This window comes from Leisingera sp. ABM4_101 (assembly GCF_056158725.1).
The window spans coordinates 2,164,962-2,388,180 of the sequence record NZ_JBSWTV010000002.1 but is presented as its reverse complement, the minus strand read 5'-3'; the positions used below and the strand labels follow the sequence as shown (position 1 = coordinate 2,388,180).

Genomic DNA, 223,219 nt, shown 5'->3' with positions numbered 1-223,219 from the left:
GGCAAAGACGGCAGCAGCAGCCCAGAGAAACATCGGAAAATCCCTGATTGTTATCCCAACCCCATTTGTAAGCGCTTACATCAACAATGCAAGCGCTTACATGGCCGGATGGCAAACCCGGTTTTTTATGCTATGACGGTGGGTAAATCACAGGCAGGCACCGCATGGGAAAAACCCGTACAGCTCCGACACTTAACGATGTTGCCAAGGCGGCGGGCGTTTCCACGGCGACGGTGTCGCGCTGCCTGAATTCACCGGACCGGGTGATCGAGACGACCCGCCAGCGGGTGTTGGAGGCGGTCGAATCACTGGGCTACACCCCGAATTTCGCGGCCCGGGTGATGGCCGCCAAACGCAGTTTCACCATCGGCGCCATCATCCCCACCATGGACAACGCCATCTTTGCCCGCGGCCTGCAGGCGTTTCAGGACCAGCTGCGCGAGGATGGCTATACCCTGCTGGTGTCCAGCTCCGCCTACGACCCCGAAGCTGAACGCGAGCAGATCCGCACCCTCGTGGCCCGCGGCGCCGACGGGCTGCTGCTGATCGGCCACGCCCGCGACGAACAGATCTACGGCTACCTGGACCGCCACCAGGTTCCCGCGCTGGTGGCCTGGTCTTATACGCCAGAGGCACAGCGCCCCTCCGTCGGTTTCAGCAACGCAGGCGCCATGCACCAGCTGGCGCAAACCGTCCTGGCGGCAGGCCACCGCCGCATCGCCATGATCTCCGGCCTGGCAGAGGGCAACGACCGCGCCCAGGCCCGCGTTGCCGGAGTGCGGCAGGCGCTGCACGATTGCGGGCTTGACAGCAGCGCGCTCACCTTGATCGAAACCCCCTATGAGATCGACAAGGGCGCCGAAGCCTTTGGCCGCCTCATGCGCCTGACCCCGCGCCCGACGGTTGTGATGTGCGGCAATGATGTTCTGGCCGCAGGCGCCCTGCGCGAGGCGCAGCGGCTTGGCATATCAGTGCCCGGGCAGGTCTCCGTCACCGGCTTTGACGACATCGAACTGGCTGGAATCGTCAGCCCGGCCCTGACCACCGTGCACGTGCCCCACCGCGAAATGGGCCGCAAGGCCGCGCGTGAGCTTGTGGCCATGGTTGAAGGCAGCTCGCCAGGCCGCTCCATCTGCATCAGCACCCATATCGTAACCCGCCAGTCGCTGGCCAAACCGCCCCCCGCCTAGGCTCTGCCGGCGGCGGCAAAAAAATCGCAGGAAATGCAAATTTTCCTCTGGACGGCACAAGTTGGAAATTCTATACGACGCCTCACATTCCGGCGTAGCTCAGCGGTAGAGCAGTTGACTGTTAATCAATTGGTCGTAGGTTCGATCCCTACCGCCGGAGCCATAAAAAGCCCTTGAGCCTGAACGGCTTGAGGGCTTTTTTGGTTCCTCCCCATCGCGGTCTTTCCCCCATGCCCCCCGTTGCACAAGACCCGTGCAGCCGTTGCGCACCCTGCCCGTTCAGCGCACGCACCGCTTGCGCGCCCTTAACCCGGATCTGTCAGGATCCCAGGTGTCGCGGCAAACCGGTGCGGACTGACATCCCGCACCACCAGGAGATACGGGAACCCCCAAGACCACCTCCTTCATAGGGTGCAGGGGTTTTCCGCAGATGAGAGCTTTCGAGCGGACACGGGGGCGTAGCACACCCCTGCCCGGCCCTCCGCCTCTGGCCCCTTCGGGTCCTTGGCGGCGCCGCCACCTCAACCCCGGTCGTCACAACACGGCCTTGCAGATAACGGCCACCCGGCCCCGGACAACCAGCCACCGGACAGGGACAGCCCCCGCCCGGCAATACCTGCGCGCCGGTGACAGCTTCGTGAGGGCTGTTGCCTGAAACCGCTTTCCCTTCCTATGGTTAGGCCAGCCAATCACAACAACGAGAGACAGGCATGGCCTTCATCGCAGACAATCAGCTGCCCCTGCTTCTGCTGTTCTTCTGTGCGGGCCTCCTCGGCACCGCCTTCCTGTTCCGCAAACCGGCGGGCCACCGGGCCTGGAAGCTGGCCGATCTGGTCTGGGTGGTGCTGGGCGGCTTCGGCGCGCTGGTGGCAGTGATCTCCGGCATCTACGCCGCCGACAGCTCTAAGCTCGAACGCCAGATCGACATCGCCTATGCAGCCACGGCAGCCTTCGACCGCGACGCCGCCCGCTTCCGCCTGCGCTTTTGCGACCCCGCCTATGACGCCGACATCGCGGTGCTTTGCGAAAAGGTCGAATTCCTCTCCGCCTCCACCGCGGGCAACGCCGAACTGCCCCTGTTCATCGCCGTGACGGATGAAGTCGCCCCCCTGCGCGGCCTCAGCTTCCTGTTCGGCGGCAGCAAGGATGACAGGGACGAAATGCAGGAGATGCAGGCCCAGGCCAGCGCCTTCGACCCCGAGGCCTTTCTGGTGTTCACCTCCCTCGATGCCCCGGCCCAGGAAGCGGTCGCCAACCTCCGCCGCAAAGTGCCTGCCATTGCCGGCGATTACCTGATCATCGCCCGCGCCTATGACGACCTGATCGGCCATGTCGCCACCCTGAAGGAGGAATGGGAATTCCTGCAGGACAACGCCCATATCCTGGTGCTGCAGATCATCGCGCTCTGCCTCGTCAGCTTCGCCGCCCCCTTCCGGCTTGGCAAATCCATTGTCGAGCTGCGCGCCCGCCGCTAACCTGATCCGGCCGCCACCAGAGGTCGCCCATGCGCAGCTTTGACGAGATCCACGCCATTTCCGCCGCTCGCCACGGCGGCCCCGCCGCGCTGGAGGAAAAGCTCAGCAAACCCGGCCCGAAAGTGACGGATCTGCCCGAAGACCGCTGGCTCGCCACCATGACCAAATGCATCTTCCAGGCCGGTTTCAACTGGAAAGTGATCGAGGCCAAATGGGACGGATTCGAACAGGTCTTCCACGGATTCGACCCCGGCGCCTGCGCCTTCATGAGCGAGGACGAATTCGACCAGATCCTCAGCGACACCCGCGTGGTCCGCAATGGCGCCAAGCTCGCCACTGTGCGCGCCAACGCCGCCTTTCTGATGGAGCTGCGCGATGAGGGCGGCGCGGGCCAGGTGCTCGGCGGCTGGCCCTCCAGCGATTACATCGGACTGCTGGACATGCTCAAGAAACGCGGCGCCCGCCTCGGCGGCATGACCGGCCAATACGCCATGCGCTTTGCCGGCCGCGACAGTTTCATCCTGTCACAGGACGTCACCGCCCGCCTCATTGCTGAAGGCGTGATCGACAAACCCGCAACCTCCAAGACCGCGATGAAGGCGGTGCAGGCCGCCTTCAATACCTGGATGGATCAATCGGGCCGCTCCCTCACCGAAATCAGCCGCGTGCTGGCGATGAGCTGCTGACCGGATGATCCGCGGCCTGCTCCTCGCCCTGCTGATCCTCAGCGCCTGCGGCCGCCCGCTGACGCAAACCGAGCGCGCCTATCTGGCTGGGCTGCACGGCTCAAGCCTGGATGCCAGCCGCGTGCGCATCGTCAAGGGCGCGCCGGTCGCTGCCATCACCTTCCGCCGCATGCCCCGCCCCCGCGTCACCTGCCGCGAACGCATCCTGCCGCCGGTCAAGGAGGAGGTGGTCACCTCCTCTCCCGCTGCGGTGGCCCTGTTCAACCGGATCTTCTTTGTCCGCGCCTGGTATGCGGACAATTACCTGCCGGAGTATCCGGACAAGCTGCACCTGGTCGAGGCGATGCTGCTGGCCCATGAGGCCACCCATGTCTGGCAATGGCAGAACCGCAAGCGCACCGGCTACCACCCGCTGCGCGCCGCCGCCGAACACGGGCAAAGCCGCGATCCCTATCTCTTTGACCTCGAAGGAGAGCCCGATTTCGCCACCTACGGATTCGAACAGCAGGGCGCCATCATCGAGGAATACGTCTGCTGCCGCGCCCTCGCCCCGCAGGCGCCGCGGACCAAACGCCTGCACCGGATGCTGGCCGCCGCCATGCCCGTCAGCCCGCTGCCGCAAAGCCGCGAAAGCGATGTCTACCTGCCGTGGAAAGAGGCGGAGCTGTCCGGCATCTGCGACTGACGCGCCGCCGTTTTCATCCAATGAAAACGGCCATGAAAAATCAATTTTTCATGGCCGGAATTCGCGCCGGATTCCGGCTCGGCGCCCTACTGCAGGCTGCGGACCACGCGAAAGCCGATGTCCAGCGACCTGGTCTGCGGCGCAAAGGAACTGCGGTTCGCCGACCGCCCGTAGGCCGCGCTGTAATGCGAGGTTCCGCCCCGCGCCACGCGGCGGCAATCCGGCCCACCGGGCACCGCCTGCGGATAGGCGGCAAAAGACGCATAGGCCCCGGCGTCATAGCAATCCTGCACCCATTCCGACACATTGCCGTGGATATCGTACAGGCCAAAGCCATTGGGCGGGTATTGCCCGGCCGCCACCGCCTTCACGCTCATCAGCGCCTGCAAGTCGCCGGCGCTGCGGGTATCGACATTGGCCGCCCCCTCCGGCAGCGCTGCCCCGGTGTGAAAGGCGGTTTCGGTTCCTGCCCGGGCAAAGAATTCCCATTCCGCCTCGGTTGGCAGGCGGTAGCGGTGGCCAGTAACCTCTGTCAGCCAATCCAGATAGGCCCGGGTGTCCTCCCAGCTCACATGAATGACCGGGTTGCGCCCCCGGCCCCAGCCGGCATCGCCTGGCACATACCCGCAGCCGCCCGCATCCGCGCAGGCCTGCCAGTCGTCAAAGGTCACCTCGAACCGGCCTGCCGCCAGTCCAGCCTTGATGCGCACCTGATGCTGCGGCCCTTCATCTTCGCCCCGTCCTGGCTCCAGCGCGGGCGACCCCATGGTAAAGACCCCGCCAGGCAGCTCCACCAGCTCCGGGCAAAGCGCGCAGTCCCGCACAACCCGCAGCCCGTCCCCGGCCCAGGCAGGCGCCGCCAAGCCCAGCACGCAGCCTGCGGCGGCCATGGCGATCAGACGGGTCAGCTGCGGCAATACCATTCCGGCTCAAGAAGAAATGACGGCTCCCCGGCTGCCTAGCACCGCGCCAAGACGCCGGGCCAGACACTTTTCAGTGACCCCGCCGCCGCCGCGCCGCAACGTAGGGCTTGCCGCCAGCCGCTGCCATGGGCGAAAACCAGCCAGGCACAGACGCGGGAGCACGCCATGACACATTACGCCCTCATCATGCTGGCCGCAGGGCTCGGCATTCCGGTTCTGGCGGCGCTGAATGCCGCCCTGGGCAAGCTGATCGGCTCCCCGGCCTCTGCCGCCGTGGTGCTGTTCCTGATCGCGCTGATTGCTACCATCCTTTATGCTCTGATCGCAGGCCCGCAGGCGCTGGTGAAAATCCCAGCCGCGCCCAAGCACCTGTTCCTGGCCGGCGTTCTGGTCGCCTTCTACGTCTTGTCGATCACCCATGTGGCACCGCATTTCGGCGTCGGCAACGCAGTGTTTTTCGTGCTGATCGGCCAGTTGATCTCCGCTGCCGCAATTGACCATTTCGGCCTGTTCGGCGCCCAGATCAGCCCCCTGACCCTCACCCGCGCCGCCGGGATCTCGGTGATGGCGCTGGGGGTCTGGATCACCCAGATGGCATGAGCGCTTAGCCGGAAACTTTCTTCACGAACTGCGACTTCAGCCCGATCTGCCCGACGCCCGGCACCTTGCAGTCAATGTCGTGATCGCCATCAACCAGCCGGATGCCGCGCACCTTGGTGCCGACCTTGATCACCGAGGACGTGCCCTTGAGCTTCAGGTCCTTGATCACCGTCACCGTGTCGCCGTCCTGCAGCAGATTGCCAACGCTGTCGCGCACCTCCAGTGTGCCATCCGCGGCCTCTGCCACGGCCCACTCATGGGCGCATTCGGGGCAGATCAGCAAAGCATCCACCTGATAGGTATAGGCAGAAGCGCATTCGGGGCACGGCGGCAAAATGTCAGTCATGAGCTGCCAATAGCCGGCAAAGCAGAGCAAGGCCAGCCTCAGGGCCGGAAGCGCGGCACCGCATTGCAGCGGCGGCAGAAACGGGCGGTCCGGATATGCCGGAACCTGGGCACCATTTTGCTAAGCCCTTGGAACTGACGCCCTTCGGTACAGGTTCATTTGGACACCGTTGCCAGTTGCCGTGGCCTGTTTCAGCGTCCACGCTGATTGCAAAGTGCCCGCGCCGAACAGCCGCCGCCCGGCGCCCAGAACCTCGGGAAAGATGGCCAGGCGCAATTCGTCCACCAGCCCATGCTCCAGCAGGGCCGCAATCAGCCCGCCGCTGCCATGCACCTGCAGCCTTGGCCCCTCCTGTGTCTTGAGCCGTAGCACCTCAGCCGCCGCCTCACCCTTGAGCACGCGGGAATTCTGCCAGCCGGCGTCCCTCAAGGTGCGGCTGGCCACGAATTTCTCGGACCCGTTCAGCAAGTCCGCCATCGGGTCTCCGGAAATGGCAGGCCAATGCGCGGCAAAGGCCTCATAGGTCTTGCGTCCGAACAGGAAGGACACCGGCCCCTGCATCCACTCATCAAACACTTGCGGCATGACGCCGCCGAGATAGGGCGCAGCCCATCCGCCCTGCGCAAATCCGCCGGACCTGTCTTCCTCCGCGTGCATCGGCCCCTGCATCACGCCATCCAGGGTCAGGAAGGACAGAACCGCAAGCTCGCGCATGATTTCTTCCTCCTGTTTTGCGGGCTGCGGGATCCGCGCCTACGCCCCGTTGCTCTTGCCGCTGACCTTGATGTTGCCTTGCAGCTGGGCGCCATTCTCAGTCGACATGGTCTGCGCCGACACATCCGCCTGCACTTGCGAGCTGGCCGCCAGCCGCAGGTCCTCGCATTGGATCTTGCCACTGTAGGCGCCTTCCACTGTGACCGATTTCGCGCTCAGCGCCCCATCCACGGTGCCGCCTTCCAGAACCGTCACCGCCAGCGCCGATAGATCACCGACCACCCGGCCCCGTACCTCGACGCTGCCCTTGCTGGAGGTGATGTTGCCTTCTACCGTCACATCTTTCTCGATTACCGAATTCACCACGTCTCAGCCCTTTCTGCGCATCCCCGGACAGCCTAGCCCGCCCCGGGCACTTTGAACAGCTGATAGCAAACAGCGGCCCAAGCGCCAAAGCCACAGCTGCCCGGGCGGCAAGGTTCCGCCACCCTGCCTTCTCTGCTGCCTAGTCCACCTGCGGGAAGGGCGCCGGCAAGGGCGCGGCACTGTATTGGAACAGCGACCCCCAGAAACCGCCCGGGCTGGGCTGCCAGGGCGCGGTATTCATATCCAGCGCCACGCAGAGCGAGGACCTTGTGGCCGGGTTCTCCCTGGCGCGCTCGCAACGCTCCGGCGTTGTGTGGCAGGCCGCCAGATAGGCCTGCGCCCCCTTCTTGCCGCTGTCCTCCTGGTAGCAATAACGGATGGCCTCCTCCTGCAGCTGGGCGCGGGCCTGTTCGACCAGCTGCTGATTGCCCGCCACCGTCTTGCTGGCTGCCTCCAGCGCCGAGGCTGCGTCCTGCTGCACCAGTTCTGCGGCGCGCTGCAACTCGCCCGTGCCGCCCTCCGCCCCCTGCAGCGCCTGGGTCAGCCGGGCATTCACCTTCTGCGCCTCCGCCAGCGCGGTCTGCAGTTCCGCCACGGTGGCGTCGTATTCGACCAGCTTCGACTTCCACTTGAAGCCGGCAAAGCTGCCCTCCTCAAACCCGGCGCTGACCAGAATGCCGTTCAGCTTCTGCGGAAACAGCAGAAAGACCGCGAACAGCGCAATCACCGAAGCATCGCGCAACAGGACCACCAGATCCTTCAGGACCGAAACCGTCTTCTGCATCTGAACCCGCCGTCACTGGAACCATACGAGGGATAGAGTGGACCGGGTGGTTCGCGCAGGTCAATTGGCAGGCAAGCGCCTGCCCGCGGGGTGGCGCTGCAACACTGTTGAGTGGCACTTTATCCCTGCAACGTCCGTACAAGCTATCTAAGGTTCACTGCACCTGCAAAAGCGCCAGCCCGATGGGGCGGCCTCTCGCGCATTGCACTGCAATGCGCGAGAGGCAGGCGCTCGCCCGGCGGCGCTGCGCGCCTTGTTCCGGGCTGAAGTAAATCAGATATCTTGGTTCAATTCTTGCAATGCAATAATTGGTCGATGATCCCTTCGATAACGTACCCTAACCCATTGAGTTCGCCATCGCTGCCAATGCCCTCCGCAACGAGCTCATCGCTGAGTGTATCCAGTAGGAAATCCAGCTCCTCAGGGCTGAACTCACCCTTTGCTTTGGCGCGGCCCTTGGACAGTTTGGCATGAAATTTCCCAAGTAGGCCAGACTTCGTATACCCGCCTTTTGAGAAACGGTCCGCGGGCAAACCATTTAGAAAATCTAGGGCTGCCTGCTCCACCTCAATTTCTATCCGGGCCAAAACACACTCCTTTCACGACAACTGCCCCGCCTAAACCGGCACCAGCAGCCCGTCCTGCAGCTTCACCTGCCGGTCCATCCGCGCTGCCAGTTCCAGGTTGTGGGTGGCAATGAGCGCCGAAAGCCCGGTGCCGCGCACCAGCTCCATCAGCGCCGCAAACACCTGGTCAGAGGTGCCGGGATCGAGGTTCCCGGTCGGCTCATCCGCCAAGAGAACCCGCGGCGCATTAGCCAGCGCCCGGCAGAAGGCGACCCGCTGCTGCTCGCCGCCCGACAGCGCCGCCGGGCGGTGATCGGCGCGGCCCGCCAGACCGACGGTGCCCAAGAGCTGCGCCGCCCGCGCCACCGCGGATTTCTGCGCGGCCCCGTTGGCCAGCTGCGGCAGCACGATGTTCTCCAGCGCCGAAAACTCCGGCAGCAGGTGGTGGAACTGATAGACAAAGCCCACCTCCTGACGGCGCACCCGGGTGCGGCGGCGGTCGCCCTTGCGGGTCACATCCTCACCGGCCACCCGCACCTCACCCGCGTCCGGCGTGTCCAAGAGCCCCGCAATGTGCAGCAGCGTTGATTTGCCCGCGCCCGAGGGCGCCACCAGCGCCACCACTTCGCCTGCCTGCAGGCTCAGGTCGGCACCGCGCAGCACGTCCACCTGCCCCGGCGTGCCGGTCAGGTAAGATTTGCTGATCCCCTTCAGCTCCAGCGTGATCTCACTCATAGCGCAGCGCCTCCACCGGGTTGAGGCGCGCCGCGCGGCGGGCCGGGAAAATGGTCACGAAGAACGACAGCCCCAGCGACAGCGCCGTGGCCGAGACCACATCCGCCAGCCGCAGCTCCGCAGGCAGCGCATAGATGCCGCGGATCGAAGGGTCCCAGACGCCGCCGCCCATGATGTAATTCACAAAGGAGAAGATCGGATCAATATAAAGCGCAAACAGGCAGCCCAGCACCACGCCGCAGATTGTGCCAAGAACACCGGTGAAGGCGCCGCAGATGAAGAACACCCGCATGACCGAGCCTTCACTCAGGCCGATGGTGCGCAGGATGCCGATGTCGCGGCCCTTGTTCTTGACCAGCATGATCAGGCCCGAGACGATGTTCATCGCCGCGATCAGCACCAGGATCGACAGGATGATGAACATCACGTTGTCCTCGACCTCCAAGGCCCGCAGGAACCCGCCGGAGGCATCGCGCCAGGTCCAGACGCCCGCCGTGCTGCCAACCGTCTGCAGGATTGCCAGGGAGACCGCCTCGACATTCTCCGGGTCCTCCACCATCACCTCGATCTCATCCGCCGCGCCCTCGCGGTTGAAAAAGCTCTGGGCCTCGGCAAAGGGCAGATAGACCCGGGTGCGGTCGATGTCCCAGCGGCCCGCGGTGAAGATATAGACCACCTCATAGGCGTTGACCCGCGGACTGGTGCCAAAGGCGGTCTTGACCCCGTTGGGCGAGATCAGCTTGATCTTGTCGCCCACCGTGACCCCCAGCTCCCGCGCCACACCGGAGCCGATGGCGATGCCCTCCTCAAACCGCGCCAGGTCGCCGATCGCCTCTTCGCTCTGTGCAACGCCGGGAATGCCCTGGATATCCGCGGCGGAGATGCCAAACACCTCAACACCTGCATTGCGCTGGCGCAGGTTCGCCATCACCTGCCCCTTGACCAAGGGTGCCGCGCGGGTGACGCCGGGAACTGCGGCAACGGTCTCCGCCAGCGCCTCGTAATCCTTCAGCGCGCGGTCCAGCACCCCGGCCTGGGTCACCTCGCCATAGGAATAGACGGTGACATGGGCATTGGCGCCCAGGATGGTGCCGACAAACTCTGAACGGAAGCCCGAGCGCACCGCCAGCGTCGCAATCAGCGCAAAGACTGCCAGTGTGATGCCGATCAGGCTGATCCAGGTCATCACGCTGACCCCGCCCTCGGCCTTGCGGGCGCGCAGGTAGCGCCAGGCGATGATCCATTCGAAACGGGAAAACGGCGGTGGTGTCGTGGCCATAAAAGGGTCCTGCCCGGGAAATTTGCCCGCAACCTGTGCCGATGCGCGCCCGGGGTCAAGATGCGGCAGCGGCGGCAGCCCGTTTTCCGCCGCCAGGCCCGGGCGCCGCCGGAGCCCCCGCTGGCCTCCGGATCCGCTGCCGCGGCCGCCGGAGACAATTTTCTTGCAAGAAAATTGGCCGGAATTTTGCAAAATTCCGGTCCCGCGGCGCGCCCCGCGGACTGGCAGTTTCCAGGCGGCCTTTGCCGTCTGCCGTTAACCCTAATAACCTTCACGTGACCTCACCGTGACCTCGCACCCACTTGAGCCGCCGTGAACGCCGCGTGGCTAGGCGAAGGCAAATTTCCACCCCAGGGTGCCCTCACGTCATTTCAAATTGAGGACACCCCGATGACCGATATCCGCATTGTTGCCACCAATACCTCTGCTCAGGGCGGCACTTTTCTGACCCCGTTCTGGTTTGCCGCCCATGACGGCAGCTTTGACCTTTATAACCGGAACGAAGCCGCATCCGCCGGGCTGGAAGCGCTGGCCGAAGATGGCAACTTTGCCCCGATCAATGCTGAGGTCGAAGCCCTGGACAGCGACGCCCTGACCGGCGCGGTGCTGGGCGCGGGCGGGCCGCTGGCCACCGGAGAGACCGGCGTGGCAGAGATCAGCGTCGATGGTGCCTCCAACGGCTATATCTCGCTGGCGGCGATGCTGCTGCCCTCCAACGACGCCTTTGTCGGCACCGGCCAGGCAGTGCAGCTGTTCGACGTGGAAGGCAATTTCCTCGGCGCCCAGGACATCATCTTTGAAGGCAGCGACGTGCTGGATGCCGGCACCGAGGAGAACACCGAAGAAGACGCCGCCTTCCTCAATCAGACAGCGCCCGACACCGGCGTGGACGAGAACGGTGTGGTCACCCTGCACGAGGGTTTCCTGCCCGAGGGCGAAGGCAACATCCTGGGCGGCACCAATGCGGCCGGCGCTTTCATTGACCCGGAGGCTGCGGATTTCACCCGCGACGGCGCGCAGATCGCAGAGATCCATATCAACGAATACCTGGAGACCGAGGGCACCGACGGGTTTGACTTCTTCCGCGGCTCCGCGGTGGATGACCTGGTCAGCGGCGGCGGCGGCCGCGATATCCTGCTGGGCCGCGGCGGCTGGGATGAGCTGGACGGCGGCAACGGCCGTGATGTGCTGATCGGCGGGCGCGGCAATGACACGCTGGACGGCGGCGCCGGCCGCGACGTGCTGAAGGGCGGGCGCGGCGATGACATCTTTGTCTTCGAAGAGGGCGACGGCCGCGACCGCATCCTGCGCTTTAACGCGGATGACGACCTGATCCGGCTGGATGTCGAGGGCGTCGAAAGCTTTGACGACCTCGAAGGCTTCGCGCGCAGCCGCGGCGAAAACACCGTGCTGAACTTCGGAGACGGCGATGCGCTGGTGCTGCGCGGCGTGGATTTCGACGAGCTGAGCGCTGCGAACTTCGATATCCTCTGATCCGCTCTGCGGCCCCTGCCCCGCCGGCGGCGGGGGCAAATCTTTTGCGAAAAGATTTGCCAAGAGTTTTCAGAAAACTCTTGGGCGTCCGGGATCAAACGCCGAGCTGCACAGCAACCGGCGCCCGCAGCGCCTCGCCCAGCGCCCGTAAATCCGCAGCCTCCAGGTGATAGCCATCCGCTGCCGAGGCCCGCGCCACCTGCGCCGCATCGAAAAACCCGCAGCCCAGACGGTCTTCCAGCGGCTCTATCACTCCGGCCAGTGCCTCGGACTGGGCCACCATCTCCGTCGTGATGTCGGGATCATCGCACAGGCTCATCGGCGGCGGCGAGACCAGCATCACCTGCGGCCCAACCGGCTGCGGCAGCCGCCAGGGATGGTGGCGGATGATCTCCACCAGCCGTTCCAGCCCGTCGCGGATCAGATAGCTGGGATGCCCTTCGTAAATGTCATTGGTGCCCAGCATGATCACCACCAGATCCAGCGGCGCGTGGCTGTGCAGCAGCACCGGCAGCACCGCATCGCCGCGCATCTCCACGCAGGCCGAGTGTCGCGCATGTACCGTGGTGCGCCCGCGCAAGCCTTCCGCAAAGACCACCGCCTCTGCCAGGCCGCCGCCCAGCGCCACCGGCCAGCGGTCGCCATAGGGATGCCGCCCGCCGCTATGCGGGTCGCTGCCCCAGGTCAGGCTGTCGCCAAATGCCAGGATCTGTTTCATGCCGTATCCTCCCGTTTCCGGCACCCTGCGGCGGGCGGCAGGTTCGGGCAAGGGAAATCAGCCGCTGCGCACAGCTGCGTGCCGGGCCCGCCCCGCGCGGCGTTACTTTCCGCGCACGGCCTTCGCCATTGCAGCATAGGAGCCTTCCAGCTCCGCCGCCGCGGGCCGCGGGTCCGGCGGCTGCTCCGGTGCTGCAAGCCCGGCCGCCCTGACGATTGTGTTGATGAAACTGAACACGCCGCAGACCTCCACCGCCTCATAAAGCGCGGCCTCGCTCCAGCCCGCTGTTGTGGCAGCATCGAAGGCCTGGGCAATGCCCCTGGCCTCCCCTGTGTGCAATGCACCGGCATAGTCCAGCAAGGGCCGGATACGCTCCTGAGTTGCCGCAACCGGGCCGCAGAGCACCTCTGAGAACAGGCTGTGGAAATGGACGCAATAGGCCACGCCGTTCAGGCCTGAGACATGCGCGGCAATTGCCTCGCGCTCCCCCCGCGTCAGCGTGCCGCTGCTGCACATGATGCGGTCCAGCAGGTGCAGAAGCTGTTCCGAGTTCTGCGGAAAGGAGGACAGCACATGGGTCAGCCCGCTGTCCGCCGTGATACCGCTGAAATTCGACATGCCTGCGCCCCCGCCCTGGATTGCGGCAAGGCTAGCAGCGCGGCGGGCCTATGTCAGCTTCCCTTGCCCCAGGCAAAAGAAAACCCGCCAGCTTTCGCCGGCGGGGCTGTTTTATTCAAACGGACAGGCTGGATCAGAAGCCACGGCCGGTGGGGTGCGCCTTGTAAACCTCCACGACCTTTTTGACCGCCTCTTCCGGGGACAGCTCCTCGCTTTCGCCGGTGCGGCGGGAGGTGAGTTCCACCACGCCGTTCTTCAGGCCGCGCGGACCGACGGTGATACGCCAGGGCAGACCGATCAGGTCCATGGTGGCGAACTTGCCGCCCGCGCGTTCGTTGCGGTCATCATAGAGCGGGTCCAGACCGGCGGCGGTCAGCGCTGCGTAGAGCTGGTTGCAGGCCGCGTCTGCCTCGTCGTCGCCCTGCTTGAGGTTGACGATACCGCAGTGGAACGGGGTCACGCCCTCGGGCCAGATGATGCCCTTGTCGTCGTGGCTGGCCTCGATGATCGCACCCAAGAGGCGCGAGACGCCAATGCCGTGGGAGCCCATGTGGACAGGCACGTTCTTGCCATCCGGGCCCTGCACGGTGGCGCCCATGGCGTCGGAGTACTTGGTGCCGAAATAGAAGATCTGGCCGACCTCGATGCCGCGCGCCACCCGGCGGCGCTCCTCGGGGATCTGGTTGAACAGCGCCTCGTCGTGGGTCTCGTCGGTGCGAGCGTATTTGGAGGTGAACTCCTCCAGCACGCTCTGGCACTGCTCGACGCTGTCATAGTCGATGTCGCGGTCGCCGAAGGTCAGATCGGTGACAGCGCTGTCATAGAAGACCTCGGACTCACCGGTGTCGGCCAGCACCAGGAATTCATGGGTGTCATCGCCGCCGATGGGGCCGCTGTCGGCGCGCATCGGGATCGCCTGAAGCCCCATGCGTTCGTAAGTGCGCAGGTAGCTGACCAGGTGGCGGTTGTAGGCGTGCAGCGCGTCTTCCTTGGTGAGGTCGAAGTTGTAGCCGTCCTTCATATAGAATTCGCGGCCGCGCATCACGCCGAACCGCGGGCGGATCTCGTCGCGGAATTTCCACTGGATCTGGTACATGGTCAGCGGCAGATCCTTGTAGCTGCTGACATGGGCGCGGAAGATGTCGGTGATCAGCTCTTCGGCGGTCGGGGTGAACAGCATGTCGCGGTCATGCCGGTCCTTCACCCGCAGCATCTCCTGGCCATAGGCCTCATAGCGGCCCAACTCGCGCCACAGGTCGGCGGACTGCATGGTTGGCATCTGCATCGGGATGTGGCCTGCGCGGATCTGCTCGTCATGCACGATGCTTTCGATCTTCTTCAGCACCTTGAAGCCCAAGGGCAGCCAGGAATAGATCCCGGCAGCGGATTGCTTGATCATCCCGGCGCGCAGCATCAGCCGGTGGCTGACGATCTGGGCTTCCGAGGGGTTCTCTTTCAGAACCGGCAGAAAATAGCGGGACAGGCGCATCTTGGCTCCATCGGTGATGTGGATTCGAGTTCCCGCCCGGTTTAGTGGGTGATGGGGGGGCGGGCAAGAGGAGGATCCAACTGCGGTGCCCTGGGTGGCAACGGTGCCAGGCTGCACCCTTGGGACGTGGCGCGCAGCGGCACGGCCCGCGCCTGACCTTCCCCCCGGGAAGGCGCATTCGCGCCCTCCCAAGGTCAGGCCCGGGCCTCGTGTTGTGGCCGCTCTGCAAAAGAGCGTTTCAGCGGGCGGCAGCACCGCCCGCTGTTCTCTCAGATCACATCTTCGCCCGCTCAGCGCGCAGCGCCAGCCACAGGCAGTAGCACATGATCAGCACCACCAGCGTGAAGGGGATGCCGGTGGAGACCGCAGCCCCCTGCAGCGCTGACAATCCGCCGCCGAGCAGCAGTGCAATTGCCACCAGCCCCTCCAGCGTGCACCAGAACACCCGCTGGATCACCGGGGCGTCCATCTTGCCGCCTGCGGTGATCGTGTCGATCACCAGCGAACCGGAGTCGGATGATGTCACGAAGAAGATCACGATCAGCACCAGCGAGATGGGTGCGACGATCGAATAGAGCGGCAGCTCTTTCAGGAAGCCGAACAGCGCACCCTCGGGCTTGTAGCTGTCGATCACGGTTGCCTTGACGCCCTCGGCGCCGCCTGCGTTCAGCATGTCGATGGCGCCACCGCCAAAGGTCGACATCCACAGCGCGCAGACTGCGGTCGGGGCGATCAGCGCGCAGAGCACGAACTCGCGCACCGTGCGGCCCTTGGAGATGCGGGCGATGAACATGCCGACAAAGGGCGACCAGGCAATCCACCAGGCCCAATAGAAGGTGGTCCAGCCGTGGAAGTAGCTGGTATCCTCGCGCCCGAACGGGTTGGAGAGCGCCGGAAGCAGTTGAACATAGTCCACCATCACGCTGAAATAACGCGCAATTGCGGTGCCGATGCCGGTGACCAGGATCACAAAGATGAACAGGCAAACCGCCATCACCATGTTGATCTCCGACAGCCGTTTGACACCGGCGTCCATGCCCATCAGCACCGAGCCCAGCGCAATCGCGGTGATGCCGATGATCAAGAGCACAACAACCGTTGGGCTGGGTTCAATGCCAAAGACCTCATAAAGCCCGGCCGCAACCTGCTGCGCGCCGAGGCCTAGCGAGGTGGTCAGCCCGAACAGCGTCGCAAAGACCGCCAGCGTGTCGATGGCATGGCCCCACCAGCCCCAGACCCGCTCACCCAGGATCGGATAAAACGCCGAACGCAGGGTCAAAGGCAGATCAAGGTTGTAGCAGAAGATCGCCAGCGACAGGCCAACAGCGGCGTAGACCGCCCAGCCCTCCAGCCCCCAATGGTGGATGGTGCCGACAATGCCGATATATTCATTGCCCGGCTGCGTGGCGTCGATATTCAAGGGCCGCGCCGCGCCGCCTTCGGAGAAGTTGTAGTAGACCGGCTCAAGCACGCCGAAGAACAACAGGCCGATGCCGATGCCGGCCGCGAACATCATCGCGATCCAGCCCGCGTAGGAATAATCCGGCTTGGCATCCTGGCCGCCGATCCGCACCGACCCAACCGGCAGGATGATCAGCGCCAGGCAGAACAGGGTGATGGCATCCACCGACAAGACCAGGAACCAATCGAAGGTGCTGGTCAGCCATGGCCTGAGCCAGCCAAAGAAGGCCGCTGCCGCCTCTTGATTGGCGAGCGCGATCAGCACGAAAGCGGCGATCAGGATACTGGAAATCAGGAACACCGGGTTATGGATATCCAGGCCGAAGGGCCGGATGTTGTCCTGTCCCAGCTCATACTCCGTCTCGAAGTCCCAAACCCTTGGGTCGGGATCGAGCATTTTCTTTGTCTCAGGCATGACGCCTCCCCTCTCACTCGTTAACTATCCGCCAAGTGTCGCATTAATTTTGGAAATCACCTAATTTGCCCGGCCAGGCGCGGGTTTTCGCCCTTGCATCCGGCGCAATCGGACCACCTCCGCCTGCCCGCCCGGTGCCGCATTTGCGACAGCGCGTCGCAAAAGAACTTGAACCGCTGTTCAAGATTCGAAACTGTTACCGGAAACACCGCTCTCTGGGACAAGGGAGAGCAGGGACAGGGGAGAGAGACATGGCCAAGACCATTCTAGAACCGGCACGGGAGATTCCGGTCATTCATGAAACCGAGGTGCTGGTGGTGGGCTCCGGCCCCGGCGGGCTGGCGGCGGCTTTGGCGGCGGCGCGGGCGGGTGCTGAGGTCACGCTTATGGACCGCTTCGGCTGCTTTGGCGGCAATATCACCACCGTGGGGGTCGAGGGCTTTGCCTGGTACCGGCATGAGCAGACGGTGGAGGCCCATGGCATCGGCTGGGAGTTCGAGGAGCGCGCCAAGGCGATGGGCGCTGCGGTGCCGGAAAGCCAGTCGCTGTCTTATGAGCTGGACAGCGAGGGATTTAAGCTGGTGGCCGATAAACTGGTCGAGGAGGCCGGCATCCACCCGATGCTGCACCGGGTCTTTGTGGCGCCGATCCGCGAGGGCAGCCGCATCACCGGCGTGATTGTCGAGAGCAAGGCAGGCCGCGAGGCGGTGCTGGCGAAACGGGTGATCGACGCCACCGGCGACGCCGATATTGCCCATATGATGGGGGCGCCTTGCGTGAAAACCCCGGTAGAGGAAATGCAGGCGGCCTCAGTCATGTTTCATATTGCCGGTGTCGACAAGCAGAAGTTCAAGGAGGGCGTGAAGGCCGATCCGCAGACCTATGCCAATTGGTCGACCGGCGAATGGCAGGTGGAGACTTCCGGCAAGGAAGATGAAATGTTCTCCCCCTTCCTGGCCAAGCCGTTTTCGCAAGCGATCCGCGACGGGGTGATCCCGGCGCATCTGAACACCATCGGCGGCACCTGGGGCGCGGTGCATGACAGTGGCGAGATGACTTATATGAACCTGGTGCATCTGGCCGGGATCGACGGCACCGACCCCGACAGCATGACCCGGGGCGAGATCGAGGGGCGCAAGCAGGCGATGCACGCGATTGACGCCCTGCGCGCCTATACGCCGGGCTGCGAGGGCGCGCGGCTGCGAAACTTCGGCATGACCATCGGCATCCGCGACACCCGCAAGATCGACGCGGTGCATAACATCACCGAAGACGAGACACGGCATCAGGGACGGTTCGAGGACACCATCGGGATTTATCCTGAGTTCATCGACGGCTACGGGGTGCTGATCCTGCCCACCACCGGGCGCTACATGCAGATCCCCTACCGCTCGATGCTGCCCAAGGGGGTGGAGGGGCTGCTGGTCGCCGGCCGCGCGATCGGCGGCGACAAGATTGCCCATGCCGCCACCCGCAATATGGCGTGCTGCGCGGTTGCGGGCCAGGGCGCGGGCATTGCCGCGGCGTTGTCGGTGAAGGCGGACTGCGGCTTTGACGCGGTGGACATCACCGCCGTGCAGGCAGAGCTGAAACGCCAGGGCGTGAGGATCCATTGATGCAAAGCATTCCCACCATCGACATCTCCCCCTTGCGCGCAGCGGACCACCCGCAGCGGCAGGACACCATCCGCGCCATTCTGGCCGCGGCCGAGGACATCGGGTTCCTGTCGATCACCGGCACCGGTGTGGCGCCGGAGACCGTGGAGGCGGTGCGCAGCGCGGTGCGGGCGATCTTTGCTGTGGAGGAGAAATCCAAATGGGATCAGGCGATTACCCGGGACAATTACCGCGGGTTTATCCCGATGGGATTCTTCACGCCCAATGATGGCTCGGGCACCGCGGACAAATACGAGGGTTACAAGCTGCACCATGAGGTGGCGGTTGACGCCCCCATCCGCGCCGCCTGCGCGCTTTATGGCCCCAACCGATGGCCGGTTGAGGTGCCGCAGGCGCAAGAGGTGATCCTGGGCTATTGGGCTGAACTGGACGGGGTGTTCCATCTGTTGCTGGGGGCGCTGGCAGAGGGGCTGGGGCTGGACCCGGCGGCCTTTCAAGACCCGTTCCGCGATCCCCTGACCAACATGACCCTGCTGCACTACCCGCCGCAGGCGCCGGAGGAGGAAGGGTTCGGCATCCACCCGCACAAGGACACCGACGCGCTGACCATCATCGCGCCGGACCCGGTGGGGGGCTTGGAGGTGCAGACCCGGGATGGCGGCTGGATCACCCCGGACTGCCCGCCCGGCGGCTTTGTCGTCAATATCGGCGACATGCTGGAGCTGTGGTCCGGCGGGCGGCTGGTCTCCACCCCGCACCGGGTGGTGAACAAGAGCGGCAAGGAACGCTACTCCTTCCCCTATTTCGCGGTGCCGCGCCATGACGTGGTGGTGGAGCCGCTGCTGCCGCCAGTTCCGGGGTTTGAGCGCCCCGCGGTCCATTGCGGCCATTGGTCGGCAGAGATCTGGCGCACCAACTGGCCGGATGAGGACGCGGGCGAAGACACGCCGGAGCTGGGCACGATCCACAGTTAGGGAAACACCCCGCCCTGGAAGGGGCGGAGCGCCCGCCCACACTGTGAGGGCGGGCGCTGCCCGGCCTGCGGCCCGGCCGTTGCTATCCCCCAGTTGCCCCCGGCCTTTTCCGCCTTATCCCCGCCTTGCCCACAGGGGATTTGCCCTGCCCCCTTGCAAGCCCCTGCCCCATCAGGAAAGACTGGCGCCAAGATCCTGATGCAAACGGACCAGAGGCGGCACGCGGACCATGGCGCTACCAGCGAAGAAACAGCTGAAATACTGGGGCATTGCCGCCATCGTCTTTGCGGTGGTGATGTGGGCGCTTGGCAATGTGCTGATGCCCTTCATCCTCGGCGCCGCCATCGCCTATATGATCGACCCGGTCGCCGACCGGCTGGAGGCCTGGGGCATGAGCCGCACCGGCGCCACCGCCACCATAACCGTGGGGGCGCTGCTGATCTTCCTGTTGCTGCTGGTGCTGGTGGTGCCAACGCTGATTGCGCAGATGATCGACCTGGCACAAGTGCTGCCGCAGCTGGTGCGCGATGCCCGCGCCTTTGCGATCGAGCATTTCCCCTCGGTCTTTGAGGAAAACAGCCGCATTCACCAGGCAGTGACCTCCTTTGCGCAGACATTGCAGTCGCGGGCTGTCGGCATGCTGCAATCGGTGCTGGGCGGTGCGGCGTCTTTCCTGAACATCGTGGTGCTCTTGGTGATCGTTCCGGTGGTGGCGGTCTATCTGCTCTTGGACTGGGACCGGATGGTCGAACGCATCGACGAGCTGCTGCCGCGCGACCACCAGCCGGTGATCCGCCGCATCGCGGGCGAGATCGACGCCGTGCTGGCGTCCTTCATCCGCGGCATGGGCACGGTCTGCCTGATCCTGGGCACCTATTACGCGGTGGCGCTGATGCTGGTGGGGCTGAACTTTGGCCTGGCGGTCGGCTTTATCGCGGGGCTCATCACTTTTATCCCCTATCTCGGCGCCCTGATCGGCGGCGCGCTGGCCATTGGCCTGGCGCTGTTCCAGTTTTGGGGCGACTGGGTGTCGATTGGACTGGTCGGTATCATCTTCGCCATCGGCCAGGTGGCAGAGGGCAATTTTCTGACCCCCAAGCTGGTGGGCGGCTCTGTCGGGCTGCATCCGGTGTGGCTGCTGCTGGCCCTGTCGGTCTTTGGCGCCTTGTTCGGCTTTGTCGGTATGCTGGTCGCCGTGCCGGTGGCTGCGGCCCTGGGTGTGATTGCCCGCTTTCTGACAGAGCAATACCTGAACAGCCGCCTGTACCAGGGGCTTGGACACCGTGATGCGGGATCGGAATAAGGCATATGGCACAGCAGCTGAGCTTTGATCTCCCGGCGAAACCGGCGCTGGGGCGGGAGGATTTCTTTGTCGCGCCCTCCAACGCGATGGCGGTGGCGCTCTTGGACCCGCAGTTCGCCTGGCCCAGCGGCAAACTGGTGCTGACCGGCCCCAAGGGCGCGGGCAAGACCCACCTGGCGCATGTCTGGGCCAGCCAGACCGGCGCCCGCATCATCCCCGCCGCCAGCCTGAGCGAAGACACCGTGCCGGAGCTGGCGCAAGGCCCGGTCGTGGTCGAGGACGTGCCGCAGATCGCCGATGACGCAGACCGGCAGAACGCCCTGTTCCACCTGCATAACCTGGTGCTGGCGGGCGGCCATTCGCTGGTGATGACCGGCCAGGGCGCCCCCAACCTGTGGGGTCTCAGCCTGCCCGACCTGCAAAGCCGGGTGCAGGCCGCCACCCATGCCGAATTGCAGCCGCCTGACGACCAATTGCTGGCAGTGGTGCTGGCCAAGCTGTTCAACGACCGCCAGATCACCCCGAAACCGGATGTGATTCCCTATCTGGTGGCGCATATGGACCGCTCCTTTGCGGCTGCGGCGCAGATCGTGCGGCGGCTGGACCAGTTGTCGCTGGCGGAAAAACGCAGCCTGACCCGGCCCCTGGCGGTGCGGGCACTGTCCGAGGTGCGCGAAGAGGCCGCAGAAAATGACGCATCCGCAAGCTGTTGACCGCTGCCCGCCCATGCCCCATCCTGACCGCGGATCGCAAGACGGAGCCCTCATGAACCTGTCCCAGGACCCCGCCGCCGCTGCCACCGCCGCCGCAACTGATTGGGGCCCCTTCGGGCGTCCGATCTTTGATGACCCCAAGGCCCGGGCGCTGTCGCGGGTGGGGGTGGTCGATGTCGGCTCCAACTCGGTCCGCCTGGTGGTGTTCGACGGTGCCGCCCGCAGCCCGGCCTACTTCTACAACGAAAAGATCATGTGCGCGCTGGGGGCCGGCCTGTCGGAATCTGGCCGCCTGAACCCGGAGGGGCGCGCCCGCGCGCTGTCGGCCCTGCGCCGGTTCCAGCATCTGGCCCAGGGCATGGGGCTGCCGCCGCTCTCTGCCGTTGCCACCGCCGCGGTGCGCGACGCCAAGGACGGGCCGGAGTTCTGCGCCGAGGTGCTGCGCGAGACCGGGCTGAAGATCCATGTAATCGACGGGCGCGAAGAGGCGCGGCTTTCCGCCCAGGGCGTGCTTCTGGGCTGGCCCGGCGCCTACGGGCTGGTCTGCGATATCGGCGGCTCGTCAATGGAGCTGGCGGAGATCCAGGAAAATTCTGTCGGCCGCCGGGTGACGTCGCCGCTGGGGCCGCTGAAGCTGCGCGACATCAAGGGCGGGCGCAAGGGGCGCAAGGCCTATATCAAAGAGGTAATAGAGAAGCTGCGCGGCGAAATGGGCGCGCAGCGCGACCGGCTGTTCCTGGTCGGCGGCAGCTGGCGCGCCATTGCCCGCATCGACATGCACCGCCGCGGCTATCCGCTGAAGGTGCTGCACGAATACCGGATGAGCGCCAGCGACCTGCGCGAAACCGCGAAATACATCGAAAAACACGACTTGGCCAAGCTGCGCGAGGCCTGCGGCATCTCCTCCAGCCGGATGTCGCTGGTGCCCTATGCGATCGACGTGCTGACCCGGCTTATCCATACCTTCAAGCCCAAGGACATCGCGGTCTCCAGCTATGGCATCCGCGAGGGGCTCTTGTATGAGCAGATGCCGCAGCGGCTGCGCGCCCGCGACCCGCTGGTCGAGGCGTCGCGTTTTGCCGAGATGAAGGACGCCCGCGTACCCGGCTTTGGCAAAACGTTGTATGATTTTGTGAGCCCGCTTTTCAGCGGCGCCAAACACAGCAAGCGGCGGCTGGTCAAGGCGGCCTGCCTGCTGCATGACGTCAGCTGGCGGGCGCATCCCGACTACCGGGCAGAGGTCTGTTTCGACAACGCCACCCGCGCCAACCTGGGCGGGCTCAAACATTCCGAACGGGTGTTCCTGGGGCTGGCGCTTTTGCACCGCTACAGCAACAAGCGGAACGGCAGCAGTTTCGAGTATCTCTATGGCCTTTTGGAGGAAAAAGGCCAGCATGAGGCCGAGGTGCTGGGCAAGGCGATGCGCTTTGGCGCCATGCTGATGGTCACCAGCAGCGGCGAGATCGGGTCATTGCGCTGGCAGCCGCGCAAACGGGTGCTGCATGTGGACCTGCCGGACGCGGCGCGGCCTCTGTATGGCGAAGTGGCGGAATTGCGGCTGAAGTCGCTGGCCAAGGCACTGGATGCGGAGATCGACCTGCGCTTTGTCAAGCCCGCGCCGGAAGCCGGGGGCGAAGCAAGCTGAGACCATAGGTCCGCCCGCTGACCGGCGCCCCCGCCGGGTGGCGTCAGATTTCGGTGACGCCCTCTTCGCCGCTCTTGTCTTCCTTGGCGGGCGCGTTTTCCTTGGGCTTCTTGCGGATGATGATATCGCCGTTGGGCAGGATTTCCGGCAGCTCATAGGCGCTCCAGTCCTCCACCTGTTCGGCAATATCCGCCAGTGCAGGGCCCATCTCGGCCAGGAAAGCGCCCATCGAGGGGCCGATCTCCTCCATCATGCCCTGCAGGTCCTCAAGCGCAGGCGCCATTTCCTGGCGCAGGCCTTCCCAGAACAGCTCCGCCCCGCGCTCCATCAGCGAAGAGCCATTACCCTCCTCTCCCGCTTCCTGGGCGGAAAGCGGCGCGGACAGAATGGCAATGAGGGCGGCGGGCAGAAGGATCTGTTTCATGGGGCCAATATAGGGGGCTGAAGCGGGGTGTAACAGGGGAAGACTGCGACCGCGGCGCAACATTATTGTTGCCTGCCTATGGGGGCGGCAACTACCCTGTTTGACGCAAACCTCTGCCGGGGATCGTCAGATCAGGAGGCGAGTCACGATGGGTGCTCCAAAGACCGAAGCCAAGGCAGCGGACAAGAAAGACGATACCAAGAAGCTGACCGATGAGCTGGCCAAAACCGTGCGCGAGCGGGCCGGCAAGCTGGTTCCAAAGCTGAACGCAGCCTTTACCAAAGCCAGGAAAGAGGCGGTGAAACAGGCCACGGCCGAGCTGGAGAAGAAGGCCAAGAAAGAGGCCAAGGGCGGCAAGCCGGACGCCAAGGAACTGGCCAAGAAAAAAGCGGAGCTGGAAAAGCGCATTCCAAGTTTCAGCGCAGCCATCAGCGGCAATGTCGAAAGCAGCGGGCTCAGAACCGCCAGTGAGCAGGCCTATTACGCGATCAAGGGCTGGTCCAGCACCTGCTCCTCGGCCCATATGCGGCGCGCTGCGATCCATGTTCCGGTCACGGCGACCCGGGCCGGCAAGTCGAAAACCGTGCCGCACAAGAAGACCAACCTGCTGACGTATTTCCCAGCGAAGTATTCCCACGCCGATCATCTCGACGAGAAGAAAGAGATTTGGGGGATCATGTCCTATGCGGATTTTGCCAAGGAATGGTCCGATGCCGTCAAAAGCGCCAAGCTGGCAAACTGGGGCGGCAAAAAGCCGGACCTGGCACCGGATGATCCCTGGCATGTGGAACTGCCGCGCAAGGCCGTGAAGGGGGGCGTTGGCAAGGCGGATGTAGTCAAGAACACCCGCCCCGGTCGCAGCGATGCAGAGGTCAAGGCCTGTGTGGAGAACTATGCGAACTATGTCGCCCTGACTGAGGGCCTGGCAAAGGGCAAGAAGCTGAAGCGGAACACTGAAATCGAGTCGAACTACAAATCCCTGTTCAACAAGAAGTTCAAAGCGGCCAAGGCCAAGGTCGATGAGGAGCGCAAGAAGGCCAAGGAGCAGGCCGAAAAGGATGCCAAGGCCGAAGCCAAGGACAAGAAGCCCGACAAGAAAGCCATTAAGGCCAAGACCGATGAAGCAACCAAGAAGCTGGACGCGGATCTGGAGAAACGGGCGAAGAAGCTGGTCAACAAGATGAACCCCGACCCAAGCCGGTTCAAGCTGGAGAAGTGAGGCCGGCGCGCATTTGGCACCGGCCTTCTGTGGAACGCGGTTGGGGCACACCGCCGTTTTGCAGGGGATGAAGCCCTGCAGCGTTCGGAGGCTGGGCTTCTGCGCTTAGCCGTACGCGGAGGTGTCCCACATCGCTGGCTGCATGAACTCAGGGATCGCCGTTGTCTTGCCGCTCAGCTTTGCGACTGTTCCGGCGGTCAGTTCCAGTGCCATCCAGGATTCCGGCATGGTCAGCAGATCCGGGTACGGCGTCTGCTTGTCCGTCGGGACAAAGCCGTAGCGGGGATAGAACGTGGGGACGCCCAACACGAACACTGCGTCAAACCCCGCGGACCTGAGGTGGCTGATGCTCGTTTCCATCAGCTCCTTGCCCACGCCATGGCCCTGATACTCCGGCAACACGCCGCAGGGTGCGAGCAGGCAGCATTTTGTGCCGGGGTGCTCCTGGAAAAAAAACGGCGTGAACAGAACGTTGCCCGCGATCTTGCCATCGCGGCTGACACTGATCGAGATGGTGTCCGGGTGATCAAGGAAGCTTTCCGCAAGTTTTGCAATTTCCGGCCCTTCTTCCGGGCCGAAAGCAAGGCGGTGAACGTCGATGATGGTTTCTTTCTCTTTGTGGTTCATTTCAGGTCTCCTTTGAATGAATGGCGTGGCCGCCCCGCGCAAGGGACGGCCTGTTGAAGGGAGGTCAGGCACCGGGCATCGTCATCTTCCAACTCGCCTGCCCGGAGGGTTCGTGAAGCTCCTCGCCGGCAAATTCGAAGCCGTAGCGTTCATAGAATGGCCGCCCGATGGTGTTGTCGCGAAAGACCTCGACCTTCAGCGGCCCTTTCAGGGCCACCGCATGATCGACCAGCGCCTTGCCGTATCCCCTGCCGTGCCGGGACGGGTCCAGGAACAGGCCGCCGATTTCATTGCCAATGAGAGCAATAAAGCCGATGACGGTGCCTGCTTCCTCCAGCACCCAGGTTTCCGCATTGGGCAGGTAGATGCTGCGCATGGCCTGCTGCACCTCTGCCACGAAGTCCGGGCTGAGGAACGGATGCGCGAGCGCGTTGGCCTGTTGCCAGACGGCAATCACCGCATCCGTGTCATCGGTATGATAGGGGCGGATAGAGAACGTGTTATCTGTCATCTTCTTCTGTCCTACCGCTGGTTCATTTGCGCGCGCACGGATTGGTTCCCTAAATGCGTGATGCGATAGGGGCTGCCGTTCTTCGACTTGATGAAGCGCTTGTCTTTCAGGCGCTTGAACACGTCCATCGTGCAGGCGGAGAGGACAAAGCCGTCGCGTGTAAAACACTGAACAGAATGCACTTTTCCGTTGTCGCCGCGCGCGTATTTAATCTCGCCGCCCAGGGCGAGTTCATGCAAAACACGTTGCTCGTGCTTTGAGATGTTCATTGGGATGTCTCGATTTTATGAAAGCACAGAAACAGGATCACTCAGCGTCAGCGCGTGAGTGTGCCTATCTTTGCGGGTGTTCCTGTGAGGTTCGCCAGGAACGGGCGTTAGGCCCGGGTCTCTTTCATAAAATCTCCATTGCAAGAGGCATCACGCCCCTCGTGCGGCGTTCATCTAAGTTGGGAAGCTAAATCTGTCAAGCCGGAGTGCATGAAATTGCCCTGGCCGCCGGTGACGCTGTGCAGGCTGCTGCCGGTTGGGCCTGGCGGCCCCTGCCCCCTCAGTCCAGCGCGATATCCAGCGTGACCGGGAAATGGTCGGAGGCGTCCAGCAGCGCCTGGCGCAATTCCTCATCCGCATAACATTCTGCATCCTCGAACGGGTGCCAGATGCGCCATTGCGGCCGCTGCGCCATCAGGCTCTGCGAGATCATCACATAGTCCAGCAGCGCCCGGAAATAGCGTTTGGTTTCCGGGTTGTAAAACCGCGAGGTGCTGGGCAAGGAGGCCGCGCGGGGCTGCAGAAGGCTTTGCGCATTGGGATCGTTCAGCAATTCGCCCATGACAATCTCAACCGAGGACTGGCCGAACAGCTTTTCGTATTCGTCCAGGCCGGGGCCGTCGTTGAGATCGCCCAGCACCGCCACATGCTCACCCGCCTGCACATGCTCCGCCACCCGCCGGTGCAGCCAGATCGCCTGCGCCAGCTGCTTGCGCCGGTTGGCAATGGAGACTGCGGTGATCTCATCGCGGGTCTTGGCGCCATGCGGGGATTTGGATTTCAGATGGGCGCCGATCAGCCGCAGTTCCGTCCCTGCCTTGCCTGGGGTGCCCCGGGTTGTGACCGCCAGTTCCAGCGGCGGCTTGGAAAACACGACCTGGTCCAGACGCTCATCCACGTCGAGGTCGATTTCGAACACCCCGTCAAACCTCGGCGCTGTTTTGCTGGCCCGCGGGTCATGCACCGCGTTCAGCCGGTCCGGATCATAAAGCAAGGCAATTTCCTGGTGGGTGTCTGTCGGATAGCCGCTGACCGCCTCACGCGCGCGCAGGCCCGCCTCCGCCGCAAAGTTTTCCAGCGCCCGGGTGGTGCGCTGGCTGCGCCCGGTGTTCGGCGCCTCGACAACCAAGATGGCATCCGCATCAATATGTTGCAGCACATGGGCGATGGCACGGCCTTGCGTGTAGCGGTCCACCCCGTGCACGCCCGAGGGCTTGGCGTCCAGCATCAGCCTGTCGCCCTTATCGAACAGATAGGCGAACCATTCGATGTTATACGTGGCCAGCCGCATTGCCGCACCCGCTGATTTCATCCCAGGCGCGGTTGATATCGATCATCCGCTTCTCTGCCAGCCGCACCGCCTCCTCTGGCACGCCGCGGGCGATCATCGCGTCCGGGTGGGTGTCGCGCACCAGTTTGCGCCAGTGCTTGCGGATCTCGTCGCGGGTCATCTCAGGCGAGACGCCCAGCACGGTGTAGGGGTCCTTGGGCGCATCGGGAACAAATCGCGCGCGCAAGGCCTGGAACTGTTGCGGGCTTTGGCCGAAGATGCGGCTCACCTCCTCCAGGAACTCGTTTTCGCCGGGGTGGTAGAAACCATCCGCCATGGCGATGTGAAACAGCCCCTCCATCAGGTCGCACAGCGTGGTCGGGTCATTGGCGAACATGGCCTGGATGCGGCGGGCGTATTCCTGGTAGCCCGCAACATCGGTGCGCGCCATGTTGAAGACGCGCGCGGCGCCGGCCTCATCATCCCGGGCGATCTGGAACACCTCGCGGAAGGCGGTGACTTCGTCGCGGGTGACCTGGCCGTCGGCCTTGGCCATCTTGGCGCCAAGCGCGATGACGGCGATGGCAAAGGCCACGGTGCGTTCGGGCGGCGCGCGCAGCTTGTCAAAGACGTCTGTGAGGCTTTCGCCTGCGGCAAGCGCGGCCAGCGCGTCGGATATGCGGGTCCAAAGTGACATGGTATCAGCCTATCCGGGATTGGCGGCACTGTCAGGGGCGGGAATACCCGGCGTCAGGATTTTCTGCATGAAAACAGTGTCGAGCCAGCGGCCGTTCTTGCAGCCAAGCTCCGGCATCCGGGCGGTCTCCGCATATCCAAGGGCAGCGTGAAAGGCGATTGCCGCGGGGTTGGCGCTGCTGACGCTGGCGATCAGCACGTGGATCTGCGCTTGCCTGGCTTTATCTTCGAGTGCCTGCATCAGGCGGCGGCCGGCACCCTGCCCCTGGGCGGCGGGCAGCACGTGGATAGTGTGTTCCGCAGTGAAACGGTAGCCGGGGCCGGAGCGGAACGGGAAGAAATGCGCATGGCCAAGGATGCCGCCGTCTTTTTCAGCCACCAGATAGGCGCCGTTGCCGGCTGCGATCTGCCGGCGCACCTGTTCAGGGGTCTTCGGGGTGGTGTTGAAGGTCGCCAGCGTATCGCGGATCACCCAATTGGCGATGGCGCAAACGGCTTCGGCGTCGGCCTCGGTTGCGGGGCGGATGATCATCGCAGCTGCCTTGGCCCGTGCGGCGTATCAAACTCCGCCATCATTGCAGGCGTGCCCTGCTCCACCGCAATGCGCGGGTCATGGATGATCCGGTCCAGTGCTTTCTGCAAAGCTGTTGCTTCCGGGTGGCTGAGGATCAGGCGGCTGAGGCGGCAGCCGGATTGCGGCAGCTTGCCTGCGGGCGGCTCTGCCTGCCACTGCAGGACGGCGGGAAAGATGTTGTCATAGGGCAGCAGCCCATCGGAAGGCACGGTCATCAGCCAGCTGAGATCCCCTCGCTGCATTTGCACGCGGCGCTGCGCATGAGGTGGCAGCAGGGGTTTCTCTGTCTCAAGGCTGCCGCTGCGCAGGATCCAATTGTTCAGCCGGGCCGGGCCTGCGAAGCGGTCCAAGTTGAACCAGCGCGGCTGCTCCTGCGGCTGGGCTTCGGGATCAATGGCGATGGCTTCAAGGTACAGCCCGTCCTCCAGCCCGGTCAGCCGGTTATGGGTACCGTACCGCGCATGCTGGCCGCCCGGGCTGAGGGTGATGCCCAGCGCGTCTTCGGTATGGGCAACGGCCTCTTCCAGTGTTCCGCCTGCCACGGCCAGGTGATCGAGTATCATATGTGCCCTCCCCTTTTTCGGGCTGAGACTAGCCGGACAGCGGCGGGGTGCAAGGCGGGATTTGTCGGCAGAAGGAATAGGGGAAGCTTCTAATTGGGCAGGCACTAGGATTAGGGTAAACCTGCATCACTGCTGTTTACCGGCGTTAGCACCCCGCTTCTTTTGTGAGAGAATTCTAATGACAGTCTACCATTTGAGCACCAGTTTGGATGCTATTTCCGCCGGAGTGGACTGGTCGGAAACCAAGGAACGTCGCCTGTCTGGGTCGGGTATGGGCAAGGATTTCTGGTATTGCACTGATGCAGACAGGGCTCCCTTGGGCCAGCTACCTACTGAGATCAGGAATGAGATCGATGCGCATTGGGCTTTGAGTTTCGCGCGCAATGACAATCTGCCCGATACGTTTATGAGCCTCAAGAGTGCTCACTTCACCGGTGCTCCCTTTGCTCGCCAAGGCGTTTGTGAGGTGTTTCAGCACTTTGCAGAAGGTAATTGCGAGATCATTCCAATTCGAAACTTCTGGTCCTTACACGACAATAAAGAGGTTCCGGTTCCTTACTTCGTTGCAAATGTATTCAATACCGCTGCACTTCTGGACAATCGGCTCACGAAGACGAGGCCTGTCAAAAACCCAAGATTTGGAAACATGAGATTTCTGCCGCCGTGCCTAGGCGAAAAAATATTTGTTCGGAAAGACCACTTTTCTGATCGTCACCTTTTGCGCGACGCAGAAACTTCTGAATGGTTTTGCGACGACGTCTTCCGCGAGGCCATCGAAGCTGTGACGCCAGGCACTTATGAGTTTCGCGAAGTAAACTTGGTCTAAGGAAAAACCAAGCCCCATTCCTTTGGCGCCAGTTGTAAACGGCTCAGACTCCCGCTTCTTTCTGGTCAAAAATACCCCTAGGGGGTCAGGGGGGCAGGCAGCCCCCCTGCTCTTTTGCGGCGCCATTGGGTCAAGCCCAATGGCGGCGGGGCAGCCAGCCCCCCTTGCTTTGCTCAGCTGCGCGCTTCGCGGATCAGGCGCAGGATGTCCTGGGCGGCCTCGGGGATGTTGGTGCCAGGGCCGAAGATGGCCTTGACGCCCTTCGAGTACAGGAACTCGTAGTCCTGCTGCGGAATGACGCCGCCGCAGATCACGATGATGTCGCCTGCGCCTTCGGCTTTCAGCGCCTCGACCAGCTGCGGCGCGAGGGTTTTGTGGCCCGCGGCCTGCGACGAAATGCCGATCACATGCACGTCGTTGTCGATGGCGTCCTGGGCGGCCTCGGCCGGGGTCTGGAACAGCGGCCCCACGTCGACGTCGAAACCGATGTCGGCAAAGGCGGTCGCGATCACCTTGGCGCCGCGGTCGTGGCCGTCCTGGCCCATCTTGACCACCAGCAGGCGCGGGCGGCGGCCTTCTTCCTCGGCGAAGTCCTCGATCGACTTCTGGATCGCGGCAAAGCCCTCGTCGCCCTCGTACGCGGCGCCATAGACGCCGGCCAGGGTTTTGACTTCCGCGCGGTGGCGGCCGAATTCCTTTTCCATCGCCATGGAGATTTCTCCGACTGAGGCCCGCGCGCGGGCGGCTTCGACTGCGGCTTCAAGAAGGTTGCCCTCGCCCGATGCGGCGCGGCGGGTCAGTTCATCGAGGGCTGCCTGGCAAGCGGCCTCGTCGCGGGTCTCGCGCATTTTTTGCAGGCGGGCGATCTGGGCGTCGCGCACCGCGTGGTTGTCGACATCCAGGATGTCGATCGGGTCTTCCTTGTCCTTGCGGTACTTGTTGACCCCAACCACAACCTCGTCGCCGCGGTCGATCATCGCCTGGCGGCGGGCAGCGCTTTCTTCGATGCGCAGCTTGGGCATGCCGCTCTCGACGGCTTTGGTCATGCCGCCCATCTCCTCAACCTCTTCCATCAGCGCCCAGGCTTTTTCGATGAGGTCGTTGGTCAGGCTTTCGATGTAGTAGGAACCGGCAAGCGGATCGACCACGTTGGTGACGCCGGTTTCCTCCTGCAGCACCAGCTGGGTGTTGCGGGCGATGCGGGCAGAGAAGTCGGTGGGCAGCGCGATGGCTTCGTCCAGCGCGTTGGTGTGCAGGCTTTGGGTGCCGCCGAGCACGGCCGACATCGCCTCATAGGCGGTGCGGATCACGTTGTTGTAGGGGTCCTGCTCCTGCAGCGACACACCGGAGGTCTGGCAGTGGGTGCGCAGCATCTTGGAGCGTTCGGATTTGGCGCCGAACTCGGTCATCACCCGGTGCCACAGGGTGCGGGCCGCGCGCAGCTTGGCGATCTCCATGAAGAAGTTCATGCCGATCGCAAAGAAGAAGCTCAGGCGGCCTGCGAATTTGTCCACGTCCATGCCTGCGTCCAAGGCGGCACGCACGTATTCGCGCCCGTCCGCGATGGTATAGGCCAGCTCCTGCACCAGGTTCGCGCCGGCCTCCTGCATGTGGTAGCCGGAGATCGAGATCGAGTTGAACTTAGGCATCTCGTTCGAGGTGTACTCAATAATGTCCGAGATGATCCGCATCGAGGGTTTCGGCGGATAGATATAGGTGTTGCGGACCATGAACTCCTTCAGAATGTCATTCTGGATGGTGCCCGCAAGCAGGGATTTGTCGTGGCCCTGTTCCTCGCCTGCGACGATGAAGGAGGCCAGCACCGGGATCACCGCGCCGTTCATGGTCATAGAGACCGAGACCTTGTCGAGCGGGATGCCGTCGAACAGGATCTTCATGTCCTCAACTGAATCGATGGCAACGCCCGCCTTGCCGACATCGCCGACCACGCGCGGATGGTCGCTGTCATAGCCGCGGTGGGTGGCGAGGTCGAAGGCGACCGAGACGCCCTGCTGGCCCGCGGCCAGGTTGCGGCGGTAAAAGGCGTTGGATTCTTCCGCCGTGGAGAAGCCCGCATACTGGCGGATGGTCCAGGGGCGGCCTGCGTACATGGTGGCCTTCACCCCGCGGGTAAAGGGGCCGAAACCGGGGAGCGTGCCCATATGGGGCAGGTCCTTGGTGTCGTCTTCGGTGTAGAGCGGCTTAACCTCGATGCCTTCCAGCGTCTGCCAGTTGAGGTCGTCAACCGCCCGTCCGCGCAGCTCTTTCTCAGCCAGAGCCCGCCATTCGTCTTTGTTTGTCATCAGGTCTTCCTCTTGTCAGTGCGATACGGGGCGGGTTCGTGCCCGCCGCCAGTTTATCCGGGTCGTGAACCAGCGCAGCGAGGCCATCGGCGCCGCCTGCCAGCCACATCATGTCGTCGGCATAAGCCTCCCGCAGGATTGCGGCCTGCGTGTCGTCAAAGGGGCGCCAGCGGCCCGTGCCCTCCGGCAGTTTGGCCGCAACCGAGGACGGCACGCTGGCGCGCATGTCCTGCAGGCAGAGCGAGGCGTTGAGGCGCACCCGGGCGTGGGTGCGCGGCGCCGCCGCCCCGGTCAGGGCCTCCAGCTGCGTTTCCGGGCGGGAGCCGAAGGTTTCAAACGGCAGCACATGCAGGCGCGCCTCCGGCATGGCGGCGGCGATGTCGGTGATCACGTCGCGCCAGCTGCGCGGCGCCCGCACCAGCCGGTCCAGGCTGGCGGCATTGGGCACCCGGTGGCCGCGCGCCACCGCATAGGCCAGCGCCGAGGTCCAGTAGCTGTCCAGGCTGCGGATGCTGAGCGCCACATCGGTGACGGTGCGGCCAAAGGCCTGGGAGAAGCGCGCCATCCGCTCCCCCACACCGCTGTAGAGATCGCCGAGGCGCAGGTTGCCGCGGATGGTGCCGATCATGTTTTCTTCGCTGATCAGCAGCTGCTGCACGCCCTGCTCCTGGCATTTACCGAGCTGGATCTGCAGCCGCCCGCGGGCGCGCTGCGCCAGATTGCGGCCGGTGACAGGGGCCGGCCCCGGCTGGATGCCGTGGAACACCCCGTTCCGGGTGCGGAAAGGCCCCCAGAAGCCAATACCCTGTTTCGCAAGCTCGTGCGCGTTCTGGCGCATGTATTCCTGGAACGACGTCGTTGCGCAGCGGTGCGCGCCGGTATGAAGGATCACTTTCATCGTGCTTCGGGACCTCTGATGGAGGGCCGCAGGCCGCAGCCCGGTCAAGGGGAATGGCACGATCATGGCCGGCAACCCCTCATTATCCCGTTAACGATGATGTTTTTTGTCCAACCTGCGGAATTCACAGTCGCATTTACCGGCTGCGCGCATATATTCAACACAACAGGAGAGATCATGAGAGCAATCCTAAGCGTTGTTTTGGCAGGTTTTCTGCCGCTTGCGGCTGCCGCGGCGGACGGCAGCGCGCCCGATTTGATCCAGCCCGGGTATGATGTGGAACTGGAGGAATTCCAGTGGACGCACCGCCCGGTGGTGGTATTTGCCGACAGTCCCGAGGACCCGCGGTTCCATGAGCAGATGGAACGGCTGATGGACGGCATCGAGGCGCTGAAGACGCGCGATGTGGTGGTGCTGACCGATACCGATCCGGCCGCCAAGTCCGCCCTGCGCAAGAAGCTGCGGCCGCGCGGTTTCATGCTGGTGCTGGTGGGCAAGGACGGCGGCGTCAAGCTCAGGAAGCCGCATCCCTGGACGGTACGCGAGCTGTCCCGCACCATCGACAAGTTCCCGGAACGCCTGCGCGAAGTGGAAGAGCGGCGCGGCGGGTGAGCCCGCCCGGCGGTCGCGGTCAGCCGTTGCCGCGGACGTAGATCAGCGCCATCGCCTGCTTGTCCAAAACCACCATCGCGCCGGTTTCCGGCACAAAGACCAGATTGGACGCGGGGTTTCGGATCGCCTGGTAATAGACGGATTTGACCAGATCCGACATGCAGCTGACGCCCGCCAGCCCCGAATTCAGCACCCCCAGCCCCTGCGGCAGGTCGCGGGACATGATGTCTTCCGTCACTGCGTTGGGGGATTTGCCGGACACCGCAAACATCACCGGTTTGCCGGCCTCCAGCATCTTCATGCCGGTGTTGAGAGACCGCGCGCGGTCCACCAGCGAGGTGATGCGCGGGTTTTCCGCGGTGTGGAACACGGCGGCGGTGCAGCTCATCGAGGATTGGAAAAAGAACGTCTCCCCCAGTTCCACCCAGGTGGAAAGTTGGGCGCGCAGCGCCTCTTCCTTGTCGAGCGCGCAGGCAGACAGCAGCGCCAGGGCGGTCAAAAGACAGGTCAGGAGACGGATCATGCGGCACCTTGAGGTCGTCAAACAGCCTCAGTGTCGCAGAAAATTCTGAAGATTCGGTGCATGGCACCGGACCCTGCGGGGCAGGCACGGCGGCGGGGGCGGGAAAACCCGCCTGCCCGTCTGCATATGTGCCTGCCCCAAGGTGCATTATTCGAATTCCATGATCACGTCGTCGACCGCCAGGCTGTCGCCGGCGCCCGCGTTGATCTTGGAGACCACGCCCTTCTTCTCGGCGCGCAGGATGTTTTCCATCTTCATCGCCTCGACGGTGCAAAGCGCCTGGCCCTCCTGGACCTCCTGCCCCACTTCGACGTCCACCTTCACGATCAGGCCGGGCATCGGGCAGAGCAGCATCTTGGAGGTGTCCGGCGGCAGTTTTTCCGGCATCAGCTGCGCCAGCTCCGCCTGCCGTGGGGTGCGCACATGCACCTTGAGGTCGGCACCGCGGGCGCGGATGCGGAAGCCCTGGGTGACCTTGCCGGTCTTCAGCACCAGGGTTTCGCCGTTCACGTCCAGCGTGGCCAGCTGGTCGCCCGGGGTCCAATCGGAGGCCACCCGCAACTCGCTGCCGTCGTCGAATTTGACGGTGGCGCCTTCGCGGTCGGCGTCGATCACCACATTGAAGGACTGACCCTGCAGGGAGACAACCCAATCGGTGCCCACCTTGCGCTCGTGGTTGTCCATCCGGCCCGAGACGCGGGTGCGGCGGATTTCGGCAACCCTGTGCATCGCGGCGCAGGAGGCCGCGATCTTGCGCAGGTCGGCCTCGGGCAGTTCCACGCCTTCAAAACCGTCCGGGTATTCCTCGGCGATGAAGGCGGTGGTCATGTCGCCGGAGACGAATTTCGGATGGTCCATCACCGCCGCAACAAACGGCAGGTTGTGGCCGATGCCCTCAACCTCGAAGCTGTCGAGCGCCACGCGCATCGCCTCGATCGCCTCGCCGCGGGTCGGAGCCCAGGTGCAAAGCTTGGCGATCATCGGGTCGTAGTACATCGAGATCTCGCCGCCCTCATAGACGCCAGTGTCATTGCGTACGGCCGATGCGCCGGTGGGCGCGTCGCCATGCCAGGTGCCATTCTCAGCCATCGGGCCGGCGGCGACCTCTGCCGGCGGGCGGTAGCGGGTCAGGCGGCCGATGGAGGGCAGGAAGTTGCGGTACGGGTCTTCGGCGTAAAGACGGTTTTCAATAGCCCAGCCGGTGAGTTTCACATCTTCCTGGCGCAGCGGCAGCTCGCCGCCATCTGCGACGCGGATCATCTGTTCGACCAGGTCGACGCCGGTGATCAGCTCGGTGACCGGGTGCTCCACCTGCAAGCGGGTGTTCATTTCCAGGAAGTAGAAGTTCTTGTCGCCGTCGACGATGAATTCAACAGTGCCGGCAGAGGAATAGCCCACAGCCTTGGCCAGCGCCACCGCCTGCTCGCCCATGGCGCGGCGGGTGTCTTCGTCGAGGAACGGCGACGGGGCCTCTTCCACGACTTTCTGGTTGCGGCGCTGGATCGAGCATTCACGCTCGCCCAGGTAGATGCCGTTGCCGTGCTTGTCACACAGCACCTGGATTTCGATGTGGCGCGGCTGGGTGACGAATTTCTCGATGAAGATCCGGTCGTCGCCAAAGGAGTTCGCAGCCTCGTTCTTGGAGGACTGGAAACCTTCGCGGGCTTCCTCATCGTTCCAGGCGATCCGCATGCCCTTGCCGCCGCCGCCGGCGGAGGCCTTGATCATCACCGGGTAGCCGATCTGGTTGGAGATGCGCACGGCTTCCTCGGCGTCCTCGATCAGCCCCATGTAGCCCGGCACGGTGGAGACACCAGCCTCCTGGGCGATCTTCTTGGAGGTGATCTTGTCGCCCATCGCCTCAATCGCGCCTTTCGGGGGGCCGACAAAGGCGACGCCCTCGGCCTCGAGCGCCTCGGCGAATTTGGAGTTTTCCGACAGGAAGCCGTAGCCCGGATGCACGGCTTGCGCGCCGGTCTGGCGGATTGCCTCCATCACCTTGTCGATGACGATATAAGACTGGTTGGCAGGCGGCGGGCCGATGTGGACGGCCTCATCCGCCATTTGCACATGCAGGGCCTGCTTGTCGGCGTCAGAGTAGATGGCAACGGTTTTGATACCCATCTTGCGCGCGGTTTTGATCACGCGGCAGGCGATCTCGCCGCGGTTGGCGATCAGGATCTTATCAAACATAGGCGGTCCCTTTGTATTCTGGCCCTTGGCCCTTGGCATTCCGGAATGCAAAACGCCGCGCCCGGGGCAGACCCGGACGCGGCGTTTGCGCGATGTCAGAAGCAGCCCGCGAGGGGCGGCTGTTCAGATGTGCAGAGGCGGCGGCCTCAGCACTTGCGGGGGTTTTGCTCGCAATAGACGAGGTTTGCGGCCACGCCGACGGCTGCGCCGGTGACCAGGTTGGCGTCGAGGATCGCGGCGCCAAGCGCGCCGGCGCCGCCGCCGTAAACGATGCGTTCGCCAGTGGTGTCGCCGCAGGCCGCAACGAGGCCGCAAAGCGAGAGCGCCGCGATAAGAGATTTTGCCCGCATGTCCAGTTTCCTTCTTCCGGGGACGTCAGTGTCCCTGCGGAATGTGCAGGCTTGGCGCGGCAGGGCAACGGCACAGTTTGCGAGGCGAAAAGTTGGGCGGAGGCTTGCCGCATCGGGGGGGATAAGCGGCAAGCTTCCGCCAGTGCCTGAAGGGGATAAAAGACGGGCAGGCCGCGGATGGGGTCGCGTACCTGCCCGTTCAGGCGAAGGGGCCGGAACAGATGCTCGGCACTGCAGCGTGGCTGCGCTGCTTGACCTACGATGCACGCCCCCGGCGCCGCTGTAAGCCCCTGAACTGCAAGGCGGTTGTTTTGGGCAAATTCCTGCTAAATCGCGCGGGGCATGTGCAAATTCACGCCGACATACCGCGGCAGCCGTCCGCAGCTGGCGCGGCTGCGCTGCGGCGCTGTCACAGATCCGTTATGAAGCCGGTGCGGAGCCGCGCCAGCCCTGGCGCCCCAGCGGCCCCCGCGTGAGCGGCAGGCGGATTGCAGCGGCAGGTTTTGCTGCACCGCCAAAGGCTTGACTGCCTCTGTCACAACAGTGGGACGGGGCCGTGAGTTTTGGTCACATTTCCCGGCGCCGGAGATCACGGCGGCTCCCCTTGATGTCATTTCCCCCTGTTTGCGGTCCGTGAAAGCGTGGCCGCACACCACTGAAGGAGGAGGGATAACCCCATGAACAAGGTGCAAACGGGGCGCTTTGCCCTGGCTGCCGCAGCGCTTGCCGGCAGTGCCGGGCTGGCGCAGGCAGACACGCAGTCCGAGCTGCAGGACCTGCGCAACCGCGTCGCGGCCCTGGAGGCTGAAAACCAGCAAGTGACCGGCGCCCCCGGCGATTTCCGGCTGGGCAATACCGCGGTCGACATCTACGGCTACGTCAAGGCCGATTTCTATTACGACTTCGATTTCACCCAGGGCGACACTGCCTTTGTCAACAACATCGGCGAGCCAGTGAATGCCACCGACGGCGAGTTTGGCGCCACCGTGCGCCAGTCGCGCCTGGGCATCCGCACCACCACCGAAACCGGCATCGGCACCCTGAAGGGCCAGCTGGAGTTTGACCTGTTCGCCTCCGGCGGCACTTCCGAGCTGCGGCTGCGCCATGCCAATGTGCAGATTGGCGAAAACTGGCTGGTCGGCCAGTACTGGACCAACTTCATGCCGCTGGGCGAATACCCCACCAGCGTCGAGTTCAACGGCCCTGTCGGCATCGCCTTTGCCAGGGTGCCGCAGATCCGCTACAGCAACAGCTTTGGCGACGGCTTCGACTACAGCCTGTCGCTGGAGGAAAACACTGCTGCCTCCAGCGATCCGGTGGCCACCGCGGCCTTCCAGTACAGCAATGATCTGTTCACCGCGCGGATTGCGGGCCTGGCGGGCACCGTCGAAAGCGGCGGCGTGGAGGTCGATCAGACCGGTGTGACACTGTCGGGCTCGATCCGCCCCTGGGACGGCGGGCTGTTCCAGGCCACCTATGTTGACGGCGAGGCGCTGGGGCCGCTGCTGATCGGTCTTGGCGATGCGGTGGTCGGCGGCCAGGCCAACGATGTGGAAGGCTACACGCTCGAATTCCGCCAGGACATCGGCGAGAAGTGGAATGTCGGCATCGGTTACGGACGCGAGGATTACGATCTGCCGACCTCGACCGGCACGCTGTCCTTTACCGAGCTGGAGACCATTCACGTGAATGCCTTCTTCAGCCCGACTGACAATCTGACGCTGAGCGCCGAATACATCTTTGGCGAACGCAACGACACGATCTCCGGCAATACGTTTGACGGCGACCGTGTGCAGCTGGCGGTGCAGCTGAACTTCTGACGCGGCACCGGTCAGGCGGCGCCCCGGACGCAGCAGCAGGCATCGCGGAGCAATCCGCGGTGCCATTTGCGTGCTATAAATCCGGGGCCGCGCCATCACTCGAACGCGTCCGGGAAAGAGGCGCGCGCAACGGCCTCATTGATGACCAGCAACGCCTCGTAGCTTTCAGGATCAAAGGGATCTTCGGCCGGGATCACCTCTCGGCCGAACAGCCAGCTGAGGCGGCCTGCGTCCAGGTTGCCGCGCTCAAACGGCTGGTCGCCGAACTGCTCCCACAGCGCCTGCATAAAGACCGTATCGACACGTTTGTCGACATTCTTGCGGTCGCGGAAGCGCTCGCGCCGGATCAGCGGCGTTGCCCCTTTGGGGTTGGGGCGGCGGATGGTGAATTGGAAATCGGTACCGGGCATACGGCCCGGGAACCCGCGGTGTTTCAGCATTTGGGTGCCTCCTGTCCGGCACCCTGCGGGCGGGAAAGGGCCGGCCGCAGGGCCGGACCCTTATGGTCGTTACTTGAGCTTGCCGGTGAATTCCGGCTCTTGCGAGATCGGCTCGGGCTCGACCACGACGAATTCTTCTTCCTGCTGGGCGCAGGCTGCAACGGCGGCCAGCAGGCCGGCCATGGCGATAAGCTTGATGCTCTTGGACATTGCTGTCTCCTGATAAAATTTGCGAAACCTGCGGGGGGCTCGCCGCCCGCGTGCCTCAACCTCAATGTGAAGGCAGCCTTCTGGCTGCCCGCGCCAAGGATAGCGGGGTTTGCAGCGGTGTCACATGCGAATCGCGGCAAATGACAGCGTTGTGGCTGCAATGCCGCAAGAATCCGCCGGTCTGAACTGTACGCCGCAAGATATTGTGGAAACATCAGAAAGCCTCCCACATGCAGCCCGCGCCCTGAGGGCGGTAGGCCTCGAAAAACTGGGTGGCGGCAGGGTCCTGCGCACCAAAGGGCAGCAACCGGTCCGACAGCGAAATCACCACCCGGGCGGCGCTGACCCCGTGTTCGGCCAGATAAGGCAGCGCCAGGGTTTCGCAGAGATGGTCCATGTCTGGCGCCGCCGCCTCATAGCTGACGGTGCCGGTGCCGCGGGCGATCTGCGGCGCCACAAAGCGGAACCGCGCCCAGGTCTCACCAGCAAGTCCGGGGGTCTCGTCCAGGAGCACCTCTGCCAGCGTCACGGACTGGCCCGAAGGGACCGCCACCGCATCCGCTGCCGCAGCAGAGAGGGCACAGAAGCAAAATGGGAGTGCCGCCAGAAATCCGCAGCCCCGGCCCCCGGTTTCCCGGGCTCCTCCGGCCGGGGCTGCAGGCGCAGCACAAGAAGCGCGCGCTATCTGATTTCGGCTGACGCGGATCATGAGACTGATTCGCTCCCCATGTCAATTTTTGCCGCAATTTTGTGCGGATTCTTCGCTTTCGAACCGAATTCGGGGCACGGTCTGCCCTTGCGCCGCCAGGCATGGCGCAGCCAGCGGGCCTGGTTGCCGGGGTGGTCAAGCACCTCCGCTATCAGCCCAGCGGCATTGGCGGGCACCCGGCCGGCCACCTGCCCGCCTGCCCGGACCCGAAGCCCCTGCCCCGCGGCGGTGATCTCCACCACTGGCGAGAAGCCGCGCAACGACTGCAGTTTGCGCCACATGTCCTGGCGGATCTGATGCGCCAGCCGCAGGGGATCAGCGGCGGGCAGCACCATCTCCGCCGCGACGTCGAAACGTGCAGGCAGGCGGCGCGACAGCGTCAGGGCGCTGTCCGTGCGGGTGATATGCCAGGAGGTGCGGGACAAGACCGAAGCGCCCTCTTCTTTCTGGTGAAAAATACTCTCGGGGGTGCGGGGGCAGACAGCCCCCGCTGAAACATCCGCGTTACAGCGGAATGTTGTCGTGCTTTTTCCAAGGGTTTTTCAGCTGCTTGCCCCGCAGGGAGGCAAAGGCGCGGCTGACCCGGCGGCGGGTGGACTGGGGCATGATCACCTCGTCGATGAAGCCGCGTTCCGCCGCCACAAACGGGTTGGCGAAACGGTCTTCATACTCCGCGGTTTTCTGGGCGATCTTTTCGGGATCGTTCAGATCGGCGCGGTGGATGATCTCGGTGGCGCCCTTGGCGCCCATCACCGCGATCTCGGCGGTGGGCCAGGCATAGTTGAAGTCGCCGCGCAGGTGCTTGGAGGCCATCACGTCATAGGCGCCGCCATAGGCCTTGCGGGTGATCACGGTGACCTTGGGCACGGTGGCTTCGCCATAGGCGAACAGCAGCTTGGCGCCGTGTTTGATAACACCGCCGTATTCCTGGGAGGTGCCCGGCAGGAAGCCCGGCACGTCGACGAAGGTCAGGATCGGGATCTCAAAGCAGTCGCAGAAACGCACGAAACGGGCGGCCTTGCGGCTGGAGTCGATGTCGAGGCAGCCCGCCAGCACCATCGGCTGGTTGGCAACGACACCCACGGTCTGGCCTTCGAGGCGGATGAAGCCGGTGATGATGTTCTTGGCGAAATCCTCCTGGATCTCGTAGAAGTCGCCCTCGTCCGCCACCTTGGTGATCAGCTCCTTCATGTCGTAGGGGCTGTTGGGGTTTTCCGGGATCAGCGTGTCGAGGCTGCTCTCGATGCGGCCGGGCTCGTCAAAGAACGGGCGCACCGGGGGTTTTTCGCGGTTATTGAGGGGCAGGAAGTCGACAAGGCGGCGGACTTCGGCCAGCGCCTCCACATCGTTTTCAAAGGCGCCGTCGGCCACGGAGGATTTACGGGTGTGGGTGGAGGCACCGCCCAGCTCTTCAGCCGTCACCACCTCGTTGGTCACGGTTTTCACCACGTCCGGGCCGGTCACGAACATGTAGGAGGTGTCCTTAACCATGAAGATGAAGTCGGTCATCGCCGGGCTGTAGACCGCGCCGCCCGCGCAGGGGCCCATGATGACAGAGATCTGCGGGATCACGCCGGACGCCATGATGTTGCGCTGGAAAATCTCGGCGTAGCCGGCCAGCGCGTCGACGCCTTCCTGGATCCGAGCACCGCCGGAGTCGTTGATGCCAATGACCGGTGCGCCGTTTTGCACCGCCATATCCATGATCTTGCAGATCTTCTGGGCGTGGGTGGCAGAGACCGAGCCGCCCAGCACGGTGAAGTCCTGGGAGAAGACATAGACCTGGCGGCCGTTGATGGTGCCCCAGCCGGTGACAACACCGTCGCCCGCCGGCTTGTTGTCCTCCATGCCGAAATCGGTGCAGCGGTGGGCGATGAACATGTCGAACTCTTCAAAGCTGCCCTCGTCCAGCAGAAGTTCGATCCGTTCGCGGGCTGTCAGCTTGCCGCGCCCATGCTGTGCGTCGATGCGGCGCTGGCCGCCGCCCAGCCGCGCGTCCTGGCGGCGGTCTTCCAGCTCGGAAAGGATGTCTTTCATGGCACATGTCCCCTGTAGATTTCACCGCGACCATATATTGCGCTACAGCGAAGCCAAAGGACATTTTCGCAAATTTGCAAATCGTTTGCATATGAGGTTGGCAAAGTTGAAAATCAGCAAACCCAGGAAGCCGCAACCGCCGTCCAGCACCGCACATAGAGGTCTCCCGGAATGTGCGATAGACAAGGGCGGCGGGCTGCTCTAAGGCAGATGGTATGTCCACATATGATGCCCCGGCCTCTGGCCAGCGGACGCCCCCGCGCATTTTCACTCTGATCCTGCTGGCAGGGCTGTCGGCGCTTGGCATGAACCTGCATCTGCCGTCGCTGGCGGGGATGGCAGAGTATTATGCGGTTGATTACCGGGTGATGCAGCTGTCGGTGGCGCTGTATCTGGCGGGCAATGCGGTGGTGCAGATCTTTGTCGGCCCGATTTCCGACCAGATGGGGCGGCGGCCGGTGATCCTGGCCAGCATCGCGCTGTTCCTGCTGGCGACGCTCGGCTGCATTTACGCACCGACAGCGGAAATATTCCTGATGTTCCGGGTGGCGCAGACGGTGGTGGCGGGCACCATGGTGCTGAGCCGCGCCGCGGTGCGCGACATGTATGACACCGGCAAGGCCGCCAGCATGATCGGTTATGTGACCATGGGCATGGCGGTGGTGCCGATGATCGGCCCGGCCATCGGCGGCGTGCTGGATCAGTGGCTGGGCTGGCAGGCCAATTTCTGGCTGCTGTTCCTGGTGGGCGCCGCCACATTGGCCATCACCTACAGCGATTTTGGCGAAACCGCCCGCAAGAGCGGCAAGACCCTGATGGCCCAGTTCCGCGAATATCCGGAGCTGCTGCGCTCGCCGCGGTTCTGGGGCTATTCGCTGGCCTCCGGCCTCGCCTCCGGGTCGTTCTTTGCCTATCTCGGCGGCGCGCCTTTTGTCGGCACCGAGATCTATGGCCTGAGCACAGCAGAGCTGGGGGTGTATTTCTCTGCCCCCGCAGTCGGGTATTTCGCAGGAAATTTCCTGTCGGGGCGGTATTCCACCCGGATCGGCATCAACCGGATGGTGCTGTGGGGCTGCGCCATCAATGGCGGCGGGGTGCTGCTGTCACTGCTGATTGCGCTGGCGGGCGCTGACACGGTCTACAGCTTCTTTGGCCTCATGTGTTTTGTCGGGGTCGGCAACGGCATGGCAATCCCCAATGCCACAGCCGGTGCGATCTCGGTGCGGCCGCATCTGGCGGGCACTGCATCAGGCCTTAGCGGCGCCATCATGATCGGCGCGGGCGCGGCGCTCAGCGCCTTTGCGGGGATGCTGCTGGTACCCGGTTCCACCGCGGTGCCGCTGCTGGCGATCATGTTCGGCACCGGGGTTTGCGGATTGATTGCAATCCTGCTGGTGGTACTGCGGGAGCGGCAGATCGGCGCATAAAGGCCGGCGCGGGCTTGCAGACACCAGTTTGCATTTATACCATTCGCAAGACCCGGATTTGCAAAGGCGCCCCCATGGCCACCCAGAAACTTTACGCCGGCGCCAAGCTGCGCGAGATGCGGCAGCGGCTGGAGCTGACGCAGAAGGATTTCGCTGCCAAGCTGGGCGTCTCCCTGCCCTATCTGAACCAGATGGAGAACAACAACCGCCCGGTGTCGACCACTGTGGTGCTGGCGCTGGCGCAGGAATTCGGCATGGATGTGACCGAATTGTCAGCTGGGGACAGCGAGCGGCTGGTCAGCGACATGCGCGAGGCGATGGCAGACCCGGTGTTTGCCGATGATGCGCCGCCCTTGGCGGACCTGCGGCTGACGGCGTCGAATGCGCCTGCGCTGGCGCGGGCCTTTCTGGCGCTGCACCGGGCTTACCGGCAGACCCATGAGCGGCTGGCCTCATTGGATGAGGCGCTGGGGCGGGAGGATGCGCGTATTCAGGCCAGCCCCTGGGAAGAGGTGCGCGATTTCTTCCACTATTGCGACAACTACATTGACGCGGTGGACCACGCGGCGGAGCGGTTCGCAGCCACAAGCGACATCCGCGCCGCGGCCGTTGCCGAGCTGGAGCGCGGCGGCATCACCGTGCGCCAGACCGAGATGGAGGGGCTGCGCCACTATGATGCGGAGGCGCAGGCGCTGCATTTGTCAAACCGCTCCGCCCCGCAAACGCAGCTCTTTCAGATGCTGCTGCAGGTGGCGCTTTTGCGGCAGAACACTTTGCTGGAAGCCACCCTCGATTTTGCAAAATTCCAGAGCGAGGAAGCCCGCGCTATCGCCAAGATCGGCCTCGCCAATTACTTCGCGGGCGCGGCGCTGATGCCTTACGGGCGGTTCCTGGAGGCGGCGCAGGCCTGCCGCCATGATCTGGAGCTGCTGGCGATCCGCTTTGGCGCCTCGATCGAGCAGATCGCGCACCGGCTGTCCACCATGCAGCGGCCCGGCGCCAAGGGGGTGCCGTTCTTCTTTGTAAGGGTGGATCAGGCGGGCACCATCACCAAGCGGCATTCGGCCACACGGCTGCAGTTTGCCCGGTTCGGCGGCGCCTGCCCCTTGTGGAACGTGCACCGCGCTTTTGAGACCCCGGGCCGCTTCCTGCGCCAGCTGGCGGAAACACCGGACGGGGTGCGCTATATCTCGCTGGCCCGCGACGTGTCGAAACCGGGCGGGTCGTTCGGCGCGCCGGTGCGGCGCTATGCGATTGCGCTGGGGTGCGAGGTGCGCCATGCGGATGCGCTGGTCTATGCGGACGGAATGGATGTGAGCAGCGGCGCCGCATATGAGCCAATCGGCATCTCCTGCCGGATCTGCGAGCGGAAGGACTGCCACCAGCGCTCGGTGCCGCCGCTAGAGCGGCGGCTGACCATCAACACCGACCAGCGCGGGGTTCTGCCCTATGAGGTGAGCTGAGGCTCTGCACCGCCAATTTCAAGAACAAGGACAGGGCAATGCCGCCACCTTTCAGAAACCGCCTGATCCTTCACGCCGGGATGCACAAGACTGGCAGCACCTCCATTCAGGCTGCGCTCGCCAACGGTGGATCGGAGGGCGCCCATACCATGCGGCTTGGCCGCCCAAACCACTCAGCCCCCTGCAGAATTCTGTTTCAAGATCAGCCTGAACAGCATTTCGCCTTCAGGCACCGCGGACTGAGCGCAGCCGATCTGGCCGGGAAACGCGAGGAACTGGAAAAGCGGGTCAGGCGTCAATTGCGCAACCGGCCGGAGGAGACCTTTATCCTGTCAGCAGAGTGGTTCTCAATTGCGGGTGAAGCGGCGCTGGCCCGGGTGCGGGACCGGTTCTGCCCGCATTTCCGGGAAACGGCGGTCTTTGCCTATGTGCGCCCGCCTGCAAGTTTTCTGCGAAGCTCGCTGCAGCAAACCATCAAGACAGGCGCAGACAGTTTCCAGCTCCTGTGGCCCGATTACCGGAACCGTTTTGAGCCGCTAGACCGCGTTTTCGGGCGGGAAAACGTCCGGCTGCGCATTTATGCGCCCGAACATTTCACCGGAGGAGACGTGGTTCAGGATTTCACCGAATGGGCAGGCATCGCACCAGCCGCGGGGGCCGGGCAAATCCGCAACTCCAGCATGACCGCCACGGCTTTGGCTCTCATTTCCTGCTACCGCCGGAACAGCAACGTCCGGTTCGGCACCCCTGCCCTTGCGCGAAGGGACCGGTTGATCGTCGATACGCTTATGGAGCTGCCCGGCCCGCGGTTTGAACTGTGTCCGGATCTGGTCAATGGCGCTATCTCAGCGAATGCTGAGGATCTTGCGTGGATAGAAAAGCGGATTGGCCAGAGGCTGCCTGCACCGCCGCAGCTGACGCGGCCTGCAGGCGATACCTTCCGGATCGGCAGCGACGCGGATCTGAAACTGGCGGCCGCTGCCTTTGCCCCCGTGCTGGAGGGCGGAACGCCGGAACAGCAGGCAGAAGACCCCGAACTGGCTGACAGGGCCGCATGGGAAAAACTCAAGATGTTTATCGCGGGCCTGCCAGAACCAGAAGGCGGCTAGCAACTGTATTTCTCAGGTGGCTTGAGGGGACCATTTCTGACGCGCTTTGGCGCGTGCGTTTGCGATTGCAACCAGCTTTTGCGCGACCGCAGGGATGATGATTTTGTGCGGTTTTCGAGCGGATCGAAGGCGTTCTGCAAAGGTTTTGAGAACTGGATTGTGAAGGATGGCGGCGAGGGCAGCCTGGAACATGACGTGCCGCAGCAACCGCCGTCCACCCTTAATTGCGCGTTTTCCCCGCATCGCGCCGCTGTCATGTGCAACAGGGCCAGACCGGCCAGAGCTGAGGCCTGTCCTCCTGGCAGTTGGCCGAGTTCGGGCATTTCAGCGATCAGCATGGACCTGGCGACAGGCCCGATCCCGGGGCCGGATCAGGGTAATTCAGCTGCCTCATGCGGATCCTCATTAGCGGCGATGGCGGTTTCGATCTGAATCTCCAAAACCGTGATCTAACGATCCAGCAGAGCCTTTAGTTCAGCGTCCGTCTCTGCAAATATTTCCGCCAATCCCGGTTTCCGGCGCGCCTCGCGGCATTGTCAAACCGGCAAGGCCGGAATGCCATTTGCGCGTATTTGGCTATCGCTGCCGATGGCCGCGCGGGAGACACTTAATGCCGGGTCAGTCCCGGCTGATATTTATGCCAATGATCCGTTCCGGTGTTATCGTGTTCATACTGTTCGGGCATTCCTTCGGACCAATGGCAGCCATGCCCTCACTCCTTTTGATCCGTGGTCCGATGCGGCCACATTCAACTGTTCGGGACGTTGGAAAGCGGCGGTGCTGGCTTGCTTGGAAAATTGGTCAAATCCACACCATAGACCGCCCCGTCAGCAACCTCGGCCAAAGCGGCTGACGGCGGCAGCATAGCAAACCGGAGGTACAGAAGGGTCAGGATTGCCCAGGCTCCGCGAACCTGGGCAGCCGCCTCAGCCGCGCAGACGGTCCAAAAGGCGGGTCATCAGGGCCCGTTCTTCTTTGGCCGCCGCCTGCTGCGGCTGAGGCGGCCGGGCTGCCGGGGCCGGCTGCCATTGACGTGCCCGGACCGGCGCGGGCGGCTGCTCCTGATCAGGGAGTGGCGCCGGGCTTTCGGCCCGGACAATATTGCGGACCGCAGCAAGCATGTCAGCATCGGAAGTGTCGTCAGGCACCCCCTCGATTTCCTGCCAGCGCCCGGGCTGATAGGCCGGCTGATAGGTCTGTCCCATACGGCTGCTCCTTCACGTAACATGCCGGCCTCACGCCGGGCTTGGGCTGCAGTCTGAATATAGGGCAGTCGGCCATATTTTTGCCGGATTTGCCTTAAATTAACCGCAGTTGCCTTGGTTTGGCAGCCAGGCTTGAACATTGCGCACACCTTCCGGCGTTTGTTGCCGTTTCGGGATCAATTGCGCCGCGGCGACTCGCCTTGCGGCCCAGCCGCCTCCGGCTCGGTCCGCGCTCCGGACGCAAAAAAGGGGACGCCCCAGGGCGCCCCCCCTTCTTCTCGTGGTCCTTGCTGGCGTCACGCCTTGGACAGGATGCCCCAGATTTCGTCCTTCAGCGCCGCGCGCTGCTTGCGCAGACTGGTTTCCGCCTCGGCGCTGACCGGCTCCACATTGGTTTCTGCGCGGTGCACCGCACGGTTCACCTCGTGATAGGTATCCGCCAGCTTGGCGAAATGGGCATCAGACTGTTTCAGCTGGCTCATCAGCGCCGCTTTTTCCGGGAATTCCTCGGCCAGTTCATGGGGAGTATTGGACACCTGCTCGCTCCTTCTACCTAGGGTCGCTTGCAGATTATTGCCTGCCCTGCCCGGCCACTTTGACGCGGATCAAAAGATGCCTTCGGCGGGCGGAATTTCGATGAAATTCCGGCAGTAAAAAGCCGCCCGCACAAAGGGGAGGTGGCGGGCGGCTTGCTGGCAGCGCAACAGGATCAGCGCTGCGCTTCGCGCCAGTTCGGGTTGAACCACGGCTCTGCGTTGGAGGACGGCAGGCGGCGGCCCAGGATGTGGTCGGAGGCCTTCTCGCCGGTCATGATCGAGGGGCCGTTGAGGTTGCCGTTGGTGATCCGCGGGAAGATCGAGCTGTCGGCAACGCGCAATCCGTCAACGCCGATGACGCGGCATTCCGGATCAACCACCGACATTGGATCATCCGCCGCGCCCATCTTGCATGTGCCGCAGGGGTGATAGGCGCTTTCCACATGCTCGCGCAGGAAGCCGTCGATCTCGTCGTCGGTCTGCAGATCGGTGCCGGGCTGGATCTCGTGCTTGAGGAACGGTTTCATCGCGTCCTGGGCAAAGATCTCGCGCGTCAGGCGCACGCATTTGCGGAAGTCGATCCAGTCCTGTTCGGTCGACATGTAGTTGAACAGGATCTTCGGCGCGTCCTTGGGGTCGCTGGAGGCCAGCGTGACCTCGCCTCGCGAAGGCGAGCGCATCGGGCCGACGTGGGCCTGGAAGCCGTGGCCCTCTGCCGCCGCCTGGCCGTCGTAGCGGACGGCGATGGGCAGGAAGTGGTACTGGATGTCCGGGTAGTCCACCCCCTTGTCGGAGCGGATGAAAGCGGCGCTTTCGAACTGGTTGGAGGCGCCCAGTCCGGTCTTGGTGAACAGCCATTGCGCCCCGACCAGACCCTTGCCTAACAGGTTCCAGTATTTGAACAGGGTGATCGGCTGCTTGCAGGCGAACTGGAAGTAGAATTCCAGGTGGTCCTGCAGGTTCTGGCCGACGCCGGGGCGGTCGGCGACCACGTCAATGCCGTGCTCGGCCAGGTGTTTGGCCGGGCCGATGCCCGAAAGTATCAGCATTTTGGGGGAGTTCAGCGAGGAGGCGGCCAGGATCACCTCGGCATTGGCGCGGATCACCTCGACCTTGCCGCCGCGTTCGATTTCGACACCGACGGCGCGGCCGTCCTCGATCACCACCTTGCGGGCAAGGGCGCGGATCATGTCGCAATTGTCGCGCTTCAGCGCCGGGCGCAGATAGGCATTGGCGGCAGACCAGCGGCGGCCCTTGTAGACCGTCATCTCCATCGGGCCGAAGCCTTCCTGCTGCTCGCCGTTGTAGTCGGAGGTGACCGGGTAGCCCGCCTGACTGCCTGCCTTGACGAAGGCGTCATGCAGCGGGTTGTCGCGGGGGCCGCGGGTTACGTGCAGGGGGCCATCCTTGCCGCGCCAGTCCGGGTCGCCGCCGTGGCCGCGGCCGTTCCAGGTTTCCATGCGTTTGAAATAGGGCAGCACGTCGGCATAGGACCAGCCGGCAGCACCCAACTCGGCCCAGTGGTTGTAATCGCCTGCGTGGCCGCGCACATAGACCATGCCGTTGATCGAGGAGGAGCCGCCGATCACCTTGCCGCGCGGGCAGACCAGTTCGCGGCCACCCAGATGCGGCTCGGGCTGGGATTTATAGCCCCAGTCGTAAAGCGGCATGTTCATCGGGTAGCTGAGCGCCCCCGGCATCTGGATCAGCGGGCCGGCATCGGTGCCGCCGTGTTCGATAATCAGAACCTTCTTGCCCGCTTCCGACAGCCGGTAAGCCATGGCACAGCCGGCCGAACCGGCACCGACAATCACATAATCCGCATTCATCGCGTCTCTCCATTGCTGAGACCGGGTGCTGCCTCGCCTGCCCGGCTCTGCCTTGCTTTGCCTTGATGCTGCCCGCCGCGGCGGGCAGCACCTGATGTCACGCCCCGCTCCCCTGCCCTGATTGCCCTTTTGGGCAACGGGGCGGGCAGGCGGGAGTTGCCCAAAAGGGTAATCAGAACGCTGCTTCGACGTCGCCCATGCGCACGTAAACCGACTTCACCTGGCTGAAGTGCTTGATCGCCTCTTTCGAGTTCTCGCGGCCAACACCCGAAGCCTTGACGCCGCCAAACGGCGCCTCGACCGGCGCGTCGTTGTAGGAGTTGATGAAACAGCTGCCGGCCTCCAGCTGGCCGATCACCCGGTGCGCGCGGGTGAAGTCGCTGGTGAAGACGCCGGCGGACAGGCCAAACTCGGTGTCATTGGCGCGGGCGATGACTTCTTCTTCGGTATCAAAGTCGAGAACCGACATCACCGGGCCAAAGATCTCCTCGCGTGCGATGGTCATATCGTCGGTTACATCGGCAAAGACGGTGGGCTGGATGTAGTAGCCGTCCATGTCCGCACGCGCGCCACCGCAGACAACGCGGGCGCCTTCGGCTTTGCCCTTTTCGATGTAGCCCAGCACGATGTTCATCTGGTTCTCGGTGACCATCGGGCCAAAGCTGGTGGCCTCATCCATCGGGTCGCCAATGACGGCGTTGCCGGTGCGTTCTGCCAGGCGGGCCAGGAATTTCTCCTTGATGCCTTTCTGCACAAACACGCGAGTGCCGTTCGAACAGACCTGGCCCGAGGAGTAGAAGTTGCCGTTGATGGCGCCGCCGACGGCATTTTCCACATCGGCGTCGTCAAAGATGATCAGCGGCGACTTGCCGCCCAGCTCCATGGTGACGTGTTTCATGCCTGCGGCGGCAGCGGCATAGACCTTTTTGCCGGTCGGCACCGAGCCGGTCAGCGAGACCTTGTCGACGCGCGGGTCGGTGACCAGCGCACCGCCTACTTCGCCCATGCCCTGGACAACGTTGTAGATGCCCGCGGGGGCGCCGGCCTCATGCAGGATCTCGGCCACTTTCAGGGCGCAGAGCGGCGTGGTCTCGGAGGGTTTGAACACCATCGAGTTGCCGCAGGCCAGCGCAGGCGCGCCCTTCCAGCAGGCGATCTGGGTCGGGTAGTTCCAGGCGCCGATGCCGACGCAGAGGCCCAGCGCCTCGCGCACGGTGTAGACCCAGTCTTCGCCCATCGGGATGTGTTCACCGGTCAGGGAGCCTGCGAGGCCGCCGAAGTATTCCAGCGCGTCGGCGCCGGAAGTGGCGTCGGCCACCAGGGTTTCCTGCAGCGGCTTGCCGGTGTCGTAAGTTTCCAGCACCGACAGTTCGTGGTTCCGCTCGCGCATGATGTCGGCCGCGCGGCGCAGGATGCGGCCGCGCTCGGCGCCGGTCATCTTGGCCCAGGCCTTTTGCGCTTCCTTGGCGGTGGAGAGCGCCTGTTCGACGATCGCCGGAGTGGCAGCGTAGACGGTGGCGATCTGCTCACCCGTGGCGGCGTAGATCACCGGGATCGGGGTGCCAGCGGTGTCTTCGACGTATTCGCCGTTGATGAAGTGGCTGGCCTTGGGCTGGGCGGGATGGGTCATGATACTCTTGTCCAATCTGTTCAAGGGTTTCAGTACTGCCGGGGCAGCAATTGCGGGGTCTTCATGCGGCTGGCGGGCCGGGCCGCCAGCGGGTTCGGGTTCGGGCCGGCCTGCCTGGCGGCAGATGCGTCCGGGAGAAGCGGCTTGGCTGAAGCCGCTTGTCGCAGACCTCCCCGCGGGGAGCGGTTTGCAAAGGCGCCCGGCAGGCCCGAAGGCACCGCCAGGCAGTTGGTGGCTGAACCTGCTATTCGGGGAAACAGAGGTCCAGCCGGGAGATCGCCCTTAGTGGGCTGCCTTGATCTTTTCGAAGTCGAGCGTGTTTTCCTCGGGCGAGGCGTCGATGCTCATCACTTCGCTGCGCTTGGCAATCAGGATGTAGCCCAGGCAGGCCACGTAGATGCCGATCACCGCGGTACCGATCCATTGGATCTGCAGCCACTGGCTCTGGAAGGCCAGGGTCAGGCCGAACAGGACCACGGCGTTGCCGACAACATAAGGAATGGTGCCGAAACGCTGTGCCGTCAGGTTCAGGTTGTCGGTGTAAAGGCGGATCAGCGAGTCAAAGGAGTTGACCACGAAAATGATGCCAACAGCGACCATGGAGACGTTGATCAGCAGCGTCGTCTCAATGCTGTTCAGGTGGTAGTAATAGAGCACCGAGAACCAGATCCCCAGCGGGATCGACGGGAAGATCAGCAGCGCTGCCAGAACCTGCCAGGTGCGCAGGCCGCCGACGAAGCGGGAGGTGAACTGGCCGATCATGATCGACCATGCGAACCACCAGAACAGGTAGAACTCATGGTAATCGGTCAGCGGCAGCACGAACTTGTGGATGTTGGCGAAATAGCCGCCGATGTTCGATGCGGTGTCGGCAAAGGCGCCCAGGCCCATGCCAGCATAGGCCCACATGCCCAGGATCAGCGCCAGGAACAGCGCGGTGGAGCCCACCGAAAGGATCCGCATGTATTTGATGTCGGTCGACGAGAACGCGGCAAACAGGATCACCAGGAAGGTGATGACATAGAAGGCCGGGATCACCGTTTCGCCGTCACCCATGAAGGTGGCGTAATACGGCAGGTAGATCAGGAACAGCGCGCCGGTGAAGGCGCAGGTGCCGATGATCACGATGTTGTTGATCCATTTCACCAGCGGGATCTCAAAGAACTTCACCCGCGGTTCGATCACGCAGAAATAGAAGGTCGTCAGGAAGTAGAAGCCCCAGATCAGGAAGCCCCAGAAGCCGAACTCCAGCGCCAGCGGGTTGGTGAACCCATAGGCAGGTTCCGCCGCGGTGTCCGCATAGAGCGGGAAGTCCCAGGCCAGCGGGAACATGATCAGGCCCACGTCCAGGCCGGAGGTGAACAGGATTGCGATGAAGGTGAAAAGGTGAACGGGGGTCACGCCGACGTTGCGGACGTTCCACCACTTGATCACGCAGAACGCCACCAGCGCAAAGGCCAGCAGAATCCCGAACGAGATGATTGAAGTCATATGTCCCTCCCATTTCCGGGCGGTTTCCGCCCTAAGACATGGGACGGCTACATATCACAGCAGGCTGAAGCGCCAAACAGTTTTTTAAACGGTCATTCAAGAATCGGATTCACGCGAACAACAGTTGAAACGGCGGCCCAATTACCGCACAACTTAATCATGAGCAGGAAACGCATCCGGGACATCCGCAACGAGGAATTGATCGAAGCCACCATCGTTGCCGTGCACGAACGCGGCTACGGTGTTGTAACCATGGCGGAAATCGCGCGGGAGGCCGGGGCCTCGGCGGCCTCGATCAACTATTATTTCGGCTCCAAGGAAGGGCTGATGGAAGCCACGATGCTGCATCTTCTGGGCAAGCTGCGCCGGGCGATGAGTGCAGGCTATGCCACCGCGCGCACCCCGCGCGAACGGCTTTATGCGGTGATGGATGCGAACTTTGCCGACGATCTGTTCACCGTTCCGCAATGCAGTATCTGGATGCAATTCTGGGCCAATGCGCCCTATTCGCCGCGTCTCAGCCGCCTGCATCGAATCAACCGCGCCCGGGTGCGCAGCCATTTCCTGGCTGAATTGCGGGCCCTGCTGCCGGCAGGCCAGGTGGAAACAGCGCGCCAGGCGCTGCAATGCTATATGGACGGGGTCTGGCTGCAGGCCGCGCAGTCGGAGAACCCCCTGGACCCGGAAACCGCACGTGTAGCGGCGCACCGGGTGGTGGATCTGGTCATTCCCTGACCGCCTGGCAGGCCTGCCCTCCAGCCCCCATCCCTACCCCTCAGCCCGCCGCTGATAGACCAGCCTGGTCCCATGAGGCAGGTAGATCAGCGTCATCTCGTCCGGTGTCAGGTCTTTGATCTGGTAGCACAGGCTGGTGCCGCGCTCGCTGTCGCGGGTCATCAGGAAGTCGCCCACGAAGCCTTTGCCGCGGCAGCTGGATTGGACGGAGATATATTCCGGCGCCATGGCGCTGCCACGGTAGCTGGACCGGCGGATTGCGCCGGACACTGTGAACCGGTCGTACGGATCGCCGGCAAGCTGCCAGTCGCCTTGCATGGTCTGCAGCATCCGGTCGAACCGGTTTGGCTTGCGCAAAACGGCGCTGTGCAGCATCAGCTCGCCATAAGAGCCGAAGAACGTGGTCATTTCCCCCTCTATCAGCAGCGGTGCGCCATGCGGCTGCTTCTGGAGAAATGCAAAGGTGCCGCTCCCGGGCGCGCTCTGCGCCTCTGCCCGGATTTGCATCCCGCCGCTGACAAAGCGGCAAGCCACGGCGCCGTCCGGCGGGGTTTCACAGCCCTGAAACACCACATCCGCCTTGTACGGCACCCCTTCACCCGCAGCATCAGGGGCGGTTTCGTTGTGCGAATGTGCGCTGAGCTGGATATCCTGCGCTTCAGGGCCGGCAAGGGCCTTGGCAAACCGCTGTTCAGCATAACCGCGCGATGCGCAATCCTTGCTGCCCTCAATCCGGAAGGTGCCGGGAGCGGTGCAGAACCGGATACTGTCGTCGCGGAAGCGGTAGCCGGGGCTTTGGGCACGGAAATAAATGAACTTGCCGCGGTGCTGCGGCGGCACCGGGTCCATGCAGTCCCCGGGACGCAATGGGCGCCACCCTTCGGTGATCCAGCCCGCCGCGCCGCGGCTGCTGACGGCCAGCTGGTGCAGGTCGCCGGTATCGTTGCAGATACTGGGGCCTGCAACTGCCACCGCCGGATCAATAAGGGCAGCCAGCAAAAGCGCCGGCAGCCATAGGAATAACGCCATTCGCAGCCCCCGCTGGCACCTGTAAGAGCGGGAGATTACCCCCGGTTTGTAACATCTTTAAGACGATCAAACCCCAGCAGGGTTACCGGAAGGTGTAGCGGATTTCCTTTTTATCCTGGCTTCACGCCAGGAGATAAAGCTGACCGCCGCCAGGATCAGCCCGCCGCCGGAGATCACCCAGATATCGGCAGGCTCGCCAAAGGTCAGCGCGCCCAGGAGGGTGGCCCAGACCAGCTGCAGAAAGGTCACGGGCTGGGTGACGGCCACCGGTGCGGCGGCAAAAGCCATGGTCATGGTGTAATGCCCCGCAGTGGCAAAGCAGGCGACCCCGAACAGGATCGCGACTTCGGCCAGCGTCGGCGTCACCCAGACCGCCAGGGCAAAGGGGGCCAGACCAATGGTCACAAAGACCGACAGCATTCCCACCACCACCGCCGGGCTGTTGCTGCCGACGGTGAACTTGGCGATCAGATAGGAGGCGCCAAAGGACACAGCAGTGAACAGCATGGCGATATGGCCGGGTGATACCTCGCGGAAGCCGGGGCGCAGGATGATCAGGGCGCCGATCAAAGCGACGGCAATGGCGGAGATACGGCGGAAGGCCAGCTTTTCGCCCAGGAACAGCGCAGCTCCCAGGGTGACATAGACCGGCGACAGGTAGTTCATCGCCGTAACCTCAGCCAGCGGGATCTGGGTCATGGCGTAGAACCACAGGATCACGCCCGCCGTATGCACAACGCCGCGGCCCGCAAACAGCGCCCAAAGCCGCGGGGTGAGATGCGCCCTGCGCAGCGCGCCGGCCATCGGGATCAGGAACACCAGCCCCAAAAGATAGCGCAGAAAGGCGCTTTCGGCCGGGGGGATACGGGTACCGAGCGATTTAACCAGCGCCGTCACCGCCACGAAGCAAAGGCCGGTCACCACCATCCAGAACACACCCCTGAGGGGGTTCTGAACATGCTGGACGGGGCGGGCGGATTGGCTCATGGGCGGACTGAACACCCGTTCGGGCAGCGGCGCAAGGCTTCACATGTGAATTATTTCCGCCGCTCGGGCAGTGGGATGAATTCCTTGTCGTCGCCGGGCGGCAGCTGGAAGCGCCCATGCTGCCAGTCGCCCGCGGCCCAGGATGCCTTCGCTTCTTCGATCCGCTCGCGGGAGGACGCGACGAAATTCCACCAGATGTAGCGCGGCCCGTTCAGCGTCGCGCCGCCCAGCGCCATCAGCCGGGCGCCCTCAGGCCCTGCGGTGACGGTGATCTCATCACCGGGGCGGAACACCATCATGCGGCCGGCCTCAAAACTCTCCCCCGCAATTTCCACCGAACCTTGCGTCACATAGAGGCCCCGGTCCTCATGGTCGGAGGGCAGCGGCAGCTTGGCGCCAGGGTGCAGCACCACGTCGGCATAAAATGTTTCGGAATAAAGGGTTGCAGGGGCTTTCTCACCCCAGGCAGAGCCAAGGATCAGGCGCACAGTCTTGCCCTCACCCTCCAGCACCGGCAGCGCCTCCCTGCCGTGATGCTCAAAGGCGGCAGGCACATCCTCGTGGCTGTCGGGCAGCGCAATCCAGGTCTGGATGCCGAACAGGCTGCTGGGGTTTTGCCGGGTGGCGGCAGAGGTGCGCTCTGAATGGGTGACGCCTTGGCCCGCCACCATCCAGTTCACCTCGCCCGGATAGATCATCTGATGGGTGCCCAAAGAATCCCGATGCTCGAACTCGCCCTGATAAAGGTAAGTGACCGTGCCGAGGCCGATATGGGGATGCGGGCGCACGTCGATGCCCTGGCCGGTCAGAAACTCGGCGGGCCCGGCCTGATCAAAGAAGATAAACGGCCCGACCATCTGGCGTCGCGGCGCAGGCAGCGCGCGTCGGACCTCAAAGCCGCCGATATCGCGGGCGCGCGGGATGATCACGGTTTCAATCGCGTCAAGACTGCCCGCCTCCGGGCATTGCGGTTCCAGGGCCGGGTTCCAGCTCATCTTTCCCTCCTGTCTGCAGCTATAGGAGAAAGGTAGGCTGTTTGCGCGCGGGCGTAAGGCCGGCCCGCGCACATTTGCTGTTCGTCACATCAGGAGAAGCTTGGCGGCAATCGCCCACATGGTGAGGCCGACAACGGCGTCTAGAACCTGCCAGGCGCGCGGGCGGGCAAAAACCGGGGCCAGCAGGCTGGCGCCGTAGCCAAGCGTGAAGAAGAAGGTGAAGCTGGCAATAGCGGCGCCGGCGGCAAAGACCATCGGCTGCGGGTATTGGGCGGAGATCGACCCCAAGAGCACCACCGTGTCCAAATAAACATGCGGGTTCAGCCAGGTCAGCGCCAGCACCGTGGCCAGCACCGGCAGCAGGGCGGCGCCTGCGCCTTCCTGCGCGGCCTGCAGTGTCTCCCCGCCCTGCCAGGCGGCGCGCAGGGCGCGGGCGCCGTACCAGATCAGGAAGGCCGCGCCGCCCCAGCGCATGGCCTGCTCGAACCAGGGCAGCGCCACGGCCAGGGAGCCGAAGCCGAACACACCGGCAGTGATCAGCACCGCGTCCGACCCGGCACAGGTCAGGCAGATCCAGAACACATGCTGGCGCCGCAGCCCCTGGCGCAGGACAAAAGCGTTCTGGGCGCCGATCGCCATGATCAGGCTAAGGCCCAAGGCAAATCCGGCAATCAGGCTGGGGGGCATGTCTGTCTCCATCGTTGTGCTGGGATTTGACTAATGCTGGCCCACCCATTAATCTAGTTAAAGAGATTTAAGCTAGATTAGAGTTGCTAATGCACATGGATCCCAGCCAGCTGGCAGCACTCAGCGCGGTGCTGCGCCTTGGCTCGTTTGAGGCGGCGGCGCATTCCCTGCGGGTGACGCCCTCAGCCATTTCACAGCGGATCAAGGCGCTGGAGGACCGGATTGGCGCGGCTCTGGTCTTGCGCGGGTCACCCTGCACCGGCACGGCTGCAGGTCTGCGGCTGGCAAAGCACGCCGAGGACATCGGCCTCCTGGAGGCGCAGCTGGCGCGGGAACTGGCGCTGGAGGAAGGTCATGGCCCGGTGCGGCTGCGGATTGCGGTCAATGCCGACAGCCTGGCGAACTGGTTCATTGACGCGATGGCCGCGGTGGACGGCGTGTTATTCGACCTCCTGGTGGATGATCAGGACCACAGCGCCGACTGGCTGAGGCGCGGCGAGGTCTCGGCGGCGGTGACTGCCAGCTCCAAACCGGTGACCGGGTTTGATGCGCATCCGCTGGGCAGGCTGGACTATGCGGCAACTGCCAGCCCGGCGTTCATGGCACGCTGGTTTCCGGATGGCGTGACACCAGAGGCCGCTGCAAAGGCACCTTGCATGATCTTCAACGCAAAGGACAATCTGCAAAAGCTCTGGCTGGAGCGCCATGTGGCGCCCGGCCTGGCGCCGCCTGCGCATTTCCTGCCCTCAACCCAGGCCTTCATTGATGCGGCTGCGGCGGGTCTGGGCTGGGGGATGAACCCGCTGGCCATGGTGGCGGCGGACATCCGATCTGGCCGCTTGGTGCCGCTGATCCCGGACAGCACCCTGCCGGTGCCGCTCACGTGGCAGGTGGCGCGGGTGATGGCCCCGGCCCTTGCGGAAGTGACCCGCGCCGTGCAGAAATCGGCGAAACAGTATTTGACCCAAGACTAATCCCGAAAGACCGCCCATGTTTGCCAAAGACGCTCTCAGCTATGCCCAGCTGCCCCTTCCCGACCGGGCGGAGTATTCCGATGCGGAGATGCACAGGAAGGCAGCGGAATTCCTGGCCCATATGCGGCGGCGGCACACGGTGCGGGATTTCACCGGTCAGCCGGTGCCGCGCGCGGTGATCGAGGATTGCATCCGCGCCGCCGGCACCGCGCCGTCGGGCGCCAATCACCAGCCCTGGTTTTTTGCCGCAATCTCCAACCCGGGGCTGAAGGCGCAGATCCGCGCGGAGGCCGAGGAGGAAGAACGCCGGTTCTATGCAGGCGGTGCAGGCGATGAGTGGATCAAGGCGCTGGAGCCGATCGGCACCAATGCGGACAAGCCGCATCTGACCACCGCGCCCTGGCTGATTGTGGTCTTTGCCCAGCGCTGGGGCGAGTTTGAGGACGGCACGCGTTTCAAGAACTATTATGTTCCGGAAAGCGTGAACATCGCCACCGGCGTGCTGCTGACGGCGCTGCACACCGCCGGGCTGTGCAGCCTGACCCATACGCCGAACCCGATGAAATTCCTGAACGGCGCCCTGGACCGCCCGGCCTCGGAGAAACCGACGATGATCATCGCCGTGGGCCACCCGGCAGGCGATGCCACGGTACCCGCGGTTGCCAAGCTGAAGAAGCCGCTGGAGGAGATCGCCGCATTTGTAGAATGACATCAGCCGCGGGCGCCCGGAAAATTCGAATTTTCCGGCCAATTTTCTTGCAAGAAAATTTCACCGCCTGCGGCAGGCGCTGCACCTGATGCGGCCCCCGGCCTCCCTGCGCCGCAGCCTGGCACTGCAGGTGGCTCTGCCCAGGGCGGCGGTGCTGCTGGGGTGGCTGGCGTTCAATCACTGGGTCAAACTGCCAGTGCCGCTGGTGGTTGCGCTGATCACCGCGGACGCGCTGTTTTTTCTCTGGCAATGCCGCAGCTTTCTGCGCAGCGCCGATGCCCATGTGCAAGGCACCGGCGCCATGGCGCCCATCTGGGGCGGCTATCTGCTGCTGCTGTTTGCGGGCTTCGCCGCGTTGACGCAGTGGTGGGACGCACTGCTGATTGCGCAGGAGGTTGAGGAGCCTGCCTATGCCGAGCAGCGGCGGCTGGAGCGTGAGGCGCTTTACAGCCTGCGGGTATCGGCGGATGGCGCAACGCTGATTTTTGACGGAGAGATTACCTTTGGCCTGACCCAGCGGATGCGGCGGCTGGCATTGGACCATCCCGGCATCCTTCAGGTATCGCTGGCCGGCCCCGGCGGGCTGGTTGCCGAGGCCCGCGGCGCTGCGCAGCTGATCCGCCAGCAGGGCTGGAACACCCGTGCCGCCCGTCTTTGCGCCTCGGCCTGCACCTTGATGTTTGCGGGCGGCGCAGAACGCAGCCTAGGCCCTGGGGGGCAGCTTGGCTTCCATAGCTATGCCCTGCTGTTCGAAAGCGGCCTGCCGCAGATCGACCTGGCGCAGGAACAGGAAAAAGACCGCGCCTTTCTGCTGGAGCAGGGTATTCAAGCAGAGTTTGCCGCCCGGATCTTCAGCATGTCCCACAGCAGCCTTTGGATCCCCGGGCGCGCTGTGCTTCTGGAAGCCGGCGTTCTCACCCGCTAAGCGCCCCCTGCCGCCGGGCCGGTTTTTCTTGCCCGGTGCGGGTTTCGCCCCTAGCGTTTGCGGCATCAACCGGGGGTGTTTCATGACGCATTATATTCGAGCTGCTGCGCTGTGCCTTGGTGCGGGCCTGGCGGCATCGCCGGCACTGGCCGGGCTGGAGATCTGCAACAACGCGGACCAGGATCTGAGCCTGGCCATCGGTTATTCCAACGGCGGCGACTGGGTGTCCGAGGGCTGGTGGAACATTCCGGCAGGCCAGTGCAAATCCCCGGTCAGCGGAGATCTGAAGACACGTTATTACTACTACCGCGCCAATTCCGGCGGTGCCGCCTTTGCCAGCGGTGATTACACCTTCTGCACCACCCCGCAGGCCTTTACCATTCACGGCGACAGCAAATGCGCTGCGCGCGGCTATGACACCCTGGGCTTCCGCAAGCTGGACACCGGTGAAACCGCAACTCATTTCACGCTGACGCTGAACGCCGCGGCGGAGCCCCCGGCAGAGCAGCCGCCAGCCCCGCCGCAAGGCAGCGCGCCCGGCACCTATGGCGAGCCTTACACGGACAATGTGATCCTGCAGGGCTGCCATTCAGAAGGCCAGCGGTCCTGCAGTTTCCATGCCGGCGGCACCAAGTTCTTTGTTTATGACGACGGACGAACGCCGCAATTCGTCTTTGCCTTGATGGAAGCCCTGGATCCCGGCACGCCCCTGACCGTCGAAGGCGATCTGGAGGCCGTCTATGACCGCACCGCGGATGCGGTGCTGCGGGATGCCGCAGTGCGCCCCTGGACAGAGCATGACGGGCTGCTCAACAAGCTGCAGGGCCATTGGTATTCGGTGGAGGATCCCAATGCGCAGTTCACCGTTCTGGGGGCGGAGCGGGACAATAGCTATGATGGCGCCTATGCCGGGCGGAACTATCTGGCGGTGTCGGACTGGTGCCGGAATTTCGAGGGCGGCGGCCCTTATCTATATGCTCGCGAGGAGGAGACCGGCGAAGATTACTGCTATGTAATCGACTATGCGGATCATCTGGAGCTGACGCTGATGTATCTGCCGCGCGGCAATATCCTGCAGTACCGCAAGCTGGACTGACGGCGCAGGGGCGCTGCCCCTCGGCCTGCGGCCTCACCCCGGAGTATTTGCAACCAGAAAGAAGCCGCCGCAAAGAAAAGGCCCGCCAGAAAGGCGGGCCGTATCTTCAGCTTCTGGCGCGGCAGCTCAGAGCTGCGCCATCACCTCGTCGGAGGCTTCAAAGTTGGTGGTGACACGCTGCACGTCGTCGTCGTCTTCCAGCGCATCGACCAGCTTCATCAGCTTTTGCATGCCTTCCAGGTCCAGCTCGGTGGTGGTGGTCGGCTTCCAGACCAGCTTGGTCAACTCAGATTCGCCCAGCTCGGCCTCCAGCGCGTTGGAGACGTCGTTTAGGTCGCTGTCGGCGCAATAGATGATATGGCCGTCCTCGGAGCTTTCGACATCTTCAGCGCCTGCTTCAATGGCAGCCATCATCACGGTGTCAGCATCGCCCACGGAGGCCGGGTAAGCCACCTCGCCCTTGCGGTCGAACATAAACCCGACCGAGCCGGTTTCACCCAGGTTGCCGCCATTCTTGGAGAAGGTGGAGCGCACGTTGGAGGCGGTGCGGTTTTTGTTGTCGGTCATCGCCTCGACGATCACCGCAACGCCATTGGGGCCATAGCCCTCGTAGCGGATTTCGTCGTAGTTCTCGGCGTCGCCGCCGACGGCCTTCTTGATCGCGCGTTCGATCACGTCCTTGGGGACGGACTGGCTCTTGGCCTCTTTCACGGCCAGGCGCAGGCGCGGGTTCTTGTCGGGATCGGGGTCGCCCATCTTGGCGGCCACGGTGATCTCCTTGGCCAGCTTGGAAAACAGTTTTGACCGCGCCGCGTCCTGACGGCCCTTGCGGTGCTGAATGTTAGCCCATTTTGAATGGCCTGCCATGGTGCATCCTTGCTGCTGTAAATCTGAATTGGCGCCCATATAGCCCTGCAAGGCGGCGGCTTTCAAGCGCCCCTGCCCCGCTTTGCCCTTGTTCCGCGGGGTTTCGGGGATAAGCTGGCGCCATGACATATGATCAAGCCATTTTGTTTGCGCTATTTGCTGCTGTCTTTGCCCTCTTGTTATGGGGGCGTTTCCGGTACGATCTCGTGGCTTTTGCCGCGCTGATGGCGGGTGTGGTGCTGGGGGTGGTGCCCGCTGCTGATGCCTTTGCGGGCTTTGGCCACCCGGCGACACTGGTGGTGGCGCTGGTGCTGATCGTCTCAGCCGGGCTGGTGCGGTCGGGTGCGGTGTTCCTGATCACCCGGACGCTGGTGGACAGTGCGCGGGGGCTGGGCGGCCATATTGCGCTGATGGGCGGGGTTGGTGCGGTGCTGTCGGCCTTTATGAACAATGTGGCAGCGCTGGCCCTGCTAATGCCGGTGGATATTCAGACCGCGCGCAAGGCGGGCCGGGCGCCAGGGCTGAGCCTGATGCCGCTGTCATTCGCCACCATCCTGGGCGGTATGGTCACACTGATTGGCACGCCGCCCAACATCATCATCGCCGCGATCCGCGGCGAGACGCTGGGGGAGCCGTTCAGGATGTTCGACTTTGCGCCCGTTGGCGGGATTGCGGCGCTGGCGGGGCTTGCCTTTGTGGCGCTCATTGGCTGGCGGCTGATCCCGGCGCGGGAGAACGCGGCCGGTGCCTCCGAGGCACAGCTGGCGCCCTATATTGCCGAGCTGACGGTGGGCGAAGGGTCGGAGCTGGCAGGCAGGCGGCTGGGAGAGCTGGATGAAGAGGCGGAGAAAGCTGATGTGGCTATCCTGGGCCTGATCCGGGACGGCAAGCGGCGCTATGGGCGCTCTGCCGCGGCGACGCTGCGCGAGGACGACACGCTGGTGATCGAGGCGGAACCGGACGCGCTGGACGAGTTCCGCAGCGCGCTGAAGCTGGAGTTCGCCGACGCCGCCCGCCAGGAGAAGCTGACGGCGGCGGGCGAAGGTCTGGAGCTGACGGAGCTGGTGGTGCCGGAGACCGCCCGCATCCGCGGCCGGACCGCGCAATCCATCGGGTTGGCCTGGCGCCAGAGCGCGGTGCTGCTGGGGATTTCCCGCCAGGGCACGCGGATCACCCGCCATATCCGCCAGACCGAGGTTGAAGCCGGCGATATCCTGCTGCTGCTGTCCCCGCGCGGACGCAGTGCCGATGTGGCGGATTGGCTGGGCTGCCTGCCGCTGGCCGCGCGCGGCCTGTCGGTGACGGCCAATGACAAGACCTGGGCCGCCATCGGGCTGTTCGCCGCCGCGGTGCTGGCGGCCTCTGTCGGGCTGTTGTACCTGCCGGTAGCGCTGGGGCTGGTTGCCATCGGCTATGTGCTCTTGAAGATCCTGCCGGTGGCAGAGGTTTATGACCATGTGGAGTGGCCAGTGGTGGTTCTCTTGGGGTCAATGATCCCGCTGGGGGCGGCGCTGGACACATCCGGCGGCACGGCCCTGATTGCCAATGCGTTGACCGGGCTGACCGCGGGGCTGCCCGCCTGGGCGGTGCTGACGGTGCTGATGGTGGTCACCATGACCCTGTCGGATGTGCTAAACAACACAGCCACGGCGATTGTCGCAGCGCCTGTCGGGATCCAGATGGCGGAGACGCTGGGGGTCTCCCCGGATCCTTTTCTGATGGCGGTGGCCGTTGCGGCCTCAGCCGCGTTCCTGACCCCGATCGGGCACAAGAACAACACGCTGGTGCTGGGGCCTGGCGGCTATCATTTCGGGGATTACTGGCGGATGGGGCTGCCGCTGGAAGCGCTGGTCATCGCCGTGTCCATCCCGGCCATTCTGGTGTTTTGGCCCTTGTGAGCCAAAGCGGCGCGGCCAGCTTAGTGCGGTTGTTCCTGCTGAACGGGAACCGCGCGGGCGGCGCCGCTGGTCTGGACCTGCGACACCAGTGCAATCGCGGCGGAGCCTGCGAGCACGACAAACAAAAACACTTTTCTGGAACTCATGGCCCTGGACCTTATGAAGACAATGCTCCCCTTCATATGGGCACTCGTTTAACAGTTTCATGTAAACGGGGTCACAGAAGGCGGTATTTCGCCGCCGATTTTAGCGTTTGGCTGGCTCAGAGCGGCCAGAAGAACGGGATGAGCAGCGAGGCCACCATGCCGACGGTCAGGTTCAACGGGATGCCAACGCGCAGGAAGTCGGTGAACTTGTAACCGCCGGGGCCGTAGACCAGCGTGTTGGTCTGATAGCCGATCGGGGTCGCAAAGGAGGCCGAGGCCGCCACCATCACTGCCACAACCAGCGGGCGCGGATCCACCCCCATGGCCTGCGCCAAGCCGATGGCAATCGGTGTCACCACCACCGCGACGGCATTGTTGGAAACCAGCTCTGTCAGCACCGAGGTCAAGAGGTAGACTGCCCAGACCAAGAGGAACGGCGGCAGCATCGACAGGCCGGGTGCGATGGCGTTGACGATCAGGGCAACCGCACCGGAGCTTTCCAGCGCCGCACCAATCGCCAGCATCGAGAAGATCAGCGCCAGCAGCCGCCCATCAACAAAGGAAAACGCTTCATCCGCGTCGATGCAGCGGGTGACAAAGACCAGCGAAACCATCAGCAGCGACAGCATCAGGATCGGTGCGACGCCAAAGGCGGCCAGCAGCACGATGCCCAAGAGCGCAACAACGGCGATCGGCGCATGGCTGCGGCGGTAGGCACGCTGGGTCGGCTGCGAGACGTCAGCCAGGTCCATGTCGGCGGCCAGGCGCTGGATATCGGCAGGTGCGCCCTCCAGCAGCAGAGTGTCGCCGACCCGTACCACCAGGTCATCCAGCTGCACGCCGATATTCTGGTTCCGCCGGTGCACCGCCAGCGTATAAACACCATAGCGGCGGCGCAGGCGCATGGCGCCAAGGCTGCGGCCCACCATGCGGCAGCCGGGGGTGATCAGCACCTCAACAGTCTGGGTCTCCACCGCGGAAACCTGATCAACCCGCTTCAGCTCCTTGTTCGACTGCAGGCTCAGGAGCTCTGTCATGCGGGTGCGCAGCACCACCCGGTCGCCGACCTGCAGCTCCACCCCTTGGAGGTTGCGGCGCAGCGAGGCGTCGCCGCGGATCACGTCGATGAGGCGCACGCCGGGGCGCTTGAACAGCTGCACGCCGGTGACTTCACGGCCAATGAGGTTGCTTTCCGGCGGAATGACCGCCTCGGTGAAGAATTTCATCTTCGATTTGTCACTCAGCAGCTCTGCCATGCTGTCGCGGGCGGGCAGCAGCCGTGGTGCGATGAAGCGCAGGTAAATCATGCCGTAGGCGACCAGGATCAGGCCCAGCGGGGTGACCTCGAAGATCGTGAAAGGCTTCAGTCCCTGGGCACGGGCCACACCATCCACCAGCAGGTTGGTCGAGGTGCCGATCAGCGTCAGCGTGCCGCCCAGGATCGCCGCATAGCTGAGCGGGATCAGCATCTTGGAAGCGGAGACGTTCAGGGTCCGGGCGATCTGGATGAAGACCGGGATCATCACCACGACGACCGGCGTATTCGACACCACCGCAGAGGCGGTGATGACAAAGCCCATCAGCAGGGCCACAGCCAGCCGCGGGTTCACCTCTGCCTGTTTCTTGGCGATCTGGGTGAAGGCATCCAGCGCGCCGGTGCGCACCAGGGCGCCCATGATGATGAACATCGCCGCAATGGTCCAGGGCGCCGGGTTCGACAGCACCGGCAGCGCCTGGGCATAGGGCAGAACGCCGGTGGCCAGCATCGCCGCCACGCCGGTCAGCGCCACCACTTCTGTCGGATAGGTTTCCCGCAGGAACGCCACGAACATCGCCAGGACAATCACAAGCGCCAGCACCGCGCTGCCGGTGTCACCAAATTGGAAATACTGCATAAACCGTGACTTTGCCCATTTTGTTTAAGGCGGGGTTAGCGCCCCGCCATCGCGCAGTTTCCCTGAAACCCAAGGGCTGAGCAAGAATTTCCGCAAGGCCAGACGGTCGGCCGGCTCCAAATGGGATTTTTTACGGCAATCGGCCCGATCGGCGGCAATTCATCCCGGCGGCAGGCGGCGGCGAAGGCGAAAAGCGCCGCCTAAGGAGCGGCGTCCTGCAGCAGCCCGCCGTTGCGCACCATGCGAATCTGTTTAGCAGCACCGGTGCGGTCGTCGGTTTCGACAAACACGCCGGACAGGGTTGCCTCGCCGTTTGCCGGAGTAAACCGGGCCTTGGGCATCCCTGTCAGGAACCGGCGCATCGGTTCGGCCTTGTCCATGCCGATCACGGAATTGTAGTCGCCGCACATGCCCGCGTCGGTCAAATAGCCGGTGCCTTCGGACAGGATCTGCGCATCCGCCGTCGGCACATGGGTATGGGTGCCCACTACCAGTGAGGCGCGGCCATTGCAGAAATGGCCCATTGCCATCTTCTCCGATGTTGCCTCGCAGTGAATATCGACGATGACCGCCTGCGCCAGCCCGCCGCGGGGGTGCGATTTCAGCACCGCTTCCACCGCGCCGAAGGGATCGTCGAAGGCGCGTTTCATGAACACCTGGCCCAGCGCCTGGACCACCAGCACCTTGCGCCCGCCCGGCGCGTTGAACAGCCGGTAGCCACGGCCCGGCGCGCCTTTGGCAAAGTTCAGAGGCCGGATGATGCGCTGTTCCTTCTCGATGAACTGCAACATGTCCTTCTGATCGAAGGCATGATCGCCCAGCGTCAGGCAGTCGACGCCCGCTTCCAGCAGCAGCTTGGCGTGCTCGCCGCTCAGCCCCATGCCGTTGGAGGCGTTTTCGCCGTTCACCACAACAAAATCGAGCCGCCACTCATCACGCAGCCGCGGCAGGGTTTCGGTAATGGCACGGCGCCCGGCGCGGCCCATCACATCGCCAAGGAAAAGAATACGCATGCCCGGCTGGTAGGCAACGCGGCGCCAAAGAGCAAGGCCCCGCGGTGGTTTTCGCGTCAGTGTGGCGCCGCGTTCAGCTGTAGGCGCCCGCCGAGTAGGTCAGCTCGTAACCATGCGAATAGATCTCAAACACATTGCCAAAGGGGTCTTCGACATAGACCATGCGATAGGGTTTCTCGCCGGGAAAATACTCCCGCACAGGCATCCGCTGCTTGCCGCCGGCCGCGACGATTTTCTGTGCCAGGCCCTCAACGTCGGGGTCCTGCACACAGAAGTGGAACAGGCCGTGACGGCGGAAGTCCAGATTATCCGAAGGCGCGTAGTTTCCATCGAATTCGAATAGCTCAATTCCGACGCGGTCAGCGGTGGACAGATGGGCAATGCGCAGCCGCGACCAGCCCGCCCCCAGGACATCAGTGCACATCCGGCCGATATCGCTGTCGTCCTCAACCACTTCTGTTGGGCTCATAATAACGTAGAAGCCCATGACTTCTGAGTAGAATTTCACCGCGGCGTCCAGGTCTGGAACCGACAGGCCGATGTGGGAAAAGCTGCGCGGGGAGGTCAGCATGATAGTCTCCTTGGCTGATGTTTCGCTTGTTTCGAGCCGGAGATAGGCTTGCAGGATCTGAAAGAAAAATTATCATTCTTTATGCTATTCATAACGAATTGAGACAAAGATGCTGAACGCCGCCTGGCTGGACACCTTTACCGTTCTGAGCGGATCGGGCAGTTTCACCCGCACCGCAGCGCGTCTGAACATGACCCAGCCCGGGGTCACGCAGCACGTCAAAAAGCTGGAGCAGCAGGTGGGCAAACCGCTGCTGGTCCGCCATGGCAAAAGCTTCAGCCTGACGGAGGCAGGCGTTGCGGTGGCCGCCCTTGGCCGCAGGCGCCAGGCTGAAGAAGAAGCGCTGCGCCAGGATCTGGGCCAGGATGATCCGGGCCGCGGACATGTGCGCATCGCCTGCCCGGGCGGTCTGGCTGTACTGATTTACACCAAGGTGGAGGCGCATCTGGCGCGCTGGCCGGAGCTTGTGCTGTCGCTGCAAGCGGCACCGCAAGCGTCAATCGAATCCCAGCTGCTGTCGGGAGAGCTTGATTTGGGCATCCTGCACCGCAAGCTGGATGCACCGCGGCTAACGGCAGAACGGCTGGGGCGTGATCCGTTGAAGATGCTCCTGCCGCCGGATGCGGCGGACAGGCCCGATTTTGAAGCGCTGCAAGAGCTGGGGCTGGTGGATCACCCCGACGCCGCCGCCCTGGCGGACCGTCTGCTGGCGGCAAACTATCCCGGCTACCGCGGCGCTGCGGGGGTGCGCAGGCGGGCCTTTCTCAACCAGATCAGCCAGATCCTGAGCCCGGTGTCTGCCGGGGCCGGCTACACCATTCTGCCGCAAAGCGCGGTTCTGGCGCAGCAGGGCCAGGGGCAATTCCGCACCGCAACCCTGGAGGCGCCGCTGGAGGATGATCTGTGGCTGGTTCGGCAGCGGCATCAGACGCCCCCGGCCCGGCTTGCCTTCTTCGAGGCGGCAATCAGGGACGTCTGCGCCAGGCTGGCGGATTAGAACTGCAGGATGCGGCTTTCGGTAACGATCATGTCGAGCGGCTGGTCGGTCGGCTCCAGCGGCAGGTCCTCTGCCTCTTGCGCGTCGAAGGCAAAGCCAATGGCCAAAGTAGCGCGCTTGCCGCGCAGCAGCTCCAGGGTGCGGTCGTAGAACCCGCCGCCATAGCCCAAGCGCCCGCCTTTGATGTCGAAGGCAACCAGCGGCACCACCAGGATTTCCGGCTCAAGAAAGTCATCCACTTCCGGCACCATGGCGCCAAAGGGGCCTTCGCGCAGCGCCCCTTCGGGCTGCCAGCGGCTGAACTTCAGCGGCTGGCCGGCACCCATGATCACCGGCACACCGACAGGCCCATGGGCCGCAGCCTCAGCCATGGCGGGCAGCGGGTCGATTTCGGTGCGGATCGGCATGTAGCCCGAAAGCGGCACGCCGCGGTAGCCGGCCAGAACCTCCGACAGATGGCCAGCGGCGCCGGGGATGTTACGCGCAAAAGCTTCCTTGCGGCGGGCAAAGGCGGCCTTTCGGGCAGCGGCCTTGATTTCGGTCAGATCCGTCATGGCGGTCTCCTAGAGCAGTAGAGCGGCCGCAAGGCCCAGAAAGGCGAAAAAGCCCACCACATCAGTTACGGTGGTCACAAAGGCGCCTGAAGCCAGCGCCGGGTCAATTCCGGTTTTCTCCAATAGAACCGGGATCACGGTGCCCGCCAGCCCGGCCACGACCAGATTGATTACCATAGCGACGGCAATCACAACCCCCAGCATCGGCGAGCCGAACCAGGCAAGCCCCACCAGCCCCATCACGATGGCAAAGATCACCCCGTTGACCAGCCCCACCAGCACCTCGCGCCGGATCACCCGCCAGACGTTGGAACCGGTGAGGTCGCGGGTGGCAATCGCGCGCACCGCCACCGTCAGCGACTGGGTGCCTGCGTTGCCGCCCATGGAGGCGACGATCGGCATCAGCACGGCCAACGCCACGATCTGAGCAATTGCCGCCTCGAACTGAGCGATCACCAGGGAGGCCAGCACCGCCGTCACCAGGTTCACAGCCAGCCAGGGAAAGCGGCGCTTGGTGGTTTCGATCACCCGGTCGGCAAGCGAGCTTTCCTCGCCCACGCCGGCGAGGCGCAGGATGTCCTCCTCGTGCTCTTCGTCCAGCACGATCATTGCGTCGTCGATGGTGATGACGCCGACCAGCCGCCCCTCGTCGTCGACCACCGGGGCCGAAATCAGGTGGTACTGGTTGAAGGCGTAAGCCACGTCTTCCTCGTCCTGGTCAGCGGGAATGACCTGAAAGGTGTCCTCGACCAGATCGGTCAGCGGCACATGGCGCTTGGTCGCCATGATCCGGCCCAGGGTCACATTGCCGATCGGGTGCAGGCGCGGGTCGACCAGGACGACATGATAGAACTGTTCTGGAAGATCGTCGGAGTTTCGCATGAAATCAATGGCCTGCCCGACATTCCAGTGCTCAGGCGCCATCACCACTTCACGCTGCATCAGACGGCCGGCGGAGTTCTCCGGGTAGCTGAGCGACTGTTCGACCGCGACCCGGTCAGCATCTTCCAGCGCGTCCAGGATGGCTTCCTGCTGCGGCACCTCCAGGTCTTCAAGCAGGTCGACGACATCGTCGCTCTCCAGCTCCCGGACCGCGTCAGCCAGCACCAGCGGGTTGAGGGTCTCGATCACCTCCTCACGGATGCTTTCATCCAGTTCCGACAGGATCTCGCCGTCGAACTCCCGGTCGTAAAGACGGATCAGGCTGATCCGGTCGTCGGAATTGATCTGTTCCAGAAGGTCGGCGATGTCGGCTGCGTGCAGATCTTCCAGCAGCTCTGTCAGGGCTTGCTGATCGCCCTGCTCTACCGCGTCCAGAACCTGCGCAACCAGCTTGCGGTCGAGGTCATAGGCGTCTTCCTGAGACTGGTCGCCGGTGATGTTGTCGCCGCTGCTCATCTGATGCCCCCCGGATTTTCTTGGTCTTTGCGTGCAAAATAGAGGACGCCGCCACCGGAAAACAATGCCGATGCCGCAATTTACCCGCGCCCCTTCGGCGGGTATCCTGCGCGGAGCAATTTTGCAAGGAAAGGGTTCAGCGCATGGGCACCGCATACATCCTGAAGGGGCAGGTTCTTGCCTTTTCCGCCTCTCCCTTTACGGGCGAACGCCCGCAGGACGCGGTCCGGCTGCTGGAAGCGGTGGCGGTGCTGAACGGAGAGATTGCGGGCACCGGCACGCTGACGGAGATGCAAGCGCTGCTGCCGGAGGCGGAGACCGTGGATCACTCCGGCAAGCTGATCATGGCGGGATTTGTCGACGCCCATGTGCATTACCCGCAGACCGCGATCATCGCCAGCTGGGGCAAGCGGCTGATCGACTGGCTGAACAGCTATACCTTCCCGGAGGAGATGCAGTTTGGCGACCGTGCCTATTCCGATGAAATCGCCAACCGTTATTTGGATCTGACTGCCGCCCACGGCACCACCACGGTTTGCAGCTATTGCACCATACACCCCGAAAGCGTGGACGCATTTTTCACCGCCGCCCAGGCGCGCGGGCAGCGGGTGGTTGCGGGCAAGACCTGCATGGACCGCAATGCGCCGGAAGGGCTGCGGGACACGGCGCAGTCAGCCTATGACGATAGTGACGCGCTGATCGGGCGCTGGCACGGGGTGGACCGGCTGGAATATGCCATCACCCCGCGGTTCTCCCCCACCTCCACCCCGGAACAGCTGGAGGCGATGGGGGCGCTGTGGGCCAAGCACCCGGAATGCCTGATGCAAACGCATCTGAGCGAACAGACCGACGAGATCGAGTGGGTGAAGTCGCTTTTTCCGCAGGCCCGCGATTATCTGGACACCTATGAAGAGTTCGGCCTGTTGGGCGCCAAGGGGCTGTATGGCCACGCCATTCACCTGGAAGAGCGCGAGCGGCACAGGCTGCGGGACTACGGCGCGGCGCTGATCCATTGCCCGACGTCGAACACTTTCATCGGCTCCGGCCTGTTCGACATGGCCGGGCTGATGGCGGAGGGGCAGCGGATCGGCCTTGCCACCGACACCGGCGGCGGTTCCAGCTTTTCGATGCTGCGCACCATGGCGGCGGCTTATGAGATCGGCCAGCTGCGCGGCACCCCGCTGCACGCGGTGCAGCTGCTGTGGCTGGCGACCCAGGGCTCGGCCACGGCGCTGCGGATGGAGGCGAAGATCGGCAATATCGCGGCAGGCATGGAGGCGGATCTGGTAGTGCTGGATCTGGCCTCCTCCCCGGCCATCGCCCAGCGGTCCGCGCGGGCCGAAGACATTTGGGAAGCGGTGTTCCCGACCATCATGATGGGCGATGACCGGGCCATTGCCGAGGTCTGGATCGGCGGAAGCCGGGTTTAGGAGAGGCGCTGGCGCCTCTGCCTCCGGCGGGGATATTTGAAGCCAGAAGAAGGGGCTGTCTCTCAATCCATCAGGCGCTGTGCCAGCTGCCCATGGCGTTCGATCAAGCGCGGCAGGTCGAGGGTAGTGATTTCGCCATTGCGGATGATCTGCTTGCCCTCGGCAAACAGGTGCTTGACCTGGGTTGGGCCGGCCAGCAGCAGCGCGGCGGCGTCCCAGCTGCCGCTGGAGACGATGCCACGGGTGTCCCAGACGGCGATATCGGCGCGCTTACCTGGCTCCAGGCGGCCGCAGTCGGGACGGCCCAGCACATCGGCGCCGCCGCGAGTGGCGATCTCCAGCGCCTCATAGGCGCTCATCGCGTCAGCCCCGTTTGCCACCCGTTGCAGCAGCATGGCCTGGCGTGCCTCCGCTGCGAGGCTGGCCATGTCGTTGCTGGCGGAACCGTCCACGCCCAGTCCCACCGGCACGCCTGCATCGCGCATAGCGCGCACCGGCGCGATGCCGCTGCCGAGGCGGCAGTTGGAACAGGGGCAATGAGCCACGCCGGTGCGGGTTCTGGCAAAGAGATCAATCTCTTGCGCGTCAAGCTTGACGCAGTGGGCATGCCAGACATCATCGCCGGTCCAGCCCAGCTCCTCGGCGTATTGGCCGGGGCGGCAGCCGAAGCAGGCTTCAGAGTAGGCGATATCCTCGTCGTTTTCGGCCAGGTGGGTGTGCAGCATTACGCCCTTGTCGCGGGCCAGCAGGGCGGCATCGCGCATCAGTTCGCGGCTGACGGAGAACGGCGAACACGGCGCTAGGCCGACCCGGCACATGGAGCCTTCTTCCGGGTCGTGGAAGGCGTCCACGACCCGGATCATATCGTCAAGAATGGCTCGCTCTTCCTCGACCAGGCTATCGGGCGGCAGGCCGCCATCGCTTTCGCCGATGCTCATGGCGCCGCGGGTGGGATGAAAGCGCAGGCCAACCTCACGGGCGGCATGGATGGTGTCCTCCAGCCGGGCGCCGTTAGGGTAGAGATACAGGTGGTCGGAGCTGAGCGTGCAGCCAGACAGCGCCAGTTCAGCGAGGCCGAGCTGGGCGGAGACGAACATCTCGTCGGGACCAAAGCGCGACCAGATCGGATACAGTGTCTGAAGCCAGCCGAACAGCAGCGCGTCCTGTCCGCCGGGCACCGCGCGGGTCAGGTTCTGGTAGAGGTGATGATGGGTGTTCACCAGCCCGGGAGTGACAACGCAACCGCGGCCGGAGACCACATCGCCATTGGTCTGCAGCCCCTGCCCCACGGCAGCGATCACACCGCCGCGGATCAGCACATCAGCGCCATGCAGCACACGGCGGCTGTCGTCCATCGTCAGGACGGTATCAGCGTTTTGTATCAGGATCTCTGTCATATCCACACACTCCAATAGACAGCCCGCTTCATGGGAATGTGTGATCGGCCGATGGAAAACGGGCGAAGAACCGGCCTGTTTGGAAACTACAGGCCAGGGCGGCCAGTTTCAACCCGTTTGCGTCTGGCGCAGCAGGTCCAGGGCGGCAGCGTGGATCTCCGCATTGGCCGCAGCCAGGGCCCGGCCGCCATTGTGGGCCGGGTTGCCGTCCCAATCAGTCACGATCCCGCCCGCGGCCTGGATCACCGCAATCGGCGCCTGGATGTCATAAGCGTTGAGGCCCGCCTCGATCACCAGATCCGCCTGCCCTGCCGCTACCAGCGCATAGGCATAGCAATCCATGCCATAGCGCGTCAGCTTGGCTTGCGCCGCGACGCGTTCAAAACCTGCACGCTCTTCCGCGGTTCCGACCTCAGGGAAGGTGGTGAACAGGATTGCATCCGACAGCGCCGCTGTGCCGCGGGTCCGCAAAGGCATTTCACCCAGCGGACCGGTCATCGCGGCAATCTCTGCCCCGCCGCAGAAACGCTCGCCAGTATAGGGCTGGTCAATCACGCCCAGGAACGGGCCGTTTTCATCCGCCAGCGCAATCAGCACCCCCCAGGTTGGGGTGCCGCTGATGAAACCGCGGGTGCCGTCGATCGGGTCCAGAACCCACGTCCGCCCGGATGTGCCGGACGCGGAGCCGAATTCTTCTCCCAGAATTCCGTCATGCGGGCGCAGCTCCGCCAGCACTGCCCGCATCGCCTGTTCAGCGGCGCGGTCGGCAACCGTGACCGGATCAAAGCCCCTGTCGAGCTTGTTCTCGGCGGTCAGGGCAGATGTGCGGAAATGCGGCAGGATGGCACCGCGCGCGGCGTCCGCCATCCTATGTGCTACGTCAAGATCGGTGAGTGCGGCCTGTGTCATAGCCTGACCGGTGCCATCCGGTGCTTCAATTTGCAAGCGCAAAACCCGCGATTGCCGGTCTTGCGCTGCTCAGGTGTCTTGGCCGTTGTCCGGATTTCAGGCGACGTCGCTCAGCACCCGCGCCAGTTCAAACAGGCGGCGGCGCTGGTTTTCCGGAATTGCATAATAGGAACGCACTAGGTCCAGTGCTTCTTTATCTCCCATCAGGTCTTCCGGCACGGATGCTTTTTCCGCAGGCGCCTTGCCCTCTTCCTGCAGCCCTTCGAAGAAGAAACTGACCGGAACCTCCAGGGCGTCGGAAATATCCCAGAGCCGGGAAGCGCTGACCCGGTTTGCACCGGTTTCATACTTCTGAATCTGCTGGAATTTGATGCCGACCTGTTCGGCGAGTTGCTGCTGCGTCATGCCGATCAGCCACCGGCGGTGGCGGATGCGCTTTCCCACATGCACGTCAACGGGATGAGCCATGCGTTTCTCCTAGTCTCATAAATCCGGCCGTTACCCGGACCGCTTTTCCTATAACCTGTTCTGGCAGTTTTAAACTTTGCCGGAAACCGGGTTCCCCATCAGAGCGATCCAAGCTCAACCTCTAAGTAAAAGTGTACAACCCTTACGGTTGATTGCAAGACTGCCGTCGCCTGGAACAGGGGCCGGAATGTCAACCACATGATTTCAAATATCATTTTTCTAAAGGTTTTGTTGCCAAGCAGCTGGCGATCACGTACCTCCCCAGAAATAGCGAGGTGTGTTCTGCTTCCGAACACCGCCAGTGTCGACGTGCGAATCACTCGGATTCCCGCAGAAGGTGAGGAGAAATCATGCAAGCCTTTCAAGTTTCCGCTATTGGCAAACCCGCGGCTTTGACGCAGGCAGCCTGCCCGCGCCCCGGCCCCGGACAAGCCGCTGTCGACCTGCGCGCCTGCGGCTTGAATTTCGCCGATCTCCTCATGATGAAAGGCACTTATCAGGACACACCGGAGCCGCCGTTTACCCTGGGACTGGAAGCTGCAGGGGTGGTCACATCGCTCGGCAGCGGCTCTGAGGGGTTTACAGCCGGCGACCGGGTGGCAGTTTTCAGCGGCGCGGGCGGGCTGGCAGAAGCCGGGGTATTTGACACGGAGCGGCTGATCCGCATCCCCGATACCATGAGTTTCGAACATGCCGCCGCCATGCAGATCGCCTATGGCACCAGCCATATGGCGCTGGATCATTGCGCCCGGCTTCAGCCAGGCGAAACCCTGCTGGTCACGGGCGCGGCGGGCGGTGTCGGGCTGACGGCGGTGGAAATCGGCAAGCTGATGGGGGCAACGGTGATTGCCCAGGCCCGCGGCCGGGACAAACTGGAGGTGGCGGCAGCCGCCGGTGCGGACCACCTGATTGACGCCGGCGAGGACCTGCGCAGCGCGGTAAAGGCACTGGGCGGGGCCGATGTGGTCTATGACGCAATCGGCGGTGATGTCTGGAAGGCGGCTTTCCGCTCTGCCAATCCCGGCGCCCGGCTGCTGCCGGTGGGCTTTGCCGGCGGCGAGGTGCCGCAGATCCCTGCCAACCATCTGCTGGTGAAAAACCTGACGGTGATCGGCTTCTATCTGGGCGGCTACATGAAATTCCGCCCCGAGGCGGTGCGCCGGTCGTTTGAGACGCTGTTTGCCTGGCACGGCGAGGGCCGGATAAAGCCGCATATCAGCCACACGCTGCCGCTGGCGCAGGCCACCGAGGGGCTGGAGCTGCTGCGCAGCCGCAAATCCACCGGCAAGGTGGTGATCACCATGGGCGGCAGCTGACGCGCTGTCCCCGTCCCGCCAAAGGCGGGGCAGCTCCCGCCCGCTGACAGCGCATTTTTGCAAAATGCACCGCAGCCGTTGGGCCAGGCTCAGCGCCTGCGGGCGCGGGAGTTCCGCCCTGCCCGCCTGCACCAACGCTTTTCCTGGTGGAGAGCATTGCGGCAGCTTTCCGCCCGCCAGTATTTCAGCTGGCGGCCCGCAGCGGCGTGGCCCACAGCCCCTGGAAGCCCTGCCGGATAAACTCCGCCAGTTCCTCGACGTAAGGGGCATGCACGCGCTCCGCTCCGTAGAGATTGATGTGCTGCATCGGCAGCTCCGGCAGGCCGCTGCCCTGGGGAATCAGCTCCTGATAAGACGGCTGGGTCCCTTCCAGCAGCACCCCCGCGGCCAGATCGGCGCTGACGGTTGCCTCGACCGTGCGGTCGGAATCGCTGTCCAGCGCCATTTCCCATTCGATGCCGGCCTCATCCAGCGCGGCCGTGGCCACCGGGCGGAAACTGCAATTGCGGCAAAAGCCAAGCCGCAAGGGACGCTGCCGCCAGACTGACCCGCCGGGCGCGCCGACCCAGCGCAGCGGCATGCTGTGAATGGTCTCGCCGCCCTCACCCGCGCCGGTCTCCGTCGTCAGGATCAGGTCGAAGGCACCGCGCGCGAACTCGGTCTTGAGATCGCGGGTGTTAGAAGTGCAGAGGTTCACATTGACCCGCGGATAGCTGAGGTTGAACCGCTTCAGCACCTGCGGGATCACCGGGTGCACCACATCATGCGGCACCCCCAGCAGCACCTCGCCCTCAAACGCCTGATCGGTCAGCCGGCTGATCACCTCATCATTCAGCGCCACCATCTTACGGGCATAGCCCAGCATCTGCTCGCCCTCGGCTGTCAGCGCAATGGTGCGCCCGGACCGGTCCAGAAGGTCCAGCCCCAAAAGCTCCTCCAGCCGTTTCATCTGCATCGAGACCGCCGACTGGGTCAAATGCAGGAAACCGGCGGCGCGGGTCACCCCGCCGTATTCCGCCACCGCCACAAAAGAGCGGAGCGTGGTGATATCGAGATTTCTTACCATCACAGAACCTGATTCATTGGATCAAAAACATTCGTTTTTAAAATATGGCACACAGGCCCATATTCATCAACACAATTGATCACCCAGAAGGGATGCATCACAAACGCAACTGAAGGACCAAGCCCATGACCCTCGCGACCTCAAACTGCACCACCTCTTGCCACAGCGCCAAGCCGCAGCTGTCCCTGACCGCCCGCCTGCGGCTGCACATGGCCGCCTGGCGCCAGCGCCGGCAGCTGGCGCGGCTGGACGCCCGCGCGCTGGAGGATATCGGCGTGACCCGCGCCCAGGCAGACGCAGAGGCCCGCGGCGGGTTTTGGAAGGCGCCGGATCACTGGAGTTTCTGATCAGGTTGCACGCCTGTTCACAGCCTCTTTGCAGACGGGCCGCGGCCTAGCGGCCCGTTTGGTTGTTTTTCATGTATTTCTTTGTCTGAAATACTTGAACCGAACTCCGCTTCACCCGATATTTGGCAGGAAAGCTGCCGCCCGCGGTCCCGTTCGTGTGCCGGCAGCGAGGGAGTAGACCACGGAGACCATTCAATATGGCACAATTCGACACCATCCGCTCTGCCGCCGGCGCCCGCGCCCAGCAGATTGACGAGGGCCTGCGCGCCCATATGAACAAAGTCTATGCCACCATGTCGGCAGGCACGTTCATCACCTTCCTGGCCGCCTGGGCAATTGCAGGCCTGGCCGTGACCACTGATCCGGCAACCGGCAGCAAGGCCTTCACCCAGATCGGCTATGCGCTTTATGCTTCGCCGCTGAAATGGGTCATCATGTTTGCGCCGCTGGCCTTCATTTTCGGCATTGGCGCTGCTGCCAACCGCATGTCCGCGGCCGGCGTGCAACTGCTGTTCTATGTCTTCGCAACCGTGATGGGCCTGTCGATCAGCTCGATCTTTCTGGTCTTCACCGGCGAAAGCATCGTGCAGGTCTTCCTGATCACCTCCATCGCCTTTGCGGGCCTGTCGCTGGTGGGCTACACCACCAAGAAGGACCTCAGCGGCATGGGTTCCTTCCTGATCATGGGCCTGATCGGCCTGATCGTGGCCTCGATCGTCAACATCTTCCTGGCCTCTTCGGCGCTGGCCTTTGCGGTTTCGGTGATCGGCGTGCTGATCTTTGCGGGCCTCACCGCCTATGACACCCAGCGGATCAAGAACGATTACCTGCAGATGGCCCATTCCGGCGATCAGGAGTGGCTGGCGAAATCCGCGATCATGGGCGCCCTCAGCCTCTACCTGGACTTCATCAACATGTTCATGATGCTGCTCCAGCTGCTTGGTAACCGCGAATAAGCGCAAGCCGAATTCCAACACAGCGAGGGGCGGATCACAGCGATCCGCCCCTTCTTCTTTTTGAACCATAATAAAAAGGGGCAGACCCATGAAAATCATTGAAATCAAAACCGGCGAGGCGCACCGCTTGCTGCCGCTGCTGCAGGATCTGCACGCCCTGCACGCCGCCTATCAGCCAGAGCGCCACATTCCGGCGCCGGGAAGCGAGGCGCTGGCCGCCTGGCTGCGGGAGTGGCTGGAAGAGGAACAGGTCTGCGCGCTGGCGGCAGAGAGCCCGCAGGGCAAGCTGCTGGGCTACGCGGTCTATGAGCTGCAGCACCGCCCTGCCCTGCCGGTCCGCCCGGCAGAAACGCGCGCCATGCTGCATCACATCTCTGTCACCGAGGCCTGGCGCCGGATGGGGGTCGGCAAAGCGCTGGTCGAAGCCATGAAGGCAAGGGCGCTGGACGCGGGCGCCACCGTGATCGCCGCGACCTATGCCCCCTTCAACACCGCCTCAGCGGCGCTGATGAAGGGCATGGGCATGGAACCGGTGCTGACAATGGCAGAATGGCGCCGCTGACCTCAGGAACCTCCGTCCGAGCAATCCAGCCCGGCGGACAGCGCAATTGTGCCGCGGCGGCTGGAGACCTCGCGGACTTCGCCGTCCGGGCGGCAGCCGGAGGCCCGGCTGACGAGGTCGAGAAACTCTGCCTGCGGGATCGCTGGAAGGCTGGGCACAGCGCTGTTATCCGGCACGCTCAGCACTGCCATGCCGGCGCTGCCGGAGCGGACCAGGCAGAGGGCCAGATCCCGCCCCTGCAGCTGCACGATCTTGTCGATAACAGCGCGGTCCGGCGCGGCCGGTTCCGCCGCCTTATGCAAGGCGGGCGGCGTGGCGTGCAGATGCACTGCCGCGACCGGCGGCGGCGGCGGGACCGCTGTTGCCGCATCAAAGGAACTGGACACCGGCGCCCCGGCGGCGGCCATCATTGCCGCAAACAAATAAACCCTCACAGCACATCCACCCGTCTGTTCATTAACCCACGGCAGCAACCTGGGCGGGGAATGCGGCGCAAACATGCCGTAATGCGGGACGCCGCGCGAAAACCACCCGGCATTTTCAGACAATTCAAGAGGCTTCCGGCGGCAGGACTGCGGCCGGAAACAGAAAACGGGCCGCGGCAGCCGCGACCCGTTTTCAGAAAATCTATCCCAAAGGAAGGCTTACTTGATTTTGCCTTCTTTGTACTCGACGTGCTTGCGCACAACCGGGTCGTATTTGCGCACGACCATTTTCTCGGTCATGGTGCGTGCGTTTTTCTTGGTCACATAGAAGTGGCCGGTGCCCGCGCTCGAGTTCAGGCGGATCTTGATGGTGGTCGGCTTCGCCATGGTGCTTCTCCTGCGTCCGAAAAGGCAGGGGCCTCTCGGTAAATTCCTATCTGAAGCCCGGCTTTTACCCGCCCTGTGCTGCAAGTCAACAGCCAAATCGCCCGGAAGCCGCCGCCAAGGGCCAATTCTGCCAGCCAGGCGGCGGAATTGGGGTTTACAACTGCTTTCCCCCTGTTGGGACGCGGTGAAACGTAGCCTTACCCGCCGTTTGCCCCATTTCAATGGCTGAACCAGCCGCACCACAGCCCAAGGGCCTTGCCGATGCCTGAGCACAGGGAGACCAGCCAGACAGATCCGCAGCCGAATCCTCTGGTGCGGGCGGTGGCCGGGCTGGCGGTTTCCCTGCAGCACAAGCTGCTGGCTGCCTTTCTGACCGGCACCGCGCTGGTGATCCTGCTTGCCGTTCTGGGGCTTCAGACGTTGCAGCAGGCAAATGAACGAACCCGCCTTCTGATCCGCGATCAGCAGCAGATCGCAACCTACAACCGCATCTATCAAAGTGCAGGCGACACCATGGTATTTGCCCTGTCCAGCAAAACCGGGTCTCCTGGACGGATGGGGGTGCCCTCTGCGCAGGCCCTGAACGAAGCCAATGACCTGACGGTGATCATCGCCCGTTACGCACGGAAAGTGGAGCGGCAGAAGCTGCCAAAGGATCCCCGGCTTGCGGACCTGCAGAGAACCGCAAACCGCCTGCCGGGGGTGGCAGCAGACCTCGTGCAGGCGCGCAGGTCGGGTGAGATGGCCAAGATCGCGGAGCTGGTCGATAAGCAATTCACCCCGATCGCCCTGAGCCTGCAACGCGATGCCTATACAATCGCCAGAGACATCGAAACCCGGATGAACCGGCGCGCACAGGAAACCGCCAGAGCCTACGGGCGCGCCCGCGCCCTGGTCATCGGGGCCAGCGTGGCAGCGGTTCTTTTGTCGCTGCTGGCGGGCTATGCGATTTCCTCCTCCGTGCTCTGGCCGGTGGAGCAGATCGGCCGCACACTGAGTTCCGTCGCCTCCGGGAATTTCACGGCCCGGGCCAATGTCCCCAACGGGGATGAATTCGGCGGGCTGGCACGGAATGTGAACAGCATGAGCCGCGAACTGGGCATGCTGTACGAGGAGGTCAACGCCCAGAAGGAGGAGCTGCAGTCCTGGAACAGCCAGCTGGAGCGCAAGGTGGCACAGCAAGTGGCAGAGCTGGAACGGACCAGCCGCCTGCGCCGTTTCCTGCCAGAGCCGGTGGCGGCGATGATCGTGAATGCGGGTGAGGGCAGCACCCTGCTGAACAGCCGGCGCCGCACCGTGACGGTTCTGTTTGCCGATCTGCGCGGCTTTACCGCCTATGCCAGCGCGGTTGCTCCTGAACAGGTGATCGCCGCGCTCAACGCTTTCCATCAGGCCTCTGGCCCGCTGATTGAGAACGCCGGCGGCACGCTGGAGCGGTTTTTGGGCGACGGCCTGCTGGTATTGTTCAACGCGCCGCTGCCCTGCGAGGACCCGGCCAGACGGGCGCTGGCCCTGGCACAGCAGATGCAAGCGGTCTTTCCCGCGGCGATGCGTCCCTTTCAAACCGGCGGCAGCCGGATCGGCCTCGGGATCGGAATTGCCACTGGCGAGGCAACAACCGGCCAGATCGGCTTTGAGGGGCGGCTGGATTATGCCGCGATTGGCGCCGCGCCGAATTTGGCAGCCAGGCTTTGCGGCAAGGCGGGCAGCGGGCAGATCCTGCTGTGTGAAACCACAGCCCGGGCCATTGGCGCGGGCCTGCAAAAGGCCGGTGTGTTCGACCTCAAAGGTATTCCCGGGCCGGCAACCGCGTATGAACCGGAGAAACGCGCAGAAGGCCTGTAAGCCGGATCCTGTCCCCCCTGCCCCGTAAGGCAGGGCTCGACGGCCATTCATCTAGGCGGCGCATTGCTGCGCCGCTCAAGCTGCCAACCCGGTCCCTCTCGGCTGAAGCGAACCTAGCGGCGGTTTTCCGGCGGACCGGAACCTGCCCGCGCGGGGACCCTATTTGGCATTGCTCCCGGTGGGGCTTGCCGTGCCGCCCCTGTTGCCAGGGGCGCGGTGGGCTCTTACCCCACCGTTTCACCCTTACCAGCCCGGAGGCTGGCGGTCTGTTTTCTGTGGCGCTTTCCGTCGGGTTTCCCCGCCCGGGCGTTACCCGGCACCGCTGCTTCATGGAGTCCGGACTTTCCTCGCGGAGCTTGCGCCCCCCGCGGCCATCCAGCCTTCTGCGCGGCCGCAGGCGTAGGAACATTGGCTCTCGGCGTCAAGCGGATAGTTTAGCGAAGGGGCGCTGCCCCTCTTGGCCTGGCGGCCAATTCACCCAGGGATATTTTCAGCCGGATGAAGAAGGGATCCAGCCTTCTTCTGGCCCAAATATCCCGGAGCGCGAGGCAGAGCCTCGCAAAATACCGGCCCTTAGCAGACCAGCGGGTGCAATGGCAGGAAATCCTCAGCCGAAAGCGGCCCGCGCGCCCAGGGCCGGAACCGCAGCCGAACGGCCGTCAGAAGCGTTTGGTCGTCTGCCGGGGCCGTGAAACCAGCTGCGGCGGCGGCTTTGCGAAAGCTTGGAAAGGCCACTGGCCCCGGCCAGGGTGCGCCAGCCCCGTCCGCAGCCAGGCCTTGCCGGGCCAGCCGCGCCCAGTCGAACCGCGGGCCCGGATCGAACTTGCGTCCGGGCGCCATGCAGGAATGGCCGATCACCCCCGCAGGCGGGATGCGCCAGCGCTGCATGACGCCGCGCATCAGACCTTCGAGCGCCGCCATCTGCAGCGCGCTGAACGGATGGCTGCCAAGGTTATCCAGTTCGATGCCGACGGAGCGGGAGTTGATGTCCCCCTGGCCGCGCCACTCTCCGGCTCCGGCGTGCCAGGCGCGGCTGTCTTCGGCCACCATCTGCCAAAGCGCGCCATCCGCGCCGATCAGATAATGGGCCGAGACTTCTGCCACAGGGTCGCAGAGCCGTTCCAACGCGGCCTGCGCGCCATCCATGGCAGTGTAGTGCAAAACGATCAGGGACGGCTTCAAACCGTCCCTGCGCGGCCCGAAATTCGGGCTGGGGTGCCAGATTGCACCCGGCTGGTCAGGCTGGCGCGGATCCGCTGCCATCAATCCTGCACGGCAAGCCGGTAGGGCGCCGGGTCCCAGCCGCAGGCAAAACCGTCACCGTCCGGGTCCAGGGCCTTGCGGTCCCGCTGCGGGCCTCCGGCCTCAAGGAAGGCAACCTGGGCCTGATCGGGAGAGGCGAATTCTGCGCAGTTGCGCTTGCTGCGGGCCTGCAGGTTGATGCCAGCCCGGCTGTAGACGCGCACGCCTTTGGGATTGGAAGTGCTGAGCGCATAGCGGACGATGTTGGGCCCCGCGCCCTCTGTCCGTTGCGGCACCGCCACTGGCTGCACCTGCTGGTACTGCGCCCGCTGGCGCTCCAGCCGGGCGGCATCGCTTTCGATTGACTGACGGGCCGAGACCGCCTGGAAATCATTCTCATCCGAGATACCGGCATTGCCAGCCAGTTCCGGTGCCGGGTTGGAGGGGCTGGCCTGAAGCGGCGCAACGCCCGAATTGGCCTGAGAGGCCGCCAGGGCGGCCGCGGCCTCGCGGGCGATATCCTCATCGGTGACGGCAGCCGGGGCGGCCGGTGCCGGCGCAGGCGTTGAGGGCGCAAAGGTTCCCGCCGCAGCAACAGATCCGGGGCTGCGCGGTGCAGGAGAGACCTGGAACGGCTCGGAAGAAACCCGTGCGGGCGGCACCAGCGGTTCGCCGGTGATGGTCGTTCCGGCGGCCGGCGGCGGCGCAAAGGGGTCGCCGTCGATGCCAACGCCTGCGGCGCTGTCCGGAACCTGGGGGGAACAGGCAGCCATAACCAGAAGGCTGCCTGCGGCGGCGTAAGATGCGAATGCGCGCATGGGGTACCTGTCAGCTCTGCTCAATTGCTTGCGCAGAGGTTTACCACCATTGCTGCGGCTTGGCTACAAAGCCGGCCGCATTCTCCAGCGCATAGGCAGTGTTCAGCAGATCACCCTCTTCCCAGGGCTTGCCGATCAGCTGCAGGCCCAGCGGCAGGCCTTGGGCATCCAGCCCTGCGGGCACCGCAACCCCCGGCAGGCCTGCCAGGTTCACAGTGACTGTGAACACGTCATTGAGGTACATCTGCACCGGATCCGCGTCCTTCATCTCGCCCAGGCCAAAGGCCGCGGACGGGGTGGCGGGGGTCAGGATCGCGTCGACACCAGCGGCAAAGACGTCCTCGAAGTCCTTTTTGATCAGGGTGCGGACGCGGCGGGCGCGGTTGTAGTAGGCATCATAGAAACCTGCCGACAGAACATAGGTGCCGACCATCACCCGGCGCTGCACCTCGTGACCGAAGCCCTCGGCGCGGGTCTTCTCGTACATTTCGGTGATGCCGTCGCCCGCTTCCAGCGTGGCGCGGCGGCCGTAGCGGACACCGTCATAACGCGCCAGGTTCGACGACGCCTCAGCCGGGGCAATCACGTAGTAGGCGGGCAGCGCATACTTAGTGTGGGGCAGCGAGATATCGACGATCTCAGCACCGGCTGCTTTCAGCATCTCGGCGCCGTCGGTCCACAGTTTTTCGATCTCGCCCGGCATACCGTCCATGCGGTATTCCTTGGGGATACCGATTTTCTTGCCCTTGATGTCGCCGGTCAGCATCGCCTCGAAATCCGGCACCGCCAGTTCGGCAGAGGTCGAATCCTTGGGGTCGTGGCCGCACATGGCTTCCAGCATGATGGCAGCATCGCGCACCGATTTGGTCATCGGGCCTGCCTGATCCAGCGAGGACGCAAAGGCGACAATGCCCCAGCGCGAGCAACGGCCGTAGGTCGGCTTGATGCCGACAGTGCCGGTGAAGGCCGCGGGCTGGCGGATCGAGCCGCCAGTGTCGGTGCCGGTCGCCGCCAGGCAGAGGTCGGCCGCCACAGCAGAGGCGGAACCGCCGGAGGAGCCGCCCGGGGTCAGCTGGGCGTCGTCATTGCCGCGGCGCCAGGGGCTGACCGCATTGCCGTAGACGGAGGTCTCATTAGAGGAGCCCATGGCGAACTCATCCATGTTCAGCTTGCCCAGCATGACGGAGCCCGCGTCTGCCAGCTTCTGGCTGACGGTGGATTCATACTCCGGCTTAAAGCCTTCGAGGATCTTCGAGGCCGCCTGCGAGGGCACGCCCTTGGTGCAGAACAGGTCCTTGATGCCGATCGGCAGGCCGCACATGGAGGGAGCATCGCCCGCCTTGATGCGGCCGTCCGCAGCCTTGGCGCGTTCCATCGCCAATTCAGGCGTTTTGTGTACAAAAGCATTGAGCGCATCAGCCGCATCGATTGCCTTGAGGCAGGCCTCGGTAAGCTCGACGGAGGTGGTGTCGCCCTTGCGCAGCGCGTCGCGGGCCTCTGCCAGGCCCAGTTTGTTCAGATCGCTCATGTCTTTCACTCCACGACTTTGGGCACTGCGAAGAAACCTTCGCGGGCGTCCGGCGCATTGGCCAGAACCTTGTCCTGCTGGCCGCCGTCGGTGACTTCGTCCACCCGGCGCTTCAGGCGCTGCGGGGTGACAGAGGTCATCGGCTCGACGCCCTCGACATCCACCTCGTTCAGCTGCTCGATGAAGCCCAGGATATTGTTGAACTCGTCTGCCAGCGCCGGCAGAGCGTCGTCCTCGACCTTGATCCGGGCCAGTTTGGCCACCTTGGCGGCGGTGCTTTGGTCAATCGACATGGAAACCCTCATCTGGTGTTGGCTAGGCATTTACCGCCGCACCGTCCGCGCTGCAAGCCTGCGGACGAACCCCATGCAGCACAGTATGCCATTTTTTCCTTGCACTTTCCGGACCGCGCCACTCAACCTCCACAGGCAAGCCCCCGCTCCATATCAAGGCCAGGGCGCGGCAAATGTATTTAAGTGTTTCATTCGGAGTTAAAGATGACCGTCTTTTCCACAGGCAAGAAGAACAACAGCGCCGCCTTCCGGGATATTGCCCCCGGCCATGACATCTGGCGCGATGCGGGCGGCACCGACACGCTGGTGCTGCATAGCCACACGGGGCCTTTTCTACCGCCCGCCTGGCAAATCAAGGCCAGCCAGGAAGGGCTGACGGTGACCAGCTGGGATGATTCCTCGCTGCTGATCGAGGGGGACCATGCCAGCGGCGAAGGCGCCGAGTTCATCAAGCATAAGATCACCGCCTGGAAAGACGGGCAGAAACAGACGGAAACGGCGCTGCTGGAAATTGTGACCGGCCGGGAAGCCGTCTCAGCCCTGACGGTTGACGGGACACTGGACAGCCACGCCGCCATCATCGCCGACGGCCGGGACGATGTGATCCGGGCGCCGTCGGCGGGAACGGCCGGAGCGGGTTTCAGCGAAATCTATGGCAACGGCGGAAACGACAGCATTACCCTGTCCGATACCTTCCAGTTCAGGGCTTTTGGCGGCGGCGGGCATGACATCCTGCGCGCCCAGGGCAGCCCGGATACAGTGCTGGCCGGCGGGCGCGGCCGGGACACTTTGATTGGTGCCGCCGGGGATGATCTGATGCATGGCCAAAGCGGCGCCGACCTGATGCGCGGCGGCCGCGGCGATGACACGTTGAACGGCGGCAACGGCGAGGACACGCTCAGAGGCGGCGCGGGCGATGATGAGCTGTCGGGCGATTTATTCGGCTTTGGCCTGCGCAACAGTATTCGCGACCGGCTGCATGGCGGCGCCGGAAACGACACGCTGCACGGCGGATCGGACCGGGATGTGCTGACAGGCGGCTCCGGCGCGGATGACTTTATGTTCCAGACAGGCGCCGGTCCGCGGACGGACATCATCACCGATTTCAATGCCGCAGAGGACCGCATCTTTCACGACAACCACACCTCCCCCGGCCGCTACAGCGTGCGCCACGATGACGGAGACACTTTCCTGCGCTTTGGCGGCAATACCTTTGCCATTCTGCGGGACGTGGAGCTGACGCTGGCCGAGATTGACCTGAACAGCTGGTAGCCCAGGGCAAAGGATTGAGCCGGGCCGCCGCGGGTTCCAGCAACTGTATTTCTCAGGTGACCTGAGAAATACAGTTGCTAGAATTTCAGAAACAGTTCAACGGGAGGAAAGACATCATGAAGATCATCTGGCTCGGCCACGGGTCGTTCCGCATCGAGACCAGCGGCCAGGTGCTGCTGGTGGATCCCTGGCTGACCGGCAATCCTGTGCTGCCGGAAGAGAGCCACGAGGCCGCCATTGCGGGTGCCACCCATATCCTGCTGACCCATGTGCATTTCGACCATGTGGTGGACGTGCTGCCCCTGGCCAAACGGCTGGAAGTGCCGGTAGCGGGGCAATACGACCTGATGGGCCTTTGGGGCGAGACCGAAGGGGTTGAAACGATAGGCTTCAACAAGGGCGGCACCGTGGATCTTGGCGGTGTGAAGGTTGCAATGGTGCCAGCCTCGCACAGCTCCACCTTCAACACCCAGGACGGTCTGCGCACCGGCGGCTCGGAAGTCGGCTACATGCTGATGGCAGAGGGCAAGACGGTCTACCTGTCCGGCGACACCGCGATCATGGCCGACATGGAGTGGATGGGCGATTACTACAAACCCGATGTGGGCATTCTGTCGGCGGGCGGCCATTTCACCATGGACATGAAACAGGCGGCTTATGCAGCCAAGCGGTACTTCAATTTCAAGACGGTGATTCCCTGCCACTACAAGAGCTTCCCGATCCTGGAGCAGGACGCGCAAGACCTGATCGAGGGGCTGCCGGAGGCAGAGGTGATCGAACCGGAAGTGATGAAGGCGATCGAAATCTGACGCAATCAGACTGGCAGCGCCACTCCCGCCCGTCGCCGGATCTGCCTGGCAGATCCGCTCCCGTTGGGCGTGGCGCCGGGCCTGCCGGCCCGGCGCGGACAGGTTTCAGGCCGCCGGTTTCATCTGCGGAACGGTAAACGCCTGCCGTGCCGCGGCCGCCTTCTCCCGGCAGATACAGCCGCGGGCGTGGTCATTGATCAGCCCCATCGCCTGCATGAACGCAAAAACCGTGGTCGGGCCGACAAATTTCCAGCCGCGCTTCTTGAGCGCCTTGGACAGCGCCACGGATTCGGGGCTGGTGGAGACGGTTTGCGGTTCCGGCAGGTCTTCCGCTTTCGGCTCATAGCTCCAGAAAAACGCGGCCAAAGACCCCGCTTCCGCCACCAGCTCCTGCGCGCGGGCGGCGTTGTTGATCACCGCCTCGATCTTGCCGCGGTGGCGGATGATGCCCTTGTCCTGCAGCAGCCGCTCCACGTCCGCCGCGCCGAATTTCGCCATCTCGTTGAAATCGAATCCGGCAAAGGCGGCGCGGAAGTTCTCGCGCTTGTCCAGAATGGTGCGCCAGCTGAGCCCGGACTGGAAGCTTTCGAGGCAGACCTTCTCGAACAGGCGGATATCGTCGCCCACCGGATAGCCCCATTCCTCATCGTGGTAGCGCAGGAAATCGGGTGCCGAGGCCGCCCAGGCGCAGCGGGGCTGGCCGTCGGGGGCCGTGTACAAGCCGCTCATTCGCCGCCCCGCAGGAAATCAAGCCGGGGGTCCATCATTGTGGGCGCAACGCCGATGATTTCCGGCTCCACCACGCCACCGGTCACAAAGGGATCCAGCGCGATGCGGGCGGCCAGTGCGTCCTCGTCTTCGCCCACAGCGAGGATCGCACCGCCCTCGCCATCAGTCATGGACCCGGCAGCAAGGAACACCCCGTCCTCGAACCCCTTCTGCAGCCAGGCCTTGTGGCCGTCAAGAAACTCGGCCAGGCGGCCCTTCTGCTCCGCGAAGGAAAGCAAAATGAAATACATGATTATCTCCCATGGTGAATGTTAGGAAGGGTGATCCCCCGGCAGCTCATCGCGGAGCCACTCCTGCATCAGCGCCACTTCCCGGTTGATGAAATCCGCATCGCCAAACGCCTGCGCCAGCGCCGCCGCCCCCTGGCTGCGGGCCAGCAGATGCATGGCCAGCGCGTCGGAATTCCCGCCGCAGCCCGCTTCTTCGAACTGGCGGGCCAGCCAGTTGCGGAACAGGGTGAAAACCGCGCTGGCCTGATCCTGCGCCGCGTGATCCAGCTTGCCCAGTTCCGCCACCAGCGTGCCAACGGGACAACCGTAGAGAGTGATCTTAGCCTGGTTGGCGATCAGAATGCGGATGAAACAGGTGATCCGCTGTTCCGGGCCTGCGCCTTCGGCCTGCCAATTGCTCAGCATGGAGCGGGTGCTTGCCATGCGGCGCGCGATCACTGCTTCAAGAATCTCGTCCTTGGTCTTGAAATGATAGTAGAAATTGCCGCGCGAAATACCGACCGCCGCAGCAATATCCGCAAAGGACGCGGCCTCGAACCCGCGCTCATAGAACAGCTGGTCTGCTGCCTCGGCAATCCGGTCTCTGGTAGTTGTCTGCGCCATGCCGCTCCTAGGACAATTGACCTAATCCTTACTTAGGACAAACGGCCTAATCCGGCAACGGCAAAGTCAGCCGCCCATTAGGCGCTCAGCGTTTCGCTGCAAAGAACGCCTTGAGCAGCGCGCTGGCCTCGGCTTCCGCAATCCCCTCATAGACCTCCGGTGCGTGATGCGCCTGGGGGTGGGAGAATACGCAGGCGCCATGCGCCACTCCGCCAGATTTAGGATCGGAGGCGCCATAGTAGACCCGGCGGATACGGGCAGCGGCGATGGCGGCGGCGCACATCGCACAAGGCTCCAGCGTCACATAGAGGTCGTAGCCCGTGAGACGTTCACTGCCCAGGGCGTCACAGGCCGCACGAATGGTGAGGATCTCGGCGTGGGCGGTTGGGTCGTTCAGCTCGCGGGTGCGGTTGCCTGCCAATGCCGCCACCTGCCCGTCCGGTGCGATCAGTGCGGCGCCCACGGGCACCTCGCCGCGCTCTGCCGCTGCCCGCGCCTCTGCCAGCGCCTTGTCCATATGGGAATTGAAGACCATTTCGTGCAATTGGCTCGCTGCTTGGGGGTTGCCCCTTGAAATCAGGACTTTGCCCAGCACCGCCAGGCAGCGCCCTTCCGCCCCGTCAAACCGGAGGTTTGCCTCCGGCAAAACGGAGCGGGCGCTTCGTTTCCGCCCGCGGCCGGGCGCTGCCCTCACCGCCTTCTTTCATAGGTTCTGGAACGGGCGCGGTCAAACATGCCCGCTTTCGCAAGGCGGCGGAATACTCTATGGCACGGGGCATGAGCAAAACACCTGCATCCCCCAAAGGCAAACCGGCCCCGAAATCCCAGCCCCGCAAGGCCCCCGCAAAACCTGAGGGTGCCGCGCCCGAAGGCGACCGCATCGCCAAGGTGCTGTCGCGCGCCGGCGTTGCCTCGCGCCGCGAGGCAGAGCGCATGATCGCCGAGGGCCGTGTGTCGGTGAACGGCAAAAAGATCGACAGCCCGGCGCTAAACGTGACCGCGGCGGACCGTATCAGCGTTGACGGCCAGCCCCTGCCGGAGGCCGAAGCGCCGCGGATGTGGCTGTATTACAAGCCCACCGGCCTGGTGACCTCGAACAGCGACGAGAAGGGCCGCAAGACGATTTTTGACGAGCTGCCCGAGGACATGCCGCGGGTGATGACGGTGGGCCGCCTTGACCTCAACTCCGAGGGGCTCTTGCTGCTGACCAATGACGGCGGCATCAAGCGCAAGCTGGAGCTGCCCGCCACCGGCTGGCTGCGCCGCTACCGGGTGCGGATCAACGGCCGCCCTAAGGACGAGGATTTTGCCCCCCTGCGCAAGGGCCTGGTGATCGAGGGCGAGAAATTCCAGCCGATGACCGTGTCGCTGGACCGCCAGCAGGGTGCCAATGCCTGGCTGACCGTCGGCCTGCGCGAGGGCAAGAACCGCGAGATCCGCCGCGCGATGGAGGATATCGGCTATAGCGTGAACCGGCTCTTGCGGGTGTCCTACGGGCCGTTCCAGCTGGGCGATCTGAAACCGGGCGGCGTGGAAGAACTGCGTCCGCGCGTGGTGCGCGACCAGCTGGGGCTGGAGCCGGAAGAGGAAAAACCGGCAGGCCGCCCCACCCGCTCCCGCGGCGGCAAGCCTGGCGTCGGCCGCCCGGCAGGCAAGCCCGGCAGCAAACCGGCAGCCAAGGCACCGGGAAAACCTGCCAAACCCGGCGGCAAGCCCGCAGCGCCACGCGGCGACCGCCCCGCCCAGCGCGGCGGCGGCAAGCGTCCGATCGGCAAGAATCCCCGCCGCTGAGCCAATTCCCGCAGACTTCCCCCTAGCAACACCGCCCGCTATCCCCTAGATTTCCAATCAGTTAATCTTCGCTGGCGGTTATGGGGGCCATTTGCGTGCAGAAACTTGCCTATGCTGCCCTGTTGATCCTGATGCTGGGCCTCAGCACCGGCTGGATCGTGGGAGGCTGAGCTGATGGCGCAGCGCTACGGCGGCAAGTACAGCCCGGATGGCAAGAGCGAGGCCAAGGACGCAGGTCCGCAGCCCTCTTTCCGCAATGCGCAGGTAGATCCCGTTGGCATGCGCGCCAACCTGATGTTCCTGCCGCCCGCCCTGCTGACATTGCTGTCCTTAAACGATGGTGCCACAGGGCTGGCGCTGGGGCTGATCGGTGCCGGGCTCTGGACCGGCGGCGCCTTTTTGCTGCGCGAGGGGCTGAAGGCCGAAGCCGCCTATGCCGCCCGCAAGGTGGCGCGCAAACCCGCCCTGCCCCGCAAGATCCTGGCCGCGCTTCTGGCGGGCGCCGGCGCGGCACTGGCTGCGTGGAAAGCCGAACCCGGCATCCTGATTGCCGCCATCTATGGCGCCGCAGCAGCCGGTTTGCACATCGCTGCTTTTGGCATTGATCCTTTGCAGGACAAGGGCGTCGAAGGCGCTGACGATTTCCAGCAGTCCCGGGTCGCCCGCGCAGTGGATGAGGCGGAACAGAATCTCGCCGCCATGACGGACGCCGCCCTGCGCGCCCGCGACCGCAAGGTCCAGGCCCGGGTGGAGCAGTTCCAATCCGTCGCCCGCGACTTGTTCCGCACAGTGGAAGAAGACCCGCGCGACCTGACTGCCGCCCGCAAGTATCTGACCGTCTATCTGCAGGGCGCGCGCGATGCGACAGTGAAATTCGCCGACATTTACAGCCGCAGCCAGGACAGTCAGGCCCGTGCTGACTATCTGGCCCTGCTGGACGATCTGGAACAGAACTTTGCCGCGCGTACCCGCAAGATGCTGGTGGAGGACCGCACGGATCTGACCATTGAAATTGATGTGCTGCGCGACAGGCTGCAGCGTGAAGGGGTCCATCTGGACCAAAACTGATTAAGGGGAGCCGTTCATGTCTGAAGCCATTCAACAAAAAGCCGCCCAGGCCGAGGCCCTTGTTAACGAGGTCACCGCCATTGAACTGCCAGAGCCTGCAGCCGAGGTGCAGCCGCTGGAACAGGCCGACGCGCCGACCAGCGCAGGGATCCGGCAGCGGATGGACCAGATCGACATGGGCGATACCAACTCAATCATCCATTTCGGCTCTGCCGCGCAGTCTGAACTGCAAACGATCAGCCAGGCCATGCTTGCCGATGTGCGCAACAAGGATGTGGGGCCCGCCGGCGACAGCCTGCGCAATATCGTGACCACCATCCGCGGCTTCTCGGTCTCTGAACTGGACATCCGCCGCAAGCCGACCTTCTGGGAGCGGCTTCTGGGCAAGGCCGCGCCCTTCGCCAAGTTCACCGCGCGCTATGAAACCGTGCAGGGGCAGATCGACAAGATCACCGACGATCTTTTGGGCCATGAGCACACGCTGCTGAAAGACATCAAGTCGCTCGATCTTCTCTATGAAAAGACGCTGCAATTCTATGATGAGCTGGCGCTGTACATCGCGGCGGGCGAGGCCAAGCTGGCCGAATTGGATGGCACCGCGATCCCAGCGAAAGAGGCTGAAGTGCAGGCCGCCCCCGAGGACGACCAAGTAATGAAGGCGCAGGAGCTGCGCGACCTGCGCGCCGCCCGCGACGATCTGGAGCGGCGGGTGCATGACCTGAAACTGACCCGCCAGGTCACCATGCAGTCGCTGCCCTCGATCCGGCTGGTGCAGGAGAACGACAAGTCGCTGGTGACCAAGATCAACTCAACGCTCGTGAACACCGTGCCGCTGTGGGAGACCCAGCTGGCGCAGGCGCTGACCATCCAGCGCTCGGCCCAGGCGGCAGCAGCGGTGCGCGACGCCAATGACCTGACCAACGAGCTATTGAAATCCAACGCCGCCAACCTGCGCCAATCGAATGAGATGATCCGCCAGGAGATGGAACGCGGCGTGTTTGACATCGAAGCGGTCAAGCAGGCCAATGCCGATCTGATCGGAACCATCCAGGACAGCCTGCGCATCGCCGATGAGGGCAAGGCCAAACGCGCCGCCGCCGAGGCAGATCTGCAGAAGATGGAAGCCGAGCTGCGCGACACGCTGGCTGCCGCCAAGGCGCGCCGCGACGGGGTTGGCGACACCGCCGCCACCGCGGTGCCGAACTAAGAAAGGCAGCCGGGGTGCGGGCGATCCAGACCATGCGGAAAAGTGCGGCGGCCCTGGCCGGGCTGGCTGCTCTGACCGCTTGCCTGCCTTTTGACCAGGCGGAGTCGCTGGTGCCGCAGGCCCGGCCGGCCTCCTTGCAACCCGCGGCGTATAAACCCTCTGCCGACAGTGAGCAGCTGGCCTATTACTATAATGCCCTGGAGCGCGACCTGCTGACCCGCGGCCTCTTGCGCACCGACGGCGGCGGGCCTGATACGCCCTATGACGCCGAGGATCTGGCCAGGAGCTTTGAGGCGCTGGCCTTTTACGACGAATACGGCGGCGCGGGAATTTCCGGCGGTCTGGGCCGCTGGTCCGGGCCGGTGCGGATCGTGTCCGAGTTCGGGCCGTCCGTGCCTGCCAAACAACGGGCCGCTGACCGGCAATCGGTGACGGAATATGCGGCAAGGCTGGCGCGGATCACCGGCCATCCCGTCAGCACCGTGGCAGCGCGCGCCAATTTCCACGTGATCTTTGCCAGCCTGGACGACAGCGCCTTTGTGGCCGAGCGGGTGCGCGAGCTGCTGCCCTCGATCAGCGCCCGCGACCTGTCGCTGCTGGCGGCGCCGCCGCGCAGCTATTACTGCCTGGTGGTGGCAGGCGGGCCGCAGGGCGATCCGCTGTCCTATAGCCGCGGGGTGGCGCTGATCCGCGCCGAACACCCCGATCTGGTGCGCAAAAGCTGCGTGCACGAAGAAGTCGCGCAAGGCCTGGGCCTCAGGAACGACAGCCCGCAGGCCCGGCCCTCGATCTTCAACGACGACGACGAATTTGCGCTGCTGACCAGCTTTGACGAAAAACTGCTGCAGATGCTGTATGATCCAAGGCTGAAGGCGGGGATGAGCCTGGAACAGGCCCGCCCCCTGATCCGCATTCTCGCCCGCGAGGCGATGGGCCAGGAACTGTAGGCCGCCAAAGTAAGAGGACCTGAAACATGGGTATTTTCGATTTTCTCAAAGGCGAATTCATTGATGTCATTCACTGGGTGGATGACACCCATGACACCATGGTCTGGCGGTTTGAGCGCGAGGGCCATGAAATCAAATACGGCGCCAAGCTGACCGTGCGCGAGGGCCAGGCAGCGGTATTCGTGCATGAGGGTCAGCTGGCCGATGTCTTCACCCCCGGTCTCTACATGCTTGAGACCAACAACATGCCCATCATGACCACGCTGCAGCACTGGGACCATGCCTTCCAGTCGCCGTTCAAGTCAGAGGTGTACTTCGTCGACACCACCCGCTTCAGCGACCTGAAATGGGGCACCAAGAACCCGATCATCTGCCGCGACCCCGAGTTTGGCCCGGTGCGCCTGCGCGCCTTTGGCACCTATACCATCCGGGTGGCCGATCCGGCCCGCTTCCTGACCGAGATCGTCGGCACCGATGGCGAGTTCACCATGGATGAGATCTCCTATCAGATCCGCAATATCATCGTGCAGGAGTTCTCCCGCGTGGTGGCTGGCTCCGGCATCCCGGTGCTGGACATGGCCGCCAATACCGGCGACCTGGGCAAGCTGGTGGCGGCAGAGATTTCCGGCACCCTGGCCGAATATGGCCTGATGATGCCCGAGCTTTACATTGAAAACATCTCGCTGCCCCCCGCGGTGGAGGAAGCGATGGACAAGCGCACCCAGATGGGCGTGCTGGGCGACTTGGGCCGTTACACCCAGTTTTCCGCGGCCGAGGCGATGACCGCAGCAGCCCAAACCCCGAACAGCGGCATGGGCGCCGGCATGGGGATGGGCATGGGCATGGCGATGGCCCAGCAGATGGGCAATATGGCAGCGGGTCAGCCCTCCGGTCCCTGGGGCGCCCGTCCCGCCCCCGCTGCCGCCGCACCGGCAGCCCCTGCCGCAGCCCCGCAGGCCGCCCCCGCCGCACCGCCCCCGCCGCCGGTCGAACACGTCTGGCATATCGCGGTGGACGGGCAGACCTCCGGCCCCTTCTCCAAGGCCCGGATGGGGCGGATGGCGCAGGAGGGCACACTGACCCGCGAAACCCATGTCTGGACCCCGGGCCAGGACGGCTGGAAACGCGCAGGCGATGTGATGGAGCTGGCACAGCTGTTCACCATCCTGCCGCCGCCTCCCCCGCCGCCGCCTCCGGCCGGCTGATCTGCTCCGATTAACTCCAACCTCTGCTGCACGACAGGCTTGCTCCCGTGACCATGCCCCCGCCGCCGCCCTCTTCTGCGGCCTCCAACAATGAAGAGAGCCACCGCTTTCCCTGCGAACAATGCGGCGCGGATTATACCTACGACCCGGCCAATGGCACCCTGATCTGCGGCCATTGCGGCCATACGGACAGCATCCGCAGCGGGCCGTGGAAAGGCAGCGCCCTGCAGGAACTGGATTTCCGCGCCGCGGTGGCAGAGCAGCTACCGGAGGCGGAGATCGAAATCACCCGGGTCTCTGCCTGCCCCAACTGCGCCGCGCAGGTGGAATTCGACCCGGACACCCACGCCAAGGAATGCCCGTTCTGCGCCACACCCATGGTGACCGGCACCGGCGAGAACCGGCACATCAAGCCCAAGGGCGTGCTGCCCTTTGCAGTGGAGGAACGCGCAGCGCACAGGGCGATGACGGACTGGCTGGGCGGCCTGTGGTTCGCCCCGAACGGTCTCAGGGAATATGCCCGCAAGGGGCGGCGGATGCAGGGGATCTATGTACCCTACTGGACCTATGACGCCCAGGCCCGCAGCGCCTATACCGGCCAGCGCGGCATCGTTTATTATGTGACCGAGACCTACCAGCAGGACGGCGAGACGAAGACCCGGCAAGTTTCCAAGGTGCGCTGGACGCCGGTCTCAGGCCGGGTGCAGCGGTTTTTCGACGATGTGCTGGTGCTGGCCTCGAACAGCCTTCCCAAGAAATACACCGAGGCGCTGGAGCCCTGGGACCTGGCGCAGCTGGAACCCTATCAGCCGCAGTATCTGGCAGGGTTCCGGGCCGAGGCCTACACCGTGGATCTGGAGGCAGGCTTTGCCGAGGCCGGGCAGAAAATGGACCGGGTGATCGAGCGCGACGTAAGGTTCGACATCGGCGGCGACCGCCAGCGCATCGCCCATATCGACACCAAAGTGTCTGAGGTGACCTTTAAGCACATCCTGCTGCCGGTCTGGCTGGCCGCCTACAAATACCGCGGCAAGACCTACCGTTTTGTGGTCAACGGCCAATCCGGCCGGGTGCAGGGCGAGCGGCCCTACTCAGTTTGGAAAATAGCCTCTGCCGTTCTGCTTGCACTGCTGATCGGTGCCGGCATCGCCCTAGTCGCCAGCCAGCAGTAGCTCCTGCAAATAAGCGGAAGGGGGCGCAGCCGCCCCCTTCCTGAACCGGCCGGTTCCTTTCCCCGGATTCTGAGCCGGAACCCTTGGCCAGCCTCCCTGTCAGCCCTTGCTGATTTCAATCCTGCGGGCGGTCTCCGGCTGCTCCAGCGCCCGTTTCGGCACCGCGATATGCAGCACGCCGTCCTGCATCCGGGCAGAGGCCGCCTGCCCGTCCGCATCCTCCGGCAGGCGGAAGGAACGGCGGAACGCGCCATACTGGCGCTCGCTGAAATACCAGGTGTCGCCTGTCTTCTCGGACTGGGTCTTCTTCTCGCCCCGGATCGTCAGCACCCCGTTGTCCACGGTCAGCTCCACATCCTCCAGCGCAACACCCGGCAGTTCCATGGCGATGTCATAGGCCTCCTGCCCGGAGGACGCCTCGGTTGCCGGGGTCAGCCAGTCGGCGAGCCGGGCGCCAAAGCTGCGGAAAGGATCGTAAAGCGACGGCCAAAAGCCGCCATGTTCGGTTTTTTCCACCATTCTTCATCCTCCTTTCTAGTTTCAGCCCATTTTACCTCTGACGCTGCGGCACCGCCTTGATCCCGCGCAAAACTGTGGCTTGCGCAGGCGGATTACAGGCGCCAGTCTGACCGGCAGCTACCGGAAAGGACTGGATGTGACCCCCGATTTGCCAAGCCTGGACGCCCTGTTCGCCGCCCGCCGCAGCTGCCGCGCCTTCCGTCCGGATCCGGTGCCGCGGGCCGTGATCGAGGCCATCCTGCAAACCGCGCAAAAGGTGCCCTCCTGGTGCAATGCACAGCCCTGGAAGGTGACAATCTGCAGCGGTGCGGAGACGGACAGGATACGGGCAGCCCTGCTGCAGGCGGCAGAAGGCGGCGGTCATGACCCGGACCTGCAGTTTCCGGATGCCTATAGCGGCGAATACCAGCAGCGGCGGCGCGACTGCGGCTGGGCGCTCTATGAGGCCGTCGGGGTGCAAAAGGGAGACCGGGCAGGCTCTGCCCGGCAAATGATGGAAAATTACCGGCTGTTCGGGGCCCCGCATTGCGCGGTTCTGTCCTCTCCAGCAGAACTCGGGCCTTATGGCGCGATAGACTGCGGCGGGTTTGTTGCCGCCTTTACTCTGGCGGCGCAAGCGGCTGGTGTCGCAAGCATTCCCCAGGCGGCGGTTGCTTCCTTTGCGCCGCTGCTGCATGGGCTGCTGGACATTCCGGACGACAGGGTCATCCTCTGCGCGGTCTCCTTTGGCTATGCCGATGGGGATCATCCGGCCAATAGTTTCCGCACCAGCCGGGCGGCGCTGGCAGAATTCGCGGACTGGCGCGGCTAAGACAGGACAGGAAGAGAAAATGCGGGCATTGATACAGCGGGTCAGCGAGGCCTCGGTGACGGTAGACGGCGAAATCATCGGGGAAACCGGCCCCGGGCTATTGATCCTGATCTGCGCCATGCATGGCGATACTGAAGCGCAGGCAGACCAGCTTGCGGCCAAGATCTCCAAACTCAGGATCTTCAAGGACGAAAACGGCAAGATGAACCGCTCCGTGCGCGACACCGGCGGCAGCGTCCTGGTGGTCAGCCAGTTTACCCTGGCCGCCGACACCCGCCGCGGCAACCGCCCTGGGTTTTCCGCCGCCGCAGCGCCGGCTGACGGGGAGCGGCTTTATGAATATTTCGCGGAGCGGATGGCCGCACTTGGTTTGAAAACTGCCAAGGGCCGGTTTGGTGCTGATATGAAAGTGCGGCTGTTGAACGATGGCCCCGTCACCATCTGGATGGACACGGATCAGCTCTGAACTGCCGCCACACCCGCCCCCCCGCAGATGAGCCGCCAGCGGCTGCCCCAGGCACATTCCTTTGCGGCACTGCCGCCCCCCGCACACTTGCCCAGTTGCGGCAAGGACGCCGTTTTTTGGCGCAAAAACATCAATTCTTTCACAACATGGGTCAGCACACCTGCCCCTTCCTGCCAAATTCGTAAAATTTCCGTCAGCCAGAAGCACAAATATTTCCTGTCGCATTCCTGATGTTTTTTTGCTCTAAGCTGGGCATTACACTTAAAAACGGCACCTTACTTAAGAAAGGCGACACCGCCCCGACCGAAGCTTTCAGCCTGTTTACAGCTCCGCAAAGCGTTTCGAGAATAACGCTTGCGAGGTTGCAGCAAATGCGCAAATCTTGAACCACCAATCAAAAAACGGGTGCTTACAGCACCGCAACCAATCGGGAGAAATCTATGAACAGACACATGCAGTATCTGGCCAGCCAGGCTGCGGCAGGCAAGCTGTCGCGCCGTGACTTTCTGGGCAAGGCGGCCGCACTGGGCTTTACCGCTGTTTCCGCAAACCTGCTGCTTTCCGGCGCAGCCCAGGCCGCCGGCCCGCAAAAAGGCGGCACCCTGCGCATGGCGCTGCAGGGCGGCTCCACCACCGACAGCCTGGACCCGGCGCTGACCACCAACCAGGTCGGCCTGATGCTGATCCGCATGTGGGGCGAACCGCTGGTTGAGCTGGCACCCGACGGCGGCATCGAAGGCAAGGTCGCCGAAAGCTTTGAAGCCTCCGCCGACGCCAGCGTCTGGACCTTCAAGCTGCGCCCGGGCGTGATGTTCTCGAACGGCCAGGCGGTGACCGCGGACGACGTTGTCGCCACCATGGACCGCCACTCGGGCGAGGAAACCAAATCCGGCGCCCTGGGCATCATGCGCGGCATCAAGAACGTGCGCGCCGACGGCGACACCGTTATCTTTGAGCTGGACTCGCCCAACGCCGACCTGCCCTATCTGCTGTCCGACTACCACCTGGCAATCCAGCCCAATGGCGGCAAGGACGATCCGGCAGCTGCCATCGGCACCGGCCCCTATGTGCTGAAAGACGTCAACATGGGCGTCCGTTTCGTGGCGGAGAAGAACCCGCACTACTGGGGCGACCTGGGCAATGCCGACACTCTGGAGCTGGTGGTGATCAACGACAACACCGCCCGTGTTGCCGCGCTGCAGTCCGGCCAGGTCGACCTGATCGACCGAGTGCCGCCGAAGACCGCCAAGCTGGTTGGCCGCGCCCCGGGTGTCACCGTGCACTCCACCGCTGCTGCCGGCCACTACGTGTTCATCGCACATTGCAACACCGCACCGTTCGACAACAACGACGTGCGGATGGCGCTGAAATACGGCATCAACCGCCAGGAAATGGTCGACAAGATCCTGAACGGCTTTGGCTCGATCGGCAACGACACCCCGATCAACGCCTCCTACCCGATGTATACCGAGTTCGAGCAGCGTGAATATGACCCGGATAAGGCCATGTTCCACCTGAAGAAATCGGGCCACGACGGCGGCATCCTGCTGCGCACTTCGGACAACTCCTTCCCGGGCGCTCCGGATGCGGCGGCGCTGTTCCAGCAGTCCTGCGCCAGCGCCGGCATCAAGCTGGACATCAAGCGCGAGCCGAACGACGGCTACTGGTCGGAAGTCTGGAACGCGCAGCCGTTCTGCACCAGCTACTGGGGCGGCCGCCCGACCCAGGACCAGATGTTCTCGACCGCCTACAAGTCGGACGCAGACTGGAACGACACCCGTTTCTTCAACGAGCAGTTCGACCAGATCCTGGTCGCCGCCCGTGGCGAACTGGATGTTGCCAAGCGGACCCAGATGTATGCCGACATGTCGGCCATTCTGCGCGACGAAGGCGGCCTGATCTGCCCGATGTTCAACGACTTTGTCGATGCAACCACCGACAAGATTGACGGCTGGGTGGAAGGCGTCAAAGGCCAGCCCCTGATGAACGGCTACGCGCCGATGAAGATGTGGGTCAAAGCCTAATATGTCCCCGATCGTAAAACTTCTGGCTCAGCGCATCGCGCTGAGCCTTCTCCTGCTGCTGCTCATCTCCATGGTGATCTTTGCCGGCACAATCGTTTTGCCTGGTGATGTTGCTCAATCCATTCTCGGCCAATCCGCCACCCCTGAAGCCCTGGCCAACCTGCGCAAGGAGCTGGGCCTGAACGAACCGGCGCTTCAGCGTTATTTCTCCTGGCTGTTCGGCGCCCTGCAAGGCGACCTTGGCACTGCTCTGACCAGCGGACAGGACATCACCACCGCAATTGCCGGCCGTTTCTGGAACACTCTGTTCCTGGCTTTCTGGGCTGCCGTGGTTGCCGTTCCCCTCGCGATTTTCCTGGGCCTTCTTGCCGTCCGCTTCAAGGACCGCTGGCCTGACAAGCTGATCTCGGCCGTCACCCTGGCCTCGATCTCTATCCCCGAATTCCTGATCGGCTACGTGCTGATGTTCTTCATTGCGGTCCAGCTGCGCTGGTTCCCGTCCGTTGCAATGGTCAACGACAGCATGAGCCTGTTTGAAAAGCTGAACGCCATCGCCCTGCCGATTGCCGTGCTGACACTGGTTGTTCTGGCCCACATGATGCGGATGACCCGCGCTGCGATCCTCAACGTGATGCAGTCGGCCTATATCGAAACGGCTGAGCTCAAGGGCCTCAACGCCTTCCAGGTGATCTACCGCCATGCTTTCCCGAACGCGATTGCACCCATCGTCAACGTGGTGATGCTGAACCTCGCCTATCTGGTGGTCGGCGTCGTGGTGATCGAGGTGGTCTTCGTCTACCCCGGCATGGGCCAGTATCTGGTCGACCACGTGTCCAAGCGTGACGTGCCTGTGGTGCAGGCCTGCGGCCTGATCTTTGCCGCCGTCTATATCGGTCTCAACATGATCGCCGATATCGTCGCCATCCTGAGCAACCCGCGCCTGAGGCACCCGAAATGAAGAATATCCCCATTTCCGCACTCATCGGGCTGTTCTTCACCGCCCTGTACTTCCTCGGTGCTATCTTTGCGCCGCTGCTGGCCCCCTATGGCGTCGGCGAAGTGGTCGGCGATGTGTGGGAGCCCTCCAGCGCAGACTATCTGCTGGGCACCGACAACATCGGCCGCGACCTTCTCAGCCGGATGATCTATGGCGGCCGCACCACCATCTTCATCGCCACCGCTGCGACTGTTCTGTCATTCACCCTGGGCTCTGTCCTAGGCTTCTTTGCCGCGGTGATGGGCGGCTGGGTCGACCAGGCGCTGTCGCGCTTTGTCGATCTGGTGATGTCGATCCCGACGCTGATCTTTGCCCTGGTGGTGCTGTCGGTTGCACCTGTCACCATTCCGATGCTGATCATCGTGATGGGCCTTCTGGATGCCACCCGGGTCTACCGCCTGGCCCGTGCCGTTGCGGTCGACATCGAGGTCATGGACTACGTCGAGGCAGCCCGCCTGCGCGGCGAAAAGACCGCCTGGATCATCTTCCGCGAGATCCTGCCCAACGCGCTGTCGCCGCTGATCGCCGAGATGGGCCTGCGCTTCATCTTCGCGGTTCTGTTTGTCTCCACCCTGTCCTTCCTGGGCCTGGGCGTGCAACCGCCTGAGGCTGACTGGGGCGGCATCGTGAAGGAGAACAAGGAAGGCATCGTCTACGGCATTCCGGCAGCCCTGATCCCGGCCTTTGCCATTGCCACACTGGCGATCTCGGTCAACCTGGTTGCCGACTGGGTGCTGAACCGGACCACATCGCTGAAAGGAGGCCGCGGATGAGCGATACCCTGTTGAAAGTCCGCGACCTGAAAATCGGCGCGACCATCTACCCGCCGGGCGAACGTCCCCGCGACATCGAGATCGTGCACGGGGTCAGCTTTGACCTCGCGCCCGGCAAGGTCCTGGGGCTGATCGGCGAATCCGGTGCCGGCAAGTCCACCATCGGCCTTGCGTCGATGGCCTATGGCCGCGGCGGCGTGAAGATCACCGGCGGCGAGGTCTGGGTCAACGGCCGCGACATCCTGAAGGGCGGCCACAAGGACATCCGCAAACTGCGCGGCGCCGAGGTGACCTATGTGTCGCAATCGGCGGCTGCCTCCTTCAACCCGGCCAAGAAGATCATGGACCAGGTGGTCGAGGCAGCGGTGGAGCAGAAAAAGTTCTCCCGCAAGGAGGCCGAAGACCGCGCGCGCACCCTGTTTGCCAAACTGGGCCTGCCGGATCCGGACAATATCGGCGAACGCTACCCGCACCAGGTGTCGGGCGGCCAGCTGCAGCGCTGCATGACCGCGCTGGCGCTCTGCCCGGAGCCGGATCTGGTGGTGTTCGACGAGCCGACAACCGCGCTCGACGTGACCACCCAGATCGACGTCTTGATGGCGATCAAGGAAGCAATCCGCGACACCGGCGTGGCCGCGCTCTACATCACCCACGACCTGGCGGTTGTGGCACAGGTGAGCGACGACATCATGGTGCTGAAGATGGGCAACACCGTCGAATACGGCAATGTTGACCAGATCATCAATGATCCGCAGGAGGAGTACACCAAGGCCCTGGTCTCGGTCCGCTCCATCGAGCATGAGGAAAAGGCCCCGACCCCCGATCCGGTGCTGAGCGTGCGCAATATCACAGCGCGCTACAAGGGCACCCAGTTCGACGTGCTGCACAATGTGAACGTCGATCTCTACCCCGGCCAGACCCTGGCGGTGGTGGGGGAATCCGGGTCCGGCAAATCCACCCTCGCCCGGGTGATCACCGGCCTCTTGCCGCCGCGCGAGGGCGAGATCGAATTTGCCGGCCGCAAGCTCTCGCCGGATCTGGCGGGCCGCACCCGCGAGGACCTGCGCGAGCTGCAGATGATCTACCAGATGGCGGACGTCGCGATGAACCCGCGCCAGACCGTCGGCACCATCATCGGCCGCCCGCTGGAGTTCTACTTCGGCATGCGCGGTGCGGAAAAGAAGAAACGGATCATCGAACTCTTGGATGAGATCGAACTGGGCGAGAAGTTCATGGACCGCTACCCGGCGGAACTGTCCGGCGGCCAGAAACAGCGCGTCTGCATTGCCCGCTCGCTGGCGGCCAAGCCCAAGATGATCATCTGCGACGAGGTCACCTCGGCGCTCGATCCGCTGGTGGCAGACGGCATCCTGAAGCTGCTCCTGGATCTGCAGAAGATTGAGGACGTGGCCTATCTCTTCATCACCCACGATCTGGCGACCGTGCGCGCCATCTCCGACAACATCGCGGTGATGTATCAGGGCAAGGTCCAGCGCTACGGCGGCAAGTCCAAAGTGCTGAGCCCGCCGTTTGACGATTACACCGACCTGCTGCTCAGCTCTGTCCCCGAGATGCGGCTGGGCTGGCTGGAGGAGGTGATCGCCAACCGCAAGATGGAAAGCGCCGGCAACTAAGCCCTCAGCGCTTCTGAAACAGCCCCTGCCCGCCCGGGCGGGGGCTTTTTCATTCAAAAATGCATCTGAATGTGATATTTTTTCGCCACCGGGGAGAATGCGGCGGACCCAGCTGCAAATAACAGCAACATCAAAGATGTGCGGCTTTCTTCGTACAGGCCCAGCCGGAGCTTTCCGGGCAGTTTTGCTTGCGCAGGCAGAACAGGAGGGACTGTCATGAAAGACTGGGCCATTCACGGATTTGAAATCGCCAATTGCAACTGCCTCCCCGGTTGCCCCTGCCAATTCTCGCAGCTGCCCAATGACGGCACCTGCGAAGCGATGCTGACTTTCCGCATCGACAAGGGGCACCATGGGGATACGGTTCTGGACGGGCTGCTGGCCGCCGCCATCTACAAATGGCCCGGCGCCATTCACGAAGGCAATGGCGAGATGCAGCTCATCATTGATGAACGCGCCACGCCGGACCAAAAGGCCGCGCTGGAGGCCATCATGACCGGACAGGACACCGATGAGTTCGCCACTATGTTCTTTGTCTTCAACGCGATGTGCACGACCCGGCATGAAACTCTCAGCGCCGCCGTGTCGCTGAGCTTTGATGCGGAAACCGGGATTGGCCAGGGCAAGGCAGGCAGCATCGGCGAAACGAAGGTCGCGCCGATCGCCCATATCGTCTCCGGCGCGCCGCATTCGGTGCAGATCAAGCTGCCGAACGGGTTTGAATATTCCGAAGCCTCCGTATGTCAGGGCACGACCCGGACGCCAGGCTCGGCCATCAGCTTGGAAAAGAACAGCGGAACCCACGCCCATGTCGCCGAATTGCACCTGACAGGCAGAGGCATTGACCGGGCGGCCTGACGCTGCCGCGGCTCCGGACCGGCACGGACCAGGCGCGGCAGAAAGACTGGCCCGCCATGAGCAGGCGGTTGTCCTTGGTGCGGTTGCTGCGGTTGTGCTGCTGAGCGCGCTATATACGGTAGCCGGCATCGGTATGGGGATGAGCGCCATCGAGATGACCCGCATGGCCCGCCCGATCGGGGAGCCGATGCAGATGGGCGGGAACACAGTCTGGACGCCTGCCTATGGGGCGCTGATCTTCCTGATGTGGTGGATCATGATGATCGCCATGATGACGCCCAGCGCTGCCCCGATGCTGCTGCTGTTCACCGCGATCAAGAAGGCCGGTGCCAGCGCGCTGCAAGCGCCGGTTCTCAGCCTGCTGTTCCTGGGCGGCTACTTACTGGCCTGGGCCTTCTTCTCTGCCGCTGCCACCGCCCTGCAATGGCGGCTCGAAACAATGGGCCTGTCCGATGGCCCGATGATGTCGCTCAGCAGCCGCGCCCTTGGCGGTGCGGTGCTGCTGGCGGCGGGCGCCTATCAGTTCACCCCCTACAAGCACGCCTGTCTCAATCATTGCCGTATGCCGGTGCAATTCCTGACTGCGCATAATCGCAGAGGCGCGGCCGGTGCTGTTCTGATGGGCGCCCACCATGGAACCTTCTGCCTGGGCTGCTGCTGGGCATTGATGCTGCTGCTGTTTGCCGGCGGCATCATGAACCTGTACTGGATCACCGGCCTGGCGCTTTATGTCCTCGCAGAAAAGACCGTTCCGTACCCAAGGGCGTTTGCCTTCGCCACCGGCGCGCTGCTGATCCTGGCAGGCCTTTACGTTCTGGGCACCGCATTCTGACAGCCTGCCCGCCTGCGGCATCCGTTTCTGGGGGTTGTTTCCCGGGGAAGTGGCGGAAACAGGCCATTCTGCCGTTTTTTTGAATGGCAATTCAAGAATCAGGCATGAAGATGCAGCACTGAGGCCTCTGCCATGCAAAAGGATTCGGCGAATGGACAACAAACTCCTGCTCATCATTCTGGACGGTGTGCCCTGGCGCAATTTCCGCCGCCTGTTCGGCAACCTCGAAGGCTGGGTTGACAGCGGCGACGCGCGCGTCTGGAAGCTGCGGGCGGTTCTGCCGTCGATCTCGGCCAGCTGCTATGCCTCGATCCACACCGGCGTGGCGCCCGCCATCCATGGCTGCACCGGCAACGCCAATGTGTTCCGGCTGAAAGAGAAAGACGTGTTCAGCCAGGTCCGCGAAGCGGGCGGCGTGACCGGTGCCGTTGCGCACAGCTACTGGTCCTCCTTCTTCAACCGCCATCCCTTCGATTACGTGCGCGACATCGAATATGACGAGCCGGAAAGCAAAACCATCAACCATGGCCGCTTCCACTCGATGACCGGCTACGGCAAGGACAATCAGATGACGCCCTCGGATGTCGACCTGTTCGGCACCCTGACCAACCTTTGCCTGCGCTTCGGCCTCGATTACGGCATGCTGCACACCTGCACCCTGGACAGTATGGGCCACCGTTTTTTCCACGACTGCCAGGAAATGGACCACGCCTGTTTCGTGATGGACGAGATGCTGGCCCCCTTCATCACCCGCTGGCGCGACCTGGGCTATGAGGTGATCGTCACCGCCGACCACGGCCAGGACGAGCGCGGCCACCACGGCGGCCGCGGCGCGCTGCAGCAGGAAACCGCGCTTTATTACTTTGGCGATGCGGACGGGCCGGACCAGGGCGACGTGATCGACCAGCGCCAGCTGGCCCCGACCATCCTCAAGCGCCTGGGTGCGCCCATTGCGGAGACCATGAAGGCGGAGCCCTTCCTGAAGTAACCCCAGGCTCCTGACCTTTTTCGGCGGCTCTGTGCTAGACTGGCACGCAGCCGCCGTTTTCATTTGTCAGGAAGGATTGCCATGAAATCCCTTGTGTTTGCCATTTCCCTGCTGGCCTCCCCGGCTCTGGCCAGCGACGCCTGCCACGATCTGTGGTTCACCCGCAACGCGGTGATTGACCGGGCTGGCTACTGCTTCGGCTCACCGCTGGGCCAGGCTGTGTTCAACAACGGCGACTGCACCGGCAAATCCGTCTCGCTGCCGCCGCAGGCCGAACGCATGGTGGCCCTGGTCAAAGAAATGGAATCGCGTTTCGGCTGCCGGGTGAACAACAAGCAGACCTATCTGGATCTGGACGATCTGTTCCTGCGCTACCAACTGTGGGACCTGCCGGTCCGCGATGAGTTCGAAAGCGCCTGCCTGGGCTGGCTGGGCCCGGTTATCGGGCTGCGGGCAGGGCACAGGCCGGATGCGCCGCTGATCGGGCAGATCACCCCCGGCGATTATGTCAGCTATTCGCATATCCCGGCCGGCAGCTGGACTTATGTCACTACCTCCGGCCCGGACTGGCAAACCGTCAGCGGCGGCTGGCTGGACACATCGCTGTTTCAGGAGCAATGCCGGGACTATGCCGGCTGAGGCCGCGCTGCTACTCATCATAGGACCAGATCCCCTGCCCCAGCGCCTCAATGGCAATTGAGATGCGCTCGAAACTGTCGCGGGCCCGGGTCACGCTGTGGCGCGCACGCAGGTAGCCATGAATGAGCCCCGGTTCATTGATCCAATGGGCCTTGCCGCCCGCGTCCAGAATGCGGTCACGGTAGGCGCGGGAGTCATCGCGCACAGGATCGCAATCCGCCGTCACCAGCACTGTCGGCGGCAAGCCCGAAAAATCGCTGTCAGCCAGCGGCGCAAACAGCGGGTCGGTTTTGTGCTGCTCGCCAGCCGCACGGATATCCGTGTAGTAAATCACATCCTCGCGCGTCAGCATTGGCGCCTGCGCGTGCTCTACGTAGGATCCCTGGTCCAGATCGCCGCCAAAGGCGCCGTAGACCAGCACCTGGCCCAGAATGGCATCGGTCCGGCCGCGCGCGTGGTGCGCCACCGCCGCACACAGATTGGCACCAGCGCTGTCGCCTGCCAGCACGATCCCCTTGCCATAAACCTCCTCGGCCCACTCCAGCGCCGCCCAGGCGTCCTCGAATGCGGCGGGGTGTTTGTGTTCGGGCGCCAGCCGGTAATCCACCGCCACCACGCGGTAGCCGGTCTGGGCGCAGATCTCGGCACAGACATCATCGTGGCTGTCCAGCCCCCCGACCACAAAACCGCCGCCATGGCAGAACAGCACCGTGCGGGTCGGATCGCCCGCTGTATAGACACGCACCGGCACCCCTTTGGCAGAGGTATCCGCAACTGAGACCACATCCGGCCGCGGCACCCGGAATTCCCGCGCCATACAGTCATAGATGCGGCGCTGCTCCTCGATCGGCATATCAACGGCATCATCGGGATAAAGTTCCCCAGTCTTCTGGATGAAGTCCCAGGTCTCCTCGTCGATCAGCCGTTCATAATCCATCTGCGAGCCTCCCTGCGCGCCCTGTTTTCCAGAGCCTAGGCAGAGTCTCCCGTAAATGGAATGCCTGAAAGAAAAAGCGCCCCGGAGGGCGCCCTTTATCCCACGCCCTGCGGCAGGTTCACGCTGCCGCAGCAGGCTCCCAGGGCCGTGTGAAATTGTTCAGCACGCCATTGATCTCCGCCTCCAGGCTGCCGTTGGCGGCGACCTGCGCCACCAGCCCGCGTTTCTTGTCATCAATGACGCTGACAACACGCGCGGCCACGCCGGCCTGCTCCAGCGCGCCATTGTAAACGCGGGTGATCGCCATCTTGCGCAGATCAGGCTTGAATACCTTGCCTACCGCGGTTTTCGGCAGCTCCTCCAGCACCGTCAAATGCTTGGGGATCGCGGCCCGCTCATGCACATGCACCTTGCAGTACTCCAGCAGCTCCGCCTCGCTGACGCTGGCGCCATCGACCAGTTCGACAAAGGCGCAGGGCAGCTCGCCCGAATGCGCGTCCGGCTGGCCGATCGCCCCGGCAAAGGCCACCGCATCATGCCCCAGCAGCGCCTCCTCGATCTCAGCCGGGTCGATGTTGTGGCCGCCGCGGATGATCAGGTCCTTGGCGCGGCCTGTGATCCACAGGTAGCCATCCTCGTCGATCCGCCCCAGATCGCCGGTGCGCAGGTATTTCTCCTGGTAGTAGAGATCCGCGTTCTTGTCGGCCTCGGTATAGGTGTTGCCGGCAAACACGCCCGGGTTCGATACACAGATCTCCCCCACCTCGTCAGGTCCGCATTCCAGCGCCCCGTCGTTGGTCTGCTTGACGATGCGCACATCGGTATAGGGGAACGGGATGCCGACCGAACCCACCTTCTTCTCGCCGCCCGGCGGGTTGCAGCTGACCAGGCAGGTGGCCTCGGTCAAGCCGTAGCCCTCAACAATGGTGACGCCCGATGCGCTCTCAAACCGCTTGAACAGCTCCATCGGCATTGGAGCCGAACCGGAAAAAGCAGTTTTCACCGACGAGATATCTGCATCCACTTCCCGCTGCATCAGCGCCGACACGGCCGTAGGCACGGTGATGATAAAGGTGATCTTCCAGCGCTCGATCAGTTTCCAGAAATTGTCGAACACGCCCTCGCCGCGATACCCCTGCGGCGTCGGGAAAACCACATGCGCGCCAGAGGCGATGGCCGCCATCATGATCACATGCACCGCAAAGACATGGAACAGCGGCAGCGGGCACATGATGTTGTCTTCTTCGGTGAACAAGAGTGTGCTGCCCAGCCAGCCATTGTAGACCAGCCCCGAATACTTGTGCTGCGCCACCTTGGGCATGCCGGTGGTGCCGCCGGTGTGGAAATAACACGCCACCCGGTCGCCTTCGCTGTCGGCAAAATTCAGCGTCTTGGGCTGTTTCGCCATCTCCTTGGAGAAGTTCAGATAGTCCGCATGGCTGGGCCGGCCGTCCATCTTGGGCCGCACCAGCGGCACGATCCAGGATTTCGGCGGCGTCAGATAGCGGTTCAAGTCCACTTCCAAAACCGTGTTCACGCCCGGCGCATGGCGCACTGCCTCAGCCACCTTCTGCGCCACATCCGTTTTCGGGAAGGGCCGCAGGGTGACAACAACCTTGGCCTTGGTCTCCCGCAGGATGGAGGCGATCTGCTCCGGCTCCAACAGCGGGTTGATCGGATTCACGATGCCTGCCACCGCGCCGCCGAGCATGGTGACCAGCGTCTCGTTGCAGTTGGGCAGCACATAGGCCACCACGTCCGTTTCGCCCACACCCAGCGCCCGGAACATATTCGCCGCCTGGCTCACCTGATCCTTCAGCGTGCTCCAGGTCAGCGTCTCCGCCTTGTCCTGCGGCCCGGAGAAAATCTGATAGCTGACTGCCTTGCTGTTCGGGTGCTTGTCCGCCGTGCGCGACAGCAGCCCGTACAAAGTGGCCGGCAGGTCCCGCGCCTCATACGGCATTTCATTTTGCAGCGCATCGCGGTCCGCGATTCCGGAAAAACCCATAATTCTCCTCCCCGTTCCCTCCCCCGGTGCACAGCCGGTGTACGGGTGGTGCACGGAGTGTGACTCTGTTTTTGCCCAGACTATTGCAAACGCGTGATTGCGCAAGCGCCGCGGCAGGGTCACGCCAAGGCAGCTTGCAGCATGACGTGGCGCCAGTTCGCGGCAACGGGCGGTTTTCAACGAAAAACGCCCCGGATCAGCTCCGGGGCGCTTCTACTGCAAATCTGCTCAGCGCTTATTCCGCCGCCAGCCCTTCGGTGAATTGCAGCTTGGCCAGCCGTGCATAAAGCCCGCCTTGCGCCACCAGCTCATCATGGGTGCCAGTGGCAACAATGCGGCCCTGGTCCATCACCACAATGCGGTCGGCCTTTTTCACCGTCGCCAGCCGGTGCGCCACGATCAACGTGGTGCGGCCCTGGCTCAGCTCATCCACCGCGGCCTGCACCAGACGCTCGCTTTCCGCATCCAGCGCCGAAGTCGCCTCGTCCAGCAGCAAGACCGGCGCATCCCGCAGAATGGCGCGGGCAATGGCAATCCGCTGTTTCTGGCCGCCTGACAGCATTACGCCGCGCTCACCGACAAAACTGTCATAGCCGTCCGGCAGTTTCGAAATAAACTCATGCGCCGCGGCCGCTGCAGCCGCGGCCTCGACCTCGGCATCGGTGGCCTCAGGCCGGCCGAACCGGATGTTCTCGCGCGCGGAGGCGGCAAAGATCACCGGATCCTGCGGCACCATCGCAATATGGCGGCGGAACTCATCCCGCTGCAGCTGCGTCAGCGCCACACCATCCAGTTTCACCGCGCCCTGGTTGGGGTCATAAAACCGCTGCAGCATCTGGATGATAGTGGTCTTGCCCGCGCCCGACGGGCCGACAAAGGCCACAGTCTCACCGGGTCTCACCGTCAGCGACACCTCGTCCAGCGCCGACACATCCGGACGCGACGGGTACCGGAAGGAGACGTTGTCGAACGCAATCTCCCCCTTCACCGGCGCGGGCAGCACCTGGGCCGCAACCGGGTCCAGCACGGTATCCTCGGCATTCAGCAGCTCCACCAGCCGCTCGGTTGCACCGGCAGCGCGCTGCAGCTCGCTCCAGATTTCCGACAGCGCCGCGACCGATCCGGCCACCAGCACCGCATAGATCACGAACTGGATCAGCGTGCCCTCGGACATCACACCGGCGCGCACGTCGTTGGCGCCCATCCACAAAACGCCCACGATGCCGGAGAACACCAGGAAAATCACAATCACCGTCAGCATTGCGCGGGTCTGGATACGGCGGCGCGACACGTCATAGGAGGTTTCGGTCAGCTCGGAAAACTTCTCGCGGCTGGCGCTCTCGTGGGTGAAGGCCTGCACCGTCTGCACTGCCCCCAGCGCCTCGCCCGCGTTACCGGAGGACGCCGCGATCCAGTCCTGGTTTTCCTTGCTGATGGCGCGCAGGCGGCGGCCCAGCACCAGGATCGGCACGATCACCGCCGGCACGATCAGCAGCACCATCATGGTGAGCTTCGCCGAGGTCAGCAGCATCAGCACCATGCCGCCCAGGAAAATCAGCAGGTTGCGCAGCGCAATCGATACCGACGAGCCCAGCACCGACTGGATCAGAGTGGTGTCGGTGGTGATCCGGCTCAGCACCTCGCCGGTCATGATGCGTTCATAAAACTCCGGGCTCATGCCGATCACCCGGTCGAACACCGCCTTGCGGATATCGGCCACCACCCGTTCACCCAGCCGCGTCACCAGCGCATAGCGCACACCGGTGCCTACGGCTAGCAGCGCCGCGATGACCAGAGCGGCACTGAAGTAAAGGTTCAGCAGCTCGGAATCAGACACCCGGAAATTGTCCACCACCCGGCGCACCGCCAAGGGCAGTGTCAGCGACAAAGCCGCCGTCAGCACCAGCGCGCAGGTTGCTGCCATCATCAGAAGGCGGTAGGGGCGCATGAACGGCCACAGCGCCGACAGCACGCCAATCTTCCGGGATTTCTCCCGCTCTTGCTCCGCATTCGGGGCCGCATTATTCCGCGCCATTCCGGATCCTTCTGCACTTTGGTCCCGCGGGTCCCGATGCCCGCATAATTGCCAAAGGTTCATGGCCCCGCAGGCCCCGCGCGTCAAGCGCAGAGCGGGTTTAAAACGCAAGCCGGGGATCCCAAGCCGCGCTGCTAAACGCCGCATACCAACAGTTCAGGGAGACGCTGGAGCGGGTAGCGGGAATCGAACCCGCACCTTAAGCTTGGAAGGCTCTTATGATACCATTTCACCATACCCGCTCAGAGTGTTTGCTGATTTAGGTGAAGCTCAGGGGAAGGTCAACCACCTTGTTTTCGTTTGCGTTTGGCGCCGAAAAAAAATCCGCTCACCTCTTGCGGTTCCCCGGGCATGCCCCCCAGATCTAAGCCAGCCCAGCGGCACAGCCGCAGCCTCAGCAAACCGGGATCCCGCCTTGTCTCAACCACCGCGCACCGCCATCCTGACAGCCCATGGCCAGCCCTCTGCACCCGCGCCGGCAGAAGCCTCCCTGGCAGATCTTGCGGCCAGGGTGGCAGGCCATCTGCCCGGCTGGGATGTGCGTTCCGCAACCCTTGCCGCCGCCGGACGCCTGGAAAAGGTCATGGAAGACGGCGCCGTTGTTTATCCCTTCTTCATGTCGCGGGGTTTTTTCACCAGCAAAGCGCTCCCAGGCCGGCTGCAAGGGCGGTCCTACCGCATGGCCGTGCCCTTCGGCCTTGATACCGGCTTGCCGCAGATCACCGCAAACGCCGTGCAGCAAGCTGCGGCGGAACAGAATTGGCCTCTCAGCTGCCTTCATCTGCTGCTGGCCGCCCATGGCTCCGCCCGCGGCCCCAAGGCGGCGGAGGCCGCAGAAAAATTTGCAGCCCGGCTGCGTCCTTTGCTGCCGGGCTGCGCGCTGTCGCTTGGCTTTGTCGAGCAATCCCCCCGCGTGGAAACGGCCGCAGCCCCGTTGCCCAGGCAGGCCATTTGCCTGCCGTTCTTTGCCCAGTCTGGCGATCACGTCACAGGAGACATCCCCGAAGCGCTGGAAACAGCCGGGTTTCAGGGGCTTGTGATGCCGTCCGCTGGCGGCCTGACAGGGGTCCCGGCCCTGATTGCCCAAGCCATTCAATCCGCGGCCGCTGCCGGCAGCATGTGACCACCGCGGGCTCAACGCGGTGAAGCGCTCCCGGCGATCTGCAACGTCAGCGCGGCCCGGAACCTCAGGACCTCAAAAGCAGCTTGCTTGACCCAACGGCTTCGGCAAGACGCTGATAGTGGATGGAACGTGTTCGGGAAGAGTTTGCAGACCTGAGAAGAGTCGTTTCAGCTTCAGACACTATTCGGAATGCTTCGGCTTTGACGGTTTCAATCGCCTCAGGTGCCACGGGACTTATCGGTGGCGTCAGCCTTTGCGCCTGCGATGAACTCCCGGGCAGCCGCACTCTCACTCTTGGCTGCGTCCCGTCAGTATTCCGCCGCACCAGGCTCCTGAGCTCAGAGGCGGCTTGATGCAACGTTCGTTTTGCCCGTCTCAAATCCGAATTGTTCGGGATCTCATCCGCCGCAGTTTGCAGCGTTCTGGCCAGGCAATCCACGACGTATTTGTCCGGGATTTTACCGCACGCTATGGATGCCTCCTGTATTTTAAGCGCAATGTTGCTTATCGCTTCTTCAGATGCAGGGGCAGATGCGTTTGCCCCCCCTCCCAAATCAGTGTCATTATTCGTTCCGGCATTCGTGTTGCCTCCGCCAGTCTGTCCTGTGCCGATCGAAGGCCCTGTCACTTGCGCCAAGTGGAGAAGTTTTGGGAACTCAATTGGACTTGAAGATTGCCCGTTTATTGCACTCCCCCCGGCCGAAGTTGCGTGACCTGAAACCGCACTGGCCAAGAGAGCGTTTATTAATAGATACCGCACATCCCGCTTCATAGTTCCCCCCAACACATTTCACAAATTCCAGCATCAACTCTGCGAGAGGGCAACTGCATTCCCCCGTCACGCCAAGACAATTCCAGATATCCCCCCCCCTTGAACATCGGTTCCGCCGAACACTCCAAAGCCTTTCCAGGAGGTTCAAACGGGCAGCAAAAAGTTGGATTCTGTCAAGTCATGCTCCCCAAGCAGTAAAATCTCAAAACCGCCATCAAGGAAACTTGGATCCGGAACATTATCCGAAACAATACTGGCGATAATATGGGTCCCCTCAGCATCCGTGGTGATACCTAAGACAATATCCACATCTTCAAGCGGTTCTCCGATAGTAGGCTCGTGATCAAAATCGCCATCATCCGGCCAAAGATGCTCAAACACGTCAACAAACACAGGCTCATCGGCGCCAGGCGGGAAAGAAATAACCGTTTCGACAAGATCCACATGAAGATTTTGCCCCCGGATTTCATCCAGGATGATGCCGCTGAGATCAATCTTGTCAAAAGCGTCGTCGAAGTCCTCGATAACATCACGGCGCTCCGCGCCCTCGCCATTATCCGAGAAGCTTCGAAACACAAAAACGTCCATTGTTTCTTCAGACGGGCCGCCCGACAAAGTGTCTGCTCCACTCCCCCCGGTCAGCCGGTCTTCGCCTGCGCCGCCCCTTAGAACATCGCCGCCAGCCCCGCCATCAAGCTGGTCCGCCCCGTCTCCGCCTTCAAGCGAATCCTGGCCACCCTCTCCAAAGATACTGTCTTCTCCGTCACCGCCAAAGGCACTGTCCCGGCCGCGTCCGCCTTCGATGGAATCATTGCCATTTCCGCCGAATAACCGGTCGCTGCCTGCCCCAGCTATTAGGGTGTCATTCCCGCCACCTCCTCTCAGGACATCGTCTCCGCCCCCGCCCGCAAGGGAATCTGCACCGCTGCCGCCCTTTAATGTGTCGCTGCCCCAGCCTCCCATAAGGGTATCATTGCCTTTTTCTCCTAATAACCGGTCAGCTCCGGAGCCTCCTTCCAACCGGTCCCCCCTGTTACCGCCAAGGATACGATCATCACCGCCCCCGCCCAACAAAACGTCCTTGCCCCCTCTGCCGTTAAGGACGTCATCGCCTTTAAACCCAAAAATTGTATCCGCCCCGGATGATCCCGTAAAAACGTCCTCCCCGCCATAGAACATGTTAAAGAAAGCATTCCCCGTTTCCGGATTTTCCTTGAACACGTCAATTGCTGGGATATTCAAGCCTGTAACAGAAAACACATGATCACCTTCTGCCTTTTCAGAAGACGAATACTGGTGATATTCCTCTATATCGCCCTTGGTGATGACGTACCTTGCGATATCATTCTCGCCACGATCTCTAAATTCGAGTCCCCGTATTAAGTACTCCGCATAAAAACTTGCAGTGGCTTCGCTCCGAAGAACGACATACCGCAGTTTCTCTTCTCTATCGACAAATTCTCCGATGTCAAAATAGATACTTCCAACATCAGATCCAACTTCGAAGGGAGAGGAAAACTCAACAACCGCCATTTTAGCAACCACCGCACAAAACCCAACCCCCGAAATAGCACAAACGGCAGTCGGAAAGATCACTTACAACCAGACAAGCATATCAAAACAGCCGCGCCGCAAGAAAAAGAAACGATAGCTATGAGGATCTCGAATTCTCACGGCGCACATTCCATTTCGCTTTGCGTGTCAGATGTTCTCAACCGCCCCTCAAGTTGACACTCAACTACAGCATTATATCATAAAATAATTTCTCTGTCCCCTTTGAAAAAGGCATAAAAACCAAGGCGGTTTGAAACAGCGGACTTTACCGTTTCTCTCTGTTCAGCTGGACGCTTAACACGCTTGATGAATGAAATCTGAAGTGACCCGCCCTGTGTTCTTGAAACAATGGCACGGAACATGACCCGCTCCGCCCATGCGTCATGCGAAGCCTTCAGCCTGCTTGCGGTTGGCCATCCCTTTGGCGTCGGACAGCCGGCCTGACAGTTCGATGACCCCGCGAAGCCCGGAACGGCAAGGAATATGAACAGAATAGAATGGCGAGAGGAACTGCGCGGCAGAGGCCCTTGCGCTCACCTTCGGAATCACCTAATACGCCCCTACCACAGCGGCTTAGGCGAGTTGGCGGAGTGGTGACGCAGCGGATTGCAAATCCGTGTACACCGGTTCGATTCCGGTACTCGCCTCCACACAAAATCAAAGACTTAACTGGAACTCCGTGAAACTTGAGAGACACTTCTCAACAAGTTTCTCAACATTCTTGTTTTGGTCTTGTTCTGTTCCAAGATTGATTGGGAAGCTATTCCAGCGGCTCGGCCTCCACCGTGGAACGGAACCCGCCGCTATCCAAAGAGTGCGTAGCGCGCGTGATTAGCCAGGCCCCGTCGACATAGGACCGGAAGCCGACCGCCTGCAGCACGGCCTCTGCCTTGGCATCCGGGTCGCCCTTCATATCGATCGACAACGCACGCCCAGCGCGGTGCAGTCGACGCAGTTCCGTATCAGCTGCCCGCTGCGCCGATGCTTTATCCGGGAAGCGGCGTTTCAAGCGGTGGACCGGGGCGCCCTCGCCCGCAATGCATTCCTGCTGGCTGCCCTGCCCAAGATCCTGATAGGCCGCCACCACAGAGCCAACCTTTTCGCGCAAAGTGTTGCGATAACTCCACCGGCTCACGCCCCGCTCTGTGACAGGCAGCACCGGCATCGGCTTGCCCGAAGCTGTGAGGCTCTCCCCGCGCTTGGCCATGATCAGGCGGCCGTTTCCAGGTTTGGCTATGGCATCGAGATCGCGGGCCACCCGGGACAGGAGATTAATATCGCTTTCGTCGATCTGGTCGATATGCGGCAGCGCAATCTCTTTGAGGCTGTCCGCAACAACGTGCTGCAAGCCATGCTCTCCGGCGATCTTACCGACCATTGCGGCGACTGTGGTTCCTAGCGGCCAGCTGCGTTTCTTCTGGTCCGTCAACGCGCTCTTGCCGGAGGTTGTCTCCCCGTTTACCGACGCGGTACCGGTGATCACTGCTTGGTCAGGCGGCCCCTGCATCTCGAAGCTGTCCGCAATAAACAGCCCCATGTATTTCATCTCAAAGGGGTGGCCCATCCAGACTTTGATTTCCGCCCCCTGGCGCGGTTCTTTGACCTTTCCAAGCAGCGCGGTATCCGCCAAGACAATCTGAACCTGATCCGACTGCACCCCGGCCGCATCGGTCACAGTCAGGCTAGAAAGACGCGGAGCAAGGAGACCGCTGATATTCTGGCCATCCACCTCGACGCGCATCATTGGGAGGAAGTCAATCAGTCCCATAGGCTCACTGTCTCCGCAACTTTCGGAACTTCGATCTCCGGCAGTTGAACAAGCGTCCCCGGCGGCAAGAACGGACCATGATCCGCAAGCCCCGGGTTTGCCTCGAGCGCGGTTTCCAGTGCTCCGGCCACGTGGCTGCCATAGTGGCGCCAGACGATCTCGTCGACCGTGTCGCCTTCTTTAGAACGGTAAGAGACTGCGGAGCCCGCCATCATACCTCCTGATGCTGATCGTAAAATCCTGCCGCAGCGGGGCGCCATTCCCGGCAAAGGTGCGCTGCCCTTCCCCCACACGCTCGATCACCCAAAGGCCCATTACCTTGCCTGTGCCGGCCATCAGCGGCAGAGGGAATCCAAGGGAGGCAGAAAGGCGCATCTTGTCGACTTGCCCTAAGCCGCCCTTGTAGTGCGGGTAGATGACACCTTGCAGGCTGATCGTGTCGGCACCCAGGCCGGTAAACTGCAAAGCGTCATGCTTTCCCACGCGCTCGATAGCCCCCCAGCGGTATTCGGTGGAGCGGTAGAGGCGCTGGTATGCGGCGCTGTCCAGGCTGAACTGATAGGCGCCCAGCTGCATCATTCTGCTTGCCATCACTCGCCCTCGTATTGGCCGTAATCATGCGGAGCATCAAACAACGCGCCCGCCTGCCCCATGCGGGCGCGGCGCTGCAGCTCGTCTGCGAGCTGCGCCACCGTCATGTGGGCGGCATTGATATGGAAATGGTTGGTCACCGGCGCGGGTGCACGTCGTTGCCAGCCCAGATCGCAATCAAGTCGCCATCGGCGTCAAAGAACCCCATCTCACGTACAAAAAACGCGGGGGTTTCCGGCCCGAATTCAGCTTTCACCCGCCAGGCATTCGCGCCGACGATGTGGCGTGCTTCGATGGGCTGGCGAGCCAGCTCGCGCTGCAGGGCAGTTTGGGAAAAGCCCGGGCCGTAATTCGCGCCGTTCCCGTCGCCCAAAGCGATATGAGTTATTGCGACCTGGGTTCCAGAACCAGCGGCGGCGGTGATTTTCGCCTCCGCAATATCGGTCAGAAGTGTCGACGGCATTACGCTGCTGCCCTCCTTTTCACATCGTGGAATTCTTCGCTGATCAGCGTTACCCGCGCGCCCAGCGCGACAGCGGCGACGGATCGCGCCAGCTTCGCCCGCGGCCGCGGATCGTGGGTCACCTCCGTGCGCATCATTGCGCGTGAACCCGTGCGCAGACGTGCCGCGGCCTCGGCCAGCGCAGGGCGCAGCTCTGCGTCTGTTTCGAGCCTGTGCAAATGCGCGGCGCGCACACCTGCGCGCAGCTCCGTACCGCTTGTATAGCTTTCGCCAATCCGAAGCGTGAAATGCGCTCGCGCTGGCTTCACGTTTTCGATCAGCCGCGTGACCCGCTCTAGGAGCGCGGTGTCGATCTGAAACCCGGCGTCGAATACATCCTCGCCGAAAGCATCCAGGCGGAAAGTATGTGGATCGCCCCCATGCTCGAACCACTCCGACAGATCGACATTGAAACCGATGGCATCCAGAGCCCTCACAACGGCTTTTCGGGTTCCCTTGACCCGATGCACCTCAAAACTGCGCCGGATCACCTCGCGTTTAACATGCTCCGGCCAGGCCGGACCCCAAACATCGACGGAAAAGGCAAAGGCCAGCCAGGGCAGCAATTCCACCGGGCAGCTGTCCGGATCCCAGAGCGCGCGCAGAAACAGCGGGGGCGCCTGCGCCGGTCCAATCACCGCCTCGATGGCGCGCTCCTGAACGGTTGCATTATGGGGCAGCAGGCTCTTAGACACCGGCGCCTCCTACGTTCACGGAAATGCCAGTGCAGTAAGCGGCCTGGCTATCATCGGCCGCAATGTCAGCAACAGGGCTGGCCAGAGCCACATTTTGCACGCCTGGCTGATGCAGCGCGGCAAAAATCCCGGAGAGGGTCACGTCCCGGCCCAGCCGGTGCTGCACTTCAACATAGGCCGCAGCAGCGTCCTCTGCCGATTGCCGTACAAGCGCGCTATCCGGCCCGGGAAAGACTGTCAGTGTGGCACTAATCGCGTAAGGGAGGATTGCAGCCCCCTGAACAGTCACCTGATCCGTCAGCGGCCGCACATCGTCAGCATTCACCGCCTTCGATACCGCAGCCAGAAGCGCGCCCCCTGCGCTGCCGTCACCAGTGCGGGAAAGAACGGTCACCAGCACCTCGCCCGGCGCAGGGCTCTGCACGCTTGCGTCAGCCACATCGGAATCCGCACCCAGCGCGTGGAATTTGTACGCCCCGACCGGACCGGCGGCGCTCAGCCCCTCAAAGGCTAACAGCATCCGGCGGCGCAAATCTTCGTCACTCTCCAGCACCGGGGGCACCGGCGGCAAGGCGGCGGGGTCGCCAGGGTCGATAACCTGGCGCGCGACAGCATAGCGGGCAGCGATATTGTCGAGGTCAGCCCCAATTGCGTAGGCAGGCATGACCGCCCTGGCCGCATCGTTCCTTTGCTGAAGAGCCAGCGCCGCCCAATAGGCGGCAACCTCAAGGAGCTTATAGCCAGTATCGCTTTCAACCAGCGCGTCAAATTCAGGATCGCGGGCCCGCAAATCGGCTATCATCGCCGCAAGGATCGCCTCGGAGTCCACATCCTGCAGGATGCCCGGCACGGGCAACTGAGAGAAATCGATTGCCGAAAACCCGCCAGCCATCAGCGAACCTCGATCCCGTCCAGTGTGACAGGCTGCCCGTTTGGAAGGTAAATCCCCTCGAGCGCGATCACGACGCCGCCAGGCTCCGGCATTTCAACGGCCACCTGCTCGACCTGCAGCCGTGGCTCCCAGGTTTCGAGCGCTTCATAGGTGGCCGTCATCATATCCAGGCGGGTTGCGTCATTCATCGGCGCGTCAACCAGCTGGTACAACCGGCTGCCGTAGTCCCGGCGCATCACGCGGGTGCCGATGGGGGTGGTTAAGATATCCCGGACCGACTGGCGCAGATGCGCCAGGCCAGAAAGCCGCTTGCCGGTGGATGCGTCGATGCCATTCATGGGGCGATCATGCGCCCCGCTACGCCCCTTGTGCCTCTGGCGGTTTTCCTTACCCGCCCGCGAACACGTCGCCAGACCCTTCCGCAACGGCTGAACCGCAGTCGACAGGATCACCAATCCGGCCAAGCTGCAAGCCATTGGCAAAGACCGTAGTGGAACCCGCCGCGAGATTGCCACCGTGCGGCGGGCACACACCGCACCCATGCGGTGACCAGCTGTCCCCCTGCCGGTGGACAGGAATACCGTTCACAAAAACATTGCTGCTGCCGCCCGTCGACACCCGGGATGGAAAACACCCATGCCCGGTGCAGAGATCGCCTTTTCTGGTAACAGCGGGCATCAGTTCAATTCGATCTTGGGTGCCTTGATGCGCACCCCGCTGGCGTCAATTTCAATCGAAGATGGCCCAACCTGGATTTTGTACAGTCCTTCGCTGCCCGCTGGACCCGGGTTCTGCTGGCTGAAGGCAGACCCCATAATGATGCCATTGGCCGTATCGCCCAACTCAGAGACCACGATCACCTGCTCGCCCACACTCACCGGTGCCCAGATGCTGACCGCCCCGGCCCGCTCGGCCCTCCAAGGGATCCAGCCGCTCTCGCTCTCACCGCCAAATGTGACCTTAGCCCGGGCCGCCCCCGTATCAACGGCAGTCACCACGCCAAACCGGACGATGCCTTCGCGCATCTGCTCATTGCGCGCCGCTCCATAGCTCATGCGGCACCGCCTGACAGTTCGGTGTATTCACTCTCGTTTCCGGCACCGGTATCCGGGGAGAAGCCGACCATAACCCGTTCCGGGGTGACGCCCTCACCAGACCAGACGCCTTCACCCAGGTCGATCTGCTGGTCCCATTCGACGACCCAAACCTCGAGATTGTCATAGTCAGGGTCAAAAGCATCTGGGCCGATGACTGTAACCGCGGCCTGGCCGACCGGCTGCCCCCAACGGTTTTGATGCACAAATGCACCCAGCGCTCCGGCAAGCTTGCGAATCTCGCGCTTAACGTTCTCTTGCGAGAAGCCCAATACCACCCGCGCGGCCCATTTGCTGATCACCGGCAGCTGCCCGCTGCCGCCGTCGTCATCCGGCGAGGCTTCCATATCCACCAGCTCGAGCAAAACATCGTCATCCCGCCAGCTGCGCACCTCCGCCGTGTTGAAGATCCAGGCCCGGCCCCGGCCGCCGCGCTGCACAACAGGGCAACCGCGTCGCACCCATTCGTCGATGGTCGGCAGCGAGACGCCGTTGATTTCGGCAAGCTCGGTGCGGTTTACTTCTCTGCCCTTGGGTTTCTTTTTCTTTCCAGCCACTTGCGCCCCCAGGAATTAGAAAGCTGCCTCCCCGCCGCAAGGCAGATGTTTTTATATCGGAAACCGGATTAGGTGTTTTCTTTCAGCCATTTGCGCGGGCTATATAATAAACAACCCCTATCCCCGGCGGCACGCACACATAATTTTCTGCGGTTCCGCCTACCCACGTGAGATCCTCCCTGCGGAGGGACCCATTTTTGTAGCCCTGCTGAAGGATGCAGCGATGCTTGCACCGATCTGCGCGGGGGTCGGCAGCAGCCAGCCCAGCAGCGCGACCAGCAGCAGCCAGGGCGGCGGATCTTCACGCAACACAATAGTTTGCACGGCTTCGCTGCGCACGCTGGTGCGGCCTCCGCTCTGCTCGATGGTTCGGGCCTGCGGCCGGGTGACCTTCTGCTCGGAAATCACCGTCTGCCCGACTGTCTGCGCGTTTGTGCGCCCCGCCTGCACGTTGGCCACCACATCGGGCGAGCCCGCAGCAAGGCTGGCCAATCGACCTGCTGGCAATCCACAGGCCGCCAAAGCGAGGCACAAGGGGGCACAAACGCGCCAGAACATCAGGCCAGGCCTTTCATGCAGAGCGAGTGCTTGCTGTCTGCTCGGCGGTTCTCCAGCCCCCGGATGCGCTTGCCACCCGCCTTGACCCAGCGCCGCAGCTCATTGCAGGCACCGACGTAATCGCCCGCATTGGCCCTTCGCATCATGGTCGACCGGCACACCGGCCCGGAACCGACATTGAAAGCCAGCTCCAGCATGGACGCCTGAACACCCTTAGGAATAAGCCTGTTGGTCATGCACGGGGAGATTTCGGCATAAAAGGCTTGAACGTCTTCCTCGAGCCGGTCGAGGCATTCCGCCATTGTCGCCCTGTCGCCCAGCTGCACGCCATGAGTATCGCCGAAACAGATGGTCGGAACGCCGACAATGTCGAGATACGCTTCTGTCCGCACCCCCTCCCACTTCGCAATAAAGGGCGTTGCCATGGCGATCACGACGGCACCAGCCGCCATACCACCCATTGCACGCCGCCGGATAGCGCCGCTGGTGTCCTGCCGGAATTCACGCAGCCCTGACTGCAAGATCAACCGCGCTGGAATTGCCAAGGCCTGACATCCTGCAGCGGCGATGGCGAACCAAACCGGGTTCCACCCCAGCTGCTCAGCAGTCACCAGAGCAAAGAAGAAACCGCCCAGCGAGACCAGACCGGCGACGATAAAAAGCACAGACCAAGAGCCGGTCAGCACGGATTTCCAATTCGAAATGAGTTTCATGGTCGCCTCCTATTGGCTTTCTGGAAAAAAGCTGGGCGCCGGAGCTGACCGCCGGTCGAGACGCACCCGAATATCGACAAGCGTTTCGAGAATGCGGTCAAGCGTGGCGTCCTGCGCGCTGATGCGCTGCTCAACTTGCCGAAGACGCGGGCTGATGCTGTCGAGCCGGACCTCAAGGCGCTGGAAATCATCGAGCGCTACAACCTGCCCCTCTAGGCGCTCGATGGTCGCCTCAGTCACAGACATGCGGGTATTGAACTGCCCCCACGCAAACGCGAGGGAGGTAAGGATCGTGGCCAGGCTCAGGACTGTGCCTAGCGAAATGCTTTTATTGATGATCGGTTGAGACATTTCTGCGCCTTTGCCCTCTTCTTGGGACAAATTTTCGCAGAACAAGCACTTAGGCCACTGGCGGTTTTCCCAGCATGAGCTCTTCCACCTGCCCTACCGCCCTATCCAAAGTTATTTCACCGGGGCAAACTGGACTTCGCCGCAGTTGCAAGAACCGATGACACCGAACTACTATCCGTCGCAAAGTGAATAGAGCCGACATTCACAGCCAAAGCACCGCGCGAATGTTACGCTGGGATCAGCAGGCATTGGCAGCGAGAGCAGCTGAAATTGATTTAAGCGACACCCGGTGCTGCCATCTTAATCTCAACCTCTGGCCAGTACATCACTTCAACCAGCGGATCTCCGCTCAGGCCGCTTAGTGTCAAAGTAAGTCACTTTTGGGTGATAATAAAATAATACAACCACATAAACGCTTATTTTCCGCAATTGGGGTATCACTTTTGCGGTACATCCCGAGGCGCTGTACTCTATTTGCTCACCTACATCTTTTTTAGCACCGTGATATAAGGCCCCCGGGTGGCAATACGGAAATAGTAGCGTCGCAATTGCTGATACAGGGTGCATACAAATAGCCCTAAATTCAACTTCCGGCACTCCAACTTCTGCAACCACCGTTATGTTTATCCAGCGAGGAGTTGTGTTATGGCTTTCAGGGTTGAAGCAGAGTCTTTTTCGGTAGACGCTTCGTTCAAGATTAAATCATTGGGCACTGCGTCGGGCGACAAGGTCCTGCAGGCCAAAGGGTCGGGCGAGCAGCGCGCTTCCTATGTCTTCGATCAGCCGACGGGTACTTACGACCTGACTTTCGGATATTTCGACGAGAATGATGGCATCTCTAACTCCGCTGTCCTGGTCAATGGCATCGAGATCGACAGTTGGCTGTGGGATCAGGATCTCGGCAGCACACTCGCCAATAGCATGACCGCCACGACCCGCACGATCACGGGCGTCCAGATCGATCAGGGCGGCGTGATCGAAGTCATCGGAATGAAGAACGGCGGCGAACCGCTACGGTTCGATTTCATCGACTTCGCCGAAGTTCCGGGAATTCCCCCAGCCTCACTCCGCATCGAGGCGGAAGACTTCACGCGCGACACCGGATTCAAGGTTAAGTCGCTGGGAGTAGCATCGGACGACAAGGTTTTGCAAGCCAAAGGCGACGGTGAGCAACGCGCCTCCTATGTCTTTGAGGGTCAAGACGGCACCTATGACCTCAACGTAGGGTATTTTGACGAAAATGACGGCACCTCGAACGTCGCTATCCTCGTCAATGGCGTCGAAATCGACAGCTGGTTGTGGGATCAGGACTTCGGCAGCGCTCTCGCCAATTCGATGACCGCCACGTCCCGCTTAATCCAAGGTGTCCGGATCGACCAAGGCGATGTTATTGAAATAGTTGGAATGAAGGACGGCGGCGAACCGCTGCGGCTCGATTTCTTGCATTTCGATCCTTCAGACGGGGGCGTCCAGCCAACTCCGGATCTGTGGTACGAAGACGACGGAGAAGTTATTATTGCCCTAAACGACGGCACCGGCGCGTTTACCGAGCGTGGAACCGGTATTGCGGTCGGCGACGCAGATATTTTGTCAGGCGATTTCAACTCCGACGGCAATATTGATTTTCTGCGTGTCATCTCAAGCGGCAAATCCGCGCCCTCTACGGGTCCGGATGACTTCGAGTTCGACATTTCGACGACCGTCTTCGAAAACGACGGATCTGGCAATTTTACGCCGGGGCAAACTTCCACCTTCTCAGTCTACCATCCTTCCGGCGACAATTTCGAATTCGTTTTCAAGGCTCACGACGCGAAAGACGTTGATGGCGACGGAGACGTCGATTTTCTGGCGACCGAGTCTGCTGGAAGCTCCTCATTCCTTCTGCAGAACGACGGGACAGGAAACTTCAGCCTCCTCGAACGAAGCTTTGCGACCTTAGGAAGGTCAAATGATGCGCTACTGGCTGATTTCGATGGAAATGAAGCGCTGGACGCCGTGATCTTCACAAACTCCCTGGCGAATGAGGTTGGTGTTTATATCAACGACGGCTCGGGCCTACTGGAGTTTAGCGACTCTACATCTCCCAGCCCCGAAAGTTTCGGAGATGGTCAGGTCCTCGATCTCGACGGTGATGACGACCAGGACGTCGTCTTCGTTGCGTCCGGAGAATCTCGCGGTATTTACGCTTTCCTGAACGATGGAACTGGTATGCGCGAAGAAGGATTGTCACCGCGCTTCACCTCGGGTGAGGACGGTTTCATCGGCTCCATGGAAGCCGGTAACTTTGATGATGATCCGGGCATCGAAGTGATCAGCGCCGGGGCTGAAGATGATGACGGTGTTGACCCTGGCTTGAGGGTTTTTGATGTCGTCGAGACCGCCGATGGCACGGAATTCGTGCTGAAATCATTCGATCCGTCAATCAGCGGCAACGTGGTGGCCAATGCAGATTTCGATCTCGATGGCGATTTAGATCTCCTGATAGTGCCAAGAACTGGTCCTTTCGAAATGACGCTCCTGCTTAACGATGGCGACGCAAACTTCACTTCCGCTGGCGTCGTTCTGCCGGAATTCGTGACCTCAGAGTTTTCTTTCGCTCCGAGAGTTCAGGTGGCGCATTTCGACGACAATTTGCTCCTGAGTTGAGCGGGTGTTAGCACTCGCCTTGATGACGAAAGCTCCGGCCGTCACCGGGGCTTTCTTCATTGGCAGGTTTTCCCTCTTGTTCCCTCAATCCAGCGGCGCACGGCGGTCACGGTGAAAATGATCGATGGCCAGATAAGCGGGGTTGCAGCCTTGGCCGCCAATATTCACCATCTGCCAAAAGACTTGCCACGGTCTTCTTTTCCACCCCGATCTCCCGAGCGATCTCCGCCTCGGCAGCGCCATGATCATGCAACCGCAGCACATGGTCTGCTAAATAAGCTTTGCGCAAAGCATGGCAGGCTGGCAGCTCTAGAATGCAATTCGCGTGACTGAAACTCAGGCGCATCGCATCCTCGAGTCCGATCATGTTGGCAATGCGGTGCTCCTCGGACATTTCGGCCGGCACATACAACTGACGCCGCCAACGCCGTTTTCCACGCGCTCTAGTGCCTTCCATCAGGCGTACGGCCCTTTCCCGGCCGATCACGTCAGCAATCTCCTGCATGCTGTCTGGCAGCGACACACACCGTCCCCTGCCCGCCGCGAACTCCGCCAACGGAAAGCGCACAACGTCAGGCAACTCGAGTTGCCGGGCTACCGCTGCCGGGGCCGGTTTGACTGGCGCTGGACGCCCAGCGCGTTGCGCCTGATCCAAGAGGCTGCGCAGCTGCCTGTTCTCTGCTTTCAGATCCTCGATCACGCCCATGGGTCAGCCCTTCGCCTTGGTGACAAGGATTTCCATGCCCTGGGCGAGCAGGACAGCACGTTTCAGCTTGAACACGTCGGTTTCATGGCCCTTGCGATCCTCGATCACGGCGCAGCCATGCCGCTGGTCAACATAGGTGAAGTCGGCACGGTAAACGCGCTGCTGTTTCCCGCTGTCTGTCATGATGGGCCCATCCCGGCCATGCAAGGGAATGTCCACCTGGCGACGCAAGCCGCAGATCTCGCCTGCTTCCTGCAGGAGCAGCAATTCCTCCCAGCGCTGGGCCTCTGTCTTGCTGTCATGGGTGATACCGTCTGCGGTGGTGGTTCGCTTGGTTCCCCGTACTCTGCGCTTATCCTGCGCCTGTTCACCACACTGTGCGCTGCGGAACTGCTCCGCTGTCATACGCTCTGTCATTTGCGCTTTGCCTCCTGCTGCGCTTTGAGTTGCTTGCCAGCGAACTCGAGTGCACGGGCCAAGTCTCGTGCGTTGCTGTTTTTGTGGGATGGGCGCTGGGCTAGCTGCAACTGGATACCAAGAGCCCCTTCGACCTCATCCAAGCTGTTAAACCGCTTGCGGCAAGTCATAGTGCCCACTGGTGCCTTGACCGGCGTGGTGATGACGCAATCACCCAGGTCCAAATCTACGGTCACTGTCACCTGGCCGAACCTGGCACCATGGGCATCCGGATCGAGATGCGGGCTGCTCATATCGCTATCCCCGCATTCCGGCATTCATCGAGCGTTACTAGCTGAGCGGAAATGCACTCCCCTGCCGCGTGAGCGGTGATACCGCGACACAGGAAGGGCTTGCCGGATTTGATGTCCTTTGCCCTAGCCTCAAGGACTTTGCGGGGATCGACCTCCTCTCGCGGTGCGGTGATGTGTTGGCGCCAGCGTTTTGCCGCAATCCAGTTTTCCGGGTACTTGATGAAACGTGGTTTATTGCCGACTTGCTCGATGGCATAGGCCCGAGCTCCTGCAAGAATCTCCTGCGCATCCTCACCTTTGGCCAATGCGGCACGCAATGCATCTTCGGTTGCCTCCATAGCCCCCATCCGGGGGAAGACATTGACGAACTCAGATAGGAAGCCATCAAAATCTAGTTCTTGTGTTTGACCGGCGCCAGCCGGACACAAGGTTCTATTATGGTTCCTATGATGGTTTGGGTGCATCTCCTGCACGGGTGGAGGTGCATCTCCTGCACCCGTCGGATGCATCTCCTGCACCCGTGCATTTCCTGCACCCGCTACATATAGTGGTACGGGTGCATTTGCTGCACGGGTCAGCGGAAGCCTTGAGATGACATTCAGGTTGATGCAGTACTCGATTGTGAAGCCGTTTTTGCACTTTCGCTGGCCCACCTCGGCGATCAGTCCTACCTCTACCAGATCAGCGATATTCGTCTGAACGGTGCGCTTGCTTTTCATCTCGAGATCAGCAGCCATGTTGGCTTTGCTCACCCAAATACCAGACCCGTCGTCACTAGCTGCATCCGCCATATAGAGAAGGATCGCCTTCTTCGTGGGCGAACCGACTACGCGCCGTTTGACCAGAGAGTAAATCTCTATGCTCATGCCTGCCTCTTGCCTGTTTGACTGTTACCGCCTGAAAGTCTCAATTCTCCAGAGACCGTCCGAGCCCGGTGCAATAGTGATGAAAAAGAGCGCCAATACCGGAAATACCCTTTGCGGACCAAAGACCTTTGAGGCAGCTGCTGCTCCATCCGCCCCCCGCAAAAACTAGCTTTACGGGTGAACACCCCTTGCAACCTGGGCGCTTGCGAACAAAAAGTGCACAAAAAAAGTGCGATTGGAGCAATGGCGAGCCTGGTTGACGCTAGGTAAGCTGTCGTTTTTGTAACTATTTTCCTCGACAGATCCTGCGAAGGGGCAATAATATCTAAAGTATTAGTACATTGAGATATGGTGTTGTGATGGTGCTCAGTTATGCATGGGCGGCTGCCGCAAGAGTTGTGTCTGCCGCGCCGTCTCTGGATCGCATTGGTTCGCTCTCGTTCATCGGCAAAAACGCCCAGCGCGCAAGATTGAGATCGGGTCCCGGCACGCTGCCCGCAAGCAACCATCGGCCACTTTACCCAAACCTTAGACGCTTTAGATTTTCGCCACTTAAAGACAATCGGCCTGAAGGACTGTTCTCGCTGGCTCACCGGCGAAATATCAAGGTCAGCGGCAATCTTGCCGCCAAACCTGAAGTTGGCCAGTTCCTGTGCGAAGCAGATATGCATGATGTGGCGTTGTGTTTGGAACGCGGCATTTCCCAGAAGACGGGACAATACTTCATTCGGGTATTTGGCTGCCCTGCCCAGGCAGCTGATTGGCTCTTCCTGGGTTACACACACCCCCGTGTAGCTCAGGAAGTTGCCTTTGAATTTGGTGGCGGTGTTCAGCTTGGGGCGGAGATCTCGGAAGGTAGCATAAATCCCCGCACCGGCGGCTTCAGGATCTTGATGAACCTGCTTGGCCCTTCGATCAGGGAACAGCAGCGTTATCTCCCCGCACGCGCTTGAAGACCTGCGGCCCATCAGTGACGACACAATGCGCTCTAATTTCATGCAGCCACCTCCGCCGCCTGGCCAAAGAAGCCGGGCGCGGCCGGATCCGTTAGCATGACAAGAATGGCAATGTGGCTAGCGGGCGCAGTGATCGCGCCCCACCAGTTCAGTGCAGTCTGAAAACTCACGTCGAAGTAGAGCGCCACTTCACGCGGGCTATGGAAACGGGCCCTAAAATAGCTAGACCAAAGGTCAGGTGCGCTAACCTTTAGTGCATGCGGGTCAAACTCATTTGACCAAGATCTTTGCCCAGCGCCCGCGATAGCCTGCGGACATGGATCAGTATTGTTTACAACGAGGGTCAAACGAGGACGGCTCATGCAGCGTCCCTCCCCTCTTCCGCTCCCGGTGCCATCCTAAGGAAAGAGAACAAAGAGCGCGGCGGCTCCTCGATCTTCTGCTCCCTAGCCATGTGGCAGATTGCATCGTACCAGGCAGCAGGCATAACGCCCTCCTGCATGTGTGTGTGCACAGTGGTCGGCTTCTTCTTCAGACGCTTCGCGACGGTACGGTAACCGCCCAGCGCTTGGATCAAATCACGAGTGGTCATGCAGTCAGATAATACGATATTTTCGCATTATCAACAGTGCGACCCAAACTTGGTGCGATTTATTCGTATTTTGGCGATTACAGCACTATGGATTATTTAGAGATCGACAACCGCTGCCGCCGAGGCGACACCTCCCCCGAAGCGATCCACAAACGCCTAGTGGCAGCGCGGCAAATGACTGGCCTTGCACAAAAGGACTTAGCCGCAAACGCAGGAATTAAGTACACAACATTCCGCTCACAGGAACAGTCCGGCGCCCCCTCTGTGCGGCTAATGACTTATTACCTCTCTGCGTTCCAAGTGGACTTCAACTTTATCTTGGGTGGCGATCCCGCAAGGCTGCCCTCCGACGTTCTTCAAGAGATACTGAAGCATCTCGACTAACGCGCACCCAGACTAGGGGCGCAAAAACCCAGTTCAGGTTCACGCCAAAGGGCAATAACAACCTGGCCAATAGCCTGGGCACCATACAATTCCTCCAGATGTTCACGTTTTATTCCCTTTTGGCGAAGCACAGCAAGCAAGTTCCGAATTCCTGATGTACGATTTTTTCGCATTTTTGGATTGACCGATACGACTTTTCCGTACTAAACACCTCCCATCAACCGATGGAGGATTAGATGCAAGACCTTCCCAAAGAAGTCATTCATTCAGCCAGGCAGATTGCGTCCCGGCCAGAAGATCACATTGATAATCCCTGCTTGTTCACCGCCGCCTGGGCTGCGCTGAAAGCTGCGCGCGGGCAGAGTTTTGACCCCGCACGTTTGCGTGCTGCCCACCTGGTCGATCGCCCGCACCCGGCCCCGGAACCGACCGAGCTGGAGCAGATGCTTGATCGCATCGCGCAGAAAACTCGCGACATTGCACAAAAAATGGGGCACACCCTGCCTCCCGCAGCATGAAGCGTTCAATTGAACGCACAACCGGTCGCCCAGCGCTCTGCCAATGTAACGCTCCGTAAAATCGCACAATCATTGGCAGAATTTTAAATTCCAACCTTTAAATGCAACTCAACCCATGCGAGCTTTTACGTTAACAGCACACCAAAAGAGCGCGAGCAAGGATCAAAAAATGAAGATAGGCACTCCTGCCAGCGAGTTTGCCCGAGCTATTGCCGAACTTTCGGGAAGAGCAAGACGAGAAGCTGTTGCCGTTGCTGCAATTAAAACTGGTGGCCTTTACCCCTACCCACGCCGCTCGACTTGTCTGGCAGAAATCCACCTCTACGGCATTAACGCAATTGGGGCTGGAGAGGACAACGCAATCGAGAACTGGGTCGCGAAGGCAATTTGCATACCCCCAAAACGTCAGGCAGTCGCATAGCGATACTGCCTCTGCGGCTGGCCACCGCTACACCAGGGATGCGGCAGGCCCACCACTCACGAAATCAAGCCGCATCCCAGCCCACCTGACATAAGGAGCGCGCCCCATGGGAGAGCGACCTGTTTTTAAACCGGCCGACCTTCGGCGCGCGGTGGCCGAATGGGCTGCCCAGGGGTTTTCCGTGCGAATTGATCCCGACGGCAGCGTTATCGTCACCCCGCCTTCCCCTCAGCCCCCTCAAGATCCCTTTGACTTGGTAGATCTGAAACGATGAAACGCGACCTCCCTGCCCACGTTTATGACAAGAAGGGCGTTCTGTATTTTCAACGCAGAGGCTGCAAAACCACACGCATCAATTCTACGCCTGGCTCCAAAGAGTTTGCCTTGGAGTACGCAGCTCTGCTCAATGGTGCACAGCCTGCGCCACCGTCGAACAAGACGTTCAACTCATTGGTCGCCAGTTATGTGCGCAGCCAGCGTTATCGCAGCTTGGCTCCTCGCACAGGACGGGATTACGACAAGGTGTTGAAATGGGTTCGTGAAAAATTGGGCCCCCTGCCTGTCGACGCGATGCGCCGCAAAGACGTAATTCGAGCCCGCGATGCCAATGCCGAAACGGTGCGTTTTGCCAACTATGTTGTGCAGGTGGTGCGGATCCTAATGGAGCACGCCATCGACTTAGGCTGGAGGGACGACAATCCGGCGAAAGGAGTTTCCTTGATCAAGTCAGAGGCTCCCCTGCGCCAACCTTGGCCACCGGAGAAAATCGCACAATATCGCGAAGTGGCTGACGGCCGCGCACTACTTATCTTCGAGCTATGTCTGGGTACGGGTCAAAGGATTGGTGACGTCTTGAAAATGCGCTGGAGCGACATAGACGGCGGTGGCATCAATGTCACTCAAAGCAAGACTGGCACACCGCTTTGGGTGCCATTCACCGCCCACCTCAGCTCCCTGCTGACTACGACAGAAGAGCTTGGCCCGACTATCTGCGCCTGGGGGCACGGCAAGCCGACGAGCTACCGTAGCGCTCACGAGCTTGTAATGAAGGTTCGAAAACGGATCGGCGCCGAAGCCTATGATCTACACGGTTTACGCTATTCGGCCGCCGCTGAATTGGCTGCACAAGGATGCAGTGATGAACTGATAATGGCCGTCACAGGACACCAGACCCGAGCCATGGTCGCTCGCTATGCGGGCGCAGAACGCCAGAAAACAAGAGCCAAAGAAGCACAAGGAAGACGCAGATGAGAGCTTTCTCCCAGCGCTCGCGACACATGCGAGATCGACATCCCTACGCTTAAAGCCGACTAGACCTTTGAAAGTTTTAACCGCGCGTTAACCACCTTCAGCTAGCAGTCACCTACAGGCCATTTGGCCACCAAGCCCAAAGAACCCAACTTTTTTGCGGGTGGCTCAATGCCCCCGCATTTTCTTTTTTTGGTAAGCCCCCCTCCGAGGATTGAACGACCATTGTTCCGAACTGGAATAATCTCGCTCCTCCCCTATACTCGCCAAGTCCCAAAATAACCGGGGTGGGATGGAGCGGCCTGCCCTAATGAGTTTCCTCCTCAGCAGGCCGCTCGCTAACGCCCGGCATTCGCACCCACTGCCAGGAGCTTGCCTGCAAGCCTCCCCCTCAACCCCTTCTTAATCTTTCACCGATAGGAAAATTAATTGATCGGCAGCGGCGCCTCAGCCTCCTTCTCCGGTTTCGCTTAAGAAATGAGCACCGCCAAGCCCACCGCGGCTTCCAAAGACAACATCCCTCTGGCCTCAGGCGGATAGGAAAGAACTACTACAGAATTCCAATGCTCAAGCAATTCATCGATACAGAATCCCGCCTGCGATTGAATATCCCTTGCACACTTAACTTCCCAAGCGGTCCTCGCGAGGCCACAACTTTGAACATCAGCTACAGCGGCTTGGGTGTCCAACTCACGGAGGAAAACCCACAGTTTAGCCGTAGAGAACTTCAATCGGTGACAGTTGAGGGAATTGGCACCCTGGAAGTTAGTGTCATTTGGAGGCAGAGCACAAAGGTTGGCCTGAAGTTCGCTTCAAAACGAACGGCCCGCCCCATTCTAGACACGTTCTTTAAGAAGATCGGTGACTTCCCTTTCTAAACAACCGGCCACACTCGCGTCTGATGTTTACCTCACAGCAGCATGCCATTCAGAGCTTTGGCGGCCTTCACCGTCATGCTCTCTCACTGAAGGAACAGGTGGTCAGTCGCAGCTTAAGGCGGGCTGGCCACTATAATGGTGGCATCGAACGGAGACCTTTGTCAGCCTTTGATCGGATACCGATCAGCCTCCTCGAAGACGTCGATAACTCGCGTCCCTGCCGTGATCATGGCTCCGTGAACGACGCCAGACGGAATTGAGTAGCTATCACCGGCCTTATAAATTTTCGTCTCACCCCCGATGGTAAGCTCAATTTCCCCTTCAACAACCGTGCCCCACTGTGCCCCGTGTGAATGCGAAGGGAGCTCCATATCCTTCAGGAACGTAATGAAAGCCACTAGGCCAAATTCTGACTTCAGAACTGCCGTCTGCACGACATCATCAGGAAATGGCACATCAAGGCTGGGAAATGCTGTGATGAAATCCGGGTAACTCATGGCGGCATCCTTTGTTGTGTGTTTCAGCTAAGATCTGTCCTGCGTGTAGATACATTGTCAGTGCACGTCAGTCGCTGCAATCAGCGGGACCAATGCAGGCCGTCCCATCGTCTTTTCGTAGGCCCTGAGAACCCCAATTCAGCCAACAGAGCTTTCATTGCGACCGAACTTGTGGCCGGCACCTGCCTGTAGTGGAAAGCTCTTCAAGCTGAAGTATGGAGGTTTCCTCAAGAAAAGGTTAACATATTATTAACGGCCGATTTAAGAGGTGAAGGTGTGACGTTTGCTAACTCAAAAAATCCTTGGTGAAATAGAAGCATTCGCTGCGGAACAACTGATAGAACATGGCGAACCTCCGCATAGAGTCGTTTACTCTCTTGCAAGGCTATACCCGGAAGTAACTGGCCTAACGATGGCCTTTGCGCTGACCAACGTAGCATACTACTTGGAGCGCCCGCCGATTGTTAGAAATATGCAACCTCCAGCCAATCCAAATGATATTTATCGAGTGGTCTCCCTACTGACATCCGACCTCTTCGAGTTGAGCGAAACTCAAAAAATCACTGCAAATGGGGCTGACCTGGTTGAACACTGGGAAAAAAGCTCAGAGAACTTATTTTGCGCTTCTTAGAGAGGAAGGTATGACGGCGGCAAAAAAGCTTCGTTCTAAGGCGCTCCGTCAAAACCATTCCCATCTGACTGTTGTTCCGAGCGGCTCACGCCAAATAACTTGCACCTGGCTATGCAAATCGCCCGCTTGGCCTGACCCTCATTGTAGACAATCCTAAGTGTAGCTCTAACTCACCTACCATCCCGCAACCTTCCACGGGTGGGGCAGAGCGGCCTGCAAAACCTGGTGCAACACCTGGTTCTGTTTCTCTGCAGGCCGCTCGACGATCAGACGACCGCGCTCCCCCTTCTCGGATTGCTCAACATCTCGCTCGAAGGTCAAACTCAGAACAGGGGCAAGTACCGTCAATTCGAGGCAATGCACCATTCTCACAAAGTGTGGGCAGAGGTGGGTGGGGATCTGGAATATCGCCCCCTGTTTCAATTTCGTAGATGGAGAAAAAAATATCGAACGCCAGAAGAACCAAGCAAAAAACGACACCCCAAACTAGGATGTTGATCTCGCCAGGGCTGATGAGGATGTGCGCTGCGGTCGCTGCAACTACTGCAACCACAAAAATGATCACCCAAACGACCAAGCCACTCACAAACTGCCCCCTTTACTGGAAGCAGCTTACCAAACCACCTCACCAGTGCAACGGTTTAGCCCGCAGATGCCACCGGCCGCTTGGTAAACTCTCGGCGGTGCAGCAAATCGCGATTGGCGCCAGCTGGCGTCCAAGGAACCGCTAAATTAGGATTGCCAAACCGGAAAAAGTGGACGTTCGACACTGGGCTACATCAGACCAGTTAGCCAATCCCACGAAATTTACCGCCGCAACCGCGAGATGCTCAGCCACCGGTCATTTGCCTATGACCTTCCTGCTTGCAAATGGCATCAGCCTCTTCGACCGACATTGTTTGCGGGCGTCCGATCGAACGGTCCCAAAGAACCCGATCCTTTGTGTATAATTGGCATGTGACAACGCCCTTGCTAGTTTCGATCTGTACTGGCGTGGTTTCAAACTGCTCCGGTGAAACGCAGCCTGCCACCGCCGCTACTGTAGAAAGTAAAAGGCTGAACTTCAGTATTTTGCACATAGCAACCGCTCCCTCAAAACTCGGTTAGGCAATATCACCTTTGAGAGAACAGGAGGTTAAGACAGGGCGAATCTCGCCGGACGAACTCTAAATCTTCGCATTTTTCACCCGCTAAGTATTTCGAATTTTAAGCGGCCGCCATTAATTAATGTATTATACATTTTTCAACCAAAAAATTACCGCTATAACTGTTCTGACCTATAACTTTCTGCTTAAAGTGCGGACGGCAGTTTGTGACCTGGCTAGGGCGGTTTCAGTGTTGGATTGTAAAAGGAATGCCTGCAATGCGTTTGATTATCCCTGTAGCCCTGAGTTTTGCCTTGTCTGCTTGCGGCGATGTCGAGTTTGATCGGCAGGACTTGTCCCAAATGTATGGGCCAGCCACCAACTATAGGAACCCAGTAGCCCAGCGGCAAACTGTGAAAAGCTTCTTGCCGCAGGAAAGCGTATTTCGCAACGGCAACGCCACCCATTGGACTTCTCCGGACGGATGCACCTATTCGCGCACTCAGGCGCCAGGTTATGCGCCGGTCTGGTATCTCGTGCAGAATCCGCATCACGTGGGCATGCCCAATGCCCACCGCGACTGCGCTATGACAGTTGTTGAGGGGTAGCGTTGGCAACCGGAGCGGTTCACCCAAGGCTAAAGGTCGAGTAGCAATTTCCCTCTGCTTGAACCTTATAATGTCGATGCAACTGCCGCTCCGCCCCCTGCGCGGTCTCTGACCACAAGGCAGGCCCTCGCACCTGCAGAAGGCCGTGAACGGCGCCAAACGGCCTTATTCGGCGTGACTTAGCTCAAATTTCCAGAAATTGGAAAAGACTGCGCGACAACCCTTTGATGCATGTCAAAGTAACCAATCAGCCCTGAGGAAATAAGAGCCGCGACGGGCCGCCTAGCATGCCCGTATAGCAAGTTCAGGATTCCTCGAATGGAAACAATCAGCATTCAACAAGTTCAAGACAGCTTTGCAAAGGTGTTCGCTCGAAAGGCCACTTTGAGCGACCGCTTTTACCATCATCTCTTTGCGGAGCTTCCAGAACTGAAACCATTGTTTAAAGAAGACTTATCCCGCCAGCGGGACATGTTTGAAGCAATGCTTGCGCGTACAATTCGGGAGCTTACTTCACCGGGTGGACTTGCTGAGCTTAGCGAACTTCTTCTCCGATCTCATGCTAGGTTTCAGCTTACGGATCAACAGCTTGAGGTTGGTGAAAAAGCTCTTGTGGCAGCGCTAGAGGACACTATGGGAGAAAACCTGTCTCCAGCAGAGAAATCCGCCTGGGAGAGCGCCATTTCACGGCTCGTCGCGAGCATTAAGCCGTCTGGTCAGTACGATTGAAAATCAAGAACTGGCGGCTAACATAGCCGGGGCATACGAAGCCTCGTTAGAAGCGTATTAAGGGCTTTCAGAATCCTACCGTACAACGAGGCAGAAGCTAAAAGAGCTGACAGCATGCGTCGCACTTGCATCAAGCACCCCTGAGCTAGAGCAGAGCCTATGACAGGCAGTAGGGGGCTAGCTAAGAGCCCTTAGCAGTCATTGGTCGCCTGCTAGATCTTCGCACTGGCAGCACGTCGCGAACGGCGCCATGCGGATTATTGAGGCATGCGCGCGGATATTCGAGCCATCAGCAAAGGCTGAGATTGCCCCTCTGAGTGTACGCAGTGCTGCCTAAACTGCAGAAAAGTTGCGACTTGCGATCACTCTTTGCGGGAGAACATGAGCTACGAAAGCTCGTATGAAAAAATCGCACCTGCTCACCTCTCGGAGATGGCTTTTTAATACCCCCAAGAAGTTCTCCCACAGCGATTTAGTCGCTCCACGAGCCTCTCACGTAAATTTATCGATGGGTCGGCAAGCGATAATATTCTTGCAAATTGCCTAGGTTCTGCTGGCGGAATTTACCGCATTTCGCGACATTCTCACTCGAATTAGCGCTTATCACTTCCGCAGGCGCAGGAATTTACTTTCGATTTTATGAGGTTGAAAATTTTTTGAGATTGGCGGCATGTTTTGAATGGTATTCCATTTAACTATTCAGATTTTTTTCGCAAAATTATCAATGCTTTTTAACTTGTGAGTGCGTGATTTCACCCGTCGGACCGTTATTGTTTCGGTAATATTTCTCAGCCAGTTTTCCGATGAGAACAAATCGTGAAAATTTACAGTGGGTGGCTCGTATGGTGACGCATATTGTTAGGGACGAAACCGACTACAATTCTGGCACTAAGGTCACCGAAGATCACTTCGGCGTTAATCTCGTAACAATCTACGATGAGGAGTATGTCGACCCTTCGTCCAAGTTGTCCTCGTTGGTTGAAGAGATGGGGATCACCAATCTTCGATATCCTGGAGGGGCCGCTACCGAGTATTATTTTGACATGGCGAACCCCAACGCTGATTTGTCAACAACACAAAGGGTCCAGGATCTTCTGCCCATGGACGAAATGTTTGAACAGGCCGGCAAGTCTGAGCTTTCAGTTTCGATTGTGATCCCAACCCGGACAGGTTTTGAGAAAAGCGCTGCAGAGGCAATACGCGATGGCAGTTACGGGAGCCGTAAAGAGATTAGCAGTGAATATTTGGATGATCTGGAGACCTTTCTGGAAGCGGTCGTTCGTGAGTCCACTGAGAACGGCGTAAGAATCTCTGCGATTGAACTGGGAAACGAATTTTGGGGGTCTGGCGAGATGACAGCCTCCGAATATGGCTACCTTGTGGCGAACCTGCTGCCGGTGATTATGAATTTTTACGAACGGAATGGTCTAAAGGCGCCTGATTTAGTTGTGCAAGGAACGTCGTCGGCGTCTGCCGTATACTCGCCGCGAGAGGACACTATCGTTTACATAGATCCTGAGAAGGATATGTACGGAATCTACTCCCAGGATTACATAGAGAAAGAATTTGCTGGTGTGGTTCCAAAAGGTTTTATCACTGCTCAAGTAGATGGACAAGGAAGCGCCTATTACCAAGTTCGAGATCTGGTTGAACAAATTAATCATGTGCCCGGGGCAGCCGAGTTGGTAGACGGTGTTCTTCAGCATTACTATGTAAGCACAGGGCTGGACGCAGTTGATGAAGATAATATTTTTATGTTCTCTCAATATAACCGTTTTATCGATCTTCTGGACCGTTCGGATTCTGTGGATCCGGTTTCGTTTCATGTCACAGAGTGGAATTCCAACTACTACGGAGAAAATGCGCGCGGGCTTGAGCACGCATCGATGTTGGTTGAGATGTTTTATGAACAACTCACCCATGGAATTGATGTTTCCCAAATTTGGCCGCTCACCTTTGACACCACACAAAGCATTACATTGACGGATGTTGAGCAGGAGAACTTGACGATTGCTGGTGAAACATTTTCCCAAATGCGCGATAGGCTTGTTGGTAAATCACCAGTTCTCGACTGGTCACTAGAGAGTGAAGTTGATGTGCATGGTTTCGGGAATGATGATGAGTTCTCATTTATTGCTTCCGACCGTGGCGGTGAAACCCGCGATAGTTTCAAGCTTGATTTTTCGGAGATCGTAGGTGATGACCTGTACTTCATCAAATCTACTATGCTCACTGATGGCGGTAAAGGTGGCGCCGACCATAGAGCTGATCCGGTTGTGATCAACGGCGAGAGCTCCACGTCTGACGATGGGACTGTGGTAATCTCCCTAGATCCCTGGGCACTGAACTTCATCGAATTTACTAGAATCGGAGATGGTGACGACCATATCGATGGAAGCGATAGCAAGGACGTTATCTATGGCCGTGCAGGCGACGATTATTTTGATGGGAATTCTGCTGCTGACCGGCTTTTTGGTGAGGAGGGAAATGATACTATCAACGGCGGCGTCGGGCGCGACTACCTGCACGGTGGAAAGGGACGGGACGTGCTTCAGGGGGGGGCCGGTAAAGACAAAATTGTTGGGGGCGCGGGCAATGACACCGTTATGGGTGGAGCATGGCATGACACGATCATGGGTGAAGGTGGAAAGGATCGGCTAGAAGGTGGAAACGGACGAGATTTGATCTACGGTGGAAGGCGAAGTGATACTATTTCCGGCGGAACCTGGGATGACACGCTTGATGGTGGTGCTGGTCGCGACAACATCCTAGGAGGAAAGGGGCGCGACAAAATTGACGGCGGTGTTGGAGGTGATCTGCTTGATGGTGGAGAGAGCAATGATACCATCGATGGCGGAAGAGGAAGTGATTACATAAACGGTGGAGAAGGTTCGGACAAAATCTACGATGGATCAGGCCGTGACACAGTTTTCGGCGGCGAAGGCGCCGATCATTTTGTTTTCACTTCGGATGGAAAGCAGGATGTTTTGGGCGACTTTGAGGTCGGACTTGATCTTCTTGACTTGAGAGCCTGGGGAAGCAATCACGTTTCGTCTCTGAAATTCGACCAAGTCGCTGTTGATGGTGAAATTACAACCACGATCTCGACCGATGATGAACGTCTGGTTCTGTCCGGAGTTTCCGTTGATGAAATTTTGTCTCTGGTAGAAGGAGAGACTTTGCTCCTTTAGGGGCGAGAAACATTCTCGACATGTCAGAAGGTCGTTGCAGTTCGTGCTATACTTGGAGATGCGGAGCGGTGAACCAATTTGGGCGTGTATCGCAGGGCTCCCGGCCGGTCACGTCACGTACCCTACGGAGGGGGGCTCAGAAAAAGCCGAAGCTTAATGGGCTTACCGCAGAGGCTGCCATTGTAGTTTGCGATCTCGGTTCCAAAAACAGAGTTCGAGATGCTTGGTGACTTCAGCGTCCGCCGAGGCCACCAGAGCTTGCTTCAGGGCTTAGGTTGGCGTGGTTTTTCAACTATTCTAAGATGTTGTTCGCCAATACTTCTTACCTCTTTAGGCCGGGCTCGCGCTTCGATCTGACGCTCGATCCCCGTTATCAAGTCTTCGTCAATAGGCGGTAAAGACTTGTCAGCTTGTTGTGGGAGGGGTCTGAGATCAATGATTTCGACATTTCCAGCCTCCAGGTTTTTCTTTAGTTTTAGCAATCGATTGCTAGATATCGGAGCGATGTTGTCCCAACTGTACTTCTCGGGGGCGTCAAAGATGCTTGACATGTGACTTCTCCACGATTTCCCACCCGTGGGTGCCCGAGGAGTTCTTGCCTGAAGTGCCATTGCGCTTGCTCTAAAGGCCCGCTTTAGTGGCTTGTTGGAGTAGAACATAAGTTGAACTGACCTTAGTAAACAAAACGTAAATCTTTCCACTTTTGCGCGAATTTTAGTGATATAGATTACCTCTGTGGGCGTGGGACTCTCTCGTGCCTTCCCCAAGTTTTTGCGGTTCGTCCAGCCGAGGAATGCGCCGAGCACGGCTACAGTGACCTTCAGAGGGCGGAATGTCCGAAGCACCGTCGAGCACACCCTGCGAAACTTGGCATCCTGGATCTAAGATGAAGTTTGTTACGGCCACTCATTTGCACAAACCTGACGCTCGTGCTTGACCTAGCTGCACTTGCAGCGAATGACGGTTTTGTCCCGCCTCCTCCCGCGACAACGTTGCCTCCCCTAATCCCACGTTCGGTACAGGATTGCTTGTGGTTTTTCACCAGATCGCAGGAGTTCCTGACAATGGTACTGACAACCCGCTCAATGAGACGGGTAGAGCAGCCCATTGTCACGTGAACTGCCTGACTTATGCCCTATGGCCCGCTCATTTATCGGTACTTTGACGAAGCGCAAAGGAACTCTAAACGATGCTCCCGCATATTAAGACGAGAGGGGCGCTCATTCCCCTTCTTTCTGACCAAAGGAACCCTGCAGGAGTAAGCAACTGAATCCTGCAGGGTTCGAACTAGCAGTAACTTCTCCTGGCTCAAAATTGTCGCCACATTGCTACCTAAGGGGCAAGTACATGCGCGATCAAATCGCAGATCGGATGCCAAGCCAGAGCAACAGGAGAAGCTAAATTTCCATAGACGCGAGGTCGTGCCCCGCCTCAAGCGCGTTGGCTACCCACTTAGGTCGCCTACCCCGGCCACTCCAAACCTCTTCGCTGTTTTCAGGGTTTCTGTACTTGGGTGCCGCCTTCTTCTTTTTCCCAGCTCCTACAAAGTCTGCCAGCGTAAACCCGTATTCAGCAACCGCAGCCTCAGCAGCCTCCGCGGCGGCTTTCAAATCCATCTTCTCGCGCACAGATAGTGCTTTACCAATGTCTTTTCTGAGTTTCTTCAATTCCTCTGAAGACATTTCACTCAAATTCATTCGGCTCAACCTCCAAAACGCCATCTCGACTTCCATGAAGCTCTAGGCCTCAATGGTTAACGACATCCAAACACTCAAGAATTACAATTCTTGTCTCAACGGGAAACTTGGAAAAAATATCCCCATTGCAGATCGCAACATTCTCGGTTTGTTTCCTTTTCGTCCTGCGCTTCTCTCAACGTCAGGTCGTTTCTTTTCAACACCTTATGTTCGGATTGCAAATCCGTGTACACCGGTTCGATTCCGGTACTCGCCTCCAGCGCTTTTCGGTTTTCGGCGCCCCTCTCTCTGCATGCTCCTCAACATTCCTGCTTCAGTTCTGTTCTATTCCCTCAGACTGCGCAGGAGAGTTTTATTCACAGTTGAACCGCGCAGAACCAGCAGCCTGGCCGGTTCTGCTCCCACAGACAAGGCGGCGGCCAGGGCTAATGCACAGGCCGGGTTTCTTGCTGGCAGTTCTACCAAGCGCAGTACGATCAGAGTTCCTGCGCGCCTTATCCAGGAAGCGTCAGAACGCTGGTCAAGGTTGCCGTCGCCGCAAGCACGGCCAGCAGGATCATGGCCTCTATTTCGATCACACGTGCCAAATGCCTGCCGGCGCGCGCCCCGCCTGCCTGCAAGGCAGGGACAAACCGCAGCTTGTTCAGGGCCGCCAGGAACAGCACCGCAGCGATCAGCGCCAGCTTGAGAAGCAATGCCTGACCATAGCCTGTTGTCAGCAGCAGCCGCGGATCGCCAAGCAGCTGCCAAGCCATCAGCAGGCCAGCACAAAGCAATCCGGGAACCGCAATCATGGCCGCCTGCCCGAATTTGCGGCCAAGCAATGCCGCTTGCTCCAGTTGCTCAGGCTTGCGGGACAGGTCCCGCAGCGGGCTCAGGACGCCGATCCAAAACGCGATGCCAGCAAGATGCGCAAAGAGCAGGACCCGCAGGGGCAGCTGCCCTTGCACCGGGATGTGGCCGATCTGCGTGAAGGACCAGAGCAGCAGGACGCCGCCCGCCAATGCGGTCCAAGGGCCTGCCCGACGCAACAGAAGCCCCGCGAGCAGCAGTAGAGTGCCGGCCAGGCGGCAAACCAGCGCGCTGCCGGCGGCGGTCTGCCACAGCAGCCCCAGCATTTCCGGGTCGGTCATGCCATCGGAACTGCCGGTCAGCGCCGCACCGCGCAGAGCAAAGCCCAAAACCGCGGCAGCAAGGGCAACACCGGCCAGCACCGCGGCTTGCGCATTGATCCGGGCACGCAGCGGCGCAACCAGCCCCGGGTAGGCAAGGCGGATCAGCACCAGCCCTGTTGCGCCGGTCGCACCGGTGTACAGGATCAGCTTGGCAAGCAGCGCGCCCGCCCCCCAGATGTCCGGCATGTTCATTCTACCGTGAACTGAAATGCGCCCTGCATTGGATGCCCGTCAATTCCCAGCCCCCGCCATTCGATCCGGTAGGTGCCTTTCCCCACACCCTGGAAAGGCAGCGTGAAGCTGCGGGAAAAACTCTTCTGCCCGTCCAGGTCCAGCACTGCCGGAGCCCCATCCCGGTGGATCGCCTCAACCCGGGTCAGACGGATTTCATCTGCAAAATCAAAGGCAATCTCCAGCGGAACGGCAGCAATCCGGGCACCATCCGCAGGTGTCGTTGTGTCCACCTGGGAATGCGCGAGAGCCCCCGTGGCAAGGGCGCTGCACGCCAGGAAAGCCATGATGAGTTTCATTCAGATATTCCTTCAGTTGATCCCGGTTGCACCCTGAACAGCGCGAATGTAGCCGGCTTTTATTGCCGCGTCACCGCAGGCCTGCTCTTGGATACTGGGCATGTTCCGGAACAGCCAGCAAAGGCCCTCCTCCCCTCTGGCACCGCAGTGCTGAAACCTTTCGCAGGCCTGGCAGCCGGGAATGCAGGCGACGCGGCTCAGCGGTGGAGCCGAACCATGGCGGCAGCTGGCCAAAGCTGTTAATCACGCGCAAACGCTTGCCACAACAGGACTGAACGATGATCCAGCCCACTGCGTCCTTTAAGGACAACCTGCAGCTTCTGCCGCCGATCGGCGGCCTTGCCCGTATCGACCTTACCGCCCCGGATGGCACCACCGCCGCTTCAATCGAAAACCAGCCGGGCAAACAGGGCTCGCTCGCCGTGTATCAGTATTTGCAACAGAATTTCACAGTCCTGGACGCCAAGGCCGCGGCACACGGCCTTGCTGTTTTTGCTGAGCACACCACAGATGCAAAGAACCGCCCCGGCGCGCATCCGAACATCGACCGCTTGCTGGAAATTGCGGCTGGCGCCGCGCCGCTGCAAATCCAGCTGATTGCAGCTTAACAAGGCTCAGCTAGAACGCGGCAGGTGGCGACATTTTGCCAGGCCGCCGCCCATCGCCGCCGGCGGCAGCCCCGGTGGCCGCGCCGCAGTCCGACCCCCAGATTCAGGAGCTTCGTAGCGACCGGTACAGCCCAAGATCGGCCGGCAGGTCGGCAATGTTCCAGCGGTAGTCGCCATCCATCAGAAACCGTGACAGCTTGCGCCAGTTCACCGGTTTGGTCATGAAACCGTCAACGTCATAGGCCAGGGCTTCCGCCCTGGTGCGGTCATCTTCGCAGAAGGTCAGCATGACCAGCTTGTTGCGCAGCCCGGCCTCTGCCTGCCGGATGCGCTGCGCGACGCGGGCGCCACGGCCGTCCGGCAGATTCTGATCTATGAAAATCACATCGTACCGCCCCGCAGCGATCTCTCCGAGCTTGCCCAATGCTTTCTTTTCACTGTTGCACAGCTCCACGCTGGAGCCGTCCAAATGCGCCTGAACAAGCTGACGGAAGCGAAAGGCACAGAATTCGTCGTCTTCAATCAGCAGGACGTTCATCTGTCTACCCCTGGCACCTTGTCAGCTTCACTTTTAGATTCTCCTTTAGGTAGCATTCAGAGCGGGTCAGGTAAATAAAAACAAACCCATCAGCGCATTTTAACGATATAATAATAAATTAATAATTTCACATTGATCTCCACATGTTAACTCTTTTTTAAGCTAACATGACCCCCCTTTGTTCCGCTTCGGGAAGCTTGACGCTGCGTTTTCGGGGCGTTTCGACGGGCTGCCCCCAACCTGCAGGAAAGCTGGGAGGCGCCTTGCAGCAGGCAAAGTCCTCCCCAGCCCCGCTTTACCTTCCAAAACCATTCGCCTTGTGGCAAAAACCGGGACAAGCGATACTCCCGGGAAGCGGGTAATCGTAGATTGCAGATGCACTTTCGGATGCAGCACCCACTGGCAGGCCGGAAACCCCTGCCATAGGGGCTGCAGGGCAAGTTTATTTAGGCGGAAAACAGTCATGGCTGGAAAACACTCTGACACACAGAACGCGAATTTGAACGGCAACGGCACAGCGGCTGACCCGGCACATTCGATCGGCAAGGTCAACTCATCCTTTTACATCGTCGGCGTCGGCGCCTCGGCCGGGGGGCTGTCGGCGATCAAATCCATGCTGGGCGACATGCCGGAAGGTTTTTCCCACAGCATTGTCATCGTGCAGCACCTGTCCCCGGATCATGACTCGCTGATGGGGGAAATTCTGCGCAAGGAAACCGCCGCGGATGTCTGCGTGGTTGAAAACGGCATGCCGCTAGAGCCGGGCAAGATCTATCTGCTGCCGCCCAAGTGGAATGTTGTCATCCAAGGCACCTCGGCGGATTCCTCAGAGGCAGGCCCCGCCAGCACCAGCGATTTCGAAGGCCTGCGCTTTGCCCTGACCAAGCCCAGCCCGCGCAATCAGCTGAACCTGCCGATCGACCTGTTCTTCTCTTCCCTGGCCGAGGCAGTCGGATCCCGCGCCGTGGGCGTCGTGCTGTCGGGCACCGGCACCGATGGCAGCCGCGGCCTGCGCAGCATCAAGGAGCGCGAAGGGATTGCCATTGTCCAGGATCCCGACACGGCGGAATTCGACGGCATGCCCTTTGCCGCGCTGGCAACAACCGAAGCCGACTTTACCCTGCCCCCTACTGACATCCTGCCCGAGCTGTCCAAGGTGTTCGAACTGGAGCGCAACAAGCTGTTCGACCTTTCCGGCATTTTCGAAAACAGTGAACGGGACTATCAGGAGATCCTCAAGCTTGCCGGCACAGTGGCTGGCATCAGCTTTGAAACCTACAAGGAAGGCACCCTGAAACGGCGCATCGTGCGCCGGATGGGGCTGACAGAGCAGACGACGCTCTCGGGCTACCTGACGCTGCTCACCAACTCGCAGTGCGAACTGGAAACCCTGCACCGGGAGCTGCTGGTGGGGGTCACTGCTTTCTTCCGGGATCCGGCCGCCTAGGATAAACTGTCGCGGCGTCTGCCGGAACTATTCGAGGGCGGCGACACAAGCCAGCCGGTCAAAATCTGGTGTATCGGCTGCTCCACCGGCGAGGAGCCCTATTCCGTCGCTCTGCTTCTGGAAACCTACCGCCAGGACAACAATATCACACGCGATTTCAAGATCATCGCGTCGGATGTGAATTCGGAATCCCTGGAATTCGCCAAGCGCGGCATCTATCCGCTTGCAGCCAATGATGAGATCCCCAAATTTTACCGGCGGCAAGAGTTCCTCTCCTTTGCGTCCGGCAGCATCCAGATCGCCAGCAGGCTGCGGCGCAAGATCATCTTCACGCCGCACAACGTGATTGATGAAGCACCCTATATTCACACCGACCTGATCATCTGCCGCAACGTTCTGATCTATCTGTCGGCGGAGGTGCAATCCAACGTGCTCTCCATGATGTCCTATTCGCTGCGCAAGGGCGGGCTTCTGTTCCTGGGCTCCGCCGAAACCACTGGCCGGGGACAGATGGGCTTTGCCCCTCTGGATCAGATTGAACGGATTTACTCGAATGCGCAGAAGAACCACAGCTTCATCGGGCTGCGGGTGCTGAACCAGCGCTACAAGGATTTGCCGCATCCGCCCCCGTCCCCGTCACAGATGCGGCCGTTCAGCGTGTCTGTCGGCAACGAGGAGGCGCATGAGCTTCTGAAGCACACATTTGCCTCGCTGGATGCCTGCCTGTTTGTCCTGGACACCTCCGGGAACATCCTGGAAACCTTTGGCAATTACCGGAAATTCCTGAGCTTCCCCAATGACGGCTTCTCGACCCGGCTGCTCGACCTCCTGGACCCGTCACTGCGGTCCACCCTGCTGCTGCTGCTGCGCAGCGTCGAACGGGAGGAAGTCGCCGAAAAATCAGGGCTGGTGATTATCTCTGACGGTGAAAAGACTGTGGTGGATCTGATCTGCCGCAAGTCAACCCTCTATGACCGCGAGGCGGTCTTTGTGACCTGCCGCTCCGCCTCGCAGGCGACCGAAGGCGCGCAGCTGTCGGTTGGCGGCGAGGAAAGCCGCGAGATCATTGCCGGGCTGCAGCGCGAAATCTCCTCGCTGGAGGAGCTTCTGGCCGTTACCACCCACGACCTCTCCGTGACCAACGAACAGCTGCAGGCCGCAAATGAAGAACTGCTGACCGCCAACGAAGAGCTGCAGGCGAACAACGAGGAGATGCAAAGCACCAACGAAGAGCTCCATACCATCAACATGGAAGCCAATGATCGGATCGCAGAGCTCGAAACCGCCTATTCCGACATCGAAAACCTGCTCAGCAATACGGATCTTGGCATTCTATTCCTCGACGGCAGTATGCGGATCCGCCGTTTCAGCAAGGGGATCGAAAACTACTTCGACCTCACCGCGACGGATTTCGGCCGCCCGCTGACGACGTTTACATCCAACCTGACCCATGAATCCATGGGCGCCCTGCTGGAAGACACCCAGGCGGTGCTGGACACCGGCGAGACCCGCAGCCGCAATCTCCGGTTCAAAAAGGGCGGCCACGCCATCCTGATTGTCCGGCCCTTCATCCATTCCGAAGGCGTCAAATCCGGTGCCGTGGTCAAGCTGGTGGATGTCTCTGAACTTGTCGATCTGCAGGAAGAGGTCCGACAGCAGCGCGACGCGCTCGAAGGGCTGTTGGAAACCGAGACCTCGGGCTGGTGGGACTGGAACATTCCCGGTCACACAGAATACATGAGCCCCCGTTTCAAGGAAATGTTCGGCTACCAGGATCACGAGGTCGAAAACACGCCCGACGCCTGGATGCAGATGATTCACCCCGACGACCTCAAAACTGCGCTGAAGAACTTTGACGCACATGTGCAGACGAAGGGCGCCCACCCGTATGATCAGGAGGTCCGCTACTTCCACAAAGACGGTCATACGGTTTGGGTTCTGTGCCGCGGGCATGTGACGGACTGGTCCAACGATGGCGAACCGCTGCGGATGATGGGGGTTCATGTGGACATCACCCATCTGCGCGAACGCGAAGCGGATGTGCAGCGCCGCGCCGAGGAGATCCGCCGCTTTGCCTTTGTGGCAGCCCACGACCTGGTGCAGCCCTCGCAAACCATTCAGGACAGCATTTCCTCGCTGGTCGAGGACATGGACGGCCGGATGGAAAAGAGCGACCACAAGCTTGCCAACTTTGCGACCAAGGCAGCAGAGCGCCTGAGCCACCGTATTTCCGGTATCCTGGAATACGCACGCCTGCAGGACAACAGCGCAGACCCGGCCGTTGTTGACCTGGACACGGTGATCAAGGGCGTAGTTGAGGACCTGTCGCCGAAATTTGCTGAATCCAAGGCTGAAATCCGCATCGCTTCCTTACCGCAGGCACTGGGTCAGCCAGCGCTTCTTGGGCAGGTATTCCAGAACATTCTCAGCAACGCGCTAAAATTCCGGCGCAAGGACACCCTCTGCCGCATTGAGTTGAACCCCGTTGACGCGGTCCCCGGAACAATTGCGGTGCGCATTGCCGACAATGGCATCGGCATTGCCGAAGAAGACCGGGAACGGATTTTCGAGTTGTTTGTCCGCCTCCACGCTGCTTCGGAGTATGAGGGCTCCGGCCTTGGCCTCTCGATCAGCCGCCGCATTGTCGAGCAGATGAAGGGCGGGATACGGGTCGAAACCGGCATCGACGGCGGCGCCGCCTTTGTCGTCACGCTGCCCGCGGTTGCGCAACCATAGCAGGCGACAGATGATTATTGTAATTGATGACAGGAAGAAGACCGTTTTTTCCTGCTGAGGGCGATCAGAAAGGTTCAGCCGGAGACTGAGGTGATCGAATTCACCTATGCCGAGGAAGCACTGGAGTTTCTGACGGCCTTCCCGCCGCCGCTGGGAACCCGGATTTTGCTGGACCTGAATATTCCACGGCTCGACGGCTTCGCTTTTCTCGACCGGCTGGCCGCCTTTCCAGCCATTTGGCACGGCCGCCTCAGCATCACGATGGTCACCAACTCCATCGACCCGCGGGACGAACAAAGGGCATTGCAGCATCCGCTGCTGCAGAATTTCCTCAAGAAATCAGACCTCAAACAGCGGCTGGGCGAAATTCTTCAACAGCCGCTGCCCGCCGTCACGGGGAAAACGGCCCATCGGTCCCCTTGAATGCAACGCAGCCTATCCCTTCAGCCGGAACCGCTGGATCTTGCCGGTCTCCGTTTTCGGCAGGGCGTCCGTGAACACAACTGACCGCGGGTATTTATAGGGCGCAATGGTTGCCTTCACATGATCCTGCAGCAGCTTGACCAGCGCATCCGACGGCGCCTGGCCATCAGACAGCACCACATGCGCCTGCACGATCTCCCCGCGTGCCTCGTCCGGAACCCCCACCACCGCACATTCCGCCACCGCCTCATGCGCTAGCAGTGCCGCCTCCACCTCGGGACCGGCGATGTTGTAGCCCGAAGAAACGATCATGTCGTCGTTGCGGGCGGCAAAATGCAGGTAGCCATCTGCGTCCCGGACAAAACTGTCACCGGTGATGTTCCAGCCGTCCCGCACATACTCGGCCTGCCGCTCGTCTGCCAGATAGCGGCAGCCCGTCGGGCCTTTGACCGCCAGCCGCCCGGCCTCGCCGCGGGGCGCCTCATTGCCGTCGCGGTCCAGCACTTTGACCTGATAGCCGCCCACCGGCTTGCCGGTACAGGCGGGCCGGTGGTCGCTGAACCGGTTGGTGATGAAGATATGCAGCATCTCGGTGGCGCCAATCCCGTCCAGCATCGGTTTTCCGGTTTTCTGCATCCACTCCTCATAGACCGGCGCGGGCAAGGTCTCCCCCGCCGACACCGCCGCCCTGAGCGACGACAGATCCGCACCCTCTTCCATCGCCCGCAGCATGACGCGATAGGCCGTCGGCGCGGTAAAGCAGACGGTGGCCTTGTATTTCTCGATGATCTCAATGAGGTTCGACGGCGTGGCATTTTCCAACAGCGTCGCCGCCGCGCCAAAGCGCAGGGGAAAGATCGCCAGCCCGCCGAGGCCGAATGTAAAGGCCAGCGGCGGCGAGCCGACAAACACATCCTCCGGCTGCACATCCAGCACTTCGCGCGCATACCCGTCGGCGATGATCAGCAGATCGCGGTGGAAATGCATCGTCGCCTTGGGCGACCCGGTGGTACCGGAGGTGAACCCCAGCAGCGCCACATCATCGCGGCCCGTCTTCACCGCCTCATAGGCAACAGGTTTCTCCAGCGCCAGCCGGTCCAGCTCCGCATCATGGTTGGAGGTGCCGTCAAAGCCGACAACCGTCTTCAGGAATTTCGATTCCTTGGCGCAGGCGACCAATTCGTCCTTCAGCCTGGTGTCGCACAGCGCGTGGGAGATCTCGGCCTTGTCAACGATCTTGGCCAGTTCCCCCTTGCGCAACAGCGGCATGGTGTTGACCACCACCGCGCCCGCCTTGGTCGCGGCCAGCCAGCAGGCCACCATCGCCGGGTTGTTGGCAGAGCGGATCAGCACCCTGTTGCCGGGCTTCACGCCCAGGTCCTCGCTCAGCACATGCGCCAGCCGGTTGGTCCAATCCGCCAGCTCCTTATAGGTGCGGTAACGGCCGTTGCCGATCAGCGCGGTATGGTCGCCAAAGCCCTTCTCCACCATCGCATCGGTCAGCTCAACCGCGGCGTTCAGGTGTTCCGGGTAGTCAAACCCCTCCAGCAGGAACTCCGGCCACTGGTCCATGGGCGGAAGGTTGTCCCGGGCAAATGTGTCCACATGTGCGGTTGATCCCAGCATCTCAATTCCCTCCCTGAAAGGCCCCCAGAGCCTGACGCGCGATCACCACCCGCTGCACGTCCGAAGCGCCCTCGTAAATGCGCAAGGCCCGGATATCACGGTAAAGCTCCTCCACCTTCTGACCCCGGCGCACGCCGTCGCCGCCATGCAACTGCACCGCCTTGTCGATGACCTGTTGCGCCTGGTCGGTGGAGAACAGCTTGGCCATCGCAGCCTCGCGGGTGACCCGCGCAGCCCCTGAATCCTTGGCCCAGGCGGCGCGGTAGACCAGCAGGGCGCTGGCATCCACGTCCAGCGCCATATCGGCGATATGGCCCTGCACCATCTGCAGTTCGAACAGCGGCGCGCCCTGCACTTGGCGTTCCGTCACCCGCTGCAGCGCCTCGTCCAGCGCCCGGCGGGCAAAGCCCAGCGCCGCCGCCGCCACGGTGGAGCGGAACACATCCAGCACCGACATGGCGATCTTGAACCCATGCCCCGGCTGCCCCAGCAGCGCGGATTTCGGGATGCGGCAATCGGTGAACCGCAGCGTCGCCAGCGGATGCGGCGCGATCACCTCCTGGCGCTCCGCGACTTCGAACCCAGGCAAGCCTGCGGGCACGACAAAGGCCGAAAGCCCCTTCGCCCCCGGCGCCTCGCCGGTGCGGGCAAACAGCGTATAGACATCGGCAATGCCGCCGTTGGAAATCCAGGTCTTCTCTCCGTTCAGCACATAATGATCACCGTCCGGCGTGGCAGTCATGGTGGAGTTCGCCACATCCGATCCCGACTGCGGCTCGGTCAGGGCAAAGGCGGAAATCGCCCTGCCCGCGCGCGTCAGCGGCAGCCATTCCGCCTGCTGCTCCGGCGTGCCGAACAGCGAGATCGCCCCGGTCCCCAGCCCCTGCATGGCAAAGGCAAAATCCGCCAGACCGTCGTGGCGCGCCAGCGTCTCGCGGATCAGGCACAGGCTGCGCACATCCAAGGTCTCGCCGGCTTCGGCACCGCTGTGCCGGGTCCAGCCCGCCGCGCCCAGCGCCGCCACCAGCGAGCGGCAGGCCGCATCCGTGTCGGAATGATCAATCCCGCCCAGATGCGCCCCGGCCCACTCGTCCAGCTCCGCCGCCAAGGCACGGTGCCGGTCTTCAAAGAACGGCCAGGTTAGAAAGCTCTTGTCCGCCATCCGCGTCTCCTCCCGGTGAACAGGCTGCGCGCCCGCTTCATCTTTCCCCAAATACTCCCGCCGGAGGCACTCGCGCCCTCCTCCGGCGCAGGTTCCAGCGGTGCCGCGGCTCAGTCGCCCTCAAACAGCGGCTTTTCCTTGTTCACGAAGGCATGATAGGCGCGCTCGAAATCCGCGGTCTGCATACAGATCGCCTGCGCCTGCGCCTCCGCTTCGATCGCCTGCTCAATCGACATCGACCATTCCTGCGCCAGCATGGTCTTGGTCATCATGTGGCCAAAGTTCGGCCCTGCCGCGATCCGCGCGGCCCAATTCTGCGCCTCCGCTTCCAACTCATCCGCCGCAACCAGCTTGTTGTGGAAGCCCCAGGCGTGGCCTTCTTCGGCGCTCATCGACCGCCCGGTATAAAGCAGCTCCGCCGCCCGCCCCTGGCCGATGATCCGGGGCAGGATTGCGCAGGCGCCCATGTCGCAGCCCGCCAGACCCACACGGGTGAACAGAAACGCGGTCTTTACCTCCGGCGTGGCAATCCGGATATCGGCGGCCATGGCGATGATCGCGCCCGCGCCCACACAAATGCCGTCAATCGCCGCAATCACCGGCTTGCCGCAGTTCACCATCGCCTTGACCAGATCGCCGGTCATCCGGGTGAAAGCCAGCAGCTCCTTCATGCTCATCTTCGTCAGCGGCCCGATGATGTCATGCACATCGCCGCCCGAGCAGAAATTGCCGCCGTTCGAGGCAAAAACCACCGCCTTGATGCTGTCATCATAGTGCAGATCGCGGAACCAGTCGCGCAGCTCTGCATAGCTGTCAAAGGTCAGCGGGTTCTTCCGCTCCGGCCGGTCCAGGGAGACAGTTGCGATACCGTCCTCGACCTGACACTGAAAATGCTTGGGCTCTAGGTTCACCTTCATGCCTTGCTCCCCTCTTCCAGCCGCCGCGCCACCGCATCCAGGCTTTCGGCAATCCCTTGCGCCTCATCCGCGGTCAGCCCGTCAAAGGCCGCATTGATCCAGCCTTCATGCGCCTCCGCCTGGCGGGAAAACTCAATCCGGCCCGCTTCCGTCAGCCGCACCAGACTGGCACGCCGGTCGCCCTCGACCTTCTCGCGCAGCACATGGCCATCCTCGACCAGCCGCTCGACGATGCCGGTCACATTGCCGTTGGAGACTTTCAGAACTCCCGACAACTCACTCATCTTCAGGCCTTTTTCGTGCTGCATCAGCGCCGCCATCACATCGAACCGCGGCAGCGTTGTCGCAAACTCCCGCCGCAGGTTCTCACGCACGTCGCTCTCCACCGCCTTGGTGGCCTTCAGCACCTTCAGCCACAGCCGCAGCCGGTCTTTTGATGTCGTGCTCAAATTTCCCCTCCCGAAACGCTCATCGCGTGCCCATTGATTGAGGCCGCGCCATCGGAGGCCAGGAACACCGCCGTGGCCGCCACTTCCTCCGGCGCGATCAGCCGCTGCATCGGATTGCCGCCAACCACCATCTTCAGCGCTTTCTCCCGCGGGATATCATGCCGGGCCATCAGCCCGGTGACCGCGCTCTCTGCCATCTCGGTGTCGGCAAACCCAGGGCAGATTGCATTGCAAGTAACCCCGCGCTTAGCCACGCTCTGTGCCACCGAGCGCACCAGCCCCAGCACCCCGTGTTTGGACGCCGCATAGGCCGGGATCTGCGCCCCGCCCTGCAAGGACGCGGTGGAGGCGATGGCAATCAGCCGACCCCCTGGCTCCATGCCCGCCCGCAAGGCCGCCCGGAAGGTCAGGAAGGTGCCGGTCATGTTGACGGTCAAGGTCCGCTGCCAGTCCTCCAGCTCAACATCCTCGATCCGCGCCGCCACACCGGTGCCGGCATTGGCAATGACCACATCATAGGGCGCATCAAACAGCGCCTCCACCTGCGCCTCATCCGTCACGTCGGCCACACGGATATCCAGCCCTAGCCCTTCCCCCGCCGTCTCCAGCGGCGCCCGCCGGCGTCCGGCGATGGTGACATGGCATCCCTCCGCGGCAAAGGCATGGGCAATCGCCTTGCCAATCCCCGTGCCGCCGCCTGTGACCAGAACCCTGCGTGTCATGCCCGGATCACCTCCGCTTCGCGGTCCGCCAGGCGCCAGGCCTGGTCCCGGCCCGCATGGTAGGGCAGCGGCCAATCACTATGGCGATCGCCGATCCGCGCTGCCTCATGCAGGGTCCAATAGGGATCGGCCAGATGCGGCCGGCCCACGCAAACCAGATCAGCCCGTCCCGCCATCAGGATCGAATTGGCGTGATCCGCCTCATAGATGTTACCCACCGCCATAGTGGCTATCCCGGCCTCGTTGCGGATGCGGTCGGAAAACGGCGTCTGGAACATGCGGCCATAGACCGGCTGTGCATCAGTCGAGGTCTGCCCGGCGGAAACATCAATGATGTCTGCACCGGCGGCGGTGAAGGCCTTGGAGATCTCCACCGCCTCCTCCGGCGTTACGCCCGCGCCCCCAACCCAGTCATTGGCGGAGATCCGCACCGACATCGGCTTGCCTTCCGGCCATGCCGCGCGCATCGCCCGGAACACCTCCAGCGGGTATCGCAAGCGGTTTTCCAGGCTGCCGCCGTACTCATCACCCCGAATGTTCGATTTTGGCGAGATAAACGACGAAATCAGGTAGCCATGCGCCGCATGAAGTTCGATCATGTCAAACCCGGCTCGCTCCGCCATTTGCGCTGATGCAGCAAATTCGTCGCGAATTTGATCCATTTCGTACCGCGTGATCTCCCGCGGCGCTGGATTACTTGCGGACCACGGAATGGCTGAGGCCGAGACCGTCTCCCAGTTCCCCTCCGGCAAGGGCGCGTCCATCTCCTCCCAGCCCAGCTGGGTTGAGCCCTTACGCCCCGAATGGCCGATCTGGCAGCAGATCTTGGCACTGGTCTCCGCGTGCACAAAATCCACCAGCCGCTTCCACACCGCCTCATGCTCCGGCGCATAAAGCCCCGGACAGCCCGGCGTGATCCGGCCTTCAGCAGAAACACAGGTCATCTCGGTATAGACCAGCCCGGCCCCGCCCTTGGCACGTTCGCCGTAATGGATCAGATGCCAGTCTGTCGGGCAGCCATCGACCGCCTTGTACTGCGCCATGGGCGACACCACGATACGGTTCTGCAGTTCCATCCCGCGTAAGCGGTACGGCGCAAACATCGGCGGCCGCACCGGCGCGTCGGCAGGCGCGCCTGCCTTGTCCTGAAACCATTTCTCGGCACTTGCCAGCCACTCCGCATCGCGCAGGCGCAGGTTCTCGTGGCTGATCCGCTGCGAGCGGGTCAGCAGCGAGTAATTGAACTGCACCGGATCCATATCCAGGTAGCGCTCGACCTCCTCGAACCACTCCAGCGAATTGCGCGCCGCCGATTGCAGCCGCAGCACATCCAGCCGCCGTTCTTCCTGGTAGCGCTCAAAGGCACGCTCCAGTGTCGGCTCGGTGCTGACCAGTTCCGCCAGCGCAATTGCGCTGTCAAAGGCCAGCCGCGACCCCGATCCGATAGAGAAATGCGCAGTGGCGGAGGCATCGCCCAGCAGCACGACGTTCTCGTGGTGCCACTTGTCGCACAGCACCCGCGGGAAGTTGATCCACACCGCCGCCCCGCGCAAGTGAGCCGCGTTCGACATCAGCGCGTGGCCATCCAGATGATTGGCAAAAATCTCCTCGCAGGTGCGGATGATCTCCTCCTTGCTCATGCCCTCGAACCCCCAGTTCTCCCAGGTCTCGGCAGAGCATTCGACGATCACCGTCGCGGTGTCCGCGTCAAACTGATAGGCATAAATCCACATCCAGCCGTGCTGGGTTTTCTCGAAGATGAAGGTGAAGGCATCGTCGAATTTCTGATGGGTGCCCAGCCAGATGAACTTGCAGGGCCGTACGTCGATTTCCGGTTTAAAATGTTCCGCGAACTCATTGCGAACACTGGAATTCAGACCATCGCAGCCGACCACCAGATCGTACTCTTTCTGATAGTCTGACGCGGGCTTGGCCACGGTTTCAAACTGAAGGTCCACCCCCAGTTCCCGCGCCCGGTCCTGCAACAGCAGCAGCATCTGCTTGCGCCCAATCCCGGCGAACCCGTGCCCGCCAGACACCGTGCGGGTGCCGTCATGCACCACGGCGATGTCGTCCCAATAGGCAAAGTTTTCGCGGATCGCCTCGGCGCTTTTCGGATCATTGGCGCTCAGGTTCTCCAGCGCGTCATCAGACAGCACCACACCCCAGCCAAAGGTATCATCAGGCTTGTTGCGCTCGACCACCGTGACCTCGGCCTCCGGCTGGCGCAGCTTCATCGAGATGGCAAAGTAGAGGCCCGCAGGGCCCCCTCCCAGACAGACGACTTTCATGATCATCCCTTCCCGCTCAGCGCACGTCTCTGAGGATCAGGATAAGCAGGCCCGGAAAAACTTCAAGCCTAAAGTTTTAAGCTTGAAGTAGTTACGCAAGCAAAGCGGCAGCGCCGGCCACAGGACCGGGACCACAAGCTGCCCGCTCATGAGTTTGGCTCACAGTCCCCGCAGGTATTCCATCACCGCCGGGCGCACCGCCTGGTCACCGCGGTGGCGTGCGTCAGATATGATCTTGCGCAGCTCGCCCAAGTCCACCCGCAACAGCAGCGATTTGACTGGCCCGATAGAGGCCGGACGCATAGACAACGTGCGGATGCCCATTGCGGCCAGGCACACCGCCTCAACCGGGCGGCCTGCATCCTCGCCGCAGAAGCTCAGCGGCGTGCCGGAGATCGCGCAGCGCTCAACGATCCGCTCGATAAAGCTCAGGAAACTGACGTTCAGCGTATCATATCGCTTGCGCACCCGCTCATTCTCGCGGTCGGCGGCAAAGAAGAACTGCTTCAGGTCATTGCCGCCGATCGAGAGGAAAGCCACCTCGTCAAAAAACTTCTGCGGCGCATAGGCCAGCGAGGGCGTTTCCAGCATTGCCCCCACCTTCAGGTCCGCAGGCAGCACATGGCCCAGGATCCGCTCCCGCTCTATGGTCTTTTCGACCTCAGCCTTGGCGGCGCGGTATTCCTCGAACTGCGCCACAAAGGGGAACATGATCGACAAGGGCCGCCCCTCGGCCGAGCGCAGCAGCGCCTGCAGCTGCATCCGCATCACACCCGGCTTATCCAGGCCCACCCGGATCGCCCGCCAGCCCAGGGCCGGATTCGGCTCATCGGTGGGCTTCATGTAGGGCAGAACCTTGTCCGACCCGATGTCCAGGGTCCGGAATACAACCGGTTTGCCGTGCGCCGCGTCCAGAACCCGCTTGTACAAAGCAACCAATTCCGACCGTTTCGGCATCTGGTTCCGCACGAGAAATTGCAATTCTGTGCGAAACAGCCCCACACCCTCTGCACCAGAGCCATCCAGCGACGGCAGGTCGGCCATCAAACCGGCATTCATCACCATATTGACGCGTTGACCGTCCACGGTCACCGCCGGCTTGTTGCGGATCGAGGCGTATCGCTCCTGCGCCTGCGCGTGCATCGCGATCTTGTCGCGGAAGGCCCCCACCACGGTTTCATCCGGGCGCAGATGCACCACCCCCTGATCGCCGTCCACCATGATATGGTCGCCGTTCAGCGCCTCGGTGGTGACCCGCTTGGCATTCACCACCAGCGGAATCGCCAGTGCCCGCGCAACAATCGCGGCGTGAGAGCCCACGGAGCCCTCCTCCAGCACGATCCCGCGCAAGGAGCGGCCGTATTCCAGCAGGTCGCCGGGGCCGATGTTGCGGGCAATCAGAATCGGGTTGTCAGGCAGCTCCGCGCCCGTGTTGGCGCCCTGCCCGGTCAGAATCCGCAAGAGCCGGTTCGACAGGTCGTCCAGATCACTCAGCCGTTCGCGCAAATACGCGTCCTGCACCTGGCTCATCCGGGTGCGGGCCTGGGACTGTTCCTTCTCCACCGCCGCCTCGGCGCTCAGCCCGCGGGCGATGTCTTCCTCCATCCGCCGCATCCAGCCTTTGGAATTGGCAAACATCCGGTAGGCTTCCAGAACCTGCAGCTGTTCCTTGTCACCGTTGCGCGACACCTCCAGCATCTTGTCGACACCGACCCGCAGTTCCTCAACCGCATCGTTCAGCCGTTCCAGCTCGCGCTGGGGATCATCGGCGATCGGGTTGGTCACGATCACCCGCGGCTCATGCAGCCAGACATGGCCCTCCGCCGCGCCCTCCTGGGCTGAGGTGCCGTGGATCAGAACCGCCTGCTGGTGCAAGGGCGACAGCGCCGCGCCCTCGCCGACAAAGGCGCCCAGCTCGGTCATCTCGGCGATCACCATCGCCACCACTTCCAGCGCATAAACCGCATCCGCAGAGAATTCGCGCGCCTCCTTGGATTGCACCACCAGGACGCCCATCATCTCGCCCAGCCGCTGCACCGGCACGCCCAGGAAGGATGAAAACCGCTCCTCCCCGGTTTCCGGCATGTAGCGGAAGCCCTTGGCATTAGGCGCATCCGGCGTGTTCACCACCTTGCCGTATTTGGCAACGCGGCCCACCAGCCCCTCGCCGATACGCATCCGTGTCTGGTGCACCAATTCGAGGTTCAGACCCTGGGTCGCGCACAGCTCCAGTGTCTCATCATCGCGGAACAGGTAGACTGAGCACACCTCAGTCCCCATGCTGTCGGCGATCAGATGGGTGATCTTATCCAGCCGCGCCTGGCCGGCATCATCACCCGCCATCGCCTCGCGCAAGCGAACCAGAAGCTTCCTGCTTTCGGATTCCGTGGTATCGGCCATTCTCACCCTCTCCCGAGGTTTCTTCCCTGTACGCTGCCGCCCAGATTGCTCCCTGGAAACGGACACCGCCCAGAGTAGTACGCCAGCGCTCTCTCCTCCACCCACTTGTCCCACCCCGGCGGGAAAAGTCCAAGTGTTTTTGCAGCATTGCCCGCAATCGCCGCAGCCTGCCGCAGCTTTGGGCAGAAGTCCGCCATCGGGTTGCCGCACACAACAAAGGCGCCAAAACGGCGCCTTTGCAGAGTACGGAAAATTCTTGGAACAGAGCCGCTTAGGCTGCTTTCTCCAGTTCGAATGCATCATGCAGCGCCTGCACGGCCAGCTCCATGTACTTGCGGTCGATCAGCACCGAGATCTTAATTTCAGAGGTGGTGATCACCTTGATGTTGATGCCCTCATCCGACAGCACTTTGAACATCTTCGCCGCCACACCGGACTGCGACCGCATGCCGATGCCGACCACCGACACCTTGGCCACATCCTTGTCGGCCAGCAGCTCGGCATAGTTCAGCTCGCCCTTCCCCTTGATCGCCAGCAGCGCCTGCTCGGCACGCGCCACCTGGTCGGTCGGGCAAGAGAAGGTCATGTCGGTGCGGCCGTCCTCAGAGACGTCCTGCACGATCATGTCGACATTCACCCCCGCATCCGAAAGCGTGGTGAAAATCGTGGCCGCAATACCGGGGCGGTCGGCCACCGACTGCACGGTCAGCTTGGCTTCGTCGCGGGAATAGGCCACGCCGTTAACAACATTGGATTCCATGATTTCCTCCTCGTCGCAGACCAGGGTTCCGGCCTCGTCGGACTGTTCCTCAAAACTCGACAGCACGCGCAGCTTCACCTTATAGCGCATTGCCAGCTCAACAGAGCGGGTCTGCAGCACCTTGGCGCCCAGCGAGGCCAGCTCCAGCATTTCCTCAAAGGCGATCTTATCCAGCTTGCGCGCCTTATCGCAAATCCGCGGGTCGGTGGTATAGACACCGTCCACGTCGGTGTAGATATCGCAGCGCTCTGCTTCGAACGCCGCGGCAAAGGCCACTGCAGTGGTGTCCGAACCGCCCCGGCCCAGGGTGGTGATACGGCCCTCGGGACTGATCCCCTGGAAGCCTGCAACCACAGCCACCTTCATGCCCTCGGCAAATTTGGCACGGATGTTTTCCGGCGGGATCTCCTCGATCCGGGCCTGGCTGTGCGCCGAGCTGGTCTTAAGCGGCACCTGCCAGCCCTGCCAGCTGCGCGCAGGGACATCCATCTCCTGCAGCGTCAGCGCCATCAGGCCCGCGGTCACGTTCTCGCCTGAGGAGACCACGGCGTCATATTCGCGCGCGTCATACAGCGGCGAGGTCTCGTCGACCCAGCCCACCAGCTCATTGGTCTTGCCGGACATCGCCGACACGATGACGATCACGTCATAGCCCTTGGCCACTTCGACACCGACGCGTTTGGCAGCGCGGCGGATGCGGTCCAGATTGGCGACAGACGTGCCGCCGAATTTCATCACAAGTACGGGCATATGGAACGGGTCTCCCTGCCTTGCGGGTTTCGGTCCTGAGCCTCATAGGCGAGCCGCTACTCAAGGGCAAGTCCGCGTATTGTAGCAATACAAGGGACCGGCTGGAATTCCGCCCTCAAACCCTATGCGGCCGAGGCGGGCGTGTCGGGAAAACGGAATTCGAACGCGAATTCCGCCCGGAAATCCTGCGAGGATTTCCGGCTGCCACGGCCTGCACCCGTCTGCCCCCGGTTTCCGCGCCGGAAACCGGACCGAATTCCTCGCAGAAATTCGGCTGCCCGCGCATATGCGGCGGCCTTGCCCTTCGCGGGCAGGCCCCATGAAGTCAGGCCCGCCAGAACCGCACGGTCAGGATCGCATAGACCGCCATCAGCTCCAGCCGCCCGATCAGCATCGCCGCGCTCAGGATCCACTTGGCCGGATCATTCAGCGTTGAAAAATTCCCTGCAGGCCCGATGACATCGCCCAGACCGGGGCCGATATTGGCCACCGCTGTCGCCGCGCCGGACACAGCGGTCACAAAGTCCAGCCCGGTCAGCGCCAGCATCCAGGCAACAATGCCCAGCGTCACCACAAAGAACATGAAAAAGGAAATCACCGAGCTCAGCACATCAGCATCCACCGGCCGCCCCTCATAGCGCGTCAGAAACACCCCGTGCGGCGAGCGGATCCGCTGGATCTGCACCTTGATCGAGGCAAACAGCAACTGATAGCGGAAGATCTTCACCGAACAGGCGGTCGACCCCGCGCAGCCGCCGATCAGCCCGGCAAAGAAGAAGATCATCACCAGGAAGCTGCCCCATTGCATGTAGTCCGCGCTTGCATAGCCGGTGCCGGACATGATCGAGGTGATGTTGAACAGCGCCGAACGCACCGCCTCTTCGCCGCCATGCGGCCGGGCATAATACAGCACCGCCGCCGCCACCGCGACCAGCAGCCCCAGCGTCAGCATGAAACCGCGGATCTGGCTGTCCCGCAGCATCGGCGTGCCATGGCCGTTGATCAGCTGCACATAGCGCACAAACGGCAATGCGGCGAGGATCATGAAAACCGCGGCCGCGTATTCCACCGGCCCGGCAAAGGCCCCGAAAGAGGCGTCGTAATTGGCAAAACCGCCGGTGGCGATGGTGGTCATCGCATGCACAAGCCCGTCAAACGGCCCCATGCCCATCACCATGTAGACCAGCATGCAGGCCATGGTCAGCGACACATAGATCAAGCTGATCTGCTTGGCGATCGCCTGCGCCCGCGGCAGGATTTTCCCAAAGGTGTCAAAGCTTTCGGATTTGAAGATTTGCATGCCGCCGACCCGCAGTTCGGGCAGGAACACCATCGCAACAACAATGATGCCGATGCCGCCCAGCCACTGCAGGATGCCGCGCCACAAAAGCAGCCCGCGAGGCAGATCATCCAGCCCGGAAATCACCGTCGATCCGGTGGTGGTCAGGCCCGACATTGCCTCAAAAAACGCATCAACAAAGCGAAGCTCGGTTGCCCCCAGCATCAAAGGGATCGCCCCGAACAAGGGCAGCGCCAGCCACACGGTGGTGGTCAGAAGAAAGGTCTGGCGGATATTCAGCCCCTCCTTCACGCCATTGGCGCAGCTCAGCGCCAGCAGTCCGCCCACCAGGATGGTGAACACCGCGCTTTCCAGGAACACATGCCATTCGCCGCGGCCGTCCAGCAGGTCGACCAGCAGCGGGAACAGCATCATCGCTCCCAGAATGACGACCAGCAGGCCGATGACATACCCGACAGGGCGCAGATCCAACATGCGGCGCAGCGTTGGACCTGCGCAGGGCCAGTGTCAAGTGTGCCGCCCTATTCGCCGCTGCCAGAGGTCTGCGCAGCGTTGCGCCGCGGCATCTGCGGCGGCGCCGAAGGCTGGCGCGAGCGCTTGGACGGCTCGCCTTGCGGCTCCTGCGCCTTGGACCCGGCTGCAGCCAACTCCGCCTTGGCCGCGGGGGCTGGCGAGGCCCCGCCGGCACCCTGCGCCCCGTCACTGCTGCGGGCGGCGGAGACGCTGCGGAACTCCGCGGGTTTCGCCTCCGCCTTCTCCCCGGCAGTTATTCCGGTCATAGCGGCTGGTGTGCCCGCAGGCGCCGGCTTCACGCCCTTTGCCGCGTCCTTGACCGGTTCTGTGCCGGCAGCTGCGGCCTTGCCTGCCCCTGGCTTTGCGGCCCCCGGTTTTACAGCCTCCGGCTTGGTTGCGGCAGATGCAGCAGCAGCCTGCGCCGGTTTTGGCGCCGGGCGCTTGCGCGCGGGCGCTTTGCGGGCAGCTGTCTTGCGGGCGGCGGACTTACGGGCTGCCGCCTTGCGCGGCGCGGACTTTTTGGCCTTGCCCTCAGCCGGCTTTTCCGGCGGGGCCGCCTCGGCCTCCGGAGCCGTTGCGGAGTCACCGGCATCCTCTCCCGCCGCCGCAGCCGGAGCACCGGCCCGCAGCAGCCGCTGCTGGGCTTCCAGCATCGAATGCGCCAGCCGCATCTGTTCCAGCGGCGCCTGCAGTGCGGCCTCAGCCGCCTGGCGCCACAGCTTCAGCTGCAAACCGGCCGCATAGCCGGCCCACTCATGCGTTCTGACCGTCAGGCCCGGGATTTTGTGAAAGCTCGTCATTTGTTACTCCTACAGTCCTGAACTCACCTTGCCCCGGGCCGGGAATGCAGCATGGGGCAAGCAATACAGGGAGCAGGCGCCGGATGCGGTCCGGGCCGGATGCAGCGGAAAACAGGCCGTCAATTGCAGACAACAGCGCGCAATGCCCCCTCTCCCCCGGCAGGGCGGCCAGGGGGATTCGTTCTGACGCTAGCATGAACTTCTGCATCGCGGCGCAAAAAATGCGGCAACGCAGAAATTGCCGCATGCCGTATAGATGGCTCAGCGGGAACCTGCCTGAAAATCAGGCAGGCCGCGGGGTCAGCCCTGGTAAATCAGGGTGGAGAACAGTTTCGGGTCCAGGCTCATCGCCTTGAACAGCCCGCCTTGCGTCAGCACGCTGACCGCATCATGGCTGTGCAGGCTTTCCTGATGGCTCGCCACCACCCGGAAATCGCCGATCCGCGCATCCGACTGCAGCGCCTCGCAGAACAGCCGCGCCGCATCTTCCACAAAGATCGGGTTGGCGGCGTTCAGCTCGGCAAAGGCCTGCTCATCCTCGCGCTTCACCATCACCTGGGTCTCGGTCGGCACCGCCTTGCGGCACAGCTCAATCAGGTCCTCGAACCACAGGCAGTCGCTGCCGGGCACTGACTGAACGGAAATCCGCGCGACGGAGCGCTGCGAATGCGGTGTCGCCAGCTGGCCGCGCGCCTGGCGGGCGTGCTCCGACAGCTCCAAGGAGCACGGGCAGGTCGAGGAGTAGACATAGTCCAGGTGCATGATCTTCTCGCGCACCCCGTCATGGTCCACCAGCTCCAGCGCAAAGTCGTAATACTGATAGCCGCTGAGACCGGAGCGCAGGCTGTTCACCCGCGCCGGGAAGGAGAACCGCATCTGGATGCGCGCATCCGGGCTGTCCAGGTCGCTCAGGTAATCATCCAGCGCATTCGCCATCACTTCGAAACTGAAGGTGCGCTCCGCGTGTTTGTAAAACGTGCGCATGATCCGGGACATGTTGATGCCCTTTTTCCCCGCATCCAGGGACACGGTGCCGGTCACGCTGGTTTCCAGCGTCAGGTCGCCGTCGTCGCGGGTGTGGAAGCGGATCGGCAGGCGGAAGTTCGAAATCCCCACATGCTGGATCTGCTCCTTGGCGCCGCGGATCAGGCTGGTCGGCCCGTTCTGCAGATCAGGCAGCGTCGCGCGGTAGGCCTCATCGGATTTGAAATCCTCGGGGTAGGTCCGCGACAGCTCCGGGTAATTGCCAACCTCACGGCCGGGCAGCAGCCGCGCCACCGCCGGGTCCAGCTCTGCAATCTCGGTCTCAGTCACGGTGCCGGCCCAGGCCCGCAGCACATCCAGCGCGGCAGCAGCAGCCTCGCGGTCCGGCGCCTCGGCAGCGTCGCGGTTATGAATGTTCATCGGCACATCCCCCAGTGATACGGCCCCCATATAGGGTCCGGCAGGCCTTCCCCATATACTGTTACGCGGCAAAATTCAAAACGGATCCGCCATTTGCGGCAGAACCGGCGCCTTATCGGACCCCCAGCACCTCCGCAAGGGTCCGCAAGCGGCGGGAACGCGACTTGTAGTGGGCCGTGACCAGCACATAGGGCCGCGGCATCTCCAGCACCGGCCCGTCCAGGCGGTACAGCCTGCCTGCGCGGATTTCTCTGCCCACAACCTGCTCTGGCAACAGCGCAATGCCCAGCCCCGCCTGCACCAGCGCCACCACCGAAGGCACCGACTGCCCGATGACTGCGGGCGCTGATTCATTGCGCGCGATCCCGTGCTGAACGAAATACTGCCGCCAGCCCGGCACTGAGGAAATCGTCTCGCCCCAGCTGACCTCAACCAGCGGCGCCGTCCGGATGTCCGTTTGCGGGTTCAGGCCAACCGGCACCAACCGGTCTGTGAACAGGGGCTGCGTCCGGTGCTCGGGATGCTCGCCGCCATAGGTCAGCCGCGCATCAATCCCCTCTGCCTCCAGGTCGATCCGGTCATCCTCGATCCTGAGCCGCACCGGCACATCGGGCCGCGCCTCCGCAAAGGCTTTCAGTCGCTCCGGCAGCCACAGCTGCGCCAGTGCGGGCGTGGCCGAAATCACCAGCGGCCGCCGGGTGCCGCCTTCGGTCAGCGCCTCTGTGAAGCTGGCAATCTCCGCCAGCGACATCGCCGCCTTCTGATAATAATCCCGCCCCGCATCGGTAAGCCGCACCTGATTGGCGCGGCGGGTGAACAGCTTCAGCCCCAGCCACTCCTCCAGGTTCTTCACCTGCATCGACACCGCCGCAGAACTGACCCCCAATTCAGCCCCGGCAGCCGAAAAGCTCCCCGTGCGGGCGGCGCACTCAAAGGCGCGCAGGGCGTTTAAGGGCGGCAGTTTCATGGCGGCACAGTGCAAGAAAATCTTATGCTCGCCAAGATATTTTATAGTGGTCAGATCCCGCTCCGGCGCGCAGGCTTGGGAAAAGCCCGAAAGACCCCAAGGAACACCCCATGCGCGATATTCTCGATCTCGACCGTTACCCGCTCGACCGTCCCGGCACCCCGGAATGGCAGGCCCTGGTGGACCGCTGCCGTACTGAGCTGGCCGCGGACGGCATGTTCAGCCTCGAAGGGCTGATGAAACCGGAGGTCGCCCAGGGCGCCGCCGATGCGCTGAAGGGCAAGTTCGAGACCGAGAGCTTCCACCACAAGCGCTGGCATAACATCTACTTCAAGGACACGGTCGACGGCCTGGCGCCGGACCACCCTGCCCTGCAAAAGGTCGAGACCTCGAACTTCACTCTCTGTGCCGACCAGTTCCCGGACTCGCCGGTGCTGCGCCTGTACGATTGGCCGCCCTTTGCGGAATTCCTCGCCGCTACAATGGACAAGCCCGCGCTCTACACCATGGACGACCCGCTGGCGCGGCTGAACATCATGTCCTACGGCGCAAGCCAGGCGCTGAACTGGCATTTCGACCGCTCCGAATTCACCACCACCATGCTGCTGCAGGCGCCCGAAGATGGCGGCGAATTCATCTACAGCCCGGAACTGCGCACGGATGACTACCCGAACTACGAAGGTGTCGAGCGGCTGCTGGCGGGCCAAGACCCCAACATGCGCACAATCACACTTGACCCCGGCACCCTCAACATTTTCCGCGGCAAGAACTCCCCCCACCGCGTCGGCACAGTGAAGGGGGACAAGACGCGGGTGATCGCTGTTTTCACCTTCTATGAAAACCCGGGCGTGCGGTTCACGGACGAGGAAAACATCGGCTTCTACGGCCGCGCGTCATGACGGAACTGGCCGTTTTCAAGGACGAGCGCAAACGCACCTTCCTGAATGCCGAAGGAGCCGACAAGCCGCTGAAATCGCCGCTGGGCCAGGACGTTCTGGACCGCGCCCGCGCCTTCCGCCTGCAACGGCTGCGCGATGAGATGGCGCGGCAGGACGTGGCAGGCCTCCTGCTCTATGATCCGGTCAACATCCGCTATGCATTTGACTGCTCCAACATGTCGATCTGGACCGCTCACAACCCGATCCGCTACGCGCTGATCCTGAACGGCGGCCCCGGCATCATGTTCGAATTCAAGGGCTGCGAGCATCTGAACGACGGCCTGCCCGGCATTGACGAAATCCGCAACGCCATCGGCTGGATGTTCATGTGCGCCGGCGACAAGGCCACCGAGCGCCTCGCCCCCTGGGCCGCCGAGATCGCAGACCTGGTCAAGCAATACGGCGGCGGCAACATGCGCCTCGGCGTCGACCGGATGGAACCCGAGGGCGTACACGCCCTGTCCGAACACGGCCTCCAGGTCATCGACGGCGGCCAGATCACCGAGACCGCCCGCGCCATCAAATCCGCCGATGAGATCGAACTGATGCGGTGGACCATCCGCGTCTGCGAGGCCGGCATGGCGCGGATTTACGAGCACTCGGTGCCCGGCGTCACCGAACAGGAGCTTTGGGCGCATCTGCATTTCGAGAACGCCCGCTCCGGCGGCGAATGGCTGGAAACCAAGCTGCTCACTTGCGGGCCCAACACCAACCCCTGGTACAAGGAATGCTCCGCCCGCGAATGCCGCGCGGGTGAGATGATCTCCTTCGACACCGACATGATCGGCCCCTACGGTTATTGCGCGGATCTCTCGCGCAGCTGGACCTGCGGCTATGTGCCGATGAATGACACGCAGAAACGGCTGTATGCGGCGGCGCGGCAGCAGATCGACCACAATATGGCGCTGCTGCAGCCGGGACTGAGCTTTGCCGAGTTCAACGCCAAGAGCTGGCAAATCCCGGAACCCTACCAGCCCTACCGCTACTCGCTGGCGGCCCATGGCGTCGGCATGGCGGATGAATGGCCGGTGGTGCCGCTGCATGTGGACTTTGACGGCGCCCATGGCGGCCAGTTCGAAGAGAACATGGTGATCTGCATCGAAAGCCTGATAGGCGAGATGGGGTCCGAGTCAGTCAAGCTGGAGACCCAGGTGCTGGTCACCGCCGACGGGCCGCTGCGGCTGGACAGTTTCCCCTGGGAGATGTGATCCGGCAAAAAAGAGAGGGGGCTATCTGCCCCCTCTTGAGCCTGCGGCTCAATTCACCCCCGAGAGTATTTCAAGAAAGATGAAATCCCGCCGGGTCTTTGGTATCAAGCTTGCGAGGCCTCCAGCGCTGCCTTCAGGTCGGCGATCAGGTCGTCTGCATCCTCCAGCCCGACCGAAAAGCGCACCAGGCCCGGTGTGATGCCCAGCTCGTCCTTCAGCTCATCGGTCAGCCGCTGGTGGGTGGTGGTTGCCGGATGGGTGGCGATGGATTTCGCATCGCCCAGGTTGTTGGAAATCACCGGGATGGTCATTGCGTTCAGGAACTTGAACGCCGCCTCCTTGCCGCCCTTCAGGTCCAGCGACAGGACGGTGCCGCCCTTGCCGCCCAGCTGGCTCTGCACCAGCGCGTTCTGGGCGTGGTCCTTCAGACCCGGATAGATCGTGCGTTCCAGCGCCGGATGGCCGGTGAGGGCTTCGGCGATCTTCAGGGCGCTTTCCGCCTGCGCGTTGACCCGAAGAGAGATCGTCTCCAGCCCCTTCAGCATCACCCAGGCATTGAACGGGCTAAGGCTGCCGCCGGTGTGTTTCATATAGGGTTCCAGGGTGCCGCGGATGTAGTCCTTGGTGCCCAGCACCACCCCGCCCAGCGCCCGGCCCTGGCCGTCGATATGCTTGGTCGCGGAATAGATCACCACATCGGCGCCCTGTTCGATCGCGCGGGAAAACACCGGGGTCGAGAACACATTGTCCACCACAACGGTGGCACCTGCGGCGTGGGCGATCTCCGCAACTGCCTCGATGTCGATCACCTCCAGCGTCGGGTTCGACATGCTCTCGAAAAACACCGCCTTGGTGTCCGGGCGCACGGCCGCCTTCCAAGCCTCCAGGTCGGTGCCGTCGATGAAGGTCACCTCAACCCCGAAGCGGCCAAGCACATCCGCCAGGATATAATTGCAGGAGCCAAACAGCGCCTTTGCCGAGACAATATGGTCGCCCGCCTTCACCAGCGAGGTCAGCGCGCCGTTCACCGCCGCCATGCCCGACGCAGTGGCAAAGGCGTCCTCGGCGCCTTCCAGCGCCGCGATGCGCTTTTCAAACATGTCGACAGTCGGGTTGCCGTAACGGGCATAGATGAACTCATCCGGGCCGGTCTCAATGAACCGCGCCTCGGCCTGCTCGGCGCTGTCGTAGACGAATCCTTGCGTCAGGAAAATCGCCTCGCTCACCTCGTTGTACTGGCTGCGGCGGGTGCCGCCATGCACCAGCGTGGTGCGCTTGTTCCAGTTGTCGCTCATCTCTTCTGTCTCCTCGTGCCCATAGCGCACAAAAAACCCCCAATCGGCCAAGCGAAAGGGGGTCCTTCACGTCCTGACCTCTTTAGCGGGATTGTTTAACGTGGCCCGCAATCCGGTAACAAATCGCCACGATGTGATGCTTGGGCTTTACGCATCTTGCGGGATTCGGTCAAGCGGCAGCATGTCCGGCTTTCACAGCGATGTGAGACGCCGCGCCCCTTGCCAGCCTGCCGCCCCCATGCTCCTGTGGCCGGGCAATTGACGGAGGCGCAAGATGCAGGACCCCATCCAGCTTTACTACTGGCCAACCCCCAATGGCTGGAAAATTTCCATCGCGCTGGAGGAGATGGGCCTGCCCTATGCCGTTACCCTGATCGACATCGGCAAGGGGGATCAGTTCGCGCCGGATTTCCTGAAGATCGCGCCCAACAACCGGATGCCCGCCATTGTGGACCCGGACGGGCCGGACGGCGCGCCGGTCTCCCTGTTCGAAAGCGGTGCCATCCTGCAATACCTCGCCCGCAAGACCGGACGGTTCTACGGTACGGATGAACGCGCGCGGCTCGTCGTGGATCAATGGCTGATGTGGCAGATGGGCGGCGTCGGTCCGATGGCGGGCCAGGCGCATCATTTTCTGAAGTATGCACCCGAGGATCTGCCTTACGCCAAGGACCGCTACCGCAGCGAGGTCGCGCGGCTTTATGGCGTGCTGGACCGGCAACTGGCGGAAAATGAATTTGTGGCAGGCGCAGACTATACGATTGCCGACATGGCGATCTGGCCTTGGGCCTCGCTCTGGGAAGGCCAGCAGCAGGTGCTGGACGGCAAGCCCCATCTGGCCCGCTGGCTGGATCTCATGTGGTCCCGCTCCGGCGTCATCACGGGCCGCGCGCTGCATGCGGATTTGCGGGCCGACCGGTCGGACACCAAGGCCCAGCAGGTGATTTTCGGGCAAACCCGCTAAACGGCGCAACCGCGGCGCACCGCAGGTGCGCTGCGGGGCCCAAGGCTTTGCGCTTCATCTTTGATGATGCGACAAGGCGCGGGAGCCCCGCCGCTGCTGCAGCCAGTTATTCTGCCGGGCCGGCCTCTTCCTCGTCGCCGTATTTCTGGAACAGCTGCCCCTGGAACATAAAGAAGGCAAACATCGCTACCGGCAGTCCGAAGGTCTTGAAATAAACCCAGGCCTCGGTGCTCTGGGTGCGCCAGATCAGCTCATTCGCCACCGCGAGGCCAAAGAAGAACGCACACAGCCGCCGCGTGAGGATCATCCAGCCTTCCTGCTTCAGCGGCATCAGCTCCTCCATCACCACCTTCAGCCAGCTTTGGCCCCGCATCAGGCCGATCCCTAGCAATCCGCCAAACAGCACATACAGCATCGTCGGCTTCATCTTGATGAAACGGTCGTCGTTGAACCACACCGACATGCCGCCGAACAGCACCACCAGGATCAGCGTGGCAAACTGCATCCGCGACAGATGCCCGGTCAGCTTCCACAAGGCCAGGGTGGAGGCCACCATCAGCGGGATAAACGCCGCGGTGATGACGATGAAGCCTTTGTACTCGCTGCCGCCGATCAGAAACACCTCATCCTTCAGCTTCAGATAGCCGATGAAGAACAGGACAATCGGGCCCAGCTCCAGCAGCATCTTCAGGGTCGGGTTGATCTTCTTTGCGGCCATGGGGCCTCCTGTCAGTTCTGCACGCGGCTTTAGCCGCCCATTTCCACTATCACGGCGCCCACGGCGATCAAAGCCATCAGCGCAATCCGCCGCGGCCCCACGGTTTCCTTCAGCACCAGCCAGCCGATGAGGGCGGCAAAGACGGTGGAGGTCTCCCGCAGAACCGCCGCCTCGCCCACCTTGTCCAGCCGCGTCGCCAGCATGATGGCGCCAAAGGAGGCAAAGGCCACCAGCCCGCCAAAGAACCCCTTGACCATCAGCGGCCCAGGCGAGGGCGGCTCTGCCATCCTCCGCCAGCGGGCCAGCGCAATGAAGGGGAACACCAGCCCGTCGATCATGAAGAACCAGGCCAGGAAGGTGAAAGGATCTGCCGTCGCCCGGATGCCATAGGCGTCATATGTGGTGTAGCCGGCCACAAACAACCCGGTGATGAAGGCAAACAGCAGCGCAACCCCGAAGGTGTCGCGGTTGGCTTCCAGAAACACAAAATTATAGGCCGCAAGGCCGAATATCCCGGCCAGCAGCACCGCTACCCCAAGCCATTGCAGCGGGGTGAACACTTCGCCGAACAGGAAGAAGGAGCCGATCACCGTGAACAAGGGCCCGGTGCCGCGCACCACCGGGTAGACCACGGTGTAGCTGCCCTTGGTATAGGCCAGCGCCTGGAACAGCTTGTAGAAGACGTGGATAACCCAGGCGATGCCGAAAATCAGCCACATATGCGGCTCCGGCCAGGGCACCACGAACAGCGCAAACGGCACCGCCATCACGCAGTAGGAGAAATCGATCGCCCCGCGCGACAGCCAAGGGTCGTGGCGCCCCTTTTGCAGCGCGCCGAAAACCGCATGCAGAAAGGCGGCCCAGATCGCCAGGAGCAGCGCCGCCTGATGCCCGGCTGCGGTGCCTTCCAGGGAGATCAGCCAATCGCTCAAATCAGGGGCCTTTGCTCAGGCCGGCAGAGCCGGGGGTTTTCCACCCCCGGACCCCCGGAGGATATTTTCAGCCAGAAGAAGAGATCAGGATTTTTCCAGGCCGGTAAGGGCCGCGGCAAATTCCTCCGGATCGAAGGGGGCGAGGTCGTCGATCTGCTCGCCGACGCCGATGGCGTGGATCGGCAGGCCGAATTTGTCGGCCAGCGCCACCAGCACGCCGCCCTTGGCGGTGCCGTCGAGCTTGGTCATCACCAGGCCGGAGACATCCGCCAGCTGCTGGAAGGTGCCCACCTGGCTCAGCGCGTTCTGGCCGGTGGTGGCGTCCAGTACCAGAAGCGTGTTATGCGGTGCGGTCTCGTCCTTCTTGCGGATGACGCGGACGATCTTGGCCAGTTCCTCCATCAGGTCGGCGCGGTTCTGCAAGCGGCCCGCGGTGTCGATCATCAGAAGGTCGGCGCCATCCTCCTGCGCTTTCGTCATCGCATCAAATGCCAGCGAAGCCGGATCGGAGCCTTCGGGCGCGGTCAGCACCGGCACGCCGGCCCGGTCTCCCCAGACCTGCAGCTGTTCGACGGCGGCGGCGCGAAAGGTGTCGCCCGCAGCAATCACCACCTTCTTGCCGGCGCCCTTGAACTGGCTGGCCAGCTTGCCGATGGTGGTGGTCTTGCCAGAGCCGTTGACACCAACGACCAGCACCACCTGCGGACGCTTGGCATAGATCGGCAAGGGCTTCGCCACCGGTTCCATGATGCGCGCCACTTCCTGCGCCAGCAGTTCCTTGATCTCGCGGCTGGAAACCTTCTTGCCCATCCGCCCCTCGGCCAGGTTGGCAGTGACGCGCAGCGCGGTGTCCACCCCCATGTCGGCGGCGATCAGCAGCTCCTCCAGCTGCTCCAGCATGTCGTCATCCAGCGCCCGGCGCGGCTCGGCGGCGGCGGTGCGGCCCATCAGGCGGCCCAGAAGGCCCGGCTTCTTCGCCGGCTCCGGCGCGGGCGCGGGCGCGGGCGCGGGCTCCGCTTCGTGCGCCGGCTCCGGCTCGGCAACAGGCTCCGGCTCAGCAACAGGAGCGGGCTGCGGAACCGGCGCAGGCGCGGGCTGCTCCGGCGTGACCGCCGGGGCCTCTGCCAGGGTCTCAACCTGGGTTTCCGCAGCCTCCGCCGCGGGGCTGTCCGCGCCCTCTTCGACAATCGCATCAAGCCCTTGCTCGAGCTTGGAGGAGGATTTGAACAGCCGCTCCTTGAGCTTTGAGAAAAACGCCATCTTGGTCTCCGCAAAAGGGTCTGCACCCCACCTAATGCGGATTTACCGGGAGTGCAAAGCGCAAGGCGCCGCAGAAATCAGGAAAATGCTGCCAGAAAGCCCGCTTGTGCCCCCCAGTAAAGCGGCCAGACCGCGTAGGGCGTGATCCGGCGCAGCGGGTGATCCTCCGGCAGCACGAAGGTTTCCGCCGCCAGAACCATGTCCGACAGCATGAAGGCGCAGGCTGCGGCAAAGACCCAAGAGCCGGACGGCAGCGTCAGCGCCGCAGCCCCCATGCCGAGGATGATCGGGATATAGGCCAATACCGGCCCTTTCAGCGCCCCGGCCCGCGGCGCCAGGATTTTCGCCATCACCAGCCCCAGAACCAGCAGAACCGCCGCAAAGGCGGCTCCGGGCATCTGCAGCAGCCGCGCCGGATCGCTTGCCTGCTGCGTCAGGAACAACAGCGCATAACCCAAGTGGCCTGCGGCAAATGCACCGACACCCGCCATGAACGCCACTTCCCCGTCGCGCGACAGGAACAGATCGCCCAGCGCGCAAAGACCCAGCGCCGCGGCCAGCAGAAACGGCGCGCCCATCAGCAGCGCGGCCAATGCCAGCAGGGCGACCGATGCCGTTTTCAGCACGCTGCGCAGCAACCCCGGCGGCTGCGCGGCCATCAGCAGATAGATCAGCGCACAAGCTGCCGCACCCGTCCACAGCATCAGTTCCGCCATCATCGCCTGCCTCCCTGTTCTTTTCCGGCACTCTGCCGCCTGCGGCCGCGCCCGGTCAAAGGTGACCCTGCGGGAGGCAGCGCAGAAACACGCAACGCTTGGAGGCCCCGCACGCCTGAGGCACAATGGCCTCATGCGCTTACTGATGATTTTCCTGCTTGCCGCCCTGCCCGCCCCGCTGGCGGCGGGTGAGCCGCTGAGCGCCCGCGAATTCGACCGCTACACTCAGGGCCGCACATTGTTCTACGGGTTTGGCGGATCCATGTACGGGGTCGAACGCTACCTGCCGGGCCGCCGGGTGATCTGGTCTTTCCTGGACGGCAAATGCCAGGAAGGCCGCTGGTACGAGGACGCAGGCCGGATTTGCTTTGTCTACGAGAACCGCGATGACCCGCAGTGCTGGACCTTCGAGCTGACGCCGCACGGGCTTACCGCGCGGTTCGAGGACGACCCCGCCGCCACCGAACTCTATGAGGCCGAGGACATCGGCGAGGACATGCTGTGCTACGGCCCTGACGTTGGCGTCTGAGGCCGGCCGCAGTGCAGTGAGTATTTAAGACCAGAAAGAAGCTAGAACAGCGAGCCCTGGCTGCCGCCGTTCTCTGCCGAAGGCTTCGGCGCGGTCTTGTTTGGCGCCTGACCGGTGCCCCCCTCCAGATCCAGCGTGCCGTCGGCGAATTCAATCTGCAACGGCCCGGCCTTGGCTGCAGCGGCCTTGCTGGTCAGGATTTCATCGCCCGAACGCACCACCGCATAGCCGCGCTCCAGCGTCGCCTTGTAGCTCAGGATCTCCAGCTGGCGCCCGGTGGCGGTCAGAGCCTGGCGCTGGCGGTCGATGCGTGCGGCCTGCGCCGCATCCAGCCGCTGCGCCAGCCGCCCCAGTGCATCTTTTTGCGCCGTTACTTCCCGCTGGATCGGCCGCAGGCTGAGGCGCGAGGTGAGGTTCTGCAGCCGGTCCCGCCGCCCCGCAACCAGCTGCCGCAGGGTGGCCGGGCGCAAGGACGCCGCGGTTTCGCTCAAATGCAGCCGCCGCCGCTGCACGCCGCTGATCAGCGCGCCGGGCAGCCGGTCGGAAATCCGGTCCAGCCGCTGCCGCGGGGTTTCCAAGAGCGTATCGGGCTTGGGCAGAGCCCGGGCCAGATCATTCAGCCGCTGGCGCCTGAGCTGCACCGCTTGGCCCGCAGCCCGGGTCAGCCGCGCACCCTGGTTCTCGCTCCACGCCATCAGCTCCAGCCGCACCGGCACCGCCAGCTCCGCCGCAGCCGTAGGCGTCGGCGCGCGGCGGTCGGAGACGAAATCAATCAGCGTCGTGTCGGTCTCGTGGCCCACCGCAGAGATCAGCGGGATTTGCGAGGCGGCGGCGGCACGGGCCACGATTTCCTCGTTGAAGCCCCACAGATCCTCGATCGAGCCGCCGCCGCGGGCGACAATGATCAGATCGGGCCGCGGCAGCGCGCCGCCCGGCGTCAGCTGGTTGAAACCTTCGATGGCACGGGCCACTTCGGGCGCACAATTCTGCCCCTGCACTGCCACCGGCCAGACCAGCACCTTGCGCGGGAACCGGTCGCGCAGCCGGTGCAGGATGTCCCGGATCACCGCACCAGAGGGCGAGGTCACCACCCCGATGATCTGCGGCAGATAGGGCAGCGGCTTCTTGCGCTCCGGCGCAAACAGACCCTCCGCCTGCAGCTGCTTCTTGCGTTTCTCCAGCAGCGCCATCAGCGCCCCCTGGCCGGCAACAGCCACCTCATCCACGTTCATGTTGTACTTGGATTGGGCCCCAAAGGCGGTCAGCCGGCCGGTGACGACCACTTCCAGGCCTTCCTCGGGCACCACCGACAAGCCGCTGACCTGCCCCTTCCAGGTGGTGCAGGCCAGCACAGAGCGGTCATCCTTGATGTCGTAATAGAGATGCCCCGAGCGCGCCTTGAACACGCGCCCCACCTCGCCCTTCACCCGGATGCGGCCAAAGGTGCCCTCCAGCGTGCGTTTCACTTCGCCGGAAATCTCCGAAACGGTGAATTCCGGGGCGTTCTGCCCGGGCTGCGGATCGTCAAACAGGTCGGACATCGGGGGCTGCTCTCCTGCGGCCTTTGGCCGGTCTTGTTTTGAAGTCGCGCGCAGCATAGAACGCGCGGCAAGCAAGGCAAGCCCCGGGTGACACCCCGCGGGCCACAGGGCTCAGGCAGATCGGAGAATGCGCCAATGAACATCCTTATCCTCGGCAGCGGCGGGCGTGAACATGCACTGGCCTGGGCAGTGATGCAGAACCCCAAATGCGATCGTCTGATCGTGGCGCCGGGCAACGCAGGCATCGCCCAGATTGCCGATTGCGCGTCCTTTGACATCGAGGACGGCGGCGCGGTGGTGAGTTTCGCCGAGGAAAACGCCATCGACTTCGTGATCATCGGCCCCGAGGCGCCGCTGGCCGCAGGCGTCGCCGACCGGCTGCGCGAGGCAGGATTGCTGGTGTTCGGCCCCTCCGAAGCGGCGGCAAAGCTGGAAGCCTCCAAGAGCTTCACCAAGGAAATCTGCGACGCGGCAAATGCCCCCACCGCAGGCTACGGCCATTTCACCGATGCTGAGGCCGCCAAGGCGCATGTCCGCCAGCACGGCGTGCCCACCGTGGTCAAGGCGGACGGCCTGGCGGCTGGCAAAGGCGTGATCATCGCAATGACTGAGGACGAGGCCATGGCGGCCATCGACGATATGTTCGGCGGCGTCTTCGGCGGCGCCGGCGCCGAGGTGGTGATCGAGGAATTCATGGAAGGCGAGGAAGCCTCCCTGTTTGTGCTGGTCGACGGCGAGGACGTGCTGGCGATCGGCTCCGCCCAGGACCACAAGCGCGTCGGCGAAGGCGATACCGGCCTCAACACCGGCGGCATGGGCGCCTACTCCCCCGCGCCGGTCTTGTCGGCAGAGATCGAGGCCCGCGCGATGGATGAGATCGTGAAGCCCACAATGCGGGTGATGGCAGAGCGCGGCATGCCCTATCAGGGCGTTTTGTACGCGGGCCTGATGATCAAGGACGGCCAGCCGCGGCTGGTGGAATACAACGTCCGTTTCGGCGACCCGGAGTGCCAGGTGCTGATGATGCGCCTGGGCGCCCAGGCGCTGGACCTGATGCACGCCGCCGCCGAGGGCCGTCTGGCCGAGGCGCAGGTGAATTGGGCGGATGACCATGCGATCACCGTGGTGATGGCGGCAGAGGGCTATCCCGGCTCTTACGAGAAATTCTCCGAGATCAACGGCCTGGACGCGCTGCCCGAGGACAGCAGCAACATGGTGTTCCACGCAGGCACCAAAGCGCAGGACGGCAAGGTGCTGGCGGTTGGCGGCCGGGTGCTGAACGTGACCGCCCGCGGTGACACCTTGCAGGATGCCCGCGACCGCGCCTATGCGATGGTGGACGGTGTCGACTGGCCGCAAGGCTTTTTCCGCCGCGACATCGGCTGGCGCGCGCTGAAGTAATACCGGTGCAGCAGGCCCTCCCGCCTGCTCCGGGCCAATCGCAGATTGCCCCTCGCAGTTGGGCGTGGCCGGGCGCAGCCGCGCCCGGCGGCAGCGCTTGGACCACCCCGGGTTGCAAATGTGCAGCAACCGCTGCACCGCCCTCCCAGCCGAAGTGAAAGCACCGGCCGGAGGCGTCCTTTCGGGAAGTTGAACAGGCAGGTCCTGCCGGGCAGCAGGCCCTACCTCCGTGCCCTGACGTGACGGGACCGCAACGGGAACACCCCGGCGCCCCTGCCGCGGCAGGGCAAGCAGGCTTCCAAATGCGCAGCTTTGCCTGCAAATTCGCATGGTTGAGATGTGCTCCACCGTCCTCCGCGCAATTTAACCGCCGGCCATGGCTATGGCACCGGAGCTATTCAGCTCCGGCCGGGCGAACCCGGCGGTCTGCTTCCCGCTTGCAGCCAACAGGTTTCAACCGCCGCAATCGCACTGCCTGCCCCCAGCTAAGCCGGCTGCGGATACCGCTGCCGTTCAGCTGCTCCAAGGCTGCAGGCGGAACCGGCGAAAGGTTCGCACCAGGGCTGGAACGGAGCGGCAGAATTCACAGCGCAAAGGCCGGTTTCGGCCCCCCCGGCGCGCAAGGGTTCTGCTGCAAGTTCCCATAGAGAAGCCAGGTGCGGATCAGCCTCAGCCATTCATTTAGCAAAGACACGAGGACAATTCTGAGCCATTTGCATCTCGGCATTGGTATTCCGCCCCCGCCGCCGTCCTTGGCGGAGCCCCGTACGGGGCGGTGTATGCGTCTGAGCCTTGTGGCATTGACCACGCCTCCTAGCGCACCAGCAACGCTCTCTGCATCGTCCCGGGCAGCTGAATGCAGCCGCCCAGGACCGCCGGTCAGAAGGCAGAAAAACCGCACATAGCCAGCATTATTGCCGCCGCCCGCAAGCTGCCAGCACTCGCTTAAGCCCTCTGCAATTCCCGCCGGAATTGGGCCGCCCAGACCGGCTGAACAAGACAGTTGCTTTGGTCAGGACCCATTAACCCTGCACCGCTGGTTCGTCCGGTTTTGTGCCTGACCAGGCACGCCCCCGCAGGAATAGCGGTTCTATTCCAAGGGCCTGTAACGCAGTTCAGGGGCAAAATCAGTCAAATCCTGCGAACGCGTGAACCGCTGCAATGCAGCGTCCTTGGCCGCTTGGAATTGACCGCGCCAGCCCCGGCGCGCTCAAAACCCCTGTTTTATTGCGGTTCGCGCGCCAGCAGTACAGGATGAGTGCGTCCGGCCCCTAGAACAGCGACAGGATTGGATCACTGACTCCACCGCTGGCCCCGGTTCCGTTCAGATCGGCCAGCAGCAGGAACCTGTTTCGGAATTCATCCAGCTTGCCGGGCTCCAGAAAATCCGCGGGCTGGCTGGTTCCAAAGGCCGCAAAGGCACGCTCCTTCATTTCGTCTACTTGCCGGTCAATATCCAGCTGGCCAAAGCTCGAAGGGAGACCCAGTGCAGTTTCAAATACCGACTTCAAAGGCGGCGACCCGATAATGTTGTACCAATGGGCATCCTCGCTGCCGCCTTCATCGGCGACGTCCTGCAGCTCCCGCTCAAGAGCAAGAGCCAAGCGCATGTTCTGATCCGTCTGACCGATTTCGATTTCAAACTGGCGCGTGGTGTAAAGCTCTGCAATTTCCTCGGCAAAACCTTCCGGATACTCCCGCTCGCTCACGCCCTGATTGAAACCGAATGCATGGGCCATAGACCGCAAGTTATCCTCGTAATGAAGATTTGCATAGGAGATGTCAGAGGAGAGATCGGATTCAAACGCACGGATCACCACGTCGAAATCGAGCCTGCGGTGATTCAGATTGAACACATCCAGTGTTGCTTCGAACAGGCTGATATCAAACACCACCTGGCGCGGGTCGGCAAATGACCCCAGCTTGTCCGTGATCTCGTCGGACAGCACCTGTATTTTGCCCGGCTGCTCGGGCCAGCCATTCTGGAAGGCGTCCGCAAAATCGTAGTAGGCCAAGTTTGCCGGCTGGTTCACAAAGGAGTTCGGATCGGACAGGTCTGACTCCAGAACCTGCCGAAGGAAATCTTCCCCGCGGTTGCTGACGTTGAACTGATCCAGAGCTTCCTCCAGCAGCGCCGGCCGCTCCAGCAGCTGATCCGGGCTGGTGAACTCATTGATATCCGGCCAGCCAAATCCGAAGGCCCGGGACATCGCCAGGTATTTTTTGTCGTCCAGCTGGTTCACATAAGAACTGGGATCCGTCGGATCGGACTCCAGAACCCGCTTCAGAAAAACCGGGTTTGTGCTGTCCACACCAAAGGTATCCAGCGCCGCCTGCAGCAGATCTGCGTCTGCCAGCAGGTCATCAGCCGTAGCCGGGCCGCCATCATGCTGATTGAATTCCAGAACCAGAGCCTGAATGCTGTTTTCATACTCTGGCGGCTGGTTAAAGCTGAACTGGCTGGCAAAATCGATCAGCTCAGTTTTGCCCAGCTTGTTCGCAAAAGATTCCGGGTCAGTCAGGTCCGATTCCAGCACCCGCATCAGAAAGAACTCATTGCCCTCGTATTTGCTCAGCCCGAAATCGCTAAGGGCCTGCCGCAGCAGCGTTGGGTTTGACAGCAGGTCTTCAGGCGAATTCACGCCTGCATAGGGATTTTCGGCCCGCCTGCTGGGCATCTGGGGGCCATTCGGGCTGTTGAACCCGAAGGTTTCGGCCAGCGCCATGTATCTGCTGTCATTCAGGCGGTTCACAAAGGACGCCGAGTCGCTCAGATCGGATTCCAGAACCTTCTTAATGAAGGCGCGGTTGTTGATGTCCTCATCCAGGCCAAATGCGCCCAGCGTCACTGTCAGCAGGCTGAAATCATCCAGCAGTTCATCGGCGGATTGCACCTGGGTGATCTTCTGGGTGAAATTCTGGATATTCCGGTCAAGCACCGGGGATTTCTCGTAAATCTCCTGCTGCTGCTCGCGGGTCCGCTGCAGGAAATTCCACCCGGCAATCCCGGTGCCGAACACATATGGTGTGAAACTCACGCGCAAAACTCCTTGAATACCGGCCCGGACGGCCTGCGCCCGGCTCTGCTCATCAGCATCAAGGTAAACCTGAAATGCTAAGCAAAGCTAAAGCGCCCCTGCCCCAAGGATCATTATTAAGGCAATGATTTTAGGTAAATTTCAAAGGCCCTGCAGCCACTCAGGGGGGGCAGGGCTCCCGCCTGCTCCCAACCGCGGCACGCCTGCTCAACGGCAGGCCAGTACCGCCGCCAGGCCCGTTGCCGGATCAAAGGCGCCCATATCCCGGGTGGTGATTTGATCACCCTGCAGCCGCGCCGCCATAATCCGGCGCCAATCGCCGCTCACCATCACCAGTTCCGCCCCCTCACCGCAGCTGCGGATGCCGGAGGTGATGAAATCCTCGCCGATGCGGTGATTGGTCAGCCCGGATTTTCTGGCCACTTCGTGCAGCGCGCCATCCCGGAACCGCCAGATCCGCAAAGTCTTGGCCAAATGCGGCCGGTCGACATAGGCGATCTCGGCATATCCGTCGCCATCCAAATCCGCGGCGCCGATGGGCGCCAGCCAGCGGTTGCGGGTGCCGATATGCGGGGTTTCGGCAATCTTTGCGCCGCCCGCATCATAGACGGCCAGCTGCGCGCCCAGTGCCATGTCGGTCTCGACCGCCAGCACCTCCGGCCTGCCATCGCCATCCACATCCGCCAGCCGCGGCGCAATGTCCTCGAACACATGATCCAGCGGCAGCCGGATCAGAATCCCGGATGTCTGGCAGACAGCCTTGGCGGGCAGACAACCGTCAGAGCCGGTCTTCTCCACCGTCAGCTCCAGCGCGCCGTATTCCACATCATCACCCAGCACCGCATGGCCATAGCGGCTGGTGGGCTCACCGTAGCGCGCCGAGACGATCCTGCTCTCGGCTGCCAGCGCAGAAGGACCGGCCAGGGCCAGCCCCAAACACAGCGCCCGCCAAACGCGGCGGGCGGAACCGGGCCGGGCGCGCAACGGATGACGCCGCGCCGCCGGCCCCGCAGTCATCAGATCTGCTTCTCGGGCATATGCACCACCAGGCCGTCCAGCGAGTCGCTCACCTTGATCTGGCAGGTCAGGCGCGAGCGGGCCGGATCGGGCTCATAGGCGAAATCCAGCATGTCCTCTTCCATATCATCCTTCGCGGGCAGCTTCTCGACCCAGTCCGGCGCGATATAGACATGGCAGGTCGAGCAGGCGCAGGCGCCGCCGCAATCGGCTTCGATGCCCGGAATGTTGTTGTCGCGCGCGCCTTCCATCACGGTCAGCCCGTTGGCCACATCCACCACGTGCTCGGTGCCGTTGTGCTCGATATAAGTGATCTTTGCCATTGTCAGCTCTCTTCCCTTTTCCGGTACTTGGGCGACTGTGTAGCCAAGCCCCTGCGCAGGCGCTACCCCCAATTGCGACGCCGCCCTGCCGCTGCTGGACTTTCCCGTGACATGTTCTATATTTGTTCACTCTCAAATATTCTCAACCGCAGGGCCGTTTTCCTCATGCCAGCCCCCGCCACCGCCATCCCCGCAGCCGCCGCAGCCGCTTTGCGGACCGGCCAGCAAACCAGCCTGTCCCCCTGGCCGCGCCCGCCCCACTGCCTGCCTGCCGCCCGGCTGCAGGAGCCGCCTCAGGACGCCCGCATCACCGTCGCGGGCCTGGTGATCCTGCGCCAGCGCCCGGGCACCGCCAAAGGCGTGATCTTCGTCACGCTTGAGGATGAGACCGGCATCGTCAACGTGATCGTCTGGCGCAAGATCTACGAGACCTTCCGCCGCGCGGTGATCTCCGGGCGGCTGCTGCGCGTCACCGGCCGGCTGCAGCGGGCGCATTCCGTGACCCATGTGATCGCCGAAACGGTGGAGGATATTTCGCCGATGCTCGACCTCCTGCTGGCGGAACAGGGCCGCCGGGACGATCCGGCCTTTGCGCCAGGCCCGGAACTCGGCTAGGCTGCTCCAAAAGCACCAGCGCCCGGCCCCGTCAGGGGAACAGACAAGGGCGCCGGCAAGAGGCACCCGGGCATGATGCCATCAAACCTGATCCCCAGCCGGCGCCTGGCGCCCGCCCTGCTGCTGGCAGCCCTGATTGCGCTGCCCGCCTGCGTTGCGCCGCCGCCCGGCAGCAGCGCCGCCGCCGCAGGCCGCTATGCCCCGCCTGGCGCGCCGCCCGATACCTGCTGGAGCAAACAGACCTCGCCCGCGGTGATCGAAACCGTCACCAGCCAGGTGCTGGACCGGCCGGCGGAAACCGACGGCAGCGGCCGCATCACCCGCCCTGCGGTGTTCCGCACCGAAACCCGCCAGCAGATCGTGCAGCCGCGGCAGGAACGCTGGTTCGAAATCCCCTGCCCCGCCATGATGACCCCGGACTTCATCCGCACCATCCAGCGCGCCCTGGCTGCCCGCGGCCTCTACCGCGGCCCGGTCCACGGGCAAATGGATGCCGCCACCCGCAAGGCAGTGCAACGCTACCAGGCCCCCTTGGGGCTGGACAGCGGAACGCTGTCGCTCACCTCCGCCCGCAAGCTGGGCCTGGTGGCCGTGACTGGCTGAACCATCCGGTTCAGTTGCATGGTTCCCCGGTGCCCCGGCCTCTGCTAAGGTCCGCCGGACCGGGCCCGAAACACAAAGAGACTTGGCCATGCTGACAACCCGCCTGCCCGACACCGGCTTTCTCTCCGGCGCCTCCGGCCCGCTGCGCCGGATGCTGGAAAGCCAGGCAACGGAAGTGCGCCTGCGCCAGGGCGAAGTGCTGTTCGAACAGGGCGATGCGGGCGATGCGCTCTATGCCATTGCCGAGGGCGCGCTGGAGTTTTCAGTGCTCTCCGCTTCCGGGCGCAAGCTGTCGCTCGACATGATGCGCCCCGGCGCGGTCTTCGGCGAGATCACCCTGTTTGACCCCGGCGAGCGCACCGCCACCGCCATCGCCGCCGAACCCAGCCGGGTGCTGCGCCTGCGCAGCGGCGACGTGCTGGAGCAGATCCGCCGCCACCCCGACCTTGCTGCCGACCTGCTGCGGCTGGCCGGCCAGCGGATGCGCTGGATGAACACCCAGCTGAATGAGCAGGTCTTCCTGCCGATGCCGGTGCGCCTGGCCCGCAAGCTCCTGTATCTCGCTCCCGAAGGCCGCGACGGCCGCATCGCCCTGTCCCAGGCAGAGCTGGCGGAGTTTGTCGGCGCCACCCGCGAAGCGGTCTCCAAGACGCTGTCCGCCTGGAAACGCAGCGGGCTGGTCGGCATCAGCCGCGGCGGCGTGCAGATCCTCGACCGGGGCGAACTGGCGGTGCTGGCGGAACCGGATTCAATCTAATCCCGGCAGCAGAAAATTCTGCAGCGAAATCCGTGCTCTGTAATCCCGGTCACAGAACTGGCGCCTGCACTGCGCCATAACACCTGCATAGACAGCCATTATCCGTTCCATCCCAATGGCTGCCTGTCCAACAAGAGCCATGTGCCCGCCAGCACATGGCTCTTCCCCTTTTGCGTACCGGCTATCCCGCAGGGCAGCGGAATCCTACGAGAATTCCGGCCCGGGAAACGGTAAAAAGTTTTCGGAAACTTTTGCCAAGGCTTTTCCAAAAGTCTTGTGCCGCAAAACGGAAAAAGGCCGGGCACCCGCCCGGCCTTCGCCATGATTTCAGGCTCTCTCTGCGCGCCGGATCACTCGGACAGGTTCAGCGCCACAAAGCGCGGCTCGCCGCCGCGGCGCACCAGCAGGAGCAGCGACTTGCGGCCCGCTTCCCGGGCCTCCTCCACACGCGCTTCCAGCTCACCGATAGAGGCCACTTTCTGCTGACCCGCCTCGGTGATCACATCACCCGCCCGCAGGCCCTTTTCCCAGGCCTCGGAGGTCTCATCCACCGACAGGATCGCCAGCCCGTCGATGCTGCTGTCCAGGTTCAGCTCACCGCGCATCTGCTCGGTCAGCACCCCAACCGACAGGCCCAGCAGCTCCTTCTCGGACACATCCGGCGAGCCGCCATTGCTGTCCGGGCCAGAGGCCACGCGCTCGGCATCCTCGCGGCGGCCCAGGGTCACCCGCAGGGTTTCCGTCTTGCCCTCGCGGTAAACCACCAGCCGCACGGTCTTGCCGACTTCCGCGTTGCCGACCTGGCGCACCAGGCCGCGGGTGTCCTTCACGTCCACGCCGTCGAAGCTGACGATCACATCGCCGGCCAGCACCCCGCCCGCCTTGGCAGGCCCCTCCGGCACATCGGTGACCAGCGCGCCGCGCGCTTTCTCCAGGCCGATCGCCTCAGCCAGGTCGCTGTCCACATCCTGGATCTTCACACCCAGCCAGCCGCGCCGCGTCTCACCGAATTCCTTCAGCTGCTCGACCACCTTGACCACCACGTTGGAGGCCATCGAGAACCCGATACCAATGGAGCCGCCATTGGGCGACAGGATTGCGGTGTTCACGCCAACCACGTCGCCATCCATGTTGAACAGCGGCCCGCCCGAGTTGCCCCGGTTGATCGCCGCATCGGTCTGGATGTAGTCGTCATACGACCCCGACAGTTCGCGGTTGCGCGCCGAAACGATACCAGCCGAGACCGAAAACCCCTGCCCCAGCGGGTTGCCCATGGCCACCACCCAGTCGCCGACGCGGGCGGTGTCGCTGTCGCCGAACTTGACGAATTTCAGCGGCGCCGGCGCCTCGACCTTCAGCAATGCGATATCGGTGTTGGGATCGGTGCCGATCACCTTGGCCGGCAGCAGCTCCTTGGGCTGGCCGTCGCCGGGGAAGAACTCGATCTCGATCTCATCGGCGCCTTCGATCACATGGTTGTTGGTGACGATATAGCCATCCTCGGAAATCACAAAACCCGAGCCCAGCGCCGACGACCGGCGCGGCCGGTTGCCATTGCCATTGCGGTCCTGGAACTCGCGGAAAAAATCCTCAAACGGCGAGCCTTCAGGCACAATGCCCTGGGGGCCGGTGCGCCCCTCGACCACCGTGGTGGTGGTGATATTGACCACCGACGGGCTGACCGTCTCGGCCAGCGGCGCCAGGCTCTCAGGCCGGGCCTGGGCGGTCGCCGCCTGCATCAGCAGGACCGCCATGCTCAGCACCGCAAGCCAGATCCAGCGCAGTGCCGCGCCGCTGCCGCTTGCCCGGCGGGAAATTGCAATTGCCTGTGGCTGCACGGGTCTACTCCTTGTCACTTCTAATTCTTCTCCTCTGCCCGCCTTTGCGCCAATACCGCAGGGCCCGGGCGGAGTCTTATGCCTCCAATGTAGGAACTTCCGCCGGGCGCGCAACCGATGTTGCAGGCATTCAATACAGCGTGACCGGCAGCAGGCCGCCTTCAGGCGCGCAAACCGCCCCGCAGAGCCTGCCCGGACGTCCTGCAACAGGTACCGCAGGCAGATCCGGCCGGGTCCGGACTGCTGCCCGTTTCTTATCCGCTTTCTGCAGATGCACCCTTTCTTAGGACCCTTCTGGTAGGCAGCAGCCATCTGTATTCGTTAATTGCCCGGTGACCTGAAGATGCTGAAAACCTCCATCAAGACAGCGATTCTCACGATTGTCCTCCTCGCCGCGGCGGCCATGGCCGCTCAGTTCGGCATTGCCCGCTACTCCGATACCGTCAAAAGCGGCAAACAGGCGGAACTGGACAGGATCAGCTCCCTTGCCGCGACCCTCGACAGCCTGGAAATCGCCTTTCTCTCCGCCCGGCGGGCTGAAAAAGACTTCCTGCTGCGCCGCAATGAGAAAAGCGCCGAACGCCATGCGCAGGTGATGGGGCGTCTGCGTTCTGACATTGAAACAGCCCGCAGCCTGGGGGCCGCCATTCCCGGCATCGCGGAACAGGCAACCGGTTTCACCGCCCTGACAACAGCGGTTGACGCTTATGGCACCGCCTTCCTGCAGCTGGCGGACAGCCACCGCCGCCTGGGCCTGGACGAAAAAACCGGCCTGCAAGGCAGCCTTCGCGCCGCGGTGCATGAGGTCGAAACCAGGCTGAAGGAGATCAACCGCCCGGAAATGCAGGTGAAGATGCTGATGATGCGGCGCCACGAAAAGGACTTCCTGCTGCGCGGCGCGCCCAAGTATCTTGATCGCCTGAACGCCCGCGTGGCGGAGTTTCTTGAGTTTCCCGCCAGCTCTTATGCCAATCAGGCCCAGCAGTCTGAGATCCAGGCCCTGCTGGCGGCCTATCAGGGCGCGTTTCAGGAATTCGTCGCCGAATCCCTGGCCGAAAAGCAGCTGCGCAAGGAATTGTCCGCCCGCTTCGCCGAAGCGGAGCCAATCCTGGCAGAGCTGCGCAGCAGCGCCCGCGGGTTGCAGGACGGCATCCGCGCCGAAGCGGTTCAGGCAGAGCAGACCGCCCGGCAAACCGCCCTTGCCGCAGGTCTTGGCGGGCTGGTTCTGTTCATCCTGGTCGCCCTCCGGCTCGGCCTCGGCATTTCCCGCCCGCTGGCCCGCGCCAACGGCGTTTTGCAGGGGATGATGGCGGGCGATTACAGCAACGATCTGCCGCGCTCCCGCATCACAGAGGTTGCCTCGATCTCCAGCGCGCTGGAGGTGTTCCGCAAGGATCTGCAGCAGCGGGACCGGCTGATGGCCGACATTGCAGAGGTGATCACGGCCTGCGGCGCCGGCGATTTTTCCAAACGCATCGGCACCGGCGGCAGCGACGGCGGCTTTGCCGGCCTTGCCCGCGGCGTGAACCAGATCGGCGAGGCTGCGGAACACGGTGTCGGCGATGTCATGAAGGCGCTCAGCGCCCTGTCGCAAGGCAACCTGACCCACCGCATGCCAAACGGCCACCAGGGGGTGTTCAAGGAAATTTCCGATACCATCGACACTCTGAACGCAAACCTCACCGGCATTGTCCGCCAGCTGACCAGCAGCAGCGGCGCCGTTCTCAGCACCTCGGATGAAATCGCCGGCGCCGCCGAAGACGCCTCGCGCCGGGGCGAGCATTCCGCCGCCTCGCTGGAAGAGACGGCCGCGTCGCTCGACACCCTGAACGCAGCAGTTCTCAGCACTGCCGAAAATGCCAAACAGGCCGACGACCATGTGAGCGATGCGCAAAACCAGGCGCGGGCGGCCCATGAGCTGGCCAGCGAATTGATCGACGCGATCCGCCGGGTTGCAGACTCTTCGCAGGCAATTGCCAAGATCACTGACCTGATTGAAGACATCGCCTTCCAGACCAACCTCCTGGCCCTCAATGCCGGGGTTGAGGCCGCCCGCGCAGGCGAGGCCGGGCGCGGCTTTGCCGTGGTCGCCTCGGAGGTGCGCAACCTCGCCCAGCGTTCGGCCGGCGCCGCCGGGGAAATCAACGAGCTGATCAAGAACAGCGGCCGCGAGGTCGACACCGGGGTCGGCCTGGTGGAACAGACCGGCGAGGCGCTGGCGGTCATTCAGCAGGTGGTCGACCAGATCGTCGGCAAAGTGCGCGAGATTTCAGAGGCCGCCACCGATCAGGCCGGCAGCCTCACCGAAGTGAACGCTGCGGTGACCGCGCTGGACCGCAACGCCCAGCAAAACGCCGCCATGCTGGAAGAAACGGCAGCCGCAGGCCAGCTGCTGCGCCGCGAGGCCGGCAATCTGGTCAATGCAGTCGGCGGCTTCACCATCGAAGAGACCGGCGGCTGGCAGGAAGACAGCTGGCAGGCGCAGGACAGCGGCAAACCCGGGCTGGCCTCCGCCGCCTGAAGGCGGCCCAGGGTTATCCCCTGCCCTGGCATCGCAAAACCGAAAACAGCGCGGGCTGCTGCCAGCCCGCGCTGTTTCTTGTTTCAAGGACAGGCGGGACGGGCCCGTCAGACCCCCAGCCGGAACGCCAGCCAGACCAGCATCAGCCCCAGTGCCAGCGCCGCCAGCCCGGCATTGCGGCGCTGCTCCTCGCTCAGAGTGCGCAGCATCTCCAGCAGCCGCTCCACAAGCGAAGGGGCCAGTGCGTACACCAGCCCCTCTGCAATCAGCACCAGCCCAAGAGCCAGGAGGATAAACCCCATTACCGCGTCGCCGTCTTGCCGCCCGAGGACTTCAGGTAGTTGAAGAACTCATTGTCCGGCGACAGCACCAGCGAGGAGTTTCCGGCCAAGAGCGAATTCGCATAGGCGTTCAGCGAGCGGTAGAATTCAAAGAACTCCGGATCCGCGCCATAGGCCGTAGCAAAGATCCCGTTGCGCTCTGCGTCCGCTTCACCGCGGATCACCTCCGCCTCGCGTTCCGCCTCGGAAACCAGCTCCACCTCGGTCCGGTCGGCCTGCGCGCGCACACGCTGCGCCGCCTCTTCACCGCGGGCGATCTCATCCGCCGCTTCCCGCTCACGCTCAGCCCGCATCCGGGCAAAGGTGGCTTCCAGGTTGGCCTGCGGCAGGTCGGTGCGCTTCAGCCGCACGTCGATCACCTCCAGGCCCAGCTGGCGGGCCTGGGCGATCGCCCCATTGCGGATCCGCAGCATCAGCGCGAAACGGTCCGACGACAGGATATCGTTGGAGCTGACGGAACCCAGCACCTCGCGGGTCTGCGCCCGCATGATCTTGTCCAGACGCAGCTCGGCACCGCCGATGCCGCCGCCGCCAACCGCCTGGCGGAAGGTTTCCACATCAGCAATCCGGTAGCGCGAGAACGCATCCACGATCAGGCGGCGGTCATCCAGCGGCGTGACCTCCAGCGGGCCCACTTCCAGGCTCAGGATACGGTCGTCATAGCGCACCACATTGTCGATAACCGGCAGCTTGAACGCCAGGCCCGGGGTCTCCTTGACGTCAACCACCCGGCCAAAGCGCAGCACCAGCGCCTTTTCACGCTCATCCACGATGAAGATCGAGGACAGCACCGCGATGGCCGCAACCACCAGAACAGGCAGAAGAAGAGTAGATTTACGCATCAGTTGCCCCCCTGCGGCTTGCGCAGCTCATTCAGCGGCAGATAGGGCACGACACCCTGGCCTTCACCGCCTGCGTTCTCATCCAGGATGATCTTGTCGACCCGGCCCAGAACCTCTTCCATGGTTTCCAGGTACAGGCGCTTGCGGGTCACTTCCGGCGCTTTCTGGTATTCCTCCAGAACCGCGGTAAAGCGGCTCGCCTCACCCTGGGCCTCGTTCACGACCTGGGCGCGGTAGGCCTCCGCCTCTTCCAGCGTCTGCGCGGCCTGGCCGCGGGCGCCTGCCAGCTTGCGGTTGGCATAGGCGTCAGCCTGTTTTTCCAGCCGGTCGCGTTCCTGGCCTGCGGACTGCACTTCGCGGAAGGCGTCCTTCACCGGCTCCGGCGGGTCGGCACCGTCAAAGTTCACCCGGATGATGTTCACGCCGCTGTCATAGCTGTCCAGCGTCGACTGGATCAGCTCTTCCAGGCGGGCGGTGATGGCGCCGCGGTCGCGGTTCAGGATCGGTGCCAGCTCGGACTGGGCGATGATCTCGCGCATCGCCAATTCCGACACCGCGTTGATGGTCGAGCGCGGGTCGCGCAGGTTGAACAGGAACCGCGCCGGATCGGAGATGTTCCAGACCACCTGGAAATCCACGTCGATGATGTTCTCATCCCCGGTCAGCATCAGCCCGGCATCCGAACCGCGCGCACCGGAGCCGATGTTCTCGGTCTGCTCCACCCGCACCGGGATCACCTCCTTGGTGACCAGCGGCCAGGGCGCAAAGTTCAGGCCCGGCTGCCCGGTCGAGGAGTATTCGCCCAGGAACAGCTCAACTGACTGTTCTTCCGGCTTGACGGTGTACACGCTGGCCATACCCCACAGCACCGCGCCGGCAATCACTGCCAGCCCCAGGGTGCCCTTGGTGAACAGCGGCGCACCGCCGCCCGGGCCGCCGCGTCCGCCGCGGCCGCCGCCAGAGCCGCCGCGCCCGCCCATCAGCACGCGCAGCTGCTCCTGGCCTTTCTTCACCAGTTCATCAATCTCGGGGATCTGGGGATCCTCCGGCTTGCGGCCGCCGCCGCCTCCGCCGTTGTTGCCCCGGTTGCCTCCTCCGCCGCCGGAAGAGCCGCCGCCCCCCCAGGGGCCACCGCTATTGCCCGCCATTTGTCTCCTATCCGTTTGCTGCCGCCCATGATGCATGACAATGGGCGGCATGAGTTCTGGTTCTTGCCGGAACGCCCGATCAGGTCGAACGCACCGGAGTCTTCAGGGTTACCAACTCTTCCGACATTGTCGGATGCACTGCAACAGTCCGGTCGAAATCTTCTTTGGTTGCACCCATTTTTACGGCAATACCGGCCAGCTGGATCATCTCGCCCGCACCAGGTGCGACGATATGGCAGCCCAGCACCTTGCGGGTTGCCTTGCTGACCACCAGCTTCATCAGCACTTTCTGCGCCCGGCCCGCAAAGGCCTGCTGCATCGGCTTGAAGGAGGTGGAGTAGACCTCGACCGGCTCCTGCGCCGCCGCCTCTTCTTCGCTAAGGCCCACGGTGCCCATTTCGGGCTGGGTGAAGATCGCAGTCGGGATCAGGTCATGGTCGGGGCTGGTGGGGTTGCCTTTGAACACGGTCTCGACAAAGGCCATGCCCTCGCGGATCGCCACCGGCGTCAGGTTCACCCGGTCGGTCACATCGCCCACCGCAAAGACCGAAGGAACGGCCGTCTGGCTGTAGGCATCGACCACGATGGCGCCGCCCTTGCCGCGCTCGATCCCGATCTCTTCCAGCCCCAGGTTATCCGCATTCGGCGCCCGGCCCGTGGCATACATCACCTTGTCGAACAGATGGGTATTGCCATGGGTGTCTGTCACCCGGATCTTGCTGCCCTCCTGGCGCATTTCGGTGACATTGGTGTTCACCCGCAGGTCCACGCCAGCCTCCACCATGCCTTCCGCCACCACGCCGCGGGCCTCCTCGTCAAAGCCGCGCAGGATCTGCGGGCCGCGGTAGAATTGGGTGGTCTTCACCCCTAGCCCGTTCATGATGCCCGCAAATTCCGAGGCGATATAGCCGCCGCCGACAATCAGGATCGATTCCGGCAGTTCGTCCAGGTGGAAAATCTCGTTCGAGGTGATCGCCAGCTCCGAGCCGGGGAACTCCGGCACTGTCGGCCAGCCGCCGGTGGCAATCAGGATATGCTTGGCGGTCTTGCGGGTGCCGTCGGCCAGTTCCACCGTGTGGGCATCGGCCAGCCTGGCGCGCTGGTCAAAGCTTTCAACGTCGTTGTTCTTCAGAATGTTGCGGTAAATGCCTTCCAGCCGGTCCAGCTCTGCGTGCAGCTTGCCCTTGAAGGCGTCCCAGCTGAAGGCACCGGGCTGGATGTCCCAGCCATAGGCCTGGGCGTCTTCAACCATGCCCGAATATTCGGAGGCAAAAACCATCAGCTTCTTCGGCACGCAGCCGCGGATCACGCAGGTGCCGCCATAGCGGTCTTCCTCGGCCAGCGCCACCTTGACGCCCTCTTGCGCCGCAACGCGTGCTGCGCGCACCCCGCCGGAGCCGCCGCCGATGACAAACAGATCGTAATCAAAGCTCATGTAGTTCCGCCCTTTGCATTTCTTGATCAAGTGTATCCCATAACGGACCACCAAACGCCATATGCCCAAGTGGGCGTTCCCGCGCCGCATTCAACCTTTTGCATTGAATTTGCACTGGGTTGTGAGGCGGAAACCCGGCATTTCGCCCGGCCAGGCCCGCCGCCGGCGGCGGAAACGGAATTCGGCGCGAATTCCGTCCCGAAATCCTGCGAGGATTTCGGGACAGGCTTCAACAGCCACCCGCCAGCCCCCGGTTCCCGCGCCGGAAACCGGGCCGAATTCCTCGCAGGAATTCGGCTGCCCGCGCTTTCCTCCCACACAGCCCCGCGCGCAGAGCTAGGCGGAATTTCAGTCCATCAGATCGGTGAACAGGTTGTCGCTCTCGACAAAATCCAGCTTGTCCTTCTCGACGGTGCCCTCGTTGATATCGCGCACCTCGACCCGGCCGTCGCCGTAGCCGATCACCACGGTGTCGCAGATGTCGATAAACAACCCGTTCTCAATCACCCCGGGGATCTGGTTCAGGACCAGCGCCAGCTGCCGCGCGTTGCCGATCCGCTTCAAATGCAGGTCCAGGATGTAATTCCCCTCGTCGGTCACAAAGGGCGCATCGCCATTCATCCGCAGCGTGGTGCTGCGGCCCATCACATCCATCGACACCAGGGTTTCTTCCAGCAGTGCCTGGCTGCTTTGCCAGCCGAACGGCAGCACCTCCACCGGCAGCGGGAAGGCACCCAGCGTCTCGACCGATTTGCTGGCATCCGCAATCACCACCATCTGGTCCGAGGCAGTGGCGACGATCTTTTCCTGCAGATGGGCGCCGCCGCCGCCCTTGATCAGATTGAGGTCCGGGTCGAACTCATCGGCGCCGTCGATGGTCATGTCCAGCCATTTGGCCTCATCCAGCGGCACCACATGGACACCCACATCCCGCGCCAGCGCGGCGGTGCGGCTGGAGGTCGGCACCGCGGTGATCCGCAGCCCCTCCTCGCGCACCCGCTCACCCAGGCAGCGCACCAGCCAGGCGGCGGTGGAACCGGTCCCCAGCCCCACCCGCATGCCGTCCTCGACCATCTCCGCCGCCCGTTTGGCCGCGACGAATTTCGCCTTGTCGATGGGGGAAAGCTCGCCGGTCATCCAATGTCTCCAAGAATTCGCATCTCTGCGCGGTTATAGGCGGTTTTCCGCCTCCGTGCGAGGGGGGATTTTTGCCGCCCCGCGCTGCCCCGCGCTGCCCCGCGGCTGGAAACCGGGCCATTCCGGGCTACTGATCAGCCTGTCAGAGGGGGTCAGAGGGGGGAGGAAGACCATGCTGCAATTCGACGAGGACACCACCCGCGTTCTGGAAGACGCCTATCAGGGCGCCGACATTTCCCGGCGGCGGCGGGCCAATTTCGACGCGTTGGCCCCTCAGCCTGGCGACCGCATTCTGGACCTGGGCTGCGGCAACGGGCTGTTGACGCTGGAGCTTGCCCGCACCGTCGGCCCCGCGGGCCATGTGACCGGGCTGGACGCCAGCCCCGACATGCTGGCCGCCGCCCGCCAGCGGCTGGACGGGCGCGCCAACACCACCCTGACTGAAAGTGATGCCGCCAGCCTGCCGTTTGAGCCAGACAGCTTCGACAAGGCCGTGTCGGTGCAAGTGTTCGAATATATCACCAGCCGCCGCCCGGTGCTGCGCGCCCTGCACCAGGTACTGAAACCCGGCGGCCGCCTGGTGATCGGCGACATCCACTTCGACACTTTCGCCTGGCACAGCGACAACGCCGCCCGGATGCAGCGGTTCCTGGATATCTGGGACAACCATCTGGCTGAACGTTGCGTGCCCGCCCGTCTGCCAGAAGAACTGCGCGACTGCGGTTTTGCGGTTGAAACCATGCACCCCGTGACCATTTGCGACACCAGCCTGCGCCCGGACGGCTTGGCCGCCATGATGATCCGCCTGATCCGCGCCTTTGCCGTTCAGACAGAGGCCACCGACGCCGACGACGCCGCCGCCTGGGCGCAGGAGCAGGAGGAACTGGCAGCCGAGGGCCGTTTCTTCTTTTCCCTCACCCATTTCGTCTGCACCGCCCGGCGGATCTGAGCCTTTTCTGTGAAAAAACAACGTGTTGCCGACGCAGAAAGTGTGGTTCTGAACACGGCGCGAGCGCCTTTCCGATCAGGCTTTGCGTGTTTGCTGCGGTGCGGGAAAAATCTTGGCCAGTTTGCGGAGGTTCTGGGCGGCGGCGGGAGGAATTCGCCGTTTGCGCCGCATGGGCCTCGCAATCGAAGACGGCCCAGGCCGGAAATGCGTTTGAGGTGGGCGCAGAGCATCTCGAGCTTCTTTCACAGCTTCGTCGAGATGCCGTATTGGCGGGTCTTTGCCCCTCTCGTGCATGTAAACATGCACTGCCGGGCAGTGGATACCGCAGGCAACCTGGCGGGCGCCTTCATGTTCCTCGCGGGTGATCGGCCGGAAGTCCATGTTCGGGCAGCAGAACTGCTTTGAGGGGCAGGCCTGGCAGATCTTCTTGAGACTGCGGTATTTGGCGCCCCCCTTGCCAGCCGGTCCCCGGTTCGGGCCGGAGTAGTTCCGGCGAAACTGCTTCAGAGCGTGGCTTTCGGGGCAGATGTACCGGTTGCTCTCGGCGTCCCATTCAAAATCAGTGCGGGTCCAGGCGCCATCCCTGCGGCCAGCCTTGCCGATAACAGGGAAATGCAGGGCCTTTACGCCGCAGTCCATTGACTGGCCGGATCGGAATGCGATGTGAACTTGGGCTGAACAGGTGCTGCTGCACCAAAGGCCGCCTCGTCCAGCACCTCAAGGTATTCCTTCACGGCACGAGGCGCATCGTCCGGATCAATGGTGCTGTGATCCCAATCTTCCTTGGGTGCGGAGTTTTGCTTGCTGGCATCGGCCTCGATCAGGCTGGCATCAACAGCCATACATTGAGGCCGCTAGTGGGTTTGGCCGATGCGTTGAACAAAGGGCCAATGTGCCAACCTCTCTTCCGTCAGCACGCGGTCCGCGCGCTTGCGTGACCAGAATTCTGTCAACACCCTCAAACCAATACAGCAAAAGAACCGATTGGCCCACTCGCAGACCGTTCAGGCCGGGTGCAAACGCTTCGTCCAAGATGACCTCACATTCAGGCCCATCCGCAAGGGTATTGTTCGGACAATCTTCAAGTCGCTTGTGTGGCGTTTTGATACAGCCGATCTGGTTGAGTTCAGCCATTAGCCCCGCCTCCATAATCATGCTCTTGAGTTTGATTTTCTTGCGCTTGAGCTGAAGTCAGTTTTTTTCATACTAATGAGGATGAAAATTTGGAGGCTGGCTCTAGCACTATGGGCAGAATGGAAGAAAAAAGAGAAGCGAAGCGCCTCTCAATCTTGAACGCAGCGCGGGAAGAATTTCTCTCAGCAGGCTACGAAGCCGCAAACATGGACAGGATTGCGTCACTCGCGGCCGTTACGAAACAAACTGTCTATCGCTATTTCCCGTCCAAGATCGAGCTGTTCGAAGCTACTGTCAGGTTTGTGGGGCAATCAAGCAATGCTGACTTCGCGCGTCACTTGACAGATCCTGACACCCGGGCAGCGTTGGTGGGCTTCGCCCAGGGATTTATCCGCTGGCACATTGCAGATGAGCCCTTGCGCATTTTCAGATTGCTGGTCGCCGAAAGCGCCAAGTCGCCTGAGATCGTAGAGAGCTTTTTTGCCGTGGCGCCGGATGAGACGAGTGCGGCTTTGTCACAATTTCTGAAGGAACGGCTATCCGTTGCCGATCCAGATGAGGCTGTGCTTCTTTTTACGTCGATGCTCTTCGCGTTCCGGGATGACGTTCTCTTCGGAAGAGGCCGACCGGACGAACAAGAAATCGTCCGGCTCGCTGAGGCCGCAACACGGGTGCTGCTGGCCGATCTAAAAAACGGCTGATGCAGCCGCCGAGCTTGAATGCAGGCGGGCTGCAATAGCATGGCTGCTCAGGATCTTTTCTGCCAATCTTGTGTCAAAGCTCTCTACGACAGAGGTTCGCACCGATGGTCTGTCAAGGATATTCATTGACCACCTTGCGACATTCGGCAAAGCGTCAAGAATACCCGCAGCGAACTGGCCATCAAGCAAGGCGATGGACCTGAACACAGGTGCAAAGGCCCCATCAATCAAGCAAAAATCTGCGCCATTGAAAAATGTGTTCTCGCCAATCGCTTCATCAAGGGCACGAAGCTTCGTTCTCAGCTTCATTCTCTCAGCGTGGAATATATCCTGGCTGTCCGTGGTTTTCAGCTCGTAGATATGATCCAGCAGACCATAGCTGCGGCTGATCCACATACGGTTTTGCGCTTTCAGGAAGGCATCTCGGGGATGCAGATCGCCGCTGGTTGCCTCATTGACGAATTCATTTATGGCAGCGGATTCAAAGAGAACCTTGCCATCCGCCAACAGAAACGGCGTCATGCCCTTTGGCGAGACCTGGCGCACCCAGTCCGGCATTTCGCCGGGCTCGATGTAGGTCACGGTGAATGCGGCCCCCTTTTCCTTCAAGGTAATAATCGCGGGCTGGATGAAAGGGCAAAAGTCATAACCCACGACTTCAAATTTAATCATGGCGGCCTCTTAGTTCTGGATTTGGTCAGGAAGATCAGTCAGCGCTTGCTGTGCCTGCAGCAGGGCGCACAACGATGCAGATCGCTTGCCCGAACCGCAGAAGGCCAAGACCGGGCTTCCGAGATCACTCAGCGCTTTGACGAATGCCACCGCATCGCTATTTGAAACCGCGCCGGGCTGAACTGGCACATAACGCAATTTCAATCCAATTTTGCTTGCAGCTTTTTCAAGGTCAGCAAACCTGGGCTGATCCGCGCTCTCACCATCGGGCCGATTGCAGATGATCCCCCTGAACCCCTCGGCCTTAACTGCCGCCAGATCACTCACTGAAATCTGCGGGCTCACTCCGATATTGGATGAGATCCGTTTAATGTCCATCTAAAGCTCCTTGTCAGAATAGGCGGGTGCAGGCGGAGAGAGCTGAAGCCTGCCAGCTTCAGCCTTCCTCTCTGGTTAGATGCAGTGTGTAGGCGATGATCGTGACCAGGATGATGGCACCACCGGCCAGGCTGTTGGCACCCGGCACCTCAGTGAAGAAAAGGAATGCCCAGATCGGAGCCAAGACAGTTTCCAGCATCAGGGTCATCGACACTTCGGTCGCAGTGGCATAGCGGGTTGCGACCATCGACAGAACCCGGCCAAACGGAGCGGTAAGCAGGCCCATCGCGCCCATGATCAGCCATGTGTTCAAGCTGAAGGCCGATGGCTCGGTGAAGAAGAACATTGCCACTGCCAGCAGGAAGCCTCCAACACCCACTGCCCCCATGCGGCTCACGTCGGGAAATTTGCGCAAGAGTGTCATCATCAGGGCAAGGCACGAGACCGCAAACACAGCCAGCATGTCGCCGAACCAGTTGCTGGTGCCGGTCGAGCCAGACACCACAACTGCAATGCCGGCAAACACGCCGGCAATGGCGAACAATGTTTGTCCGGACACTTTTTCACGCAGGAATATCCAGCTGAACACCGCTGCAATCGCTGGTGTTGTGCTGAAGATCAGGAACGTGTTTGCGACAGAGGTGTTCTTAATCGCGAATACCAGCCCGCTGGCGCTTCCCAGCATCAAGAGCCCTGCTGCCAGCAAGGGCCACCCGCTTTCTCGCAATACCTTAATAACACCTCGCTTGTCGTTCAGCTGAATGACGGCAGCCATTGAGATCGCGGTGAAGAGGCCGAAGAGAAACGAGGTTTCAAGCTCTTCCACGCCGGAAAACCGGATGAAAACCGGATCCAGGCTCATCAGCGCTGCCCCAATGAGCGCGATCCCAATGCCTTTGAGACGCACGTTCCGGCTTGGTTGGATGCTTGTTGTTTCAGACATTGCCATACCCTTCGTTTTGCAGGACAGGCCGTCGATGTGCGGGCGTCCAAAAATCATACTCACAAGTGTGATTATGAAGATTCGGATCGCCAGTCAACAAAATCATACCGTCAAGTATGCTTTTCAGATGCGGCAAACCCAAGCAGCAATAGCAGTCGTTCAGGAAGGTCGCAGCATTTCCCAGAATGGGCTCGCTACCGGCCAAAGCTGCGTTTAGGCTGGACCTCTGCTTCGGAATGGCGAACGGCTGCATCGTTCGCCAAGGCAGGTCATCTGCCGATACGCGCAGCGATGCTCAAAGCATCTTCAAGTTCAACACCCAGATAGCGCACCGCGCTGTCGACCTTGCTGTGACCAGGCAGAAGTTGGACTGCGCGGAGATTGCCAGTCTTCCGGTAAATTTCCGCTGCCTTCGTACGGCGGAGCGAATGCGTGCCTTAGGCGCTTGGTTCCAACCCAATGGCTGTTACCCAGTCGCGGACCAGCCGACCGTACCGGCGTGTCGAGATGTGAAGCCGATCATGGAAGCGGCTTGGGAACATGAACGGGCATGCAAACATCCCGGGCGACTTGCCCCAGGCCAGAACAGTTTCTCTGGTATTTTCGGTCAGTTCGAACTGCACAGGTCGCTTAGTCTTGCTTTGGATCACCGAAACGCGCTCCCGGACGCGATCATCCTTCACTAGATCAGCCACTGTAAGTTTGACCAAATCGCAGCCGCGCAATTTGCTATCTATGGCGACGTTGAAAAGAGAGAGATCACGCAGGTTTCCGGCAAGTTCGAGCCGTGCCCGGATCGCCCAAACCTGCTTTGGCAGCAGCGGCCGCTTCTGCCCGATGATCCGTCCTTCATTCCAAGCCTTGCGTTTTGGGGTTGCTGCGGGAAGTTGGACTCTTGGCATGATTTGCCCTCCAATCCTCCCTCCGCACCCAGTCATCAGCACCGCGCTGACAGGGCCATTATGCACGTGGGACTGAGCCGCCGGTTCGGGCGGCAATTCAATTTGCGGTCTCCGCGCGCGCATTGGACGGCTGTGCGCCCATTGCGACAGATGCTGCAGAAATTACGAACGGCAGCATCACAGGTTTGCAGATCATTGAATTCCTGCAAGACCAGAAATAGAGATCGGCGCCCTGCAGATCTCTAGAAACCGGTCAGTCAGCCCTGACTGAACCGCTTGGCGCGAGCGGGCAATCACCACCCTGTAGTGCCCGATGCTTTCCTTTAGCGGCCGCGCAACGATGGGGTCGCCTTCAGTCGTGCAGTCTTGTTTGGGCGGGAAGCCTGCAAGCGTGAAACCGAACCCCTTGCCGACGTAAGCCTGAACAAGCTCGCGGGATTGGGACTTGAACGGCACTTCGGGGTGAACGCCCGCGGCCTGCAGCAGTTGCAGGTAGCTGGGACCGGGGCCAGCGGGCGAGACGGAGATATAGGGCAGACCAGTCAGGTCGGACAGGCTGATCCGGGCTTTCGCTGCCAAAGGGTGCGCGCCTGACAACAGAACCAGGGGCGGCAGCTCCAAAAGAACTTCAACCTCATGCCGGCCGGGGTCGAACCCCTGGTCAAAGACCACCAGCGCATCCACCTCGCCAGTGTCCAGCGCGGCCACCAATGCCGGATAGTCTGCTTCCTTCACCTCGATACGGACGCCCGGATGGCTTTCGCGGAAAGCAAGCACTGCAGGCAGGACGATCTGCTGCGCCAGTGCGTGATGGGTGCCGATGTGGATCCTGCCGGTGCGGCCAATCGCCAGATCCGCGGCCTGCCGGTCCAGTGCAGCGGCCTGCGTCAGCAGCGCCTCGGCCTGGGTGGCGAAGGTCTCGCCAGCGCGGGTCAGCCGCATGCCTTGTGCCGGAAACCGGTCAAACAGGGTCATGCTGGTGGCGGCCTCCAGCTTGTCCAGTGCCGAGGCGATAGCCGCGGCAGAGACATTCAGCTGCCGCGCCGCCTGGGCAATACCGCCCTGCCGTGCGGTTTCCGTCAGGTAGGTGAGCTGGCGAAGGGTGAAGCGAACCATTGGGAAAATCTTCCTTTGAAGCAGGTTAAATCAGTTTTTCCAGTTTTAGGACAGACCCTATGCTGCCTGCAGGCGACAGCGGAGGATATCATGGAAATATTGCCAATGACCGGCGGTTTGGGCGCGGAAATCCTGGGGGCGGATATCCGCCGCGGCGAGGATTTCAGCACCATCCGGGACGCATTTGCGGAATTTTCGGTGATCGTGCTGCGGGGGCAGACCGCAGGGCCAGAAGATCACCTGGCCTTTGCCCGCCGCTTCGGGCCGGTGAATGTCAACCGGTTCTTCAAGCCGGTCGAGGGCCACCCGAAAATCGCCACGGTCCTGAAAGAGAAGGACCAGAAAGAGGCCGTTGGCGAGGGGTGGCATACCGATCATTCCTATGATCGGGAACCGGCGATGGGCTCTATTCTTCACGCCATCGAGATGCCGCCCTATGGCGGCGACACGCTGTTTGTCTCCATGGGCGCCGCCTATGAGGCGCTCTCAGCGCCAATGCGCCGGTTTCTTGATGGTCTCACAGCCGTGCATTCCTCGCGCCATGTATTCGGCGCCGCCGCGATGGACAGCGAGGCGGTGAAATCGGGCCGTCTGGGCAATGCGGAGGCCGCCACCCAGGACGCCCGGCATCCGGTTGTCATCACCCATCCGCTGAGCGGGCGGCGCGGCCTTTTTGTGAACCCGGTCTTCACCACCCGCATTGAAGGGCTGAACCCGGAAGAATCCTCGGCGCTTCTGGCCATGCTCTATGCCCATTGCCAGCAGCCGGAATTTCAATGCCGCGTGCGCTGGCGGGCCGGTGACATCACAATCTGGGACAACCGTGCCACCTGGCATAAGGCGATCAACGACTATCACGGTTTCCGCCGCCTGATGCACCGGGTCACCGTCGAGGGCGGCCCGCTTGCCTCCGCACCCGCATCCTGACCGCTGATGAAAGCTCAGTCATGACCAGCCACAGCTCTCAGACAGACACCCGCCGGCCCAATGTCATCCTGATCCTGGCGGACGACATGGGGTTTGCCGACCTCGGCTGCACCGGGTCAGAGATCCAGACCCCCAACATCGACGCCCTTGCGCGGGGCGGCGTGATGCTGTCTGCGATGTACAACTGTGCCCGCTGCTGCCCGACGCGGGCGTCGCTGCTGACCGGGCTTTACCCGCATAACGCCGGCGTCGGGCATATGGGCGCCAATCTGGGCACGCCCGCCTATCAGGGGTTCCTGCGCAATGACAGCGCCACCATAGCCGAGCATCTGCGCGCCAGCGGCTATGCCACGCTGATGTCCGGCAAATGGCATGTGGCCGGCGATTTCGAGCCGCGAAGCGTGGACAGCTGGCGGGTTGGTGACCTTGAGCACCCGACACCGCGCCAGCGCGGCTTTGACCGGTTTTACGGGATCATGGACGGCGCAACGCATTTCTTCTCGCCGCATTACATGCTGGAGGATGACAGCCGGGTCGAAACCTTCCCGGATGATTTCTACTTCACCGACGCCATCACCCAAAAGGCCATCGGCATGATCGAAGGCGCGGTGGCGAACGAAAAGCCATTCTTCCTCTACCTCGCCCATACCGCGCCGCACTGGCCGCTGCATGCCCATCCTGAGGACATCGCAAAATACGATCACGTCTATAACAAGGGCTGGGACTATATCCGCACCGCACGCCATGAAACGATGAACGGCAAGGGCGTGTTCCAGCGGAACTGGGACATCTCCCCGCGTGACACCACCGTGCATGGCTGGGAACAGGAAAAGAACCAGGACTGGGAGGCCAGCAAGATGGCCACCTATGCGGCGATGGTGGACCGCATGGACCAGTCGGTCGGCACACTGATTTCGGCGCTGAAACGGCTCGGGCAGTTTGAGAACACGCTGATCCTTTTCCTCAGCGACAACGGCGGCTGCGCCGAGTTTATGGCCGAAGACGGCTGGGCGAAGTTCTACCCGGACAAAACGCAGGACGGCAGGCAGATCACCATGGGCAATGTGACCGGCCTGCGCCCGGGCGATGCCCAGACATTTCAAAGCTATGACAAGCCCTGGGCCAATGTCTCCAATGCGCCGTTCCGCCTGTACAAGCACTATGTTCATGAAGGCGGCATCTCGACCCCTCTGGTCGCCCATTGGCCAAAAGGGTTCAAACCGCGCAGTGCTGCCCATGCGGCCTGCCACGTGGTCGATATCCTGCCGACCATCCTGGAAGCCGCCGGCGCTGCCTATCAGACCGAGGCCGGCGGCCATGAGATCCAGCCGCTGCAGGGAGAGTCACTGCTGGGCCTCTTTCAGGGCAAGGACTGGCAGCGCGCGCAGCCAATCTTTTGGGAGCACGAGGGCAACGCCGCGATCCGCCTGGGGCAGTTCAAGCTGGTGCGGCTGCATGATTGCCCCTGGGAGCTCTACGACATCGAGGCCGACCGCACCGAACTGACCGATCTTGCGGGCCGCAACCCCGCATTGGAGAAAGATCTGATCCGCCAGTATCAGGCCTGGGCCCAAGCCGCTGGTGTGCTGGACTGGAACGAAGCGCTGCCGAAATTGCTGGCGGCGTGGAAGATGGAAACCCCAAATGGCTGAAACTGATGGCTAAGCGGCGACTGAGGGTCCACTGGTAAAGGACGGGATTGTCCGCTACCTGCAGATTGCCCGCTTCATCGCCGCTGCGCGCTGAACCAATGGCCGGTATTTCCGCCGCTGCGCGGCGGAACACTTTGTGCCAACACAGCGGTATTCACGCTGCGTGCGCGTGCAGCAATAAATCACAATGACCGGTCCGGGCTCTCAACAGCCATCGCTGCGCCGGACCCGCACAGCGCCTTTCCGCCGCTTCGCATCCCGCCAGCCAAACATGCATCACAAAGGCGGGTTTCCTATTGGAAACGCCGGAAACGGACACATATTCCGCCGGTCCGAGTTATAATGTTGCGCTATGAAACCCGAATACCGCCTGCACTACGCCCCCGACAACGCCTCGCTGGTCATCCGGCTGGTGCTGGAGGAGCTTGGCCAGCCCTATGAAACCGTCTTGGTCGACCGCCGGGCAGAAGCGCAGAACAGCCCGCAATACCGGGCGCTGAACCCGAACGGGCTGATCCCGGTGCTGGAAACCCCGGACGGCCCGGTGTTTGAGACCGCAGCCATCCTTCTGTGGCTCTCCGAACGCCATGGTGCCTTGGCACCGCAGCCCGGCAGCCCGGACCGCGCCGCTTTCCTGAAATGGCTGTTCTTTGCCTCTAACACGCTGCACGCCGACCTGCGGATGCTGTTTTATCCCAAGAAATACATCGGCGCCGATCCGGCCCAGCAGGCCCAGCTGCAAAAGGTGCTGCGCCAGCGGCTGCACACCCATCTGAGCAGCCTTGACCATGCCGCCGCCGCCCGCCCCGCCTGGTTCGGCGCGCCGCATCCTTCGGTGCTGGACTATTACCTGGCTTGCCAGATGCGCTGGATGGCGCTCTATCCCGCACAGGCCGACAAATCCTGGTTCACCCTGGCCCATTACCCCAGCCTGCAGCGCCTCTGCGCCGCGCTGGAACACCGCCCCGCTGTTGCCGTGGCCCGCGAGGCCGAGGGCCTCGGCGCCACCCCGTTTACATCCCCGGCCTACGCCAATCCCCCAGAAGGATCAGCCACCTAATGTTCCTCTCCGTCTTCGACATGTTCAAAGTGGGCATCGGCCCGTCGTCCTCGCACACCATGGGCCCGATGGTCGCCGCCGCGCGCTTCCTCGGCATGATGCGCGCCTCGCCCTTTGAATTCCACGGGTTGCGCGCCTCGCTGCACGGCTCGCTCGCCTTCACCGGCGTCGGCCACGCCACCGACCGCGCCACCATCCTCGGCCTCGGCGGCTTTGTCGCCCATGACTACGACGACGAGAAGGCCCAAGCCTTCCTGGCGGAGCTGGACAAGACCCACACCATGAACCCCGAGGGGCTGGGCGAATTGCACTTCGACCCCAAGGCCGACATGATCTTCGACTATGATCACGCGCTGCCGGGCCATTCCAACGGCATGATCCTGATGGCCACGGATGCCCAGGGCGATGTGATCCTGAAACAGGTGTTCTACTCGATCGGCGGTGGCTTTGTCGTGACCGAGGAAGAACTGGCCGCAGGCAAGGCCACCGACGAAGGCGACCCGGTCCCCTTCCCCTTCAAGTCCGCGGCAGAAATGCTGGAGATGGCGAAATCCAGCGGCAAATCCATCGCGGACATGAAGCGCGCCAATGAAATCGCCCGCGGCTGTGAGGTCAGCCTCGCCAAAGGCACCGCCCGCATCTGGCAGGTGATGAACGACTGCATCAACCGCGGGCTGGAGCGTGACGGCATCCTGCCCGGCGGCCTCAAGGTGCGCCGCCGCGCCAAGGGCATCTATGACGCGCTGATGGCCGAACGCGGCATGAACCTGACCGCGCCGCACACCATCAACGACTGGATGAGCGTCTACGCGATGGCGGTGAACGAGGAAAACGCGGCCGGCGGCCAGGTTGTGACCGCGCCGACCAACGGCGCCGCAGGCACCCTGCCGGCGGTGATCCGCTACTACCTCGACCACGTGCCGGGTGCCTCGGAAAGCCATGTCGAGGATTTCCTGCTCACCGCCGCCGCCATTGCCGGCCTGGTGAAATACAACGCGTCTATCTCGGGCGCTGAGGCCGGCTGCCAGGCCGAGGTCGGCTCCGCGTCGGCAATGTCCGCCGCCGGCCTCTGCGCGGTGATGGGCGGCACGCCGGAACAGGTGGAAAACGCTGCCGAAATCGCGCTGGAGCATCACCTGGGCATGACCTGCGATCCGGTGAAGGGCCTGGTGCAGGTCCCCTGCATCGAGCGCAACGGGCTGGCGGCCATCAAGGCGGTCTCCGCTGCCTCCCTCGCCCTGCGCGGTGACGGCCAGCACTTCGTGCCGCTGGACGCCTGCATCGAAACCATGCGCCAGACCGGCGCCGACATGCATGACAAGTACAAGGAAACCTCGCTCGGCGGCCTCGCCGTGAACGTGCCGAACTGTTGAGTTTCAAGTCCTAATCTACCTCCGCCGGGGCAACCGAACGCAGGTTCGCGCCCGGCACCGAGGGTGGGCGTTTCGCGCCCGCGTCATGCTGAAAGCATGCCTCCGGCATGACGGGGCGGGGACGGGCGCGAACCGGGCCGCAAGCGGCCCGGGATCTATGTCCGCAAACGTCCCGCCCTCAACCACACCTTGTAAGTTCCCTCTTCCCCGCCTAGCGTGGCGCCATGACACAGGACCGCCCTCTCCTCGGCATCGCCCTGATGCTGGGCTTCTGCGTGACCATCCCGGTCTGCGACGCCATCGCCAAGCTGCTGGGCGCCCATATCCCGGTCGGGCAGATGGTCTTTGCCCGCTTCGGCTTTCAGGCGGGCCTGCTGATCCCCTTTGCCCTGCTGCTGGGCTACTCGCTGAAAATGCCCCGCCATGTGCTGCCCTACGTGCTGCTGCGCACGCTGCTGCAGATGGGCGGCGTCGGCGCCATGTTCACCGCCTTTAAATACCTGCCGCTGGCCGATGCGGTGGCAATCGCCTTTGTCATGCCCTTCATCATGCTGCTCCTGGGCAAGTACGTGCTGAACGAACAAGTCGGCCTGCGCCGCCTCGGCGCCTGCGTGGTCGGCTTCACCGGCACCCTGCTGGTCATTCAGCCCAGCTTTGCCGCGGTCGGCTGGAACGCGCTTTGGCCGGTGCTGGTGGCGGTGATCTTTGCCCTCTTCATGCTGGTCACCCGCAAAATCGCCAAGCAGACCGAGCCGGTCTCGCTGCAGGCGGTCTCCGGCCTGCTCGCCAGCCTGTTCATGCTGCCGCTCCTGTGGTTCGGCGACTCGGCCGGCCTAGAGGGTCTCAACCTCAACGCCCCGCCCAGCCATACATGGTGGCTGCTGGCCGCCACCGGCGTGCTGGGCACCATTGCGCATCTTCTGATGACCTGGAGCCTGCGCTATGCCCCCACCGCAACGCTGGCCTCGATGCAATACCTGGAAATCCCGGTGGCAGTGTTCTTCGGCTGGCTGATCTTCTCCGAACTGCCGAACACCCTGGCGGCCTTCGGCATCCTCCTGACCATCAGCGCGGGGCTTTACGCGGTGCTGCGCGAACGCAAGGCCTCGGAAACCGAAGAACGCATCAATCCCGCCTGAGATCTAGCGGTCCAGCCGCACCGCCGCCAGCACATCCGCCAGCAGCCGCCGCGGCACGATCACCAAAAGGCCAGGCCCCTCCGGCTCCAGCCGCACCGGCCCCAGCGCCCGGTTCGAGGTGCCGATCCGCCCCATCGGCGACATCCGCAGGCCCTCAATCGGCCATTCCAGCCCCTCGGACCGCCCCGTCACCGCCTGCATCGGAAACAGCGAAATCACCTCACCGGCCATCGCGGGCAGCGCAACCGCATGGGTCAGGTGAAAGATCACCTCCGTCTCCCCCACCAGCACGCAAGGGCTGTCATGCCCCTGCACCAGCGTGTTAAAGGCCGCCAGCTGATGGTCCACCCGCGCGCCCAGAAACCCCACCGCCAGCACCGCCGGCGCCGCCACCATCCGCAGCGCCTTGTCGAAATCGGTGCTGTCCTGCTCGGCCACCGGATGCAGGCTCTCTGCCGGCAGCTGCGCCCGCACATCCTCCGCCAGCGAGTCGAAATCCCCGATCACCGCCCGCGGCACATGCCCCGCCGCCAGCGCCGCCGCCGCGCCGCCATCCGCCGCCGCCAGCACCGGCGCCAGCGCCAGCGCCGCCTCCAGATCGCCAGCAGCCAGCGCGCCGCCGCCCACCAGGGTGATTGGTTCCGATACATCAACAATCTTCGCGTTCATGGGCGCAATTCCTGCCAGTTTTGGAAACAGGTCACAATGTGAACACAAAATGATACGATCAATTGCACGGATTCGAGCAAAATTGGTCCTTCCAGCCTTTATGGTGAATGGCAACGTATGTGGCGAAGACGAGCGAGCTGATGGTACATAACAACAAAGTCTTGACCGTATCCTATGGAACCTTTTCCTGCACATTGGAAGGGTTTGAGGATTCCTTCGGCACCATGAAGGCGATTGCCGAGTATTTCCGCGACCTTGCCGCGGATGACCGCTACTTCGGCGCCGAGCCGCCGCAGCCCGATGCAGACATGCTGGCCCGCATCGCCCAGCGCGAGATCGCCCGCCAGGTCGAGGCCCGCACCAGCGAGGGCGGCATCCACCTGCGTGCCGCCACCCCGGCGCTTGGCGCCGCTGCTGCCGAAGCCCCCGCACCGGCCCCGGCGCCCGCTCCGGCTCCGGCCCCTGCCGCAGAACCGGTTGCCGAACAGCCCGCGCCCGCTCCTGCCCCGGCAGAGGCTCCAGCCGCCGAAGCTGAAGCCGTGGAAGCCGAAGAAGAGACCATTGCCGAAGAGTCCGCCGCCGCTGACGTGATTGCCGCCGAAACCTCCCAAGCCGCGGCTGAGGCCGCCGCAGAAGAAGCCCGGGCCGCAGCAGCAGAAATTGAAGACGCGGCGGAAGAAGTTGAAGCAGAGCAAGCCGCAGAGGTAATCGCCGAAGCCGAAGCCGAAGCCGAAGCCGAAGCCGAAGCCGAAGCCGAAGCCGAAGCCGAAGCCGAAGCCGAAGCCGAAGCCGAAGCCGAAGCCGAAGCCGAAGCCGAAGCCGAAGAAGCCATCGCAGCTGTGCTGGGAACCGCAAGCGAAGAAGAGCCGGCCCCCGCCGTTGAATTGCTGGAAGTCACCGAGGCAGAGGCCGAAGCGGACGAACCCCAGCCCGTTGCGGAACCGGCCGAAGCCGCAGAAGACACCGCCCCCGCCGCCGACAGCATCGCCGCCAAGCTGCAGCGCATCCGCGCCGTGGTCGCCCAGGCGCCTGAGGAAGACTTCAGCGAAGACGAACATGCCGATGACGTGCTGGAGTCCGCTGCCGAAGACATCTCCAGCGCCCTGCAGGCAGACGCCGATGACGGTGCTCCGGATTTCGACGACGAAGGCGACGATGAAATCGCCAAGGCGCTGGACCGCCTGGACCTGAATGCGCAGGACGCCGCTGAGGAAGGCTCGGTTCCGCTGTCCGCTCTTGGCGACCCGGATCAGGCCTTTGACGACAGCCTGTTCGTCAATCTGCAGGCAGATGCAGCGGCCGGCGCGGATGAAGGCCTGAACCTGGATGAGGACGGGGACGAGGACCGCAGCTCTGACAATCTGCTGTCGGAAGACGCCGCCGAAGAACCCGCAGCAGAACCGGAAGAAACCCCCGTTCCGCGCGTGCGGATCACCAAAGTCAAGCGTGCCGATTTTGAGAAGGCCATCGCCTCCGGCCGCCTGCAGGAAGCCGCCCCCGCCGCAGAACCGGACACGGCACTCTCGGAGGAGGACGAAGCCGACCTGATGCGGGAACTGGCCGAGGTCGAGGCTGAGATCCTGGCCGCCTCCGAACTGCAGGAGGCGGATGACGCCCCGGCAGCAGAGGCCGAGGCAGAGGCCCCGCAGGCAGAACCCTACCAGCCGGCCGCGGCAAGCCTGGACGACAGCGATGTCTCCCGCCTGATGGACGCCGCCGACCAACGGCTCGAGGATCCGGAAACCGCCTCCTCCCTCGAGGCCTACAGCCAGCTGCGCGCGGCCGTTGCCGCCACCAAAGCCGACGGCGGCGCTGGCGGCACCGCAGGCGCCGACGGCGCCCAGCCCTACCGCGAGGATCTGGCCAGCGTGGTGCGCCCGCGCCGCCCGGAACCGCGCCAGGCCGCCTCCGAACGCCCGGCTGCCGCACAGCCCCGCCCCGCCCCGCTCAAGCTGGTGGCGGCGCAGCGCATCGATGAAGGCAGCGCGCCGCAGCAGCCGGTGCGCCCGCGCCGGGTCTCCGCCGCAGTTCTGGAGGATGAGGCCGCCGGCTCCGGCAGCGGTTTTGCCTCCTATGCCGCCGAACGCGGCGCCGCAGAGCTGCACGAGCTGCTGGAAGCCGCCGCTGCCTATATGAGCTTTGTCGAAGGCCGCGACCACTTCTCGCGCCCGCAGCTGATGAGCAAGGTGCGCAGCGTCGGCGGCGATGAGTTCAACCGCGAGGACGGGCTGCGCTCCTTCGGGCAGCTCTTGCGCGACGGCAAGATCGAACGCTCCGGCAACGGCCAGTTCACCGCTTCCGGCGACATCGGCTTCAAGCCCAAGCGCGCCGCGGGCTGAGCAGCCCGAAAGACCAATAGAAAAAGGCGGCCCCTGCGAGGCCGCCTTTTTATTTTTCAGACCGGATCCTGTTTCATCTGGCCAAAAATATCCCGGGGTGAATTGACCGTCAGGTCAAGAGGGGCGGCGCCCCTCTCTTTACTGATTCCCGGCGTCCGGGTCTTCCTTGCCGACACCGCGGAACACAAACTTGAACGGCAGCACCCAGACAATGCCCAGGGCCACATAGACGATCAGCTCCAGCCACAGCGGCGGCCGGTCGAGCCAGTTCAGCACCGTGACCGCCGCCACGATATAGACCGGCATCCCGATCAGCAGGATCACCAGGGCCCAGCGCCGCCGGGCCTTGTAGCTCAGGCCCTTGCTCTCAGCCATCAGTCAGCGAACGGGTCGGTCACCAGGATGGTGTCGTCCCGCTCCGGGCTGGTGGACAAAAGCGCCACCGGGCAGTCGATCAGCTCTTCCACGCGTTTCACGTATTTGATCGCATTGGCCGGCAGGTCGTTCCAGCTGCGCGCGCCCTCAGTGGACTCGCTCCAGCCCGGCATCTCCTCGTAGACCGGCTTGCAGCGGGCCTGCTGGTCAGCCGCCGTCGGCAGGTAGTCCAGGGTCTCGCCGTCCAGCTCGTAGCCGGTGCAGATCTTCAGGGTCTGGAACCCGTCCAGCACATCCAGCTTGGTCAGGCAGATGCCCTTGATGCCGGAGGTGGCGCAGGTCTGGCGCACCAGCGCGGCGTCGAACCAGCCGCAGCGGCGCTGGCGGCCGGTGGTGGTGCCGAACTCATGGCCGCGGGTGCCCAGGCGCTCGCCATCGGCATCCGGCTTGCCATCGGCACCCAGCAGTTCGGTCGGGAACGGGCCTTCGCCGACGCGGGTGGTATAGGCCTTGACGATGCCCAGCACGTAATCGATCGAGCCCGGGCCGATGCCGACGCCGGTGGCCGCCTGGCCCGCAATCACGTTCGAGGAGGTGACAAAGGGATAGGTGCCGAAATCAATGTCCAAGAGCGCGCCCTGGGCGCCTTCGAACAGGATCCGCTTGCCCGCCTTGCGCTTCTCGTTCAGCACCTTCCAGACCGGCGCCGCATAGGGCAGGATCTGCGGTGCGATCTCTTTCAGCTGTTCAATCAGCGCATCGCGGTCGATCGGATCAACGCCCAGCCCCTTGCGCAGCGGGTCATGGTGCTGCAGCGCCCGGTCGACGCGGGCGATCAGGGTGGCTTCATCGGCCAGGTCGGCGACGCGGATCGCACGGCGGCCCACCTTGTCCTCATAGGCCGGGCCGATGCCGCGGCCGGTGGTGCCGATCTTGGTGCCCTTGGAGGCCGCTTCCTCGCGCGCCCGGTCCAGCTCGCCGTGCAGCGGCAGGATCAGCGGCGTGTTTTCCGCGATCATCAGGGTTTCCGGGGTGATCTCGACGCCCTGCGCGCGGACGGTTTCAATCTCTTTCAGCAGGTGCCACGGATCCAGCACCACGCCATTGCCGATGACCGAGAGCTTGCCGCCGCGCACCACGCCCGAGGGCAGCGCGTGCAGCTTGTAGACCTTGCCGTCAATGACCAGCGTGTGGCCGGCGTTATGGCCGCCCTGGAAGCGGGCGATCACGTCTGCGCGCTCGCTCAGCCAGTCCACGATCTTGCCTTTCCCTTCGTCGCCCCACTGGGCGCCGACTACGACGACGTTGGCCATATCCGGTCCTTTACAGTCTTTGGTTCAAACCCACGCTCATATAGCGATGCTGCGCAGGCAGGGGAACCGGTTTTTCGCCGCAGTCAGGTGCCAGACGCCCCTTTTCGGATCATTCACCAAGGCCTGCGCCTGCCTGGGCGGGCGCGAATGCGCCGGCAGGGGGGCAGGCAGGCGCAGCCCGGCGGTGCCGCGTACCTTGATTCCGGTCAGAACAGCCGCCCCGCCCGGAATCAAGCCGCAGGCGCCGGGCGAGCGCCTGCCCGCCCGCACGGGCTGGCGCTTTCGAAAGGACAACGCTCCTTTGACAGCTTGTACGGACGTTGCCGGAATAAACTGCCATGCACAGCCGTTGCAGCGCCACCCCACGGGCAGGCGCCCGCCCTCAGCATCAAGCCATTGGCGCGGCAAACCCCAGGGTGTTGCGCGGCCGCCGCACGCCCCTTTCACGTAATCCTCACCCGGCTAAGCCAGACTGCCTCCCGATCGCGATCCCCCGCCATGGCCCCGCGCGCGGCGCCATGATACGAGGCGCAGGCATCTGTGTGGCTGCCTGCGCGACACGAAGGAGACCGGCCCCGATGAAAAGGGGGTCGTTCAGGAGCTTCTGTCCGAGCAGGCCCCCGGCGGGGTCTGTCCACCTCCGCCCGGCAGCGCTGCCATCCTATCAGGATCCGCGCGACAGGCCTCAGCTGACAGAGACCGCAACCCGCCCCGGCCTGCGGCCCCGGCGGGCGAACCTGCTGCCTGTTCAGTCCCTTAGCTGAACAGGCGCGCCATGCGGCGTGCTCAGATAGGCCGCTTCCCAGCGGCCGCGCATCGTCTCAGCCTCGGCAGCAGACGCGGCGCCCTGCTCCGCAAGGAACATCTCCAGCGTCTCCAGCCAGGCCCGGAAGTAATCCTCGCCGCCATCCAGTTCGCGGCTCAGGCCATGGCGCTTGAGCGTCGCAGAAAACCGTTCCACCCAGTCGCCCCAGCTGAACCGGCCGCTTTCATTCAGATGCACGGTCAGGGCAAAGACCTGCGCGTGCCAGGGTTCGGCAAAGACAGGCTCCGGCGCGGATACTTCGGCACAGATACTCATAGCGGCTCCAGGTAGCTCTGCCACAGATCCAGCACCACCTCATCCTCGGGGTGTTCGGCATGCGCCCACAGCGCTCGGGCAAAGAAGCGCACCGCGTACAGCGGCTCCGGCGCATCGCCCAGCCCATGGGCACTGCTGTCCGGCAGCACATGGGTGCCATGCAGCCGCAGGACATAGCCCTGCGCCCCGGCTGCGTATTGCGGCAGGCGGGTGTGGCCGCCCTCCACCAGCGCGTTATCAGCCGGGATTCGCGCCCGCACCGCCTGGCCGGGGGTGAACAGCGGCGCCGGTCCGCCCTCCCGGTCCGCCGGTCCGCCCTTGGCCAGCGCGGCGGCGACGTTCTCCGCCTTCAGTGCCCGCTCCGCCAGCGCATGCAGCCCGGCAGCACCCTTTCCTTGCAGGTCTTCGCGCGTCAGCACGCCCTTCTCGACCAAGAGGTTCGCCAGCGCCGAAATCCATTTCTCGTAGTAGGAAAAGCGGGTGTAATCCTTCGGCGGCAGCTTCTCCCGTGCGTGGCGCGACGTGTCGATGTTCCACTGCCCCAGCGCGCCGCAGGCCAGCGTCACCGCCAGCGCGCGGGCGTGCCAGTCCTCAGCAAAGACCGGCGCGTCCTCCGCTTCCGGCACCACCGGCCCGTCACCGAATTGCCCGCCCATGTCATGCACCCGGGTCATGCCGGCGCCTCCCCCGGCACCTTTGCCAGGCCGGTGCCGATCATGCTGTCACGGGTGACAAGGGCGGCCAATTCATCCTCACTGAAGCCTTCCGTGCCCCCGGGCCGCATCGGCAGCACCAGATAGCGGACCTCTGCCGTCGAATCCCAGACCCTTACCGCGGTCCCGTCAGGCAGGGTCACGCCGAAATCCGCCAGCACCTTGCGCGGCTCGCGCACCGCACGGGCGCGGTAGGCGTCGGACTTATACCAGCCCGGCGGAATGCCCAGCAGCGGCCACGGGTAGCAGCTGCACAGGGTGCAGACGACCATATTGTGCTGCGCCGGAGTATTCTCCACCACCACCATATGCTCGCCCTGGCGCCCGTAATACCCCAGCGCCGCCAGCACCGGATCGGCATCCGCCAGCAAGGCCGCCTTGAACTCAGGATCGCTCCAGGCCTTGGCCACTACCCTTGCGCCGTTCTGCGGTCCGATCCTGTTCTGATAAGTGTCGATGATCTCCTCCAGCGCGGCCGGATCAATCAGGCCCTTCTGAGTGAGAATTGTCTCCAGCGCCTTGACCCGCAGGGCAGGATCGGGCGGCAGCAGGGCGTGCGGGTGGTCGGGATGATCATGAGGCATAGCCCATGCTGCGCCGCTGCGGACGGCCCTGTCCAGTCATGTTTCATGATGCTGCATATCACGTTGCGTGACGTTCAGGGCAGCTTCCCCGCCGCGCCTGCAACTCCGCCCTTGCCCCCCCGGTCAATCTTGCCTATTTACCGCCCGATACTCAGCCAACCGCCGCAGGGACCCATGGAAAACGTTGTTCTCATCATCCATCTTCTTCTGGCTCTCGGCCTGATTGCCGTGGTTCTGCTGCAGCGCTCCGAAGGCGGCGGCCTGGGCATGGGCGGCGGCGGCGGCGGCGCGATCTCCGGCCGCGCGGCGGCAACCGCGCTCAGCAAGGTGACCTGGCTGCTGGCCATTGCCTTCATCTGCACCTCGATCACCCTGACCATCATGGCCGCGCAGAAATCCGCAGGCGCCTCGGTCACCGACCGCCTGGCCGTGCCGCAGGCTGAGGGCGACGCCCCTGCCGCACCGGCGCTGGGCAGCGATCTCCTGCCGCCCTCCGAAGGCGACAACGCACCGCTGGTTCCCAGCGCAGACTGATCCACTACACCTTGAGAGGGTTATAGGGACCGCAACAGCATCTTGCGGTTCCCTTGCACTTTTTGTGCGAATCCTTTATATATGAAGTCCCGTGATGCAGCGGTTTTTGATCCCGAAATCGAAACCGCCGGGCAGCTGAAATCTGACTTCTCACGGGGGCAGCCGAACACTTATGGCGCGTTTTATCTTTATCACTGGCGGTGTTGTTTCATCCCTGGGCAAGGGCCTGGCCTCCGCCGCATTGGGCGCCCTTCTGCAGGCGCGGGGCTACTCGGTCCGGCTGCGCAAGCTGGACCCCTATCTGAACGTCGACCCGGGCACGATGAGCCCGTTTGAGCACGGCGAGGTGTTCGTCACCGACGACGGCGCCGAGACCGACCTGGACCTGGGCCATTACGAACGCTTCACCGGCGTTCCTGCGCGCAAGACCAACTCGATCTCGTCGGGGCGGATCTACACCAACGTGCTGGAGAAGGAGCGCCGCGGCGACTACCTCGGCAAGACCATCCAGGTCATTCCGCACGTTACCAATGAAATCAAGGACTTCATCTCCATCGGCGAGGATGAGGTCGACTTCATGCTGTGTGAGATCGGCGGCACCGTCGGCGACATTGAGGGCCTGCCCTTCTTCGAGGCGATCCGCCAGTTCGCCCAGGACAAGCCGCGCGGCGAATGCATCTTCATGCACCTGACGCTGCTGCCCTATATCAAGGCCTCCGGCGAGCTGAAGACCAAGCCGACCCAGCACTCGGTCAAGGAGCTGCGCTCCATCGGCCTGGCACCCGACATCCTGGTCTGCCGTTCTGAGGGTCCGATCCCGGCCAAGGAACGCGAGAAGCTGGCGCTGTTCTGCAACGTGCGGGCCGACAGCGTGATTGCCGCGCAGGATCTGAAATCCATCTACGAGGCGCCGCTGGCCTATCACCGCGAAGGTCTGGACCAGGCGGTTCTGGATGCCTTTGGCATTGCCCCCGCTCCGAAGCCGAACCTGGAGCGCTGGGAAGATGTGGCCGACCGCATCTACAACCCCGAGGGCGAAGTGCGGGTGGCCATCGTTGGCAAATACACCCAATTGGAAGATGCCTATAAATCCATCGCCGAGGCGCTGACCCACGGCGGCATGTCGAACCGGGTCAAGGTCAAGATCGAATGGGTCGATGCGGAGCTGTTCGACAAGGAAGACGCCGCCCCCTACCTGCAGGGCTACCACGCGATTCTGGTGCCCGGCGGCTTTGGCGAGCGCGGCACCGAGGGCAAGATCAAGGCGGCGCAATACGCGCGTGAAAACAAGGTGCCTTACCTGGGTATCTGCCTCGGCATGCAGATGGCGGTGATCGAGGCCGCGCGCAACGTTGCGGGCATCTCCGAGGCGGGCTCCGAGGAGTTCGACCACGAGGCCGGCAAGAAACGTTTCGAGCCTGTTGTCTATCACCTCAAGGAATGGGTGCAGGGCAATATGACCGTGGAGCGCAAAGTGGGCGACGACAAGGGCGGCACCATGCGCCTGGGCGCCTATGATGCAACCCTGGCCGAGGGTTCCAAAGTCGTGGATGTCTATGGCAGCACCCATATCGAGGAGCGCCACCGCCACCGTTATGAGGTCGACACCAAATACCGCGAGCAGCTGGAATCCTGCGGCCTCAGCTTCTCCGGCATGTCGCCGGACGGCCGCCTGCCGGAGATCGTCGAGTGGACCGACCACCCGTGGTTCATCGGCGTGCAGTTCCACCCGGAGCTGAAGTCCAAACCCTTCGCGCCGCATCCGCTGTTCGACGATTTTGTCCGCGCCGCCAAGGACGCCTCGCGGCTGGTGTAATCCCCCGCAGGCGGGGCTCTCCCGCCCGTCCCGGATCAATCAAAGACTGATCCATCCCGGTTGGGCCCGGCGCCGCTGCGCGGCGCTGGGAGAAGACAGAAAAAGGCGGGCCGCCGGCCCGCCTTTTGCATTTCGATTGAATGTTTTTTGCCCGGTTCAGAAGCCGTGCATCCGCTTGGCCCATTGATAGGCCACCACCAGCCCCTTCATCCGCGGCAGCATGATCAGCGAGGCGCCCACCGTGATCACTGACATGAGGATCGCCAGGGTCCAGGGGTCCGGGCGCAGCTGCATGTAGATGATGTGCAGCGCAAAGCCGAGGATATGGCCCACCACCAGGATGGTCAGATAGGCCGGCCCGTCGTCGGCGCGCTGATGGTGCAGCTCCTGGCCGCATTTGGAACAGCCGTCATTCACTTTCAGATAGCTGTGCAGCAGCTTGCCTTCGCCGCAGTTCGGGCAGCGCAGCCGCAGCCCTTTCCACAATGCGGGCTTCAGCTCCCGCTGGGTCTCTTCCAGCACATCCGCTTGGGTCATCGCACGTCTCCTTGGATCTGCGGGCCTGATAACGTGATTCTCGGATTGAATGCAAACAATATGCGATCATTGATGTTGCATTTACGGGGCACCTCAGGCATTGAACCAATCATTCACGACACAAAGGCGCCAACCGGAGACCCGCCGATGAAACAATGGACCCCCGCCCGGCTGGAGGGCGCCCGGCCCCGCTATCTGGAGCTGGCCGACGCGATCAAATCCGACATTGACGAAGGCGTGCTGTGCCCCGGTGACCGGCTGCCGCCGCAACGGCGGGTGGCGCAGGATCTGGGGGTGGATTTCTCCACCGTGTCGCGGGGATACGCGGAGGCGGTGCGGCGCGGCTATATCGAGAGCTTCGTGGGCCGCGGCACCTTTGTGAAAGCGCTGGATGCGCTGCCGGAACGCCCTGATCCGCGCCGGGCGCTGGAAGAAGACCCGATGATGAACATGCCGCCGGAACCAGAGGATCCGGCGCTCTTGGCGCGGATGCGGCAGGGGCTGGAGCATGTCTCGGCCAATCTGCAGCCGCTGCTGCGCTATCAATCGGTGACCGGCAGCCCGCAGGACCGCGCCATTGCGGCCCAGTGGATGCAGGCCAACGGGCTGCATTGCGCGGCGGACCGGCTGGTGATCACCCCCGGTGCCCATGCCAGCCTTTATGCGGTCCTGACGGTTCTGGGCGAGCCTGGCGCGACGGTCCTTTGCGAAGATGTGACCTATCCCGGGCTGCGCTCCATCGCGGCGCGGCTGGGGATCCGGCTGATCGGGCTGGCAGGCGACAAGGACGGCATCCTGCCCGGCGAGCTGGAGAAGGCCATCACCGGCGACTGGCCGGCCGCGCTCTACCTCAACCCGACGCTTCAGAACCCGACCACCCGGACCATCCCCGCCAAGCGGCGCCAGGAGATTGCCGCGGTGCTGCAGAAACACGATCTGCCGCTGATTGAGGATGACGCCTATTGCTTTGTCGACAATGGCGCGCCTGCGGCAATCAGCAGCCTGATCCCGGACCTGGGCTGGCATATTGCCGGCCTCTCCAAATGCTTCGGCGCCGGACTGCGGCTGGCCTATACCACGGTGCCGAAACGGGCGCTGCTGGGGCAGTTCAGCCAGGCGCTGCGGTCAATGCATGTGATGGTGTCGCCCCTCAATCTGGCGCTCTTGGGCCGCTGGATCGAGGACGGCACTGCAGCGGAGATTCAGCGGTTCATCCGCAAGGCGGCTGCAGAACGGCAAGCGCTGGCGGCGGCGGTGCTGCAGGAGTGTTTCATCGACAGCGACCCGCTGGCCTTCAACCTGTGGCTGACCCTGCCGCGGGGCACCAGCCGGGCCGAGGTGATGGGCCGCATGGCAGGCCGCCAGATCGGCATCATGCCGAGCGATGCCTTCACGGTTTCGGGCCTGCCGCAGGAAGCGGTGCGGGTCTGCCTGGGCGGGCCGATCGGGCTGGAGGAGCTGCGCGAGGATCTGCTGGCACTGAATGATGCGGTGACGCGCAAGGACTGGCTGGGATGACGCCCTATTGGACCGTCGGGGTGATGGATGCCTCTGCCTGCATTCCCGCAAAACAGAATGGCGCAGGCCTGCTATTGCCTTCTGGTTGAAAATGGTGTTCTTGCAACAGGTTAAGCATTGATCGGAGACTATTGTGAAGCGTATTTCTCTCGTGGCGCTGGCCATGGCCTGGACCGCACCTGCCTGGGCAGAACCTGTGCCCCGGTTTAATGAATTTCTGACCATCATGCGCAAGCACGACTGCAGCATGACATGGAAACAGGCCAAGAAGGTTTTGCTGGCCGATGCCGGCTTCAAGAACAGCACTGTGCAGCGCATTGTCGGATATGCGCTGGACAATGGCATTGCCAGCCTTGAGAACAGAAGCCAGGACGACACGAACGGGGAAACGGTGGTTCTGTCGGAGGCCAGCTGCAAAGGCTGAGCCAAATGGCACCGGCTGGCTTTTGCCCGCCGGGAGCCTGCTGGCCGCGGCGCGCAAGGTGCTGCGGCTGGGTGCAAGTTGCGTGAGGCTCTGATCGCGCGGAACGAGGCCGCCACCCGCAAGGACTGGCTGGGCTGAGCCGCGGCTGATATGGTTTCCCGGCAATCAAAGGAGCCCGCATGATCCGTGCTTTCCGCAATCTGATTGAGCGGCAGCTGACCAAGGCCCAGGCCGAAGGGCAACTGCAGGGGCTGGAGGGCGAAGGCAAGCCCCTGCCCGACCGCAGCAGCGAAGCGCATGTGGACGCCGGGCTGGCGGCGGGCATGCGGATCATGGCGCAGGCCGGCGTGGTGCCGGAGGAGTTCGGGCTGAAAGAACAGCTCGCCGCAGCGCGTAAGGAATACGCTGCGCTGACGGATCCTGAGCAGCGCAAGGCGGCGATGGCGAAGATCTCGGACCTGGAAATGCGCTACAACATGGCGCGGGATGCGCGGAAATCCTTCTTCCGTTAGCGCAACACCCCGTTGTTTCCCGCCGGATTCGCGCTATAGACAGCGCCAAGACAGACCATTCCAAAGAAGAGTGACGCATTATGGCCAAAGACGCTTCTGTACATCAGGAACAACTCGACCGCATCGCCGCTGGCAAGGGCTTCATTGCCGCGCTGGACCAGTCCGGCGGCTCGACCCCGAAGGCGCTGGCGCTTTATGGCGTGAACGAGGACGCCTATTCAGGTGACGACGAGATGTTCGCCGAGATCCACAAGATGCGCACCCGCATCATCACCTCGCCGAGCTTTGGCAAGGAGCGCATCCTGGGGGCAATCCTGTTCGAGAAGACCATGGACGGCGAGATCGAAGGCAAGCCGACCGCGGATTTCCTGTGGGGCAACTGCGGCGTGGTGCCGTTCCTGAAGGTCGACAAGGGCCTGGCCGATGAGGCCAACGGCGTGCAGATGATGAAGCCGATGCCGGAACTGGACGCGCTGCTGGAGCGTGCCAACGGCAAAGGCATCTTTGGCACCAAGATGCGTTCGGTCGTCAAGGAAGCAAACGCAGAAGGAATCAAGGCGGTTGTCGCCCAGCAGTTCGAAGTGGGCCAGCAGATCGTTGCGGCAGGCCTGGTGCCGATCATCGAGCCGGAAGTGGACATCAATTCCGCCACCAAAGCCGAGGCCGAGGAGCTGCTGAAGGCCGAGATCAAGGCGCAGCTGGATGCCCTGCCGGCGGACAGCAAAGTGGCGCTGAAGCTGACCATCCCGACCAAAGCGGGCCTGTACGACGATCTGGCCGATCACGCCAATGTGGTGCGGGTTGTGGCGCTGTCGGGCGGCTATACCACTGACGACGCCTGCGCGCGCCTGGCGCAAAACGCCAAGATGATCGCCTCCTTCAGCCGCGCGCTGACCGAAGGGCTGAACGTGTCGATGTCCGACGCAGAATATGACGCCGCCCTGGGGGCCAATATCTCCAAGATCTACGACGCCTCGCTGTAAGGGGCCGCAGACTGCGATTTTAGAAGGCCGCGCCGACACAAGGGCGCGGCCTTTTTCGTTGGATCAGCGGCCGTTGCGCCCGGCGCAGCAGACCGCCAGCACCAGCCCCGCACCGCTGAGAAACGGCAGCCAGAAAAAGCGCAGCGCCGTGAGGGTGAACCAGCCGGGCTGATCCTCCGGCGCCTGGCCTGCACCGCCAAGCCAGGCCCAGAAGATCAGCGCCGAGGCGGAGATCAGCACCCCGCAAAAGGCAATCAGCCAGCGCGCCGAGCTAGGCATCTGCGCCTCGGCCGGGCGGGGCCGGCCGCGGGCCTCCAGCCATCCGCTCACGCCGCTTCGGTCAGAGAGGGGCGGATGCCGGTGCAGCTGACCCTGTTTTCATTGGAAGCCAGATAGCGCTGCGCCTCCTCGCGGTCGCCAAAGCTGAGCGCTTCGTCATAAAAATAGGTGATCCTGTCTCCGGTCCGGGACAAGAGGCCGCCGCTTTCAAACAGGATAAACCATTTCTTGCGCACCAGATGCATCAGCCTCACTCCTTTCTGAAGCCCGGCAGGGGACGGTTGTGCCCCGGCCGGTTCTATTGCGTTACACAAGGGTGCAAACAGCCATCCGGGGGCCGTTGCGGCCTGCCCGGCGACAGGGTCCAATTGCTGAATTGGCCTGATTTGCGCCCTCCTGAAGGCAGGTTTCGCCCCCAGATGTTGCCAAATGGTTAACGCCGGTTTCTGCTGGTTTTACGCGGCATCATTCTGCCGGGCGGCGGCGGTTTCCCGCCTGCATCGGCGGATTTACGGAGAATTTGGCGAAATTCCGCTGTTGCGGTTTCGGGCCGCCTGCCGGCAGGAAACCGCCGGTGCCCGGACGGCGTCCGCAGCCGCCGGCCGTGCCACCCGCGGGATGCGGGGCAATGAGTATTTTTGACCAGAAAGAAGCCCGGCGGTGCGCGTCAGCCGAAATCGGGCGGGCGTTTCTGCAGCCCTGCTGCCACCGCCTCGATCTGGTCGGGCTTGCCGATCAGATCCAGCTGTTCGGCGCTTTCGGCCAGCAGCACATCGGCCTGGGCGGCACCGCTTTCGGCATAGGCGATCAGCCGTTTGGCGGCGCGCACGGCAGAGGGGCTTTGGGCGGCGATTTCCTGGGCCAGCGCATTGGCGCGGCTGAGCGGGCTGCCTGCCAGTTCGGTGACCAGCCCCCAGTCCAGCGCCTGCTGGGCCGCCACCTTCTCAGCCGTCCAGGTGAGGCGGCGCAGCACGTCGGAGCGCAGCAGCCGCGGCAAGAGCGCCATGCCGCCCATATCAGGGATCAGGCCCCATTTCATCTCCATCACCGAGAGCTGCGTGTCGGGGTGGGCAATGCGGATGTCGGCGCCCAGCGCGATCTGCAACCCGCCGCCGAAACAGGCGCCGTGGAGGGCTGCGATCACCGGCATGGGCAGCCGCCGCCAGATCATCGCCACCTCCTGGAAGGCATTGGCGTCTTCGTGGGTGCGCTCCATGAGCAGAGTGCTGAGGTCGCGCTGCGCAAAGCCGGCCAGTGCCGCCATGTCGAGGCCCGCGCAGAAGCTCTTGCCGGCGCCCGAGAGCACCACTGCGCGGGCGTCCGAGGCGGCCACCTCCTGGCCTGCGGCGATGATCGCCTCGATCATCTCCTCATCAAGCGCGTTGTGCTTGTCCGGGCGGGCCAGCGTCACATAGGCGATGTGGTCCTTGTAGCCGGTGGTGACTTTCTTCATGGCTGCTCCCCCTGGTCCGCTTTAGGCCCAGCCTGCCCCGGAAGCGGCGGACATGCCAGCCCTACCTGAGGTCAGGGGCGCGGGGTCAGGGTCTGGGCTGCAGCGGCATCCGGGCGAAGAACGGCGAGTCGAGGGTCATGATGTAGAGCTGCCTGTCCATCACCCTGCCGCCGGTGGTGACGCCGAGGCGCCCGTCCGGGTCCTGCAGCGTGCGCAGCACGTTGCCCTGCCCGTCGACCTGGATGATCATGCCGCGGTGGATGGGCGCCGGGCGCACCATCGGGCCGAGGCGCCAGATGATTTTGCGCAAAAACGGGTAAGGCATCAGTTTTTCCGACGGCACCCGCGGGCTGGCGAAGGCGAGCCAATAGGTGCCGTCGCCCTGGGCCTCCAGATTGTCGGGGTAGCCGGGGAGGTTATCGAGGAACAGCTCCTGCTCGCCCGCGCGCGGCCCTTTGAGCCAGAGCCGGTGGACGCGGGCGCGGCCTGTTTCGTTGATCAGCAGGAAGTCTTCGTCCGGCGAGAGGGCAATGCCATTGGTGTAGACAAAGCCGGTGGCGATTTTTTCCACGGTGCCGTCCGGTTTGATCCGCGCCACATAGCCGGTGTTTGACTGCTCCCAGATCGTCAAGATCGAAGTTGGCTTGGTGCCGCCCAGGGTTTCCGGGTCGAAGCGGTCCGACGAGTTGGAGAAATAGACGGTGCCGTCGCGGGCGACATCCAGCTGGTTGGCATAGACGATCGGGGCGCCGCCCACGCTGTCCGCCACCACCTCCAGCCTGCCGGGGCCGGACCAGCGCAGGATGCCGCGGAAGCTGTCGGCGATATAAAGCGCGCCGTCCGGGCCGCCCCTGAGCCCCAGCGGGCGGCCGCCGAGACTGTCCGCCAGCACCGGCTCAGCCCCGTCGATGCGGTAGAGATTGCCTGCGAGGCTGGTGGTGTAGATGGCGCCGTCCGGGGTTCGGGCGATGTCCTCCGGCCCCAAGTCTCCCTCCGGCAGATGGACCAGCCCGGCCGCGTCCAGCGCATTGTTTTCCGCGTAGGCGCCAGTGAAGCCGGGGGCCTCGGGCGGGGTGTATGCGATGGGCTCGACCGGCACCGGCCAGAACAGGAGGTAGCCGAGGGCGGCGGCCGGCAGGGCCAGGGCAATGCGCATGAAAGAATCCTTGTTGAACTGGGGGCAGACTGCGCAGGCAGCGGGCGGGACGCAAGCCTTGCTCCGCCTGGCGGCTTGGGGTTATCTGCCGCCATGACTGGTCCCCGCTACACCCCGCTTGCGCAATCCCTGCCCGCCACCGTGCCGTTTGTCGGCCCCGAGACACAGGAGCGCGCCCGCGGCGCGGCGTTTGCCGCGCGGCTGGGGGCAAATGAGAATATCTTCGGCCCCTCGCCCCGGGCGCTGGAAGCGATGGCGCAGGCCTCGGCAGAGATCTGGAAATACGGCGACCCGGAGAGCCATGAGCTGCGCCAGGCGCTGGCGGGTCATCACGGGGTGAGCCCGGCGCATATCATCGTGGGCGAAGGCATTGACGGGCTGCTGGGCTATCTGCTGCGGCTGCTGGTTGGGCCGGGCGATGCGGTGGTCACGTCGCTGGGGGCGTACCCGACCTTCAACTACCATGCGGCGGGCTTTGGCGGGGTGATCCACACGGTGTCTTACAAGGACGACCGCGAGGATTTTGAGGCGCTGTTTGCCAGGGCGGCTGAGGTGGATGCCAAGATCGTCTATCTGGCCAATCCGGACAACCCGATGGGCAGCTGGCACCAGGGCGCGGAGATTGCCGCGGCGCTGAACCATCTGCCCGATGGCTGCCTGCTGCTGCTGGACGAGGCCTATGTGGAATGCGCGCCGGAGGGCACCGCCGCGCCCATCAGTGCCGATGATGCGCGGGTGATCCGGATGCGGACCTTTTCCAAGGCGTATGGCATGGCGGGCGCGCGGGCGGGCTATGCCATCGGCCATCCGGAGCTGATTGCCGCCTTCAACAAGGTGCGCAATCACTTTGGCATGAACCGGGCGGCGCAGGCGGGGGCGCTGGCGGCGCTGCAGGATCAGGACTGGCTGGCAAAGGTGCTGGCGCAGATTGAGGCTGCGCGGGTGCGGATTGCAGAAATTGCGGCAGAGAACGGGCTGGCCGCCCTGCCCTCTGCCACCAATTTCGTGGCAATCGACTGCGGCCGGGACGGGGCCTTTGCCAAGATGGTGCTGGAGGGGCTGGTAGATCAGGGGATCTTTGTGCGGATGCCCTTTGCCGCGCCGCAGAACCGCTGCATAAGGGTGAGCTGCGGGCCGGAGGCGGAGCTGGACGCCTTTGCCGCGGCGCTGCCGCAGGCGCTGGCCGCAGCGCGGGCGGGCTGAGGGCGGCGGCTGAAACCTGCCGGCAGGCGCTGTGATCGCGGCAGTTTTACCGGACATTCACCCCTTCCGGGCTACCATCAAAGGGTAACACCGGGAGAATTGTCATGCGTGACCCTGAACTGCCGGACGCAATGCCGGATTTCTTTACCGCTGCCATCATGTTTGCCGGGATCAACCTGATGTGGATCTTCTTTGTGGTCTGGGTGATTTACGGGCTGGTGCCCGTGCTGGTGCTGGCGGTGCTGATCAACCATCTCATCACCAGGCTGGAAATCCGCCTGAATTCGCAAAAGGCGTGACGCCCGCGCACGCCCGGCGCTGCAAACGGGAGCCGGGTTTTGCAGACGGGGGCGGCTTTTGCAAACGGGGCCTCAGCGGCCCGCTGGTATTCAATGGCGCGCCAGCATTCAGCGGCCCGCCAGGACGTGCGCAGCGGCCTCCAGCGCGCCTGATCCGTGCGGGATGTCCAGCCCGGTGAGGCCGGTTTCAATGCCGCCCAGAAGACCCATCACCATCTGACCGTTCACATGGCCCATGTGGCCCAGCCGGAAATAGCCGTGCCATTCCGGGCTTTTTGGGGCCGCCATGCCAAGGCCGATGCCCAGGGTCAGGCCCAGGTTCTGCTCCACCCAGCCGCGCAGCCGGGTGCCATCCGGCGCGCCGATGTGCAGTGCGGTGACCGCGTGGGAGCGCAAAGACCGGTCCGCCACATTCATCCGCAGCGGGCCGTCCGCGCCCCAGGCCTCGCAGGCGGCCCAGATGGCGCGGGCCAGATGAGCGTGGCGTTCCCACGTGTTTTCAATGCCTTCGCCGTGGATCATATCGAGCGCCGCGCGCAGGCCATAGAGGTGATGGGTGGGCGCGGTGCCGCCGAAATACTGGTAGAACTCCTCCGGGTTGGCGCGCGGTTCCCAATCCCAGTAGCGGCTGATGCGCGGCAATGCGGCCCGCGCCGCGGCGGCACGGTCGTTGAAGAAC

At 62.7% G+C, this 223,219-nt stretch carries 221 protein-coding genes, 3 tRNA genes, 1 other RNA gene, 4 pseudogenes and 1 riboswitch (2 of these 230 only partly in view); of the genes and pseudogenes, 89 read left to right on the top strand and 140 right to left on the bottom strand.

From position 1 onward, the window contains the following. Positions 1–33 carry the beginning of a hypothetical protein gene (locus ACXAEK_RS12760; protein ID WP_475042407.1) on the bottom strand. Its footprint begins 153 nt before the window's first position, so the window shows 33 of its 186 coding nt (coding positions 1–33); it begins with the start codon at positions 31–33; its stop codon lies beyond the left edge, outside the window. Positions 34–164: 131 nt separating this feature from the next. Here ACXAEK_RS12760 and ACXAEK_RS12755 point away from each other — a divergent pair, with 131 nt between their 5' ends. From ACXAEK_RS12755 to ACXAEK_RS12735, 5 genes are all read left to right on the top strand, one after another. Continuing rightward, positions 165–1,190: a LacI family DNA-binding transcriptional regulator gene (locus tag ACXAEK_RS12755; RefSeq protein WP_475042406.1), complete on the top strand. Its 1,026-nt coding sequence runs from the start codon at positions 165–167 to the stop codon at positions 1,188–1,190. Positions 1,191–1,278: 88 nt separating this feature from the next. Beyond that, positions 1,279–1,353: transfer RNA gene (locus ACXAEK_RS12750), tRNA-Asn, on the top strand. A 547-nt stretch (positions 1,354–1,900) separates the two neighbouring features. Continuing rightward, positions 1,901–2,665, top strand: a complete 765-nt coding sequence (locus tag ACXAEK_RS12745) for a hypothetical protein (protein WP_475042404.1) — start codon at positions 1,901–1,903, stop codon at positions 2,663–2,665. Between the two features lie 29 nt (positions 2,666–2,694). Then, positions 2,695–3,351, top strand: coding sequence for a DNA-3-methyladenine glycosylase I (locus tag ACXAEK_RS12740; RefSeq protein ID WP_475042403.1), 657 nt, complete (start codon positions 2,695–2,697; stop codon positions 3,349–3,351). A 4-nt stretch (positions 3,352–3,355) separates the two neighbouring features. Beyond that, positions 3,356–4,036: a hypothetical protein gene (locus ACXAEK_RS12735; RefSeq protein WP_475042401.1), complete on the top strand. Its 681-nt coding sequence runs from the start codon at positions 3,356–3,358 to the stop codon at positions 4,034–4,036. An 86-nt stretch (positions 4,037–4,122) separates the two neighbouring features. Here ACXAEK_RS12735 and ACXAEK_RS12730 read toward each other — a convergent pair whose 3' ends face one another. Further along, complete coding sequence (locus ACXAEK_RS12730; RefSeq protein ID WP_475042400.1) at positions 4,123–4,959, bottom strand: formylglycine-generating enzyme family protein; 837 nt, start codon at positions 4,957–4,959, stop codon at positions 4,123–4,125. A gap of 165 nt (positions 4,960–5,124) precedes the next feature. Between ACXAEK_RS12730 and ACXAEK_RS12725 the strand changes: the two genes are divergently transcribed. Then, positions 5,125–5,559: a DMT family transporter gene (locus tag ACXAEK_RS12725; protein WP_475042398.1), complete on the top strand. Its 435-nt coding sequence runs from the start codon at positions 5,125–5,127 to the stop codon at positions 5,557–5,559. Positions 5,560–5,563: 4 nt separating this feature from the next. Here ACXAEK_RS12725 and ACXAEK_RS12720 read toward each other — a convergent pair whose 3' ends face one another. The 7 genes from ACXAEK_RS12720 to ACXAEK_RS12690 all read right to left on the bottom strand — a co-directional run bounded on the left by ACXAEK_RS12720 (position 5,564) and on the right by ACXAEK_RS12690 (position 10,349). Beyond that, complete coding sequence (locus ACXAEK_RS12720; protein ID WP_475042396.1) at positions 5,564–5,905, bottom strand: zinc ribbon domain-containing protein YjdM; 342 nt, start codon at positions 5,903–5,905, stop codon at positions 5,564–5,566. A gap of 120 nt (positions 5,906–6,025) precedes the next feature. Next, positions 6,026–6,619 carry a dihydrofolate reductase family protein gene (locus ACXAEK_RS12715; RefSeq protein WP_475042395.1) on the bottom strand — a complete coding sequence of 198 codons (594 nt, stop codon included), beginning with the start codon at positions 6,617–6,619 and terminating at the stop codon, positions 6,026–6,028. A 39-nt stretch (positions 6,620–6,658) separates the two neighbouring features. Then, positions 6,659–6,985 carry a bactofilin family protein gene (locus ACXAEK_RS12710; RefSeq protein WP_475042394.1) on the bottom strand — a complete coding sequence of 109 codons (327 nt, stop codon included), beginning with the start codon at positions 6,983–6,985 and terminating at the stop codon, positions 6,659–6,661. A 139-nt stretch (positions 6,986–7,124) separates the two neighbouring features. Continuing rightward, entirely contained in the window at positions 7,125–7,769 is a 645-nt protein-coding gene (locus ACXAEK_RS12705; RefSeq protein WP_475042392.1) for a hypothetical protein, read from the bottom strand. A gap of 287 nt (positions 7,770–8,056) precedes the next feature. Beyond that, a complete protein-coding gene (locus ACXAEK_RS12700) occupies positions 8,057–8,356 on the bottom strand; it encodes a hypothetical protein (protein WP_475042391.1) in 300 nt (99 codons plus the stop codon). Between the two features lie 30 nt (positions 8,357–8,386). Continuing rightward, positions 8,387–9,070, bottom strand: coding sequence for an ABC transporter ATP-binding protein (locus ACXAEK_RS12695; RefSeq protein WP_475042389.1), 684 nt, complete (start codon positions 9,068–9,070; stop codon positions 8,387–8,389). Beyond that, positions 9,063–10,349: a lipoprotein-releasing ABC transporter permease subunit gene (locus ACXAEK_RS12690; protein ID WP_475042387.1), complete on the bottom strand. Its 1,287-nt coding sequence runs from the start codon at positions 10,347–10,349 to the stop codon at positions 9,063–9,065. The genes ACXAEK_RS12695 and ACXAEK_RS12690 overlap by 8 nt, the downstream gene beginning before the upstream one ends. Positions 10,350–10,739: 390 nt before the next feature. On the opposite strand from ACXAEK_RS12690, the gene ACXAEK_RS12685 reads away from it, so the two are divergent. After that, the gene (locus ACXAEK_RS12685) at positions 10,740–11,843 is read left to right on the top strand and encodes a spondin domain-containing protein (protein ID WP_475042385.1); all 1,104 of its coding nucleotides are present in this window, start codon (positions 10,740–10,742) and stop codon (positions 11,841–11,843) included. Positions 11,844–11,937: 94 nt separating this feature from the next. On the opposite strand, the gene ACXAEK_RS12680 is transcribed toward ACXAEK_RS12685, so the two are convergent. The 4 genes from ACXAEK_RS12680 to ACXAEK_RS12665 form a co-directional block, all read right to left on the bottom strand. After that, complete coding sequence (locus tag ACXAEK_RS12680) at positions 11,938–12,561, bottom strand: GDSL-type esterase/lipase family protein (protein ID WP_475042383.1); 624 nt, start codon at positions 12,559–12,561, stop codon at positions 11,938–11,940. 102 nt (positions 12,562–12,663) lie between these two features. After that, complete coding sequence (locus ACXAEK_RS12675) at positions 12,664–13,179, bottom strand: carboxymuconolactone decarboxylase family protein (protein WP_475042381.1); 516 nt, start codon at positions 13,177–13,179, stop codon at positions 12,664–12,666. A 133-nt stretch (positions 13,180–13,312) separates the two neighbouring features. Next, positions 13,313–14,668: a proline--tRNA ligase gene (proS, locus tag ACXAEK_RS12670; RefSeq protein WP_475042379.1), complete on the bottom strand. Its 1,356-nt coding sequence runs from the start codon at positions 14,666–14,668 to the stop codon at positions 13,313–13,315. Between the two features lie 274 nt (positions 14,669–14,942). Continuing rightward, positions 14,943–16,544 carry a BCCT family transporter gene (locus ACXAEK_RS12665; protein WP_475042377.1) on the bottom strand — a complete coding sequence of 534 codons (1,602 nt, stop codon included), beginning with the start codon at positions 16,542–16,544 and terminating at the stop codon, positions 14,943–14,945. 251 nt (positions 16,545–16,795) lie between these two features. Between ACXAEK_RS12665 and ACXAEK_RS12660 the strand changes: the two genes are divergently transcribed. From ACXAEK_RS12660 to ACXAEK_RS12640, 5 genes are all read left to right on the top strand, one after another. Beyond that, the gene (locus ACXAEK_RS12660) at positions 16,796–18,160 is read left to right on the top strand and encodes an FAD-dependent oxidoreductase (RefSeq protein ID WP_475042375.1); all 1,365 of its coding nucleotides are present in this window, start codon (positions 16,796–16,798) and stop codon (positions 18,158–18,160) included. After that, positions 18,160–19,134, top strand: coding sequence for an isopenicillin N synthase family dioxygenase (locus ACXAEK_RS12655; protein WP_475042373.1), 975 nt, complete (start codon positions 18,160–18,162; stop codon positions 19,132–19,134). The genes ACXAEK_RS12660 and ACXAEK_RS12655 overlap by 1 nt, the downstream gene beginning before the upstream one ends. A gap of 229 nt (positions 19,135–19,363) precedes the next feature. Next, positions 19,364–20,437 (top strand): AI-2E family transporter, encoded by a 1,074-nt coding sequence (locus ACXAEK_RS12650; RefSeq protein ID WP_475042372.1) that lies wholly within the window; start codon positions 19,364–19,366, stop codon positions 20,435–20,437. 5 nt (positions 20,438–20,442) lie between these two features. Further along, on the top strand, positions 20,443–21,150 hold the full coding sequence (locus ACXAEK_RS12645; RefSeq protein ID WP_475042371.1) for an HdaA/DnaA family protein: 708 nt from the start codon (positions 20,443–20,445) through the stop codon (positions 21,148–21,150). 52 nt (positions 21,151–21,202) lie between these two features. Beyond that, a complete protein-coding gene (locus ACXAEK_RS12640) occupies positions 21,203–22,795 on the top strand; it encodes a Ppx/GppA family phosphatase (protein WP_475042370.1) in 1,593 nt (530 codons plus the stop codon). Between the two features lie 43 nt (positions 22,796–22,838). Here ACXAEK_RS12640 and ACXAEK_RS12635 read toward each other — a convergent pair whose 3' ends face one another. Further along, complete coding sequence (locus tag ACXAEK_RS12635) at positions 22,839–23,219, bottom strand: hypothetical protein (protein WP_475042368.1); 381 nt, start codon at positions 23,217–23,219, stop codon at positions 22,839–22,841. Between the two features lie 148 nt (positions 23,220–23,367). Here ACXAEK_RS12635 and ACXAEK_RS12630 point away from each other — a divergent pair, with 148 nt between their 5' ends. Then, positions 23,368–24,438, top strand: coding sequence for a hypothetical protein (locus ACXAEK_RS12630; protein ID WP_475042366.1), 1,071 nt, complete (start codon positions 23,368–23,370; stop codon positions 24,436–24,438). A 105-nt stretch (positions 24,439–24,543) separates the two neighbouring features. On the opposite strand, the gene ACXAEK_RS12625 is transcribed toward ACXAEK_RS12630, so the two are convergent. The 7 genes from ACXAEK_RS12625 to ACXAEK_RS12595 all read right to left on the bottom strand — a co-directional run bounded on the left by ACXAEK_RS12625 (position 24,544) and on the right by ACXAEK_RS12595 (position 28,948). After that, entirely contained in the window at positions 24,544–25,065 is a 522-nt protein-coding gene (locus tag ACXAEK_RS12625; protein WP_475042365.1) for a GNAT family N-acetyltransferase, read from the bottom strand. A gap of 64 nt (positions 25,066–25,129) precedes the next feature. Continuing rightward, positions 25,130–25,576 carry a GNAT family N-acetyltransferase gene (locus ACXAEK_RS12620; protein ID WP_475042363.1) on the bottom strand — a complete coding sequence of 149 codons (447 nt, stop codon included), beginning with the start codon at positions 25,574–25,576 and terminating at the stop codon, positions 25,130–25,132. Between the two features lie 11 nt (positions 25,577–25,587). Next, complete coding sequence (locus ACXAEK_RS12615) at positions 25,588–25,845, bottom strand: YjhX family toxin (RefSeq protein WP_039169547.1); 258 nt, start codon at positions 25,843–25,845, stop codon at positions 25,588–25,590. 280 nt (positions 25,846–26,125) lie between these two features. Further along, entirely contained in the window at positions 26,126–27,136 is a 1,011-nt protein-coding gene (locus ACXAEK_RS12610; RefSeq protein ID WP_475042362.1) for an endonuclease/exonuclease/phosphatase family protein, read from the bottom strand. Further along, on the bottom strand, positions 27,117–27,812 hold the full coding sequence (locus ACXAEK_RS12605) for a TerB family tellurite resistance protein (RefSeq protein ID WP_475042360.1): 696 nt from the start codon (positions 27,810–27,812) through the stop codon (positions 27,117–27,119). Before ACXAEK_RS12605 ends, ACXAEK_RS12610 begins: the two co-directional genes overlap by 20 nt. A gap of 9 nt (positions 27,813–27,821) precedes the next feature. Beyond that, entirely contained in the window at positions 27,822–28,343 is a 522-nt protein-coding gene (locus ACXAEK_RS12600; RefSeq protein WP_475042359.1) for an N-acetyltransferase family protein, read from the bottom strand. Beyond that, positions 28,340–28,948 carry a VOC family protein gene (locus ACXAEK_RS12595; RefSeq protein ID WP_475042358.1) on the bottom strand — a complete coding sequence of 203 codons (609 nt, stop codon included), beginning with the start codon at positions 28,946–28,948 and terminating at the stop codon, positions 28,340–28,342. Before ACXAEK_RS12595 ends, ACXAEK_RS12600 begins: the two co-directional genes overlap by 4 nt. Before the next feature lie 178 nt (positions 28,949–29,126). Here ACXAEK_RS12595 and ACXAEK_RS12590 point away from each other — a divergent pair, with 178 nt between their 5' ends. After that, complete coding sequence (locus ACXAEK_RS12590) at positions 29,127–29,774, top strand: imm11 family protein (protein WP_475042356.1); 648 nt, start codon at positions 29,127–29,129, stop codon at positions 29,772–29,774. A gap of 173 nt (positions 29,775–29,947) precedes the next feature. On the opposite strand, the gene scpA is transcribed toward ACXAEK_RS12590, so the two are convergent. Next, positions 29,948–32,077 carry a methylmalonyl-CoA mutase gene (gene scpA / locus ACXAEK_RS12585; protein ID WP_475042355.1) on the bottom strand — a complete coding sequence of 710 codons (2,130 nt, stop codon included), beginning with the start codon at positions 32,075–32,077 and terminating at the stop codon, positions 29,948–29,950. Further along, a complete protein-coding gene (locus ACXAEK_RS12580) occupies positions 32,043–32,975 on the bottom strand; it encodes a hypothetical protein (protein ID WP_475042354.1) in 933 nt (310 codons plus the stop codon). The genes scpA and ACXAEK_RS12580 overlap by 35 nt, the downstream gene beginning before the upstream one ends. A gap of 177 nt (positions 32,976–33,152) precedes the next feature. Here ACXAEK_RS12580 and ACXAEK_RS12575 point away from each other — a divergent pair, with 177 nt between their 5' ends. Then, positions 33,153–33,587 (top strand): DUF4174 domain-containing protein, encoded by a 435-nt coding sequence (locus ACXAEK_RS12575; RefSeq protein ID WP_475042352.1) that lies wholly within the window; start codon positions 33,153–33,155, stop codon positions 33,585–33,587. A gap of 19 nt (positions 33,588–33,606) precedes the next feature. Here ACXAEK_RS12575 and ACXAEK_RS12570 read toward each other — a convergent pair whose 3' ends face one another. The 3 genes from ACXAEK_RS12570 to ACXAEK_RS12560 form a co-directional block, all read right to left on the bottom strand. Next, positions 33,607–34,110, bottom strand: coding sequence for a hypothetical protein (locus ACXAEK_RS12570; RefSeq protein ID WP_475042350.1), 504 nt, complete (start codon positions 34,108–34,110; stop codon positions 33,607–33,609). Between the two features lie 147 nt (positions 34,111–34,257). Beyond that, a complete protein-coding gene (locus ACXAEK_RS12565; protein ID WP_475042349.1) occupies positions 34,258–36,303 on the bottom strand; it encodes an acetyl-CoA carboxylase biotin carboxylase subunit in 2,046 nt (681 codons plus the stop codon). A gap of 146 nt (positions 36,304–36,449) precedes the next feature. Next, the gene (locus ACXAEK_RS12560; RefSeq protein WP_475042348.1) at positions 36,450–36,653 is read right to left on the bottom strand and encodes a hypothetical protein; all 204 of its coding nucleotides are present in this window, start codon (positions 36,651–36,653) and stop codon (positions 36,450–36,452) included. Positions 36,654–37,330: 677 nt separating this feature from the next. Between ACXAEK_RS12560 and ACXAEK_RS12555 the strand changes: the two genes are divergently transcribed. Then, positions 37,331–38,473, top strand: a complete 1,143-nt coding sequence (locus ACXAEK_RS12555; protein ID WP_475042347.1) for a DcaP family trimeric outer membrane transporter — start codon at positions 37,331–37,333, stop codon at positions 38,471–38,473. Between the two features lie 95 nt (positions 38,474–38,568). Here the strand turns inward: ACXAEK_RS12555 and ACXAEK_RS12550 are convergent, their stop codons facing one another. The 5 genes from ACXAEK_RS12550 to ACXAEK_RS12530 form a co-directional block, all read right to left on the bottom strand. Continuing rightward, a complete protein-coding gene (locus tag ACXAEK_RS12550) occupies positions 38,569–38,913 on the bottom strand; it encodes a hypothetical protein (protein ID WP_475042345.1) in 345 nt (114 codons plus the stop codon). Between the two features lie 69 nt (positions 38,914–38,982). Beyond that, positions 38,983–39,123 (bottom strand): hypothetical protein, encoded by a 141-nt coding sequence (locus ACXAEK_RS12545; protein ID WP_475042344.1) that lies wholly within the window; start codon positions 39,121–39,123, stop codon positions 38,983–38,985. A 214-nt stretch (positions 39,124–39,337) separates the two neighbouring features. Then, the gene (locus ACXAEK_RS12540; protein WP_475045265.1) at positions 39,338–39,730 is read right to left on the bottom strand and encodes a DUF6497 family protein; all 393 of its coding nucleotides are present in this window, start codon (positions 39,728–39,730) and stop codon (positions 39,338–39,340) included. Positions 39,731–39,828: 98 nt separating this feature from the next. After that, a complete protein-coding gene (locus ACXAEK_RS12535) occupies positions 39,829–40,257 on the bottom strand; it encodes a hypothetical protein (protein WP_475042343.1) in 429 nt (142 codons plus the stop codon). A 79-nt stretch (positions 40,258–40,336) separates the two neighbouring features. After that, positions 40,337–41,869: an acyl-CoA carboxylase subunit beta gene (locus tag ACXAEK_RS12530; protein ID WP_475042342.1), complete on the bottom strand. Its 1,533-nt coding sequence runs from the start codon at positions 41,867–41,869 to the stop codon at positions 40,337–40,339. A gap of 215 nt (positions 41,870–42,084) precedes the next feature. On the opposite strand from ACXAEK_RS12530, the gene ACXAEK_RS12525 reads away from it, so the two are divergent. The 3 genes from ACXAEK_RS12525 to ACXAEK_RS12515 all read left to right on the top strand — a co-directional run bounded on the left by ACXAEK_RS12525 (position 42,085) and on the right by ACXAEK_RS12515 (position 45,868). Continuing rightward, on the top strand, positions 42,085–43,296 hold the full coding sequence (locus tag ACXAEK_RS12525; protein ID WP_475042340.1) for a multidrug effflux MFS transporter: 1,212 nt from the start codon (positions 42,085–42,087) through the stop codon (positions 43,294–43,296). A 74-nt stretch (positions 43,297–43,370) separates the two neighbouring features. Continuing rightward, a complete protein-coding gene (locus ACXAEK_RS12520; protein ID WP_475042339.1) occupies positions 43,371–44,759 on the top strand; it encodes a helix-turn-helix domain-containing protein in 1,389 nt (462 codons plus the stop codon). Positions 44,760–44,797: 38 nt separating this feature from the next. Beyond that, a complete protein-coding gene (locus ACXAEK_RS12515; RefSeq protein ID WP_475042337.1) occupies positions 44,798–45,868 on the top strand; it encodes a hypothetical protein in 1,071 nt (356 codons plus the stop codon). A 12-nt stretch (positions 45,869–45,880) separates the two neighbouring features. Here the strand turns inward: ACXAEK_RS12515 and ACXAEK_RS12510 are convergent. From ACXAEK_RS12510 to ACXAEK_RS12485, 6 genes and pseudogenes are all read right to left on the bottom strand, one after another. After that, positions 45,881–46,123, bottom strand: a pseudogene (locus ACXAEK_RS12510) (transposase); the annotation flags it as partial. Positions 46,124–46,794: 671 nt separating this feature from the next. Beyond that, positions 46,795–47,073 carry a hypothetical protein gene (locus ACXAEK_RS12505; protein ID WP_475042336.1) on the bottom strand — a complete coding sequence of 93 codons (279 nt, stop codon included), beginning with the start codon at positions 47,071–47,073 and terminating at the stop codon, positions 46,795–46,797. A gap of 296 nt (positions 47,074–47,369) precedes the next feature. Then, positions 47,370–47,609, bottom strand: a complete 240-nt coding sequence (locus tag ACXAEK_RS12500) for an HP1242/YdcH family protein (RefSeq protein ID WP_475042335.1) — start codon at positions 47,607–47,609, stop codon at positions 47,370–47,372. Positions 47,610–47,782: 173 nt separating this feature from the next. Next, a complete protein-coding gene (gene betA / locus ACXAEK_RS12495; protein WP_475042334.1) occupies positions 47,783–49,438 on the bottom strand; it encodes a choline dehydrogenase in 1,656 nt (551 codons plus the stop codon). A 172-nt stretch (positions 49,439–49,610) separates the two neighbouring features. Next, on the bottom strand, positions 49,611–51,068 hold the full coding sequence (gene betB, locus ACXAEK_RS12490) for a betaine-aldehyde dehydrogenase (protein ID WP_475042332.1): 1,458 nt from the start codon (positions 51,066–51,068) through the stop codon (positions 49,611–49,613). A 282-nt stretch (positions 51,069–51,350) separates the two neighbouring features. Further along, positions 51,351–52,559: a BCCT family transporter gene (locus tag ACXAEK_RS12485; RefSeq protein ID WP_475042331.1), complete on the bottom strand. Its 1,209-nt coding sequence runs from the start codon at positions 52,557–52,559 to the stop codon at positions 51,351–51,353. Between the two features lie 159 nt (positions 52,560–52,718). Between ACXAEK_RS12485 and betI the strand changes: the two genes are divergently transcribed. Beyond that, entirely contained in the window at positions 52,719–53,294 is a 576-nt protein-coding gene (gene betI, locus ACXAEK_RS12480; protein ID WP_475042330.1) for a choline-binding transcriptional repressor BetI, read from the top strand. A gap of 33 nt (positions 53,295–53,327) precedes the next feature. Here betI and ACXAEK_RS12475 read toward each other — a convergent pair whose 3' ends face one another. The 4 genes from ACXAEK_RS12475 to ACXAEK_RS12460 form a co-directional block, all read right to left on the bottom strand. Further along, a complete protein-coding gene (locus ACXAEK_RS12475; protein ID WP_475042328.1) occupies positions 53,328–54,323 on the bottom strand; it encodes a DUF1036 domain-containing protein in 996 nt (331 codons plus the stop codon). Positions 54,324–54,389: 66 nt separating this feature from the next. After that, on the bottom strand, positions 54,390–55,310 hold the full coding sequence (locus ACXAEK_RS12470; protein WP_475042327.1) for a DMT family transporter: 921 nt from the start codon (positions 55,308–55,310) through the stop codon (positions 54,390–54,392). Positions 55,311–55,360: 50 nt separating this feature from the next. Beyond that, positions 55,361–56,305 carry a pirin family protein gene (locus ACXAEK_RS12465; protein ID WP_475042326.1) on the bottom strand — a complete coding sequence of 315 codons (945 nt, stop codon included), beginning with the start codon at positions 56,303–56,305 and terminating at the stop codon, positions 55,361–55,363. Positions 56,306–56,389: 84 nt separating this feature from the next. Beyond that, positions 56,390–56,992 carry a LysE/ArgO family amino acid transporter gene (locus ACXAEK_RS12460; protein ID WP_475042324.1) on the bottom strand — a complete coding sequence of 201 codons (603 nt, stop codon included), beginning with the start codon at positions 56,990–56,992 and terminating at the stop codon, positions 56,390–56,392. 89 nt (positions 56,993–57,081) lie between these two features. Here ACXAEK_RS12460 and ACXAEK_RS12455 point away from each other — a divergent pair, with 89 nt between their 5' ends. The 4 genes from ACXAEK_RS12455 to ACXAEK_RS12440 all read left to right on the top strand — a co-directional run bounded on the left by ACXAEK_RS12455 (position 57,082) and on the right by ACXAEK_RS12440 (position 60,696). After that, positions 57,082–57,966 carry a LysR family transcriptional regulator ArgP gene (locus ACXAEK_RS12455; protein ID WP_475042322.1) on the top strand — a complete coding sequence of 295 codons (885 nt, stop codon included), beginning with the start codon at positions 57,082–57,084 and terminating at the stop codon, positions 57,964–57,966. Positions 57,967–57,982: 16 nt separating this feature from the next. Continuing rightward, positions 57,983–58,675: a nitroreductase family protein gene (locus ACXAEK_RS12450; protein WP_475042321.1), complete on the top strand. Its 693-nt coding sequence runs from the start codon at positions 57,983–57,985 to the stop codon at positions 58,673–58,675. An 88-nt stretch (positions 58,676–58,763) separates the two neighbouring features. Next, positions 58,764–59,600 carry a COG3904 family protein gene (locus ACXAEK_RS12445; RefSeq protein ID WP_475042319.1) on the top strand — a complete coding sequence of 279 codons (837 nt, stop codon included), beginning with the start codon at positions 58,764–58,766 and terminating at the stop codon, positions 59,598–59,600. 82 nt (positions 59,601–59,682) lie between these two features. Next, complete coding sequence (locus ACXAEK_RS12440) at positions 59,683–60,696, top strand: DUF1036 domain-containing protein (protein ID WP_475042318.1); 1,014 nt, start codon at positions 59,683–59,685, stop codon at positions 60,694–60,696. Between the two features lie 126 nt (positions 60,697–60,822). On the opposite strand, the gene ACXAEK_RS12435 is transcribed toward ACXAEK_RS12440, so the two are convergent. Further along, positions 60,823–61,563: a YebC/PmpR family DNA-binding transcriptional regulator gene (locus tag ACXAEK_RS12435; RefSeq protein ID WP_475042317.1), complete on the bottom strand. Its 741-nt coding sequence runs from the start codon at positions 61,561–61,563 to the stop codon at positions 60,823–60,825. A gap of 122 nt (positions 61,564–61,685) precedes the next feature. Here ACXAEK_RS12435 and ACXAEK_RS12430 point away from each other — a divergent pair, with 122 nt between their 5' ends. Continuing rightward, positions 61,686–63,461 carry an SLC13 family permease gene (locus tag ACXAEK_RS12430; RefSeq protein ID WP_475042315.1) on the top strand — a complete coding sequence of 592 codons (1,776 nt, stop codon included), beginning with the start codon at positions 61,686–61,688 and terminating at the stop codon, positions 63,459–63,461. A 20-nt stretch (positions 63,462–63,481) separates the two neighbouring features. On the opposite strand, the gene ACXAEK_RS12425 is transcribed toward ACXAEK_RS12430, so the two are convergent. The 4 genes from ACXAEK_RS12425 to ACXAEK_RS12410 all read right to left on the bottom strand — a co-directional run bounded on the left by ACXAEK_RS12425 (position 63,482) and on the right by ACXAEK_RS12410 (position 67,086). Beyond that, the gene (locus tag ACXAEK_RS12425; protein WP_475042314.1) at positions 63,482–63,607 is read right to left on the bottom strand and encodes a hypothetical protein; all 126 of its coding nucleotides are present in this window, start codon (positions 63,605–63,607) and stop codon (positions 63,482–63,484) included. Positions 63,608–63,723: 116 nt separating this feature from the next. Continuing rightward, a complete protein-coding gene (locus ACXAEK_RS12420) occupies positions 63,724–65,502 on the bottom strand; it encodes an SLC13 family permease (protein ID WP_475042313.1) in 1,779 nt (592 codons plus the stop codon). Between the two features lie 200 nt (positions 65,503–65,702). Beyond that, entirely contained in the window at positions 65,703–66,515 is an 813-nt protein-coding gene (locus ACXAEK_RS12415) for a TIGR00282 family metallophosphoesterase (protein ID WP_475042312.1), read from the bottom strand. Positions 66,516–66,588: 73 nt separating this feature from the next. Further along, a complete protein-coding gene (locus tag ACXAEK_RS12410) occupies positions 66,589–67,086 on the bottom strand; it encodes a lactoylglutathione lyase family protein (RefSeq protein WP_475042310.1) in 498 nt (165 codons plus the stop codon). Between the two features lie 109 nt (positions 67,087–67,195). On the opposite strand from ACXAEK_RS12410, the gene ACXAEK_RS12405 reads away from it, so the two are divergent. Further along, a complete protein-coding gene (locus ACXAEK_RS12405; protein WP_475042309.1) occupies positions 67,196–68,083 on the top strand; it encodes a LysR family transcriptional regulator in 888 nt (295 codons plus the stop codon). Here the strand turns inward: ACXAEK_RS12405 and ACXAEK_RS12400 are convergent. Both ACXAEK_RS12400 and mgtE read right to left on the bottom strand, forming a co-directional pair. Next, positions 68,080–68,637: a 5-formyltetrahydrofolate cyclo-ligase gene (locus tag ACXAEK_RS12400; RefSeq protein WP_475042308.1), complete on the bottom strand. Its 558-nt coding sequence runs from the start codon at positions 68,635–68,637 to the stop codon at positions 68,080–68,082. The genes ACXAEK_RS12405 and ACXAEK_RS12400 overlap by 4 nt on opposite strands. Positions 68,638–68,646: 9 nt before the next feature. Beyond that, positions 68,647–70,035: a magnesium transporter gene (gene mgtE / locus ACXAEK_RS12395; protein ID WP_475042306.1), complete on the bottom strand. Its 1,389-nt coding sequence runs from the start codon at positions 70,033–70,035 to the stop codon at positions 68,647–68,649. 143 nt (positions 70,036–70,178) lie between these two features. On the opposite strand from mgtE, the gene guaD reads away from it, so the two are divergent. Then, entirely contained in the window at positions 70,179–71,465 is a 1,287-nt protein-coding gene (guaD, locus tag ACXAEK_RS12390) for a guanine deaminase (RefSeq protein WP_475042305.1), read from the top strand. Between the two features lie 62 nt (positions 71,466–71,527). Here the strand turns inward: guaD and ACXAEK_RS12385 are convergent, their stop codons facing one another. From ACXAEK_RS12385 to ACXAEK_RS12375, 3 genes are all read right to left on the bottom strand, one after another. Then, positions 71,528–72,862 carry an 8-oxoguanine deaminase gene (locus ACXAEK_RS12385; RefSeq protein ID WP_475042303.1) on the bottom strand — a complete coding sequence of 445 codons (1,335 nt, stop codon included), beginning with the start codon at positions 72,860–72,862 and terminating at the stop codon, positions 71,528–71,530. A 108-nt stretch (positions 72,863–72,970) separates the two neighbouring features. Beyond that, the gene (gene hisN, locus ACXAEK_RS12380) at positions 72,971–73,771 is read right to left on the bottom strand and encodes a histidinol-phosphatase (protein WP_475042302.1); all 801 of its coding nucleotides are present in this window, start codon (positions 73,769–73,771) and stop codon (positions 72,971–72,973) included. A gap of 96 nt (positions 73,772–73,867) precedes the next feature. Further along, positions 73,868–74,239 carry a helix-turn-helix domain-containing protein gene (locus ACXAEK_RS12375; RefSeq protein WP_291728680.1) on the bottom strand — a complete coding sequence of 124 codons (372 nt, stop codon included), beginning with the start codon at positions 74,237–74,239 and terminating at the stop codon, positions 73,868–73,870. 350 nt (positions 74,240–74,589) lie between these two features. Here ACXAEK_RS12375 and ACXAEK_RS12370 point away from each other — a divergent pair, with 350 nt between their 5' ends. Continuing rightward, positions 74,590–75,555 (top strand): NADPH:quinone oxidoreductase family protein, encoded by a 966-nt coding sequence (locus ACXAEK_RS12370; RefSeq protein WP_475042300.1) that lies wholly within the window; start codon positions 74,590–74,592, stop codon positions 75,553–75,555. A 184-nt stretch (positions 75,556–75,739) separates the two neighbouring features. On the opposite strand, the gene ACXAEK_RS12365 is transcribed toward ACXAEK_RS12370, so the two are convergent. Next, entirely contained in the window at positions 75,740–76,621 is an 882-nt protein-coding gene (locus ACXAEK_RS12365; protein ID WP_475042299.1) for a LysR family transcriptional regulator, read from the bottom strand. A gap of 125 nt (positions 76,622–76,746) precedes the next feature. On the opposite strand from ACXAEK_RS12365, the gene ACXAEK_RS12360 reads away from it, so the two are divergent. From ACXAEK_RS12360 to ACXAEK_RS12350, 3 genes are all read left to right on the top strand, one after another. Next, entirely contained in the window at positions 76,747–76,968 is a 222-nt protein-coding gene (locus tag ACXAEK_RS12360) for a DUF1127 domain-containing protein (RefSeq protein ID WP_475042297.1), read from the top strand. A gap of 197 nt (positions 76,969–77,165) precedes the next feature. Beyond that, positions 77,166–77,924 (top strand): Bax inhibitor-1/YccA family protein, encoded by a 759-nt coding sequence (locus tag ACXAEK_RS12355; RefSeq protein WP_475042296.1) that lies wholly within the window; start codon positions 77,166–77,168, stop codon positions 77,922–77,924. A gap of 88 nt (positions 77,925–78,012) precedes the next feature. Beyond that, positions 78,013–78,486, top strand: a complete 474-nt coding sequence (locus ACXAEK_RS12350; protein WP_475042294.1) for an N-acetyltransferase family protein — start codon at positions 78,013–78,015, stop codon at positions 78,484–78,486. Positions 78,487–78,488: 2 nt separating this feature from the next. On the opposite strand, the gene ACXAEK_RS12345 is transcribed toward ACXAEK_RS12350, so the two are convergent. Together ACXAEK_RS12345 and rpmG are read right to left on the bottom strand one after the other, a co-directional pair. Next, positions 78,489–78,920, bottom strand: a complete 432-nt coding sequence (locus ACXAEK_RS12345) for a hypothetical protein (RefSeq protein WP_475042292.1) — start codon at positions 78,918–78,920, stop codon at positions 78,489–78,491. 210 nt (positions 78,921–79,130) lie between these two features. Continuing rightward, entirely contained in the window at positions 79,131–79,298 is a 168-nt protein-coding gene (rpmG, locus tag ACXAEK_RS12340; RefSeq protein WP_008554190.1) for a 50S ribosomal protein L33, read from the bottom strand. 261 nt (positions 79,299–79,559) lie between these two features. Between rpmG and ACXAEK_RS12335 the strand changes: the two are divergent. After that, positions 79,560–81,026, top strand: a pseudogene (locus ACXAEK_RS12335) (adenylate/guanylate cyclase domain-containing protein); the annotation flags it as partial. Positions 81,027–81,124: 98 nt separating this feature from the next. On the opposite strand, the gene rnpB reads toward ACXAEK_RS12335, so the two are convergent. The 5 genes from rnpB to gatC form a co-directional block, all read right to left on the bottom strand. Then, positions 81,125–81,530: RNase P RNA component class A (rnpB, locus tag ACXAEK_RS12330), an RNA gene on the bottom strand. Between the two features lie 186 nt (positions 81,531–81,716). Beyond that, complete coding sequence (locus ACXAEK_RS12325) at positions 81,717–82,406, bottom strand: N-acetylmuramoyl-L-alanine amidase (protein WP_475042290.1); 690 nt, start codon at positions 82,404–82,406, stop codon at positions 81,717–81,719. Continuing rightward, positions 82,406–83,203 (bottom strand): hypothetical protein, encoded by a 798-nt coding sequence (locus ACXAEK_RS12320; protein ID WP_475042289.1) that lies wholly within the window; start codon positions 83,201–83,203, stop codon positions 82,406–82,408. Before ACXAEK_RS12320 ends, ACXAEK_RS12325 begins: the two co-directional genes overlap by 1 nt. A 40-nt stretch (positions 83,204–83,243) precedes the next feature. After that, positions 83,244–84,731, bottom strand: coding sequence for an Asp-tRNA(Asn)/Glu-tRNA(Gln) amidotransferase subunit GatA (gatA, locus tag ACXAEK_RS12315; protein WP_475042288.1), 1,488 nt, complete (start codon positions 84,729–84,731; stop codon positions 83,244–83,246). 5 nt (positions 84,732–84,736) lie between these two features. After that, complete coding sequence (gene gatC, locus ACXAEK_RS12310) at positions 84,737–85,024, bottom strand: Asp-tRNA(Asn)/Glu-tRNA(Gln) amidotransferase subunit GatC (RefSeq protein ID WP_475042286.1); 288 nt, start codon at positions 85,022–85,024, stop codon at positions 84,737–84,739. 204 nt (positions 85,025–85,228) lie between these two features. Between gatC and ACXAEK_RS12305 the strand changes: the two genes are divergently transcribed. Next, positions 85,229–86,296 (top strand): calcium-binding protein, encoded by a 1,068-nt coding sequence (locus ACXAEK_RS12305; RefSeq protein WP_475042284.1) that lies wholly within the window; start codon positions 85,229–85,231, stop codon positions 86,294–86,296. Between the two features lie 116 nt (positions 86,297–86,412). Beyond that, positions 86,413–87,105, top strand: a complete 693-nt coding sequence (locus tag ACXAEK_RS12300; RefSeq protein WP_475042283.1) for a metal-dependent hydrolase — start codon at positions 86,413–86,415, stop codon at positions 87,103–87,105. Positions 87,106–87,210: 105 nt separating this feature from the next. On the opposite strand, the gene ACXAEK_RS12295 is transcribed toward ACXAEK_RS12300, so the two are convergent. The 4 genes from ACXAEK_RS12295 to ACXAEK_RS12280 form a co-directional block, all read right to left on the bottom strand. Next, on the bottom strand, positions 87,211–87,834 hold the full coding sequence (locus tag ACXAEK_RS12295; protein ID WP_475042281.1) for a DNA-3-methyladenine glycosylase I: 624 nt from the start codon (positions 87,832–87,834) through the stop codon (positions 87,211–87,213). Further along, the gene (locus ACXAEK_RS12290; RefSeq protein WP_475042279.1) at positions 87,831–88,124 is read right to left on the bottom strand and encodes a YciI family protein; all 294 of its coding nucleotides are present in this window, start codon (positions 88,122–88,124) and stop codon (positions 87,831–87,833) included. The genes ACXAEK_RS12295 and ACXAEK_RS12290 overlap by 4 nt, the downstream gene beginning before the upstream one ends. A gap of 21 nt (positions 88,125–88,145) precedes the next feature. After that, entirely contained in the window at positions 88,146–88,727 is a 582-nt protein-coding gene (locus ACXAEK_RS12285) for a TetR/AcrR family transcriptional regulator (RefSeq protein ID WP_475042278.1), read from the bottom strand. An 85-nt stretch (positions 88,728–88,812) separates the two neighbouring features. Continuing rightward, positions 88,813–89,262 carry a nucleoside deaminase gene (locus ACXAEK_RS12280; protein ID WP_475045263.1) on the bottom strand — a complete coding sequence of 150 codons (450 nt, stop codon included), beginning with the start codon at positions 89,260–89,262 and terminating at the stop codon, positions 88,813–88,815. Between the two features lie 242 nt (positions 89,263–89,504). Between ACXAEK_RS12280 and ACXAEK_RS12275 the strand changes: the two genes are divergently transcribed. The 6 genes from ACXAEK_RS12275 (at position 89,505) to ACXAEK_RS12250 (ending at position 96,117) form a co-directional block, all read left to right on the top strand. Continuing rightward, a complete protein-coding gene (locus tag ACXAEK_RS12275) occupies positions 89,505–90,518 on the top strand; it encodes a pseudouridine synthase (protein WP_475042276.1) in 1,014 nt (337 codons plus the stop codon). A 174-nt stretch (positions 90,519–90,692) separates the two neighbouring features. Continuing rightward, positions 90,693–91,586, top strand: coding sequence for a 5-bromo-4-chloroindolyl phosphate hydrolysis family protein (locus ACXAEK_RS12270; RefSeq protein WP_475042275.1), 894 nt, complete (start codon positions 90,693–90,695; stop codon positions 91,584–91,586). Between the two features lie 16 nt (positions 91,587–91,602). Next, a complete protein-coding gene (locus ACXAEK_RS12265; protein ID WP_475042273.1) occupies positions 91,603–92,793 on the top strand; it encodes a toxic anion resistance protein in 1,191 nt (396 codons plus the stop codon). 32 nt (positions 92,794–92,825) lie between these two features. Further along, positions 92,826–93,740, top strand: a complete 915-nt coding sequence (locus ACXAEK_RS12260; RefSeq protein WP_475042271.1) for a DUF2927 domain-containing protein — start codon at positions 92,826–92,828, stop codon at positions 93,738–93,740. A 26-nt stretch (positions 93,741–93,766) separates the two neighbouring features. Further along, positions 93,767–94,945: an SPFH domain-containing protein gene (locus ACXAEK_RS12255; protein WP_475042269.1), complete on the top strand. Its 1,179-nt coding sequence runs from the start codon at positions 93,767–93,769 to the stop codon at positions 94,943–94,945. A gap of 53 nt (positions 94,946–94,998) precedes the next feature. Beyond that, the gene (locus ACXAEK_RS12250; protein ID WP_475045261.1) at positions 94,999–96,117 is read left to right on the top strand and encodes a TFIIB-type zinc finger domain-containing protein; all 1,119 of its coding nucleotides are present in this window, start codon (positions 94,999–95,001) and stop codon (positions 96,115–96,117) included. Positions 96,118–96,216: 99 nt separating this feature from the next. Here ACXAEK_RS12250 and ACXAEK_RS12245 read toward each other — a convergent pair whose 3' ends face one another. Continuing rightward, positions 96,217–96,636 carry an Hsp20/alpha crystallin family protein gene (locus tag ACXAEK_RS12245; protein WP_475042268.1) on the bottom strand — a complete coding sequence of 140 codons (420 nt, stop codon included), beginning with the start codon at positions 96,634–96,636 and terminating at the stop codon, positions 96,217–96,219. A gap of 130 nt (positions 96,637–96,766) precedes the next feature. On the opposite strand from ACXAEK_RS12245, the gene ACXAEK_RS12240 reads away from it, so the two are divergent. From ACXAEK_RS12240 to ACXAEK_RS12195, 10 genes are all read left to right on the top strand, one after another. After that, entirely contained in the window at positions 96,767–97,447 is a 681-nt protein-coding gene (locus tag ACXAEK_RS12240) for a nitroreductase (protein WP_475045259.1), read from the top strand. A gap of 19 nt (positions 97,448–97,466) precedes the next feature. Further along, positions 97,467–97,913, top strand: coding sequence for a D-aminoacyl-tRNA deacylase (gene dtd, locus ACXAEK_RS12235; protein WP_475042266.1), 447 nt, complete (start codon positions 97,467–97,469; stop codon positions 97,911–97,913). A 440-nt stretch (positions 97,914–98,353) separates the two neighbouring features. Further along, on the top strand, positions 98,354–99,937 hold the full coding sequence (locus tag ACXAEK_RS12230; protein WP_475042264.1) for an ABC transporter substrate-binding protein: 1,584 nt from the start codon (positions 98,354–98,356) through the stop codon (positions 99,935–99,937). Between the two features lies 1 nt (position 99,938). After that, a complete protein-coding gene (locus ACXAEK_RS12225; RefSeq protein ID WP_475042263.1) occupies positions 99,939–100,895 on the top strand; it encodes an ABC transporter permease in 957 nt (318 codons plus the stop codon). Continuing rightward, positions 100,892–101,707: an ABC transporter permease gene (locus ACXAEK_RS12220; RefSeq protein WP_475042261.1), complete on the top strand. Its 816-nt coding sequence runs from the start codon at positions 100,892–100,894 to the stop codon at positions 101,705–101,707. Before ACXAEK_RS12225 ends, ACXAEK_RS12220 begins: the two co-directional genes overlap by 4 nt. Continuing rightward, positions 101,704–103,341: an ABC transporter ATP-binding protein gene (locus tag ACXAEK_RS12215; protein WP_475042260.1), complete on the top strand. Its 1,638-nt coding sequence runs from the start codon at positions 101,704–101,706 to the stop codon at positions 103,339–103,341. Before ACXAEK_RS12220 ends, ACXAEK_RS12215 begins: the two co-directional genes overlap by 4 nt. Before the next feature lie 216 nt (positions 103,342–103,557). Beyond that, positions 103,558–104,199: a DUF1326 domain-containing protein gene (locus ACXAEK_RS12210; protein ID WP_475042259.1), complete on the top strand. Its 642-nt coding sequence runs from the start codon at positions 103,558–103,560 to the stop codon at positions 104,197–104,199. Next, positions 104,183–105,031 carry a DUF2182 domain-containing protein gene (locus ACXAEK_RS12205; protein WP_475042257.1) on the top strand — a complete coding sequence of 283 codons (849 nt, stop codon included), beginning with the start codon at positions 104,183–104,185 and terminating at the stop codon, positions 105,029–105,031. Before ACXAEK_RS12210 ends, ACXAEK_RS12205 begins: the two co-directional genes overlap by 17 nt. Before the next feature lie 151 nt (positions 105,032–105,182). Then, positions 105,183–106,019 (top strand): alkaline phosphatase family protein, encoded by an 837-nt coding sequence (locus ACXAEK_RS12200; protein WP_475042256.1) that lies wholly within the window; start codon positions 105,183–105,185, stop codon positions 106,017–106,019. Positions 106,020–106,100: 81 nt separating this feature from the next. After that, a complete protein-coding gene (locus ACXAEK_RS12195; protein WP_475042254.1) occupies positions 106,101–106,658 on the top strand; it encodes a DUF4453 domain-containing protein in 558 nt (185 codons plus the stop codon). 10 nt (positions 106,659–106,668) lie between these two features. On the opposite strand, the gene ACXAEK_RS12190 is transcribed toward ACXAEK_RS12195, so the two are convergent. The 4 genes from ACXAEK_RS12190 to ACXAEK_RS12175 all read right to left on the bottom strand — a co-directional run bounded on the left by ACXAEK_RS12190 (position 106,669) and on the right by ACXAEK_RS12175 (position 111,880). After that, positions 106,669–107,595, bottom strand: a complete 927-nt coding sequence (locus ACXAEK_RS12190; protein ID WP_475042252.1) for an alpha/beta hydrolase — start codon at positions 107,593–107,595, stop codon at positions 106,669–106,671. A 118-nt stretch (positions 107,596–107,713) separates the two neighbouring features. After that, positions 107,714–109,603, bottom strand: a complete 1,890-nt coding sequence (locus ACXAEK_RS12185; RefSeq protein WP_475042251.1) for an acyl-CoA synthetase — start codon at positions 109,601–109,603, stop codon at positions 107,714–107,716. Positions 109,604–109,838: 235 nt separating this feature from the next. Further along, the gene (locus ACXAEK_RS12180) at positions 109,839–111,638 is read right to left on the bottom strand and encodes an ABC transporter transmembrane domain-containing protein (protein ID WP_475042249.1); all 1,800 of its coding nucleotides are present in this window, start codon (positions 111,636–111,638) and stop codon (positions 109,839–109,841) included. Positions 111,639–111,806: 168 nt separating this feature from the next. Further along, positions 111,807–111,880: transfer RNA gene (locus tag ACXAEK_RS12175), tRNA-Gly, on the bottom strand. A gap of 173 nt (positions 111,881–112,053) precedes the next feature. Here ACXAEK_RS12175 and ACXAEK_RS12170 point away from each other — a divergent pair. Then, the gene (locus ACXAEK_RS12170; protein WP_475042248.1) at positions 112,054–112,761 is read left to right on the top strand and encodes a CbiX/SirB N-terminal domain-containing protein; all 708 of its coding nucleotides are present in this window, start codon (positions 112,054–112,056) and stop codon (positions 112,759–112,761) included. A 916-nt stretch (positions 112,762–113,677) separates the two neighbouring features. Here the strand turns inward: ACXAEK_RS12170 and ACXAEK_RS12165 are convergent. Then, on the bottom strand, positions 113,678–115,066 hold the full coding sequence (locus tag ACXAEK_RS12165; protein ID WP_475042247.1) for a calcium-binding protein: 1,389 nt from the start codon (positions 115,064–115,066) through the stop codon (positions 113,678–113,680). Between the two features lie 218 nt (positions 115,067–115,284). Continuing rightward, positions 115,285–115,449, bottom strand: a complete 165-nt coding sequence (locus tag ACXAEK_RS12160) for a hypothetical protein (RefSeq protein WP_475042245.1) — start codon at positions 115,447–115,449, stop codon at positions 115,285–115,287. A gap of 214 nt (positions 115,450–115,663) precedes the next feature. On the opposite strand from ACXAEK_RS12160, the gene ACXAEK_RS12155 reads away from it, so the two are divergent. Continuing rightward, positions 115,664–115,737, top strand: a tRNA-Cys gene (locus ACXAEK_RS12155). A 110-nt stretch (positions 115,738–115,847) separates the two neighbouring features. On the opposite strand, the gene ACXAEK_RS12150 is transcribed toward ACXAEK_RS12155, so the two are convergent. From ACXAEK_RS12150 to ACXAEK_RS12085, 14 genes are all read right to left on the bottom strand, one after another. Next, a complete protein-coding gene (locus ACXAEK_RS12150) occupies positions 115,848–116,855 on the bottom strand; it encodes a phage late control D family protein (RefSeq protein WP_475042244.1) in 1,008 nt (335 codons plus the stop codon). Next, the gene (locus ACXAEK_RS12145; RefSeq protein WP_475042243.1) at positions 116,846–117,067 is read right to left on the bottom strand and encodes a tail protein X; all 222 of its coding nucleotides are present in this window, start codon (positions 117,065–117,067) and stop codon (positions 116,846–116,848) included. Before ACXAEK_RS12145 ends, ACXAEK_RS12150 begins: the two co-directional genes overlap by 10 nt. Beyond that, positions 117,036–117,434: a phage tail protein gene (locus tag ACXAEK_RS12140; protein WP_475042242.1), complete on the bottom strand. Its 399-nt coding sequence runs from the start codon at positions 117,432–117,434 to the stop codon at positions 117,036–117,038. The genes ACXAEK_RS12145 and ACXAEK_RS12140 overlap by 32 nt, the downstream gene beginning before the upstream one ends. Positions 117,435–117,445: 11 nt before the next feature. Further along, positions 117,446–117,586 (bottom strand): hypothetical protein, encoded by a 141-nt coding sequence (locus ACXAEK_RS12135; protein WP_475042240.1) that lies wholly within the window; start codon positions 117,584–117,586, stop codon positions 117,446–117,448. Beyond that, on the bottom strand, positions 117,583–117,909 hold the full coding sequence (locus ACXAEK_RS12130; RefSeq protein ID WP_475042239.1) for a phage tail-collar fiber domain-containing protein: 327 nt from the start codon (positions 117,907–117,909) through the stop codon (positions 117,583–117,585). Before ACXAEK_RS12130 ends, ACXAEK_RS12135 begins: the two co-directional genes overlap by 4 nt. After that, positions 117,909–118,643 carry a phage tail protein I gene (locus ACXAEK_RS12125; protein WP_475042237.1) on the bottom strand — a complete coding sequence of 245 codons (735 nt, stop codon included), beginning with the start codon at positions 118,641–118,643 and terminating at the stop codon, positions 117,909–117,911. Before ACXAEK_RS12125 ends, ACXAEK_RS12130 begins: the two co-directional genes overlap by 1 nt. After that, entirely contained in the window at positions 118,636–119,535 is a 900-nt protein-coding gene (locus tag ACXAEK_RS12120) for a baseplate assembly protein (protein ID WP_475042236.1), read from the bottom strand. Before ACXAEK_RS12120 ends, ACXAEK_RS12125 begins: the two co-directional genes overlap by 8 nt. Beyond that, positions 119,535–119,873: a GPW/gp25 family protein gene (locus ACXAEK_RS12115; RefSeq protein ID WP_475042235.1), complete on the bottom strand. Its 339-nt coding sequence runs from the start codon at positions 119,871–119,873 to the stop codon at positions 119,535–119,537. Before ACXAEK_RS12115 ends, ACXAEK_RS12120 begins: the two co-directional genes overlap by 1 nt. A 49-nt stretch (positions 119,874–119,922) precedes the next feature. Continuing rightward, positions 119,923–120,213 (bottom strand): PAAR domain-containing protein, encoded by a 291-nt coding sequence (locus tag ACXAEK_RS12110; RefSeq protein ID WP_475042233.1) that lies wholly within the window; start codon positions 120,211–120,213, stop codon positions 119,923–119,925. After that, positions 120,213–120,590, bottom strand: a complete 378-nt coding sequence (locus ACXAEK_RS12105; RefSeq protein WP_475042232.1) for a phage baseplate assembly protein V — start codon at positions 120,588–120,590, stop codon at positions 120,213–120,215. The genes ACXAEK_RS12110 and ACXAEK_RS12105 overlap by 1 nt, the downstream gene beginning before the upstream one ends. Continuing rightward, positions 120,587–121,186 (bottom strand): terminase small subunit, encoded by a 600-nt coding sequence (locus ACXAEK_RS12100; RefSeq protein ID WP_475042230.1) that lies wholly within the window; start codon positions 121,184–121,186, stop codon positions 120,587–120,589. Before ACXAEK_RS12100 ends, ACXAEK_RS12105 begins: the two co-directional genes overlap by 4 nt. A gap of 159 nt (positions 121,187–121,345) precedes the next feature. Beyond that, the gene (locus tag ACXAEK_RS12095) at positions 121,346–121,744 is read right to left on the bottom strand and encodes a bacteriophage spanin2 family protein (protein ID WP_475042228.1); all 399 of its coding nucleotides are present in this window, start codon (positions 121,742–121,744) and stop codon (positions 121,346–121,348) included. Next, on the bottom strand, positions 121,744–122,457 hold the full coding sequence (locus ACXAEK_RS12090; protein ID WP_475042226.1) for a lysozyme: 714 nt from the start codon (positions 122,455–122,457) through the stop codon (positions 121,744–121,746). The genes ACXAEK_RS12095 and ACXAEK_RS12090 overlap by 1 nt, the downstream gene beginning before the upstream one ends. Positions 122,458–122,466: 9 nt before the next feature. Beyond that, a complete protein-coding gene (locus ACXAEK_RS12085; protein ID WP_475042224.1) occupies positions 122,467–122,808 on the bottom strand; it encodes a hypothetical protein in 342 nt (113 codons plus the stop codon). A gap of 645 nt (positions 122,809–123,453) precedes the next feature. Here ACXAEK_RS12085 and ACXAEK_RS12080 point away from each other — a divergent pair. Further along, positions 123,454–125,454 carry an FG-GAP-like repeat-containing protein gene (locus tag ACXAEK_RS12080; RefSeq protein WP_475042223.1) on the top strand — a complete coding sequence of 667 codons (2,001 nt, stop codon included), beginning with the start codon at positions 123,454–123,456 and terminating at the stop codon, positions 125,452–125,454. A gap of 106 nt (positions 125,455–125,560) precedes the next feature. Here the strand turns inward: ACXAEK_RS12080 and ACXAEK_RS12075 are convergent, their stop codons facing one another. Genes ACXAEK_RS12075 through ACXAEK_RS12060 form a run of 4 tightly spaced genes read right to left on the bottom strand, consistent with a single transcriptional unit; the run spans position 125,561 to position 127,736 of the window. Then, complete coding sequence (locus ACXAEK_RS12075) at positions 125,561–126,160, bottom strand: hypothetical protein (RefSeq protein ID WP_475042221.1); 600 nt, start codon at positions 126,158–126,160, stop codon at positions 125,561–125,563. A 3-nt stretch (positions 126,161–126,163) separates the two neighbouring features. Further along, positions 126,164–126,577 (bottom strand): DUF1064 domain-containing protein, encoded by a 414-nt coding sequence (locus ACXAEK_RS12070; protein WP_475042219.1) that lies wholly within the window; start codon positions 126,575–126,577, stop codon positions 126,164–126,166. Continuing rightward, positions 126,574–126,870, bottom strand: a complete 297-nt coding sequence (locus tag ACXAEK_RS12065; RefSeq protein WP_475042217.1) for a hypothetical protein — start codon at positions 126,868–126,870, stop codon at positions 126,574–126,576. Before ACXAEK_RS12065 ends, ACXAEK_RS12070 begins: the two co-directional genes overlap by 4 nt. Next, complete coding sequence (locus ACXAEK_RS12060) at positions 126,867–127,736, bottom strand: helix-turn-helix domain-containing protein (RefSeq protein WP_475042215.1); 870 nt, start codon at positions 127,734–127,736, stop codon at positions 126,867–126,869. Before ACXAEK_RS12060 ends, ACXAEK_RS12065 begins: the two co-directional genes overlap by 4 nt. 359 nt (positions 127,737–128,095) lie before the next feature. Between ACXAEK_RS12060 and ACXAEK_RS12055 the strand changes: the two genes are divergently transcribed. From ACXAEK_RS12055 to ACXAEK_RS12040, 4 genes are all read left to right on the top strand, one after another. After that, the gene (locus tag ACXAEK_RS12055; protein ID WP_475042213.1) at positions 128,096–128,689 is read left to right on the top strand and encodes a hypothetical protein; all 594 of its coding nucleotides are present in this window, start codon (positions 128,096–128,098) and stop codon (positions 128,687–128,689) included. A 1,215-nt stretch (positions 128,690–129,904) separates the two neighbouring features. Beyond that, on the top strand, positions 129,905–130,186 hold the full coding sequence (locus ACXAEK_RS12050; protein ID WP_475042211.1) for a hypothetical protein: 282 nt from the start codon (positions 129,905–129,907) through the stop codon (positions 130,184–130,186). Between the two features lie 691 nt (positions 130,187–130,877). After that, positions 130,878–131,858: a site-specific integrase gene (locus ACXAEK_RS12045; RefSeq protein WP_475042209.1), complete on the top strand. Its 981-nt coding sequence runs from the start codon at positions 130,878–130,880 to the stop codon at positions 131,856–131,858. Between the two features lie 560 nt (positions 131,859–132,418). Beyond that, on the top strand, positions 132,419–132,733 hold the full coding sequence (locus ACXAEK_RS12040) for a PilZ domain-containing protein (protein WP_475042208.1): 315 nt from the start codon (positions 132,419–132,421) through the stop codon (positions 132,731–132,733). Between the two features lie 161 nt (positions 132,734–132,894). Here ACXAEK_RS12040 and ACXAEK_RS12035 read toward each other — a convergent pair whose 3' ends face one another. After that, positions 132,895–133,230, bottom strand: coding sequence for a cupin domain-containing protein (locus ACXAEK_RS12035; RefSeq protein ID WP_475042206.1), 336 nt, complete (start codon positions 133,228–133,230; stop codon positions 132,895–132,897). A gap of 1,994 nt (positions 133,231–135,224) precedes the next feature. Here ACXAEK_RS12035 and ACXAEK_RS12030 point away from each other — a divergent pair. The 3 genes from ACXAEK_RS12030 (at position 135,225) to ACXAEK_RS12020 (ending at position 139,474) form a co-directional block, all read left to right on the top strand. Then, on the top strand, positions 135,225–135,554 hold the full coding sequence (locus tag ACXAEK_RS12030) for a hypothetical protein (protein ID WP_475042205.1): 330 nt from the start codon (positions 135,225–135,227) through the stop codon (positions 135,552–135,554). 318 nt (positions 135,555–135,872) lie between these two features. After that, a complete protein-coding gene (locus ACXAEK_RS12025; protein ID WP_475042204.1) occupies positions 135,873–136,283 on the top strand; it encodes a globin domain-containing protein in 411 nt (136 codons plus the stop codon). Positions 136,284–137,125: 842 nt separating this feature from the next. Continuing rightward, positions 137,126–139,474, top strand: a complete 2,349-nt coding sequence (locus ACXAEK_RS12020; RefSeq protein WP_475042202.1) for a calcium-binding protein — start codon at positions 137,126–137,128, stop codon at positions 139,472–139,474. 263 nt (positions 139,475–139,737) lie between these two features. Here ACXAEK_RS12020 and ACXAEK_RS12015 read toward each other — a convergent pair whose 3' ends face one another. The 4 genes from ACXAEK_RS12015 to ACXAEK_RS12000 form a co-directional block, all read right to left on the bottom strand. Continuing rightward, positions 139,738–140,025 carry a hypothetical protein gene (locus tag ACXAEK_RS12015; protein ID WP_475042200.1) on the bottom strand — a complete coding sequence of 96 codons (288 nt, stop codon included), beginning with the start codon at positions 140,023–140,025 and terminating at the stop codon, positions 139,738–139,740. 846 nt (positions 140,026–140,871) lie between these two features. Beyond that, a complete protein-coding gene (locus ACXAEK_RS12010) occupies positions 140,872–141,207 on the bottom strand; it encodes an H-NS histone family protein (protein WP_475042199.1) in 336 nt (111 codons plus the stop codon). 458 nt (positions 141,208–141,665) lie between these two features. Beyond that, positions 141,666–142,532, bottom strand: coding sequence for a copper resistance D family protein (locus tag ACXAEK_RS12005; protein ID WP_475042197.1), 867 nt, complete (start codon positions 142,530–142,532; stop codon positions 141,666–141,668). 2 nt (positions 142,533–142,534) lie between these two features. Next, complete coding sequence (locus tag ACXAEK_RS12000) at positions 142,535–142,876, bottom strand: copper resistance CopC family protein (protein WP_475042196.1); 342 nt, start codon at positions 142,874–142,876, stop codon at positions 142,535–142,537. 278 nt (positions 142,877–143,154) lie between these two features. On the opposite strand from ACXAEK_RS12000, the gene ACXAEK_RS11995 reads away from it, so the two are divergent. Beyond that, positions 143,155–143,484 (top strand): DUF2322 family protein, encoded by a 330-nt coding sequence (locus ACXAEK_RS11995; RefSeq protein WP_475042194.1) that lies wholly within the window; start codon positions 143,155–143,157, stop codon positions 143,482–143,484. A 103-nt stretch (positions 143,485–143,587) separates the two neighbouring features. Here ACXAEK_RS11995 and ACXAEK_RS11990 read toward each other — a convergent pair whose 3' ends face one another. Further along, the gene (locus ACXAEK_RS11990) at positions 143,588–144,022 is read right to left on the bottom strand and encodes a response regulator (protein WP_475042193.1); all 435 of its coding nucleotides are present in this window, start codon (positions 144,020–144,022) and stop codon (positions 143,588–143,590) included. A gap of 463 nt (positions 144,023–144,485) precedes the next feature. On the opposite strand from ACXAEK_RS11990, the gene ACXAEK_RS11985 reads away from it, so the two are divergent. The 3 genes from ACXAEK_RS11985 (at position 144,486) to ACXAEK_RS11975 (ending at position 148,628) form a co-directional block, all read left to right on the top strand. Then, entirely contained in the window at positions 144,486–145,469 is a 984-nt protein-coding gene (locus ACXAEK_RS11985; protein ID WP_475042191.1) for a chemotaxis protein CheB, read from the top strand. 6 nt (positions 145,470–145,475) lie between these two features. Beyond that, complete coding sequence (locus tag ACXAEK_RS11980; protein ID WP_475045257.1) at positions 145,476–148,205, top strand: CheR family methyltransferase; 2,730 nt, start codon at positions 145,476–145,478, stop codon at positions 148,203–148,205. A gap of 90 nt (positions 148,206–148,295) precedes the next feature. Next, positions 148,296–148,628 carry a response regulator gene (locus tag ACXAEK_RS11975; RefSeq protein WP_475042189.1) on the top strand — a complete coding sequence of 111 codons (333 nt, stop codon included), beginning with the start codon at positions 148,296–148,298 and terminating at the stop codon, positions 148,626–148,628. A 12-nt stretch (positions 148,629–148,640) separates the two neighbouring features. Here the strand turns inward: ACXAEK_RS11975 and ACXAEK_RS11970 are convergent, their stop codons facing one another. From ACXAEK_RS11970 to ACXAEK_RS11915, 12 genes are all read right to left on the bottom strand, one after another. Beyond that, positions 148,641–150,254 carry an AMP-binding protein gene (locus ACXAEK_RS11970; RefSeq protein ID WP_475042187.1) on the bottom strand — a complete coding sequence of 538 codons (1,614 nt, stop codon included), beginning with the start codon at positions 150,252–150,254 and terminating at the stop codon, positions 148,641–148,643. Between the two features lies 1 nt (position 150,255). After that, the gene (locus tag ACXAEK_RS11965) at positions 150,256–151,416 is read right to left on the bottom strand and encodes an acyl-CoA dehydrogenase family protein (RefSeq protein WP_475042185.1); all 1,161 of its coding nucleotides are present in this window, start codon (positions 151,414–151,416) and stop codon (positions 150,256–150,258) included. A 110-nt stretch (positions 151,417–151,526) separates the two neighbouring features. Next, complete coding sequence (locus tag ACXAEK_RS11960; RefSeq protein ID WP_475042183.1) at positions 151,527–152,333, bottom strand: enoyl-CoA hydratase family protein; 807 nt, start codon at positions 152,331–152,333, stop codon at positions 151,527–151,529. Next, the gene (locus ACXAEK_RS11955; protein ID WP_475042181.1) at positions 152,330–152,782 is read right to left on the bottom strand and encodes a MarR family winged helix-turn-helix transcriptional regulator; all 453 of its coding nucleotides are present in this window, start codon (positions 152,780–152,782) and stop codon (positions 152,330–152,332) included. Before ACXAEK_RS11955 ends, ACXAEK_RS11960 begins: the two co-directional genes overlap by 4 nt. Further along, positions 152,779–153,504 (bottom strand): SDR family NAD(P)-dependent oxidoreductase, encoded by a 726-nt coding sequence (locus ACXAEK_RS11950; RefSeq protein WP_475042179.1) that lies wholly within the window; start codon positions 153,502–153,504, stop codon positions 152,779–152,781. The genes ACXAEK_RS11955 and ACXAEK_RS11950 overlap by 4 nt, the downstream gene beginning before the upstream one ends. After that, positions 153,501–155,795, bottom strand: a complete 2,295-nt coding sequence (locus tag ACXAEK_RS11945) for a bifunctional salicylyl-CoA 5-hydroxylase/oxidoreductase (protein WP_475042177.1) — start codon at positions 155,793–155,795, stop codon at positions 153,501–153,503. The genes ACXAEK_RS11950 and ACXAEK_RS11945 overlap by 4 nt, the downstream gene beginning before the upstream one ends. Positions 155,796–155,954: 159 nt before the next feature. Then, positions 155,955–158,195, bottom strand: coding sequence for a phosphoenolpyruvate--protein phosphotransferase (gene ptsP, locus ACXAEK_RS11940; RefSeq protein ID WP_475042175.1), 2,241 nt, complete (start codon positions 158,193–158,195; stop codon positions 155,955–155,957). A gap of 271 nt (positions 158,196–158,466) precedes the next feature. Beyond that, entirely contained in the window at positions 158,467–159,705 is a 1,239-nt protein-coding gene (locus ACXAEK_RS11935; protein WP_475042174.1) for an aspartate kinase, read from the bottom strand. Between the two features lie 325 nt (positions 159,706–160,030). Then, complete coding sequence (locus ACXAEK_RS11930) at positions 160,031–161,479, bottom strand: TrkH family potassium uptake protein (RefSeq protein ID WP_475042172.1); 1,449 nt, start codon at positions 161,477–161,479, stop codon at positions 160,031–160,033. 47 nt (positions 161,480–161,526) lie between these two features. Continuing rightward, the gene (locus ACXAEK_RS11925; protein WP_475042171.1) at positions 161,527–162,318 is read right to left on the bottom strand and encodes a hypothetical protein; all 792 of its coding nucleotides are present in this window, start codon (positions 162,316–162,318) and stop codon (positions 161,527–161,529) included. Between the two features lie 300 nt (positions 162,319–162,618). Further along, on the bottom strand, positions 162,619–163,722 hold the full coding sequence (gene folE2, locus ACXAEK_RS11920) for a GTP cyclohydrolase FolE2 (RefSeq protein WP_475042169.1): 1,104 nt from the start codon (positions 163,720–163,722) through the stop codon (positions 162,619–162,621). Between the two features lie 112 nt (positions 163,723–163,834). After that, entirely contained in the window at positions 163,835–164,689 is an 855-nt protein-coding gene (locus ACXAEK_RS11915) for a LysR substrate-binding domain-containing protein (protein WP_475042168.1), read from the bottom strand. 110 nt (positions 164,690–164,799) lie between these two features. Here ACXAEK_RS11915 and ACXAEK_RS11910 point away from each other — a divergent pair, with 110 nt between their 5' ends. Both ACXAEK_RS11910 and ACXAEK_RS11905 read left to right on the top strand, forming a co-directional pair. Continuing rightward, complete coding sequence (locus ACXAEK_RS11910) at positions 164,800–165,588, top strand: HalD/BesD family halogenase (protein ID WP_475042166.1); 789 nt, start codon at positions 164,800–164,802, stop codon at positions 165,586–165,588. Beyond that, on the top strand, positions 165,585–166,835 hold the full coding sequence (locus ACXAEK_RS11905) for a M24 family metallopeptidase (RefSeq protein ID WP_475042165.1): 1,251 nt from the start codon (positions 165,585–165,587) through the stop codon (positions 166,833–166,835). Before ACXAEK_RS11910 ends, ACXAEK_RS11905 begins: the two co-directional genes overlap by 4 nt. A gap of 104 nt (positions 166,836–166,939) precedes the next feature. Here ACXAEK_RS11905 and metZ read toward each other — a convergent pair whose 3' ends face one another. After that, positions 166,940–168,130, bottom strand: a complete 1,191-nt coding sequence (metZ, locus tag ACXAEK_RS11900) for an O-succinylhomoserine sulfhydrylase (protein ID WP_475042163.1) — start codon at positions 168,128–168,130, stop codon at positions 166,940–166,942. A gap of 61 nt (positions 168,131–168,191) precedes the next feature. Continuing rightward, a riboswitch (SAM riboswitch) is annotated at positions 168,192–168,270 on the bottom strand. 134 nt (positions 168,271–168,404) lie between these two features. Here metZ and ACXAEK_RS11895 point away from each other — a divergent pair. Beyond that, positions 168,405–169,094 (top strand): glutathione S-transferase N-terminal domain-containing protein, encoded by a 690-nt coding sequence (locus tag ACXAEK_RS11895; RefSeq protein ID WP_475042161.1) that lies wholly within the window; start codon positions 168,405–168,407, stop codon positions 169,092–169,094. A 106-nt stretch (positions 169,095–169,200) separates the two neighbouring features. Here the strand turns inward: ACXAEK_RS11895 and ACXAEK_RS11890 are convergent, their stop codons facing one another. From ACXAEK_RS11890 to ACXAEK_RS11875, 4 genes are all read right to left on the bottom strand, one after another. Next, complete coding sequence (locus tag ACXAEK_RS11890) at positions 169,201–169,812, bottom strand: inner membrane-spanning protein YciB (protein WP_475042159.1); 612 nt, start codon at positions 169,810–169,812, stop codon at positions 169,201–169,203. 29 nt (positions 169,813–169,841) lie between these two features. Continuing rightward, the gene (locus tag ACXAEK_RS11885) at positions 169,842–170,744 is read right to left on the bottom strand and encodes a DMT family transporter (RefSeq protein ID WP_475042157.1); all 903 of its coding nucleotides are present in this window, start codon (positions 170,742–170,744) and stop codon (positions 169,842–169,844) included. Positions 170,745–170,828: 84 nt separating this feature from the next. Further along, complete coding sequence (gene ftsY / locus ACXAEK_RS11880; protein WP_475042155.1) at positions 170,829–172,004, bottom strand: signal recognition particle-docking protein FtsY; 1,176 nt, start codon at positions 172,002–172,004, stop codon at positions 170,829–170,831. Positions 172,005–172,081: 77 nt separating this feature from the next. After that, entirely contained in the window at positions 172,082–172,720 is a 639-nt protein-coding gene (locus ACXAEK_RS11875; protein WP_475045255.1) for a lysoplasmalogenase, read from the bottom strand. A 133-nt stretch (positions 172,721–172,853) separates the two neighbouring features. Between ACXAEK_RS11875 and ACXAEK_RS11870 the strand changes: the two genes are divergently transcribed. Beyond that, a complete protein-coding gene (locus ACXAEK_RS11870) occupies positions 172,854–173,249 on the top strand; it encodes a hypothetical protein (protein WP_475042154.1) in 396 nt (131 codons plus the stop codon). Positions 173,250–173,290: 41 nt separating this feature from the next. On the opposite strand, the gene xseA is transcribed toward ACXAEK_RS11870, so the two are convergent. Next, positions 173,291–174,790 carry an exodeoxyribonuclease VII large subunit gene (xseA, locus tag ACXAEK_RS11865; protein WP_475042152.1) on the bottom strand — a complete coding sequence of 500 codons (1,500 nt, stop codon included), beginning with the start codon at positions 174,788–174,790 and terminating at the stop codon, positions 173,291–173,293. 135 nt (positions 174,791–174,925) lie between these two features. Between xseA and purD the strand changes: the two genes are divergently transcribed. Next, positions 174,926–176,191: a phosphoribosylamine--glycine ligase gene (gene purD / locus ACXAEK_RS11860; RefSeq protein WP_475042150.1), complete on the top strand. Its 1,266-nt coding sequence runs from the start codon at positions 174,926–174,928 to the stop codon at positions 176,189–176,191. Between the two features lie 1,271 nt (positions 176,192–177,462). Here the strand turns inward: purD and ACXAEK_RS11855 are convergent. The 3 genes from ACXAEK_RS11855 to ACXAEK_RS11845 form a co-directional block, all read right to left on the bottom strand. Further along, entirely contained in the window at positions 177,463–179,229 is a 1,767-nt protein-coding gene (locus tag ACXAEK_RS11855; RefSeq protein WP_475042148.1) for a DUF1217 domain-containing protein, read from the bottom strand. A gap of 207 nt (positions 179,230–179,436) precedes the next feature. Further along, a complete protein-coding gene (locus ACXAEK_RS11850; protein ID WP_475042146.1) occupies positions 179,437–180,246 on the bottom strand; it encodes an FG-GAP repeat domain-containing protein in 810 nt (269 codons plus the stop codon). Beyond that, positions 180,246–180,569, bottom strand: coding sequence for a 2Fe-2S iron-sulfur cluster-binding protein (locus ACXAEK_RS11845; protein WP_475042145.1), 324 nt, complete (start codon positions 180,567–180,569; stop codon positions 180,246–180,248). The genes ACXAEK_RS11850 and ACXAEK_RS11845 overlap by 1 nt, the downstream gene beginning before the upstream one ends. Positions 180,570–180,734: 165 nt before the next feature. Here ACXAEK_RS11845 and ACXAEK_RS11840 point away from each other — a divergent pair, with 165 nt between their 5' ends. The 3 genes from ACXAEK_RS11840 (at position 180,735) to ACXAEK_RS11830 (ending at position 182,544) form a co-directional block, all read left to right on the top strand. Beyond that, a complete protein-coding gene (locus ACXAEK_RS11840; RefSeq protein ID WP_475042143.1) occupies positions 180,735–181,184 on the top strand; it encodes an OB-fold nucleic acid binding domain-containing protein in 450 nt (149 codons plus the stop codon). A 72-nt stretch (positions 181,185–181,256) separates the two neighbouring features. Then, positions 181,257–181,787, top strand: a complete 531-nt coding sequence (locus tag ACXAEK_RS11835; protein ID WP_475042141.1) for a peptidoglycan-binding domain-containing protein — start codon at positions 181,257–181,259, stop codon at positions 181,785–181,787. Between the two features lie 88 nt (positions 181,788–181,875). Continuing rightward, positions 181,876–182,544, top strand: coding sequence for a Crp/Fnr family transcriptional regulator (locus ACXAEK_RS11830; protein ID WP_475042139.1), 669 nt, complete (start codon positions 181,876–181,878; stop codon positions 182,542–182,544). A gap of 350 nt (positions 182,545–182,894) precedes the next feature. Here ACXAEK_RS11830 and ACXAEK_RS11825 read toward each other — a convergent pair whose 3' ends face one another. Continuing rightward, positions 182,895–184,382 carry a Do family serine endopeptidase gene (locus ACXAEK_RS11825; RefSeq protein ID WP_475042137.1) on the bottom strand — a complete coding sequence of 496 codons (1,488 nt, stop codon included), beginning with the start codon at positions 184,380–184,382 and terminating at the stop codon, positions 182,895–182,897. Positions 184,383–184,725: 343 nt separating this feature from the next. On the opposite strand from ACXAEK_RS11825, the gene ACXAEK_RS11820 reads away from it, so the two are divergent. After that, entirely contained in the window at positions 184,726–186,903 is a 2,178-nt protein-coding gene (locus ACXAEK_RS11820; RefSeq protein WP_475042136.1) for a methyl-accepting chemotaxis protein, read from the top strand. Between the two features lie 107 nt (positions 186,904–187,010). Here ACXAEK_RS11820 and ACXAEK_RS11815 read toward each other — a convergent pair whose 3' ends face one another. From ACXAEK_RS11815 to rpiA, 5 genes are all read right to left on the bottom strand, one after another. Next, positions 187,011–187,205 (bottom strand): DUF2065 family protein, encoded by a 195-nt coding sequence (locus ACXAEK_RS11815; RefSeq protein WP_475042134.1) that lies wholly within the window; start codon positions 187,203–187,205, stop codon positions 187,011–187,013. Beyond that, positions 187,205–188,086, bottom strand: a complete 882-nt coding sequence (gene hflC, locus ACXAEK_RS11810; RefSeq protein ID WP_475042133.1) for a protease modulator HflC — start codon at positions 188,084–188,086, stop codon at positions 187,205–187,207. The genes ACXAEK_RS11815 and hflC overlap by 1 nt, the downstream gene beginning before the upstream one ends. Beyond that, on the bottom strand, positions 188,086–189,234 hold the full coding sequence (gene hflK, locus ACXAEK_RS11805; RefSeq protein WP_475042131.1) for an FtsH protease activity modulator HflK: 1,149 nt from the start codon (positions 189,232–189,234) through the stop codon (positions 188,086–188,088). The genes hflC and hflK overlap by 1 nt, the downstream gene beginning before the upstream one ends. A 79-nt stretch (positions 189,235–189,313) precedes the next feature. After that, entirely contained in the window at positions 189,314–190,669 is a 1,356-nt protein-coding gene (gene gor / locus ACXAEK_RS11800) for a glutathione-disulfide reductase (RefSeq protein ID WP_475042130.1), read from the bottom strand. 348 nt (positions 190,670–191,017) lie between these two features. Further along, the gene (rpiA, locus tag ACXAEK_RS11795; RefSeq protein WP_475042128.1) at positions 191,018–191,806 is read right to left on the bottom strand and encodes a ribose-5-phosphate isomerase RpiA; all 789 of its coding nucleotides are present in this window, start codon (positions 191,804–191,806) and stop codon (positions 191,018–191,020) included. Positions 191,807–191,978: 172 nt separating this feature from the next. Here rpiA and ACXAEK_RS11790 point away from each other — a divergent pair, with 172 nt between their 5' ends. Continuing rightward, the gene (locus ACXAEK_RS11790) at positions 191,979–192,755 is read left to right on the top strand and encodes a methyltransferase domain-containing protein (protein WP_475042127.1); all 777 of its coding nucleotides are present in this window, start codon (positions 191,979–191,981) and stop codon (positions 192,753–192,755) included. A 75-nt stretch (positions 192,756–192,830) separates the two neighbouring features. Here ACXAEK_RS11790 and ACXAEK_RS11785 read toward each other — a convergent pair. Next, positions 192,831–193,603 (bottom strand): annotated as a pseudogene (locus ACXAEK_RS11785) (transposase); the annotation flags it as partial. After that, positions 193,587–193,889, bottom strand: coding sequence for a TrmO family methyltransferase domain-containing protein (locus ACXAEK_RS11780; RefSeq protein WP_475042125.1), 303 nt, complete (start codon positions 193,887–193,889; stop codon positions 193,587–193,589). The pseudogene ACXAEK_RS11785 and the gene ACXAEK_RS11780, both read right to left, overlap by 17 nt. Positions 193,890–194,008: 119 nt before the next feature. Here ACXAEK_RS11780 and ACXAEK_RS11775 point away from each other — a divergent pair, with 119 nt between their 5' ends. Further along, positions 194,009–194,590, top strand: coding sequence for a TetR/AcrR family transcriptional regulator (locus ACXAEK_RS11775; protein WP_475042123.1), 582 nt, complete (start codon positions 194,009–194,011; stop codon positions 194,588–194,590). On the opposite strand, the gene ACXAEK_RS11770 is transcribed toward ACXAEK_RS11775, so the two are convergent. The 5 genes and pseudogenes from ACXAEK_RS11770 to ACXAEK_RS11750 all read right to left on the bottom strand — a co-directional run bounded on the left by ACXAEK_RS11770 (position 194,576) and on the right by ACXAEK_RS11750 (position 198,601). Further along, on the bottom strand, positions 194,576–195,262 hold the full coding sequence (locus tag ACXAEK_RS11770) for a glutathione S-transferase family protein (RefSeq protein ID WP_475042121.1): 687 nt from the start codon (positions 195,260–195,262) through the stop codon (positions 194,576–194,578). The two genes, ACXAEK_RS11775 and ACXAEK_RS11770, sit on opposite strands and share 15 nt — an antisense overlap. 9 nt (positions 195,263–195,271) lie before the next feature. Continuing rightward, on the bottom strand, positions 195,272–195,640 hold the full coding sequence (locus tag ACXAEK_RS11765) for a protein tyrosine phosphatase family protein (protein ID WP_475042119.1): 369 nt from the start codon (positions 195,638–195,640) through the stop codon (positions 195,272–195,274). 58 nt (positions 195,641–195,698) lie between these two features. Further along, entirely contained in the window at positions 195,699–196,583 is an 885-nt protein-coding gene (locus ACXAEK_RS11760; RefSeq protein WP_475042117.1) for a DMT family transporter, read from the bottom strand. A gap of 269 nt (positions 196,584–196,852) precedes the next feature. After that, a pseudogene (locus ACXAEK_RS11755) lies at positions 196,853–197,485 on the bottom strand (tyrosine-type recombinase/integrase). Positions 197,486–197,677: 192 nt separating this feature from the next. After that, the gene (locus ACXAEK_RS11750) at positions 197,678–198,601 is read right to left on the bottom strand and encodes a LysR family transcriptional regulator (protein WP_475042115.1); all 924 of its coding nucleotides are present in this window, start codon (positions 198,599–198,601) and stop codon (positions 197,678–197,680) included. Positions 198,602–198,691: 90 nt separating this feature from the next. Between ACXAEK_RS11750 and ACXAEK_RS11745 the strand changes: the two genes are divergently transcribed. The 5 genes from ACXAEK_RS11745 to ACXAEK_RS11725 all read left to right on the top strand — a co-directional run bounded on the left by ACXAEK_RS11745 (position 198,692) and on the right by ACXAEK_RS11725 (position 204,752). Further along, positions 198,692–199,528, top strand: coding sequence for a TauD/TfdA dioxygenase family protein (locus ACXAEK_RS11745; protein ID WP_475042113.1), 837 nt, complete (start codon positions 198,692–198,694; stop codon positions 199,526–199,528). 20 nt (positions 199,529–199,548) lie between these two features. Further along, the gene (locus ACXAEK_RS11740; protein ID WP_475042111.1) at positions 199,549–201,180 is read left to right on the top strand and encodes an arylsulfatase; all 1,632 of its coding nucleotides are present in this window, start codon (positions 199,549–199,551) and stop codon (positions 201,178–201,180) included. Between the two features lie 352 nt (positions 201,181–201,532). Beyond that, positions 201,533–202,240 carry a glutathione S-transferase family protein gene (locus tag ACXAEK_RS11735; protein WP_475042109.1) on the top strand — a complete coding sequence of 236 codons (708 nt, stop codon included), beginning with the start codon at positions 201,533–201,535 and terminating at the stop codon, positions 202,238–202,240. After that, the gene (locus tag ACXAEK_RS11730) at positions 202,240–203,613 is read left to right on the top strand and encodes an L-serine ammonia-lyase (protein WP_475042107.1); all 1,374 of its coding nucleotides are present in this window, start codon (positions 202,240–202,242) and stop codon (positions 203,611–203,613) included. Before ACXAEK_RS11735 ends, ACXAEK_RS11730 begins: the two co-directional genes overlap by 1 nt. A 224-nt stretch (positions 203,614–203,837) precedes the next feature. Next, positions 203,838–204,752: a DMT family transporter gene (locus tag ACXAEK_RS11725; RefSeq protein ID WP_475042105.1), complete on the top strand. Its 915-nt coding sequence runs from the start codon at positions 203,838–203,840 to the stop codon at positions 204,750–204,752. Positions 204,753–204,755: 3 nt separating this feature from the next. Here ACXAEK_RS11725 and ACXAEK_RS11720 read toward each other — a convergent pair whose 3' ends face one another. Continuing rightward, entirely contained in the window at positions 204,756–205,421 is a 666-nt protein-coding gene (locus ACXAEK_RS11720) for a thiamine diphosphokinase (protein WP_475042103.1), read from the bottom strand. Positions 205,422–205,561: 140 nt separating this feature from the next. Between ACXAEK_RS11720 and ACXAEK_RS11715 the strand changes: the two genes are divergently transcribed. Continuing rightward, a complete protein-coding gene (locus ACXAEK_RS11715) occupies positions 205,562–207,760 on the top strand; it encodes a chemotaxis protein CheA (RefSeq protein ID WP_475045253.1) in 2,199 nt (732 codons plus the stop codon). A gap of 138 nt (positions 207,761–207,898) precedes the next feature. On the opposite strand, the gene ACXAEK_RS11710 is transcribed toward ACXAEK_RS11715, so the two are convergent. From ACXAEK_RS11710 to nthA, 5 genes are all read right to left on the bottom strand, one after another. Then, on the bottom strand, positions 207,899–208,135 hold the full coding sequence (locus tag ACXAEK_RS11710; RefSeq protein WP_475042101.1) for a DUF2842 domain-containing protein: 237 nt from the start codon (positions 208,133–208,135) through the stop codon (positions 207,899–207,901). After that, positions 208,135–209,448: an adenylosuccinate synthase gene (locus tag ACXAEK_RS11705; protein WP_475042099.1), complete on the bottom strand. Its 1,314-nt coding sequence runs from the start codon at positions 209,446–209,448 to the stop codon at positions 208,135–208,137. The genes ACXAEK_RS11710 and ACXAEK_RS11705 overlap by 1 nt, the downstream gene beginning before the upstream one ends. A gap of 748 nt (positions 209,449–210,196) precedes the next feature. Beyond that, positions 210,197–210,529, bottom strand: coding sequence for a nitrile hydratase accessory protein (locus tag ACXAEK_RS11700; protein ID WP_475042097.1), 333 nt, complete (start codon positions 210,527–210,529; stop codon positions 210,197–210,199). Further along, positions 210,526–211,203, bottom strand: coding sequence for a nitrile hydratase subunit beta (gene nthB, locus ACXAEK_RS11695; RefSeq protein WP_475042095.1), 678 nt, complete (start codon positions 211,201–211,203; stop codon positions 210,526–210,528). Before nthB ends, ACXAEK_RS11700 begins: the two co-directional genes overlap by 4 nt. Further along, complete coding sequence (nthA, locus tag ACXAEK_RS11690; RefSeq protein WP_475042093.1) at positions 211,200–211,826, bottom strand: nitrile hydratase subunit alpha; 627 nt, start codon at positions 211,824–211,826, stop codon at positions 211,200–211,202. Before nthA ends, nthB begins: the two co-directional genes overlap by 4 nt. A 174-nt stretch (positions 211,827–212,000) precedes the next feature. Between nthA and secG the strand changes: the two genes are divergently transcribed. Together secG and ACXAEK_RS11680 are read left to right on the top strand one after the other, a co-directional pair. Further along, positions 212,001–212,360 (top strand): preprotein translocase subunit SecG, encoded by a 360-nt coding sequence (gene secG / locus ACXAEK_RS11685; RefSeq protein WP_475042091.1) that lies wholly within the window; start codon positions 212,001–212,003, stop codon positions 212,358–212,360. A gap of 172 nt (positions 212,361–212,532) precedes the next feature. After that, positions 212,533–214,176 carry a CTP synthase gene (locus ACXAEK_RS11680; protein ID WP_475042090.1) on the top strand — a complete coding sequence of 548 codons (1,644 nt, stop codon included), beginning with the start codon at positions 212,533–212,535 and terminating at the stop codon, positions 214,174–214,176. Between the two features lie 156 nt (positions 214,177–214,332). Here ACXAEK_RS11680 and ACXAEK_RS11675 read toward each other — a convergent pair whose 3' ends face one another. Beyond that, positions 214,333–214,713, bottom strand: coding sequence for a DUF983 domain-containing protein (locus tag ACXAEK_RS11675; protein WP_475042089.1), 381 nt, complete (start codon positions 214,711–214,713; stop codon positions 214,333–214,335). A 147-nt stretch (positions 214,714–214,860) separates the two neighbouring features. Here ACXAEK_RS11675 and ACXAEK_RS11670 point away from each other — a divergent pair, with 147 nt between their 5' ends. The 4 genes from ACXAEK_RS11670 (at position 214,861) to ACXAEK_RS11655 (ending at position 218,150) form a co-directional block, all read left to right on the top strand. Next, positions 214,861–216,231: an aminotransferase-like domain-containing protein gene (locus ACXAEK_RS11670; protein ID WP_475042087.1), complete on the top strand. Its 1,371-nt coding sequence runs from the start codon at positions 214,861–214,863 to the stop codon at positions 216,229–216,231. 133 nt (positions 216,232–216,364) lie between these two features. After that, on the top strand, positions 216,365–216,655 hold the full coding sequence (locus ACXAEK_RS11665) for a hypothetical protein (protein WP_475042085.1): 291 nt from the start codon (positions 216,365–216,367) through the stop codon (positions 216,653–216,655). 179 nt (positions 216,656–216,834) lie between these two features. Continuing rightward, a complete protein-coding gene (locus tag ACXAEK_RS11660; protein ID WP_475042083.1) occupies positions 216,835–217,167 on the top strand; it encodes a DnaJ family domain-containing protein in 333 nt (110 codons plus the stop codon). 80 nt (positions 217,168–217,247) lie between these two features. Continuing rightward, on the top strand, positions 217,248–218,150 hold the full coding sequence (locus tag ACXAEK_RS11655) for a fructose bisphosphate aldolase (protein WP_475042081.1): 903 nt from the start codon (positions 217,248–217,250) through the stop codon (positions 218,148–218,150). A gap of 63 nt (positions 218,151–218,213) precedes the next feature. Here the strand turns inward: ACXAEK_RS11655 and ACXAEK_RS11650 are convergent, their stop codons facing one another. From ACXAEK_RS11650 to ACXAEK_RS11635, 4 genes are all read right to left on the bottom strand, one after another. Further along, positions 218,214–218,480: a hypothetical protein gene (locus ACXAEK_RS11650; RefSeq protein ID WP_475042079.1), complete on the bottom strand. Its 267-nt coding sequence runs from the start codon at positions 218,478–218,480 to the stop codon at positions 218,214–218,216. Further along, positions 218,477–218,674 carry a hypothetical protein gene (locus tag ACXAEK_RS11645; RefSeq protein WP_475042077.1) on the bottom strand — a complete coding sequence of 66 codons (198 nt, stop codon included), beginning with the start codon at positions 218,672–218,674 and terminating at the stop codon, positions 218,477–218,479. The genes ACXAEK_RS11650 and ACXAEK_RS11645 overlap by 4 nt, the downstream gene beginning before the upstream one ends. 422 nt (positions 218,675–219,096) lie before the next feature. Beyond that, positions 219,097–219,882 (bottom strand): crotonase/enoyl-CoA hydratase family protein, encoded by a 786-nt coding sequence (locus ACXAEK_RS11640; RefSeq protein ID WP_475042075.1) that lies wholly within the window; start codon positions 219,880–219,882, stop codon positions 219,097–219,099. A gap of 85 nt (positions 219,883–219,967) precedes the next feature. Then, positions 219,968–221,038: an SMP-30/gluconolactonase/LRE family protein gene (locus ACXAEK_RS11635; RefSeq protein WP_475042073.1), complete on the bottom strand. Its 1,071-nt coding sequence runs from the start codon at positions 221,036–221,038 to the stop codon at positions 219,968–219,970. Positions 221,039–221,131: 93 nt separating this feature from the next. Between ACXAEK_RS11635 and ACXAEK_RS11630 the strand changes: the two genes are divergently transcribed. Beyond that, positions 221,132–222,241, top strand: a complete 1,110-nt coding sequence (locus ACXAEK_RS11630) for a pyridoxal phosphate-dependent aminotransferase (RefSeq protein ID WP_475042072.1) — start codon at positions 221,132–221,134, stop codon at positions 222,239–222,241. Positions 222,242–222,345: 104 nt separating this feature from the next. Further along, on the top strand, positions 222,346–222,540 hold the full coding sequence (locus ACXAEK_RS11625; protein WP_475042071.1) for a histidinol phosphate aminotransferase: 195 nt from the start codon (positions 222,346–222,348) through the stop codon (positions 222,538–222,540). Positions 222,541–222,648: 108 nt separating this feature from the next. Here ACXAEK_RS11625 and ACXAEK_RS11620 read toward each other — a convergent pair whose 3' ends face one another. Further along, positions 222,649–223,219 carry the end of a pyridoxal-phosphate-dependent aminotransferase family protein gene (locus ACXAEK_RS11620; protein WP_475042069.1) on the bottom strand. Its footprint extends 638 nt past the window's final position, so the window shows 571 of its 1,209 coding nt (coding positions 639–1,209); its start codon lies beyond the right edge, outside the window; its stop codon occupies positions 222,649–222,651.

Coding starts and splice junctions, on each gene's coding strand:
- ACXAEK_RS12400 (WP_475042308.1), bottom strand. CDS start 68,637: ATGACGGATCTGACCGAAATCAAGGCCGCTGCCCGAAAGGCCGCCTTT.
- gatC (WP_475042286.1), bottom strand. CDS start 85,024: ATGTCGATTGACCAAAGCACCGCCGCCAAGGTGGCCAAACTGGCCCGG.
- ACXAEK_RS11995 (WP_475042194.1), top strand. CDS start 143,155: ATGATCCAGCCCACTGCGTCCTTTAAGGACAACCTGCAGCTTCTGCCG.
- ACXAEK_RS12230 (WP_475042264.1), top strand. CDS start 98,354: ATGAACAGACACATGCAGTATCTGGCCAGCCAGGCTGCGGCAGGCAAG.
- ACXAEK_RS12070 (WP_475042219.1), bottom strand. CDS start 126,577: ATGACAGAGCGTATGACAGCGGAGCAGTTCCGCAGCGCACAGTGTGGT.
- ACXAEK_RS12105 (WP_475042232.1), bottom strand. CDS start 120,590: ATGAGCTATGGAGCGGCGCGCAATGAGCAGATGCGCGAAGGCATCGTC.
- ACXAEK_RS12080 (WP_475042223.1), top strand. CDS start 123,454: ATGGCTTTCAGGGTTGAAGCAGAGTCTTTTTCGGTAGACGCTTCGTTC.
- ACXAEK_RS12460 (WP_475042324.1), bottom strand. CDS start 56,992: ATGCCCCCCAGCCTGATTGCCGGATTTGCCTTGGGCCTTAGCCTGATC.
- ACXAEK_RS12645 (WP_475042371.1), top strand. CDS start 20,443: ATGGCACAGCAGCTGAGCTTTGATCTCCCGGCGAAACCGGCGCTGGGG.
- ACXAEK_RS12300 (WP_475042283.1), top strand. CDS start 86,413: ATGAAGATCATCTGGCTCGGCCACGGGTCGTTCCGCATCGAGACCAGC.
- ACXAEK_RS12630 (WP_475042366.1), top strand. CDS start 23,368: ATGGGTGCTCCAAAGACCGAAGCCAAGGCAGCGGACAAGAAAGACGAT.
- ACXAEK_RS12570 (WP_475042350.1), bottom strand. CDS start 34,110: ATGATCCGTCTCCTGACCTGTCTTTTGACCGCCCTGGCGCTGCTGTCT.
- hflK (WP_475042131.1), bottom strand. CDS start 189,234: ATGGCGGGCAATAGCGGTGGCCCCTGGGGGGGCGGCGGCTCTTCCGGC.
- ACXAEK_RS11635 (WP_475042073.1), bottom strand. CDS start 221,038: ATGCGCATTGCCCTGGCCCTGCCGGCCGCCGCCCTCGGCTACCTCCTG.
- ACXAEK_RS12360 (WP_475042297.1), top strand. CDS start 76,747: ATGACCCTCGCGACCTCAAACTGCACCACCTCTTGCCACAGCGCCAAG.
- ACXAEK_RS12680 (WP_475042383.1), bottom strand. CDS start 12,561: ATGAAACAGATCCTGGCATTTGGCGACAGCCTGACCTGGGGCAGCGAC.
- ACXAEK_RS11850 (WP_475042146.1), bottom strand. CDS start 180,246: ATGACTGCGGGGCCGGCGGCGCGGCGTCATCCGTTGCGCGCCCGGCCC.
- ACXAEK_RS12220 (WP_475042261.1), top strand. CDS start 100,892: ATGAAGAATATCCCCATTTCCGCACTCATCGGGCTGTTCTTCACCGCC.
- nthA (WP_475042093.1), bottom strand. CDS start 211,826: ATGCCTCATGATCATCCCGACCACCCGCACGCCCTGCTGCCGCCCGAT.
- ACXAEK_RS12565 (WP_475042349.1), bottom strand. CDS start 36,303: ATGTTTGATAAGATCCTGATCGCCAACCGCGGCGAGATCGCCTGCCGC.
- ACXAEK_RS11770 (WP_475042121.1), bottom strand. CDS start 195,262: ATGATTAAATTTGAAGTCGTGGGTTATGACTTTTGCCCTTTCATCCAG.
- ACXAEK_RS12520 (WP_475042339.1), top strand. CDS start 43,371: ATGGCCACCCAGAAACTTTACGCCGGCGCCAAGCTGCGCGAGATGCGG.
- ACXAEK_RS11680 (WP_475042090.1), top strand. CDS start 212,533: ATGGCGCGTTTTATCTTTATCACTGGCGGTGTTGTTTCATCCCTGGGC.
- ACXAEK_RS12530 (WP_475042342.1), bottom strand. CDS start 41,869: ATGAAAGACATCCTTTCCGAGCTGGAAGACCGCCGCCAGGACGCGCGG.
- ACXAEK_RS12440 (WP_475042318.1), top strand. CDS start 59,683: ATGACGCATTATATTCGAGCTGCTGCGCTGTGCCTTGGTGCGGGCCTG.
- ACXAEK_RS11830 (WP_475042139.1), top strand. CDS start 181,876: ATGCTGACAACCCGCCTGCCCGACACCGGCTTTCTCTCCGGCGCCTCC.
- hflC (WP_475042133.1), bottom strand. CDS start 188,086: ATGCGTAAATCTACTCTTCTTCTGCCTGTTCTGGTGGTTGCGGCCATC.
- ACXAEK_RS12085 (WP_475042224.1), bottom strand. CDS start 122,808: ATGTCTCAACCGATCATCAATAAAAGCATTTCGCTAGGCACAGTCCTG.
- ACXAEK_RS12745 (WP_475042404.1), top strand. CDS start 1,901: ATGGCCTTCATCGCAGACAATCAGCTGCCCCTGCTTCTGCTGTTCTTC.
- metZ (WP_475042163.1), bottom strand. CDS start 168,130: ATGAGCGACAACTGGAACAAGCGCACCACGCTGGTGCATGGCGGCACC.
- ACXAEK_RS12010 (WP_475042199.1), bottom strand. CDS start 141,207: ATGGAAGTCGAGATGGCGTTTTGGAGGTTGAGCCGAATGAATTTGAGT.
- ACXAEK_RS12705 (WP_475042392.1), bottom strand. CDS start 7,769: ATGCAGAAGACGGTTTCGGTCCTGAAGGATCTGGTGGTCCTGTTGCGC.
- ACXAEK_RS12605 (WP_475042360.1), bottom strand. CDS start 27,812: ATGTCACTTTGGACCCGCATATCCGACGCGCTGGCCGCGCTTGCCGCA.
- ACXAEK_RS11890 (WP_475042159.1), bottom strand. CDS start 169,812: ATGGCCGCAAAGAAGATCAACCCGACCCTGAAGATGCTGCTGGAGCTG.
- ACXAEK_RS12190 (WP_475042252.1), bottom strand. CDS start 107,595: ATGGATTATGAACGGCTGATCGACGAGGAGACCTGGGACTTCATCCAG.
- xseA (WP_475042152.1), bottom strand. CDS start 174,790: ATGTCCGACCTGTTTGACGATCCGCAGCCCGGGCAGAACGCCCCGGAA.
- ACXAEK_RS12485 (WP_475042331.1), bottom strand. CDS start 52,559: ATGACTTCAATCATCTCGTTCGGGATTCTGCTGGCCTTTGCGCTGGTG.
- ACXAEK_RS12245 (WP_475042268.1), bottom strand. CDS start 96,636: ATGGTGGAAAAAACCGAACATGGCGGCTTTTGGCCGTCGCTTTACGAT.
- ACXAEK_RS12740 (WP_475042403.1), top strand. CDS start 2,695: ATGCGCAGCTTTGACGAGATCCACGCCATTTCCGCCGCTCGCCACGGC.
- ACXAEK_RS12290 (WP_475042279.1), bottom strand. CDS start 88,124: ATGTATTTCATTTTGCTTTCCTTCGCGGAGCAGAAGGGCCGCCTGGCC.
- ACXAEK_RS11790 (WP_475042127.1), top strand. CDS start 191,979: ATGCTGCAATTCGACGAGGACACCACCCGCGTTCTGGAAGACGCCTAT.
- ACXAEK_RS12470 (WP_475042327.1), bottom strand. CDS start 55,310: ATGAGCCAATCCGCCCGCCCCGTCCAGCATGTTCAGAACCCCCTCAGG.
- scpA (WP_475042355.1), bottom strand. CDS start 32,077: ATGACAAACAAAGACGAATGGCGGGCTCTGGCTGAGAAAGAGCTGCGC.
- ACXAEK_RS12690 (WP_475042387.1), bottom strand. CDS start 10,349: ATGGCCACGACACCACCGCCGTTTTCCCGTTTCGAATGGATCATCGCC.
- ACXAEK_RS12725 (WP_475042398.1), top strand. CDS start 5,125: ATGACACATTACGCCCTCATCATGCTGGCCGCAGGGCTCGGCATTCCG.
- ptsP (WP_475042175.1), bottom strand. CDS start 158,195: ATGGCCGATACCACGGAATCCGAAAGCAGGAAGCTTCTGGTTCGCTTG.
- ACXAEK_RS12465 (WP_475042326.1), bottom strand. CDS start 56,305: ATGAGCTGGAACCCGGCCCTGGAACCGCAATGCCCGGAGGCGGGCAGT.
- ACXAEK_RS11710 (WP_475042101.1), bottom strand. CDS start 208,135: ATGGCTGAGAGCAAGGGCCTGAGCTACAAGGCCCGGCGGCGCTGGGCC.
- ACXAEK_RS11950 (WP_475042179.1), bottom strand. CDS start 153,504: ATGACACGCAGGGTTCTGGTCACAGGCGGCGGCACGGGGATTGGCAAG.
- ACXAEK_RS12420 (WP_475042313.1), bottom strand. CDS start 65,502: ATGCAGTATTTCCAATTTGGTGACACCGGCAGCGCGGTGCTGGCGCTT.
- ACXAEK_RS12385 (WP_475042303.1), bottom strand. CDS start 72,862: ATGACAGAGATCCTGATACAAAACGCTGATACCGTCCTGACGATGGAC.
- ACXAEK_RS12625 (WP_475042365.1), bottom strand. CDS start 25,065: ATGAACCACAAAGAGAAAGAAACCATCATCGACGTTCACCGCCTTGCT.
- ACXAEK_RS12545 (WP_475042344.1), bottom strand. CDS start 39,123: ATGTCCAAGAGCATCAAGCTTATCGCCATGGCCGGCCTGCTGGCCGCC.
- ACXAEK_RS12065 (WP_475042217.1), bottom strand. CDS start 126,870: ATGAGCAGCCCGCATCTCGATCCGGATGCCCATGGTGCCAGGTTCGGC.
- ACXAEK_RS12275 (WP_475042276.1), top strand. CDS start 89,505: ATGAGCAAAACACCTGCATCCCCCAAAGGCAAACCGGCCCCGAAATCC.
- rpmG (WP_008554190.1), bottom strand. CDS start 79,298: ATGGCGAAGCCGACCACCATCAAGATCCGCCTGAACTCGAGCGCGGGC.
- ACXAEK_RS12295 (WP_475042281.1), bottom strand. CDS start 87,834: ATGAGCGGCTTGTACACGGCCCCCGACGGCCAGCCCCGCTGCGCCTGG.
- ACXAEK_RS12285 (WP_475042278.1), bottom strand. CDS start 88,727: ATGGCGCAGACAACTACCAGAGACCGGATTGCCGAGGCAGCAGACCAG.
- ACXAEK_RS12040 (WP_475042208.1), top strand. CDS start 132,419: ATGCTCAAGCAATTCATCGATACAGAATCCCGCCTGCGATTGAATATC.
- ACXAEK_RS12225 (WP_475042263.1), top strand. CDS start 99,939: ATGTCCCCGATCGTAAAACTTCTGGCTCAGCGCATCGCGCTGAGCCTT.
- purD (WP_475042150.1), top strand. CDS start 174,926: ATGAACATCCTTATCCTCGGCAGCGGCGGGCGTGAACATGCACTGGCC.
- ACXAEK_RS12270 (WP_475042275.1), top strand. CDS start 90,693: ATGGCGCAGCGCTACGGCGGCAAGTACAGCCCGGATGGCAAGAGCGAG.
- ACXAEK_RS11815 (WP_475042134.1), bottom strand. CDS start 187,205: ATGGGGTTTATCCTCCTGGCTCTTGGGCTGGTGCTGATTGCAGAGGGG.
- ACXAEK_RS11990 (WP_475042193.1), bottom strand. CDS start 144,022: ATGAACGTCCTGCTGATTGAAGACGACGAATTCTGTGCCTTTCGCTTC.
- mgtE (WP_475042306.1), bottom strand. CDS start 70,035: ATGAGCAGCGGCGACAACATCACCGGCGACCAGTCTCAGGAAGACGCC.
- ACXAEK_RS12640 (WP_475042370.1), top strand. CDS start 21,203: ATGAACCTGTCCCAGGACCCCGCCGCCGCTGCCACCGCCGCCGCAACT.
- ACXAEK_RS12215 (WP_475042260.1), top strand. CDS start 101,704: ATGAGCGATACCCTGTTGAAAGTCCGCGACCTGAAAATCGGCGCGACC.
- ACXAEK_RS11670 (WP_475042087.1), top strand. CDS start 214,861: ATGAAACAATGGACCCCCGCCCGGCTGGAGGGCGCCCGGCCCCGCTAT.
- ACXAEK_RS12515 (WP_475042337.1), top strand. CDS start 44,798: ATGCCGCCACCTTTCAGAAACCGCCTGATCCTTCACGCCGGGATGCAC.
- ACXAEK_RS11845 (WP_475042145.1), bottom strand. CDS start 180,569: ATGGCAAAGATCACTTATATCGAGCACAACGGCACCGAGCACGTGGTG.
- ACXAEK_RS12755 (WP_475042406.1), top strand. CDS start 165: ATGGGAAAAACCCGTACAGCTCCGACACTTAACGATGTTGCCAAGGCG.
- ACXAEK_RS12595 (WP_475042358.1), bottom strand. CDS start 28,948: ATGATACTCGATCACCTGGCCGTGGCAGGCGGAACACTGGAAGAGGCC.
- ACXAEK_RS12280 (WP_475045263.1), bottom strand. CDS start 89,262: ATGGTCTTCAATTCCCATATGGACAAGGCGCTGGCAGAGGCGCGGGCA.
- ACXAEK_RS12525 (WP_475042340.1), top strand. CDS start 42,085: ATGTCCACATATGATGCCCCGGCCTCTGGCCAGCGGACGCCCCCGCGC.
- secG (WP_475042091.1), top strand. CDS start 212,001: ATGGAAAACGTTGTTCTCATCATCCATCTTCTTCTGGCTCTCGGCCTG.
- ACXAEK_RS12410 (WP_475042310.1), bottom strand. CDS start 67,086: ATGCTGACCTCCCCGCGCAGCTTTTCCCACATCGGCCTGTCGGTTCCA.
- ACXAEK_RS12045 (WP_475042209.1), top strand. CDS start 130,878: ATGAAACGCGACCTCCCTGCCCACGTTTATGACAAGAAGGGCGTTCTG.
- ACXAEK_RS12370 (WP_475042300.1), top strand. CDS start 74,590: ATGCAAGCCTTTCAAGTTTCCGCTATTGGCAAACCCGCGGCTTTGACG.
- hisN (WP_475042302.1), bottom strand. CDS start 73,771: ATGACACAGGCCGCACTCACCGATCTTGACGTAGCACATAGGATGGCG.
- ACXAEK_RS12580 (WP_475042354.1), bottom strand. CDS start 32,975: ATGAAAGTGATCCTTCATACCGGCGCGCACCGCTGCGCAACGACGTCG.
- ACXAEK_RS11740 (WP_475042111.1), top strand. CDS start 199,549: ATGACCAGCCACAGCTCTCAGACAGACACCCGCCGGCCCAATGTCATC.
- betB (WP_475042332.1), bottom strand. CDS start 51,068: ATGACCCATCCCGCCCAGCCCAAGGCCAGCCACTTCATCAACGGCGAA.
- ACXAEK_RS11965 (WP_475042185.1), bottom strand. CDS start 151,416: ATGGCGGACAAGAGCTTTCTAACCTGGCCGTTCTTTGAAGACCGGCAC.
- ACXAEK_RS12145 (WP_475042243.1), bottom strand. CDS start 117,067: ATGGCGGGCTCCGCAGTCTCTTACCGTTCTAAAGAAGGCGACACGGTC.
- ACXAEK_RS11915 (WP_475042168.1), bottom strand. CDS start 164,689: ATGAAACTGCCGCCCTTAAACGCCCTGCGCGCCTTTGAGTGCGCCGCC.
- ACXAEK_RS12665 (WP_475042377.1), bottom strand. CDS start 16,544: ATGCCTGAGACAAAGAAAATGCTCGATCCCGACCCAAGGGTTTGGGAC.
- ACXAEK_RS12265 (WP_475042273.1), top strand. CDS start 91,603: ATGTCTGAAGCCATTCAACAAAAAGCCGCCCAGGCCGAGGCCCTTGTT.
- ACXAEK_RS12685 (WP_475042385.1), top strand. CDS start 10,740: ATGACCGATATCCGCATTGTTGCCACCAATACCTCTGCTCAGGGCGGC.
- ACXAEK_RS11870 (WP_475042154.1), top strand. CDS start 172,854: ATGCGCTTACTGATGATTTTCCTGCTTGCCGCCCTGCCCGCCCCGCTG.
- ACXAEK_RS11765 (WP_475042119.1), bottom strand. CDS start 195,640: ATGGACATTAAACGGATCTCATCCAATATCGGAGTGAGCCCGCAGATT.
- ACXAEK_RS12115 (WP_475042235.1), bottom strand. CDS start 119,873: ATGAATGGCATCGACGCATCCACCGGCAAGCGGCTTTCTGGCCTGGCG.
- ACXAEK_RS11725 (WP_475042105.1), top strand. CDS start 203,838: ATGACACAGGACCGCCCTCTCCTCGGCATCGCCCTGATGCTGGGCTTC.
- rpiA (WP_475042128.1), bottom strand. CDS start 191,806: ATGACCGGCGAGCTTTCCCCCATCGACAAGGCGAAATTCGTCGCGGCC.
- ACXAEK_RS11700 (WP_475042097.1), bottom strand. CDS start 210,529: ATGAGTATCTGTGCCGAAGTATCCGCGCCGGAGCCTGTCTTTGCCGAA.
- ACXAEK_RS12610 (WP_475042362.1), bottom strand. CDS start 27,136: ATGCGGCTGGCCACGTATAACATCGAATGGTTCGCCTATCTGTTCGAT.
- ACXAEK_RS12475 (WP_475042328.1), bottom strand. CDS start 54,323: ATGGCGTTATTCCTATGGCTGCCGGCGCTTTTGCTGGCTGCCCTTATT.
- ACXAEK_RS12430 (WP_475042315.1), top strand. CDS start 61,686: ATGACATATGATCAAGCCATTTTGTTTGCGCTATTTGCTGCTGTCTTT.
- folE2 (WP_475042169.1), bottom strand. CDS start 163,722: ATGAACATTCATAACCGCGACGCTGCCGAGGCGCCGGACCGCGAGGCT.
- ACXAEK_RS12020 (WP_475042202.1), top strand. CDS start 137,126: ATGGTGACGCATATTGTTAGGGACGAAACCGACTACAATTCTGGCACT.
- ACXAEK_RS12650 (WP_475042372.1), top strand. CDS start 19,364: ATGGCGCTACCAGCGAAGAAACAGCTGAAATACTGGGGCATTGCCGCC.
- ACXAEK_RS12615 (WP_039169547.1), bottom strand. CDS start 25,845: ATGAACATCTCAAAGCACGAGCAACGTGTTTTGCATGAACTCGCCCTG.
- ACXAEK_RS12715 (WP_475042395.1), bottom strand. CDS start 6,619: ATGCGCGAGCTTGCGGTTCTGTCCTTCCTGACCCTGGATGGCGTGATG.
- guaD (WP_475042305.1), top strand. CDS start 70,179: ATGGGCACCGCATACATCCTGAAGGGGCAGGTTCTTGCCTTTTCCGCC.
- ACXAEK_RS12095 (WP_475042228.1), bottom strand. CDS start 121,744: ATGTTCTGGCGCGTTTGTGCCCCCTTGTGCCTCGCTTTGGCGGCCTGT.
- ACXAEK_RS12435 (WP_475042317.1), bottom strand. CDS start 61,563: ATGGCAGGCCATTCAAAATGGGCTAACATTCAGCACCGCAAGGGCCGT.
- ACXAEK_RS12005 (WP_475042197.1), bottom strand. CDS start 142,532: ATGCCGGACATCTGGGGGGCGGGCGCGCTGCTTGCCAAGCTGATCCTG.
- ACXAEK_RS12415 (WP_475042312.1), bottom strand. CDS start 66,515: ATGCGTATTCTTTTCCTTGGCGATGTGATGGGCCGCGCCGGGCGCCGT.
- ACXAEK_RS12350 (WP_475042294.1), top strand. CDS start 78,013: ATGAAAATCATTGAAATCAAAACCGGCGAGGCGCACCGCTTGCTGCCG.
- ACXAEK_RS11655 (WP_475042081.1), top strand. CDS start 217,248: ATGGCCAAAGACGCTTCTGTACATCAGGAACAACTCGACCGCATCGCC.
- ACXAEK_RS11750 (WP_475042115.1), bottom strand. CDS start 198,601: ATGGTTCGCTTCACCCTTCGCCAGCTCACCTACCTGACGGAAACCGCA.
- ACXAEK_RS12575 (WP_475042352.1), top strand. CDS start 33,153: ATGAGAGCAATCCTAAGCGTTGTTTTGGCAGGTTTTCTGCCGCTTGCG.
- ACXAEK_RS11715 (WP_475045253.1), top strand. CDS start 205,562: ATGGTACATAACAACAAAGTCTTGACCGTATCCTATGGAACCTTTTCC.
- ACXAEK_RS12260 (WP_475042271.1), top strand. CDS start 92,826: ATGCGGAAAAGTGCGGCGGCCCTGGCCGGGCTGGCTGCTCTGACCGCT.
- ACXAEK_RS11625 (WP_475042071.1), top strand. CDS start 222,346: ATGCGTGACCCTGAACTGCCGGACGCAATGCCGGATTTCTTTACCGCT.
- ACXAEK_RS12165 (WP_475042247.1), bottom strand. CDS start 115,066: ATGGCGGTTGTTGAGTTTTCCTCTCCCTTCGAAGTTGGATCTGATGTT.
- ACXAEK_RS11630 (WP_475042072.1), top strand. CDS start 221,132: ATGACTGGTCCCCGCTACACCCCGCTTGCGCAATCCCTGCCCGCCACC.
- betA (WP_475042334.1), bottom strand. CDS start 49,438: ATGAATGCGGATTATGTGATTGTCGGTGCCGGTTCGGCCGGCTGTGCC.
- ACXAEK_RS11645 (WP_475042077.1), bottom strand. CDS start 218,674: ATGCATCTGGTGCGCAAGAAATGGTTTATCCTGTTTGAAAGCGGCGGC.
- ACXAEK_RS12195 (WP_475042254.1), top strand. CDS start 106,101: ATGAAATCCCTTGTGTTTGCCATTTCCCTGCTGGCCTCCCCGGCTCTG.
- ACXAEK_RS12695 (WP_475042389.1), bottom strand. CDS start 9,070: ATGAGTGAGATCACGCTGGAGCTGAAGGGGATCAGCAAATCTTACCTG.
- ACXAEK_RS11780 (WP_475042125.1), bottom strand. CDS start 193,889: ATGGCTGAACTCAACCAGATCGGCTGTATCAAAACGCCACACAAGCGA.
- ACXAEK_RS12325 (WP_475042290.1), bottom strand. CDS start 82,406: ATGGCAGCGGATCCGCGCCAGCCTGACCAGCCGGGTGCAATCTGGCAC.
- ACXAEK_RS12090 (WP_475042226.1), bottom strand. CDS start 122,457: ATGAAACTCATTTCGAATTGGAAATCCGTGCTGACCGGCTCTTGGTCT.
- ACXAEK_RS12060 (WP_475042215.1), bottom strand. CDS start 127,736: ATGAGCATAGAGATTTACTCTCTGGTCAAACGGCGCGTAGTCGGTTCG.
- ACXAEK_RS11640 (WP_475042075.1), bottom strand. CDS start 219,882: ATGAAGAAAGTCACCACCGGCTACAAGGACCACATCGCCTATGTGACG.
- ACXAEK_RS12590 (WP_475042356.1), top strand. CDS start 29,127: ATGACAGTCTACCATTTGAGCACCAGTTTGGATGCTATTTCCGCCGGA.
- ACXAEK_RS12550 (WP_475042345.1), bottom strand. CDS start 38,913: ATGCTGAAACACCGCGGGTTCCCGGGCCGTATGCCCGGTACCGATTTC.
- ACXAEK_RS12035 (WP_475042206.1), bottom strand. CDS start 133,230: ATGAGTTACCCGGATTTCATCACAGCATTTCCCAGCCTTGATGTGCCA.
- ACXAEK_RS11935 (WP_475042174.1), bottom strand. CDS start 159,705: ATGCCCGTACTTGTGATGAAATTCGGCGGCACGTCTGTCGCCAATCTG.
- ACXAEK_RS12130 (WP_475042239.1), bottom strand. CDS start 117,909: ATGCCGTCGACACTTCTGACCGATATTGCGGAGGCGAAAATCACCGCC.
- ACXAEK_RS12355 (WP_475042296.1), top strand. CDS start 77,166: ATGGCACAATTCGACACCATCCGCTCTGCCGCCGGCGCCCGCGCCCAG.
- ACXAEK_RS11820 (WP_475042136.1), top strand. CDS start 184,726: ATGCTGAAAACCTCCATCAAGACAGCGATTCTCACGATTGTCCTCCTC.
- ACXAEK_RS11945 (WP_475042177.1), bottom strand. CDS start 155,795: ATGAAAGTCGTCTGTCTGGGAGGGGGCCCTGCGGGCCTCTACTTTGCC.
- ACXAEK_RS12660 (WP_475042375.1), top strand. CDS start 16,796: ATGGCCAAGACCATTCTAGAACCGGCACGGGAGATTCCGGTCATTCAT.
- ACXAEK_RS12000 (WP_475042196.1), bottom strand. CDS start 142,876: ATGAAACTCATCATGGCTTTCCTGGCGTGCAGCGCCCTTGCCACGGGG.
- ACXAEK_RS12635 (WP_475042368.1), bottom strand. CDS start 23,219: ATGAAACAGATCCTTCTGCCCGCCGCCCTCATTGCCATTCTGTCCGCG.
- ACXAEK_RS11835 (WP_475042141.1), top strand. CDS start 181,257: ATGATGCCATCAAACCTGATCCCCAGCCGGCGCCTGGCGCCCGCCCTG.
- ACXAEK_RS12250 (WP_475045261.1), top strand. CDS start 94,999: ATGCCCCCGCCGCCGCCCTCTTCTGCGGCCTCCAACAATGAAGAGAGC.
- ACXAEK_RS12450 (WP_475042321.1), top strand. CDS start 57,983: ATGTTTGCCAAAGACGCTCTCAGCTATGCCCAGCTGCCCCTTCCCGAC.
- ACXAEK_RS12305 (WP_475042284.1), top strand. CDS start 85,229: ATGACCGTCTTTTCCACAGGCAAGAAGAACAACAGCGCCGCCTTCCGG.
- ACXAEK_RS11760 (WP_475042117.1), bottom strand. CDS start 196,583: ATGTCTGAAACAACAAGCATCCAACCAAGCCGGAACGTGCGTCTCAAA.
- ACXAEK_RS11775 (WP_475042123.1), top strand. CDS start 194,009: ATGGAAGAAAAAAGAGAAGCGAAGCGCCTCTCAATCTTGAACGCAGCG.
- ACXAEK_RS11910 (WP_475042166.1), top strand. CDS start 164,800: ATGCGCGATATTCTCGATCTCGACCGTTACCCGCTCGACCGTCCCGGC.
- ACXAEK_RS12160 (WP_475042245.1), bottom strand. CDS start 115,449: ATGTTCCGTGCCATTGTTTCAAGAACACAGGGCGGGTCACTTCAGATT.
- ACXAEK_RS12075 (WP_475042221.1), bottom strand. CDS start 126,160: ATGGGCGTGATCGAGGATCTGAAAGCAGAGAACAGGCAGCTGCGCAGC.
- ACXAEK_RS11730 (WP_475042107.1), top strand. CDS start 202,240: ATGTTCCTCTCCGTCTTCGACATGTTCAAAGTGGGCATCGGCCCGTCG.
- ACXAEK_RS12620 (WP_475042363.1), bottom strand. CDS start 25,576: ATGACAGATAACACGTTCTCTATCCGCCCCTATCATACCGATGACACG.
- ACXAEK_RS11930 (WP_475042172.1), bottom strand. CDS start 161,479: ATGTTGGATCTGCGCCCTGTCGGGTATGTCATCGGCCTGCTGGTCGTC.
- ACXAEK_RS12655 (WP_475042373.1), top strand. CDS start 18,160: ATGCAAAGCATTCCCACCATCGACATCTCCCCCTTGCGCGCAGCGGAC.
- gatA (WP_475042288.1), bottom strand. CDS start 84,731: ATGAGCGATCTGAACAAACTGGGCCTGGCAGAGGCCCGCGACGCGCTG.
- ACXAEK_RS12720 (WP_475042396.1), bottom strand. CDS start 5,905: ATGACTGACATTTTGCCGCCGTGCCCCGAATGCGCTTCTGCCTATACC.
- ACXAEK_RS12015 (WP_475042200.1), bottom strand. CDS start 140,025: ATGTCAAGCATCTTTGACGCCCCCGAGAAGTACAGTTGGGACAACATC.
- ACXAEK_RS12365 (WP_475042299.1), bottom strand. CDS start 76,621: ATGGTAAGAAATCTCGATATCACCACGCTCCGCTCTTTTGTGGCGGTG.
- ACXAEK_RS12675 (WP_475042381.1), bottom strand. CDS start 13,179: ATGTCGAATTTCAGCGGTATCACGGCGGACAGCGGGCTGACCCATGTG.
- ACXAEK_RS11720 (WP_475042103.1), bottom strand. CDS start 205,421: ATGAACGCGAAGATTGTTGATGTATCGGAACCAATCACCCTGGTGGGC.
- ACXAEK_RS12735 (WP_475042401.1), top strand. CDS start 3,356: ATGATCCGCGGCCTGCTCCTCGCCCTGCTGATCCTCAGCGCCTGCGGC.
- ACXAEK_RS12255 (WP_475042269.1), top strand. CDS start 93,767: ATGGGTATTTTCGATTTTCTCAAAGGCGAATTCATTGATGTCATTCAC.
- ACXAEK_RS12120 (WP_475042236.1), bottom strand. CDS start 119,535: ATGGCTGGCGGGTTTTCGGCAATCGATTTCTCTCAGTTGCCCGTGCCG.
- ACXAEK_RS12375 (WP_291728680.1), bottom strand. CDS start 74,239: ATGGCTCATCCCGTTGACGTGCATGTGGGAAAGCGCATCCGCCACCGC.
- ACXAEK_RS11970 (WP_475042187.1), bottom strand. CDS start 150,254: ATGCTGGGATCAACCGCACATGTGGACACATTTGCCCGGGACAACCTT.
- ACXAEK_RS12730 (WP_475042400.1), bottom strand. CDS start 4,959: ATGGTATTGCCGCAGCTGACCCGTCTGATCGCCATGGCCGCCGCAGGC.
- ACXAEK_RS12025 (WP_475042204.1), top strand. CDS start 135,873: ATGGAAACAATCAGCATTCAACAAGTTCAAGACAGCTTTGCAAAGGTG.
- ftsY (WP_475042155.1), bottom strand. CDS start 172,004: ATGGCGTTTTTCTCAAAGCTCAAGGAGCGGCTGTTCAAATCCTCCTCC.
- nthB (WP_475042095.1), bottom strand. CDS start 211,203: ATGACCCGGGTGCATGACATGGGCGGGCAATTCGGTGACGGGCCGGTG.
- ACXAEK_RS12185 (WP_475042251.1), bottom strand. CDS start 109,603: ATGGGTTTTTCCGGAATCGCGGACCGCGATGCGCTGCAAAATGAAATG.
- ACXAEK_RS12150 (WP_475042244.1), bottom strand. CDS start 116,855: ATGGGACTGATTGACTTCCTCCCAATGATGCGCGTCGAGGTGGATGGC.
- ACXAEK_RS11660 (WP_475042083.1), top strand. CDS start 216,835: ATGATCCGTGCTTTCCGCAATCTGATTGAGCGGCAGCTGACCAAGGCC.
- ACXAEK_RS12600 (WP_475042359.1), bottom strand. CDS start 28,343: ATGATCATCCGCCCCGCAACCGAGGCCGACGCCGAAGCCGTTTGCGCC.
- ACXAEK_RS12320 (WP_475042289.1), bottom strand. CDS start 83,203: ATGCGCGCATTCGCATCTTACGCCGCCGCAGGCAGCCTTCTGGTTATG.
- ACXAEK_RS12445 (WP_475042319.1), top strand. CDS start 58,764: ATGCGGCCCCCGGCCTCCCTGCGCCGCAGCCTGGCACTGCAGGTGGCT.
- betI (WP_475042330.1), top strand. CDS start 52,719: ATGAGCAGGAAACGCATCCGGGACATCCGCAACGAGGAATTGATCGAA.
- ACXAEK_RS12425 (WP_475042314.1), bottom strand. CDS start 63,607: ATGAGTTCCAGAAAAGTGTTTTTGTTTGTCGTGCTCGCAGGCTCCGCC.
- gor (WP_475042130.1), bottom strand. CDS start 190,669: ATGAGCTTTGATTACGATCTGTTTGTCATCGGCGGCGGCTCCGGCGGG.
- ACXAEK_RS12180 (WP_475042249.1), bottom strand. CDS start 111,638: ATGGCGCGGAATAATGCGGCCCCGAATGCGGAGCAAGAGCGGGAGAAA.
- ACXAEK_RS11735 (WP_475042109.1), top strand. CDS start 201,533: ATGAAACCCGAATACCGCCTGCACTACGCCCCCGACAACGCCTCGCTG.
- ACXAEK_RS11960 (WP_475042183.1), bottom strand. CDS start 152,333: ATGAAGGTGAACCTAGAGCCCAAGCATTTTCAGTGTCAGGTCGAGGAC.
- ACXAEK_RS12050 (WP_475042211.1), top strand. CDS start 129,905: ATGCAAGACCTTCCCAAAGAAGTCATTCATTCAGCCAGGCAGATTGCG.
- proS (WP_475042379.1), bottom strand. CDS start 14,668: ATGCGCCTGTCCCGCTATTTTCTGCCGGTTCTGAAAGAGAACCCCTCG.
- ACXAEK_RS12140 (WP_475042242.1), bottom strand. CDS start 117,434: ATGATGCAGCTGGGCGCCTATCAGTTCAGCCTGGACAGCGCCGCATAC.
- ACXAEK_RS11705 (WP_475042099.1), bottom strand. CDS start 209,448: ATGGCCAACGTCGTCGTAGTCGGCGCCCAGTGGGGCGACGAAGGGAAA.
- ACXAEK_RS12505 (WP_475042336.1), bottom strand. CDS start 47,073: ATGGGACAGACCTATCAGCCGGCCTATCAGCCCGGGCGCTGGCAGGAA.
- ACXAEK_RS11745 (WP_475042113.1), top strand. CDS start 198,692: ATGGAAATATTGCCAATGACCGGCGGTTTGGGCGCGGAAATCCTGGGG.
- ACXAEK_RS11925 (WP_475042171.1), bottom strand. CDS start 162,318: ATGACGAGCTTTCACAAAATCCCGGGCCTGACGGTCAGAACGCATGAG.
- ACXAEK_RS12030 (WP_475042205.1), top strand. CDS start 135,225: ATGCGTTTGATTATCCCTGTAGCCCTGAGTTTTGCCTTGTCTGCTTGC.
- ACXAEK_RS12555 (WP_475042347.1), top strand. CDS start 37,331: ATGAACAAGGTGCAAACGGGGCGCTTTGCCCTGGCTGCCGCAGCGCTT.
- ACXAEK_RS12200 (WP_475042256.1), top strand. CDS start 105,183: ATGGACAACAAACTCCTGCTCATCATTCTGGACGGTGTGCCCTGGCGC.
- ACXAEK_RS11840 (WP_475042143.1), top strand. CDS start 180,735: ATGCCAGCCCCCGCCACCGCCATCCCCGCAGCCGCCGCAGCCGCTTTG.
- ACXAEK_RS11875 (WP_475045255.1), bottom strand. CDS start 172,720: ATGGCGGAACTGATGCTGTGGACGGGTGCGGCAGCTTGTGCGCTGATC.
- ACXAEK_RS12560 (WP_475042348.1), bottom strand. CDS start 36,653: ATGCGGGCAAAATCTCTTATCGCGGCGCTCTCGCTTTGCGGCCTCGTT.
- ACXAEK_RS11905 (WP_475042165.1), top strand. CDS start 165,585: ATGACGGAACTGGCCGTTTTCAAGGACGAGCGCAAACGCACCTTCCTG.
- ACXAEK_RS12405 (WP_475042309.1), top strand. CDS start 67,196: ATGCTGAACGCCGCCTGGCTGGACACCTTTACCGTTCTGAGCGGATCG.
- dtd (WP_475042266.1), top strand. CDS start 97,467: ATGCGGGCATTGATACAGCGGGTCAGCGAGGCCTCGGTGACGGTAGAC.
- ACXAEK_RS11675 (WP_475042089.1), bottom strand. CDS start 214,713: ATGACCCAAGCGGATGTGCTGGAAGAGACCCAGCGGGAGCTGAAGCCC.
- ACXAEK_RS12455 (WP_475042322.1), top strand. CDS start 57,082: ATGCACATGGATCCCAGCCAGCTGGCAGCACTCAGCGCGGTGCTGCGC.
- ACXAEK_RS11895 (WP_475042161.1), top strand. CDS start 168,405: ATGCAGGACCCCATCCAGCTTTACTACTGGCCAACCCCCAATGGCTGG.
- ACXAEK_RS12110 (WP_475042233.1), bottom strand. CDS start 120,213: ATGCCCGCTGTTACCAGAAAAGGCGATCTCTGCACCGGGCATGGGTGT.
- ACXAEK_RS11985 (WP_475042191.1), top strand. CDS start 144,486: ATGGCTGGAAAACACTCTGACACACAGAACGCGAATTTGAACGGCAAC.
- ACXAEK_RS12210 (WP_475042259.1), top strand. CDS start 103,558: ATGAAAGACTGGGCCATTCACGGATTTGAAATCGCCAATTGCAACTGC.
- ACXAEK_RS12055 (WP_475042213.1), top strand. CDS start 128,096: ATGGTGCTCAGTTATGCATGGGCGGCTGCCGCAAGAGTTGTGTCTGCC.